We start from the raw sequence: 230,686 nt of genomic DNA, 5'->3' as shown, positions 1-230,686 counted from the left end.
TTTCAGGAGTTCATTCAACGCAAATTAATGATGCTATGAGTAGTATTTTGCGGACTATGGACAAGGTTGGAATGGTAAATCAAAAAGGGTTTGAAATTCTCATTCAAATTCTTTCGCTGAAAATATATGATGAAAAGAGAAATGAGAAAACACAAAGCCGTTTTTTGGATTTTTACATTTTAGACGAGGAAAAGAATTTTAAAACCCTTGCAGATAAAGCACTTCAGGAATTTGTAAAACGTTTCAACGCCTTGAGAGATGAAGCAGCAGGGACTTATTATCGTATCCTAAAAGAAAATCCACTGAACGTAAAAAATGAAAACCATATCAAAGTTTTAATTGAAGTAGTTTATCAGTTTCAGGATTATTCCTTTGTTCGTTCACACAAAACTGACCTTTATCAGTTAGTGTTTTACAAGTTTGCAACACCATTCTCAAAAGATCAAAATGCTCAATTTGTTACACCACTTCCATTAATTGACTTTTTGGTAAACATTGTAAATCCGAGAAATGGCGAAACGGTTATTGATCCAACCGTAGGAATTGCCGACTTTCTTTCCGTTTCTTATGTGAACTCTAACAGTAAGCTGGACGACAATAACATTTTTGGAATGGACATTGATGACCAAATGGTAATGCTTGCTACTTTAAATATGCTTTTGAACGGAGACGGAAACGCCAAGATAAAAGCAAAATCGGGTTATGGCTCTTTACTTTCAAAGTTTGACCACAAAGGTGATATTCTTGATCTAGTGCCAACAATGAACCAAAAAGGAAATTGGGACGAAAGGCCAGACGATAATCAACTTAAAAAATTTGATGTTGTTCTAACAAATCCGCCTTTTGGTGAAGACCGTGCATTTGTACCAAAGGACGATAAAGATTTGGAAATGATACAGTGCTATGAACTTTGGCATTTGTATAGCAACAAAGGCGAAGAACAGTCACAAGGTAAAAAGAAGAAAAATGAAAAGCAAGCAAGTAAAATAGATTTAGGTGTGGTGTTCCTTGAAAACGCTTACCGCATTTTGAAAGAAAAAGGCAGGATGGGGATTGTACTTTCAAATTCAATTGCTAGTATTGACGCTCACAAAATTGCCCGTAAGTGGCTAATGGACAAAATGAGAATTGTTGCAATTTTTGATTTACCAGCTAATGTTTTTGCAGAAACTGGGGTTAATTCAACAATTATTGTGGTATATAAACCGAATGATGAAGACTTGTTGAGGTTAAAGGAACAGAACTATCAAATTTTCGCTAAAGACATAAAAAAAATAGGATACGAAGTAAAGACCAGTAAACGGGTGAAGTTTTTTTCACCTATTTATAAAATCAACTACGAAAAATTTGAAATTGATATTGACAAAGAAGGTAGAGCTTTGCTTGACGAAGAATTTACAGAAACCATTAGTGATTTTAAAAAATGGTGTTTAAGTCAAGAAAAACAGTTACAAGATATTTTCATCAAGTCTAAATAAATATGGAGCCTTATAACTACATAAAAGTTCCAAAGCAAATTAGCTTAAAGGAATATGAACTAAATGGCTATTGTCTTGCACCGTCCAAGTATTCTCGCTTTTTACCAATTGCAACTGCTAATTATATGTCACTTGCCGATCTATGTACAGAAAGTAAGGCGAAAATAACTTTTAATCGAATTGATCAATACTATTACTCAGAGATAGGTGATATAGATGTTAATAATAGCTCGGTGAATAAGAGTTTGGTTTATGGGATTGATTTGCCTTCAGAAAATGCGAAGATTTTAGAAAAGGGTGATATTGTTATTTCTACTGTTAGAACTTATAGAGGAGGTATAGGGTTTATATATGATGATTTGGAGAGCCACTGTTGCACGCCAGCGATCCTAGTTATAAGGTCGGTTAATCCTATTGTTACAAAAGAATACTTACTTTCCGTATTAAGAACGGACTTTTTTATTGAACAAATATTAGGTTTTCTCAACCGTGGTATGTATCCTAGATTGGATAAGGAAGCGATGAGGCACATTTTAATTCCAATACCAAAAAAGGATGATGAGCTAAAGTATATTACTTTGCTTACGAAAGCATATTTAAACAAGATTGCGTTAATCAAAGTTCGCCATAAAAGGATTGTCGAACTTATAGATAAAGAGCTAGTAAACAACCAAAAAATTAATAAGTTTAAATTTGAATTGCCAAAATTGAGCGAAATTAATGTAGTCGGAAGATTAGATGTTGCAAGATATTCTAAAGAATATAAAGAGTTTGAGCATTTGATTTCCAACTATAAGAGCGGAAGCTTTAAACTTTCTGAAAAAGGATATTCAGTTAAACGTGGACAAAATTTACAGATTTCAAACATTGGTGAAAGTTATTATTCCAACAAATATATTAATGGCTTTTACAGGTTGGCAGTTTCTTCAAACTTTTCTGAATATTCAACAGTTGAGAAACTTACATACATTGGTAATCCAAATGATTTGACTACAATAAATGAAGGTGAAATTGTTTTTTCGGCTCGCGGCGCGCAATTCGGGCGAGTTGTAATTTATCCTGAAAAAGTAGAAAACATAATCACGAATATTGATAGTCTTGTAATTTCAAATCCTGATGCGCCTTTATTTCAAAGAATTTTTATTGCTATGTTCCTAAATCGACTTCGATGGAACAAGCATATTTACAAAATAGCGATTACTGGATCGGGGGGCAAATAGTCTTACTTCGTATCAAAGCGACGATATTAATTTTCCTAATTTTTCAGATGACAAACAAAAAGAGATTGCTTTGCTCTACCATAATCCTAATAGTGTTTATCAAGTAGAAACTTTTACGTTGAGCAACTTTTTGGAGCAAGATAATTCTTTCAATGAAGCAGCAGGAATATACGATTTAGATAAAACAGCTAAATACCTTAAGGAAATCCTAAACAAAGCAATTGACAACATAGCAAGCGATATAGAAGTTAGCCTTAATTTTAATTCATAATTAAGTTTATTTCGGAAAGTATATTGTTACTTATTAAGTATGCTAATTGAGAACCAGTAATTTTTATTACTGGTTTTTTTGTTTAAAGTATTTACATTTTTCATTCTGTATTTAGATTATAAGTGTAGTAGTAATAATGTGGAAAAAATACTTTAAGATTTTTTGAACTTTTAGTTATTACCTACTATTTATTTATAAATAACAGATTTTAACGGGAAATAGCTTCGTTCCCTAATAGGTCTGGTAAATAAAAAATCAAATTTATATGATAACAGATGAGTACTTAAAGGTTAGTGAGCTAGCCAAGAAAAAGAAAATTACTGTCAAAACAGTAAGGAACAAAATCCAAAAGTTGTTAGGGCTTGTTGGGGATAATAAAATTATAAAAGACAATAACGGGGATTGGAGAATTCATAGATCATTGCTAAGCAAATTTGAACCCGAGAGAATTCATAAGGATAGGTATTCAGCTATAACTATCGATCCAGTTTATAGTTATTCTACTGGGGATTTAGTGAAAATAATGCAGTGGGTTTTGGGAAATATTAATGTAGAGGAAGCGGTGCTGAATTTCACAATTGAGCAGAAAAAGACTAATGGATATAATCACTTGCATGTCTACTTGGCAAAGAGCTTATCTGCAAAGTTTCTAAAAAGTGCGAAGATCGCTTTCCCTAGAATGAGTTATTACGTTGCTGAGGTTTACGATTTAGACGGGTGGAAGAATTACATAAAAAAGGACGGAAGTTCAATAATAAAAATAAAAAAATAATACAATTATGGAGATGAATGAGATTAAGGATTTTGAGTTAAATCCGATTTTGAGACAATTACTAAAAGACTACTGTGAGATGGTCTATGAAGAAAATTCCGTTACGGATGATGATCATTTGATGATGGAATATCGTTTGCTACAAAGAGAAAATCGTTTGGATGATTTGTTCAAATGTGAGGGGTTGAATAATTCATTTATGCAAATGGCAGTCTAACGTATCGCGTTAATATTGTGTCAAATTATAAGCAAAATGTGTACAACCTGGTTGTTTTACGAAATTTTTTTCGATTTTTTTGGGTGATATATCACAACCTCATGTTGTGGGAATTATACTGTTTTAGTGTTATTTTGCTGGAAAAACCAAAGACAATCAGGTTGGTAAACGATAAAAAAAATTTTTTTTTCAAAAATATGGATAAAAATAAAGAGAGCGATATTAATGGGGATATCGCGGTTAGGCAAAAAGAAATAAGCGTGGAGCGCGATCCAGTTAAGAAGTCACGCTTGCAAAATGAATTACAAATTTTAAATTTTCGAAAACAGATTAATTATTATCAGACGAAAATTGAGCAATTAAGAAATAATATGCAATGAATAAAAATTTTAAAGTGGAAATTTGGTTTTCCAGAGGGTTAAAAACAAATATTGTTTTAGCGGCGGCAAATCCTGCTAACGCAATCGTAATAGCGAAACAAGCCTATCCTAACGCGAGAGTTGTTTCAGCTAAGGAAGTAAAATAAAAATGGCTGCCTAATCGGCAGCCATTTTTTGTTCTAAAGCTTTTTTTATCTTTATAATTGTTGTGCTTGATTTTCCAGTAAATTCTACAATTTCGCGGATGGTAAAACCTTTACTTAAAAATTGAACAACATTAGGGTGTCTGGTTAACAATCTTTCCTCGGATTGGATAGAACCAATTTTGCGACCTTTGAATTTACCGTTAACTTTTGCAATTGCTATTCCTTCGGCTTGACGCTCTTTGATTCGCTTACGTTCCATTTGTGCAATTGATCCCATAACGGCAATTGTCATCATTGCCATAGGGTTTTCTTCTCCGTGAATTAGGGTCTCGAATCCTTCTTTTAGGGATTTTATGTTGATTTTATTTTTTTTAAAAATTTCGATGGTTGATAAGATGTCGATGAGGTTTCGACCAAGGCGGTCTATGCTGTCTATTACTATAGTTGTTTCGCCATTGTAAGGTGTTACTTCGTTGAAAAGTTTTTGAGCTTCGGGACGTTCAAAAAAAGGAATTGAACCAGAAATTTTGTCAACATATAAATTGTCTGGTGTCAGATTTCCAAAACTTTTAAAGTTTTCTGTTTGTCTACTTGCGTTCTGACCTACTGTGCTCACTCGGGAGTAAAAATAATATTTCATGGCTTATAATTTTATGTTGAGTCAAAGATAATGTTTTAATTTTAGAGTAAAAAATAAATTAAAACAAATGTAATGCATTTAGAAAGTTATGCTGTTGGTGTGTGTTTTATTTTTGAATCATACTCTAAATATGAGATCCAAAAACTTGGCTTTGATGAAAGATTAAAGTATTTTTGGAATAAGTCAGTTAAGAAAAGAAATTGGTGCGAGGTTTAAGATTTTAACTGAACAGTGCTGTCGGTGGTGCGATAATGGGTTCACCGAAAAAAAAAGAAACTTGTACACCCAATTTGTTGTTAGGATGAATTCGTTACTAAATAGTAAACAAGTGATGGAACTACTGAACATTAAGAGCGAAACTACTTTGATAAAGTATGAGCGCGAAGGGCTGGTTAAGGTGGCTAGAAGGTTTGGTAATCAAAAAAGATATTCTGTTAAGCATATACAAAAGCTTGTTGGAGAATAGATAAGGGAGCGCATGCTCCTTTTTTTGTGTAGTATAATTACGCCGTATATTACGCTGTAAAACAAAAAACCCTCAAATATCTGTCTGATAGTCAAGGGTTTATGATTTTAGTGGTGGTACCTCCAGGAATCGAACCAGGGACACACGGATTTTCAGTCCGTTGCTCTACCAACTGAGCTAAGGTACCTTTCGCAGCTTTCAAATAAGCATTTCTGCTTGTTGATTGCGGGTGCAAATATAGAACCATTTTTCATTTATGCAAAACAAATTTTTAAAAAAATCAATTTGTATCTTTGTTTGCTCAAATGATAAAATATGCTTTTAGCAGTTGATGTAGGAAATACAAGAATTAAAGTAGCTGTTTTTGAGAAAGATAGTCTTTTGTATAAAGATGTTTTTTTAAAAGAGGAAGCCGAAAAAAAAATTGAAAATATTTTTAAAAAATTTCCAAATCTTGAAAATTCTGTGTTTTCTTCGGTAGGGAAGTTGCCGGACAGCGCAATTAAAATTCTTCAGGACAATTCCAATCTTACTATAATCAGTGCGGAAAATCAATTTCCGTTTGAAAATAAATACAAAACCCCAAAAACCTTAGGCGTAGACCGTATGGTGTTGGCATCTGGAGCTGTGTTAAGTTTTCCAAAACAAAACCGCTTAATTATTGATGCGGGTACTTGTATTACATACGATTTTGTAGATGAAAATGATGTTTATAAAGGCGGTGCTATTTCGCCAGGCTTAAAATTACGCTACGAAGCACTCCATAATTATACTGCTAAATTACCGTTACTGTCACTGGAACAACCTGAAACCTATATCGGTGGTTCGACCAATGAATCCATTCATTCTGGAGTGGTAAACGGAGTTTTGGGAGAAATTGAAGGTTTTATGAATCGATATCGTGAAGATTATCAACATTTAACAGTAATTTTAACAGGCGGCGACACGGAAATTTTGGCTGAAAACATAAAAAACACCATATTTGCCAATCCAAATTTTCTCTTGGAAAGTTTGAGTCATTTACACAATTATATCAAGAACAATGATTAAAAAGATAATCTTAGGAATTAGTATACTTTTTTCAGCCACAATTTTAGCGCAAGAAGGAACAGCTTCACCATATTCGTATTATGGTTTAGGTGATGTTAAGTTTAATGGAACCATCGAAAATAAATCGATGGGTGGTTTGGGAGTTATGGTAGATAGCGCTAAAGTAAATCTTCAAAATCCTGCAACTTATTCTTTTTTAAAGTTTACAACATTAACTGTTGGAGGGACAAACAGTCAAGTTAATTTTAAAACCGATTCTCAAGATGAAAAAGCTCAACGAACTACTTTAGATTATTTAGCAGTTGGTGTTCCAATGGGTAAATTAGGAATGGCTTTTGGATTAATGCCGTATTCGTCGGTTGGATATAAAATCAGCAAGCAAGTTACGGATGCTGATCCGAGATTTCAAAGTTACAAAGGTCAAGGAGGGGTCAACAAAGTTTTTGTTGGTGCTTCATATAAAGTAACACCAAAATTCTCAGTAGGCTTAGATGCAAAATATCATTTTGGACGTGTAGAAACCGAAGCAATTGCGTTCTTTCCCGATGTTACTTTAGGTGCAAGAACCCGAAATGAATCACGTTACAGTGGTTTTTCATCAACATTAGCAGCTTATTATCGTACAAAGCTTAACAATAAATTCGATTGGCAAAGTAGTTTTACTTTTTCACCGGAAGCTAAATTGTCCTCAGATAATACTAGAAATGTTGCTGCAGTTGCCTACACACGTCAAGGCATTGAAATTATTTCGCAACAGCAAGATGTTGTTGTTCCAGATACTAAAGTTACAATTCCAACTCATTTTACTCTTGGTACCTCAATTGGACACATAAAAAAATGGATGGTTGGAACAGAATTATTACTTCAAGCAAAAAATAGCGATCAGACTACTGCTGGTTACGAATTCAAAAGTGCTTCCAGATTTTCATTAGGAGGGTATTATATACCAAAATACAACTCGTTTTCAAGCTATTTTGACCGTATGACCTATCGTGCAGGGTATAAGTTTGAAGATACAGGGTTGGTTGTAAATGGTAAAAACATCGTTTCTAACAGTGCTACATTAGGTTTCGGATTTCCAGTAGGAACTACAATTTCGAGTATTAACTTAGGGTTGGAGTATGGAAAAAGAGGGACAACAAGTAACGGATTAATCCAGGAAAACTTCTTTAATTTCAGTGTTGGGTTATCTTTTAGTGATCGTTGGTTTATCAAAACAAAATACGACTAATACCACTTGAAAAAAGTAGTTGGAAATAGTGTTTTTATTTTAGCTTCAGTTTTTGGGCTGATGCTTCTTTTTGGCTGTGAAAGTCATTTGAAAGAAGTTCAAAAAATCAATGCTACTTCTTTCGTGCCCACCGGCGAAGCAGATAGTGTGAATCTGAAATACACCGATAACGGAAGGGTAAAAGCTATATTGGTAAGTCCTAAATTACTGGATTATTCTAATCTTAAGTATCCTTTTACCGAGTTTCCAAAAGGGGTTCATGTTACTTTGTATGATGAATCAAACAAAAAAAGCTATGTGGTTTCCGATTATGCAATTACCTATGCCAAAACCGATATTATCGATTTGCAAGGACATGTGAAAATTACTTCCGATGATGGAAAGGTGTTGGAAACCGATCAGCTCTACTACGATCAAAAAAATGAATGGTTTTTTACCGAAAAGTACTTTAAATATACCGATCATGCAGGAGGTTATCTAGAAGGTCCTGGCGTTGATTTTAGTAAAGATTTTAAAATTTTCAACATGCAAAACAGCCAAGGACAGGTTACTAAAATTGATTAAGTATGAATATTTTGAAATATACACATTACGTTTACCTTATACTGGCAATTCTTTTTTTAGCAGATGGAATTGACCGACTTCTAAACCATGAAAATGCAATTTTAAGTTTCCTTTTTGCAGGCTTAGCTGTGTTTATGTTTTTCTTTCGTAGAAAATTTATCAATAGGATGCATAAATAATTGAGAATTGAGGTTAAAAAACTTCGTTCTACTATTTTATTATTAAACAGATAATTGTATTTTCGCCCTCTGAATAAAAATTTTAACTAAATAAAATGGCAGTTTTATCAAAAATTAGACAGCGTTCAATATTACTGATTGGAGTAATTGGCTTTTGTTTATTAGCATTCGTTATTGGCGATGTTATACAAAACGGAGGTTTCACAAGAACTTCAAGAACTGTAGGAAGTGTAAATGGAGAGGATATTTTGGCTCAGGAATTCCTTCAGAAAGTTTCCAATACCGAGAAAAACGGACAAGGTATTAGCGCTACTCAAGCAGCAAATTCTGTTTGGGAACAAGAAGTAAAGCAAATTCTTTTAAATGCAGAGTTTGACAAAGTAGGTTTGAAAATTGGAAAAGACCAATTGGTGAACATCATGAAGCAAAATCCAAACTTTGCTCAAAACCCTCAATTTTTGAATGCTGCTGGTGTTTTTGACGTGAACAAATTCAACGAGTTTTTAAATACACTTAAAAATTCTGATTCTGAGCGTTGGAATCAATGGTTGAAAGATGAGAAAAACATCGAAAACTATGCTTTAGAGCAAATGTATTACACCATGATTAAATCTGGTTTAGGAGCAACTAAATCAGAAGGAAGAATGGCGTACGAAAAAGAAAACAATAAAGTTGATTTCGATTATGTTGCTTTAGCATATACTACAATCAATGATGATCAAGTAAAAGTTTCAGACGAGGAACTTATGGATTATATGAAAAAGCATCCAAAGAAATACAAGTCTGAAAATTCTAGAAGTATCGAATTTGTATTCTTTGAAAACAAACCTTCTGCTGAAGATGAGGCAGCTATGAAATCTACTATAGATGGTTTATTAACTGGTGGAGCTGTTTATAATGAGCAAACTGGAAAAACAGATACGCTTCCTGGTTTTAAAAATGCTACTAACGTAGAGGATTTTGTAAACGCAAATTCGGATGTGAAATACGACTCTACTTATATTGCAAAAAAAGATTTACCATTAGAAAATCAAGAGCAATTGTTTACGTTACCTCAAGGTGAAGTATTTGGCCCATATACACATGATGGATATTACTGTATATCAAGAATGATGGGTAGAAAAGCAAATGCTACTGCTAAAGTAAGTCATATTCTTATTGCATATGATGGAAGTCAAACCCCTAATATGACAGTTAAGAGAACAAAAGAAGAAGCTCAAGCGAAAGCAAACGAATTGTTAGCTCAAGCTCAAGCTAATCCAGGAATGTTCCCGATGTTGGCTATGGCAAATTCGGATGATACTGGTTCAAAACAAAATGGTGGATCATACGATAATGTAACGCCTGGTCAAATGGTTAAAGCTTTTGATGCGTTCTTGTTTAACAATCCAGTTGGAAAAATTGGAGTAGTTGAAACAGAATTTGGTTTCCACGTAATTAAAGTAGATGACAAATACGATGCAGTTCGTTTGGCTACAATTGCTAGAAAGATAGAGCCATCTGAAGCTACTGCTGATAGAATTTATACTGCTGCTGCTAAATTTGAAGCAGATGCAAATGATAAAGATTTTGACAAAGTTGCTGAGGAAATGAAATTAACTCCAACTCCAGCTACAGTTAAAGCTACTGATGAGTTTTTACCATCTGTAGGAAATCAAAGAGCAATTGTTTCTTGGGCTTTCAATAAAAAAACTAACGAAGGCGATGTTAAGAAATTCGATAACCTTCAAGGTCATATCGTAGCTCGTGTAAAATCAAGCAACGAAACTGGATTAATGTCTATCGAAGAAGCTAAAAATGTTGTGGCTCCAATTCTTATGAATCAGAAGAAAGCTGCTTTAATTCATGCTAAAATGACTGGATCAACTTTAGAAGCTGTTTCTACAAGTTCTAAAGCTTCTATCATGAATGCTAACGGAATTTCAATTGCTAATCCAGTGGTTCCTTCAATGGGTGCTGAGCCTAAAGTTGTTGGTAAAGCATTTAGTTTAGCAGCTGGAAAAACATCACAATTAATTGATGGTGAAATGGGTGTATATATTATTAGAACTAAAAATGTTGCGAAAGCTCCAGCATTACCTAATTATGCAGCTTACATCACGAAATTAAAATCTCAAAGTCAAGGTTCTGTTTACGGAACGGTATTGAATGCATTGAAAAATGCAGCAACTATTAAAGATAATAGAGTTGAATTTCAATAGTATCTTATAGATAATACAATAAAAAAGGCATTCTAATTAGAGAATGCCTTTTTTATTTAATCATATCGTCATAACGAAGTATGGTGGAGTATCCTTTTTCTTTAAAATAAGCCTCAGGATTTTCAGAGCAAACTACCAATATAAAATCCCCTCCCCAAGCGCCTAAACTTTTTATAGTACCATGGAAGTCGTTGAAAAATTGTTCTTTGATGGTTTTAGTGCCTAGTATTTGACTCATTAATTTTTCATGTTCTTTCAATGATTCTGAAAAATTAACGATTGACTTCGTGTTTAGTATAGTATTGTTAATCGTATCAATTTGTGCAATGTAGTCTAAAACTGTTGTCTTCTTTTCAGAATAATGCGCAATAGCATTTCTACTGTTTTGTTTCTGATTCAAATAAACAAAATAAAGATTGTCCTTAAAATCTGGAGAGAACGTCACGGGTGTTACTATAGGTGTTTGAGCTTCAATTTTATACAAAATAGGAGTGTTATGCTGTGCACAAGCAATATCATAACCACTGCCGCCAAAACTGTTTTTTAATAATGAATAAGCATCAATAGCTAGCCATTGTGCAATATTGTTTATTAAAGTAGAAGAAGTTCCTAATCCCCAAAGTCTCGGGAAGGTAAGCTCTGTAGTTACAGCATATCCATCTGATGAAGTAATAAATAAAGGATTTGAATTATAGCCTTCATGTAAAATTTCAATAAGAGTATTCTTTAGGTTTGAATTTTCAGGATTTGTGTTTTTCTGAATAATATCGGTAAAATCGATGTCATCGGTATACCAAATGGAACCATCTGAATCATAACTGGTCCAGGAAATAGTTTTGTTTTTACCAGCATCCACATGAAGATATTGCCCAAATTTTGTAGGTAACGCTAAAGCAGTAGCGCCATCCAAAACCAAATATTCTCCGGTTAGTAAAAGTTTTCCATTGCTGTAAAACGTTTGTTTCACTTTTATTTTCTTAGATTTTCCAAGTATTCTACTACGGCAGAATGTGATATGGTGTTATTTTCAAAATGCTGAGCCACTGCTTTTCTTTCGCTTTCGCTAGCATTAAACTGATTGAGAATATTCATCAAATGCATTTTCATATGCCCTTGTTGAATTCCCGTAGTTGTTAACGAGCGTAAAGCTGCAAAATTTTGTGCCAATCCCGCAACAGCAACAACTTGCATTAGTTCTTTAGCCGAAGGATTCCCAAGCATTTCAAGCGACATTTTCACCAGTGGATGCAATGAGGTTAATCCGCCAACAGTTCCCATTGCTAAAGGGATTTCCATCCAAAACGTAAATATTCCGTTTTCAACTTTAGCATGTGATAAGCTGCTGTATTTTCCGTTTCGTGATGCATATGCATGAACACCCGCTTCTACAGCTCTAAAATCGTTACCGGTAGCTATTACTACAGCATCAATACCGTTCATAATTCCTTTGTTGTGGGTAACGGCCCTGTAAGGTTCTATTTCGGCTATTTGAACGGCACGAACAAATTTCTCAGCAAATTCTTCTTGTGAAATATTTTTTTCTTCTTTCAGTTCCGAAACGGGGCAAGAAACCTCTGCACGAACAATACAGTTAGGGACATAGTTGGAGAGAATACTCATTACTACCTGAATATTCTTCTCACTTTCGGTGAACGAATGGTATTGTAAAGCTTCTTCTTTTAGTGTTTTGGCAAATTGCTCAAGACATGAATTGATGAAATTAGCTCCCATACTGTCCATGGTTTCAAAAGTAGCATGCAGCTGGTAGTAATTTTCTAATTCGTTGGTTTTGTCTTTTAATTCAATGTTTAAAATTCCACCACCTCTTTTTTGCATATTTTTAGTGATGCTTTCGGTAGCGGTGTAAAATGTGGGTTTTATAGCCGCAATAAATGTTTCAAGTTTCTGCGAATCACCTGAAAAAATAAAATGAACTTGACCAATTTTTTCAGTATTGAGAACCGTTGCTTTAAATCCGCCACGATTACTCCAAAATTTAGCGGCCTTTGAAGCTGCTGCAACTACAGAACTTTCTTCAATTGCCATTGGGATGGTGTAACTTTTTCCGTTGATTACAAAGTTGGGTGCGACACCAAGGGGCAAATAAAAATTAGAAAGCGTATTTTCAATGAATTCGTCATGCAACTTTTGAAGTGCTGTATCGGAATTCCAATATTTTTTTATAAGTTTTTGTACTTCATCTGGGTTTGAAAAATGGGTGTTGGCAATCCATTGGATTTTTTCATCTTTCGACATTTTAGAGAAACCCGCAACTGCTTTCGTCATGTTGTACTACTGTGAATTATTTTGGCAAAGATAGACTTTCCTTAGAAATGGACAATTAACTACTAAGTGTGCTTCCCCATTTTAACAGACATTCTCGCAATGATTCTTTATTGATAGGTTTCGAAATGTAATCGTTCATGCCAATTTTTTTGCAATATTCTTCATCGTCTTTAATGATACCTGCAGTTAGGGCGATGATTACACAATCCTGATCTTCTTCGCGGATAGCAATCGTAGCTTCATAACCATTCATGACTGGCATTTGGATGTCCATTAAAATAATGTCCGGTTTATTCTTTTTGTATTCTTCAACGGCTTCTTCACCATTGGTTGCTGTAAACAAAATTACATTTGGATATATTTTCTCAATTAGTGTTTTAGAAAGCAACATGTTTATTTTATTGTCTTCTACAATTAAAACCTTAACTTCTTTGTCAAATTTTACTTTCTCGTCTGTTAGTTCTGCAACAATTGGTTTAGCCAAATCTGGATTATTCAGTTCAGTTAAAATTTGTTGCAGTATGTGTATTTTTATTGGTTTTACAATTGGTTTTACAATTGCATTTTTAGGATAATCGATGTTGCCTGTATTCGAATTTTGCATCAAAATAATCGGCTTATCGAATTTAGCAAGTTCTTCAAGGCCTTCGTTTCCAACCAGCTCATAATCCACTATGAAAAGTTCTGCTTTAGCATTGAATTTATAAGCGTTTTGATAGTTTTTATTGCAAACCGAATTTATTTTAAAGAAGTTTAGCATACGTTGTACTACTTCAATATTGCTTTTATTGTCTTCAATTAGCAGAATGTCTTTGATTGTGTTGTTTTCAACTTCTTTTAAAGAACCACAATGTGATGCTCTAAATTCTAAGTCGAAGAAGAAAATTGTTCCACCTTCAGGACGATCTTCTATTTGAAGTTTACTGTTCATGAGTTGCAATAAACTATCACTAATAGGAATTCCTAATCCGGTTCCGCCATATTTACGGGTTGTGGAATTGTCCTCTTGCGAGAAAGGCTCGAATATACGACGGCGGTTTTCTGGTTTGATACCAATTCCGGTATCTTTAACCAAGAACTTCATTTTAGATTTTTGGTCGTTAATTTCTTGGAACTGAACTTCTAATTCAATTTCCCCGGTTGGTGTAAACTTAATTGCATTGGATAATAAGTTTACCAAAATTTGTTTGATTCGAATTTCATCAACCCAAATTAAACAAGGAATATCTTCCGGTATATTGACAATTAAATCTAGTTTTTTCTCGTGAGCGGAATATTTTACCATGTCGATGACCTGATTTACAATGTCATGTAAATTGGTTTTTGTTACATCTAGCTCTAATTTTCCCGCTTCAATTTTTGATAAATCTAGAATGTCATTTACAATTTCCAAAAGGGCGTCTGCCGATTGGTTGACTGTAATAGTATATTGTTCTTGTACAGAAGTAAGGTCACTTTTTAATAAAAGGTTGGTAAAACCAATGATTCCGTTTAATGGTGTTCGGATTTCGTGACTCATGTTGGCTAAAAACTGAGTTTTAGCGTTGCTGGCTGCTTCGGCAACTTGTTTTGCTTTTAAGGCTTCTTCTACCTTTTTTCTTTCCGTAACATCAATTACAACACCTTCTATATAGCGGTTGTCTTTTTCAATGGTAATGGTTTCACCGTACTCTTCAATCCAAATAACTTCTCCATTTTTTCGGATAAGTCGGCAGGTCACATGGAACGGTTTTGCAGCTTTAATTGCATTTTCAATTTCTCGGCATACCGATTCTTTTTCTTCAGGATGGTATAAATCGGTTAAGGATATATTTCCATCAAAGAAGTCTTCTTTTCGATAGCCGGTTAGGGTTTCAATTTCATTGTTTAAAAATACTTTGGTTCTGTCTGCATTATATTTTACCAAATATACAGCCGCAGGAATATTGTCGGCTAATAATCGGAATTTCTCTTCATTTTCTTTGATTACTTTTTCACTGTGAATTCGTTCAATCGTGGCTGCAATATTGTTAGTGTAAGTTTGTAAAATATTCACTTCGTCGCTGGTCCATTCACGAGCAGTTGTGCAATCGTCAAACCCAATAAATCCATAGAAAACGTCTTTTATGAACATTGGTAGGATAAGTATGGATAACACATTTTGCTCCTCTAGAATGGATTTAAAGTTGCCTACAGGAATATCTTTAACTACCGACTTGTATGGTTTATTGGTAATGATAACCTTCATGAAATCGGAATAGGTTTCATGAGAGATGTTTTGCAGGCGAGGATTATCTATTTCTTTTAGTTCGTCAGTGCTGGCCCATTCAAAACGCTGACTCATTAAATTGGTTTCGGTATCGTTTTCAAAATAATATACACGACTTACCTTTGTTGCAGTTCCAATTTTTTTGAGTGATTCGTTGAAAACTTCATTCAAATCTGAACTTTGAAGTAACTTGTCTGTAGTTTGTGCAATCGAGTTTAGAATTTCACTTTTATAGATAATCTGTTCTTCTGTTTTTTTACGTTTTATGGTTTCGATGGCAAGCGCAATGATATCGGAAACTGTTCTGGAAAAATTGATTTCATCGGATGTCCAATAATGAATGATGTCGGTGTTTTCAAGACAAATAACACCTTTCATTTCTCCAGAAACATAAATTGGAAAATCAAGCAAAGATTTGATGTTAAACACGTTGAAATAGGTTTCATTGAACTCGTATGTGTCCGGATGTAAAAGTGCTTCAGAAGCGACTACAAAAGGCTTGGTTTCGATGGCGTTAAAATAACTTGGATAGTCTTTTTTCGTAATAGTAACTCCGGTTTCAAAAACATCATCAATTTCATCATACAACCAAGATAGTTCAAGGCTGTCATCTTTTTTGAACCATAAACTAGAACGGCTAATATCTAAAGCAATGGCGGCTTGTTTGATAAGGTGCTTAATAAGTTCGTCTTGATTTTCGAATTTTAAGAAATTTAAAGTCGATAATTCGTTAACAACATTATTTAATGTTTTCGATTTTTCTAAACGAATGTTTTCTTCAATCTCAATATTTTTCAAAGAAGTAATATCACGAACAATGGAAGAATATCCTACTATATTTCCATCTTCGCCTTTTTTGATAGTTACTTTTTGAGAAACCCACATTTCTTCGCCATTTTTTTTGAGAATTGGGAATTCTAAGATATCAAAATCACTACCGTTGCCTTTGTAGTTTAAGTAGTATTCGGTTACACTTTCAATGTATTCGGGTTTAATTAAACTGGTAAAATGTTTGCCAAGAATTTCTTCGATTTTAAAACCTAGTGCTTTTTCGGTAAACTGATTCACAAAAATGAAGTATCCAAATTTGTCGATTTCAAAAATAATATCGGAAGCAAACTGTACTAAGTTTCGGTATTGCTCTTCTACTAAAATTTTAGGTGTAATGTCTTGGCCATTAGCAACAAAAAGGTTGTCGTTGTACTTTTGGTCTGTCCATTGTATGTATTTGTATTCCCCGTTTTTACATTTTAATTTTCGTACATAAACTGTATCGGCTTCGTAAATGGTGTTATAGTCAACTTCTTTAAAATCGGCATCTTGGGTAAGTTTCCAAAAATTTTCACCCATTACTTCATCGGGAGTGTATCCTAGAATTTTTTCAATAGATTTTCCGCAGAAGGTTAGTTTTCCAAATTTGTCAGTTGCTATGGTAATGGAATTCGAATTGTTAATTATGCTATTGGAAAACATAATTTTATCGTTCGAATTTAGAATGGCAATTCTTCGGGCATAATTAATAACCAAAACAATAAACGAGGTATTAATTAGGGTGATTATTTGTTTGGTTTCCGATGGAATGTTGAAAAGCAGAATTATTAATACGGAAAGCAATGAAACTACAAAAATCAAATAGTGTTTAACGCGTTTGAAAACACTATATGAGAAAAACAGAATTAATAAAAATTCTGTAAATGTTATCATGTCAAAAGGCTCTGTGGCGATTTTGTGGGTAACAATGATAGAATAGGTAGCAATGAAAATCACAAATATTTTTGAAAGTGATTTTCGAATCAAATTTGGTTTGCTTGAAAGATAGTGTACAACAAAGCAAAATATTCCAATGATTAAATTAGACAGTAAATCGAAGCTGCTTCTTTTAATGAAAAATAAATTGACAACTTCAGTTAATGGAAAAACTATACCTAGGAAGAAGAAATAGGTTCGTAATTCTTCCGTATTATCATTGTTGTCTTGAAAATTTCGAATGAAATCTTTGTTGTACGTAGAGGCTTTATCAATAATTAACTTGGTAAATATTGCAATAAAGAAAAATACCGTGAGTAAAAACCACCAAGTGTAGTAAAAAGGTGTAGCAATTGAAAAAGAATAGCTAACTGGTTCTCCAATTTTATTGCCTAATTTGTCTACCATTTTAACCTCGAAAACATAATCTCCGTGGTCTAAATTGGAATAGGTAACTTCTCTTGTTTTACGTGGAGCAGACCATTTGGTGTCAACTCCTTTAAGGTAATAGGTATAGTAAACTTCGGAATCGTTTTTATAGTTTATGGCGCCAAAACTGAATGTAAGTTGGTTTTCTTTATCACTAAACACATAGTTCTGTTTTGGAACATTAAACCAATAATTGGATGTGGCTTTTTCAACAGCCCAGTTTCGACTTTGATTGAAAACATCAACATTGGTGATTTTTAATTCGGCTTGTGTTTTGCTTTTAGGTCTGTAGTGCGTTATTAATTTGTATAATCCTTTTGGTGTTCCAAAAAACAAATTGCCAAGTTCATCAGTCGTTTGGGCTCTTGTGTTCGTTTCTAATCCTTTAAAACCATTATTGTGGTCGTAATTATAAATGTTGTTGATCTTTCCGTCTTTTGTGATGTTTATTTTGTCAATACCCAGATTACTTCCAATATAAATGTTACCATTTTTGTCGGCGGAAAGCGTGTAAATGAAGTTGGAGGTAAGTCCGTTTCTAGTAGTGAATTTTTTTATTGTTGTCCCACTTATATAATGCAACGAGTTAGAACCTGCAAACCAATAATTGCCAAAGCTGTCTTTGCATGACGTTGTTACGGTTTTTGTAACCAATGGAGCAGAAACTCTAAATGATTTTTCAAGACTGTCCGTAAGTTTAAAAATACCTTTGTTGGTTCCTATATACCATTCATTCTGATTGATTTGCTCCAGACTTGTAACGTTGCCAATGGTTAAACTAGCATCTTTCTTTTTTATAAAGGCAAGTTGTTTGAAATTGGAATCGGTGATTAAAACACCTTCAGAAGTAGCAATAAAATATCGACCGAGTGAATCTTGTTTTAGTAAATTTATGAGAAGCTTTTCTGGGAGAATGGAATTTATAGGTGTTGGTATTAATTTTTTTTCTGTTACCCAATAAATGCCATTTCCGGAAGCTGCTAAAACTTCTTTTTTATGATTTAAGAACAAACATGTGGCTCCTTTGTTGTTCAGGTGTTTGTATTTTAGCTCTAATTCATATTCCTCTCCGTCTTCAAAATAATAGATGCCACTGTTCAAAATCCCAGCATATAATCCTTTTTCGGTTGTTAGGACAGAGAATATGTAGGGAGATTTTAGCTCTTCAATGTTGGAATAGTTGTAGAAATTTTGAGAACTTGTTCTAAAAAGCCCAGTACCATAGGTTCCAATATACATTTGGCCAGCTTTATCCTGGAACATGCAAAGCACATTTTCACCATTAAAGCCATTAGTTTCATTAATAAAACTAGTGTAACCTTTCATGTACATGGCAAGTCCTTGATTTTTCTCGCCTGCCATCCAAATAAAACCACTTCTTCCTTTTAACATTTTTGTAATGGAGAAAGGGTTGTTGTCTAAAGTGATTTTATCGATTAGTGATAATGATGTGTGAAGAGCTGTATTGGCAGTAGCTTTGTATAATTCACCTTTTGAATTCCCTATGATGAATTCGTTTTCCGAAGAAGAAATTAGGCAATTATAACCGTTTAGTTTGTCTTCATGTAATGGTATTATTTTATTGTTTTGAATTTTTAAAACGCCATTTTGTGTTCCCGCATAGATGTTTGAAAAACCGTCTTTGAATACCGAATTGATTTTAATATTTGGCAAATCAAATTGAACAATTATTTCGATTGTGTAGTCTTTTTTTAATAAAAAAACTTCTTTGTCGGTGAAACAATATGTCCCTTTGGGTGTGGATAGTAACTTTTGAGTGTATTCACCTTTGATAACCGAGTTGTTTCTGTCAAACTGATGCGTGAATTCCAAACCATTGTAAACAAGTAAACCGCTATACTTTGTTGATACTATAATGTTGTTGTTGCAATCTTCAACGATATCGTTTACATAAAACCCTTCAGAATCTTTATATTTATTAAAGACTTTAAAGTTTTTACCGTCATAACGAACAAGTCCAGCGCCATCTGTACCAAGCCAAATAAGACTTCTGCTATCTTGAATGATTTGATTGATGGTAGAGGAAGGCAAGCCCGAACTTTGATCCAATATTTCATAATTGAAAACTTGGCCAATTAGGCTTTGGGTATAAAAAAGTACTAGTAAAAAATAAGTAAATTTTTTAATCATAAAATGAAATGTAGGGACCTTATGTTTGCCAACTAATAAATATAACAATTTAACAAACAATTATTAAATTCTGCTCTTTTATTTTAAAAATATATCGATAAAATGTAAAAATCGCCGATGTTTTGCATGGCTTCGTAAAGTGTGGTTTTTGCTTTTAACAATTTAATTTACGGTCATTTGATTTTTTTTCACTAAAATTGGGGGTTTTTTTATCATCAATCTTATGAAAAATACTTTAAAATGTTTCTTTTTGCTATTGCTAACATCAGTAACTGCAGTAGCACAACAAAAAATAAACCTAGAAGAAATTTGGGGTGGGGCTTTCAGAACACAGGGTATGACTGCTTTGGAGGCTATGAAAAATACCAATCAGTATACGGTATTAAATTATGACCGGGCTACTAAATCATCTCAAATAGATTTGTATGATTTTGCGACTTTAGAGAAAGTAGCTACTTTAATCGATTCTAAAAATTATAAAGAATTAGAAGGAATCAACAGTTATACATTCAGTAAAGACGAAAAGAAAATTTTAATCGCAAACAACTCCGATCAGATCTTCAGACATTCGTTTGTTGCCGATTATTTCGTTTTCGACATTGCTTCAAAAACATTGGTAAAATTAGCCGATTATAAAGTGCAAGAGCCAACTTTTTCACCAGACGGTTCGAAAGTAGCTTACGGGTACCAAAATAATTTATTCGTTTATGATATTGCAACCAAACAACACCGTCAAATAACTACTGATGGAAAGAAAAATGCAATCATTAACGGAATTACCGATTGGGTGTACGAAGAAGAATTTGCTTTTGTTCGTGCGTTCGACTGGAATGCTGCCGGAGACAAAATTGCCTTCATTCGTTTTGATGAAAGCAATGTTCCTGAATTTTCAATGGATATGTACAACCAAGGACTTTATCCAACTCAAGAAGTTTTTAAATACCCTAAAGCCGGTGAAAAAAACTCGGATGTTTCATTGCACATTTATAATGTAAAAACTGCGGCAACGCAAAAAGTTAATCTGGATAAGTATACCGATTTTTACATTGCAAGAATTCAGTGGACTAATGAAGCAAATACCTTGAGCGCACAGGTTTTAAATCGTCATCAAGACAACTTAGATTTGCTTTTTATTGATGGAAACTCAGCAGCTACACGTGTCGTTTTAAATGAAAAAGACAAAGCTTATGTTGACGTAACCGATAATCTTACTTTTTTGAAAGACAATAGTTTTATTTGGACATCGGAAAAAGACGGCTTCAATAATATCTACCATTACGACAAAAACGGTAAGCTGAAAAATCAAATTACCAAAGGAAAATGGGAAGTAACCTCATATTACGGTTTCGATGAAAAAGCAGGAATGGTTTATTTTCAATCTACCGAAAACGGCTCAATTAATCGTGATGTATATAGTATTAAGTTAAACGGAAGTGCTAAAAAACGTTTGTCATCACAAACAGGAACTAATGGCGCTACGTTTAGTCCGAATTTTCAATATTTCATCAATTCGTTTTCAAGTGCTAAAAATGCACCAAAATATACCTTGCATGAAACAAAATCTGGAAAATTAATTAAGACTATCGTTTCTAATGAAGCTTTAGAATCTAAATTGGCTAAATACGATTTGCCTTCTAAGGAGTTTTTCGAATTAACAACAGAAAAAGGACATAAATTAAACGCTTGGATGATTAAACCAAAAGATTTCGATGCATCTAAAAAATATCCGGTTTTTATGTATCAATATTCAGGTCCAGGCTCTCAGCAAGTAGATAACAACTGGAACGGAGCGGATGATTATTGGTTTATGATGTTGGCGCAACAAGGTTATATTGTAGCCTGTGTAGATGGTCGAGGTACTGGTTTTAAAGGTGCCGAATTCAAAAAATGTACTCAAAAAGAATTAGGAAAATTTGAAGTTGAAGATCAAATAGACGCTGCAAAAGTCCTTGGAAATTATTCGTATGTAGATAAATCTAGAATCGGTATCTTTGGCTGGTCTTTTGGAGGATTTATGGCTTCAAACTGTATTTTTCAAGGAGCGGATGTATTCAAAACAGCCATTGCTGTAGCACCGGTTACAAGCTGGAGATATTACGATAGTATTTATACTGAGCGCTATATGCAAACACCACAGGAAAATGCAAGTGGATATGATAACAATTCTCCAATTAACCATGTAAGTAAGTTGAAAGGGAATTTCCTTTTAATTCATGGTACGGCAGATGATAATGTACATGTACAAAATTCTATGAAAATGATTGAAGCGCTGGTTCAAGCCAACAAGCAATTTGAATGGGCAATTTATCCGGATAAAAATCATGGAATTTATGGTGGGAAAACCCGCTTACAATTGTACACTAAAATGACGAATTTCATTAAAGAGAAACTATAATAAATTAAATCAAACTAAAACTAAAAATGAACGAAACTACAGCTAAACAAGGACACCCGAAAGGACTTTGGGTACTATTCGGAACCGAAATGTGGGAACGTTTCAACTTCTACGGAATGCGAGCGATTCTTACATTGTTTATGGTAAATTCACTATTAATTAAAGAAGCCGATGCAGCCATTATTTATGGTGGATTCTTAGCATTGTGTTATTTAACACCACTTTTAGGAGGATTTATTTCAGATAAATATATCGGTAACCGATACAGTATCATGATGGGTGGTACTTTGATGGCTATTGGTCAGTTCTTGTTATTTATAAGTGCATCTACTTTTGATGGTAATATTGGAACAGCAAAACTATTCATGTGGATTGCTTTATTCATTATCATCTTTGGTAACGGATTTTTTAAACCAAATATTTCTTCCATGGTGGGAAGTTTGTATCCAAAACAAGATAAAGATAAATTGGATTCTGCTTTTACCATTTTCTATATGGGAATCAATATTGGAGCATTTTTAGGACAATTCATTTGCCCATACGTTGGAGATGTTAAAGATGTTGCTACAGGGGTGAGAGATATTCATGCATTTAAATGGGGATTCTTAGCGGCTTCAATTGCAATGGTAATTGGAACTATTACGTTTTTTATACTTAAAAATAAATATGTAGTTACGCCAGAAGGTCGTCCAATTGGCGGGCTTCCAAAACATAACGACAGTAATGATTTTGAAGAAGGTGAAACGCAAACAGCTCATTTCTCAGGAAAATCAATTGGAATTGCTACAGTAATTTTTGGTATGTTGTTTTTTGTGTTCCGTTATTTGTTGGTAGGAGAGTTTGGTTTTTCTTCTGTCGAAATGGGGCAATTAATCAAAGGACTTATTTATCCGTTTATTTATTCGGCAGGTATTGCATTGGCCTACTTAATCTTAAGTTCTGCTGAAAACAAAATAGAAAGACAAAGAATTTGGGTAATTTATATTGTATCCTTTTTTATTATTTTCTTCTGGGCCGCTTTTGAACAAGCAGGTTCGTCGTTAACTTTCATTGCAGATAATCAAACCGATAGAAATATCTTTGGTTGGAACATGCCGCCTTCAATGGTTCAAATTTTCAATGGAATATTTGTAGTTATGATGGCATTACCATTCAGTTTGTTGTGGGATAAACTAAGAGCAAAAGGTAAAGAGCCAGTATCGCCAATGAAACAGGCAATAGGTCTTGCATTAATTGCGTTGAGTTACTTTATCATAGCACACAATGTGAAAGATTTAGGGAATTCTGGATTATTAGCCATTAAATGGTTAATGTTATTATATTTCATCCAAACTTTAGGAGAATTGTGTTTATCACCAATCGGATTATCATTGGTTGGTAAATTAGCGCCAAAACGTTTTGCTTCGTTATTATATGGAGTATTCTTTATATCTAATGCTGCAGGTTATGCGTTGGCGGGATCACTAGGAGCTATTATACCGGCAACTGGTGATAAATTTGAGAAAGCTCAAAAACTTGGTGTGAATTTACAGGAGGTTTTAGATAAAAAAGTTACTCTAACTGCAGAGCAAATCGCATTGTTTGAAAAAGAACAGTTACCAATGTCAAATACTTCATTTGCTGGATTCGAAATTCACAATTTATATGAATTCTTTATGGTGTTCGTTGTGTTGTGTGGTATTGCAGCTATTATTTTGGCATTGTTATCACCAAAATTGAAAAAAATGATGAACGGAATCAGTTAATTCAATTCCAAATTATTTTTATATCTTTCAGTCCCGCTAAGGCGGGACTTTTTTAATATAGCTACTATGAGAAATAAGCATCCGAGAGGGTTAATGTTTTTGTTTTTTACCGAAATGTGGGAACGTTTCGGGTATTATTTAATCATTGGAATTTTTGTGCTTTACATGATCGACCCAGCCGCTACGGGTGGCTTGGCTTTTTCCGATAAAAATGCCGATGATATTTTCGGAACATATATTGCTTTAACGTATTTAACCCCGTTTTTAGGAGGTTACTTAGCCGATCGTTTCTTGGGTTATTTTAAAGCCATTTATCTCGGCGGATTTCTTATGGGCTTGGGATATATTGGGTTAGGATTTCATAATCTTACTGCGTTTTATGTGTCTATGGCGCTTATAATTGTAGGGAATGGATTTTTTAAACCGAGTATGTCTACGTTAGTAGGTAATTTATACGCTGATGAACCTTATAAAGCCAATAAAGATGCAGGCTACAATATTTTCTATATGGGAATTAACGTTGGAGCTTTTATCTGTAATATTATTGCTGCATTTATGCGTAACCAATACGGTTGGGGTGCGGCGTTTATAACAGCAGGTGTTGGGATGTTTTTAGGCTTGCTTATTTTTACCTTAGGTAGAAAACACTTGGAACATGCCAATGTGATGAAGCCAAAACAAGAAGGAGATATTAGTTTAAATCGAATTTTGTCAATGGTGTTTTTGCCTGCAATTATTGCGGGTGCTATTGGTTGGATGATTCCTGGTAATATTTTTAAAAGTGATACAACCGATGCTTTCATTTTTGCATGTGTACCAGTAGTTGTTTTTTATGTTCGCTTGTATCTAAAAGCAAACTCAGAAGATAAACGTCCATTAGGGGCTTTATTGGCGATTTTTGCAGTCGGAATGTTGTTTTGGGCAGTATTCAAACAAAATGGAACTGCACTTACACGTTGGGCCAACTATTATACAGATCGCCAAGTTACGGGTACTACCGAATCTGCATTGGAATCCATTTATTTGGTTGATCAAAAAGATTTTCAAACAAAAGAAGTACAACAATACGACGCGCAATTTCAGGCAGTTAAAGATGAAAGCGGAAATCCGGTTCGAGTTCAAGGAAAAGATGTTTATTTTAATAATATTTCTAAAGAACAGCGTGTAGCACTAGAAGCTAATCCGGATCAAAAAGTTTCTTTAATCAATACCGAATTGTTTCAATCGGTTAATCCGGGATGGATTATTTTGCTGACACCATTAGTGGTTGGAGTATTCGCTTTGTTACGCAAACGCGGAAAAGAACCATCAACACCTTCTAAAATTATTTTGGGATTGTTTATTTCAGCACTTTCATGTTTGGTGATGGTGGCTGCGGTTTATTTTGGAAGCAATGGTGCCGTAAAAGTATCACCATTGTGGTTGGTAGGAACGTATGGTGTGATTACTATTGGAGAATTATGTTTGTCTCCAATGGGACTTTCAATAGTTTCAAAATTGAGTCCGCCACGTTTAACAGCTTTAATGATGGGAGGCTTTTTCCTTTCAATTTCCATTGGAAATAAACTTTCAGGAGTGTTGGCTAGTATGTGGTATGATTATGAAAATAAAGCAAATTTCTTCATTGTGAACTTTGTATTGTTGTTGTTTGCAACAGTATTAGGACTTTCTATTTTGAAGCGATTGAATGCAGTAATGAAAGAAAAAGGAGTAAATTAAATGACAAGTATCGAACAAATTCAAGATTTTAAAGGAAAGTATCCAAAACAACTTTGGTATTTATTTTTTAGTGAAATGTGGGAACGTTTCAGTTTCTACGGTATGCGAGGAATGTTGGCGGTGTTTATGGTAAGCCAACTAATGATGGATGAAAAAACAGCTAACTTGCAATATGGAGCTACCCAAGCTTGGGTATATGCATTTACCTTTATCGGAGGGTTATTTGCAGATAAAATTTTAGGTTTGCGAAAATCCCTTTTTTGGGGTGGGTTGTTAATGATTGTGGGAAGTATAATTCTTGCAATAGATCCCAAACATTTTTTCTTTATCGGAATCAGTTTTACTATTGTGGGAACGGGTTTTTTCAAACCGAATATTTCTTCCATGGTTGGGCAGTTGTATAAAGATGGAGATGTTCGAAGAGATGCAGGCTTCTCACTGTTTTATGCAGGGGTAAACTTAGGCGCTTTAATTGGCGGCTATATTTGTATTGCGGTAGCCAATGGTAATTTGTGGGCTTCACTTATTCCTGAAAATCTAAGATGGAATTATGCCTTCGGATTTGCATCTGTTGTTATGATTATTAGTTTGCTAACATTTACGCAAACACAAAAAAGTCTAGGTGAAATTGGACTGTCACCACTTTCGAAATTAGAAACTGGTAAACGTAAAGCTTTTGAAATAGCAACCTATATTGGTTCTTTGGTGATAATACCTATTATTATTTTGATGGTTGCCAATACAGTATATACGGATTATTTCATGATGATTATCGGTCCGGCTTCTGTTATATACTTGCTTTATGAAATGCGTAATTTTTCTGTTTCAGAAAATAAAAAGTTGTTAGCGGCTCTCGTATTCATTATTTTTTCTATTTTCTTCTGGGCATTCTTTGAACAAAGTGGTGGTTCGTTGAGTTTGTTCGCTGCAAATAATTTGCATGATACTGTTTTGGGAATTAAATTAGACCCTAATGGGGTTAATAATTCTGCCAATTCTTTATTTGTAATTGTATTTGCTGCATTGGTAGGGATTGTTTGGCTATGGATGGCTAAACGTAAAATTGAGCCAAATACAGTTGTAAAATTCGGTTTGGGATTCTTGTTTCTTGCCGGAGGTTTCTACGTGTTCTATTATACTCAATTTTTTGCCGATGTAACAGGTAAAACTTCATTGGATTTGTTTACTTTTGGATGGTTCGTTATTACATTCGGGGAGTTATGTTTATCACCAATAGGAATGTCGGCCATGACAAAATTATCGCCACAAAAAACCCAAGCGGTTATTATGGGGATGTGGTTTTTGGCTAGTGCTTACGGGCAATATTTTGCAGGATTATTAGGGGCTAATATTGCCGAAGCTTCCGAAAATTCTACTAATTTGGAAAAATTAAAAGTATATACTGACGGTTACGAACAATTGGCTATTTATGCCTTAGTTGCCGGAGTTGTGTTAATTGCAATATCACCCTTGGTTCGCAAACTAATGCAAGATGTAAAATAAATTTTCGGCATTGTTTTTGTTATTAGAAATAAAACATATTCTATGAAAAAAATAGCAGTTTTTCTGTTTTTTATGCTTTCGGTTGTTGCAGCAAATGCACAAGAAGGAGCTTTAACTTGGCATACAAGTATTGATAAAGCGATGGATATTTCTCAAAAAGAAAATAAGCCTATGATGCTTTTCTTTACTGGAAGTGACTGGTGTGGTTGGTGTATTCGTTTGCAAAATGAGGTTTTTTTCAAGCCTGAATTTGTTAAATGGGCCAAAGACAATGTGGTTTTGGTGGAATTGGATTTTCCTAGAAGAAAACAATTAGATCCGCAATTACAACAGCAAAATTACGGTTTGCAAAATGCATTTCAAGTTCAAGGATATCCAACGGTTTGGTTTGTTACAGCACAAAAGAAAGATGGAAAAACCAACTTTACACAATTGGGTAGAACCGGGTATGTTGCAGGCGGACCTGAAAAATGGTTAGAAGGTGCTAATCAAATATTGATAAACAATAAAAAAGGATAAGATGAAAAAAATACTTTTAGCGTTCGTTTTAGTGTTAGGTTCTATAGCGCTTCACGCTCAGGATAAAGAAATTAAGTGGATGACACTAGATGAAGCTTTAAAACTTCAAAAGAAAACCCCTAAACCTATCATTATGGATGTGTATACCGATTGGTGTGGACCATGTAAAATGTTGGACAAAACTACTTTTCACGATCCAAAATTCGTTGAATTTGTATCGGCTAATTATTATGCTGTAAAGTTTAACGGTGAAGGAAATTCGGAAGTGTCATATAAAGGTGTTACGTACTCTAATCCAGGGTTTGATCCAAATCGAAAAGGAAGAAATGCGGTGCATCAATTTACCATGTTTTTACAAGTACAGGGGTATCCTTCGGTATATGTTTTCGATAGCAAAGGTGAGGTTAAAGCGCCACTTATTGGATATCGTACCGCGGATGAACTAATACCTGAGCTTCAAAAAATGTAAAAAATATTAGTCTAGTTTATAGAATCCCTTTTCTGAAGTTGCATGAAAAGGGATTTTTTCTTTTTCACAAGTTTCTTTCCATCGTTGTACATACGATTTGTAATTGGAACCATCGGCAATTATTTCTTTCGGATGCATGGTATAAATCAATCGCTGTAAATTGATTTTTGGTGAATGTGTCAACAGTACTAAATCGGGTTTTTTAGAAAGCGAATATATTCCCAAACTATCAACAATTAGAATTTTATTGTTTTTATAATACAATAGGTTCGGAATTTCTTTGTAATAACTACTGCAGTTATATTGCCCGCGGATATAATCGTTTAATGTTGAGTTGTATTTAGGAAGAGAGTCACTTGTAAAAAAATGTAAAGTGTCCTTGTTTTTCAACGCTATGAGGGATTGTTTTTTGGCATTCAGAATAGCCAATTCTTCCTGTTTGTGATTGTTCCAAATTGTAAAAAGGATAAGGCATTGGAAAACGACACCACTTATCATGAACAACATTATATTTTTATATCTTTTTTGGTAAAGTGCATAAATACCCAATAAAATAAGTGCATATAGGCTTACCATTAGCGGAGCATTAAAAGGAATGTTTTTTAACGTGAAACTTTCAAATGAGGCAATCCACGCAACATACCGATTCATAACTTCAATAAAAAAGGAAAGCAACAGACCGAAACCTTGCGCTACAGGAGCATATATAAAATTTAAAATTAAAACCAAAAAACCGAGAATAAGTATAATGGTGGTTAACGGAATTACAACTATGTTAGCCAGCAAAAACAAGCTTGGAAATTGATGAAAGTAAAACAAACTGACAGGTAAAACACCTAATTGGGCGATGATGGAAATGCTCAGCAAATCGATTCCGTAATTTACCAAACTGTTAGATGTTTTAAATTTTTTAACCAACGGTTGCAGGAGTACAATTGAAAATACTGCTGCATAACTCAGTTGAAAGCCTACATCCAATAAAAAATGTGGTTCAAAAAGCAGTATGCTAAGCAATGAAAGGGCTAGGATGTTGTAAATCTGAATTTCTTTATTCAATTGTTTGCCTAAACTAATAAAACTAAACATAACAACGGCACGTACAACCGAGCCGGATAAACCGCTAAGCAAGGCAAATAGCCACAGAAAAAGTAAAGCGATTAGTAAACGTATAAACTTTCCTTTGTTAAGGCGCTCTAGTGGTTTAGTAACAAAATTTAGCAGTGAAAATACAATGGCTACATGTAAACCCGAAATGGCTAAAATGTGAATAACTCCACTATTAATGAAGTTTTGTTTGGTGTTATTGTCGATTTCTTGGCGTTGCCCTAAGAGTAGTGCATTGATTATAGCTGTAGTGGGCTTGCTAAAATGATGGATATCAAAACTACGACTTAATGTTTGTCGTAATTTATCTATTCGATAGTTAAAGTTTTTTTCGAGACCAATTACCCTATAATTGTTTAAGTGTAAATAAACTTGATGGTACACATTTTGTTTTTCCTGATATGACGCGTAGTCAAATTGGTTTGGATTATGCGCCTTTTCAATCGGTTGAAATTCGCTGTTGCATACTATGATATGTCCAACGTCTAGTTTTTTTAGATTGTCTTTTTTGGAAAGATGGATTAAGATTTTTCCAAAAACAGCTTTCCTATTTTGTTTTGAAATTAGTCCAAAATAATTTTCGGAATACGCATTGGGTTTTAAACGCTCTGAAATGGTAATTCTCCAGTAATCGTTTTCAGTTAATTGCGCGTTAGTGTAATGGCTCGAATGATTTTTGTCGGAATGCAGATGGTAGTTTAAAATTCCTAAGATTAACACAACCAAAAAAGTCGTGAATCCAAAATAATTTTTTTGAATGAAATGTTTTTTAGCGCTTATGTAAGAAGCAATAAATACAATTAGACTACTACACAGGCTTATTATAATCCATTCTAAGCTTGGTTCCAGGATATAGCCAATGAGGATTCCAAAGCAAAAAAGGATAACAAAAATAAGTATAGGGAATTTTGTCACTTTCATACTTACGAAAGTAAGAAGAAAATGTAAAAATAAAAGAAAAAACCTACAAAAAATTAATTTACTACACGATTGGCTTGTGCAAAAGCTTTTTGATAATAAGATTCTTTTGTAGAAGAGATAATCACACCACTGGATGTGGAAGAATGAATGAACTTGATTTCATCGTCCGATACATCTGTAACAATTCCAACATGATTAATTTCAACAGTTCCATTCGTTTTGAAAAAGATTAAATCCCCCTTTTGAATTTCGTCTTGCGGTAAAACTTCACCAATTTTTGCCATATCAGTCGATCGTCTAGGTACTGCAATTTCAAAAGTATTATAAACTACAGTAACAAGTCCGGAACAATCCATTCCATCTCGTGTTGTTCCTCCAGTTTTATAACGAACACCTAAATATTCCATAGCTTCATCAACCATTTGTTCGCCTAATTGATTTGAGGAAGACTTTGTTCTGATTCTTTTGGAAGTTTTGGCTTTTTGTTTCGCTAAAGCAACTTCAGATTTAAAATTTTTCTCGTTGTATGTATATATGCCTTTTCTAATGGCTTCTTCTTTTGAGGTTACAATGTTTGATGTTGGTTTACAAGAAACCATCAATAAAAGTAAACTTAACACGTAAAAAATTTTTTTCATTCTCAAGGGATTTGTACTAAAATAGTAAATAATTCAGGAATTACGAAAGGGTACTAAGGATTAAAGTTGCTGTTTTTTTGCTAGCACCTTCGCCTCCAAGTTTTTCTTCAAGCAAGTCATAATTGTGTAATAACACTTTTCGATGCTCCGGATTTAGTATTTTTTCAAGTTCCGATTTTATTCTTTTGGTGTTACAATCTTCTTGAATTAATTCAGTAACCACTTCTTTATCCATGATTAGGTTTACCAACGAAATGTACTTTAATGTTATTACGCGTTTGGCTATTTGATACGATATCCAGTTGCCTTTGTAGAGTACCACTTCAGGTACTTTAAATAGTGCAGTTTCTAAAGTTGCCGTTCCAGAGGTTACCAATGCAGCGTATGAAATACTTAACAAATCGTAGGTTCTGTTTGAAATAAATCGAACTTGGTCAGTTGTTAAAAATTGTTCGTAAAAAGAATAATCTTGGCTGGGTGCACCTGCAATAACAAATTGATAGTTCGGAAAATCACGAACAACAGAAAGCATTTCCGTAAGCATTTTAGAAATTTCTTGTTTTCGGCTACCCGGTAAAAGGGCTATAACAGGTCGTTCATCAAGTTGATTCTCTTTTTTAAATTGCGCTACATCAGTTTGAGGTCTGTTGTGTATCGCATCAATTAAAGGATGACCAACAAATTCAACGGGGAAATTATGTTTTTTCTCATAAAAGTCTTTCTCGAACGGAAGTATTACATACATTTTGTCGATATCACGTTTTATGGCTTTAATTCGGTTTTCTTTCCATGCCCAAATTTGAGGAGAAATATAATAGAGGTTTTTTATGCCGATTTTCTTGGCCCATTTGGCAATTCGCATATTGAAGCCCGGATAGTCGATGTAAATGATAACATCGGGATTGAATTTTAAAATATCTGATTTGCAAAATTTTATGTTGTTTAAGATGGTTTTTAAATTCATAACAACTTCTGCAAAGCCCATAAAAGCTAAATCGCGATAATGTTTTACCAGAGTTCCGCCGGTTTGAGCCATTAAATCACCTCCCCAAAACCGAATATCGGCATTAGGATCCAGCTCTAAAATTTGCTTCATTACATTCGAACCGTGTAAATCTCCAGAGGCTTCTCCTGCGATAATGTAATATTTCATGCTTATAAAATTACCGTTAATACTGCTAAAAGAATAGTAGCCAGAATAACGCCACGTGCCATTAATTCTTTATTGTATTTCAATAAAATGAAAAACGAAATCAGGTTAAATATTGCGCCTAAAGTAATTAATTTTCCCATATAACCTTGTTGTCTAACAAGTTGTAAGTCGCTGATGGAGCGTGCTTCTGTAAAAAAATAAACAAATATGGCACAACCTAATGTTGCAGCGGCAAGTCCGATTATGAATCCAATTAATAAGTCGGTTTTTTTCATATTTTTCTAATACTTTATTTTAAGTCCCAACGGTTTAAATGTTGAATGGCATGATGAGCGGTTAAATCAAATTGAACAGGAACTATAGAAATGTAATTGTTCTTTAATGCCCATTCGTCAGTGTCTTCTCCATGGTCTAAATTAACAAATTCTCCGGTAAGCCAATAATATTCTTTTCCTTGGGGATTGGTTCGCTTATCAAATCGTTCTTCCCAAATAGCGTGTGCTTGTCGGCAAATTTTAATTCCGTTAATGTTGTTTTTTGGGATATTTACATTTAAAATAACTCCATTGGGTAAGCCGTTTTCTAAAACTTGGGTAGCAATCTTTTTAACGTACGATTTGGCATTTTCAAAATTGGCATTCCAGCTATAATCTAATAATGAAAAACCAATTGCGGGTATACCTTCAATACCTGCTTCTACAGCGGCCGACATTGTTCCGGAATAAATAACATTTATAGATGAATTAGAACCGTGATTGATGCCTGATACACACAAGTCTGGTTTTTGCTTTAAAATTTCATTAACAGCAATCTTGACGCAATCTACCGGAGTGCCGGAACAACTGAATTCGTTTTCAAGTTCCGAATCGATGTTTACTTTCTCGAGGTGAAGGGTGCTGTTAATGGTAATGGCATGTCCCATAGCCGATTGCGGACTGTTTGGAGCAACCACCACCACATCGCCCAATTCTTTCATAACTTCAATTAAAGCACGAATACCAGGCGCCACTATACTGTCGTCGTTGGTAACTAAAATTAAAGGTTTTTTCTTCATGTATCGAACAATTGTTTACATTCGCTAAAGTACACATTTTCTAAATGGAAGTTGGTACAATTTTTGTATTGATGATGGAGTTGAAGATAAGAAATCTTTAACAAAAAATTATTGGAACATTAAGAAAGCCGCTTGCTTTTTTATGTAATTTAGTGAAAAATACTTAATGAATACTTTTTGGCGATTTATGAAGAGAAATTATAAAATTGTTTTGCTGGTAACTGTTTTATCGGCAATGCTTTGGAGTTTTATGCCTCACAAAAAAGAAGATCCGGAAAAAGATCGACTTTTATTGGAGCTTTTAACTTTTGTGTTGGAAAAAGGGCACTATGATCCAGTAGCTATGGATGATACGTTTTCCAAAAGTGTATTCAAAGAGTATATTAATGCGCTAGATCCTTCTAGACGTTATTTTATTCAGTCGGATATAGACGAATTCAAGAAATATGAATTGCAAATTGATGATATGATCAAAAATAAAGATTTGCGATTCTTTGAATTAACGTATAATCGTCTAAACGAGCGTATTGGTGAGTCACGTAAAATTTATAAAGAAATTTTATCATCTCCGTTTGACTTAAATAAAGACGAAACCATCAATACCGATTACGATAAAATGCCGTTTTCTAAAAATAAGGCAGAATTAAAAAATCGTTGGGAAAAGCAACTTAAACTTACAATTTTATCGTCTATTACCGATAAATTAAAGTTAGAAGAAGACAAAAAGAAAAACGACGCTTCTTATAAAGAAAAAACATTGACAGACTTAGAAAAAGATTCACGTGAAACGACTTTAAAATCGTTGAATGAATATTTTGATTTTGTTCAAGAGTTAGATCGTAACGATTGGTTTTCAATTTATATCAATTCGATTGTAGAGCGTTTTGATCCGCATACATTCTATTTTGCTCCTGAAGAAAAAGACAAATTCGATATCAGTATGAGCGGAACGCTTGAAGGTATTGGAGCGCGTCTTCAAAAGAAAAACGATATTACCGAAGTGTCTGAATTAATTCCTGGTGGTCCGGCTTGGAGAGGAAAACAATTGGAACAAGGCGATTTGATTTTAAAAGTAGCACAAGGCGATAGCGAACCGGTTGATGTAGTGGGTATGCGCTTGGATGATGTGGTGAAAAAAATTAAAGGTAAAAAAGGTACCGAAGTTCGTTTGACCGTTAAAAAAGTTGATGGAACTATTAAAATTATTTCTATTGTTCGTGAAGTAGTTGAGTTGGAAGAAACCTATGCAAAATCTACTGTGGTTAAAGAAGGAGATAAAAAATATGGTGTAATTTATTTGCCTAAATTTTATATAAACTTCGAAAACAAAGACAATCGCGATGCTTTTAAAGATGTTGCTAAAGAAATTGAACGTTTAAAAGCTGAAGGAGTAGAAGGTATTGTTATGGATTTACGCGATAATGGCGGAGGTTCATTGCAAACGGTTGTTGATATGGTAGGATTGTTTATTGAAGACGGTCCGGTGGTTCAAATCAAATCGTCTGGAAAAAGAAAAGAAGTATTGTACGATAAAGATTCTAGAGTACAATGGGATGGACCACTTGTAGTTATGATTAATAACTTTTCGGCATCGGCTTCAGAAATTTTCGCGGCAGCTATTCAAGATTACAAGCGTGGTATTGTTATTGGAAGTAAACACAGTTATGGAAAAGGTACAGTTCAAAATGTAATCGATTTAAACCAATTTGTACGCAATAGTTCTTTTGGTGATCTTGGAGCTTTAAAAACTACAACCCAAAAATTCTATCGTATTAACGGTGGGTCAACGCAACGTGAAGGTGTTTTAAGTGATATTGTTATGCCAGATCGTTATTCGTATATCGATATGGGTGAGCGTGATATTGACAATGCAATGCCTTGGGATAAAATTGATGAAGCAAGTTACAAAGTTTCTAAAACAGCAAGTTTTTCCGATGTTATTGAAAAAAGTAAAGAACGTATGGCTCAAAATCCAACATTTAAGTTAATTGATGAGAATGCAAAATGGATTAACGAGCGTAAAGATGTTTATACGTTTAACTTGAATTTTAAGAAATTTAAAGCGGATGAAGATGCTGTAGCCGCCGCCGCGAAACAATTCAAAGGAATTTCAGAATATAAAAACAATCTGAAGTTTGAATCGTTGCCATATGAAGAAGCGGTGTTTAAAAGCGATACTGTTTTAGCGCAAAAACGTGAGAGATGGCATGAAAGTTTAGCTAAAGATATTTATATTGAAGAAGCATTAAATATTCTATCCGATATGAAATCAGCTCCAGTATTTAAAAAAGGCGCTATCACATTGAAAGATAAAAAAGGAAAATTAGTAGAAGCACAATAAGCTACTTGTTAGATATAAAAAAGCCATTCATTTGAATGGCTTTTTTATTAATTTAACTTCTGTAATTTCATTTGAGCTTTTTCTAAATCCAACTGAAGTTCTTTTTGTTTGTTGGCAAGTTTTAAAAGTTTTTCTCGTGCTTTTAGTTCTTTTTCGGCGTCTAATTTACCTTTTCGCATTTGCTTGTCAAACCTTTCTTGTTCTTTGTTTAGTTCCTTTTTGTTGTCTTCTAAACGATCTTTTGCTTTCTCAACATTTTTGGTGGCTTTTTCATATCTGGCGCGTTCTTTTTCAGCTTTTTTCAGCTCTTTTTCCATTTTTTTGCGCTCTTTTTCAGCTTTTTCTTTTTCTCTTTCAGCCTTTTCTTTTTCGCGTTCAGCCTTTTCTTTTTCGCGTTCTACTTCTTTTCTTTCTTTTTCTGCTTCTTTTAGATTTTTAATACGTTGCTTTTCAATTTCCATTTGTTTTGCTTTTTCTTCGGCTGCTACTTTTTCTGCAGCTACAGCGTTAACTAATGAATCTTTTACAACTTCTTGGGCAATTCCACTTTGAATGCCACAAAAAGCAATCATTGCAATTATTAATTTCGATTTCATACTTTACAATTTTAATTAACTTGATTTGAAATAGTATATTTACAAAATTAACAAATATCGCGCCACAAATGGGAAATAGGTATAGAAATAGTGTAGTTGTATTTTTTGGAATTTTAACGCTTTTACTTGTTGGTTGTAAGGAAGAGGTGAAGAATGAGCCGACTCCAACTATAGATAAATTTGAAGAAAAAGCCGAACCCGTATCTCAAAATACAGTTTTAGGTGCTAACTTCGATTATTATCCAACATCAACTACAGGAGTAATTGTTAAGCACGAAAGTTATGCGCTATCGTATGTTGAAGAATACGAGCAGGCAGAGTGGGTTGCATATCAATTAGATTCTCATGATTTTTCCAATAGAGATTATGAACGTCCTTTCTTTATTGAAGATCCTAAAGTTCCATCGCATTCTGCCGATTGGCGTAACTATAAAAACTCAGGGTATGATAAAGGGCATTTGTGTCCGGCAGCAGATCGAAAAAACAACTTCGATGCCTACAAAGAAACATTTTATACCTCTAATATTTCACCACAACGTCACGATTTTAATGAAGGTGTTTGGAATCGTTTAGAGCAAAAAGTACGTTATTGGAGTAAAAAATACAACGGTTTATATGTTGTTACTGGCGGCGTTTTAAATGAAAACCTGAAAACCATTGGTAAAGAACACGTTGCGGTTCCAAATTATTTTTATAAAGTCTTAATGACTCGTGATGGTAAAAAAATGATTGGTTTTTTGGTGCCTAGTAAAGATAGTGAGAACCCATTGTATGATTTTGTAGTGGATGTTGATACGATCGAGAAAATGACGGGAATTGATTTTTTTCCAAAATTGCAGGATGGTCAAGAAGCACAGTTGGAAAAGTCTAACGATTATAAAACCTGGAGTTTCTAATTACCATTCATTTACTTTGTTCGCATCCATTTTGATGAATACGAATAGTAAAATGGTAAAGGCCCATAAACTTGATCCACCATACGAAAAGAAAGGCAAAGGCACTCCAACGGTTGGGAACAACTTAATAAGCATGGCAATATTTACGAAAAAGTGCATGAATAAATAGGCAACTACACAGTAGCCATAAACCCGACTAAATCTCGTTTTTTGATGTTCGGCTAAATGAATCAATCGTAAGAACAACAATACAAAAAGTAAAATTACTACTGTTGCACCTACAAAACCCCATTCTTCACCTACTGTGGTAAAAATATAATCGGTATGTTGTTCCGGTACAAAGCCTCCTTTGGTTTGTGTTCCTTCTAAATAGCCTTTTCCAAGCCAGCTTCCGGAACCAATGGCAATCATAGATTGGTTTAGGTTGTAACCTTCTTTTTTCATATCCACATCATCCCCCAATAAAACATTGATACGATCTTTTTGATGTGGCTCAAGTACATTTTCGTAAACATAATCTACAGATAAAACCATTCCGGAAATAACCACGAACAGTATCCCGTAAATAATTGGATTACGTGTTATTCTTGTGTTTAAAATGAAATGGATAATCATGATTAAGGCTACAAAACCAATCAGGAATATTGGTTTTACGATTAACGCCAAAATAAATAAAGCAATACCAATAAAGCCAGACCATATATACCAACTCGGGAATCCTTCGCGGTAAAGAACAAATATCAATGAAAGAAATATCATGGCACTTCCTGCATCGGGTTGCATCATGATAAGCAATACAGGGAAACAAAAAACTGCTAAAGCTAACAGTTGATGTTTGAATGTTTTTAAATTAATTTGCGAGTCGCTGACAAATTTTGCTAATAGGAGCGCTGTGGCTGTTTTAACGAACTCGGAAGGCTGAAAACCAAATCCACCAAATTGGTACCAGTTGGTTTGTCCTTTAATGGTTTTTCCAAAAGCAAAAAGGCCCAGTAATGAAAATATGCCAATAATGTAAAAGACCGTAGAGTACTTTTCGAAAATCTTTGCATCCATTGATAAGATTATAAAAATCAACGGAATCGTTAGGAAGATAAACAACATTTGTCTTCCGTAGGTTTGACTGATGTCGAAAATTGAAGTTTCTTCTAACGGAAGTGATGCAGAATAAATATTCATCCATCCCATAATCACTAATGTGATATAGAGAATTACTGTAAGCCAGTCGATGTTACTTATTACGCTTTGGTTCTTCATTTTAATTATCGATTGATACTGAAAGGTTGTCCACTTGTTACTTTGTCGTACTCGTATTTTAAACTGCCTTCAAGCATTCGTTTTTCAAGATCTTTACGGGTAATTGTATCGCGTTTGATATATTTTTCAATCATTAAACTGGCAATTGGACCAGCCCATCTTGAACCCCAATACCCGTTTTCAACTAAAACAGCAATTGCAATTTTTGGATTTTCTCTCGGTGCAAAAGCCACAAATACCGAGTGGTCGGTTAACTGAACTCTTTTGCCATTAATTTTTGTGAAGTTTTCGGCTGTACCTGTTTTTCCACATATTTCAATTCCTTCAACACGTAATGCGCTGGCAGTACCAAAGTTATACACATCAAACAAACCATTAATTACAGGCTTGAAGTATTGTTTGTCAACTGTAGTAGTGTGTTTTGTGGTGAACTTTTTATCGATTTGCTGGTTTTTAATTTTTTTGATTACATGGGGCGTGTAAAAATAGCCCTGATTTGCAATAGTAGCCATCATGTTTGCCAATTGCATTGGGGTCATTAATATTTCACCTTGACCAATAGAGTTTGAAATAATTGTAGTACTTCTCCAGCCACCATTGGGGTACCATCTGTCGTAATATTTTGAAGTAGGAATATGTCCTTTTCGCCCTGGGGGTAAATCATAACCCATGAAATTGCCAAGTCCAAAGCTAAACAAGTGATCACTCCAAGCATTAACACCAAATCTAGGTTTATTGTATTTGTCAATTGTTAATTTGAAAACATTTCCAAAATACGCATTACAAGATTTGTAAATTCCGATATTTAAATCGCGCATGCCACCACCACAGTGACATTTCATGAAGGAGCCTCTTCCGTATGAAAATCCGCCTCGACAGCCAAATTGAGTGTGTTCGTCAATAACGCCTTCTTGTAATCCTACCAGAGCAGTAAGAATTTTAAAAGGGGAACCCGGAGGATACTCAGCTAATAATCCGCGATCGAATAGTGGCATAGCAATCGAATCGTTGTAAAGTGCCGTGTAGTTTTTAGAACGCTCACGACCAACCAATAACGCAGGGTCATAGGATGGAGCAGTAACCAATGCTAAAATTTCACCGGTTTCAGGCTCGATAGCAACAATACCACCTCGTTTATTTTTCATTAACAGCTCGCCATATTTTTGGAGCTCTATATCGATTGTTAAGGTGATGTCACTACCTTGTACCGCAATGGTATCGTACTTTCCTTCTTTGTAGGAACCAATATCTTTGTTGAATCGATCACGCTGACGGTATTTTACACCTTTAGTTCCACGTAAAATTTCCTCATAGGTTTGTTCAACCCCTTGCATCCCAATTAAATCACCGCTTTTATAATACGGTTTCTTCTTGATGATGGCATCGTTAACTTGCGTGATATAACCAAAAACATTTGCGGCTACTTCAACTTGATAGTCGCGTAACGAACGTTTTTGAATATAAAATCCTGAATATTTTCTAATTTTTTCCTGAAAAGCCGCGTATTCTACTTTGTTTAACTGAGGTAGAAAAACTGAAGGTAATCTTGGACTATAGACTTTGGCTTTTTCAATTTTTTTATTGAATTCTTCTTTGGTGATATCTAGAATTTGGCAAAACTCAAGGGTATCTAAATCTTTAATTTCTTTAGGAATCACCATGATATCATATGATGGTTGATTGGCCACCAATAGTTCTCCATTTCGGTCGTATATATAGCCACGTTCCGGATAATCGTATACAATTTTAATAGCATTATTGTCCGACTTCTTAATATACGAATCGTCTAAGATTTGCAAATAGAAAAGGCGGGCTACTATTAAAATAGCGGCACCAATTATTAAAGCGGGTAAAAGGAGTTTTCTCATCGTTTACTTGGCTTAATCAGATAAAGCGTTATTATACTAAGAATTAAAGTAAAAATTGTTGTTAGTAAAGTTCGCAATAATATTTCCCAAAAGAAATTAAATCTGAAGATTTCAAGTGAAAAGAGTATAAAATGATGTGTTAAAATTGCAATAAGTAAAAATGAAAACCGCTCAGGTGTGAGTTTGTCTGCAATTTTAACGGTTTGATATTCGTAGCTAATTCCGAATGAAAAACGGAAAATAGAGGGTCTGATGTAAGCGAGGATTAAACATGCGGTAGCATTAACGCCTCCTGAATTGGCAAAAATGTCAACAATTAATCCTAATAGAAAACTAACGAACAAAAGTCCGGCTTTGTTCCCGTTGATAGGGTATAATAGAATAAATAAAATATATGGCAACGGATTGATGTACCCTAGAAAATTGATGTTGTTGAAAACCACAATTTGAAGGGCAAGAAAAATTATAAACCGAAAAATATTTATCAGCAATGTACTATTCATCGGGTTTGGTTTCGTTTTCTAATTCTATAACCTCTTTTCTTTTTACATTTTCAATAATGTACACATGACCTAAATTAGTCATGTCATTAAACAATCGTACATTAATGGTGTAGTAGTTGGTTACTTTGTCGATATAAATACGGTCGATTTTTCCTATAGGAATATTTTCCGGGAAAATAACCGAACGCCCACCGGTAACGATGGTGTCGCCTTTTCGAACACTAGCTAGCCTAGGAACGTCAATTAATTGAGCATACCCAACATTTTTACCATCCCAGCGTAATGTCCCGAAATGATTTGATTTTTTAATCTTAGCGTTTATTTGCGATTTCAGATTCAAAACACTCTGAACAGTTGCGAAATTTTTAGAAACTTTTTCAACGATTCCAACAATTCCCAAACTGTTTACCACGCCCATATCTACTTTAACACCATCTTTAGAACCACTATTAATGGTTAAATAGTTTTCGTGAACGTTGAAAGAGTTGTTGATGACTTTAGATTGGATAACTTTAATGTCTTCATAACCAGGAGGTATAAGCTCGGTAGAAGCGATAACTGTGTCCGGTTTATTGAAAAGCAATTGTTTTAAGTACGCGTTCTCTTTGGCTAGATTGTCATTTTGAGAGCGCAAATTGAAATATTCCTTAACGTTATTGATTCGTTGGTACACACCGCCGCTAACTTCGTTTGCCGAACTAATGAATTGGCTACGATGGTAGGAATGCGATTGAATCGTTAACGACAACGAGGTGATTAAAAGCAGCAAAAACAGCAATCTAAGGCTGTTTTTAAATATAAAATTAATTATTTGCTGCATGAACTATTTCGTTATTTGATAAGGATACTTCTGAATTTTTGTATGTTTTTTAATGCCATTCCGGTTCCGCGTACAACTGCTCGTAAAGGATCTTCTGCAATGTAAACCGGTAAATCGGTTTTTTGAGAAATTCGTTTGTCCAAACCACGAAGCATCGATCCTCCTCCTGCTAAATAGATACCTGTGTTGTAGATATCTGCTGCTAATTCTGGAGGTGTTTGCGAAAGGGTTTCCATTACCGCATCTTCAATACGTTGAATAGATTTGTCTAATGCTTTGGCGATTTCTCGGTACGATACATTAACCTGTTTTGGTTTACCCGTTAACAAGTCACGACCTTGTACTTCCATTTCATCCGGCGGTGTGTCTAAATCTTCAGTAGCAGCACCAATAGCAATTTTAATTTTTTCAGCGGTAGTTTCTCCAACGAAAAGGTTGTGCTGTGTTCTCATGTAATAAATAATATCGTTTGTGAAAACGTCACCAGCAATTTTAACCGATTTGTCACATACGATACCACCCAATGCAATTACAGCAATCTCGGTTGTTCCACCACCAATATCAACAATCATGTTTCCTTTCGGTTGCATAATGTCTACCCCGATACCGATAGCCGCAGCCATCGGTTCGTGGATTAGATATACTTCTTTTCCGTTTACACGTTCACAAGATTCTTTAACGGCACGCATTTCCACTTCAGTAATTCCAGAAGGGATACAAACCACCATTCGAAGCGCAGGTGTAAACATTTTTTTCTTTAACGCAGGAATACTTTTTATAAACATGCTGATCATTTTTTCCGATGCATCGAAATCAGCAATAACGCCGTCTTTTAGCGGACGAATGGTTTTAATGTTTTCATGGGTTTTCCCTTGCATCATATTGGCTTCTCGCCCTACAGCAATAATTTTTCCAGTAATTCTATCGCGTGCTACAATAGAAGGACTGTCAATGACAACTTTATCGTTGTGAATGATTAAGGTATTAGCGGTTCCAAGGTCAATTGCGATGTCCTCGGTCATGAAATCAAAAAATCCCATACTTTATAAAGGGGTTTTATTCGTTTATAAAATGTTAGCTTACAAAAGTAGTAAAATTAATGTTTAAAATGTCTAATTCCTGTAAATACCATAGAAACTTTATTTTCATTACAATAATTTATACTTAATTCGTCTTTTATAGAACCACCTGGCTGAATAACTGCGGTAATTCCTGCTTGTTTTGCCAGCTCCACACAATCCGGGAAAGGGAAGAAAGCATCACTTGCCATAACGGCTCCATTTAAATCGAAATTAAATGCTTTTGCTTTGTCAACAGCTTGACGTAGTGCATCAACACGTGAGGTTTGACCTGTTCCTGATGCATAAAGCTGTCCTTTTTTAGCAAAAACGATTGTGTTCGATTTTGTGTGCTTACAGATTTTGGATGCAAATAATAAGTCATCAATTTCCTGAGCAGTTGGAGCTGTAGTGGTAACGACTTTTAAATGGTCTTTATTGTCTGTAATATTATCTTTTTCCTGAATTAACAATCCGTTAAGACATGTTCTAACTTGTTTTGTAGGTAATTCTACCTCGTTTTGAATCAGGATAATTCTATTTTTCTTTTCTTCTAGTATTGCAATTGCCTTTTCGTCATAAGCTGGGGCAATAACAACTTCGCAAAATAATTTATTAATTTCTTCAGCTGCAGCTTCGTCAATTTTAGCATTTGAAATTAAAACACCACCAAAAGCAGAAGTTGGGTCGCCTGCCAAAGCATCTAAATACGCTTCTTTAACGGTGCTTCTTGTAGCTAATCCACAAGCATTGTTGTGTTTTAAAATAGCAAACGTAGGGTTGTCATTTTTAAATTCACCAATTAGGTTCACAGCTGCATCAACATCTAAAAGGTTGTTGTATGATAGTTCTTTGCCGTGTAATTTGGTAAACATTTTGTCGAATTCTCCAAAGAAAAATCCTTTTTGGTGTGGATTTTCACCATAACGTAAAATCTGACCTTCCGAAATACTTGCTTTGTAAACCGTTTCATCTGTATTGAAATAGTTGAAAATTGCTCCGTCATAATGTGAAGAAACATGAAAGGCTTTGGTGGCCAATATTTTTCTTTCTTCTAAAGTTGTAGCACCATTTCCGTTAGTAATCATTTCTAGGAAAAGTGCGTATTCGTTAACAGAAGGAACAATAACCGTGTCTTTAAAGTTTTTAGCAGCCGCTCTGATTAGTGAAATACCGCCGATATCTATTTTCTCAATAATATCTGCTTCACTTGCACCCGATGCTACTGTTTTTTCAAAAGGGTATAAGTCTACAATAACCAAATCAATTTGAGGAATCTGATATTCTTCCATTTGCGCTACATCACCTTCATGATCTTGACGATTCAAGATACCACCAAAAATTTTAGGATGTAACGTTTTTACACGGCCGCCTAAAATGGAAGGATAAGAAGTAACATCTTCTACTGCTACAACCGGAATACCGAAACTTTTAATAAATTCTTCGGTTCCACCTGTAGAATAGATGGTTACATTGTGTTGATGTAGTTTTTTTACAATAGGTTCTAAACCTGTTTTGTCAAATACAGAAATAAGGGCTGATTGGATAGTTTTTGTAGTATTCATTGTGTTGTTGTTTTTAAAGGTGCAAAAGTAGGGATTGTATGGCTAACATTCAAATGATTAAGCCTTAGATTTTTTATTTTTTTACCCTCAATTATTGTGTTGTTTTTGAGTATTAGTTTGCGCCTATAAATATAGTCTATCGCCCTAGTTTTTTGGATGAAATAAAAAAAGCCTGTATCTCAAAAAAGAGCATACAGGCTGTACAATTAATAAGATTGAATTTATTGTTTGATAAGTTGTAATTCGATATCTAATTTTACATCTTCACTAACTAAAACACCACCGGTTTCTAGAACAGAATTCCAATTTAATCCCCAATCTTTACGATTGATTTTTCCGGAAATGTTTAACCCTGCTTTAGTGTTTCCCCAAGGATCGGTCATTAGGCCGCTGAATTCTGCCGGTAGTTTTACAAATTTGGTTACACCACGCATGCTTAAATCGCCAGCAATTTCGTAGTTCTCATCATCTACTTTTGTGAATGATGACGCTTTGAAGGTCATTTTTGGATGATTTTCAGCATCGAAAAAATCGGCACTTTTTAAGTGATTGTCTCGGTCTGCATTTCTAGTGTCGATGGAGTTGATATCTGCCGAAAATTCGATGTTGGCTTTGGTGAAATCATCACCTTCGGTTACAATGGTTGCATCGTAATTTTCAAATTTTCCTGATACATTAGTAAACATCATGTGTTTTACTTTGAAACCTACTGTTGAATGTGTTGGGTCTATTGCCCATTTTGTTGTTGACATAATTTTTAAATTTAGAATTTAGAATTTAGAATTTAGAATTTAGAATTTAGAATTTAGAATTTAGAATTTAGAATTAGTTTGGTTAACGGCTTACTGTGACTGGATACTGCTACTTATATTTCCATTGGGACTTCCATAAGTAAAAATTCGGCATCCGAATCGGCTTTAATGGAAATTTCATTGGTATTCCAAATTCCGAAACCATCTCTTTTATTTAGGTTTTGTCCATTTATGGTAATATTGCCTTCCAAAACAAATACATATAAACCGTTTCCTGGTTTTTTGAAAGCATAATTTATTGCAACACCACTGTCAAATTTCCCTAAGTGAAACCAAGCATCTTGATGAATCCAAACTCCTGCATCTTCTGGATTTGGAGATAGAATTTGCTGCAATTTGTTGTGACGTTCTTCCGGATTTAGCGTAATTTGGTCGTAACGCGGCGCAACGTTTTGTTTGTTCGGAATCACCCAAATTTGAAGAAATTTCACGGCTTTGTCTTCGTTTTTGTTGTATTCGCTGTGTTGTACTCCGGTTCCGGCACTCATTACCTGTATGTCTCCGTTTTTAATTACGGTTTTGTTGCCCATGCTGTCCTGATGTTCCAAATCGCCTTCTAATGGAATACTAATGATTTCCATGTTTTGGTGTGGATGTCTTCCGAAGCCCATTCCAGCAGCAACAGTGTCATCGTTCAAGACGCGAAGAACTCCAAAATTCATGCGCTCCGGATTATAATAATTGGCGAAACTAAAGGTGTGAAAACTTTGTAACCAGCCATGATTTGCATTACCACGCGTATCGGCTTTATGTAAAATAACATTTTCCATAATCTTTGAATTTGTGTTTTGAATATGATTGAATCCGATAGTTTTTTCCTCGGATTCTGAACTCTTTTTGGCTAAAGCATTTCCTGTAATTACAGCGCCACTGCCTAAGAGTGTTTTTCGGATAAAATCTTTTCGGTTCATAACTCTGATTTTTTGTATTGCAAAGTTACGTTCAGGATGAGGGAGAAGTCCTTAACCTAGATTAAGAAATGTTTATTAGAGTTATAAAGTTACAGAGTAACTGAGTTGCAAAGTTTGTATGGGAAGTCAAAATATGTTTTGCTCATAATAGCCTTAGTTGCTCAGTGTCCTTGAGAATTCGGGACTATTTTTTTAGTAATTGTTTTAATATTTTACTATTGACTATAACTGAAAACTGCGATTATTTCTTGAGAAGTCGGGCTTTCATTTTGCTGAAAAACTCGGGAGTAACTCCAATATAGGATGCAATTTGTTTTTGTGGGAGGCAGTGGATTAATTCGGGGTATTTTTTTGAAAACTTGTCATATCTCGCTTCAGCTGTAAAACTGAGGTTATCTATGAGTCGTTGTTGACTGGCGACTAATGAGTTTTCGATTAGAATTCTAAAAAAGCGTTCCATTTTTGGGACTTCTTTATACAGCAAATCTTGATTCTCTTTAGATAGTAATAAAACTTCGGCATCTTCGTTAACCTCAATATACAGTTGGCCTGGCAATTGCGATAAAAAACTATACATATCGGCAATCCACCAACCCTGACAGGCAAAACTCACAATGTGTTCTACGCCATTTTCGTCTAGAGTATAACTTCGGATGATGCCTTTGGTTACAAAATAGGAATGTTTACAAATGTCACCCGACTTTAATAAAATCGTTTTTGCTTTGTAGTGATGTTGTTCAGTATATGCCAAAACACGTTCCTGCTCATCAGTTGTGAGTGAAACATGTTTGGCAATATTTTCCAGTAGTAAGTTCATGTTTGTTTTGTTATTCGTTGGGTTCGATATGGATTAAAACATGTCCCAATTCCATTAACTCACTTCTTAGGGTGTCTTTTAATTTGTGTGCTAAATCATGGCCTTCTTTTACAGTAATGTTAGCGTCAACAATGGCATGTAAATCAATATGGTATTTCATGCCGGCTTTTCGGACAAAACACTTTTCGGTTCCAAGAATTCCTTCTACCGTAATGGAAATCGCTCTGATTTGGTCTACTAAATCGTCATAACGATGCTCGTCCATAATTTCGCCAAGAGCAGGACGGAAAATCAGATAACAGTTGTATAAAATAAAGAAGGATGCGAATAAGGCTGCCCAATCATCGGCCGATTCATAGCCTTTTCCAAAAATTAAAGCAATCGATATACCGATAAACGCCGCTACAGAAGTCACGGCATCGCTTCGATGGTGCCAGGCATCGGCTTTTAAAGAAGAACTGTTGGTTTCAATACTTTTCTTCATTACTTTTTGAAATGAATATTCTTTCCACAGGATGATTACCCCTAAAATGACTAATGTCCATGATTTTGGGAGGTCGTGTGGTGTGCCGATGTTCAGAATACTTTCGTAAGCGATTATGGTTGCTGAGGTAATTAAAAAGCCAACGACAATAAAAGTTACCAAAGGCTCGGCTCTTCCGTGACCGTAAGGATGGTTGTCATCTGCCGGTTTGTTAGAATATTTGATACCGAACAATACTAAAAAAGAAGCAAAAATGTCGGCGGTAGATTCAATCGCGTCGGCTACCAAGGCATAAGAATTTCCAAAAAAACCTGCTAGCCCTTTTACAATGGCTAAGCATGTATTCCCAATAATACTGAAGTATGTCGCGCTGATAGCTTCTTGTTCTTTGGTCATTCTTTTATATTGTTTTTCTATTTTTTCTCTTCAATCAAAACAAAAGTGGTGGCTTGGAAACGATTGTCTATAATTTCACCGGAAACTTCAGCTTTGCGGATAGCGTTGCATAAACCATCATGTTCATGAGCATCACCATGTTGATCTATTGAAGAGCCTTCTACGAAATAGGCTTTCCCATCAATACGAACGGCTAAGTCGCAACCTTTTTTAGCGGTCATTCCAAATTGACATTGACCGCAAGCCGCTTCTACAATTTGCGTTTTGGTTTTTTCTTTTTTTGTGTCTTTTTGTTCGGTTTTGCCTTTGTTTTCTTGAGCATAAAGTGAAACAGCTGTCACAGTAAAAAGTATGGTTAATAGTTTTTTCATGGTCTATGGATTCACGGTTACTAAAGTTGCAGTTTTTTTTGCTTTTTCAATAATTTCTTCAATTGGGGTTTCAAGTGTATCGTTTACTAAAACTACACCCATTCTTCTGTAAGGTCTTGACGTTGGCTTGCCAAAAATGCGAAAATCAGTTTTCGATAGTGAGGCTACTTTTTCGATTCCATCGTATGTTGGGTTATTCGAATTTTCCGAAGCTAAAACTACAGCACTGGCTCCGTTTCTCTCTAATGTGATTTCTGGAATAGGAATACTTAAAATGGCGCGTAGATGCAATTCAAATTCATTGAAATTTTGTGTTTTTGCCAAAGTAACCATTCCGGTGTCGTGAGGACGAGGAGATAGTTCTGAAAAATAAACACCTTCATGGGTTAAGAAGAATTCTACGCCAAATAATCCGGCTCCACCCAAGGCTTCGGTGACTTTTCGAGCCATATCCTGTGCTTCTAAAATAGCTGCTTCGGATACTCTTGCCGGTTGCCAACTTTCTTGATAGTCGCCTCGTTCTTGGCGATGACCAATTGGAGCGCAAAATAATGTTGGGCGATTGTTCTGTGTAACAGTCAGTAACGTGATTTCCGAATGAAAATTAACAAAAGCTTCTACAATAACTTCAATAATATCGCCTCGTGAACCATCTACGGCATAACTCCAAGCTTTTTCAATATCGTCTTGTGTTTTGATAGTCGATTGTCCTTTTCCGGAAGAACTCATTAAGGGTTTTACAACACATGGCATTCCAACTTCAGCAACTGCTTTTTCCAATTCGTCTTTAGTTGTAGCATAACGATAATTAGCAGTTCGTAAACCTAATTCTTTTGCAGCTAGATCACGAATTGCTTTTCGGTTCATGGTAAAGTTGGCTGCTTTTGCAGAAGGAACCACAGTAATACCTTGCTTTTCATAATCGTAAAAACGTTCGGTACGTATGGCTTCAATTTCGGGAACAATAAAGTCGGGTTGGTGTTTGGCTACAATTCGGTCTAATTCGGCGCCATCTAACATATTAATAACTTCGTAACTGTGCGCAACCTGCATGGCTGGGGCATGTTCGTAACTGTCAACAGCAATTACTTTTTGTCCGATGCGCTGTGCCGCAATTACAAATTCTTTTCCTAACTCGCCTGAGCCTAATAATAGTATTTTCTTTTGCATTGTTGTAGTGTAGTAGTTTAGTTGGTAAAGGTAAGATTTTTAGGTGTTTTGGCAAATTTGCTTTTGGAGTTTTGACAATGTGATTTTATTGTTTTTAAAGATAAAATAATCACATTTTTGTAATCAAATTTTTTACAAATATCATTTAATCACAAAATTGTAATTTTTATTAGAATTGAATTTAAAAAATCACAAAGTTATAGGTGTAACGTATTTAGAATAATGTAAAATAAAAAAAGCCTCAAGTTATCTTGAGGCTTTTTGTTATGCTAATACATCTGAAGTAGCTACGGCTTCTTTAATTCTTCGTAACGCTTCTTTAAGTAAATCGTCGCTGGTTGCATAAGAGAATCGAATGCAGTTAGGGTTACCAAAAGCATCTCCTGTTACGGTTGCTACATTGGCGTGTTCCAAAAGATACATTGAGAAATCATCGGCATTGTTGATTTTTACTCCTTGTAATGTTTTGCCAAAAAATGCGGAAACATCTGGAAAAACATAAAAAGCACCTTCAGGTACATTGATTTTCATACCAGGAATATCGCGTAGTAAACTAACAACTAAATCTCTTCGGCTGTGAAAGGCATCTACCATATATTTTAATACACTTGGATTGGCTTCTACAGCTGTGATGGTTGCTCTTTGTGCAATAGAATTGGCACCACTGGTTACTTGGCCTTGAATTTTGGTACAAGCTTTAGCAATGAATTCGGGTGCTCCAATATAACCAATTCTCCAACCGGTCATAGCGAAAGCTTTAGCAACACCATTAACAGTAATAGTGCGGTCTAGCATTCCCGGAATGGATGCAATACTGCAAAATGTTCCCGAAAAGTTAATGTGTTCGTAGATTTCGTCTGATACTACGTATATGTTTGGATGTTTTTCTAAAACTTTAGCAATTGCAGTTAACTCTTCTCGATTGTATACTGAACCACTGGGATTACATGGTGAGCTGAACCACATCATTTTTGTTTTAGGGGTAATGGCAGCTTCTAATTGTTCTGGTGTGATTTTGAAATCGCTTTCCACTGTAGTGGGAACTTCAACAGGTATTCCGCCAGATAGCTTGATGATTTCATAATAACTTACCCAATATGGTGCAGGTAAAATTACTTCATCGCCATCGTTTAACATTACTTGCGCAATATTGTAAAGTGATTGCTTTGCTCCTGTAGAAACTACAATTTGGGAAGGCTTGTAATCTAAATTATTGTCTCTTTTAAATTTACGACAAATAGCTTCTTTTAGTTCTAAATAGCCTTCAACTGGCGTATAAGTACTATAATTTTCATCGATAGCTTTTTTTGCAGCTTCTTTAATGAAATCTGGAGTATTGAAATCGGGTTCTCCTAAACTCAGACTAATAATGTCTATTCCTTGTGCTTTAAGTTCTCTGGCTTTTGCGGCCATTGCTAATGTTTGCGATACTGCCAGATTGTTAATTCTGTCCGATAACGGGTTCATAAGTAGTGTGTTATGTAGTTATGTTATGCTAATTTTGGTTTTTGTCCCATTTCTTTTAAGTGTTTGAAATGAGAATATACAGCAGAACGCATGGTTCTAAATTCATAATACGGTAGATTGCATTCTATTGCAGTTTGCTTTACAATTTCTGCAATTTTTCCATAATGAACATGGCTGATATTTGGAAAAATATGATGTTCAATTTGGTGATTCAAACCACCGGTATACCAGTTTACCAACCAGTTTTTCGGAGCGAAGTTTGCAGTTGTAAACAATTGATGTGCTGCCCAGGTATTTCCAATTTCATTGTTTTCATCCGGTTGCGGATGATCGGTTTCTTCTACCACATGTGCTAATTGAAATACAATACTTAAAATTAAGCCAGCAGTATAATGCATAATAAAAAAGCCTAATAAAACTTCCCACCAAACAATTCCTAAAAGCATAGGAACCACCAGCCAAATTGAAAAATAAATCAGTTTTGTAATAACCAAAGTGCTCCATAATTTAACTGGATTTGGAAATTCACCATACGATAGTTTTCGCTTGATGTAACTGCGCATTTGTTTGAAATCGGTTGTAATAGCCCAGTTGAACGTTAACAAGCCGTATAAAAATACAGAATAATACTGTTGAAATTTATGAATTGGAGCCCAATCGGCATGTTTTGTAAATCGAATAATTCTTCCTGCTTCTAAGTCTTCATCATGACCGTGAATGTTGGTATACGTGTGGTGAAGTACATTGTGTTGAACTTGCCAATTGTATACATTTCCTGCAAGAATATATATGCTTCCACCCATTATTTTGTTTAACCAAGGTTTCGAAGAATACGAGCCGTGGTTACCGTCGTGCATTACATTCATTCCAACACCGGCCATTCCAATTCCAATAACAATCGTTAATAGAAGATGAGCCCAAAGCGGCAAATTTAGAGTAAGGATTAAAAAATAGGGTGTCAAGAAAATGGAAAACATAATGATTGTTTTCAAATGGAGTTTCCAATTCCCGGTTTTTTTGATGTTGTTTTCTTTGAAATAGTCGTTTACGCGTTTGTTCAACGTTCTGAAAAACTTCAGACTATCTGCTTTTGAAAAAATAGGAGCATTGCTATCCATGTTCAATTTCATTTAAATCGTTCAAAGGTAATTATTAATAAATATGTATTTCGTTAAAATGAATAAAATTTTCAACTTCAAAATATGTATTTTTGCCAAAAACTGTTAATAATGCAGAACATTGTAAACCATTTCCCAAATCTTACAGATATTCAACTGGAACAATTTCAAAAGTTAGAAGGTCTGTATACCGATTGGAATTCTAAAATTAACGTGATTTCTCGAAAAGATATCGATGAGTTGTACACCAAGCATGTATTGCATTCGCTGGGAATTGCGAAGGTTATGGAGTTTCAGCCGGGCGCAAAAGTTTTAGATGTGGGTACAGGGGGTGGATTTCCTGGGATTCCGTTGGCGATATTGTTTCCGGAAACCGATTTTTATTTGATAGATGTTATTGGTAAGAAAATCCGAGTGGTTAACGAAGTTGCTAAAGGATTGGGGTTGCAAAATGTTAGAGCAGAACAAATGCGTGCCGAAAATGTGAAAGAAGATTTTGATTTCATCGTGAGTCGAGCGGTGACCAATATGCCGGATTTTTACAAATGGGTGAAAGACAAAATCAAAAAGAAAAGTAATCACGAGTTGAAGAACGGAATACTTTATTTAAAAGGTGGTGACTTGACAGAAGAATTGCAAGATTTTCCAAAAGCAACCTTGTATAATTTGTCTGATTTCTTTGAAGATGAATTTTTTGAAACGAAGAAAGTAGTTCATTTGCCTTTAAAGTATAAAGTGTAAAGAGAATAAAGGGATAAGAATTGAAAAAGCCGAATCGTAACTGATTCGGCTTTTTGTTTTATAAGATTTGTTCTTAACCTAAGAATGGATATCTGTAATCGGTTGGAGTTACAAATGTTTCTTTAATCGTTCTTGGCGAAACCCAACGCAATAAGTTCAAGACAGAACCCGCTTTGTCGTTCGTTCCCGAAGCTCTAGCACCACCAAATGGTTGTTGTCCTACAACTGCTCCAGTTGGTTTGTCGTTGATGTAGAAGTTTCCGGCAGCATTTTCTAAGGCTTTAGTTGCTTCTGCAATTGCGTAACGATCCTGACTGAAAATAGCTCCTGTTAAGGCATAGCTTGATGTTCCGTCCACTAAAGCTAAGGTTTCTGTCCATTTTGTATCTTCGTATACGTAGATGGTAAGTACTGGTCCGAATAACTCTGTACACATGGTGTTGTATTTCGGATTCGTAGTTACAATAACCGTCGGTTGGATGAAATATCCAACAGATTTGTCATAATTTCCACCTGCGATGATTTCTGCATCACTATCTTTTTTCGCCTGATCAATGAATCCGGCTAATTTGTCAAACGATTGTTCTGAAATTACCGAAGAAACGAAATTGCTCATGTCTTCCGGAGATCCCATTTTCATAGAAGCTAAATCGGCTAACAATAATTCTTTTACTTTTGGCCAGATTGAAGCTGGAATATACGCTCTTGAAGCAGCCGAACATTTTTGTCCTTGGTATTCGAAAGCACCTCTAGATAAAGCAGTTGCTACTTGTGCAGGAATTGAAGAAGGATGTGCTAAAACAAAATCTTTACCACCTGTTTCTCCTACAATTCTTGGATACGTTTTATAGTTGTGAATGTTCTGTCCGATTTTTGCCCACATGTCATTGAATACGCCTGTTGATCCTGTAAAGTGGATTCCTGCGAAATCAGGACTAGCTAATAAAGTGTCAGAAATCATTCCTGAATTACCGGTAATCATGTTGATAACCCCAGCTGGTAAGCCAGCTTGTTGGAAAACTTCCATAATTACATTGGCAGAATATACTTGTGTAGCTGCCGGTTTCCAAATCACTACGTTCCCCATTAATGCTGGAGAAGCTGGAAGGTTACCCGCAATCGCTGTAAAGTTGAACGGTGTAATCGCATAAACGAATCCTTCTAACGGACGGTGTTCCATACGGTTCCAAATTCCTTCAGAAGAAACCGGTTGTTCCGCATAGATTTGTGTCATGAATTGTACGTTGAAACGCAAAAAGTCAATCAACTCACAAGCTGAATCAATTTCTGCTTGGTGTACCGTTTTTGCTTGTGCAATCATGGTAGCGGCATTGATTTTAGCACGGTAAGGACCTGCTAATAATTCTGCTGCTTTTAAGAAAATCGATGCTCTTTGCTCCCAAGGCATGTTTGCCCATTTTTTCTTAGCTTCTAAAGCTGATGCAATAGCTTTTTCGATATGTTCTTTTTCGGCTTCATGATATTGTCCAACCACGTGTTTGTGGTCGAACGGAGGTGTCATGTTTTTGGTTTTTCCGGTACGAATCTCTTCGGAACCGATATATAAAGGCACATCTACGGTGCTGTTGAACATTTGTTTGAAAGTTGCAGCTACAGCTTCTCTTTCCGGTGTTCCGGGAGCGTATGATTTAACTGGCTCGTTAACCGCTTTGGGAACATTGTAAATTCCTTTTGGCATAATTTGTTGTATTTGTGTTTTGAAAAAATTTCGCGTAGCGAAGATACAAATTATTAGCCAATACGCTAATCGGTTAATTGTTAATGGTTTTGTAAAATTTTGAGTTTAGTTTAAGGCAAAAGGTGCACTTAATTTAAAAGTAGGGATGATTACACGGAAACTTCTCGTAGAGGTAAAGTTCACCATATTGAAATAACCGCGCATGGCTCCAAATGGAGAAGAAAGCAGGCAACCAGAACTATACGTGTGTTTTTCTCCAGGTTTTAGAACGGGTTTTTTACCAATTACGCCTTCTCCGTCAACAATTTCAAGATCGTTTAAGGAATCATGAATTTCCCAGTGACGAGAATTTAATTGTACCGAATCTTTGCTTTGATTTTCGATAGTAACTTCATACGAAAAGGCAAAATGAATTTTGTAGTTTTTGAAGTAAGTGCCTTCAAAACTAGTCAAAACTGAAATTTTTATACCGCTCGTAATCTGTGAAACCATAATCTCTTTTTAAGAAAAATGTATAGTTATGTTTTCCAAAAATAAGAAATATTTATTTTAGAAAATTAAAATTATGATTTTTTTAGTTTGTAATCGTTTCTGAATTAGCTATTCCGCGTCCAATTATCTTGTCGTAACGGTCATTGTTTCCTCTGTAATAAACTAAAACGAAGTAATTGTTTTCGGTTTGATAGAAATTACCATCTACGGGATTTTCATAATCGATTTTACCGGTTTTGTCGGCTACCACATACTGATAATTTACAAATCCTTGTTTTAATAGAATTGGTTTTTCGAACAAACCAGTTTCAGTATTGTAGTCCATTTTAAATTCTGGAGCAATAGTGTAGTTGTTAAACATGCCAACTACATAAATGTCTTTGTCCTGAAGAAACGGATTTGTACTTAAAGTGAAATAAACCCATGAATAATCGGCTTCCAAAGCATTGTTTTCGGCATTGACTTTATTAACGAAAAAGCCACCATTAATATCTGGATAATACGTGTACGGATTGTTGGCTCTTGCCGCGCTGGTAAATAAATGGGTGTTGTATATTTCTCCAGCAGTTATTTTCATGACGTTGTTGCCTAACCCTCGAATGTTTTTATTTTCATAGAATAAAAATTCGTTGCCGCCCCAAAATTGAGTTTCTTTATTGTATCGATAAATTAAATCCGAGCCCAATGTGTATTGTGGTTTAATGTTATAAATAGCATTGTCGAAACGACCGTTTTGAAACAAAGCCACTTTTACATTTTGAATAGGATTCTGTAGAATATTATCTCCCATTTGTACTACAAAATCAAGATTTTGTTTTCCGTAAATGGTACTTAAATCTCTGGAACGTTTTATTTTTAGAGGAACTGAAACATGTTCTTCATATAAAATGAACTTACGGGAAAAAACAAGTTCTTGATCTGAGTTAAAGACTTTTACCATATAGTTTCCACTTAAAAGAATATGGTTGAATCGATTTGGGAAAGTTAAGGTGTAATGTGAAAAAATCTGTAAGGTGTTGAATGAGTTTTCGTAAGTCATAATACGTTGTCCGTCAATTCCTTGTAAGTATTCAGATTTTGCTAACTGAGTTGGTTTCCAATCGTAATTGTACTGTGTTATGGTGTAATAATAGTCTTCTTCATTACCATACAAATCGTCAAATTCAAGCTGAAAATTATCACCTAAACGAAACATAGGTATCATAACGTTGCCGTTTTGAACAAAAGCAACAGTTTTGATATTAAAAGGGGGAGGAGTCTCTTTTTCAACTTGAGCAAAAAGCCCTAGTGAAAAGAGAAGTAGTGTTAGAAAATAGTTTTTATTGAAAATCATAAATTATATTCGATATCTGGGATTATAAAAGTAATGATTTTCTTTTAATCAAAATCTATTCCAAAGCTTTTGTTTATTTAAAGCAAATAGGTAGGATTTCTCCCTTGGCTAAACAGTATTTTTCAACTAATTCAGGGCTTATTTTAGCAGTATAATCTTCTTCAATTACTGTAAAACCAATGCTCCTTAGTTTGTTAAAATAGTCTCTGCCATATACACGAACATGATCGTATTGACCGAAAATTTTTGCTCGTTCTTTTGGATCGGTTATCGAATCGTCTGTAAAAGTTGTTTCGCGTGATAAATCCTGTGGAATTTGGAAAATACCCATACCGCCAGGCTTCAAAACACGATATAATTCCTGCATGGCCTTAGTGTCGTCTGGAATATGCTCCAAAACATGATTGCAAAATAGAATGTCGAAAGCGTTATCTTCAAAAGGTAAATTACAAATATCGGCTTTTACATCGGCCAAAGGAGACAGTAAATCGGTTGTGGTATAATCGATATTCGATTGTTTTTTAAAGCGCTTATAAAATTCCTGTTCTGGTGCAAAATGCAACACTTTTTTCTTTTCAGTAGCGGTAAAAAAATCGGTTTCATTTTTAAGATATAGCCACAATAAACGGTGTCTTTCTAGTGATAAAGTGCTAGGAGATAACACATTGTTGCGTTGTGTTCCATAGCCGTAGGGAAGAAACATTCGGAAGCTTTTCCCGTCAATCGGGTCGGTGAATGTGTTTCCTTTTAATACTAGTGCTAAAATAGGTCGAACCACGATACTCAAACGAATGAGAATGGGTCTTGGAATGGTGTTTAAAATGAATTTAAAAATCTTTTTCATTTAGAGTACAAAAGGTTGTTTTCTAAATTCGTTTTCTTCATCTGAAGTAATTCCAAGTGCTTTATAAATATAAGCGAATGTTGACAGAAGTTCTGGTTTTCCGTCTATAATAGCAACATCGTGTTCAAAATGTGCCGATGGTTTACCATCCGCAGTTGTAATTGTCCACCCGTCTTTATGTTGTTTGATGTTTTTAGTCCCCTGATTAATCATAGGTTCGATAGCCACTACCATGCCTTCTTGTAGCAGTTTTCCTTTTCCGCGTTTTCCGTAGTTTGGCATTTCAGGAGCTTCATGCATGGTACGTCCAATACCATGGCCAACTAACTCGCGAACTACTCCGTAGCCATTGTTTTCACAATACTTCTGAATAGCATTTCCAACATCTTCTGTTCGGTTTCCAGTTCTTAATTCTCGAATTCCAACGTATAGCGATTCTTTAGTAACTTTTAAAAGCCTTTTGGTTGCTTCGTTTACTTCGCCAACTTCAAAAGTATAAGCGTGATCACCGTAAAATCCGTTTTTCAAGGCGCCACAATCTACAGAAATGATATCACCGCTTTCCAAAGGTTTGTCTGTGGGAATGCCATGGACAACTTGTGAATTCGGACTCATACATAAGGAGTTTGGAAAACCATACATGCCTAAAAAAGCAGGTGTAGCTCCATGGTCGCGAATAAAAGTTTCGGCTAACTTGTCAAGATATAAAGTGCTAACTCCAGGTTTGATTTCTGAAGCAATCATCCCTAATGTTTTAGAAACTATAAGTGCGCTTTCACGCATCAATTCTATTTCTTCACGAGTTTTAATGATAATCATAGCTGTCGATATTGGAGGGCAAAGGTAAAGATTTTATTTATTAATCTTGGTAGTTGTGTTTGTAGGGTTGACCAGTTAGAATTTTAAGCATGTCTTTTTCAAGGGTTTCTACCGGGCTTTCAACTATGCGTTGTAATTCTGTTCCTTTTTTGTAAAAAATTAAAGTAGGTACATTGGTGATGTTTAGATCTTTCTCTAGATGATCTGGAGTTGTTTTGCTTCGGTCTACAGTAATTAGGGTAACTTGAGAAGCATCAAATCCGATTTCTTCTAGAATTTTGTAAAATTCAGGAATTCGTTGTTGACTGTCCTCGCACCATGTACCCATAAAAATGGTAATAGATATGCCGTCCAAATGTTTTTTTAATTCAGCAACCGCTGTAGCATTGGGTTTGTAATTGTCGTGATTTGGAGTATACCAAATAGAATATGGTAGTTTTAATAATTCGCTTTGGTTTTGTTTGCCAACAAGCATATCGTTTGATTTTACAGTTGTAACTTCGGAAGTCATTATTGGTTTTTTCTGAGCATTACATCCAGCAAAAGCAAATGCAAGCGTTAAAAGAATAAGTGATTTTTTCATAATTATAAAAGTGAATGTCTTGTCATTACTTCGGGTTTTTCAATTCCCATTAATTCTAAAATTGTTGGAGCGATATCGCCTAAAACACCGCTGTTAATATGTTTTAATTTGTTGTCAACCAATATAATCGGTACTGGGTTGGTAGTGTGTGCCGTGTTAGGTGTGCCGTCAGGATTAATCATGGTTTCACAATTCCCGTGATCGGCTATAACTATAGTGGTGTAATTGTTTTCTAATGCGGTTTCAATGACTTCTTTAACGCAAACATCAACCGCTTCGCATGCTTTTATAGCTGCTTCCATAACACCAGTATGGCCAACCATATCGCCGTTTGCAAAGTTTAAGCATACAAAATCTACTTCGCCTTTTTTTAGTTCTGGGATTAATTTGTCTTTAATCTCGAAAGCGCTCATTTCCGGTTTTAAATCGTATGTTGCAACTTTTGGTGACGGACAAAGTAAACGTCTTTCACCTATAAAAGGAGTTTCGCGACCTCCGGAAAAGAAAAAGGTTACATGGGGGTATTTTTCAGTTTCGGCAATTCGAATTTGTAATTTATTATTGTATTCTAACACTTCACCCAAAGTTTCGGTAATGTTGTCTTTGTCGTAAATTACATGAACATTTTTAAATGTATCGTCATAATTTGTCATTGTAACATAGTACAAATTCATTTTATGCATATTTTGCTCGTGGAAATCTTGTTGTGAAAGTGCTTCAGTTAGTTGTCTTCCGCGATCGGTTCTGAAGTTGAAAAAAATAACAACATCATCTTCTTTAATAGTAGCAATTGGTTGATTATGTTCGTCTACCATTAAAATGGGCTCAATAAATTCATCGGTAATATTGTTATGGTAGCTTGCAAGAATACTCATTACTGGGTCAATAGAATGAATACCTACACCATTAACAATCAAATCATAAGCTTTTTTAACGCGTTCCCATCTTTTGTCGCGATCCATTGCGTAATAACGACCAACAATGGATGCTAATTTAGCAGAGGAGTTTTTTAAGTATGTGTTTAAATCTTCAATGTACTTAGCGCCCGATTTTGGATCAACATCACGGCCATCTGTAAAGGCATGAACAAATACTTTTTTTAAGCCATAATTTTCTGCAGCATCCAGCAAGCCGCGTAAATGTGATGTATGTGAATGAACACCACCATCTGATACTAACCCTAAGAAATGAACATTTTTATTGTTTTCTTTCGCGTAAGCAAATGCCTCATTAAGCGCCCTTTCTTGGTTTAAGGTTTTATTTTGTACAGCTAAATTTATTTTGGCTAAATCTTGGTAAACAATTCGACCTGCCCCTAAATTCATGTGACCCACTTCAGAGTTTCCCATTTGACCTTCGGGTAATCCTACATTTAAACCATCAGTTCGCAAAGTTGCGTTTGGATATTTGTTGTATAAGCTGTCAATAAAAGGGGTATTGGCATTGTCAATAGCAGAAACTTTCGGATCTGGAGATTTTCCCCAGCCATCAAGAATCATTAAGATTACTTTCTTGTTCATGTAATGAAGAATTTCAACAAAGATAAACAATCATCGTTAGTTGAAAATCAGAATTACACTTTTTTAACCCAACTTTTAGCTTGATTGTAATCGATGTAGTAGCGAACACTAATCGAAAAAATATTATTTAGATTATTGCTTAATGTGTGGTTTAAATTATCAATAATGTTTTTGTTTACACGTTGTTCCGAATGAAGCGCATTGTTTCTGTATAATAAGGACAATTGACTTCCCGGAGCAAACCACCACGAATACGATAAATCAAAATTCCAGATTTTAAAGTTGATGTTCTGATTCTCTTTGTAGCTTGTGTTGGGTTCGAAATGGCCATCATCGGTCAAATTCATGAAGTTTTTGTTTTCGGTATATGACCAATAATATCGGATATTCAAATTGAATGTCATTTTGTGATTGAGCGCATATTTTCCCGTAATTCGATTTTCAATAGTATTTCGATTTCGGTTGGCAAAAATAATTTTGTCGTTCACACTGTCGTAATCTACCCAGCCTTTGTCTGCGTTTTGTCTGATGTTTTGAAAAAAGTAAATCAAATTTAATTTGTCACTAAAACGGTATCTCGGACTCACATATAATCCTATGTTCTCACGTAAGTCTTGATTGTAACGATCATACCACATACCAGTGTCTAGTGCAAATGGGCTGTTGTAATTGGTAGAAATATCAAACCAACTACTTATAACTTTTGGATTGTAAACAAATCTACCCTCTTGTCTGGGTTGGTAAAAATCGTACGTTTCAAACGGATTTATTTGCAAACCTCCTCCAAAATAATGGTTCTTTTTACTGGTTGTGTTAATGTTTATATTGAAATAAGCTTCTTGAGCTCTACCAGTTGTATTTTGAAATTCTGCGTAATAATTGGTGTTAATATTAAACGTATTGAAAATTTTATTAGGGTTTAAAATGCGATAATTAGCATTGGCATAAATGTTATGGTAATTGTTGATGAAGTTAATGCCCATATCATTAATATCGTATTTGTCAGATACATAACTTCCGTTAACCGTGAAACGATATTTTCCACTTGTTTTACTAACGTTTAAATAACTGGCATAACCGTTCGAATTGCCTCCTATATCATTAATGTGATTGAATTTCGCATTTCCGGAAAGTTTATAGGTGTTTGCTTTTGTGTTTAAATCAAATAGCAAAGCCGAAACATTGGCATCTCTAAATTCGCCACTTCTCATGACACTGGTGTTCACAAATGACACAGATGAATTTTTACGAAAGCGTTGGTCTAATACTAAAACATTAAAGTTTGTTAGGGGTTCAACAGTTTCTGTGCGAGTTTCGCCGGTTACATTGTTTCGAATAGTCACATCTGTTTTTTCTGTTACAGCGTTAAGTACACCAATCCCTAAACCGCTAGAAGTTCTTCCGGATACTTTCATAGCGTTGAGAAGATTGACGTTTTTTGGGTAATCTATTACCTCTTCATCGGATGTGGTATTTGGATACGTAGAGGGCGAGCCTCCAATTCGTCTCGAATAGAATAAGCCTCCTTTGCTAAATAAATCGGTTCCTTCGGTGAAAAAAGGGCGGTTTTCATTGAACTGTTGTTCAAAAGGACCAAGATTTAGGACTACATTATCGAATGTGGTTTGCCCGAAATCAGGAACTAAAATAGCGTCTAAAGTAAAGGAATCATTTATCCCGTATTTAATGTCCATTCCCGCTTTGAATTTGTTCTCGGTACCTTTTTGATTGGTGCTTAAATAATTGGAGGTGTACGGAATAAAAAACAAACGGGTTGGCGTTGTAATATTTTCAATGCCTTCTAAAATACCTGCCTGCTGGATAATGGCACCAATTTTATTGTTAATGCGATTCCAAGTAAATTTTTGACGGTCTCTTCTAATTTCTCTAAAAAAATTAACACCCCAAATTTGTTTTTCTTTTTCTGCGAATCGTAGCGCAGCATATGGAATTTTCATTTCGGCCACCCAGCCATAATCGGTTAGGGTTACATTACTGTTCCAAATACCATCCCATGAATAATCTTCGTTTCCTTCGGTGGCTAAAGCATCCATTTGAGTTCCGGCGGCGCTAACAAAAAAACGAAAATCTTGTTGGCCATCGTTATAGCCGTTAATGAAAATACCAAAGAAATCGGAAGTGCCAAAGTTGTCTCGCTTGGTTATTTCTTTTAAGATTTTTGTCGGATCATCATGCATAATAGCTCCTATGTAAATCCCTTCATTGTCGTAGAGTATTTTTACTTCGGTGCGTTTTTCATGTGCTAAAGGCTTTCCGTTGTCCGGTTCAAACATAACGAAATCTGTTGCGGTTTCGGCCAATTGCCAATCCTCTTCGTTAAGTTTTCCGTCAATAATGATAGCTGCTTTTTTTTTGAAAGCAGTTAGTCTTTTTTTTTGTTTTTCAGGTAGATTGTCTTCCGGAATTGTAGTTTGGGCGAATCCTATAAAGCTGATTAGCAGAAAAGTGAGTGGGTTAATTCGAAAAAGCATTGATTTTTTTGATTGATGATTGACATGTCAAAGATACTTAAAAGGATGAGGTTTTGTAAGAATTAAGAAATGTTTAACGTCTTTAGAAACAAATAAAGTCGATGAAATGTTAAAATTTACCGACAAAGTGCAAAAAAAAGTTGCATGGTATTATTTTTTATTTCATATTTGTTCTCAACTAAAACCAACTTAATTAATAGATTGTCAATGATTTACAGAATTTTTCCAGTATTGTTTGTATTTCTGTTATCGTTTAAACCCGCAACGATAAACGAACACAACGACCCGAAACTAATTGCTGCGAATGCCAAAGTGTCTTTGGAGGCAAAAATTAAAACGTTATACAATTCTTTGGATGTGAAGACATTTCAGATGCCAAAATTGGAATGTTTTTCTAAAGCCTTGGAAGGATATTATCAATTAAAAGAGCAAGGTAAAATTCAGAAAGAAGTTTTGACAATTATCGATTTTAGTCTTTCGTCTACTAAAAAAAGATTATGGGTTATCGATATGGCAACTAATACTATATTGTTGCAATCGGTTGTTTCTCATGGAAGAAACAGCGGGATGGAATATGCTAATTCTTTTTCAAATGAAAACAACTCAAATAAAAGTAGCTTAGGGTTTTACGCAACTGGAGAAACCTATAATGGAAAACATGGATTGTCTTTGCGTTTGGATGGTTTAGAATATGGAATTAATAGCAATGCAAGAGATAGAGCAGTGGTTATGCACGGAGCTGATTATGCTTCTGAAACCATCATCAAGCAACAAGGCAGATTAGGAAGAAGCCAAGGTTGTCCTGCAGTTCCTTATGCTATTCATCAAGAAATCATTAATTTAATAAAAGATAAATCGTGTTTGTTTATTTATCATCCATCACGATCTTATGAAATCAAGTCGAAGTTAATTTCGTAACTTCTGATACAAATCAAAATCGAAATTGTAAATATCATTTCGAAATTGTAGTAATCCATTTTTGTCCATCCAAGCTGTCCAGTACAATTGGTAGATGAAAATGGATTTTTTTAATGGTATTCCCGATGTTTTACCGCTTTCGATAAGTTTTTCTACGCGTTCTTTATTCATGACATTTTCGTCGTTTTCAAGAATATAATAAGCTAAATCCAAAGGTTTTTCTACTCGTACACAGCCCGAACTAAGCGCTCTCGAATTCAAACCAAATAAATCACGATGATTGGTGTCGTGTAAATAGACCAAATGATTGTTTGGAAAATTGAATTTAACGAGTCCGAGGGAGTTGTTTATGCCTGGTTTTTGAACATATCGGTAATTGTTGGGTTTGGCAGCATTCCAAGCTGCAGGGCTAACTTCCTCACCACGGGCATTGTAAATCGTAATTCGTGTTGAGGTAAAATAACTTCGATTTTTGGCAGCTGTTGGGCCTAGATCTTCTTTAATAATAGTAGGAGGGACTGTCCAAGTGGGGTTTATAATTAAATTACTGAACTTAGAACATAAAACAGGCGTTCGTCTTTTTTCACGACCTACAACAACTCGATGTGTTCGTACGGTATCTTTATCTTTTACTACAACTAGTTTAAAATCAGGGATATTTACCATAATGTAATTGTCGCCCAAATGTCTTGGGTACCAACGCCAGCGCTCTAAGTTGGCTATGATTTGTTGTTTGCGCTGGTTTTTAGTAAAGTTTAAGGCTGCAATGGTTCCTTTTCCAATTACGCCGTCAACGGTTAAACCATGCCTTTGTTGAAAACGTTTAACTGCTTCTACTGTTTTTGAATCATATAAATCGGTTATAGAATCTTGCATCGTATAATCGCCCCAAAAAGCAAGCCTTCTTTTAATGGCTTTAATAGTTGGAGTAGAATCGTTTGGATTTATTTTGTCGTTTTGTACTATTGCTTCAAAGTCATCGTTAGGTAAGCTCTTAATTTTAGCTAGACTTTTTTTCAAACGTTCATAAACAATATGCTTGGGTTTTAAAGTGTCTAGTGTTTGTTCTATAGAGTGGTTTCTAATAGCTTCTTGCAGTAAATCGATAGCTTTAAGGTCTTTTTCTTTTATTTCCCAATCGTTATAAAGGACAGAAGGAGTTAATTTTCCGTTGTATAGATGGTTGGCTAATCGATTAAAAGACTCGGTCATTACTATATCAATAGCGGCAAGTTCTTTGTCCGATAACTGCCCTCTGTTTTTTTCTTTTTTCTCAATTTTTGCAATCGAATAATCGTCGGGGTCAAGCCCTTCTAACTCTGTTGAATTGATTAAATCGATAAGTTGTTTTCGGTCTTCAATTTCGGTCCAAACAGTTTTGTATAGATTGTTTTTGTAAAATTCTTTGATTCGTTCCGATTTTGAGGTAAGAAGTAGAGTATCTATTGCAACCGATTTTGGTGATGAAATCGGGATAACTTTAATCGTATCTTTTTGGGTTGTGCTGGCCAGAGCTGTTTCTTTTTTACAACTGATGAAAAGGATGGGGAGGATAAAAAAGAAGTATTTATACAGCATATTTAGGCTTATTTTTTACTACTGAAAGTTACGAAATTTTAGTCGCTTTCGATGGTTTTTAATTTTTAAATGGTTTTATACATAACAAAATGCGTGCCGATATCTGGAATATCAAAAGGTTGGTTGTTTTTTGAATATCCAAAGCGTTCGTAAAAAGGAACAGCATTTTCACGGGCATTGAACCAAATAAAGCTTCCTTTTTTTTCTGCAATATAATGTTCGGCTTTTTTTACAAGTAAGATTCCGTGGCCTTTGCGTTGGTGTTCTTCCAATATAGCCATGCCTCTAATTTGGTATTGTTCTTTTTTCTGAAACGTTTCGTTTTCAGTTTTAAAAATGGAAATAACGCCTAGCAAATCATCGTTTTCAAATAAGCCAAAATGAGAAGTTGTGCCTAAATCGTCACCATCAAACTGACAAGATTCCAAGCTTTTTCCTTTTCGAAGTACTTGATGCCTTACCGGATAGGTTTCTTCAGCATCGATTTGACGAATAAATATCATAATCCTTTAAAAATTTAAAATTGCGTTATGCATTGTAACGGATTAAAAATAAATAAATTACTCTTATAGATGCAAAAAAAGTCTCACAGTTGCTTGTAAGGGTGAAATATTTTTATCAAAAAAAGTTTGTTTGTAACAAAAATATTTTTTTATATTTGCACCCACAATCAAAGTACATGAATCTCTTTGTAGATAAGGCTTTGTTTGAAATGCGGAAGTAGCTCAGTTGGTAGAGCGTCAGCCTTCCAAGCTGAATGTCGCGAGTTCGACCCTCGTCTTCCGCTCTTGGAAAACCCGATGAAGTTTTAAAAAGCATCAAAATGCGGAAGTAGCTCAGTTGGTAGAGCGTCAGCCTTCCAAGCTGAATGTCGCGAGTTCGACCCTCGTCTTCCGCTCCAAAAGGGCAAACCCACACCGATAAAGTGTGGGTTTTTTTATGGTTTTATTTTTTGGATTCTGTTATTTGTGTGAAAAGAGCGTCAAGGCAATTTCAAAGGCAATTAGAATAATAATAATCCATTCTAATCGAGCACTTTCCCGAACATTTAAAACATCTGTAAAGAGTGTAAGATTGTCTTCTACAATTTGCAATCTATAGTCAAGATCCTTAAAGCGGGAATTGATGTCGAAATTGCTTTTTAAACTTTTGTTGAGTAAATCTAAATTTTCATTGTCCCATACCAAATTAGGATCGTCTAGTATATATAGGTTGTCAATAATACTATTTTTTACGTTTAGTACTTTTCCAATATATTTTAGTAAATCGGTTTTAGAAATGTTTAGCTTTCCTCGTTCTTCCAACTGGATAATATAGCTTTTTGATGACGAAATAAGCTCATCGGTAAGTTTTTCGTAATAATCTAATGCAACAGATTGTCCAATATTTAGCATGATGATGCGAAGCAGTGAAGAATCTATTGTAGGAACTGAGACATAATTGTTTTTTACCGTGAACTTATGAAGACTGGAATCGACTTGAATTTTGTATTCTTCCGAGATATCAATCGATAAAAGATTATTGCTGTAATTCTGAATAAACTTTAAAAATTCACTTTTTCCAACGGCATCATAGTTCGCAAAAACGACCACGCCATAATCAAAAATATAAAGATATTGATGGTTTTCGCTATGAGCGTAGAATACTTCGGAAGTGGAACTAAAAAATGCTTCAGCTCTATATTCCGATCGGAATTTTCGAATATTAAATGATTCTGCAACCTGAATGGCTTCAATTCGAATTTCCATAACGTTTATTTTTATTCAAAAGTACGAAAATTTTCTTACTAATTTAGGCTTGAAAGGTCGCTTTCAGGTTCAATTTCAACCGGACTTTCATTGTGCCTAAATATTCGAGCTGTTAAATTTCCTTTTAAAATAATTTTTGGGCCGGTTACTTCAAGCCAACTTCCTTCTCTAAGGCCAACTACTGGTTGTGTGTTGAATTTGTGGAATTCATTAATTCGTGTTTCTCGTGTTTCTCCCATATGAGTGGAACCTTCAATAGGATCTAGGTAGTGCGGATTAATATTGAAAGGAACAAAGCCTAATGTTTTAAAACTTGGCGGATATACTATTGGCATATCGTTGGTAGTACCCATGGTCAAGCCACATATGTTACTTCCGGCTGAAGTTCCTAAATAAGGAGTGCCCTGAGAAACGGTTTTCTGAAGAGCTTCCATTACTCCAAATTTGTATAGTTGACTCACTAAAAGAAAAGTGTTCCCGCCACCTGTGAAAATGCCTTCTGCTTGTTCTAATGCTTCAATTGGATTTTCGTATTCATGAATTCCGTTTACCGAAATACCTATAGTTGAAAAAGCTTCACTAACTTTATGGGTGTACTCTTCATGAGAAATTCCTCCAGGTCGGGCAAAAGGAATAAATAAAATACGTGTAGCACCATTAAAATGATTTTTTAAAACAGGAAGCAAATAGTCTAAGTAACTACCACCATGAAGAGTTGAAGTACTTGCAATTATAATTTTTCTCATTGTGTTGCGAATAAAGTTCAAAGGTAAAAGAAATTAATCGTTTGTTTTTAACATAAAATTACAAAGTCGTTGGCAAATATTTGTGAGACTAATCATATATTTTTACACCGATTTAAGCGAATACAAACGGATGAAGCCAAAAATACTTTTTCTTTTATGTTTAACATTTGCAACAGGATGGTCCCAAAACAGTCGTGTATTGAAAGGGCAGATTTTGGCAAATACCCGAGAAATAAAAGGAATTAGTATAACAAATCTTTCGTCAAAGAAAACAGTTTCTTCCGAGGAAAAAGGTTTCTTTTTAATAACCGCTAAAATAGGAGATACGTTGTTTTTTACAGCAGTACAGTTGGAGTCTCGAAAAATTGTGTTGGAAAAAGAAGATTTTGATTACCTACCTTTTTTTGTAAAAATGAATATGAAAGTGATTCAATTAAATGTAGTTGTGGTTGAAAAAAGTAATATTACGGCAGAAAGTTTAGGATTGGTGCCAAAAGGAATGAAAACAGCATCACAGGAAGAAAGAGCCGTGAGAAGGTATTATACATCACAAACTGGTCCTTTTAAATCGCTGATTTATGCCATAGATGGGACGGCCAAGCGACGCAAGAAAGAAATTATTACAATACTTGGAAGGCAAAAACTACAACATAAACTTGAACTGATGTTTGACCAGTCTTTTTTTGTTGATGAATTAAAAATACCGTCGGACTACTTGTATGGGTTTTATGTTTTTGCATCTGAACACAAGGAGTTGGAGAAAGTTATGGATCAAAAAAATAAATGGCTTATACGATTTGAATTGATAAAAATAGCATCAGAATATAGTAAACGGTTATCTAATGAAAATTAAGTTATTTTTTGTTTTCGGTTTAATGGCAATCGTTTGTTCGGCTCAAAAAGGAAAGTTTTTGAACGGACAAGTATCGGCGAATATTACTGATTTGCAAAATATAAATGTAGTAAACAAAACGTCTAAAAAAGAAGCGGTAACCAATTCTCATGGTGAGTTTTCAATTAATGCTAGTGCTGGCGATACTTTAGTTTTTTCATCAGTACAACTCAACACGAAAGTAATAGCAATCAAAAAAGAAGATTTTGAACATTTTTCGTTTATTGTTGACATGGAGTTGAAAACGACTGAGTTGAAAGAAGTTGTTGTCAAAGAAAGTGCAATTGATGCGGTAAGCCTTGGTATTGTTTCAAAAAAAGGAAAACTGCTAACACCTTCAGAACGACGTTTAAAAACGGCAGGAGATTTCAAACCAATACATCTTTTGAATATTATAGGAGGTAGTATGCCTTTTGATCCTATATTAAATAAAATTAATGGTAAGACGAATCGGCTAAAAAAAGAGATTAAAGTTGAGCGTTCGGAGCACCTTAAACAAGAGCTTACAACTATGTATGATGATTTGTATTTTGTCAAAGAATTAAAAATAAAACCTGAGTATGTAGATGGTTTTAAGGTGTTTGCCTCTGAAAATTATGAACTGGCTAATGCGTTCTTGCGTAAAAATAAAACGTTGATAGCTTTTACTTTGACACAACTTGCTGTAGAATATCAAAACCGTATCGGCCATGAAAATTAAGATGTTATTTTTTTTAGGAATCATGAGTTCGATTGTTTACGGACAAAACATAAGAATGATAAAAGGTAAAGTTGTGGCGAATGTTACCGATTTGCAGAATATAAATGTAGTAAACAAAACGTCTAAAAAAGAAGCGGTAACCAATTCTCATGGTGAGTTTTCAATTAATGCTAGTACTGGCGATACATTAGTTTTGTCATCGGTTCAACTCAATACCAAAGTAATAGCAATCGAAAAAGAAGATTTTGAATATTTTCCGTTTGTAGTAAAAATGACCGCAGCTATAACAGAATTAAATGAAGTTGTAGTTAATAAAAGCAATATTGATGCGGTTAGTTTAGGAATTGTTCCTCGTAAAGTGCGCTTGTATACTCCAGCTGAACGCAAGTATTATACAGCAAACACAGGTTCGGGATTGGTTTCGGTAGATGCAATTATCAATGCTATTAGTGGTAAAACCAAAGAGCTTAAAAAAAATATAGCAATTGAACGCATTGAAACCATTCAGCGAAAGTTATTCGACATGTTTTCGGAAGAAGATTATGTAAACCAATTTCATATTCCGAATGAATATGTTAATGGTTTTGTGGTATATGTTTCAGAAAAAGAAAGTGTTGTTAGAGCTGTGAATGCAAAAAACAAAACTCTTACTGCTTTTTTGTTGAGCGAATTATCGACAGAATACAACCAAATTCTACAACATGAAAAGTAGCTTGGTACTTTTATTTGTTTTGTTGAGCACTTTTGGGTTTTCACAAGATATTATCAAGCGAGAAAAAATTTCAGGAATCATTGTTTCAGATTCGCTTGAAGTGGAAAATGTTTCGGTCGAAAATGTTTCATCAAAATTTAAAACTCAAACCGACACTAACGGAAAATTTAGTATTAATGTAAAAGAAAGTGATACTTTGGTTTTTAGTGGTGTTTCTTTCAAATCATCGGTGCTTGTTATAAGGTATGGCCATATGATAGATCCGGATTTAAAAATACGTCTTCATGTTAGGGTAAATCATTTAGATGAATTAGTTGTTTATCCATACACATTAACAGGAAATCTAGATGCCGATAGTAAAAATTTAAAAGTGAAAACGGTAAGTTTAAATTTTAAAAGTTCTTCAACTACTGAAACAACCCATGGAGCTTCTGGTGTTTTAGCTCAAAACGTAAAAAGCGTTATGCCTCAAACCGAAAGTTCCCTAACTGGAATTAATTTTGTTTTAATTGGTAAAATGTTGACTAAAGGGTTATTTAAAAAGAAATCAAAGCCAGCTCAAAAAATTGAATATAATACGGAACAAAATTTTGTTGATGCAGTAAAGGAGCGTTTTTCAGAGCGTTTTTTTATTGAAACCCTTATGCTAAAACCGGATGAAATAGAATTATTTTTGAGTTTTTGTGACGAAGAGCGTTCGCAGTCAAGAGGATTGCTCAATCCGAGGAATGAATTTCAATTAATTGACAAATTGATAAAAAAAAGTGAAGAATATCATAAAATTAAAAAATGATTATTTTCTTTTTTTACATTTGAAAAATGAAGAAGTTTTTTTGCTTAGTTCTAACTGGAATGCTTTTCTTGAGCCTAACTGCTTTTGCGGTGCATAAATTCTATGTTGGAGTATATCAAATAGAATATTCAGGCAAAAAAAAGGAAATTCAAATTACTGCCCGAATCTTTACCGACGATATTGAAAAAGCTATCGAAAAGCGAAGTAAGAAAAAATTATATCTGGCAACTCCCAAAGAAACCAAGGATGCTAATGAATTGCTTCAAAAGTATCTTTTTGAAAACTTTCAAATTAAAGTTAACGGAATCTCGAGAAAGCTTACTTTTTTAGGAAAAGAAGCCGAAGATAACGTTATGATTTTTTATTTAACTACACCTGTTTCCGAAAAAATAACTTCCCTAGAAGTGTACAATGCAATACTCACAGAAACCTATTCCGATCAACAAAATATAATTCATGTTAATTTAAAAGGTAACAAAAAGAGTCTTTTGTTGACTGATACGGAATTGAGTGGAGTTTTAGATTTTTGACAAATAAAAAATAGAAATATGAAAAAGTCTGTATCTGTATTTTCTTTAGTGGCTTTGGCTATGCCAATGTTGGCTTTAGCACAAGAATCAAATACAACAGAAAAAAAACGTGAACCTGGTCATTACGATACTAATAAATTTAGTCAAATGTATCGTGAAATGGCAACTCCTAATTCGTATCGTACGGCTTCGGGAGCTCCTGGTCCTGCATATTATCAGCAACAAGCCGATTATAAAATTGATGTTGAATTGGATGATAAAAATACAAAACTGTATGGTACAGAAACGGTAACATATACCAATAATGCACCCGAATCGTTAACGTATCTTTGGGTTCAACTGGATCAAAATCAGAAAAAAAGAAACGGGCAATCCGATTTGGTACAAAACCAACGTATGGATGCCGCCTTATCTGCAGGAGGTTTTACCAAACGATTTATGGAGCAAGGGTTTGACGGTGGTTTCAATATAGAGTATGTTAAAGATGCTAAAGGAACACCGATGTCCTACACAATTAACCAAACCATGATGCGTATCGATTTGGATAAACCTTTAAATAAAGGTGAAAAAGTGTCTTTTTCGATAAAATGGTGGTACAACATCAACAATTATATGGTTGATGGAGGTCGTTCGGGTTACGAACATTTTGATAAAGATGGAAACAATTTATATGTAATTGCACAATTCTATCCAAGAATGGCTGTTTATAACGATGTTGAAGGATGGCAAAATATGCAATTTTGGGGCTCAGGGGAGTTTGCCTTACCTTTTGGAAATTTTGAAGTAAATATTACTGTTCCTGCCGATCACGTCATGGAAGGAACCGGAGTATTGCAAAATAGAAATGAAGTTTATACCGCAGAGCAAGTTAAAAGATATCAATTGGCTGAAAAAACGTATGATAAGCCTGTTGTAATTGTTACACAAGCTGAAGCTGAGGCGGCATCTAAAGGTTTTGCTACCAATAAAAAAACATGGAAATTTAAAGCTACTAATGTACGTGATTTTGGATTTTCAACGTCTAGAAAATTCATTTATGACGCAATGGCTGTGAAATTAGCGAACGGAAATTCGGTTATGGCATTGTCATGCTATCCTCCAGAAGCGAATCCGCTTTGGGGTGAATATTCAACACGGGTTGTGGCGCATACTTTAAAAAGTTATTCGAGTTATACTTTCGATTATCCTTATCCTAAAGCAGTTTCTATTTCTGCAGAAGATCAAGGTATGGAATATCCTATGATTTGCTGGAATTATGGACGTCCTGATGAGAAAGGGTTTATTAGTGACCGTGTGAAATATGGTATGATGGGAGTAATTATTCATGAAGTTGGACATAACTTTTTTCCAATGATAGTGAATTCCGATGAGCGTCAATGGACATGGATGGATGAAGGCTTGAATACGTTTTTAGAATATCTTACCGAACAAAGTTGGGATAAAAATTTCCCATCAAGTAGAGGCCCTGCAGCTAAAATTGTTCCTTATATGAGCGGTGATCAAAAATATTTGGAGCCAATCATGACCAATTCAGAGCAGATATACAATTTTGGAGCTAATGGTTACTCGAAGCCAGCAACAGGATTAAATATATTACGTGAAACTATTATGGGACACGATTTATTTGATCATGCTTTTAGAACGTATGCTCAGCGTTGGAAATTCAAACACCCAACTCCAGAGGATTTCTTTAGGACTATGGAAGATGCTTCGGCTGTAGATTTAGATTGGTTCTGGAGAGGCTGGTTCTATTCTACTGATTATGTTGATATTGGAATTAAAGAGGTAAAACAATATTTTGTTTCGGAAAATCCAACTAAAAAAGTGACAGAACAATTTAACAGAAGAGGTAGAAAAATTAGTGACGGTCAACCAATGGTATATATGGTCTCTGAAGGTTCTGAAGACTATAAGAGCACCATGAAAAAGCCTCTTGAAATCAAAGATGTAAAAGTGTTAAACGAGTATATGGCAAAATTAACGCTTAATGAAAAGAAAGATTTTAAAATGCCTCGTTACTTTTATGAAGTTGAATTCGATAAACCGGGTGGTATGATGATGCCAATTATTGTAGAATTACAATTTGAAGACGGTACAACCGAAAATTATAACTTCCCAGTTCAAATTTGGCGCAAAGGGAATGATACGGCAAAACGTGTTTTTGCAACCGACAAACCCATCAAAAAGATTCAGTTAGATCCTAAGTTGGAAACTGCCGATATCGATGTAACCAATAACATGTGGCCAAAAGAAGAAGTAAAATCAAAATTTGACGAATTGTCTCAAGGAAAATAAAAAAGAAAGACCATCTAAAAAGGATGGTCTTTTTGGTTTTTGATAACACTATCCTATCGAAAACTTTGTAACTTTGTGACTTTACAATTAGTAAATTAGTAAATTATGTTTGGAATTGGAGGAGGGGAAATTTTTCTCATTATTTTAGCCGCTTTGATGATGTTCGGGTCAAAAAACATCCCAGAAATTGCTCGAACGCTGGGGAAGGGTATGGCTCAGCTTAAAAATGCAACGAACGATATTAAAAATGAAATTCAAAAAAGTGCCGAAATGAACGATTTGAAGGAACTAAACACAATGGGCCAAATCGATTTAACTTCGGAAATTAATAGAGAAATAGAAAAGGCCAAAGATGATATAGATGATCTAACCGGTCCAATTAAAAGACAAATGTAGTTTTGGATAAAATAATTGATTTAGATAAGCAGCTTTTAGTTTTTTTAAACGGGTTAGGTTCAGAACAATATGATGGTTTATGGCTTTTCATAACCAAACAATTGCATTGGACTCCTTTTTTTCTAGTAATTTTTTACCTTTTGTATAAGAAATTGGGATGGAAACATTTACTGTTAGTTGTAGTTTCAATTGCAGTAATGATTCTTTTCACCGATCAGTTTACTAATCTTATTAAGAATAATGTTCAGCGTTTACGACCTTGCAAGGACGATGAGCTTAAAGATATTATTCGAATTGTAAAATGCAGCGATACGTTTAGCTATTTTTCAGGACATGCAACCAATTCTATGGCAGCTACTGTATTTGTATTTGCAATTCTTAAAAAGTATTTCCGATTTGCCTTTTTACTTTTTTTGTTCCCTTTGATTTTTGCGTACAGCAGAATTTATTTAGGATTACATTTTCCAAGTGATATTCTCTCAGGATATTTGTTTGGTGCAATAGCGGGTTATGGGTTTTCAAAAATATACAATCATTACAGGGCGAAATATTTTCCTGATAGCATATAAAAAAATCCCGATTTAGAAATCGGGATTTTTTTATAAAACTCGGCTCATTGTTAAACCATCTCGTATAGGTAATAAAACGGTTTCTACCCTCGAATCGTTTTTTAATATTTCGTTGTATTCCAGTAAAACTTTTGTGCTTTTGTCGTTGGCTTTCACTTCTTCCAAAACTTTCCCACTCCATAAAACATTGTCCGATAAAATTAATCCACCTTGGTTCATCATCGGTACTATCATATTGAAGTAATTGATGTAATTTTCTTTGTCGGCATCAATAAATACCAAATCAAACTTTTTATTTAAACTCGGAATAATTTCTAAAGCATTACCTAAGTGTTGGTGAATTTGAGTTGCCCAAGGTGATGCATCGAAATATTTGCGCTGAAAATCATATAATTCTTCGTTATTGTCAATGGTGTCTAACGTGCCTTTTTCGGTTAATCCTTCGGCCAAACACAAAGCAGCATAACCCGTATAGGTTCCTATTTCAAGTATGGATGTAGGTCGCGTTAGTTTAGAAATCATACTCAAAAAACGTCCTTGAAAATGACCGCTTAACATTCTGGGTTGCAATATTTTTTGGTGCGTTTCTTTGTTGAGTCGTGCTAATAATTCTGGTTCGTTTTCCGAATGAACGGCTACATAATCTTCTAAAGCTTCCGATATAAAGTGCATAATCTTGTTTTTTACAAATTTACAAATAACGCAACAATCAAATTCATAAAATGTAAGTAACTTTGCGCCATGCAAACGGAGAAAAAAGATATTAGAGCGTTAACCAAAGAGCAACTTCGCGATTTTTTTGTGGCTAACGGAGACAAAGCTTTTAGAGGAAACCAGGTTTATGAATGGTTGTGGAGCAAACGTGCTCATAAATTTGAGGATATGACCAACATATCCAAACATACTCGAGATATGCTAGAAGCAAATTTTGTAATCAATCACATTAAGGTTGATACAATGCAAAGAAGTTCCGATGGAACCGTGAAAAACGCAGTTCGTTTGCATGACGATTTAATTGTGGAATCTGTTTTAATACCCACAGAAACCAGAACAACGGCTTGTGTATCCAGTCAGGTTGGTTGTAGCTTAGATTGCAATTTTTGTGCTACGGCAAGGTTAAAACGAATGCGTAATTTAAATCCGGATGAAATTTACGATCAGGTTGCTGCCATCGATAGTGAAAGTCGTTTGTATTACAATCGTCCATTATCCAATATCGTTTTTATGGGAATGGGAGAGCCATTAATGAACTATCCCAATGTAATGAAAGCGATTGACAAGATTACATCCCCAGAAGGATTAGGAATGTCTCCCAAACGAATTACGGTATCAACGTCTGGAGTGTCAAAGATGATTAAAAAAATGGCCGATGATGAGGTAAAGTTTAAATTGGCTGTTTCGCTTCATTCGGCAATCGAAGAAATTCGTAACGAAATAATGCCGTTTACCCAAAGTTTTCCGCTAACCGAATTGCGTGAGGCTTTAGAGTATTGGTATAAAAAAACAAAGAGTAAAGTTACATACGAGTATGTGGTTTGGAAAGGAATAAACGATGATAAGAAATCGATTGATGCCTTGGTTAAATTTTGCAAATACGTACCCTGTAAGGTTAATTTAATTGAGTATAACCCAATTGACGATGGTCAATTTCAGCAAGCATCTCCTAAAGCAATTGAAGAGTATATTATGGCTTTAGAGAAAAATGATATAGTGGTAAAAGTGCGAAGAAGCCGAGGAAAAGATATTGATGCGGCTTGTGGTCAGTTGGCTAATAAAGAAGCTTAATTTTTGCGCGAATTTCGTTATATTTGAAGCAGATGAAACTAGCCCCACTTACATATCGTTTAGCTGTTTTGGAAAAACACGAGTTCCATCTTATACGTTTGATAAATAGTATCTGATAAGATGAAAATCGTTGAACAAATAAAGCAGCCTATACTCGATGAGATGGAACTTTTTGAAAAAAAGTTTCGCGATTCAATGTCTTCCAAAGTAGCACTGCTTAATCGAATAACGCATTACATTGTAAATCGTAAAGGAAAACAAATGCGACCTATGTTTGTTTTTCTAACCGCTAAAATGGTTTCGGGCGGTTCGGTTAATGAAAGAACATTTCGTGGTGCGGCGGTAATTGAATTAATTCACACCGCAACTCTAGTTCACGATGATGTGGTCGATGATAGTAACAATCGTCGTGGTTTTTTCTCCATCAATGCCTTATGGAAAAACAAAATTGCAGTTTTAGTGGGTGATTTCCTGCTGTCTAAAGGATTGCTACTCTCTATAGATAATAACGATTTCGATTTATTAAAAATTATTTCCGTTGCTGTTCGTGAAATGAGCGAAGGCGAATTGCTTCAAATTGAGAAAGCACGGCGATTAGATATTACAGAAGATATTTACTACGAAATCATCCGTCAAAAAACGGCAACTTTAATTGCTGCTTGTTGTTCTTTAGGGGCTTGCGCTGTAAAACCGGAAGATGCCGAAGTAGTGGAACGTATGCGAAAATTTGGAGAGCTTATTGGTATGGCGTTCCAGATTAAAGATGATTTATTCGATTATACGGATGATGCTATCGGAAAACCAACGGGAATTGATATTAAAGAGCAAAAAATGACTTTGCCTTTAATATATGCGTTAAACAACTGTTCGGCTAAAGAAAAGAGTTGGGTAATCAATTCTGTAAAAAATCATAATAAAGACAAAAAACGAGTTCGCGAAGTGATTCAGTTCGTAAAAGATAAAAACGGACTGGGTTATGCGGAACAAAAAATGATTCAATTTCAGCAAGAAGCCTTGCAACTTATTCAAAACTTCCCCGACTCTACCTATAAAAATTCACTAATACTTATGGTGAATTATGTTATTGAAAGAAAAATTTAATTTTTTTTTCACCCTACATGCAACTATTTTTCAACTTCAATCGTCTATGCTAATAGAAGTCAGGTTCTGAAAGTACGTTCAATCTGAATTTCTAATACTCTAAGAAGTCTAAAGCTCTTAAATGAAAGTAATCAACTTACATCAAGACGAAAAAGAAATTATTCGGTTGGCTGTCGAAAATAACCGACATGCTCAGCAAAAAATATATTCTAAATTTTCGCCTAAAATGTTAAGCGTTTGCCGACAGTATATTAAAGATGTACAACAAGCGGAAGATGTTATGATTACTGCTTTTATGAAAGTTTTTGGGAATTTGAAATCTTTTGAACATAAAGGAAGTTTTGAAGGTTGGATTCGAAGAATAATGGTGAACGAATGCATATCGTTTTTAAGAGTGCAGAAGCATGTGAAATTCGCCGAAGACGAAACGTATTTTGAAGAACGATATAATAATGTGGAAAGTCAGTTTTCGGTTGAAGATATCCAATTTTTAATTGACAATCTACCAGATGGTTATCGAATGGTGTTTAACTTATATGCAATTGAAGGCTACAAACATCAGGAAATTGCAGAAATGCTTGGTATTAGTGAAGGAACTTCAAAATCACAATTGTCTCACGCACGTAAAATGCTCCAACATCAAATTTATAAACTAAAAAATTATGAGAATGGAACCGAATAATCTAGAAGAACAGTTCAAGAAAAAATTGAACGATAGAGAAATACAGCCTTCTCAAGCCGCATGGGATAGACTGGATGCCATGTTGTCGGTTGCCGAAAAACCAAAAAAGGAAACGGTTGCCTGGTATTACGTTGCAGCTTCATTGCTTTTTGTACTTGGCTTCGGTTTTTGGATGATAAATGCTAATCCGGAGCAGGTGATTTCTAATGAAAACAATGTTGTTACTACAGAAAAAGCACCTCAAGAAAAAACAATTGATGCTCAAGAGATAAATGAAAGTTCATTGCATACTAAAGGTTACGAAAACGAAAAGGTTGCTGCAATAGAAAATGGTACAACAGAAAAAAACCACAACGTGATTTCATACCCAAAAAACAATAATAAGGGTAAAAACATTGAAGTTTCAAACGAAAGTATAGCAGAAAACAAACAAAATAATAAAGAGCTAGAGGCTAAGAATACTAACGAGTTAAAATTTATTTCAGCCGAAAAATTATTAACCGCTGTAGAAGAAAACAAGCAAGAGCAAATCTCAATGCCAAGTTCCAAGAATCATAAAAGCACAGTTAAAGTTGATGCTAATTCTCTTTTGTCATCTGTAGAAACTGAAATCAGTGAGGAATATCGCGAAAGCACATTCGATAAATTAAAACGAAATTTTAACGAAGTAAAATCGGCTTTGGTTAATAGAAATTACGAACAATCATCAAATCAAAAATAAATCATCAGTTAAAAAACGAACAGTTATGCAAAAAATTATTTTTTACTCCGTAGTGGTGCTAGTAAGTTTCATAAGCAAACTTAATGCGCAAGAGACCGATTCTATTCATAAAGAGTCAACTTGGATTAATGAAGGAACAAAATCGGATAGGTATGTCATGGAAAGAGAAGAAAAACTTTTTACCGACCGGAAAGATGTGTATACCATTAAATCAGTTGCCAATGAAATTGCTGGTTTTGGAACCTTAATGCAACGAATTAATCCGGATGCTTATCGTGGAAAAATGGTAAAAATGAGTTGTTCTGTTAAAACCGAAAATGTTGAATCGTGGGCAGGACTATGGATGCGCGTGAATTTTTACGATAAAATTTTAGCTTTCGATAATATGCATCCAAGAGCTATAAAAGGGACTACCGATTGGACTAAATATGAAGTTGTGCTATTTATTCCTGCCGATGCATCTTTAATATCCTATGGCGTTTTATTGGATGGAACAGGGCAAATCTGGTTTGATAAAGTTAATATCGAAATTGTAGATGATTCGATAGTGGAAACGGGAGTTGTAAAAGGTAAAAACCAAAAACCAATTTCATTTGAAGAAAAAGCCAGAGCTATTGCCTCAGAGATTGAAAAAATCACAACAAATGAAAAAAACGAACTAAAGAAAGAGGTTGAAGCAATCGACAAGCAATTGGCAAATAAAGAAATTTCGAAAGAGCAAGCCAATGATAAAAAAATAAATGCTGCAACGCTACGTGCTAAAAATATCGAAACGAAAGTAGCACTACAAGAGCAAAAGTTGTCGCAATTGGTTAAAGATAAAGTAGATGGTAAGGTAGAATATGAAAAGACAAATAAACGTGGTGGTACTTCCATTGTTTTAGGGGGTTCAAGAGATTCAATTGGAGCTAATCGTACCGAAATTAATCTTGCGGCTATGAAGGTGTACAACGGGCAAGAAGATAAAATGAAACGTCTTTCTAAACGAACAACATCACAATTTGTTTTTGCTTTTGGGTTAAATAATGTGATTGCCGAAAAGGAAAGTTTAAACGATTCGAATTTTAGTGTTTGGGGTTCGCATTTTTATGAATGGGGATTAACGTATAACACGCGAATTTTTAAAAATTATAATTTATTGCACGCAAAATATGGTTTGTCGGTTATGTATAACAATTTACGACCAACGGATAATCGTTATTTTGTTAAGAACGATAATCAAACCGATTTGGTTGAAGGATTTACAAATTTCAACGAATCACGTTTCAGAAATGTATACTTAACTGCTCCGGTTCATTTGGAGTTCGATTTTACACCAAAGAAAACCGATAAAGATGGGAATACGTATTTTAGAACACACCAATCTTTTCGTTTAGGAATTGGAGGTTATGCCGGTGTAAAAGTAAAATCGAAGCAGATTTTAAAATATGAAGAAAACGACCAAAAAATCAAAGTAAAACAAAAAGGAGATTTTAATGTATCCGATTTTAACTACGGTTTAAGCTCATACATTGGTTACGGTCAGGTAAGTTTATACGCTAAATACGATTTGAATCCGTTGTTTAAAAACAATGCAATAGATCAAAATAATCTGTCTTTCGGGTTGCGTTTCGATTTTAATTAAATACGTTTAACATAATTAGAAAAGCCTATTCGTGTAAAGCGAATAGGTTTTTTGTTGAATTCAGGTTGCAAGTTGTATATTTGAACCTTACAAAACAAACATTTTGATTTCACAAAGCACCATAGAAACCGTATTTGAAACCGCCCGTGTTGAGGAGGTAATTGGTGATTTTGTGCAATTAAAACGTGCAGGTTCCAATCTAAAAGGCTTGAGTCCGTTTTCGAACGAGAAATCACCTTCCTTTATGGTCTCGCCTGTTAAGCAAATCTGGAAAGACTTCAGTTCCGGAAAAGGCGGTAATGCAGTTACTTTTTTGATGGAACACGAGCATTTTTCGTATCCGGAAGCTATTCGGTATTTGGCTAAAAAATACAATATCGAAATTGAAGAAACCGAGCAAACCGATGAGTCAAAAGCCGAAGCCAATGAAAAAGAAAGTATGTACTTGGTTTCAGAATTTGCTCGCAACTATTTCCATTCAAACTTGCTTAATACCGATGAAGGAAAAGCAATTGGATATTCCTACTTTAAAGAGCGCGGGTTTACCAAAGATACCATCGAGAAATTTGGATTAGGATATTCGCCTGAAGCTTGGGATGCTTTTACTATGGAAGCGCTCGGGAAAGGGTATAAATTGGAATATCTTGATAAAACGGGGCTTACAATTGTTAAAGATGATAAACAATTCGACCGTTTTAAAGGCCGTGTGATGTTTCCAATCCAGAGTATGTCGGGACGTGTTTTGGGATTTGGTGGTCGAATTCTAACCAATGATAAAAAGGCGGCTAAGTATGTCAACTCTCCCGAAAGTGAAATTTACCACAAGAGTAAAGTTTTGTACGGGATTTATCATGCAAAACAAGCCATTGCAAAGTTAGATAACTGTTTTTTGGTAGAAGGGTATACCGATGTGATTCAGTTGCACCAAGCTGGAATTGAAAATGTTGTGGCTTCTTCAGGTACTGCTTTAACACCAGACCAAATTCGTTTGGTAAACCGACTTACAAAAAATATTACGGTGCTTTTTGATGGTGATGCGGCTGGTTTGCGAGCGTCTATTCGAGGAATCGATTTAATTTTGGAAGAAGGTATGAATGTAAAAGTTTGTACGTTTCCAGATGGTGACGATCCCGATAGTTTTGCGAAGAAAACCCCGTATGATGAATTAGTGGCTTATCTTAATGATAATGCAATGGACTTTATTCAGTTCAAAGCATCGTTGTTGATGAAAGAAGCCAAAAACGACCCTATCAAGAAAGCCGAACTTATTCGGGATATGGTGGCCAGTATTTCCAAAATTCCAGATAAGATTAAAAGGGAAATTTATATTCAGGAATGTTCCCGAATTATGGATATTTCCGAAGATGTATTATTCAATACACTGGCGCAGCTTGTTCAGAAAGATATTCATGAAGCAGGTAAAAAACTTAAAACGGAGCAAAAAGCTTTTGAGGTTGTAAAGAATGAAAATTTACAATTGAACACTAAAATCGATGTGCTTTACGAATTGGAACGTAAAATAATCGAGATTTTGTTGTTATATGGAGCTACCGAAGAAGAATTTGAAGATGTGCTTTTGAAAACGAATGAGGACGGCGAAGTAGGTGAAGTAAAAGAAGTTAATCCGTATAAAGTATATCAGAGAATATATCTGAGTTTACAAGAAGATGAAGTGGAGTTGGCAAATCCAATGTTTCGCGCAATTTATAATGATTTGATAAATTATTTCCATCAAACTGAAACCTTCGAATTGGAACAGTATTTAATGCGATTGGAACCAGAATTAGCTCAGGAAGTTACACATATTTTAATGGAAGAAGAACGTGATTTGTTGCACAATTGGGAAGCGAAACAAATCATAGTAAAACAAAAAAACCAAACAATAAGTCAGTATGTTTCTGAAACGATACTAACATTACGTTGGTTTTTAGTGGATAAACTTATCGAAGAATTGAAAAACAGTTTGTCTACTGAAACAGATGCAGATAATTCCGAAACGCTTTCTATGGCAATGGAATATTACAAACTGATTAATTCATTCTCGTCTAAGTTAGGAAGGGTAATGTCACGATATCATTAAACCACTTCTAAAGCTTTTGCTTTGTTAACCAAATCTACAAGATTGGTTACGTGTAATTTTGTAAGTAATCTTAATTTATAAGTACTGATAGTTTTTTCGTTAAGGTTTAAAAGCTTGGCAATTTCTTTGTTTTTCTTACCGTCACTTAAATAGCGTAATACTTCAATTTCTCTAGAAGAAAGCTTGCGGTATAAACGATCGGATTTTTTTCCTTTGTTCAATAAAGCCAAATTTTTCTTCACAGCTTCGCTGAAAACAACACTTCCTTCGTTTACTTTTTTGATGGCATTCTCTAAATCTTCTAATCTTGAATTTTTGTGTACATACGCAGAAAAACCGGCCTTAATGGCATTTGGAGCATAAATTTGCTCGCCTAAATTGGTGAAAACTACAAAACGTGTATCGGAATATTCTTTAATTAAAGATTTTACTACATTGATGCTGGTTAATCCTTCCAATTCCAAATCCAAAACCACAACATCAACATCTTTTCTTTTTAGTAATTCATCTAAATCGTCTAAATTACTTACCACTCCTACAAAATTGACGCTAGAATTGTCTTTAAAATAGGATCTAACTCCGTGGTGTACCACTGGATGATTGTCGGCTAAACATACTCTTATCATTTCACGAAATTTTTAATAGTAATAGTCTGTAAAATTACTAAAAAAAATATAAATAACTGATAATCAATGAAAGAAATTTATTTCAAATCTTTAGGGATATGGCAAACAGGTATCGGATTCATTTTATGCTGATTTATAGTATTTAAGCGTTTGTATATTTTGAAAACTTCAAGATCGCGTCCTGTAAAATCGGCTTCTGTTTTGCCGTTTTCCAAAGCTTCCATAGCAATTTCCAATTCGTCGTAACTAGCGCCCAATTGATCCTCGTCGCTTCTGTCGTCACCAAAAAGGCCATCTGTTGGTTTTGCTTCCAAAATGCTTTGCGGTACACCAACAAATTTAGCGAGTAATCGAACTTCGCTTTTAACCAAATCGGCAATCGGACTAACATCTACACCGCCATCTCCGTATTTTGTAAAAAAGCCAACACCAAAATCTTCAACTTTATTACCGGTACCAGCAACTAAAGCACTGTTTAATCCGGCAAAATAATATAAAGTCGTCATGCGTAAACGAGCACGAGTATTAGCAAGAGTTAGATTCAAAACGGCTTCGTTTTCCGATGATGGTACTTCCGTTTTAAAAGTTTCAAATACTGGAGTTAAATCGGCTATTGTACTGGTTACGTTAGGGAAACGATGTTTGAGTTGCTTTATATGCTCTTCACCTCGCGATACTTGGGAATGATGTTGATGAATGGGCATTTCTACGCATAATGTAGGTAAGCCAGTTTGAGCACATAATGTTGAGGTTAATGCCGAATCGATTCCGCCAGATATTCCAACAACAAAACCTTTTACTTTTGCGTTAGTTGCATAATCTTTTAACCAATTTACAATATGAGTATTTATTTTGTCTGCTTGAAAAGAGTTGGAAGTTGCCATAATTATTTATGAAGATTTTATAAAACTGTAGCGTATATTTGCGCAAATTTGTTGCGATAAAAGTATAAATTTTTGATGAAAGATATGAAGAAGTGTTTTTTGCTTTTTGCTGTTTTTACTTTTTTAGTTTCTTGTAAGAAGGACGATAAAGTTACAGAAGCTGTTGAAGCTATTCCTGTAAAAGTAAAAATAGAACGTTTTGATAAACTTTTTTATGAGTCGAAGCCTGAAGATTTGCCAGAGCTTAAAGAGAAATTTCCGTTTTTCTTTCCGGCAGGTAATCCAGATACGGTTTGGACAAATAAACTAAATAACCCTATTTTAAAAGAGTTGTATACTGAGGTTGAAAAAAAATTCCCAGACAATTCGTCTTTTGAAAAGGGCTTAGAGCAAATGTTTAAGCATGTTCAGTATTATTTTCCAGAATATGCTACACCAAAAGTAATTACGTTGATTTCGGAAGTAGATACCGATGCTAAAGCTATTTATGCCGATAGTTTGGTTTTGATTTCGTTAGATACCTATTTAGGTAAAGACCACCGTTTTTACGAAGGGTTTCCAAAATACCAACGCCAAGGTTTCGAACCATCTCAAATGCTACCGGATTTGGTTTCGAGTTTTTCCCAAGGTAAAATTGCTCCACCAACCGATAGAACATTGTTGGCGCAAATGATTTATTTTGGAAAAGAATTGTATTTAAAAGATGTTTTAATTCCGGAAACTACAGATGCGGCTAAAATCGAATATACTGATGACCAATTAAAATGGTGTGAAGAAAACGAAAGTGAAATGTGGAAGTATTTCATTAATAATAAATTATTGTATGATACCGATGTAAAACTCATGCAGCGTTTTATAGCCATTGGGCCATATTCTAAGTTCTATTTGGAAATCGATAACGAATCGCCTGGGCGTGTTGGACAATGGTTAGGATGGCAAATTGTTCGTTCGTATATGAAAAATAACGATGTTCCGTTGCAAAAAATGTTAGCAACCGACGCTAAAGAAATTTTTGATAACTCTAAATACAAACCTAAAAAATAATGTCAAAGTCAATTAAATCCGAAATAAAATTAACTGTCGAATTAGACGAAAACCGCGTACCCGAAAAACTATATTGGACTGCTAAAGATGGTGGTGTAAATGCTGAACAAGCTAAAGCTATGTTGCTTTCAATTTGGGATAGCAATACACAGGAAACACTTCGAATTGATTTATGGACCAAAGATATGCCTGTGGATGAAATGAAAGTGTTTTTCCACCAAACTCTTGTGGCAATGGCTGATACTTTTCACCGGGCTACCGAAGATGAAAAAATGACGGCAACCATGCGTGATTTTTGCGACTATTTTGCGGAAAAACTTGATTTAAAGAAATAAAAAAAGGGTTCACTTAGTGAACCCTTTTTTTATAAATTATTGTTTTTAAAAAGATCTTGATTAACGCCATCTATAAAATCAAGCAGCGTGTCTCTTCCGGTTTCTTCGGTAGATGAAGTAACAAAATATTGCGGCATTTCTTCCCAGTTGTTGGCTAAAAGCTGTTTTCTGTAGGCGGCAACATGTTGGTCTATTTTTCCACGACTAATCTTATCGGCTTTGGTAAAAATAATGCAAAAAGGCACACCGGTTTCTCCTAAATAGTTGATGAATTCCAAATCTATTTTTTGGGCTTCGTGACGTATGTCAACCAGTACAAATGCGCAAACTAATTGTTCGCGTTGTTCGAAATAATCAGTGATAAACTTTTGGAAAGTTTCTTTTGTTTTTTTAGATACTCTAGCGTAACCATAACCCGGTAAATCAACCAAAAACCAATTTGAATTGATTTTAAAATGATTAATAAGCTGTGTTTTTCCTGGTTTTCCAGATGTTTTTGCCAAGTTTTTATGATTGGTCAGCATATTGATTAAAGACGACTTCCCAACATTGGAACGCCCAATAAAAGCGTATTCTGGAAGAGGTTCTTTCGGACATTTACTCACTTCAGAATTGCTAATCACAAATTCGGCAGTATTAATTTTCATATTATATAAAGTTAAAAAAGTTACAGTTGCCTGTAACTTCTTAATTATAAATTCGATTTTTTAAGCCATTCCAACATCAATCGGTTAAATTCATCCGGATGTTCCATCATCGCGGCATGGCCACATTTTTCAATCCAGTATAAATCAGAATTAGGAAGTAATCTATTGAATTCTTCGGCAACATCTGGCGGTGTAACTTTATCGTTTCTTCCCCAAATAATACCAGTAGGTGTCGTCATTTTAGGTAAATCTTTCGCCATATTATGACGAATAGCGCTTTTGGCTATAGTTAAAGTCTTTAAAAGTTTTATACGGTCATTAACTGTTGCGTAAACATCATCCACAATTTCTTTAGTGGCAATCTTCGGATCGTAAAAAACGTCTTCCGCTTTCTTTTTAATGTATTCGTAATCACCTCGCTTTGGGTAACTTTCGCCCATGGCGCTTTCATATAAACCGGAACTTCCTGTTATGACTAATCCAGCCATTTTTTCAGGATACATTTTAGTATGGTATAAAGCAATATGTCCGCCAAGTGAATTTCCTAATAAAATTACTTTTTCAAAACCTTTATACGTAATAAAGTCTTTTACAAATTTTGCAAATGCTTTAACATTGGTTTTTAAAATATTGTTGGTATATAAAGGTAATTCAGGGATTACTACTTTGTAACCATGTTTTGGAAAGAAATTTGCAACACCATCAAAGTTGCTCAAACCTCCCATAAGTCCGTGTAATATAATTATAGGTGTTCCTTCTCCGATTTCAAAATAACTGTATTTGCCCTCTTTTTTAAGCATGTGTTTTTGGTGTATAAGTATCCAATATCAAATTGTGACAAATATATGATTTTCTTAATAAAATAGAAGTTTTCATTTGTGAAATAGAAAAACCTCCACTGCTTTCCGCCATTTTTTGATTCAGGTTTTTTTAAGCGGCTAATTATCAACAGATTCACCGATTTTCTATAAAAACAGCTATTTGTAAAACGAAATTTATTTTTCGTAAAAAATGTATTATAAACGAAAGGTGTTTTGCTGTATTCTTCGTCTTTTTTGAAAATCTATAAATATTCTTTAATACTTAAGGTTGAGAGAATTAGCATATTTTCTTACTAAACTGGGTTGATGTGTAAAAACTTATCAACAAAGTGGGAATTTGTGGTAAAATGTGGTAAAAAAATCTGTACTTTTGCTGTAAATCAATTCAAAATCTATTTCGTTTGACGAATATTATTGGAACATACGAGTGTAAAATCGATGCAAAAGGTAGGCTTCTAGTGCCGGCTCCGCTTAAAAAGCAGTTGCCTTCACTGGAGTCTGGTTTCGTGTTGAAACGCTCTGTTTTTGATAAGTGTGTCGAGTTATGGCCTAAAGCGGAGTGGGATTTGATGATGATTAAGATTAATAAGTTGAATCGTTTTAACAAAAAGAACAACGATTTTATCCGAAAGTTTATGGCTGGAGTTAAAATGGTTGATATTGATGATGCGGGCCGCTTGTTGATTACAAAAGATTTGATTGATTTTGCTGGAATTTCAAAAGATTTAGTGTTGACATCAAAGGTTAATATTATTGAAATCTGGGATAAAAATTTATACGAACAATCTATTGCGGGTGGAGATGATGATTTTGCATCTCTTGCTGAAGAAGTAATGGGTGATTTAAACGATGACTTCGATGGAATATCATAATCCAGTATTGTTGAAAGAAACAGTGGATGGTCTAAATATTAAGCCTGACGGCATCTATGTGGATGTTACGTTTGGAGGTGGAGGTCATTCGAAAGAAATTTTAAGTCGACTTGGTCCCAACGGTAAGTTGTTTGCTTTTGATCAGGATGAAGATGCATTGGCTAATGCAATTGACGATAGCCGTTTTACTTTGATTCATGAGAATTTCAGATTTCTAAAACGCTATTTGCGCTTTCATGGTGTAAAGGAAGTGGATGGAATTTTGGGAGATTTCGGAGTTTCATCGCATCAGTTTGATGTAGCGGAACGTGGTTTTTCAACGCGTTTTGATGCAGAATTGGATATGCGAATGAATCAAAAAGGAGATTTGAGTGCGTATCATGTGGTGAACGAGTACGAAGAGTTGGATTTACGAAGAATTTTTGCAGAGTATGGTGAGTTGTCTACAGCTAAAGGAATAGCCTATACAATAGTAATAGCTAGAAAAGATCAGCCGATTAAAAATACCGAGCAGTTGAAAAAGGTTTTGGTAAAATTTTTACCGGCACATAAGAGTAATAAAATTTTGGCTCAAATCTACCAAGCAATTCGTATTGAAGTGAATCAGGAAATGGATGTTTTACGTGAATTCTTAGAGCAGTCATTAGAGGTTTTGAAACCGGAAGGACGATTAAGTGTGATTTCGTATCATTCGCTTGAGGATAGATTGGTTAAGCGTTTCATGAAGAACGGAATGTTTGAAGGTGAGCCGGAGCGCGATTTTTTTGGTCGATTTGAAGTTCCTTTTAAATTGATTGGGAAAATGATTGTTCCCTCAGATGAAGAAATTGCTATAAATAGTAGAGCTCGAAGCGCTAAGTTGCGAATTGCTGAAAAAAAATAAGGTATGAAGGGTGGTGTGTACAGCTTGTTGAAAGCAAAATTTTTAATTGACGATGATGCCTTGAAAAATTGGAAATTCATTGTCTTTTTGATTTTGTTGGCAATGTTGATGATAGCAAATTCACATCGATATGAACAAAAAACCTATCGAATCACAGAGCTTACCAATGAGGTTAAAGAATTGCGTTCGGAGTTTGTAGATAGAAGGTCGGAGTTGATGGAACTCAAAATGGAGTCAACCATTTCCAAAAAAATGGAGCCACGACAAATTTATCCGTCATCGGTTCCGCCTAAAAAAATAAAAGTTACTGAAAAAGAGAAAAGTATTGTCGAAAAATTATGGCAGTAGAAAACAAAAATATTTCATATAGAATTTATTTAGTAGCCTTCGCAATTTTTGTGATGGCTGTTTTCGTTGCTGTAAAACTGACAAACATTCAGTGGGTAAAAGGGGAGTATTATAGAAAACTAGCTAAAGAACGTACGGTTAAAAATTTTATCATTCCGGCAAATAAAGGGAATGTCTATTCGGCTGACGGAAGTTTATTGGCTACTTCAATTCCAAATTATACAATCCGTTTTGATGCGGTTGCTCCATCTTCCGAAAATTTCGAAAAAAACATCAAACCTTTGTCTGATTCATTGGCTTTGGTTCTTGGGAAATCATCAGGTCATTTTCAATCCGAATTGCGCAAAGCAAGAGCGAATAAAAGCAGGTATTTTCTTTTAGCACGTCGTCTTAGTTATACCGAATATATGCGTATTAAGAGTTTTCCATTATTCAATTTGGGAGCTTATAAAGGAGGAATGATTACCGAACAAAAAACAGTACGTGAACATCCGATTGGAAAAATTGCAGAGCGAACTATTGGGTATGAGCGATTTAGTGATAGTGGTAAAGGTACTCGTGTAGGAATTGAAGGTGCTTTTGGCGAATATCTTAATGGGAAAGACGGTCGCCGATTGATGCAAAAAATTGCTAAGAGTCAGTGGAAACCAATTAGCGATAATAACGAGATTGAACCTCGAGATGGATATGATATTATTTCAACTATCGATGTTTACATTCAAGATATAGCTCACCATGCGTTGTTAAAACAGTTGGAATATTATCAAGCAGACCACGGATGTGTGGTGGTTATGGAAACCAAAACCGGCGAAGTAAAAGCAATTTCCAATTTAGGACGTTCGGAAAGTGGTAATTATTACGAAACGATTAATTATGCCGTAGCAGAATCACACGAACCAGGTTCAACATTTAAATTGGTTGATTTGATAGCCCTTTTGGATGACGAAAAAGTGGATACCAGTAAGGTGTACGACTGTAAAGGAGGAGATATAACTTATAGAGGAAGACACGTTCGTGATTCGCATAAAGGGGGATGGGGAAAGATTTCGTTGGCTCGTGGTTTCGAAGTATCATCTAATACAGTTTTGGTTCAGGCTGTCTATGAAAATTACAAAGACAATCCGGAGCAATTTGTCAATCGTCTTAACGGATTAGGATTGAATAAACCTTTGGGATTGCCGTTTAAAGGTGAGGGAAAACCCTTTATACCGCAGCCGGGCGGTAAAGGTTGGTCGGCTATCGCATTGCCTTGGATGGCATACGGCTATGGTGTGTCTATGACACCGCTTCAAACCTTAACATTATACAACGCTGTGGCGAATAATGGAGAAATGGTTAAACCGCAATTTGTTAAAGAAATCAAGGAATGGAACAAAACCATTAAGAAATTCGATAAGCAGGTAATAAATCCGAAGATATGTTCAGATGAAGCTTTGGCTAAAATTAAAGCGATTTTAGGTAACGTGGTAAAAAAAGGAACAGGGTCTAAGCTGTATTCTAAAGATTTTTCCATGGCAGGAAAAACAGGAACGGCTCAAATGAATTACCATAAAGGTGAAGGTGATATGTATTATGCTTCATCTTTTGTTGGGTTCTTTCCAGCAGATGAGCCTAAGTATTCTTGCGTGGTTGTGGTGCATAAGCCGAATGTGGCTGCAGGATATTATGGAGCAGATGTAGCCGGACCAGTTTTCAAACGAATTGCTCAAAAAATCTTCACTGATGTTCCTTCAACCAATGAAATCAAACAGTTGAATGTAAAATATAAAGATCAAGAGGCTAACTACGCTACGTATTATGATAAGGTTCAGAAGAAAGAAAATACAGTGCCTAATGTTAGAGGAATGAGCGGAATGGATGCCGTGGCTTTACTGGAAAACTTCGGGATGAAGGTTAAAGTTGTAGGTGTTGGGAAAGTAAAAAAACAATCTATTTTACCAGGGCAAGTTTTTGGTAAAAATCAATTAATAGTATTGGAATTATCGTGAAGGTTTTAAAAGACATATTATATAAAGTTCATATTGATGCGGTTGTTGGTTCAACAGACATGCAGGTGAATAAAATTGAATTCGATTCTCGTAAAATTGTATCGGGAGATGTTTTTGTTGCCATTAAAGGTACGGTTTCCAACGGACATGATTTTATCGATAAAGCCATTCAACTTGGTGCGACGGCTATTGTATGTGAAGATCTTCCAGAAGCTGTTGAAGGCATTACGTATGTGCAAGTTGCTAATGCGAATGAAGCTTTGGCTTTTATGGCTGCCAATTATTTTGAAAATCCATCGAATAATTTAAAACTAGTTGGTGTAACGGGAACCAATGGTAAAACTACTATTGCTTCTTTATTGTATCAGCTGTTCAAAAATGCAGGCTATAAAGTAGGATTGCTTTCTACAGTGAAAATTATGGTTGATGAAACCGAATACAAAGCAACACATACAACACCAGATTCTCTTACCATTAATCATTATTTGAATGAGATGGTTGCTGTGGGATGTGAATTTTGTTTTATGGAAGTGAGTTCACATGGTATTCATCAAAAAAGAACGGAAGGCTTACATTTTGCAGGGGGTATTTTTACGAATTTATCACACGATCACTTAGATTATCATGCAACATTTGCAGAATACCGTGATGTTAAAAAATCTTTTTTCGACAATCTGCCAAAAACGGCTTTTGCGATTACCAATATAGATGATAAAAATGGAGCAATTATGCTTCAAAATACAAAAGCTAAGAAATTGAGCTATGCTTTAAAATCGTATGCCGATTATAGAGCGCAAATTCTAGAAAATCAATTGTCGGGATTGTTGCTTAAAATCAACGATAAAGAAGTTTGGGTTCGGTTGATTGGTTCTTTTAATGCGTACAACTTACTGGCTATTTATGGTGCTTCGTTACAGTTAGGGTTAGAAGAGCAAGAAGCGTTACGATTACTGAGTGAGCTTGAAAGTGTTTCAGGTCGTTTTCAGTTTATTGTTTCGCCATCTAAAATAACCGCTATTGTGGATTATGCTCATACACCAGATGCATTGGAAAATGTTTTGAATACTATTGAAGATATCCGCACTAAAAACGAGCAGTTAATAACAGTGGTTGGCTGCGGAGGTGATCGCGATACAACGAAACGCCCGATAATGGCAAAAATTGCTTCGGAGATGAGTGATAAAGCCATTTTTACTTCGGATAATCCCAGAAGTGAAAAGCCGGAAGCCATAATCGAAGACATGGAAAAAGGGGTAGAAGGTCAGCATTTCAAAAAAACACTTTCTATAATCGATAGAAAACAAGCTATAAAAACAGCGTGCCAATTAGCACAATCTGGCGATATCATTTTAATTGCTGGTAAAGGTCATGAAACCTATCAGGAAATTATGGGAGTTCGTTACGATTTTGATGATATGGAAACCGTTAAAGAATTATTGAATCAATTAGGAAAATAAAATAATTTAAAAGACAAAAGTATGTTATACTACTTCTTCGAATACTTACATAAAGCACTTGATGTTCCAGGAACTGGGGTGTTTCAATACATTACGTTTCGTTCTGGATTGGCAATTATTTTGTCCTTATTGATTTCAACTGTTTTCGGAAAACGAATCATCAATTTTTTACGTAAAAAACAAATTGGTGAAACGGTTCGTGAGTTAGGTCTGGAAGGGCAAACACAAAAAGCTGGAACACCAACTATGGGAGGAATTATTATAATTATTTCAACCTTAATTCCGGTGCTTTTATTAGCGAAGTTAGATAACATCTACGTGATATTGCTAATTATTACAACCATTTGGATGGGAACAATTGGTTTTGTAGATGATTACATCAAAATATTTAAAAAAGATAAAGAAGGATTAAAAGGTATTTTCAAGGTTATTGGGCAAATCGGACTGGGTTTAATTGTTGGTTCTGTTTTGTATTTCCATCCTGGTGTAACGGTTAGAACCGATACGTCTACAACAAATATTTTTAAAGATGGAACGGTGGTAAATTCGGTAGTTAAAGAAGAAAAATCGACCGCAACAACTATCCCTTTTTTCAAAAATAACGAATTGGATTATGCAGAATTGCTTGCTTGGACAGGTGATAACTATAAAGACTATGCTTGGTTGATTTTCATTCCTGTTGTAATTTTCATTATTACAGCAGTATCCAACGGTGCAAATCTTACCGATGGTATCGATGGCTTGGCAGCAGGAACGTCTGCCATATCGGTGCTCGCTCTCGGTATTTTTGCCTTTGTTTCGGGTAATATTATTTTTTCAAATTATCTGAATATCATGTATATCCCAAATTCTGGGGAAATGACGGTGTATATCGCAGCCTTTGTTGGTTCGCTTATCGGATTTCTTTGGTATAATGCATATCCGGCTTCAGTATTTATGGGTGATACAGGTAGTTTGACTATAGGTGGAATTATTGCGGTATTAGCCATAGCGGTTCGTAAAGAACTGCTTATTCCAGTATTGTGCGGAATATTTTTAGCCGAAAATTTATCAGTGGTTATTCAGGTTTCATACTTCAAATACACTAAAAAACGATTTGGTGAAGGACGTCGAATTTTCTTGATGTCACCATTGCATCATCATTATCAGAAAAAAGGGTATCACGAGAGTAAAATAGTAACACGTTTCTGGATTGTGGCGATTTTGCTGGCAATTTTCTCATTAGTTTCTTTAAAACTTAGATAGATATGCGACTAGTTATTTTAGGTGGAGGCGAAAGTGGTGTAGGTACCGCCATTCTTGGAAAAAAGAAAGGCTACGACGTTTTCGTGTCTGATTTTGGAGAAATTAAAAACAATTACAAAGAAGTTCTTATTCTGAATCAAATTCCTTGGGAAGAAAAGCAACATACGGAAGATTTAATTCTGAATGCCGATGTAGTTATGAAGAGCCCAGGTATTCCAGATAAGTCGCCTATAGTTAAAAAATTAAAAAGCAATAATGTTCTTATTATTTCGGAAATAGAATTTGCAAGTCAATTTGCTGAAGTAACAACTGTCGGAATAACCGGAAGCAACGGAAAAACCACTACCACAATGTTAACGCATCATTTACTGAAACAAGGCGGAATGAACGTTGGTATTGCCGGAAACATTGGTAAAAGTTATGCATGGCAAATTGCCGAGAATAAATTCGAAGCTTATGTTTTGGAGTTAAGCAGTTTTCAGTTGGACGGAATTGTAACGTATAGTCCGCATATAGCTGTAATGACCAATATTAGCCCAGATCATTTGGATCGATACAATTACGATTACAATTTGTATATCCAAGCAAAATTCAGAATAACCAAAAACCAAACAGAAGACGATTATTTTATTTACGATAGTGATGATGAAGCAATAACCAAGTGGTTGTCTGAAAACGAGATTAGAGCTAAAAAGATTCCTTTTTCATTAGTAAACGAACTAAAAGAAGGAGCTTATTTAAAAAACAACAATATCCATATCAATATTAATAACGAAGAATTTACTATGCCAATCAACGAACTATCATTACAAGGGAAACACAATGTTAAAAACGCAATGGCGGCTACAACGGTAGCACAATTGATGCGTATCAGAAAGGAAACCATACGTGAAAGTTTGTCAAATTTCCAGGGCGTTGAACACCGTTTGGAAAATGTATTGAAAATTCAAAATGTGCAATACATAAACGATTCAAAAGCAACCAATGTAAATGCTACTTTTTACGCGTTGGATAGTATGATGACACCTACAGTATGGATAGTTGGAGGAGTTGATAAAGGAAATGACTATGCAGAATTAATGCCTTTGGTTCGTGAAAAAGTAAAAGGAATTGTTTGTTTAGGAGTTGATAACACTAAAATTAAAGAAATGTTTGGCGATGTGGTTGATGTTTTGGTTGAAACAACCAGTATGACTGAAGCCGTTAAAATTGCTCAAAAAATGGCTGAGAAAGGCGATACAGTATTGTTGTCACCAGCTTGTGCAAGTTTTGATTTGTTTGATAATTACGAAGACAGAGGAAAGCAATTCAAAAACGCAGTTCAAAATTTATAGAAATATATAGTAGCTAAGCAACTTAGAAACTCAAAAGGAAATGAAAGAGCTAATAGGAAAACTTAAAGGAGATAGAGGGATATGGGCATTTGTTGCCTTACTCTCGTTATTTTCTTTTATGCCGGTTTTCAGTGCCAGTACAAACCTTGTGTATGTAGTGGGGAATGGTTCTATTGTCGGACATTTAATCAAGCATTTGGTTCATGTTTTTATTGGGTTTTGTTTTATCTATTTTGTTCACAGAACGCCGTATCATTATTTTAAAGCTTTTTCATGGTGGTTAATGCCAGTTGTGCTTCTTCTGCTTGGTTTTACGATGCTTCAAGGAACAACTATCGGTGGGGCTAATGCAAGTAGATGGTTAAAAATTCCGTTTGTAGGTGTGTCGTTTCAGCCTTCAGCTTTTGCTTTTATTGTGCTTATGGTTTATGTGGCACGATATCTGGCGAAAATTGAAGATAAAGAATATACTTTTAAATCTTCGTTCATAGAATTATGGTTGCCTGTTTTCGGGGTAATCGGATTAATTCTTCCGGCTAACTTTTCAACGGCAGCCTTAATGTTTTCAATGGTTTGTATGTTAGTTTTCGTAGGAAGGTATAAGTTGCAGTATTTATTTTCCATTATCGGAATGGGAATTGCAGCACTTCTATTGTTTGTGTTGGTAGCAAAAGCATTTCCAGATAATAAATTAACCAGTCGTGTAAACACCTGGATGAGTCGTATTGAAAGATTTAGTTCAGACGCTCCAGACGAAGATGATTATCAAATTGAAAAAGCAAAAATTGCTATTGCTTCTGGAAAAATATACGGATTAGGTCCGGGTAAAAGTGTTCAGAAAAATTTCTTACCTCAATCATCATCCGATTTTATTTTTGCCATTATCGTAGAAGAATATGGTCTTATTGGGGGTTTTGCAATTATGGGCTTGTATTTGTTGTTGTTTTTCAGATTCTTGATAACATCCCATAAAGCGCCAACATTGTTTGGTAAGTTATTAATAGTGGGGCTAGGGTTTCCTATAGTTTTTCAGGCATTTACCAATATGGGTGTTGCTGTTGAATTGCTACCAACAACAGGGCAAACATTGCCTTTAATTAGTAGCGGAGGAACTTCTATATGGATGACCTGTATTGCGATAGGTATTATTTTGAGTGTTACTAAAAAAGAAGAAGAAATTGCCCAAATTGAAGCTGAAGCTAAACAAAGAGATGAAGCGTTACAGCGAATTATTGATCGTGAAGTAGCTTTGGAAGCTGGACAAAATAATGATATCGAAGAAATAATTGAAAAAGTAAAAAAAGAAGATAACTATTCGATAGAAGACGATTCGGACAATCCGATGAATGTGGTACTAGGGAAGTGAGAAGGGAAAAGCAAGTAACAAAAAGAAAGAGAATAGAATATAAAACTTAGTAACTCAGAATCTCAGTTACTCAGCAACTTAAAAAATGAAAGACAATCCAAAATTCATAATTAGTGGAGGAGGTACCGGAGGTCATATTTATCCTGCGGTAGCAATTGCTAATGAACTAAAGATGCGGTTTCCAAAATCGGAAATTCTTTTTGTGGGTGCTAGCGATAAAATGGAAATGCAAAAAGTGCCTCAGGCGGGCTATCCAATTAAAGGATTATGGATTGCAGGGATTCAGCGAAAATTGACTTTGCAAAATGCAATGTTTCCTTTGAAATTGGTTTCCAGTTTGTGTAAATCGTTTGGTATTATTAAAGGCTTTAAACCCGATGTGGTTATTGGTACTGGGGGTTTTGCAAGCGGAGCGGTTTTAAAAGTAGCTTCTATGCTAGGATTGCCTACCGTGATACAAGAACAAAATTCATTTCCCGGAATAACAAATAAATTGTTGAGTAAAAAAGCCAATAAAATTTGCGTGGCTTACGAAAATTTAGAACGCTTTTTTCCAAAAGAAAAGACTGTTATAACGGGTAATCCTGTGCGTCAAGATTTAATTTCCGTTGCAGAAAAACGACAAGAAGCTTTTTCATATTTCAAACTGGATAATTCAAAGAAAGTATTGCTTGTTTTGGGAGGGAGTTTAGGAGCTCGAAGAATTAATCAGTTAATCGCAAAGGAAATCGACTTTTTACTGTCGCAAAATATTCAGATTATCTGGCAGTGTGGGAAATTGTATTTTGAAGAATACAAACATTTTAATGATAAAGAAAATGTTCAGGTCCTATCATTTATCGACAGAATGGATTTGGTTTATGCTGCTGCAGATGTAGTGATTTCACGTTCTGGTGCTTCTTCAGTTTCCGAATTGTGTATAGTTGGTAAGCCGGTAATTTTTATTCCTTCACCTAATGTGGCGGAAGATCATCAAACTAAGAACGCGAAAGCTATTGTCGATAAAAATGGAGCGCTTTTAATAAAAGAATCGGAATTGGATTCTCAGTTTGAATCGCTTTTTAGTGATTTGATAAATGACATGGAAAAGCAAAACAGGTTGAGTGCAAATATTAAGTCATTGGCTCTGCCTAATGCAACAAAAGATATTGTGGATGAGATTGTAAAACTGATTCAGTAAACCAGTCTTTTAAATGTATACAAAATGAATTTAAGTCAAATACAAAACGTTTATTTCATAGGTATTGGAGGTATTGGTATGAGTGCCTTGGCGCGTTATTTCAAATCTATTGGAAAAAATGTTGCCGGATACGATAAAACGCCTACGCACTTAACTGGTGAGTTAATAAATAGTGGTATTTCGATTCATTTTGAAGACAGTATAAATCAAATTGCACCCGAGTATTTGAATAAAGAAAATACGTTGGTTGTTATTACACCAGCTGTTCCAAAACATCACAGCGAATGGAATTACTTTTTGGAGAATAATTTTGTGGTAAAAAAACGTGCTGAAGTTCTTGGAATCATCACTAAAGATACGTTTTGTTTTGCAGTAGCAGGGACTCACGGGAAAACAACTACATCGAGTATTTTAGGACATGTGCTTTACGAAAGTGGAGCCGATGTTACTTCGTTTTTAGGAGGAATAGTCGAAAATTATAATTCCAATTTAATTGGTAGCGGAAAAACAGTTACGGTTGTTGAGGCAGATGAATTCGATCGTTCGTTTTTGCATTTGCATCCCAATATTGCCTGTGTTACTTCTATGGATGCAGATCATCTGGATATTTATGGAGATAAAGCAAGTATTGAGGCTTCATTTGTGGAGTTTGCCAATAAAGTTGAAGATAAAACCAAATTGTTTGTTACTAACGGATTGCCTTTGGAAGGGATAACTGTAGGTGTAAATGATGATTCGCAATTCGTTGCAAAAAACATAAGAATAGAAAACGGTTGGTATGTGTTCGATGTCGAAACACCAACAGAAACAATACAAAACTTAAAATTTGGACTGCCAGGCAGACATAATCTGACTAATGCGCTATTAGCTTTGGCAATGGCAAAAACATTTGGTACCCCAACCGATGCTATTGCCAAGGCTTTTTTATCATTTAAAGGAGTGAAACGTCGTTTTTCCTTCCAAATTCGTAAACCGGAATTGGTGTATATAGACGATTATGCACATCATCCAACCGAAATTAATGCAGTGCATCAAGCGGTTCGTGAATTGTACCCGGGTAAAAAAGTATTAGCGGTTTTTCAGCCTCATTTGTTTAGTAGAACTTGTGATTTTGCTGACGATTTTGCAAAAAGTTTGTCACAGTTCGACGAAGTCTTGCTTATGGAAATTTATCCCGCAAGAGAATTGCCAATGGAAGGAATTACTTCTAGCTGGCTCTTAGATAAAATTGAAAATGATGCAAAGAAATTGGTTCAAAAAGACGAGTTAATTTCGATGTTAAAAAGTTCCGATGCGCCAGTTATTGTAACGATAGGTGCAGGAGATGTTGGTGAAATGGTTTTAGATATAAAAAAGGCATTAGAAAATGAGAAAAATTAAATGGACAGATGTGCGTTTAGTGCTCATGATTGGCGTCGTGATTTTTTTGTATTCTTTTTCAAAAATGAGAAACGGACAACGAAAAATTGTTAAAACCGATGTTGAATTTACAGGCGAAAATAACCCATTTGTTACACATGAAATGGTTAATAACTTGTTAATACAAAATTTTAACGGCTCTTCCACGATACGAAAAGATAAATTAGATTTGAATAGTTTAGAGCATACCCTCGATAATAACAAAATGATTGCTAAAGCCGAGGTGTTTGCTACTATAGATGGAACCCTAAAAGCGCTCGTTACTCAGAAGACCCCAATCGCAAGAGTTAGCAATAAAAATGGGTTTTATTACATTGATTATCAGGGAGAAGAAATGCCATTGTCGGATAATTTTTCGGCACGTGTTCCGCTCCTTTTTGGCGAAGTAAATGAAGATAACAAAGCTGGATTGATAGAAGTTTTTCAGAAAATTCACAACGATGATTTTTTGAAAAAAAACATTACCAGTGTTCAAATTTTGCCTGAAACAGGAAGTCTGATGATGACGAATAGAAATTACGACTATCGTATTCTTTTCGGAAAAACAGTCAATATTGACAAGAAGTTTAATAATTACAAAGCTTTTTATCAGTATGCCAAAAAAGATACACTGATTGGGAAATATAGAGAAGTTAATTTGAAGTTTACACAGCAGGTTGTTTGCACCAAATAAATGAGTATGGAAAAAGAAAGTATTGCAGTAGGATTAGATATCGGGACTACAAAAATTGTAGCGATGATAGGCAAGAAAAATGAATATGGGAAGTTAGAAATTTTAGGCGTTGGTAAATCCAAAAGCCTTGGTGTGGCGCGTGGTGTGGTAAATAATATTACACAAACCATTCAGTCAATTCAACAAGCAATTATTGAGGCGGAAGCAGATTCTGGATATAAAATTAACGATGTGGTGGTAGGTATAGCCGGTCAGCACATTCGTAGTATCCAACACAGTGATTACATCAGTAGAAATAATGCTGAAGAAGTAGTTGGTGACGCCGATATCGATTTGTTGATTAATCAAGTTCATAAACTTGCTATGTTGCCGGGGGAAGAAATAATTCACGTATTGCCACAAGAGTTTAAAATTGATGGTGAAAGCGGAATAAAAGAGCCTATCGGGATGTCTGGAGGGAGAGTTGAAGCTAGTTTCCACGTAGTGGTAGGGCAGGCTTCATCGATTAGAAATGTGGGAAGATGTATTAAAAGTGCGGGCTTGGATTTGTCAGGACTTACTTTGGAACCATTGGCTTCAGCAGATGCGGTTTTAAGTCAAGAAGAAAAAGAAGCTGGTGTTGCTTTGATAGATATAGGTGGTGGTACTACCGATTTGGCAATTTTCAAAGATGGCATCATTCGTCATACAGCAGTTATCCCTTTTGGGGGTAATGTAATTACAGAAGACATCAAAGAAGGATGCTCGATTATTGAAAAGCAAGCGGAATTGTTGAAAGTGAAATTTGGTTCGGCTTGGCCAGGTGAAAATAAGGATAACGAAATTGTTTCAATTCCGGGATTAAGAGGTCGTGAGCCTAAAGAGATTTCTTTGAAAAACCTTTCCAAAATTATCCATGCAAGAGTTGTGGAAATTATTGAACAGGTATTCGCTGAAATTAAAAATTATGGACACGAAGATCCACGCAAAAAACTTATCGCGGGTATCGTTTTAACAGGAGGAGGTTCTCAGTTAAAACATGTGAAGCAGTTGGTGGAATATATCACAGGAATGGATACACGAATTGGCTATCCAAACGAACATTTGGCTGGAAATTCCGACGAAGAAATTTCAAGTCCGATGTATGCCACTGCTGTTGGCTTGGTAATGAACAGCATTCGCAACAATACAAGAAGTGCTACTCCGTTGGTTGAAATGAAACGAGAGGAGCCGAAAATTGAAATAAAAACTCCAGTTTATGAAAACACCCAAGTAGAAAGTGAAACTTGGGAAACTTCGAAACCGGAAATTGAAAAAGTAATGGTCGATACCGAGTCAACAAATGACAAGATTAAAAGAGGCTTTTTTGATAAATATATAGACAAGATTAAAGAATTTTTAGATAACGCAGAATAAAACCGATACAGTATGGAAAGCAACAACGATTTTGGCAGTATTTCATTTGATTTACCAAAAAACCAATCAAATGTCATTAAAGTTATTGGTGTAGGTGGAGGTGGTAGCAATGCCATTAACCACATGTTTAAGCAGGGAATTGTAGGGGTGGATTTTGTTATCTGCAACACCGATTCTCAAGCGTTAGAGAATAGCCCTGTGCCTAATAAAATTCAGTTGGGAGTTGATCTTACTGAAGGATTAGGGGCTGGAGCAAACCCGGAAGTTGGTCAACAAGCCGCTTTCGAAAGTATCGAAGAAATTGAAAAAATGTTGGATACCAACACCAAGATGGTTTTTATTACTGCCGGTATGGGTGGTGGAACCGGAACTGGTGCAGCTCCAGTAATAGCACAATTGGCTAAAGAACGCGATATCTTAACGGTTGGTATCGTTACTATTCCTTTCCAATTTGAAGGAAAAGTTCGTTCTGAGCAAGCGTTACAAGGTGTTGAAAGATTGCGTAAACACGTAGATTCGCTTATCGTTATCAATAATAATAAATTGCGTGAAGTATATGGTAACCTTGGCTTTAAATCGGGGTTCTCTAAAGCAGATGAAGTATTAGCAACTGCTTCTCGCGGAATTGCAGAGGTAATTACAAATCACTATGCGTTAAATATCGATTTACGCGATGCTAAAACAGTGTTGTCTAATAGTGGTACTGCCATTATGGGCTCTGCTACAGCAACGGGTGAAAACAGAGCGAAAGACGCAATTAAATCAGCGTTAGATTCACCATTGTTAAACGATAATAAAATCGCTGGAGCTAAAAATGTATTGTTATTGATCGTTTTTGGAACCAATGAAATTACTATGGATGAAATGGGTGAAATCAACGATTACATCCAAACAGAAGCAGGTTACAGCGCAAATATTATCATGGGTGCTGGGGAAGACGAAAGTTTAGGTGAAGGTATTTCGGTAACCGTAATTGCAACTGGTTTTAATGTTGAACAACAAGCTGAAATTGTTAACGCGGAGCCTAAAAAAATCATTCATACGTTAGAAGGTGAGCAAAAATTTGTTCAAGATTTAACGAAAAAAAATGAAACTACAGCTTTCGACTTTTCAACTCCTGCATCGGTAAATGAAATTAATGTGGTAGCTACCGAAGTTACTCCAGAAGAAGATCAAAAAGTGGTTTTTGCTTTAGAAGAAGAATTTGTAATCGAAGAAGTACAACCTGTGGCTGAAATCGATTTAATTCCAACATCTGATTTTATTAAAAACCTTGATGTGTTTTTTGAAGTAGTTTCGCCTATGAAGGAAGAAGTTACTTTCGAAATTAAAGATGTTCGTGAAATTGAAGTTTTTGGAGCAGAAGTAGTGAAAGTTGAGGAGCAACCAATTCAAGAACAAATTTCATTCTCTTTTGACTTAACAAATGGTGGTGTTTCAACTAACGATGATAAATTGATTTTTAACTTGTCTGAAGAAACCAAAGAAATGCAGGTTAATGAGCCAGTACAAGTAATTCCTGTAACGGAAGTGTCGGAATCGGGTGTAATTCGTTTTTCTCTAGATGACTACATGGAAAAAGAAAACGAATTGTTAGCATCGAAACCAACAGCTGAAGTTATTGAAGAGCCAATTGCTCCTGAGTTAGATATAACAATGCATAAAAAAGAGGAAGCTCCAGCAAACCAAAACTTTTTTGATGAAATTTCTCCGGTAGAAATGACTATTGAAGAAACACTTCGTCAACGTGCAGAAGAGCGTAAACGTAAAATGAAAGAGTTCAATTATAAATTCAATAATAGCGCATCGCGTGTTAACGAATTGGAAAAAGAACCGGCTTATAAACGAATGGGTGTCGATTTAAATGCTTCGCCTATAGATAATAGCAAATCTCGCATGTCATTAGGGTTTGATAGTAACGATGATATTCAGTTGCGTTCTAACAACTCTTTTCTACATGATAACGTAGATTAACTAAACCAATTTTGAGAAACCTTTAACCCGGAGCAGCAATGTTTCGGGTTATTTTTTTATCTTCGCAGTGCAAAAAAATAAATTGTTTGGAGCGAATGTAAAGGCTTTTTTGGCAACCTTTTTCCCGCCATACGCTTTACAAGGTGCCGCTTCTGTCGGGGCTATTGCAATACCATTTTATTTTTTGCCAATGAATTTAACTAATAGTATAAATAATTATAAAGATGAGTTTAGCAACACAAATCATGGACGAGATGAAAACCGCCATGAAAGCAAAAGATACAGTAGCCCTGGAAGCATTACGTGCCATTAAATCCGAAATTTTATTAGCACAAACTTCCGCTACTGGAGGTGATTTAACCGCTGAAGACGAAATCAAACTTTTGCAAAAATTAGTAAAACAAAGAAAAGATAGCGCTACTATTTTTAACGAGCAAGGGCGCGCCGATTTGGCGGAACCAGAATTAGCACAAGTTGCAGTTATTGAGAAATTTTTACCCGCTCAATTGTCTGAAGCAGAAGTAGAAGCTGTAGTCTCTAAAATTATTGCAGATGGAGGTTTCTCTGGTATGGCAGCAATGGGGCAAGTAATGGGAATGGCTTCAAAAGAATTGTCGGGTCAAGCTGATGGTAAAACCATTTCTACAATTGTTAAGAAATTATTAGCATAAAGAATTTAGTTTTTTATTATTCAGACTTCTAACTTCTAATTTCAGACTTCATAATGGCCTCGTAGTTCAACTGGATAGAATATCAGATTTCGGCTCTGAGGGTTGGGGGTTCGAACCCCTCCGAGGTCACGTATAAATAAGGAAACACGCTAAAAATATCCAAGCTTGCTTGAGTATTTTTAGCGTGTTTCTTTGTTTTCAAAGCGGAGCTTTGTAGGGGAAGGCGAAGCCAACCCCTTTTTTTAATTCCAAGCTTGCTTGAGTATTTTTAGCGTGTTTCTTTGTTTTCAAGGCGGAGCTTTTTAGGGGAAGGCTTGGTCAATTCCTCTGAGGGCACAACTATATGTAAATAAATAGTTCATTCCTTTGTTTTTTCTGCATTACCGCACGTATAAACTTTTGTACATTCCCTTTTTTTGAATAGATTTGGAATCAAGAAAATTATACGGTTTGGATAATATTTGGATTGCGGTATTGGTAATTATTCTCATCGGATTGCTCTGCTTTAAAGTTGTGGAGCATGGTTACATCGCAATTTTTAATAAACCGTTGTACATTCACTTTTATCCGTTTCATAAAAAGCTAAAACGTTCACAGCGTCGCATACTTCTAAAAAAGGTTTTGTTCTATCAAAATCTTCCTCAAAAAGAACAAATCTATTTTCAATATAGGGTAGCCGATTTTATTGCAGAATATGAGTTTGTTGGTAGAGAAGGATTACAAGTAACCGATGAAATGAAAGTATTAATAGCTGCAACCTCTACTATGCTAACCTTTGGAATGAAACATTATCTTTTCGATGTTTTTGAGCGTATAGTTATTTTTCCGGAAGAATATTATTCTACCATGAATGAAGAATATCATATTGGTGAATTTAATCCGGTGGTTAAAGCCATTGCTTTTTCATGGAAAGATTTTAAAAAAGGATTTGCAATTCATGATGATAATATCAATTTAGGGCTACATGAATTTGCGCATGCGCTCAACTTTCAAGCCATGAAAAGTAATAACACAAGTATGGTGATTTTTTTTGATATGTATAAAGAAATCATGCGCGATATTCACCATCCACCTAATGCCAAACGCCTAATAGAATCTGAATATTTTCGAATCTACGCCTATACCAATAAGTTTGAGTTTTTGGCTGTTATTTTAGAACACTTTTTTGAAACTCCTGAGGTTTTTAAAAAAGAATTCCCTGAACTTTTTCATAAGGTTGAGTTGATGATCAATTTTAAAGAAAGCCGCTAAATTTTTGTTAAAAGCAAGCTTGTTTCTCCTGCTATTTTCAACTTAAGAAGTAGCTTTGTGTAATTTTAAAACAAAGCTTGTCTATACAAATTATGAAAATGAAATATATATCTTACTTCGTTATTGCAATAATTTTAAGCGGATTGGTCTTTTATCGTATATCTCAAAACGCTGAAAAAGACACCAATGGAAAAGATAAAGGAGGGCCTAAAAAACCTTCAAAAGTTACCGGGATGGTGTTGGTGCCACAATTGTTTTCGGATAATCTTAAATTGTCTGGGTCTATTGAAGCCAATGAAGAGGTTGAAATTAGAAGTGAGGTTTCTGGAGTGGTAGAAAGTATTAATTTTTCAGAAGGTACAAATGTGTCTCAAGGACAGTTGTTGTTTAAAATTAATGATAGTGAATTACGCGCTCAGCTAATTCAAGCTCAAACCAAACAGCAACTTACATCAGAGAATGAACGTCGTGCCAAACTATTACTTCAAAAAGAAGCAATAAGTCAAGAAGAATATGATATAGCCAGTGCTGATTTTCGTTCGGCTAAGGCTCAAACTCAACTTATTAAAGCTCAATTATACAAAACGGCTGTAAAAGCACCTTTTTCTGGTAAAATTGGATTGCGTTCTATTTCAAAAGGGACTTATGTTACTCCTACAACTGTTGTCGCAAAATTGGTAAATACGACTCAGGTTAAGATTACTTTTTCAGCACCTGAAAAATATGCCGTTCAAATGAAACCCGGTTCAGAAATTACGTTTACGGTTTCTGGTTCCAAAGAGGTTTTTAAAGCAAAAGTTTATGCAGTAGAACCCGAAATAGAAGAGGTAACTCGTACCTTGAAAATGAGGGCTATTGCCCAAAATCCTGAAGCAAAGTTAATTCCAGGGACTTTTGCAAACGTTGCATTGCCTCTTGATAATATTACCGATGCATTACTTGTGCCTAGTGAAGCTTTAATTCCAATCCAAAACGGAAAAAAAGTATTCATTTCTAATAAAGGAAAAGCTAAAGAAATTATTGTTGAAACTGGACCTAGAACGGATAAAGATGTTTTAATCACGTCGGGTTTAACCAAAGGAGATACGGTGTTAACTTCTGGAGTTATGACGTTAAAAGAAGGATCACCCGTTAAAGTAATCCTTAAATAATTTCAGATATGAGCTTATCAACTATAAGTATCAAACGACCCGTGTTAACAATAGTTATGAATCTGTTGTTGATTCTTTTTGGAGTTATTGGATATACTTTTTTAGGAGTCCGTGAATTTCCTTCTATTGATCCTGCCCAAATTTCGGTGCAAACCAATTATTCGGGAGCGAATGCGGATATTATTGAATCACAAATTACAGAGCCACTCGAAAAAGCTATTAATTCTATTGATGGTATTCGAAATATTTCTTCTACAAGTAGTCAAGGGCGAAGCAGCATCACTGTGGAGTTCGATTTGAATAAGAATTTAGAAGAAGCGGCTAACGATGTACGAGATAAGGTTTCACAAGCTGTGCGAAGTTTGCCTCAAGATATTGATGCACCACCTGTAGTTTCCAAGGCAGATGCCGATTCGCAGCCTATCATAACCATGACGGTTCAAAGTGATACTAAAAATGTTCTGGAACTTACAGATTATGCCGATAACGTACTTTCCCAACGTCTTCAAACCATACCTGGGGTAAGTAGTGTCCAAATTTGGGGTATGCGAAAATATGCCATGCGTTTATGGATAGACCCCGTAAAATTGGCATCTTATGGGTGCACGGTTTCCGATGTGAGAGATGCGTTGAATAAACAAAATGTCGAATTGCCCTCGGGTAAGCTTACAGGAGCCAATACGGAGCTTACGGTTAAAACAATTGGTAATATTTCAACAGAAGAAGAGTTTGGAGACATCATCATAAAAGCCGATGGCGAAAGAATTGTTAGGTTAAGTGATGTAGGCAAAGCCTCTTTGGAAGCTGAAAATCTTGAGACTAAACTATCCGATTCGGGTCAGCCAATGGTAGGACTTGCTGTGATTCCTCAACCTGGAACAAATTACCTGGACATTGCTGAAAAATTCTACGAGCAATACGAACAGTTTCAGAAAGATTTACCGAAAGATTTTAAACTAAATATTGCTATCGATAATACTGTTTTTGTAAAAAAAGCAGTAACCGAAGTAGCAGAAACCCTTTTGGTTGCAATCATATTGGTAGTGCTAATCATTTATCTGTTCTTTAGAGATTGGGCGATTGCTTTCCGACCTTTAATTGACATTCCCGTTTCGCTAATAGCTACCTTTTTTATAATGTACTTATGTGGATTTTCGGTAAATGTTTTAACGCTTTTGGCCATTGTTTTAGCAACCGGACTTGTGGTAGACGATGGAATTGTTGTTACCGAAAATATTTTCAAGAAAGTTGAAGAAGGTATGTCGCCAATTCAAGCTGCTGTAAAAGGATCTAATGAGATTTTCTTTGCAGTAATTTCGATTTCCATAACCTTAGCGGCTGTTTTTCTACCAGTGATTTTCTTGGAAGGTTTTGTAGGACGCCTGTTTAGGGAATTCGGTATTGTTATTGGCTCTGCGGTATTGATTTCGGCTTTTGTTTCGCTTACGCTAACTCCAATGTTAAATGCGTATTTGATGAAAGGCGGGAAACAGAAGAAAACAAAATTCTATAATCTTACCGAACCTTTATTTCAAAAAATGAATTCATCATACGCAGAAACTCTTACTGCATTTATGAAGAAAAAATGGTTGAGTTTTCCAATATTGATTGCTTGTTTCGGACTAATAGTTTTATTTTTCAATATTCTTCAGAAAGAGACCGCTCCTTACGATGACAGAAGTTTTATATCCATGAATGTTACGGCTCCAGAAGGGGCATCTTACGACTATATGGATCGTTTTATGAATGAAATTACCGAACTTATCAACGATTCAATTCCAGAAAAAAAGGTAAGTTTAATTATTACTTCTCCAGGATTTGGTTCTTCATCGGTAAATACCGGTAGAGCACGTATAGCTTTGGTACAGCCTGACGAAAGGGATAAAACACAAAAAGAACTGGCTGAAAGTTTGACCAAATGGACAAAACAATATTCTGAAGCTAAAGTAAATGTCTCTGAATCTCCTACAATTGCTGTGAATAGAAGAGGCGGAATGCCGGTGCAATTCGTTATTCAAGCGCCAAATTTTAAAAAGCTAGAGGAGAAAATTCCGTTGTTCATGGAAGAGGTTTCCAATGATCCAACATTTTCAAACTCCGATGTTGATCTTAAATTCAATAAACCGGAAGTATATGTAACGATAGATCGTGAGAAAGCTCAAAGTCTTGGTGTGTCGGTAATCGATGTGGCGCAAACCTTGCAATTGTCTTTGAGTGGTCAGCGTTTTGGGTATTTTATGCGTAACGGAAAACAATATCAGGTCATCGGACAATTCGATAAGAAAGATAGAGATGCTCCAATGGATTTGGCTTCAATATTTGTGAAAAATAAAGAAGGAAAGCTTATTCAATTGGATAATTTAGTGACCATTGAAGAGCAAAGTAGTCCGCCACAATTGTACCATAATAATCGTTATATGTCGGCTACAGTTTCGGCTGGATTGGCGCCAAATAGGAGTATTAGTGAAGGAATTGATGCGATGAACCGCATTAAAGAAAAGGTTCTTGACGACACGTTTACCACTGATTTAAGTGGTGAATCGAGAGATTTTGTGGAAAGTAGTTCAAATACTTCCTTTGCCTTTGGATTGGCCTTGTTGCTAATATTTTTGATTTTAGCCGCACAGTTCGAAAGTTTTATTGATCCGTTTATTATTATTTTAACGGTTCCTATGGCTGTTGCAGGAGCTTTATTTTCGTTATGGCTTTTTGGTCAGACTTGGAATATTTTCAGTCAAATTGGTACGATTATGCTAATAGGACTGGTAACTAAAAATGGCATCTTAATTGTTGAGTTTGCAAATCAGCTGCAGGAACAAGGAAAACCAAAATATCAGGCTGTAATGGAAGCTGCGGAGTCTAGACTTCGTCCTATCTTGATGACAAGTTTGGCTATCGCTTTAGGAGCACTGCCAATTGCAATGTCGTTGGGAGCCGCTTCACAAAGTAGAATGGGTATGGGAGTTGTAATTGTTGGAGGTACTTTGTTTTCACTTTTATTAACCTTATTTGTTATTCCGGCCATTTATTTTATGTGGTCTAAAGAGAAAAAACACAATCCAGAATTTGATACATTAGATTAAATGAAATTCTTAAGTATAACAATTTTTACAGTATTCGTTTTTAGTACAAACGGATTTTCCCAAGAAATTTTAACAGTAAAAGACGCTGTTTCTATGGCTTTGGAAAAGAACTTTGATATTAAAATTGCATCAAACGCGTCTAAGGTTGACCAAACGAACTCAAGTATTGGAAACGCAGGAATGCTTCCGCAAGTAACAGCTAATTTTACTCAGAGTAATGCACTTCAAAACTCAAAGCAAACCCAACAAAATGGTGATGTTCGAGAATTGAATAATGCCAAAAATAACAGTATTACTTACGGCGTTTCGTTAGGGTGGACTGTATTTGATGGAATGGGTATGTTTTCGCGCTACAATCAGTTGAAAACGATTGAAAAACAAGGTGATGCTGAACTTCGTATGACTATCTTATCAAAAACTTCTCAAGTGCTGACAGCTTATTATGATTTGGTCCAGCAACAGCAACTTATGAGGGCTTTAGATACTACAATCGTAATTTCTAAGCAACGATTGAAAACAGCAGAGAACAGATATATAATTGGAAAGGCGTCTAAATTAGAGGTTTTGAATGCTAAAGTTGATTTAAATTCGGATTTGTCCAATTTCGCGAAACAGAAAGAAATTCTAGCAACAGGAAAAATTAAGCTTAATGAATTGTTAGCAAGAGATTTAAGTCTTGATTTTGTAGTTGAAGAAAGTACGGTTTTAAACGAGAACCTTATATTGGCTGATATTTTACAACAATCGGAAAGTCAAAACAGTGAATTGGAATTAGCTCAATTAAATACTAAAATTGCCGAGCTAGAGCAGCAAAAAGTAAAAGCAAATCGTTATCCGGTAGTGCGCTTGAATAGCGGATATAACTTTTCCAATACAGAATCGAGTTTAGGTTTCGTGTCGCAATCGAACAGTCGTGGATTGACCTATGGTGTTACGGCTTCCTTATCTATTTTTAATGGAGGACAACAAAATAGAGCCGAAAAATCGATTAAATATCAAGTTGAAAATTCTAAATTGGAATTAGATCAGATAAAGCAAAAAATACAATCTCAAGTGATGAGTTTGTATCAAACCTATTTGGCTAATGTAGATTTGACTAAGCTCGAGCAGGAAAATGAGGCTATAGCGAAACAAAATTTAGAGATTACCTTAGAGAAATTCAGAATTGGTTCAGTTCCTTCAATCGAATTTCGAAATGCACAACAGAATTATGTTAATGCTGTCGCAAGAAGTAATAATGCGCTTTTTCAGGCTAAGATTTCAGAAGTGATGCTTCAGGAAATTTCGGGAAATATTAAGTTGTAATTTTACAATTTTTGAACTTATATTTTGTAATTTTACTATATCAAAATATTGATATTCAATATATTAGATATGAAACAAAATGTTCCAATAGCATCCATTATGACTCATAATGTCGTTAAGTTAAATTTAACCGATGATTTAACTAAAGCGGAAAGTTTGTTTAAGAGTCATAAAATAAAACATATTCCTGTGGTTCATGGGAATAAGATAATTGGAATGTTGAGTTATTCAGATTTACTTCGAATATCGTATGTTGATGCTGTAGACGAAGGCGAAGAGGCTATAGATGTTACAGTATACAATATGTTTACTTTGGAGCAGGTAATGACCAAAGAAGTGGTTACCGTTACACCGGAAACAACAATTAAAGAAGCTGCAGAGATATTAACCTCTCATGAGTTTCATGCTTTACCGGTATGTGTTGGAGATTTGCTTGTCGGGATTGTAACAACAACCGATTTGATTCAGTACTTAATAACCCAGTATAATTAAAAAAGGCACTTAATTAAGTGCCTTTTGTTTTTTATGAAGTAGTTTTACTTTTTAGATTCGAAATGGTTTCAATGGGGTTTTGCGATTTAAAAACAAAACTTCCGGCAACCAATACATCAGCGCCTGCATCAATAAGTTGTTTGGCGTTTCTATCAGTTACTCCACCGTCAATTTCAATAAGGGTTGAAGCACCGTTTCGACTAATGATTTCTTTTAATTGGGAAATTTTTTTATAGGTATTTTCGATAAAAGATTGTCCGCCGAAACCAGGGTTTACACTCATTATACAAACCAAGTCAATGTCCTTAATTACATCTTCTAAAAGCGATACGTTTGTATGAGGATTTATGGCAACACCTGCTTTCATTCCTTCTGCTTTTATGGCTTGTAATGTGCGGTGTAAGTGAGTACAAGCTTCATAATGAACAGTAAGGATATCCGAACCAAGTTCTTTGAAGGTTTTAATGTAGCGGTCTGGATCTACAATCATTAAATGTACATCGATGGTTTTTTTGGCATGTTTGTTAATTGCTTCTAAAACGGGCATTCCAAAAGAAATGTTAGGAACAAAAACGCCGTCCATGATATCAATATGAAACCAATCTGCTTCACTTGAATTAATCATTTCGATGTCACGTTGTAAGTTTGCAAAATCTGCAGCAAGCACTGATGGTGCTATAATGGCTTGTTTACTCATTAGTACGTATTTGTGTTGTTGTGTTGAAGGTGCAAAGATACTTTAATAGAGTTCTAATTCAAAAATAACTTGGGAGTTTTAATCATCAATCAAGTGGAGCAATTTGGTAAAAGCAGTAAAAGTATAAATAGGAGTTTTGATTGCTTAAAAAGCAAAACTCCGGAAACCCGAGCATTTTATATGCGAACAGACTGGAGTTTTGATTGCTTAAAAAGCAAAACTCCGGTAATCAGCCGGAGTTTCAATCATCAATCAAAAAACGAACAGTTATTGAAACTGTTGTTATTTTCAATATTTTAAGGAAATAGTATTAAATTTTGAGCCGTAAAGTTAAAATAAACAATTCAATTTACAACTTTTTTTTGACTTATCCTAAGTAAGTTTTAAGAATCTTGCTTCTTGAAGTGTGTTTTAAACGTCTAATTGCTTTTTCTTTAATTTGACGAACACGTTCGCGCGTTAAATCGAAAGTTTCTCCAATTTCTTCCAAAGTCATAGGGTGTTGGTCACCTAATCCAAAGTATAAGCGAACTACGTCTGCTTCTCTAGGAGTTAAGGTTTCCAAAGCACGCTCGATTTCAGTACGAAGTGATTCATGAATTAATTCACGATCTGGATTTGGAGATTCGCCTGAACGCAATACGTCGTATAAGTTTGAATCTTCACCTTCAACAAGTGGAGCGTCCATTGATAAGTGACGACCCGAGTTTTTCATACTCTCTTTAACATCGTTCACAGTCATGTCTAGTTCTGCAGCAATTTCTTCGGCAGACGGCGCTCTTTCTTGTGATTGCTCCAACAAGGCATACATTTTATTGATCTTGTTGATAGAACCAATTTTATTTAACGGTAAACGAACGATACGGGATTGTTCTGCTAGTGCTTGTAGAATAGATTGACGAATCCACCATACCGCATACGAAATAAATTTAAAACCACGAGTTTCATCGAAACGTTGTGCGGCTTTAATTAATCCTAAGTTTCCTTCGTTAATTAAATCGGGTAATGTTAACCCTTGATTTTGATATTGTTTTGCTACGGAAACCACAAAACGTAAGTTGGCTTTCGTTAATTTTTCTAAGGCTCTTTGGTCGCCTGCTTTAATGCGTTGCGCTAATTCTACTTCTTCATCGGCAGTAATTAAATCTACTTTTCCGATTTCTTGTAGGTATTTGTCTAAGGAAGCAGTTTCACGATTGGTAACCTGCTTGGTAATTTTGAGCTGTCTCATTAATTTGTCTCCTTATCATTTTAAGTGTTCAGGTTGTTATACGTAATGAGTTGCAAAAAAGTTACACGTGTTACAAAAATTATTCTATAATGTAATTTTCAATTTTCAGTCTATAGTATTCTACCTTCTGAAGCATTCTGTTGAAGAAAATGTTTCTGTCCTTTTTACCTGTTAGATTGAGTAATTTGGAATTGTTTAATTGGTTTGAAATAAATTGTTTTTCTTCTTGACAGATGCTTTTTTCGGAAGTAACACAATAGCCTAGCATGTTGTATGGAATAAATAGGGAAGACTTTTCTTTAGAATCGAATAAAACGACATTGTTTAAAATTAAAAGCTCGTTATAATATACTTGAAATTGTTCAGGTTTTTTTTGAATGTTGTGGACAATTTTCTTGATAATTTCTTTAACGTCTTCAAGTAATAACAATGCGTTTTGATGTGTAACCAGTCCTGCTTCAAAGAAATAAAAAATTTGCTGTAATGAACTATTTATAGTTGTGTCGTTCCAAATCTCAATTTGTTTTGACTTTTCAAAAATTGCTTTTAATCGGGTAGTTTCATTAAGCATGGATTGGTCTAGCTGAAAATCTTCAAAACGAGAGTTCTGTTTGTCGGTTAACAAATTTAACCATACAAAAAGTTTAAATTTTGAAAGTAATGTACCTCCAATAGTATATTGTAACGGAATGTCTTTAGCTGAATAAAAGATTGTGGTCTCTAACTGGAAGTAAGGGGATAAAAGTTGATTTGATTTCTCGAAATAGGATTTAAAGTCATTTGAGGAGCTTATGGAACTGGTTTTTTCAACCACAAATTTATTTTGATTTGCAAACAAGCTGTCCATCGATATGGAGTAATAATGGCATAAACGAACAGTCTCCTCAATGGATAATTTACTTTTTAATGAAATTCTTCTGTGTGCTGCATCATAACTTATGTTTAGAACAGCGGCCATTTCTTCCAGCAACGATTTGTCTTTTGGAAGGTGTTTTCTAATGCTTTTAAGTAGCAGTTCTTGATTTTTCATTTGTGAATTTCGCAAAATCAAAAATATGAAATATTATAATGCGCAACTTGTTTTGTGATTTTAAATTTAGTTTTGATCTAATTAAAATCACTAATTATGAAAACAATTGTATTGATGTTACTCGTTTCGGTGTGTTTTTTGTCTTGTAAGTCTGGAAAAATTCCAAACAAGGAATTGATGGAGTTGAACAAAAAACTTAATGGAGAGTTTATAGCTACTTCTGTAAAGAATGATTCTACCCGTTCTAAAAAAACAACCATTCAAGGTTTATTTCAGATTCGTAATGCAGATTCGATAGTCAAGGTTTATGTAGATAAACAAAGTCGTTTGAATGTCGTCTATAAAGATGTTTTAGGCGGGAAGTCGGAGCAGGCTTTCAAAGGTGTCTTCAAGAAAAAATATTTTCAAGTGTTTCTAGAAAGGAAGCGAATCCCTTTTTTCCCTATTTATTCTATTGCTAAAGTTAATCGATTACGATTCGGGGTAGCAAAAGACTCCACTTTGATTTTGAATCATTATTACGACTATTCTGGAGCGTTTATGTTTTTTGCTGCAGGGAATTCTGGACGCAATCAGTATCGATTTCTAAAAGCGAAGTAATATGATTTTTAAAATTAATAATATGGGTAAGGCTAAGATTTTGCCATACGTGTTGCCGTTTCTTTTTTTGGTGTTGGTTTCGTCGTGTAGTGTAAGTAACCAGTTGAATACCGATGATTTTAAAGAATTTCCAAAACAGTTGTCTGTTAGTTTTTATGATAAACTCGATACCATAACCAGCGAGTATGATGATCACATTTTTACAAGAAGTTTTCTTAAGGAAATTTCCAATGATAAAAACATCAACTACGCCAAGGCCATTTCGTTACAAATAGAAAAGAACGTGTTGTTTCTAAAGTTTGAAGATACAAGCCAAAAAGAGTATGTGCTCAAGTTTTATGGAAAGCAACACAAGAAAAAATTTGTTTTCTACACCAATTATAAGACCATTTCGTTTCCGATTGTTTTAATGACGAAAGAAATGAAAAAGTATAGCGTTTTCCTATCAGACAACAACGAAGTGATTTTCGTAAACAGAAATGTAAATGAAGGGATGTTCTTGTTTTTAGGAGCTGGTAACTCGTATGAATATAATTATCATTTTAAAATTTTAACTCATGAATAAGGTGTTGTTTTTTCTCTTTTTTGCAGTAACTATTTACGCTCAGGACACTATTACATATCCTAAAATAGATTTGTATAAACGAAATATTGTAGAAGTAAGCTACGGGATTCCATTAGGGGCGTTGTCGGATAAATATGAAAGTTCTGTCAATACAGGTTATTATTTACGAACAAAAATTGCCCGAAAACAATACATTGATTTTGGTGCAGAGTTAAGTGGTATTGTCAAGGGTAGAGAGGTTGAGTATCAGGTGTCTGATGAGAAATTAAAGTTAGAAGGAAGTAAGACTTCTTTTTTATTAGGTTTTAGGTATTCGCGAATTTTGTTTCAATCAAATAACGAAATTTTTCATATCGAATCCAATTCGGGTATTGGTTGGAAATATTTGCATTACCGAAAACCCGATGGTGAGCAGTATGACAAACTGGATTTTGACCCTACATTGCATACTATAGCTGTTTCTCAAGGTTTAAAGGTTATGTGTTACGGATTTGGAGTGTTTTGTAATTATCAATATGCTCCGTATGGTTTATTCAACTGTAATGCTGAGAATAATTTTGGAGGGCCATCTTTAAATGTAGGTATTTCAGGAAGTTGGAATTTCTTATAAACAAAAACCCCGATTCAAAAAGATGAATCAGGGTTTTCTATGAATTAATTTATTAAAAAATTAACCTTGTTGCGTATTGTCTTTTTTCTCATCTTTTTTCTCTTCACGAGGAGGGCGAGGTAAAAGCGCTTTTTTAGAAACTTTTTCTTTTCTGGTTTTTGGATCAACACCTAAGTATTTTACCATGAAAACATCTCCCATTTTTACAACATCGGCAACGTTTTCAGTGCGCTCCCATGCTAATTCAGAAACGTGTAATAAAACTTCGTTCCCTGGAGCAGCGGTATATTCTACTACAGCACCAAAGTCAAGCATTTTAACTACTTTAACTTCGTAAGCTTCGCCCATTACTGGTTTGAAAACAATTGAGTCAATTTTAGAAAGTACAGCAGCAATTCCTTCTGGGCTTGTTCCTAAAATTTCTACTACTCCTTGCTCGTCAACTTCGTTAATTACAATTGTAGTACCTGTTGCTTTTTGTAATTCTTGAATTACTTTTCCACCAGGACCAATTAATGCACCAATAAAGTTTCCAGGAATAACACGAGTGATAATTTTAGGAGCTTTTGGTTTTACTTCTGGTCTTGGTTGAGCAATGGTTTCAACTAATTTTCCAAGAATATGTAAACGACCGTCACGAGCTTGCGATAAAGCTTGTTCCATAATGTCGTAACGTAATCCGTCAATCTTGATATCCATCTGACAAGCCGTAATACCATCGGCAGTACCAGTAACTTTAAAGTCCATATCACCTAAGTGATCTTCATCACCTAAGATATCTGAAAGAACCGCGAATTTTTCTCCATCTGTGATCAATCCCATGGCAATTCCAGAAACCGGTTTTGTCATTTGAACCCCAGCATCCATTAATGCTAATGTTCCAGAACAAACTGTTGCCATAGATGACGAACCGTTTGATTCTAAAACTTCAGACACTACACGAATTGTATAAGGACAATCGGCAGGAATCATATTTTTAAGCGCACGTTGTGCTAAGTTTCCATGACCTACTTCTCTTCTTGATGTTCCTCTAAGTGGTTTTGCTTCACCAGTTGAAAAAGGAGGGAAGTTGTAATGAAGATAGAAACGCTCTTCACCTTGTTCTGATGGTAAATCGATAACATTTGCTTCTCTAGAAGTTCCTAAAGTAACAGTTGCTAATGCTTGCGTTTCTCCACGTGTAAAGATAGCTGAACCGTGTGCTGATGGTAAATAATCGATTTCTGACCAAATTGGACGAATTTCAGTTGTTTTACGACCATCTAAACGAATTCCTTTTTCCAAAATCACATTACGAACCGCTTCTTTTTGCGTTTTGTAGATGTATTTAGATACCAATTCTGCTAAATCAGCATTTTCGGCATATTCTTCTTCAGTGAATAACGCTTTTACCTCTTCTTTAATTTCGGCAAATTTCTCGCCTCTTTCTTGTTTGCTTGAAGCGGCTTCTGCAACAGCGTAGTATTTGTTGTAGCTAGCTTCTTTTACTTTAGCGTAAACTGTTTCGTCGTTTTTCTCTCCTTCATATTCTCTATAGGCAGGTGAACCTAAAGCAGTTCTCATGCGCTCTTGAGCGGCAATTTGAACTTTAATGGCTTCATGAGCAAATTTAATAGCTTCAACCATTTCTGCTTCTGAGATTTCTTTCATCTCACCTTCAACCATACAAACAGAGTCGGCAGAAGCTCCAATCATCATGTCGATATCAGATACCTCTAATTGCTCACGGCTAGGGTTGATAACTAATTTTCCATCTACTCGACCAACGCGAACTTCAGAAATTAAGTTGTAAAAAGGAATGTCTGAAACTGCTAAACATGCAGAAGCTGCAAGTCCGGCTAAAGCATCAGGCATAACGTTTTCGTCATGAGACATTAATTGAATCATAACTTGAGTCTCAGCATGATAATCGTCTGGGAAAAGCGGACGTAATACACGGTCTACAAGACGCATGGTTAATACTTCGCTATCGCTAGGACGTGCTTCTCTTTTGAAAAAACCACCTGGGAAACGTCCGGCAGCGGCAAATTTTTCACGGTAGTCTACTGTAAGGGGTAGGAAATCTACACCTGGATTGGCTGTACGGGCGGATACAGCCGTAGCTAATAACATTGCATCGCCCATACGAACCACGACAGAACCGTCGGCTTGTTTGGCTAGTTTTCCTGTTTCGATTGAGATGGTTCTACCGTCTCCCAAATCGATAATTTCTCGGGTAACTTTAGGAATCATAAAATTTAATTCTTAATTAAACAAAGGGTCATAGTTGTGTTGTTGTTGTGTAGTTGTCTAATCCCCAATGAAAAACCAAACTTTTTTCTGTCAAAATATACAAAACAAAAAGAGGCGCGCAGGCACCTCTTCTTCATGATTATTTTCTGATGTTTAATTCTTTGATAATCTCACGATATCTGTTGATATCTTTTTTCTTTAAGTAGTCAAGAAGACTTCTTCTTTTACCTACTAATTTCACAAGTGAACGCTCAGTGTTGTAATCGTGACGATTAGCTTTTAAGTGTCCAGTTAAGTGGTTGATTCTGAAAGTGAACAAAGCGATTTGCCCTTCAGCAGAACCTGTGTTTTCAGCTTTTCCTCCGTGTTTCGCGAAGATATCAGCTTTTACTTCTTTAGTTAAATACATGCTAATATTATTAAAATGATTATTATGTAAATTGAGACTGTCTCAATACGGGTGCAAAGGTAACTTTATTTTTTTAACTGGCAAATAATTCTATTGAACTTGCTTAAAATAATTTCGCTACTTCTTGATTTACAAATTCTAAGAAACGTTCATCGGCTTCAGTGAATGGGTCAATTGCATGACTGTCAATATCAATTTGCCCGATGTTGATTCCGTTTACAAAAAGAGGTACCACAATTTCCGATTTTACCGTAAAGCTACATGCAATGTAATTATCTTGTGCTTTTACGTCTGGAACTACAAAGTTAGCATTCGATTCTGCCACTTGTCCGCAAATTCCTTTTCCAAACGGAATAACAGTATGATCTGTTTCGGCTCCAACATATGGACCTAAATGTAATGTTTTGGTATCGTGGTTAGCAAAATAGAATCCAACCCAATTGTAATAAGAAATGGAATCGGATAATAATTGACAAAGGTTTTTGAGTTTTTCGTCACGCGACTTCTCGTTTTGTGAAAGTGTTTCAATAACCTTGGGTTGTAATTCCTGAAAGTTCATGTTTTTAGTTTTGTGCAAAAGTATTTATTTGTACTCTTTTAATTTTTATATTTTTGTTAAAATCAATTTTGTGAAAAACATTTTACGCTCATACAGGCCTTTTATTATGTTTCTGGTTAAGTTTTTACTGGTGTATGTGGTGCTAACTGCTGGATATAGGTATTACCTGTCCGGTTATGATGCTAAAAGTTTAGAGGTAGACGGATTTACAAAAATGGTGGCTCATCAATCTAAAGATGTTCTCTTTTTATTTGGGAAAGAAGCAAAGGTTGAGCAAAATATTTTTGAACCTTGTTTGAATTTATTATATCAAGGTAAATTTGTGGCTCGAATTATAGAAGGTTGTAATGCGTTGAGTGTTATGATCTTGTTTGCTGCTTTTGTATTTGCTTTTTCCTCAAAATGGTTTAGAACTCTTGGGTACATTATTTTAGGTTGTTTGTTAATTCATCTTTTAAATGTGTTGCGAATATCGCTTCTTGCGGTTGCACTATATAATTTTCCAGAATGTGAAAATGTATTACACGGCGTAGTTTTTCCGTTGTTTATATATAGTGTGGTTTTTGTTCTTTGGGTTTTATGGATTAAAAAGTTTTCGGGCTATGATAAAAGAAATCCTAAGAAATAAAACCACAATTTTTGGGTTAGTAATTCTAACTAGTTTGTTGGTTTTGGTTCGCATGTTCGAAACGAAATTGTTTTACGATCCGTTTTTGGATTTTTTCAAATCCGATTTTCAAAACAAACCGCTACCGGAATTTGACTTGCTTAAATTGCTTTTCGGTATTTTTATTAGATATTTCTTGAATTCAATACTGTCAATCGGTATCATTTATTTGGTATTTAAAGACAAACAGCTGTTGCAATTCACAGGACTACTTTATGGAGTATTCGTCATCGTCTTGGTAGCCGCTTTTTTATTCATTCTTTACGGATGCAACCAACCGGATTATGTATTCCTGTTTTATGTACGCCGATTTTTAATTCAGCCTTTATTCTTGGTTTTGTTTCTTCCTGCTTTTTATTATCAGAAAAAAGTTTCCTAAAAAATTTCGTACCTTTAATTGAAAGGATGAGATTATGAAAGTTGTTAAACAATCTGGGGATATCGTTTATTTTGATAGAGAAAAATTGCGTAATTCCCTTCAGCTTTCCGGTGCTACAAAAGAAAAAATTGAAGATATTCTTGGTGCCATAGAAAGGGAGATTTATGATGGAATGCCTACTCGAAAAATATATAAAATGGCATTTCAATTATTAAAAAAAACGTCTAAAGTTCATGCCGCTCGATATAACTTAAGAGCTGCTATTCAAGCATTGGGTCCTGCCGGTTTTTTTTTCGAAAAATATATTGCGCTATTGTTCCGTACCGAAGGGTATGCTGTTCAAACCAATATCACGCTTAACGGGAAATGTGTTTCGCATGAGGTGGATGTAATGGTTAAAAAAGATGGCGTTGTAGCTATGGTAGAATGTAAATTTCATAGTAGTAATGAAATCAAATCCGATGTTAAAATTCCAATGTATATTTTATCGCGGTTTAATGATTTAAAAGGGAAAAACCATTCCGTTTTTAGTCAGAGTGACACTATCAGTCGGTGTTGGTTAATCACAAACAATCGTTTTACATCGGAAGCAATTCAATTTGGCACTTGTTCTAATTTGAAACTTGTCAGTTGGGATTTTCCTGCGAATTCTTGCTTGAAGTATAAGATTGAAGAGAACGGACTGTATCCGGTTACTTGTCTGACTACATTAACACAATACGAAAAAGAAAAACTGCTAATTAGCGAGGTGCTTTTGGCATCTGAATTAATAGGAAATAGTAAGTTGTTAACCGATATCGGAATTAATCACAATAGAGCTAAAAACATTATTAAAGAAGCTTCCGAGTTATGTGATTATGTTGGGAATAAATGTGCCATTTTTAATGTTTGAGTTATGAAAATACAATTTTTAGGAGCTGCAGGAACGGTAACGGGATCAAAAACCCTTATAGAATCCAACGGAATTCGCATTCTACTAGATTGCGGATTGTTTCAAGGCGGACACGAATTGCGCCAGCAAAATTGGGAGCCTTTGCCAGTGTTGCCTTCAACTATCGATTTTGTATTGCTCACACACGGACATCTTGATCATTGTGGTTGGTTGCCACTTTTGGTTAAACAAGGCTTTGAGGGTAAAATTTACTGTACGAGTCCAACTAAATCCATTGTTAAGTTAATTCTTAGAGATAGTGCAAAAATTCAGGAAGAAGAAGCCGAAAAAGCAAATAAGGAAAAATATTCCAAACACAATCCGGCCGAACCTTTATACACTATAGAAGATGCAGAAAAAGTGTTGCCGTTTTTTCGAGTAATTGAATTGGAAGAAGAATTTAATTTGGATCCTGCAATTTCTGTTCGTTATTTTTATGCTTCTCATATTTTAGGAGCATGTTCTATTGAGCTGAATTTAGAAGGGAAAAAAATGGTTTTTTCTGGAGATATTGGGCGTGATAATGATGATTTACTTTTTCCGTCGGTAAAACCTAAAAAAGCCGATTATGTTTTTCTGGAAAGTACTTATGGTGATACGTTGCATCCGGATAGCTCACCAAAAGATGAATTAGCAGAATACATCACAGAAGCTTTCAATAACGGGGGTAATGTGGTAATTCCAAGTTTTGCCGTAGAACGGGCTCAGGCGATAATGTATCTTATATGGCAACTTAAAAACGAAGGACGAATTCCAGATATGCCTTATATTATTGATACTCCAATGGGAATAACCATGTTAGATCTTTTTACCGAAAATCAGCAATGGCACAAACTCAGAAGAAATGAGTGTGAACAGATGTGTCGAATGTTTACTATGATTGAAAGATATGAAGATACTATTGCGACCATCTATGACAATCAACCTAAAGTAATTATTGCTGCCAGTGGTATGTTAACTGGGGGTCGGGTTTTAAGCTATTTGGAAAGATATATTGTAAAACCGGAGACAACTGTAATTATTGTAGGATTTCAAGCCGAAGGTACTCGAGGAAGAAAATTGCTCGATGGAGCGAAAGAAATCAAAATTTATGGGAAGTATTATCCTGTAGAGGCTAAAATTGTGGAGATAGAGGGGTTGTCGGCTCACGGTGATCAAAAGGATTTGTTGAATTGGTTGGCGAATATTGAAGTTAAACCACAAACTATTTTTTTGGTACATGGCGAACATGAAGCGCTAAAAGCACTCAGTTTGAAAATCAAGGAAAACTATGGGGTTACTTGTGAAATACCCTATCAGGGTCAGGTAGTGGAAATCAATTAACAGTAATTTTGGATTCCAATTTCAAGAATTAGTGTAAATTTGCATGCAACATATTCAAATGAAAGTAAATAAGCACATATGTTTTCTTTTGTCAATGCTGATATTGGTTTCCAATGTTGGTTTGGCCTTTAATGTGCATTATTGTGGTGGTGAAATAGCCGGAATCTCACTGGATTATAAAAAAACCGAACCTTGTATAGAAGAAAAGGTTCAAGAAGAAAATCCGCAGGAAGAAAAAGCGTGTTGTGCTTCGGCTACAAAACACGATAGTTGTTGTTCTAACAATAAAGTTCATATCAAGAAAACAATTTCCGATGAGGTTATAATTAAAAGTTTTCAACTTGATTTAGGACTTTTTACTGTTATTGATACTTTTGAACCTATTGTAAAGCCTTCTACTCAAGAATCGGTAGAGGCTATTAATATTCCTTCCTTTTATTGCGAGAGTAATGCTCCGCCATTGTATAAGCTTCACTGTCAGTATATTTTCTACGATAAATTTTAATGTTTTGGAATTCCGATAATTCGGAATCAATAGCGTATAAACATTAAAATTAAAATTCATGAAAAAATATATAATGGTTTTCTTTCTAATGCTATCAACTATAGTATTAGCCCAAGAGAACGTGTCGGGTTTTGTAACCGACGAAAACAACAAACCTCTTATGGGGGCTTCTGTAATATGGAAAAATTCGGAAGTAGGTACCATGACAGACGATCAAGGACATTTTATACTGCCCATGAATCCAGGAAGTCACGAAATTGTCTTGAGTTTTGTGGGATATGAAAGCGTAAGTTTAATGGTTCATGAACCAAAAGAAATTACCGTTCAAATGAAACCTTCTAAAGCTTTAGATGCCGTTATCGTTGAAGCCAAGCGAAATTCACTTCAAAAATCATACACAAAAACGGCCAACGTTACTACTATGAGTGGGAAAGAGCTATTGAAAGCTGCTTGTTGTAATTTGTCAGAAAGTTTTGAAACCAATCCATCTATCGATGTTAATTTTTCTGATGCCATTTCAGGAAGTAAACAAATAAAAATGCTTGGACTTACAAGCCCCTATATTTTAATTGCCGAAGAAAATATTCCATCGGTTAGAGGTGCTTCTCAAGCATATGGATTATCGTTCATTCCGGGAACTTGGGTAGAAAGTATTCAAATTACTAAAGGTGCTGGAAGTGTGGTTAACGGGTATGAAAGTATTTCAGGTCAAATTAATACCGAATTAATTAAGCCGGCAAATGATATTCCTTTCTATTTGAATGCATACGGTTCTACTGATAGTCGTTTTGAATTGAATACCCATTTTAATAGAAAATTGAACGACAAACTCAGTACAAGTCTTTTTGTTCATGGAAATACACGAGTGTCTAAAAACGACATGAATAATGATGGCTTTTTGGATAATCCGTTAGGAAAACAAATTAATGTCATGAATCGTTGGCAATATAATAACTTGGAAAAAGGATGGGTTAGTTTCTTGAATGTTCGGTATATGAAAGATGAAAAGCAAACCGGCCAATTGGAATTCGATCCCAACCGCAATAAGTTAACAATGAATTATTGGGGTTCTGAAATTAATACCGAAAAATTAGAAATGTCATCTAAATTGGGCTATGTTTTTCCAGATATGCCTTGGCAAAGTATTGGGTTTCAGAATTCGTTTAATTATCATAAACAAAATTCGTATTTCGGTTTAAATCAATATGATATTCAGCAAAATAGTTTTTATTCCAATCTGATTTTTAATTCGATAATCAATAACACCCTGAATAAATTTGCTACAGGGTTGAATTTTACGTCAGATGATTATAATGAATATGTAATGGTTAATGCCATGTCGAATGTGAGTAGACGCGATAATTCCATTGGTGCTTTTTTTGAATATACTTACGATAATACCGATAATTTCAGTATAGTTACAGGAGCTCGATTTGATGTTCATAACCGTTTGGGAGCTTTCTTTACTCCAAGAATTCACATGCGATATAATCCATGGGAGAAAGCCGTTTTAAGAGCTTCGGCAGGTCGAGGAAAACGAAGTGCCAATATTTTTGCCGAAAATCAAAACTTGTTTGCTTCATCAAGAGATTTTTCGATTATAAATGCAAACGGTAAAATTTACGGACTTGATCCAGAAATCGCTTGGAATTATGGATTGAGCTTTATGCAAGGTTTTCAACTATTCGGAAAAAAGGCAGAAGTGACAGTCGATTATTATAGAACCGATTTTCAAAATCAAGTAGTGGTCGATTTAGATGTGAGTCCGCAACAAGTAGTTTTTCATAATCTTCAGGGGAACTCGTATGCAAACAGTTTGCAAATCGATTTTAATGTAGATTTAATGAAGCATTTGTCGGTTCGAACAGCTTATAAGTATTACGATATAAAAACAGCTTATATATCAGGAATGTTAGAAAGACCGTTGCAAGCGAAACATCGATTTTTTACGAATTTAGCTTACGAAACACACATTAAAGAAAAAGGTAGACAATGGAAGTTTGACTTCACCTATAATTGGATGGGAAAACAACGTTTACCAAATACCAAAACCAATCCGGATGGCTATCGTTTGCGTGAATTTACCAATCCGTTTTCGGTTATGAATACGCAAATTACGCGTACATTTTCGAGTGTGTTTGAAGCATATGTTGGTGGAGAAAATATTGGCAATTACAAACAAAAAAATCCTATTTTAGGTTCTAATGATCCGTTTGGTCCATATTTTGATAGTTCTATGATATATGCGCCGGTTTTCGGACAGATGTATTATGCAGGTATTCGATTTAAAATTAAATAATAATATAAAAATGAAAAAGATAGTAGTAGTGTTATTGGTTTCTCTTTTTGGGTTTGTAATGCAAGCGCAAGAGAAAAAAAATAAAAATGCAAAAGCCGATGTTGAGGTTAAGGGAAATTGCGATATGTGCAAAAAGCGAATAGAAAAAGCTGCATATTCGGTTTCGGGAGTTAAATCGGCAGTTTGGCATTCGGATGATCAAATGTTGCATTTGGTTTATAACGAACAAAAATGTTCCAAAATGGAAGTTGAAAAAGCAATTGCTAAAGCAGGTCACGATACTCAAGAAGTAAAAGCTACAGATGCTGAATACAATAGCCTTCACGGATGTTGCCAGTATGATCGTAAGTAAATGAGTGAAATCGTTTCTTTAGAAATGCTTTGAAATAATTAGAATGAAGAACAAAATAAATTTTTTGTGGTTTTCTTTTGCTGTTATTTTTGTTTTTAATGCTTCAGCTCAAGAGACTGTAATTTATGATAAAACCAATACTTGGTTTACGGTATTAAATCGTTTAACATTAAATTCTAAATGGAGTATATCAAATGAGTTGCACGAAAGAACCGGGGCTTTTTTAAATGAGCAGGGAACTTTTTTGTGGCGTCCGTCTATAGATTACCATTGTAATTCTGATGTTGAATTTAGCCTTGGGTATTCGTATCTAAACAGTCAACCAAACGAACCCAATCCCAACCCAAAAATCAATGTTTTGGAAAATAATATTTGGGAACAGGTGTTATTGAAACATAAAGTTGGAAAAGTTGGATTTCAGCACCGTTTGCGCCAAGAACATCGTTGGCAAGATAAAGTGACTTTGAATTCCGAAGGAGAATATTATAAAAATGGGACTAACTTTTCGAACCGTTTTCGATATCGATTAACACTTAATACACCCGTTAAAAAATGGGAAAATCAAACAGAACTTTTTTTTCAAGGGTTTGATGAAGTGTGGCTTTCGCAAAACGATGGTCTGGCCTTGAAAAATTTATCTAGAAACTGGTTGTATCTAGGGTTAGGCTATAAATTCAATCCTAAAACCAATATTCAAGTAGGATACATGAATCAGTGGGATATATTGGGTGGAGATACTTATATTTCCACACCAATAATTCAAACAACATTTGTTAGAAATTTCGATTTGTAATCTTGATTGATACTAAAAAAAGCCGTTCATTTGAACGGCTTTTTTTATTTCGAAATTATAAATGAATTACATCATTCCAGGCATTCCGCCACCCATTGGCATTCCGCCGCCGGCATTTTCTTCTTTAATTTCTACTAAAGCACATTCGGTAGTTAGAATCATACCCGAAACAGAAGCAGCATTTTCCAAGGCTACACGAGTTACTTTTTTAGGGTCGATAACACCTGCTTTAAGCATATCTACATATTGATCGGTTTTTGCATTGTATCCAAAATTGTCTTTTCCTTCAGAAACTTTAGCTACCACTACAGAACCTTCTAGACCTGCATTTTCAACAATAGTTCTTAAAGGCGCTTCTACTGCTCTAGCAACAATTTGAATTCCAGTTGCTTCATCGGCATTGTCGGCTTTTACTTTGTCAAGTACTTTTTTAGCTCTTAATAAAGCAACACCACCACCGGCAACAATTCCTTCTTCTACAGCAGCTCTAGTTGCATGTAAAGCATCGTCTACACGGTCTTTTTTCTCTTTCATTTCAACTTCAGAAGCTGCTCCTACGTACAATACAGCAACACCGCCAGCTAATTTAGCCAAACGCTCTTGTAATTTTTCTCTATCGTAATCCGATGTTGAAGATTCCATTTGAGCTTTTATTTGGTTAACACGATTTTTAATCATGTCGGCATCACCAGCACCATTTACTATAGTAGAGTTGTCTTTGTCGATAGTCACTTTTTCTGCAGTACCTAACATTTCTAAAGTTGCGTTTTCTAGGTTGTATCCGCTTTCTTCAGAAATTACTACACCACCCGTTAAAATAGCAATATCTTCTAACATGGCTTTTCTACGGTCGCCAAAGCCTGGCGCTTTAACAGCAGCAATTTTTAACGCCCCTCTTAATTTATTTACGACTAATGTTGATAACGCTTCCCCGTCTACATCTTCAGCAATAATTAATAATGGTTTTCCAGATTGCGCTACCGGCTCTAAAATTGGTAATAATTCTTTTAAAGAAGATACTTTTTTATCGTATAGTAAAATGTAAGGTCTTTCTAACTCTACTTCCATTTTTTCTGTATTAGTTACGAAATATGGAGATAAATAGCCTCTGTCGAATTGCATTCCTTCAACAACATCTACATAAGTATCGGTTCCTTTTGCTTCTTCAACAGTAATTACGCCTTCTTTTCCAACTTTTTTGAAAGCTGTTGCAATTAAATCACCAATTACATCGTCGTTGTTGGCTGAAATAGATGCTACTTGTTTGATTTTATCGGCAGATGAACCTACTTCTTTAGCTTGTTTTCCTAAATCGGCTACAATGGCTTCAACCGCTTTGTCGATACCGCGTTTTAAATCCATTGGATTGGCACCTGCTGCTACGTTTTTTAATCCTTCTTTTACAATTGCTTGTGCTAAAACTGTAGCTGTAGTTGTTCCGTCTCCAGCTAAATCATTAGTTTTTGAAGCTACTTCTTTTACCATTTGAGCTCCCATATTTTCAAGAGCATCTTTTAACTCCACTTCTTTAGCAACAGAAACTCCATCTTTGGTTACTGTTGGTGCGCCAAACGATTTTGAAATAATTACATTTCTTCCTTTAGGGCCTAATGTTACTTTAACTGCATTTGCTAATGCATCAACACCGCGTTTTAAACCATCGCGTGCTTCAATGTCGAATTTAATATCTTTTGCCATTTTGTTTTAGATAATTGCTAGAATATCGTCTTCTCGCATGATTAAATAATCTTTTCCTTCAAATTTTAAATCGGTACCTGCATATTTTCCGTATAAAACAGTATCTCCAATTTTAACGGTCATAGTGTGATCTTTTGTTCCGTTACCTACTGCAACAACAGTACCTTTCTGTGGTTTTTCTTTTGCAGTGTCAGGAATAATGATTCCTGAAGCAGTTTGCGTTTCAGCAGCTGCAGGTTCAACAAGAACGCGGTCTGAAAGAGGTTTGATTTTTAATGCCATATTGTAAGGTTTTAATATTGTATTTAATTTTTTCTCTTTTTTAGCTTTACTGTGTAGGCTATAGCCTCTAGTCAGAAATTGTGCCAAGTGTTTTAGACTGACAAATTTACTAAATAAAAATGCCAGCACTGACAGGCTGGCATTTTGAATTTTTTTGACAATGCTTATTTTTTAGCTTCTTCTGTAGCTGCTGGTTGAGCCGCTTCAGGAGTTGTAGGTGCATCACTTTTTGGAGCAGTTGTTGCAGCTGGTGCTGGTGTGCTGTTGTCGATTAATTTTGAACCGCTATCACTTAAAGTTCCAGTGAAACTTAAACTTGATAACAAAATTAAAGCGATTAATAAACCAGCTAACGTCCAAGTACTTTTGTCTAAGAAGTCGTTGGTTTTTTGTACACCACCCATCATTTGGCTACCACCAATTGAAGAAGATAAACCTCCTCCTTTAGGGTTTTGAACCATAATTACTACTACAAGTAAAAAACAAACAATAGTGATTAACACTAAAAAAATTGAAAACATATTGTAATACTTTTAATTATTATTTTGTTGTAACTGTTTAATATCTAAAATTCGGTCTGCAAAGAAACTACTTTTTTCTGGATATTTCAAAATTAAAATTTCATAAGCTTGAATCGCTTTTTGATACTTTTTTTGTTCCAAATACACCTTCGCTAAAGTTTCAGTCATTAAGTATGAGTTGTCTTGTGTGGATTTCTCAATGTTTATAGGGTTTGCAGGGGTGTTTTTAACTGGTGTTATTTTGGGATTACTTTCGATAAACTTGTCGATTAATTCCAATTTTTTCTTTCGTTCCTCATCAATACTTTCCTCATTATCCTGCTCTTTTCGCTCAATAGGAGTTAATTTTGCCAATTGCAGCCATTCTTGAAACGAATGTTTTTCTCCTTCTGAAAATTCCAGTGGCTTCCCAATTTCCAGTTTTGTTTCTACAGCCTCAGTTGATTCTATAGTTTCTTCGGTTTCTAGAATTATAATTTCAGGGGTTTCAATTTCAATTTTTGGTTCTGCAATTTGAATTGAAGTCAAAATAGATTGTTCTAACGCGTTCGATTTAGGTTGTACTTCAATTTTATCGTTTACTACTATTTTATATTGATTCACAATAATATCGTGAATTGCTTTTTCCTTCTCTTCCAAAAACGCCTTCTGAATGGCTGTGAAATTTTCGGAAGTAATAAATTCAAACAAAACACTTCGGTCTGTAGTATAAGCAGCTGTTTTTTTTAACTCTTGGTTGTAACGAAAACTATTCTGATTGTATAAACCTTTTAAATGAACAGCTCTGGCCGATTGAAAATAGGGAAACTCAGAAAGCACTACCTCCAATTCTATTGTTTGGCGCCCATTTACCGAATTCGGTTTGTTGATTAAATATGTTAAATCGTTACTGTTCAAGGTTTATTTTTTAATTGGAATTACCATTTAGCTAGTGAGGCGTTAAAAATATCTTGCGTAATTCTTGTGAAAATCTCATCTAAAGCAGAGGATAATCTAGAGCCTACTAACTGTTCATTGCCAGGGAAGTCGTAATAAAATGAAAACTTCTTTTCAAAGTCATCATCCGATTTCTTTTTGTTGGTAAATCGAACATTAACAGCTATAGTTAGCCTATTTTGTGCCGCCAATTGATCTGCTGTAGCTGTCATTGGTGTAATTCTATAGTCGGTTATTTCGCCTTCGTATACTAAATCGCCATTGGTATTGGTTAGATTTAAATTGGTTTGGTTCTGAAGAATCTCTTGTAGCTTTAAAGTAAAAGTTCGCTCAATACCAGGCTCAACCAATGCTGATGTATTTTGAAAATAATTTACCTGAAACGTTTTGGCATCTATTTTTCCAGTACCTGTGAAATTATAGTATGAGCAACTGTTTAACCCAAAAGCTAATAAAAGAAAAGCGATATATTTTATGTGTTTCATGAAGTTGTAAAAGCCAAATATACTATAAATCAAATTGTTTTATTTTACGATACAGTGTTCTTTCCGAAATTCCTAATTCGTCTGCAGCAGCTTTGCGTTTTCCTTTGTTGCGTTCCAATGCTTTTTTAATGAGCTCAATTTCTTTTTCGTCTAAACGCAGTGAATCGGCTTCTTCCACAGTTTCGGCGAATAAATAATTTTGGTCGTCATCATCTTCGAAATCGTCATCAAGATGTTGATTTTGCACCGGGATAGCCGTTATGGCAGGTTCATCAAACGGGATGTCGTTTTCTTCTTTCTGACCGTAAATGCGTTGAATTAACGATTTGTTGGTCTCTTGAACATTTTTCACATTCCCAGATTGCATTAACTCTAAAGTAAGTTTTTTCAAGTCGTTCAAATCGCTTTTCATGTCAAAAAGGATTTTATAAAGAATTTCTCTTTCCGAACCGAAATCACTTTCCGATTTTTTTGCTACTACCGAAGGTAAATTAGCGCCATCGGCAGGCAAATACGATTGTAAGGTTTGCAGTGAAATATCACGATTGGTTTCAAGTACCGAAATTTGCTCGGCAGCATTGCGTAACTGACGAATATTTCCACTCCAGCGGTATTTCAATAAATACTGAACCGCGTTATCATCTAATTTAATAGGTGGCATTTTGTATTTGTGGGCGAAATCTGAAGCAAATTTTCGAAACAACAAGTGTATGTCATCTTTTCGCTCACGAAGCGGTGGTAGTCCAATTTCAACAGTACTCAAACGGTAGTATAAATCTTCACGAAATTTGCCTTTTTCGATTGCTTCTTGCATTTGAACATTTGTTGCGGCTACAATTCGAACATTGGTTTTTTGAACTTGCGATGAACCTACTTTAATAAATTCACCGTTTTCTAAAACACGCAATAAACGAACTTGAGTAGTTAGAGGCAATTCGCCTACTTCGTCCAAAAAGATGGTTCCGCCATCGGCTACTTCAAAATAGCCTTCACGTGTAGAAGTGGCTCCGGTAAAAGAGCCTTTTTCATGTCCGAACAATTCACTGTCAATGGTTCCTTCTGGAATCGCACCACAGTTAACGGCAATGTATTTGCCATGTTTGCGATGTGAAAGTGCATGGATGATTTTCGGAATACTTTCTTTACCAACACCACTTTCTCCAGTTACCAATACCGAAATATCGGTTGGAGCAACCTGAATGGCTTTTTCAATGGCGCGATTGAGTTTCGGGTCGTTCCCGATAATTTCAAATCGTTGTTTTATGGCTTGAACTGATTCCATGTATATTAATACGTTATAATTGACGATGAGTAATTATGAACTCACATCAGTTATGAATTGTTTTGTTAATTCATTTCGCTAGAAAATCCAACAGCTTCACCAATAAGTGTTGCTGAAGTACAATCGCTGATTTTTACCAGTACGAAATCACCAGGTTTGTAATTTTCTTTTGGAAAAACCACTACTGTGTTTTGTGAATTTCTACCCGACCAATGTGCATCGGAACGTTTCGATTCTTTTTCTACCAAAACTTCAACGGTTTGCCCTACAAAACGTTGGGTTCTTTCCAAAGACATTTTTTGTTGTAAATCGATAATTTCGTTTAGTCTGCGTTTTTTTACTTCTTCAGGAACATCATCTTCCATTTTTCTAGCTGCTAAAGTTCCAGGTCTTTCCGAGTAGGCAAACATGAAGCCAAAATCATATTTTACATGTTCCATCAAGCTTAGGGTGTCTTGGTGGTCTTCTTCGGTTTCAGTTGGGAATCCTGAAATCATATCTTGCGACAAGGATATTTCAGGGATGATTTCGTAAATTTTGTCAACCAATGTGATATATTCTTCACGAGTATGCTGACGGTTCATTTCTTGTAGAATACGAGTACTTCCCGATTGTACCGGTAAGTGAATGTATTTACAGATGTTATGATGTTTTGCCATTACTTCAATTACCTCGACATGCATATCTTGAGGATTTGAAGTTGAAAAACGAAAACGCATTTTAGGAAACTGAGTAGCACACATATCTAATAGTTGTGCAAAATCTACTGCAGTTGCTTTCTGCATTTCTGTAGCCTTTTCGAAGTCTTTCTTTAAACCACCTCCATACCAAAGGAAACTGTCTACATTTTGGCCTAATAAAGTAACTTCTTTAAATCCTTTTGACCATAAATCTTGAATTTCTTCAATAATCGATTGAGGATCACGGCTTCTTTCTCTACCACGAGTGAACGGTACAACACAAAAGGTACACATGTTGTCACAACCACGAGTAATTGAAACAAAAGCGGTTACACCATTACTTTGTAAACGTACCGGAGAAATGTCGCCATACGTTTCATCTTTCGATAAAATAACATTTATAGCATCACGGCCTTCTTCTACTTCTTTTAAAAGGTTCGGAATGTCTTTATAGGCATCAGGTCCAACAACCATGTCTACAATTTTTTCTTCTTCAAGAAATTTACTCTTTAAACGTTCGGCCATACAGCCCAAAACGCCTACTTTCATTCCTGGATTTATTTTTTTTACAGCATTGTATTGCTCCAAACGTTTGCGAACAGTTTGTTCAGCTTTGTCACGAATCGAACACGTATTCACCAATACCAAGTCGGCCTCTTCAAGATTCTGAGTTGTATTGTAACCTTGTTCGTTTAAAATAGAGGCCACAATTTCACTATCTGAAAAGTTCATCTGACAGCCGTAGCTTTCAATAAATAACTTTTTTTGGTTTTCTTTTTTCTGTTCCGTAACAAGACTGGTGCCTTGTTTGTTTTCTTCAATAATCTTTTCCATAAATCACATCAAGGTGTAAAAATCAGTCTGCAAAGATAATACTAAATTTGACTTTCTGCCAAGATGGCAGATTTAGTTTAACATTTCTTTCAAAAATATATACCTATATATATAGGTATACTAAATTACTTTAAACGACAAAATTTACTTTTAAAATCGGAAAAACTTGATATTTAAAAAAATCCTATACTTTTGCGGTTCAAATAAAGAGTAAATGGCAAAGAATTTAGTTATCGTTGAGTCGCCTGCCAAGGCAAAAACCATTGAAAAATTTCTTGGGAAAGATTATCAGGTGGAGTCTAGTTATGGACACATTGCAGATCTTCCTTCTAAAGAAATTGGAGTAGATGTGCAAAATAACTTCAAACCTAAATATGAAGTTTCCTCGGATAAGAAAGCATTGGTGAAAAAACTCAAAGATTTATCTAAATCAGCTGAAACAGTTTGGTTGGCTTCCGATGAGGACCGTGAAGGAGAAGCTATTGCATGGCATTTGGCAGAGGAGTTGAAATTGGATGAGAAGAAAACCAAACGTATTGTTTTTCATGAGATTACAAAAACGGCAATTCAAAAAGCTATTGAAAATCCACGAAGTATAGATTATAATTTGGTTAATGCGCAGCAAGCTAGACGTGTTTTGGATCGTTTGGTAGGTTATGAGTTGTCACCCGTACTTTGGAAAAAAGTAAAAGGAGGATTGTCTGCCGGTCGTGTGCAATCTGTTTCTGTTCGTTTGATTGTGGAACGTGAAAGAGAAATTCAAAATTTCAAAGCAGAAGCATCTTATAGTGTAACAGCTGAATTCACGAATGAAGCTGGGAAAACGTTTAAGGCAAAGTTGCCTAAAAATTTTGCAACCAAACAAGAAGCCGAAAATTTCTTGAAACAAAATATAGGTTCTGCATATAAAGTATCGGATTTAGAAACAAAACCGACCAAAAAATCTCCAGCAGCACCATTTACTACATCTACTTTACAACAGGAGGCAGCTCGTAAGTTGTATTTTCCGGTAGGAGTAACCATGATGATGGCGCAACGCTTGTATGAGGCAGGATTGATTACGTATATGAGAACCGACAGTGTGAATCTTTCTAACGAGGCTATGGCAGCTGCTGAAGCCGAAATTAGTAAATCGTACGGAAAGGAATTCAGTAAGCCAAGAAATTACGCAACAAAATCAAAAGGAGCGCAGGAAGCCCATGAGGCAATACGTCCTACAGATATGTCACGTCATACGGTAGATATCGATAGAGATCAGGCTCGTTTGTATGATTTGATATGGAAAAGAACTTTGGCATCACAAATGAGTGATGCGCAATTGGAGCGAACTAATGTGAAAATTGAAGCAAACAATCATAAAGAACTTTTTTCAGCAACTGGTGAAGTTATAAAGTTTGAAGGTTTCTTAAAGGTATATTTGGAAGGTCACGATGATGAGGAAGAAGAACAAGAAGGAATGTTGCCTTCTTTAAAAGTAAATGAAAAACTTGTCAATAATTATATAACAGCTACAGAACGTTTTTCTAGAGCTGCAGCACGATATACAGAAGCTTCGTTGGTTAAAAAGTTAGAAGAATTAGGTATTGGGCGTCCATCAACATACGCGCCAACTATTTCGACTATTATCAATAGAAATTATGTAGAGAAAGGTAATTTTGAAGGACAAGAGCGAAAATACCAAATGCTTACCTTGAAAGGTTCAGAAGTGAAATCTGAAGAATTGAAAGAAAATGTAGGTTCAGATAAAGGAAAATTAGTGCCTACCGATATAGGTATTATTGTAAATGACTTTTTGGTTAAAAATTTCGAGACTATTTTAGATTATAATTTCACAGCCAAAGTAGAGCAAGATTTTGATGAAATTGCAGCGGGTAATGAAGATTGGGCTAAAATGATGAGTGATTTTTACAATCATTTTCACCCTATAGTGTCTAAAGTTGAAACCACGGCCGAACGTGAAACTGGAGAGCGTATTTTAGGTGTTGATCCAAAATCGGGAAAACAGGTATCTGTTCGTTTGGGTAAATTTGGACCGATGGCACAAATTGGTGATATTGATGAGGAAAACAAACAATTTGCAAGTTTAAGACCAGAACAAAATATAGGAAGTATCACTTTGGAAGAAGCATTGAATTTATTTTTGCTTCCTAAAATTGTGGGTACTTATAAAGGTGAAGAAATAGAAGTTAACAATGGTAGATTTGGACCTTATGTTCGATTTGGTAAAACTTTTGTTTCACTTTCCAAAGGAGAAGAACCGCTAGATGTTACTTTAGAACGTGCTCTGGAGCTGATTAAAGAAAAAGAACAAGCCGATGCGCCTATTGCAATGTATAAAAACATGGAAGTGCAGAAAGGGGTTGGACGTTTTGGACCATTTATCAAATGGAACGGCATGTTTATTAATGTTAGTAAAAAATATAATTTTGATAATTTATCTCAAGAGAATATTGCTGAATTGATTGAAGATAAACTACAAAAAGACATTGATAAAGTAATTCATAATTGGGAATCAGAAGGGATTCGTGTTGAAAAAGCAAGATGGGGTCGTTCCGTAATTACCAAGGGAAAAATAAAAATTGAATTGAGCAAAGATGTAGACGCTGCTAAAATGACGTTGGAAGAGGTTAAAGAATTAATCGAGAAGAAAGCACCGGCTAAAAAAGCTACAGCAAAGAAAGCGCCAGCAAAAAAAGCAACGACTAAAAAGAAATAACAAACTATGGTTTTTGATTTTTTTCAACCTTTAGATTCCGATTTTCTTGAGTTTATTCATGGTTTGAGCGATCAAACTTTGGGTAAAAAAGTTGCATTTCACAGCGAAACCGATTTTCCAAACATTGAAAAAGCTTCAATAGCAATTATTGGAGTTTTGGAAAACAGAGGATTTGGTGAAGGGAAATTCGATGCTGAATTGAGATATATTCGTCAAGAATTTTACAGTATGTTTCCAGGTAATTGGGAAGCGCAAATTGTGGATTTGGGGAATATTGTTTCCGGGAATTCCTTGGAAGACACTTATTTCGTTTTGAAAAATGCTGTTGCACATCTTATTAAAAATAAAGTGCTTCCTGTGGTTATAGGAGGTTCACAAGATTTAACATATGCCATGTATCGTGCGTACGACCAATTGGATCATATGGTTAATGTGGTTTCTGTAGACAGTAAGTTTGATTTTGCAAAAGAACATGGCTTGCCAGCACATTCGTTTTTATCTAAAATGATTGTAGAAGAGCCAAACAATTTGTTCAATTATAGTAATATTGGATATCAAACCTATTATAACTCGCAAGAAGAAATCGATTTAATAGAAAAATTGTATTTTGATGCCTATCGGTTAGGAGAGGTTTGTAACAATCCAGCTGTTGCAGAACCCGTTTTTAGGGATGCAGATTTGATTTCTATTGATTTATTCTCAGTAAAATCGTCAGATTCCGGAAATTTTGTGAATTTTATTCCAAATGGATTTGATGGAAAAGAAATTTGTGTACTTTCGCGTTACGCTGGGATAAGCGATAAAGTTACTTCGTTTGGAGTGTTTAATCATAACAATACAAAAGGAGAAGCAGTATTGGTGTCTCAAATATTGTGGTATTTTATAGAAGGTTTTCATTACCGTTCAAAAGAATATCCGTTTGGTAGTAAAGAAGAGTATTTGCGCTACATTGTTCCGTTAGAAGATGAAGAATTGGTATTCTATAAGAGTGATAAAACGGAAAGATGGTGGATTGAAGTACCTTTTTTAACAAATATTAACAATAAAATTAAAAGAAGTACGTTATTACCCTGTACTTATGAGGATTATTTAGGTGCCACAAGTCAGGAAATTCCTGAAAGATGGTGGAAAGCCCAAAAAAAGAATCTTGTATAGCGGTATTTAGCTCAATACGAGTAGTTAAAAAAGGGAAAAACGTTTTTTTTAAGTTTTTTTTAGGAAAAAAATTGTTTTTTTAAAAATAAATAAATAGGTTTACGCCCTTAAAAATGTGTATATAATTAACCCAAATTTATATGAAGAAGTTCATAGCGTTAACAGCACTTTTATCATTATTATTTAGCAGCTGTCACAAAAACGACAGAGGTGAGTTAGTAGGAGTTAAAGGAAGAAAATGGCATCCTGAGAAGCCTTTTGGAATGACATTGATTCCTGGTGGTGCATTTATCATGGGTAAATCAGATGATGATTTGGCTAATGTGCAAGATGCTCCAACTAAAACTGTTACAGTTCGTTCGTTTTACATGGATGAAACAGAAATCACCAACAGTGAGTACCGTCAATTTGTAGAATGGGTTAAGGATTCCATTACAAGAACTAGATTGGCTATTCTTGCCGATGAACAAGGTCAAAAACCGGGTTCAGGTAATGGAGGTAAAGGTGGAAGCATCGGAGATTTTGCATTTAAAGATCAAGATCCTGAGAAAATGTCTGCATACGATAAATATATGTATGAGAACTACTATAGTGTTGGAACTGATGAGGATCCATATGCAGGTAGACGTTTAAACAGAAAAGTAAAGTTGCATAATGATGTTCAAAAATATCCAGATGAGTATTATGTGGAGGTTATGGACTCGTTGTATTTGCCAGCTACAGAATCGTATAACGGTTTGAGAACTTTTGATGTTTCTAAATTACAGTTCCGTTACACATGGATGGATATTCAAGCAGCAGCTAAGGATAAATCTGTTGGAAGTAGCAGAACAAAAAGAAGTAAGTTTATCAAAACTGAAAACATTCAAATCTATCCAGATACAACTGTATGGATTAAAGACTTTGCTTATTCGTATAATGAGCCAATGCATAATGACTATTTCTGGCATCAAGCATATGGGGAATATCCTGTAGTAGGTGTTTCTTGGAAACAAGCTAAAGCGTTTTGTGCTTGGAGAACAATGAATAAAAATTCATACATTAAAAAGAAAAAAGGAAGAGATCAAGTTAACTCATTCCGTTTACCAACTGAAGCTGAGTGGGAATATGCTGCACGTGGTGGTCTAGAGTCTGGAACATATCCTTGGGGAGGTCCTTATGCTAAAAACGATCGTGGATGTTTCTTAGCTAACTTCAAACCTAATCGTGGAGATTACGCAGCTGATGGTGCACTATATACTGTAGAAGCTAAGTCTTATGAGCCAAATGAATATCATTTGTATAATATGGCTGGTAACGTTGCAGAATGGACGGATTCGTCTTATGATCCTGCTGCTTATGAGTATGTTTCTACAATGAATCCAAATGTGCCTGATTTGTCAAACCAAAGAAAGGTTACAAGAGGTGGTTCATGGAAAGATGTTGCTTATTTCTTACAGGTAAGTACTCGTGATTATGAGTATGCTGACTCGGCTAGATCTTACATTGGATTTAGAACAGTTCAGGATTACATGGGAACTAGTAATACTAAGAACCAAAAATAATTTTAAAAAATTAACCAATTTTTATATTAACTTAACTAACTAAAATTTTATTATTATGGCATTATTACCTAAAAAAGTTATGAATTTCGCCTATGGTATGGGGGCGGCTGTAGTTATTGTTGGAGCGTTATTCAAATTGATGCACTGGCCTGGAGCTGGTCCAATGTTGATCGTAGGGCTTTTGACTGAAGCAGCAATTTTCGGATTATCTGCATTCGATCCAGTTGAAAAAGAATTAGATTGGACGTTAGTTTATCCAGAATTAGCTGGTGGAGAAGTAAAAAAGAAAGATGGTAAGAAAGCTGAAAACCCAACTGAAGCTCAAGGTTTATTATCTCAAAAATTAGATTCAATGTTGAAAGAAGCTAAAATTGACGGTGAGTTAATGGCTAGCTTAGGAAACAGTATCAAAAATTTCGAAGGTGCTGCTAAAAATATCGCTCCTACTGTAGATGCTATTGCTTCTCAGAAAAAATATGCTGAAGAAATGGGAATGGCTGCTACGCAGTTAGAAACATTAAACAGTATGTATAAAGTACAATTAGAGAGTGCTCAACGTAATGCTGATATCAATAAAGAAGTTGCTGAAAACAACTTAAAATTAAAAGATCAAATGCAATCATTGACTGCAAACTTATCTTCTTTAAATAATGTATATGGCGGAATGCTTTCTGCAATGAGTAACAGAGGCTAATTAGTTTCATTAATTATTAATCTTTTAAAAACTAGTTAGAAGAAATGGCAGGAGGAAAATTAACCCCTAGACAGAAGATGATTAACCTAATGTACTTGGTTTTCATCGCGATGTTGGCATTAAATATGTCAAAAGAAGTATTGACTGCTTTTGGTAATTTCAATGATAAATTTGACGAGTCAAACAAATTAACAGAGCAATCTAATGAAACTTTATTACAAGCTTTAAATACTAAAGCTAGTGACGAGCCTGCTAAATATGGTGAGTCTGCTAAAAAAGCACAAGAAGTTTCTAAAATTTCAAAAGAGTTTGTAGCTTTCTTAGAGTCTGTTAAATCTGAAGTTACTGAAGGTATTGAAGTTGATGAAAAAACTGGAAAATTACCTTTCGAGGCAATGGATAAATCGACTATTGATGAGAAATGGTTTGCTGGTGATGGATATAGCCCAAGAGGAACTGAAATCGTAGGTAAAATCGATAAATACGTTGCTGATATTAAAAAAGTATTAGGAGCTGACGTAAAATACGTTCCTTTTATCAAAGAGATTGAGAAAAAATTCTCGACTGCTGATATTACAAACAGAGAAGGTGTAAAAGTTAAATATTTAGATTATAAAACTAAAGGTTTCCCTGCGGTATCTACTTTAACTTTATTTACTTCATTACAAAATGATGTTAAAAATACTGAAGCTGGAGCTTACAACTTATTCTTAGGAAATGCTTTAAAACAAGCAGCTTCTATGAAAAACTTCCAAGCTATTGTAGTATTAGAGAAAAATGCTTATTTCCAAGGTGAGCAAGTAAAAGGTAAAGTAGTTTTAGGTCGTTACGATGCTAATACGCAACCTACATCTTTCAAAGGACCTGGAAAAATTGAAAATGGTCAAGCTGTGATTTCAATGACAGCTGGTGGAGTAGGTGAACAAAATATTACTGGAGAATTTGGTTTCTTAGAAGATGGAAAAGAAATTCCATTAAAATTCGAAGGAAAATATGTTGTTGTTCCTCGTCCAAATTCAGCTAATATTTCTGCTGATAAAATGAACGTTCTTTATAGAGGTTTACCAAACCCTATGACAATTTCATTTGCAGGTATTGCTGAGGATAAAGTTACTGCAGCTGCTCCTGGTTTAACATCTGCTGGAAAAGGTAAATATAACATGAACCCTGGTTCTGGTACTGAAGTTACTATTACAGCATCTGGAAAATTACCTGATGGAAAAGTTGTATCGGATAAAAAAGTTTTCCGTATCAAAAATATTCCTGCTCCAATTGGTGCAATTGGTGGAGAGATGGGAGTTGTTAAAGGTCAAAAAGGAAGATTAGAAGTGTCTCAAGTTTCTGCTAAATTACCAGATTTCTTATATGACTTAAACTTCCAAGTAACACAATTTACATTTAAAGTTCCTGGACAAGCAGCTGTAATTGTAAATGGAGATAGAGTTAATGCACAATGTAAAGCTGCTTTAGCTAGAGCTGGTCGTGGAGATCAAGTTACTATTTCTGATATTAAAACTAAAATTGTTGGTGTAACAGCTAACATCGTGACAGGTAAAACAGCTCCGGTTGTTTACGAAATTCAATAATATTTTTAAGTTAATACTTAAATAACTTTAATTTTTGAACATGAAATTGAGACATTTTTTATTAGTATGTTTTGCAGTAGCTGGAAGCTATACTTCTTTTGCTCAGTCAAATCTGTTAAATGCCAAAACTCCTGATGAGATTGGTAAAAAAACAGCTGCTCAAATGAATGCAGACAACGACAAACCGTTACCTTATGGTTACGTTCACGATCGTGATGTTTTGATGGGTAAAACTACTTGGGAAATCATCGATTTAGATGAAAGAGTAAACTTCCCGTTATACTATCCTATTGATACTGCTAATATTGGTAAAGACAGACGTTCTTTATTTGATGTTCTTATTAAAGGGATTAAAGATGGTAAAATAACAGAAGTGTATGCTGATGATTATTTTAATACCAAAAAAACACTTAAAGACATGTCTTCGTCTTTTACATACATCGACACTACTCAAGCTGGTAGAGATGAAATTAACACGTATTATGATGATTACATGGTCAAAAAAACTCGTGTACTAGATCCACAGTTTATTGACAAAAGAGAGTTAACGGCTATTGATATTTCGGGATATAAAGTAAAAGGTTACTGGTATTTCGACAAACGTCAAGGTGAATTGAAATACAGACTGTTAGGTCTTTGTCCAATTTCTCCTGAAGCACGTGATATCGGAAACGATAACGCAGACGTTATTGAATTGTTCTGGATTTATTTCCCAGCAGTGCGTAACGAACTTCATGAGGCAAAAGCTTTTAACGACAGAAACTCTGCTATGCCAATTACATTTGACCACTTGTTAAATGCGCGTCGTTTCAACGGTGTGATTTACAAAGAAGAGAATGTTTACGGTGACAGATCTATCGAGCAATACATGAAAGATAACTCTCAAATGCAATTGTTAGAGTCTGAAAGAGTAAAAGAGAAAATCCGCAACTTCGAAATGGATATGTGGAATTACTAAGAATTTCTCACAATTATGATATAGAAACTCCTGTTGAAAGACAGGAGTTTTTTATTTTTGCGCTATGATAGATTATTTAATCGTTGGAACTGGCTTGGCTGGTATTTCGTTTGCTGAAACTGCTTTATTGCAAGGCAAAACCTTTAATGTAGTTGATGATTTTGGATTTTCATCATCTAAGGTTGCTGCGGGTATCTATAACCCAATTGTTTTAAAGCGCTTTATTCCTGTTTGGAAAGCTTCTGAACAGCTTAATTATGCGTTGCCATTTTATAAAGTAATTGAAAAAAGGTTAGGAGTTCAGTTTAATTTTTCTTTACCGGTGTACCGTAGATTTGCTTCAGTTGAAGAACAAAACAATTGGTTCTGCGCTTCCGATATGCCTCAAATGAGCTCTTTTTTATCTTCTAAAATTATTACTAAAAAGTATAATGCGATTGAGTCTAATTTTGGTTTTGGAGAAGTTTTAGAAACTGGATATGTCGATACCACTATTTTTTTAAATGAATATGTTTCTTTTTTGATTCAAAATAATTTATTTAGTAATGAAAAATTCAATTACGATGCTATTATTTTTCACGAGAATTGTATTGAATATGATGGACGTTCGTATCGTAAACTAATTTTAGCTGATGGTTTTGGATTGAATTTCAATCCTTATTTTAAAGGTGTCCTTCTAGATGGAACTAAAGGGGAATTGCTAGTTATAAAAGCACCAGATTTAGATTTAGATGTAATCATAAAAGCAGGTGTTTTCATATTGCCAATGGGTGATAATTTGTATAAAGTTGGTGCTACTTATAATTGGGAAGACAAAACCGATTTGCCTACAGAGGAAGGGAAACAAGAGCTTATTTCCAATTTAAGAGAGGTAATTAACTGTGATTTCGAAATTATTGAACATTTAGCGGGAGTTCGGCCAACAGTTAAAGATAGAAGACCTATTGTTGGGCCACATCCTAAATATAACAATATGTTTGTGTTAAACGGACTCGGTACTCGTGGAGTTATGCTTGGTCCATGGTTGGCAAAAGAGCTTTTCAATCATATTGAGTACGGTGATTCTCTTGATGTACAAATTGATATTAAACGGTTTTATAAAAAAATGAATAATGCAACTTAATTATTAATGAGTTCCGTTTTTCCAATTTTTATCATAACTGATGAAAATGTTTATCCAAATATTTCTGCTCAAGCGCATTATTACCGGCATGAACACAATTAATGTAGCCACTATTGAAATAAATGAGGTTTTCAGTGTGGTTCCGATAAACAAATAAGAAATTATAAAGGCAGCAACACCAAAAGCAATTCCAACACCATAACTCACATACATAGCTCCATAAAAAAAAGAGGGTTCTATCTTGTATCGAGTTCCACAATGTCCACAAGTTTCATGCATTTTGAAGATATTGCCCATATGGAACGGGTTTTTGTCCAAATACATACTTTCTTCTTGACATTTAGGACAACTTCCTGTTAAAATACTGTTGAGTTTCGATCCTTTTTTTAACATTTGCAAAAAATTTCATCAAAGGTAAGGCTTTAAGTAAATTACCGATGTAACATTAGTCACAAAAATATGCTGAATATTCATAATTTATCGGTTTCCTTCGGAGGAACATATTTGTTTGAAGAAGTAACGTTTCGTTTAGGAGCTGGCGACAGAGTCGGATTAGTTGGAAAAAACGGTGCGGGAAAATCCACTATGTTGAAGATTTTAGCACGTGATATGCAACCGGATACTGGAAGTATTGCCACAGAAAAAGAAGTTAAAATTGGTTTTTTACGTCAAGATATCGATTTCGTTAAAGGGAGAACAGTTTTAGAAGAAGCCTATCAGGCTTTTGAAGAAATCAAACGGGCCGAATTTAAAATCGATGAAATCAACCATCAATTGGCCACTCGAACCGATTATGAAAGCGCGGGCTATTCGGAACTTATTGAACAGTTAAGTGATGTAACCCATCATTATGAAATTTTAGGTGGGTATAACTATGTAGGAGATACCGAAAAAGTACTTTTAGGACTTGGTTTCAAACGTGAAGAATTCGACAATCAAACCGATACTTTTTCAGGTGGATGGAGAATGCGTATCGAACTGGCTAAATTGCTTTTACAGAATAACGATATTTTGCTTCTGGATGAACCTACGAACCACTTGGATATCGAAAGTATAATTTGGTTAGAAAGTTTCTTAAAAACCTTTCCAGGGGTTGTGATGATTATTTCTCACGATAAAATGTTTTTGGATAATGTCACCAATCGTACTATCGAGATATCATTAGGAAAAATATACGATTATAATAAACCCTACACGCAATATTTGGTTTTGCGCAATGAAATTCGTGAAAAGCAATTAGCTACTCAGAAAAATCAGCAAAAGAAAATTGAAGAAACCGAAAAGTTAATCGAAAAATTCAGAGCCAAAGCGTCTAAAGCGTCTATGGCACAATCGTTAATTAAGAAGCTTGATAAAGTGGAACGTATCGAAGTTGATGAAGATGATAACTCGGTTATGAGTATATCATTTCCAATTTCGGTTACTCCAGGTCGTGTTGTAGTTGAAGCCGAACACGTAACTAAAAGTTATGGTGATAAAACTATTTTGAAGGATATTTCACTTTTAGTAGAACGTGGTAGTAAAATAGCTTTCGTAGGGCAGAACGGACAAGGAAAGTCAACGTTTGTTAAGGCGATTTTAAATGAATTTGAATACCAGGGTAATATTAAACTCGGACATAATGTTCAGGTTGGTTATTTTGCCCAAAATCAGGCGGAATATTTAGATGGCGAAAAAACGCTGTTGGATATTATGACAGATGCTGCAACTGATACTAATCGCTCGAAAGTTCGCGATATGCTAGGAGCTTTTTTGTTTCGAGGTGATGATGTCGAGAAAAAAGTAAAAGTATTGTCGGGTGGAGAACGAAACCGTTTGGCGTTGTGTAAATTATTGCTTCAGCCGTTTAACGTGTTGATTATGGATGAGCCAACAAACCACTTGGATATTAAGTCGAAAAACGTTTTGAAAGCGGCTTTACAACAATTCGAAGGAACATTGCTTTTGGTGTCACACGACCGTGATTTTTTACAAGGTATGGCCAACATTGTTTACGAGTTTAAAGATCAAAAAATAAGAGAATATTTAGGGGATATCAATTTCTTCTTAGAGCAGCGTAATGTTCAAAACATGCGTGAAGTGGAAAAGAAAGATGTTGTTGTAAAGGAAACACCTAAAGAGAATAAGTCATTATCTTACGAAGATCAGAAGAAAAACAAGTCGCTTCAGAATAAGTTAAGTAAAATTGAAAGTCAGATTCAGCAATTAGAAGGCGATATTCAAAAAGATGACAAAGCTTTAGCTGAAAATTATGAAAAATTGATGCAAGATGCTTCTTTTTTTAGTGCTTATGAAAAGAAAAAGAAGGATTTAGAACAATTGCTCGAAGATTGGGAAACCGTTCAAATGGAACTTGAAAATTAAGTATCAGCTTTAACGATTTCTCATTACTTAAACGGATGCCGTTGCTGCCAAACGGTTTCCGGTTCTAAATTGGTGAAAATTTTACCGATATATTTGTTGATTAGCTTGTTTCTGTGGTAAATAAAACCAGACATCATAACCGGTTTGGCACCAATTGAGCTTTTTATTTCAAGGGCCGTTCTTCCAAAAATAATTTTCTTATAGCTGTTAGCAATACCGTATTCCGTCATGTTGTATAACATGTTAAGGTATAGCATTTTTTCTTTTTGTACTTCCGAATCGTATCCTAGAAAATACGTTTCTAAAACATTACCGTTGAGTAATAAGGTGTGAAAACCAACTAATTTCTCATGGAGAAAATAACCAACAAGAACAAACTGATCTTTTAAAAGTGCCTTAAAGGTTGAAAAATGATTCTTAGCTAAGAAAAAAGTATTGAACGGGGCATTTTTTGCAACGTGATGGTACAGCTCGTAAATTCGACTTTCGTTAGCGGTAATTTCTTCTAAAGACAGCTCGCGCATACTAATGTCTTCACATTTTTTATGAGCTCGCTTGTATTGGTCACGATATTTTTTTGAAAAAGAAGCGATATAGTCATTTGCATTTTTCCATTCATCACGAAGCTCAAAAATCATATTGGGCTGGGTGTTGAATTCGTAAATCGAAGCAAAATCGAATTTCTTTAATTCTGAAGCACACTCTTGATAAAAGTCTTTAAACGAAACAAGATGAATGTTGATTTTTTGCTTTTTGAAATACGCTACGATACTTTTCGAGCAATCCATTAGCATGTGGCTAATTTGCGCAAAATCCATTTCTTTAGTAAAAGCATAGCCATTTTGTCCGGTAATCATGTTGTTACCTAAAAACAAAACATGGGAGGCAAAGTTTTTAAAAACAAAATTTCGAATGGCGGTTTTGAAGCATTGGTCTCTTTCTCCAAACGATTCCAGTTGGTTTAGGTCTAAGTACTGGGCTAAAGCCACACCGATGAGTTCCGAGTTTTCGAAAATACCAATGTAAAAGCATTGCATGTTTACAGGTGCTGAAGTTTCCAGAACTTTTAAATATGGGGTTTGTAGGAAAGCGTTACTAACAGCAACTTCGTCCCAAACCGTTGGGAGTTCTGAAATTTTGGAATAAATAGTATAGGTTGTTTTCAATTTCAAAAAAATCGCCCTACAAATGTAGAGCGATTGTATTATAATAAAATGTTAAGATTTTTTATGTACTACTTCTTTGTTTGTACTAGTAGTACATTAAATTTTGCTTATTTCATACCGCAAATGATTGCGCCCATAATAGTAAAACAAACTGTCCAGAAACCTCCTGTTACTAGCGTGTATTTCCAAGATCTTCTTTCGTATAATGAATTTGTACCAATAATAGGGATGGCAAGAAACAATCCAGTTAAGAAACCGTGTAATGCTCCATGTTTGAATGTTCTAAATGCATCACCATAATCAGCCATAAATGCCTCATAAGATGGTTTTGCCATTGCAGGATCACCACCAACCATACCTAGAGCGCCAAATTGGTGAATAGTTAGCATCTGAAGGATAAAAGAAATTAAAAAAGCATATACGATTGACAATCCGAAGATCATAATCATATTGGCTCCTTTCATTTTTTCTTCGGTCATTCCAGATTCTTTCATCCAGATACCACCGAAAACTTTTGGATTGTACCAAATAAAACCTACTACCAATGTAGATAAGGCAGCAAGTAAAAGTGCTAAAAAGTTAATTTCCATAAGTGTTTTGTTTTTGGTTATACTCAAATATAAGAAATTTACTAATCGAGAATTAAATTTCAATGGTCTTTTTATTAGCAAAGAAAATCTTTTTGTAAAAATTTATAGAAAAGACTTGCTATTGTAGATAATGGTTGTATATTTGCACTCGAAACAGCGCGGGATAGAGCAGTAGGCAGCTCGTCGGGCTCATAACCCGAAGGTCACAGGTTCGAGTCCTGTTCCCGCTACTACAAAAGCCACTCAAAATTGGGTGGCTTTTTTTATGTACCTTTGCGAAAAATTTTGTCACGACACACAAAGTAGGTTTTGTAAAGTTATTGAATTGATATTAAGAGGAGAATGCTCAGAGGGTATTCGGTAAAAAAGTGATTTTAAAAACTTATTATGGAGCATAAAGCAGGCTATGTGAATATCATAGGTAACCCGAATGTTGGTAAATCAACTCTAATGAATGCATTTGTTGGAGAGCGACTTTCTATTATTACGTCTAAAGCGCAAACAACGCGTCACCGTATTCTGGGAATTGTAAATGGAGATGATTTTCAAATTCTTTTTTCAGATACTCCCGGAATTATAAAACCAGCTTACGAATTGCAAAATTCAATGATGGATTTTGTAAAATCAGCCTTCGAAGATGCCGATGTGTTGGTTTATATGGTAGAAGTGGGAGAAAAAGAATTAAAAGACGAAGCTTTCTTTAATAAAATTATACATTCTAAAATACCGGTTTTACTGCTGTTAAATAAAATCGACAAATCCAACCAAGAACAATTGGAAGAACAGGTTAATTTATGGAAAGAGAAAGTTCCAAATGCCGAAATCTTCCCAATATCAGCCTTAGAAAACTTTAATGTGAATACGGTATTCGACAGGATTTTGGAATTACTTCCAGTATCACCACCGTATTATCCAAAAGATGCTTTAACCGACAAGCCAGAACGTTTCTTTGTAAACGAAACAATTCGTGAAAAGATTCTTTTGAATTACGATAAAGAAATTCCATATGCGGTAGAAATTGAAACGGAAGAGTTTAAAGAAGACGATGATATTATCCGAATTCGTGCCGTTATTATGGTAGAACGCGATACGCAAAAAGGAATTATCATTGGACACAAAGGAGCAGCCATTAAAAAAGTGGGTATGCAAGCTCGTGAAGATTTGGAGAAATTTTTCGGAAAACAAATTCATATTGAATTGTTTGTAAAAGTGAACAAAGATTGGAGAAGTAACGCCTATCAATTGCGCCGATTCGGGTACAACCAAAAATAAATAAAGCTGTAAGGGAAGAAGGATATGGATGAAATTTTTGCTTTTGCCTCGTTCCTTATCTCTTTCAACTTCAAGTTAATTAATATAAATTTGCATCAAAATATCAGAAAATGAATAATATCGTAGCCATTGTAGGTCGTCCAAATGTTGGGAAATCAACATTTTTTAACCGTTTAATTCAAAGACGTGAAGCTATCGTTGATTCGGTTAGTGGTGTTACACGTGATAGAAATTACGGTAAAAGTGAATGGAATGGAAAAGAATTTTCGGTAATCGATACAGGTGGATATATTAAAGGTTCGGATGATATTTTTGAAGGTGAAATCCGTAAACAAGTAGAATTAGCCATAGATGAAGCCGATGCTATTATTTTTGTGGTTGATGTAGAAGAAGGGGTTACACCAATGGATGAAGAAGTGGCTAAATTACTTCGTAAAGTCACGAAACCAGTACTTCTAGCGGTTAATAAGGTTGATAACGGAAAACGTGAAAAAGACGCTGTAGAGTTCTATAATCTTGGGTTAGGTGAATATTTCACGATTGCGGGAATGAACGGAAGTGGAACAGGGGAATTATTGGATGAACTTATTAAAGTGTTGCCAGAGCTTCCAGATGCTGTTGAAGAAGAGAATCCACTACCGCGTTTTTGTGTAGTAGGACGCCCAAATGCTGGGAAATCATCTTTCATCAATGCGCTTATAGGCGAAGATAGGTTTGTAGTTACCGATATTGCCGGAACAACTCGTGATGCTATTGATACTAAATACAACCGTTTCGGATTCGAATTTAACTTAGTAGATACTGCAGGTATTCGTAGAAAAGCAAAAGTTAAAGAAGATTTAGAGTTTTATTCGGTTATGCGTTCTGTACGTGCTATTGAGCATTCAGACGTATGTATTTTAATGATTGATGCCACTCGTGGTTTCGAAGGGCAAGATCAAAATATTTTTTGGTTGGCAGAAAAGAACCGCAAAGGAATCGTGATTCTTGTGAATAAATGGGATTTGGTGGAAAAAGATACCATGTCTGCTCGTGATTATGAAGCCAAAATTCGAAAAGAAATTGAACCATTTACCGATGTTCCTATTTTGTTTGTTTCAGCATTAACAAAACAACGTTTGTTGAAAGCTTTAGAAACAGCAGTTCAGGTTTTCGAAAATAGAAAGCAACGTATCTCAACGTCTAAATTTAACGAATTGATGTTGCCAATTATCGAAAGAACACCACCTCCTGCTTTAAAAGGAAAATACATGAAAATTAAATATTGTATGCAGTTGCCAACACCAACACCTCAGTTTGTGTTTTTTGCCAATTTGCCACAATATATTAAAGACCCATACAAGCGTTTTATTGAAAATCAATTGCGTCAACATTATGATTTTACTGGTGTTCCTATCGATATTTATTTCAGACAGAAATAATTTGTTAAATAATAGTGAACAAATAAAATTCTTACATAATAAAATCTTTATTTCGCGGTTATAATGAAAATTCATTTTAACCGCTTTTATTTTAACTATGCTCCAAAAAATAGTAGTCTTTATTTTCTTTCTGTGTTCATTAAGTGCTTTTTCACAAAATAAAATTGCCTTTAAAGGGAAAGTAATCGAGGAAACCACAAAATTACCCTTAGAAGCCGTTACGGTTTATGTTTCCGTGGTAAAAGATTCTACACTGATAGATTATACGATTACCGATAAAAATGGAAATTTTTCACTTGAACTGAAGAAAACTACATTTCCGATTTATTTGAAGGTTTCCATGATAGGGTATGAAGAGCATAGAATTGTTCTGAATGAAATTCAAGAGGACAAGAATTTTGGGGTTATTGCATTAAAAGATCAGGCTAAAATGCTGGGAGAAGTTATTGTGAAAGCCGAAGCACCTCCAGTTCGAATCAAAAAAGATACTTTAGAGTTTAATGCAGCGTCGTTTAAAGTTCGCCCGGATTCTAATGTAGAAACATTGTTAAAACAACTTCCGGGTGTTGAAATCGATTCTGAAGGGAAGATTACTGTAAATGGTAAAGAAGTAAATCAAATTTTGGTTAACGGAAAACCTTTCTTTGATAAAGATGGGAAAATTGCCTTGCAAAATTTACCTGCCGATATTATTAACAAAGTGCAGGTTAGTGATGCCAAAACAAAAAAAGAAGAATTATCGGGGCAGGTTGCCAGCGGTAATAATACCAGCATCAATTTAACGATTGATGAAGATAAAAACAAAGGATTGTTCGGTAAATTTATGGCCGGATACGGTTCTAATGACCGCTATGAAAGCAGCGCTTTGTTGAATTATTTCAAGAATAAGAGAAAACTAAGTGTATTAGCTTCTTCAAACAATATCAACTCTGTGGGTTTTTCCATGGATGAAATTTTTGATAATATGGGAGGCGGACGAAGCCGTTCTGTGTCCTATAGCGATAATGGTTCTTTTGGGATTAACGGAATGCGTTTTGGAGGAGGAAGTGGAATAACACAATCGGATATGGTTGGAATTAATTATTCGGATGAATGGTTTAAAAATTTCGAATCGACTACGAGCTACTTTTTCTCCGATCAACATACTAAAAACGATAGAAGATTCAAGCAAATCAACTTTTTGCCTACTGGAACTTTTACAACAGAATCAAATGCAAAAACCAATTCTGACCGATTTGGACATCAGGCGAACATGGAGTTCGAGTATAAAATCGATTCAACTACTTCAATTGTTATAATTCCGAAAATGGCGTATTCTTCAGGAAAGGATAGAGAATCGTCTTTTCAATCTTCAAAAGATGAAACGAACACCTTATTGAATGAAAGTACTTCCGAAACGTTCGATGATAGTAAAGGGAATTCCTTTTCAAATAAAGTATATTTCAATAAATCATTTTCTAGAAAAGGTCGTTATTTAAATGCATCATTTGAAAATGATAACACAAAAGACGAAGTAGTATCGTCCAATAAATCGGCTACTATTTTCTATCAGGGAGGTTCTTCAAATGATATTCGGGATCAAATTCGAAACAACAGAAGTACTCAGGATAATTATACTATGGAGTTGAGCTATTCGGAGCCTATTGTAGATTCTTTAAGTGTCAATGTAAGCTTTAATTACGAATGGAGAAAAAACGGTCAAAATAAAAATGCATATGATTATGATGGTGTTTCAAACTCATATAGTATAGCTAATGATAATCTAACCAACGAAATTTCATCTATGGCTAGAATTGCAAGGCCGGGAGCTGGTTTCGCTATTCAAAAGAAAAAGTACAATTTTCAGGCTAATGGAGGTACAGCGGTAATTCAGTTTGATAGTAAATCGTTCTATTTAGGAACGGCAACCGATTTGAATAAAAACTACGCTATGCCTTTTGCCGAAATGTATTTAAGCTATAAAATTGGAAAATCTAAACGAATTTGGTCTAATTATAGTTTTGAATACGATTTGCCTTCTGCTTCTCAGTTATTACCGGTGCAAGATCTTGCCAATCCCTTAAATACCTTTATTGGAAACCCAGATTTAGGATTGAATAAGAAACATTATTTGTATGCAAGTTTTAACGATTACGATTATGCGGCAAAATCAGGATACAGTTTTTATTTAGGGGGAAATTATTATGATAGTCAGTTTGTTTCTTCAACCGAATACGATGCCAATGGAAAGCGCATAACTACGTATAGAAATGTACAAGACACCTATTATACCTGGACAGGAATTAATTACAGTAAAACTATTAAAAAAGAGTCGCATTCTTTTCGATTTGGTGCAGGAACCGGAGTGAATTTTTCGTTAAACAAAGGATTTACTAATGGCGAGTTGTATGATGCTTCCGGAATTCGTTTACGGGCGAATGCCTATTTTACCTATGAGTATGGCGAATTGTTAGTAATCAATCCTTCGTATAGTTATGTGTATAATAATACGAATTATACCAACTATAGCATAAGTTCAGCGTCTAATTTTCAACATAAATTTGGTATTCAAACCACAAATTACTGGCCTAAAAATTGGACTTTCGGAAATGATTTTACCTATAACTACAATTCTAATATAGCTAGTGGTTTTAAAAAAGATTTTTATTTATGGAATACTAGTTTAGCCTATAGCTTTTACAACAAGAAATTTACCGCTAAAGTTAAGGTGTACGATTTGTTAAATCAGAACCAAAGCGCGACACGAACTATTTCAGCAACAACAATTCGAGACGAACAGAATACGGTTTTAAAACGCTATTTAATGTTCTCGTTAACGTATAAAATTGAAAAATTTGCAGGAAAAGAGAAACCTTCACGCGGAAGATTTATGCATTAAATAAAAAGAGATTGCTTTAGCAATCTCTTTTGTATGTAACAAGTAAGGAGATTATATGTTGTGGTCTTCATACCAATCTCGAAATGTTTTTGTAGTTGTGTAATCGTCAGTAAGTACAGTGTATACCATATAAGGAATCAGCAGAAAACCAAAAAATAGTAACCCAATTAATAAGTTATAGGTAATATCCATTTGACATAAAACCGCAAATACAAAAACATACAATGTGGTTGCCCACACGAGTTTAATTGCAAAGTTTTTCATAACCCTATTTTCTCTTAAAGTTACGATTTTAAGGAGTTAATGTGCGTTAAGGAAGTAATAATAAACAAAAAGAGATTGCGAAAGCAATCTCTTTTTGTTTATACTGTCTGTTGAGAACTGTGACTGACAACTGGTTTACCAACTTCCGCCGGCTCCTCCACCAGAAAATCCTCCACCGCCAAAACCGCCACCGAAGCCTCCGCCACCAAAACCACCACCTGAGCTACCGCCAAAACTTCCTCCACCAAAACCGCCACCGCGTCCCATTCGACTTAAAATAATAATGTCGCCTAAATCGGGGCCGGAGTAACGACCTCCACTGCCACCGCCACGGTTGTTTTTCGAGAGAATGATAATTAAGATGACAAATAGAATGATAAAGAATAGTATTTTACCAGCACTTGGGCTATCCGATTTATCGGCAATTCGAGTTCCTTTGTATTTTCCTTTTAAAACATCAAAAATGGCATCACTACCTTTGTCTAAACCATTGTAATAGCTTCCGGCTTTAAACTCAGGAATAATAATTTCACGTATAATTTCACCCGTAGTGCCAGCAGTAAGACGATCTTCTACACCATAACCATTAACAATATGAATTCTGTGGTCATTTTTGGATAATAAGATGAATACGCCGTTGTCTTCTTTTGCTTGTCCTACGCCCCATTTTTGAGCCCATTTGGTAGCAAGTTGACTAATGTCTTCCCCTTGTAAATCGTCTATAGAAACAAAAACAATTTGAGTAGTTGTACTATCCGAATAGCGGATTAGTTTTTCTTCTAAAGCTTTTGATTCACTTTCGTTTAATACATGGGCATAATCGTATACTGAAGTTTGAAACTTTGGGATTTCTGGAATATTGTATTGCGCAAAACTTACTTGTTGCAGCAATAAAAAAAATAGTGCTACAAGAAATTTGGTCAATTTTACAATAGTATTTATCATTTATCCTTTGGATATTTCGTTAGGTAATTCGTTGGTGTCATCAGTTTGGTAGGGAAAATATTTTTTAAGCTGTTCACCGGCTTTTAATATTCCTTCTGTTAGCCCTTGTTTGAAATTTTTGCTTTTAAAATGAGCGATAACGATGTCTTTAGTACTGTCCCAGAAACCAGGTTCTACCACTTGGTCTATCCCTACATCACCAACAATAGCAAAAGATTTGTCTTGAACACCAACATAAAATAAAACACCGTTTCTGGCTTCAGTTTTATACATCTCTAAAGCGTAAAAAACCTCCTGAGCTCTTTCGAGCGGAGGTTTTTGTGCGTGTGCTTCTATATGAACTCTAATCTCTCCAGAAGTGTTTTTTTCGGCTAACGATATCGCGTAAACAATATCGCTTTCTTCTTCGGGAGTTAGAAAATCTTCAGTTAAAGACATTATTTTTTCTCTTCAGTTTTGTTGAAATCAAACTCTACTTCTACAGGTTTTTCAGCGCCAGCTACTGCATCAAAATAGGCTTTTTCGGTAAACCCGAACATACCGGCTAATAAACTATTAGGGAATGTTTTAATATGGGTGTTGTATGGTTTAACCGCTTCGTTAAAACGCGTGCGAGCTGTTAGAATTTGGTTTTCTGTACTTGCCAATTCATCTTGTAACTTTAAGAAGTTTGCATTCGCCTTTAAATCTGGATATTGTTCTACAGTTACCAATAATCGAGATAAGGAAGAAGATAATCCACCTTGTGCTTGGTTGAATTGCGCTAATTGTTCAGGAGTAATATTGGTTGGATCTATTTTTACAGAAGTTGCTTCAGCTCTTGCTTTAATAACTGCTTCTAAGGTTCCTTTTTCAAAATCGGCTGCACCTTTAACTGTTTTTACTAAATTTCCAATTAAATCATTTCTGCGTTGGTAAGAGGTTTCAACATTACCCCAAGCTTCTTTAATTCCTTCGCTTAAAGTTACTGCCGTGTTGTTTACGCCTTTTGCCCAGCTGTATAACGCAAATACAATTACTACAATTATACCTACGGGAATTAACCATTTTCTCATGTGTGTCTAGTTTTAAAAGTTGTTTTATTAATCGTTATTATAATTCGTTTTTAATATTAGTGAGTTGAACTTTAACAGCTTCTAATTTACGAATGATTTCGAATTTATCGAGCGTTTTTTTCTGTCCTTCTTTTAAATGTACTTTAGCACCTTCTAATGTAAAACCACGTTCTTTTACCAAATGATAAATTAATTGTAGGTTTTTTACATCTTCGGGAGTGAACATACGATTGCCTTTGGCATTCTTTTTTGGTTTAAGAATATCGAATTCTTTATCCCAAAACCGAATTAAAGACGCATTCACGTCAAAAGCTTTGGCTAATTCTCCAATGCTGTAATATCTTTTTTCAGGTAAGTTTAAGTGCATTCTTTTTGTTTTGAGTTTGAAGTTAAAAGGGATAAGGGATAAGTTAGATTTGTTATGCTTTTCCCTTTTCTCTTTCTCCTTGTTTCTTTTTCTCTTTTCTCTTTTCTCTTTTTTCTTTTTCCTAGTCTAAAGATTGATTCTCTTGGTTGGCAATTTGTGAAATTAAAACATATTCTTTAGCCGAAATAGAACCGTAATAGAAATTCAAAGGATTTACCACTTTTCCGTTCTGATAGACTTCATAATGTAAATGTGGTGCTTCACTGCGACCAGTACTACCAACATAGCCAATTACATCACCGCGTTTTACATGTTGTCCCGGCTTTACTTTGTACTTGCTCAAATGTGCATACAAGGTTTTGTAACCATAGCCGTGACGAATTTCTATATGATTTCCATAGCCAGATAATGAGGCATCGGCATTTTCTACTACACCATCGCCAGTAGCGTAAATTGGTGTTCCGGTACGCGCTGTGAAATCCATGCCTTTATGAAACTTTCTTACCTTAGTAAACGGGTCACTTCGATATCCAAAACCAGAAGCCATCTGGCGTAATTCTTCATTTTTAACCGGTTGAATCGCAGGAATTGCAGCGAGAAGTTTTTCTTTTCCTTTGGCTTGTTTTACAATCTCATCCAACGATTTCGACTGAAAAGCCATTCGGTTAGACAAAACATCAATACGTTTCATAGCATTAATTACTAAGTCGGAGTTGTTAAATCCTTCTAGTTGCTTGTATCGGTTGACCTTAGAGGTGTCGCCTTTTCGCTTGGCATCTTCAATGGGAGAACTGTTAAAATAAGCTCGGTAGACATTATTGTCTCGTTCCTCTAAACTCCCCATAACATCATTAAGTTGCTCGATGCGTTGGTTTAATAAGGCGTAATTCAATTTCATGTTTTCAATTTCACGAGCCTGAATTTTGTCTTTTGGCGTTTCAAAATAGGAAGTGTTCAACAGTACCACTACAGCCAAAATTCCAAACAAAGCCGAAGCCAATAGAAATAATGCAAAATACCCGATGCTTCGCCCTTTTTTCGGTTTGATTTTCCGATAGGCTAATTTTTCAGGATCGTAAACATATTTTACCTTCGCCATGTTCTAAAATATACTATTTTTGCAGCTTATAAAATGGTGTTGTGTAACCGATTGTAAGGGTTATACGAACAAATTTAAGAAATGTTTCAAATTAACGGTTTATTTGAAGCGAAACATTTGGCTAATTTGTAATTCATATTCCTGCCTTCGCTACTAGTCACAATAAAAATTGTGAGCTAACCGCTCTGTCAGGGCTAGGAGAGCAGCCATTTTATTTTTTGTAAAGTGTAGATAAATTGTGGATTCGTGGATTTGTTTATTTGTGAACTTTCCGAATAACCAAATCCTCAAATTACCATATAAACGATTAATAAAAATGAAATCACAAGACATTCGTAAAGCTTACCTTGATTTTTTTGAAAGCAAAGGACATTTAATTGTGCCTTCTGCTCCGATTGTTTTAAAAGACGATCCGACGCTAATGTTTAACAATTCAGGAATGGCTCAGTTTAAAGAGTTTTTCTTAGGAAATGGAACACCAAAATCACCAAGAATAGCCGATACACAAAAATGTCTTCGTGTTTCAGGAAAACATAACGACCTGGAAGATGTAGGTTTTGACACTTACCATCATACCATGTTTGAAATGTTAGGGAACTGGTCGTTTGGCGATTACTTTAAAAAAGAAGCCTTAGCTTGGGCTTGGGAATTTCTAACCGAAGTTTTGAAATTGGATAAAGACCGTTTATATGTTTCTGTATTCGAAGGAAATCCGTCGGAAAATGTGCCTTTCGATCAGGATGCTTTTGATATTTGGAAACAATACGTTTCTGAAGATAGAATCATCTTAGGTAACAAGAAGGACAACTTCTGGGAAATGGGGGACCAAGGACCATGCGGACCGTGTTCTGAAATCCACATCGATTTACGTACCGATGCTGAAAGAGCTGCTGTTTCTGGTCGTGATTTGGTAAATGCCGATCATCCGCAAGTCGTGGAAATCTGGAACAACGTATTTATGGAATTCAACCGTAAAGCAGATGGTTCTTTAGAAAAATTACCGGCACAACACGTAGATACAGGAATGGGCTTCGAGCGTTTGTGTATGGCAATGCAAGGTGTTACGTCTAACTACGATACGGATGTATTCACGCCACTTATTGAAAAAGTAGAGCAAATTACAGGTAAAAAATATACCAACAACGAAATAAAAAATATTAGCGACGAGCAAAATAAAACCAATATTGCTATTCGTGTAATTGTAGACCACGTTCGCGCGGTAGCTTTTGCTATTGCCGATGGTCAATTGCCATCGAATGGTGGTGCGGGTTATGTAATCCGTCGTATCTTACGTCGTGCCATCCGTTATGGGTTCACTTTCTTGGATACCAAAGAACCTTTTATTTATCAATTGGTTGAAGTATTAGCCAATCAAATGGGCACTTTCTTTCCAGAAATTGTGGCTCAAAAAAACTTAGTTTCGAATGTGATTAAAGAGGAGGAAGCTTCTTTCTTGAGAACTTTAGATCAAGGATTACAATTGTTGGAGAATGTGGTAGCAGAAACAAAAGGTAATGAAGTTTCTGGTGAGAAAGCATTCGAATTGTATGATACTTTCGGATTCCCTAAAGATTTGACAGCCTTGATTTTGAAAGAAAAAGGAATGTCGTTTAACGAAAGCGAATTCGATAAATCCATGGCGGAACAAAAAGCACGTTCTCGTGCGGCTTCCGAAGTGTCTACTGAAGACTGGACTATTTTGGTTCCAGGTAATGTAGAAACTTTCGTTGGATATGACCAAACGGAAAACGAAGTGAAAATTACCCGTTTCCGCAAAGTAGATTCTAAAAAAGACGGGAAATTATACCAAATTGTTTTAGATAACACTCCGTTTTATCCGGAAGGAGGAGGGCAGGTTGGTGATAAAGGGATTTTAGTTTCAGCAAATGAAATTATTGACATTATCGATACCAAAAAAGAAAACAACTTAATTCTGCATTTCGCGAAAAGCTTGCCGGAAAATGTAAATGGTACTTTCCAGGCAAAAGTAAATGCCGATTTAAGAAACCATACCGCAAGTAATCACTCGGCTACGCACTTATTGCATCAGGCCTTGCGTTCGGTTTTAGGAACACATGTGGAACAAAAAGGATCGTTGGTGGCGCCAAACTATCTTCGTTTCGACTTTTCGCACTTTGCAAAAGTAACCGATGAAGAATTGCAAAAAGTTGAAGATTTTGTAAACCAAAGAATTCAGGAGCAATTACCATTAATTGAAAGAAGAAGCATTCCATTCGCACAGGCAATTGAAGAAGGGGCGATGGCATTATTTGGTGAAAAATACGGTGACAATGTGCGTGCTATTAAATTTGGAGAAAGTATGGAATTGTGTGGTGGTATTCACGTAAAGAATACTGCTGATATCTGGCATTTTAAAATTACCAGTGAAGGAGCTGTCGCTGCGGGAATTCGTCGTATTGAAGCTATTACCAACGATGCAGTAAAAGCGTTTTATGCTTCTCAAGAAAATACGCTGAAAGAAATCAAAGAAACCTTGAAAAATCCGCAAGACATTATCAAATCGGTAGTTTCATTGCAAGACGATAACGCAAAACTTAAAAAGCAGATTGAGCAATTATTAAAAGAAAAAGCAAAAAACCTAAAAGGGGAATTGGCTGCTCAATTGCAAAATATTAACGGAATTGATTTCTTAGCAGTTCAAGTAGATTTAGATGCTAACGGAGCAAAAGACTTGGCGTACGAATTAGGTCAAAATAAGGATAATTTATTTTTACTTTTAGCAACAGCTACAGATGATAAACCCATGTTAACCTCGTACATATCTAAAGAACTGGTAGAGAGTAAAGGATTGAATGCCGGGCAGGTAGTTCGCGAATTAGGTAAATACATTCAAGGCGGTGGAGGCGGACAGCCATTTTTTGCAACTGCTGGTGGAAAAAATGTAGACGGAATTAAAGAAGCTTTGGAAAAAGCAGCAGATTTCGTAAAATAAGCTTCTTTTTACAGAATAAAATAATTGAAAATCAAGTCTTTATAGGCTTGATTTTTTTTTTTTAAATAATAGAAAAATTATTTTTTTTTAGGCAATGTTATATGTTTATTTGTGCGTAAATTTTTAATCAAAAAACAATGAAAAAACTTATTTATGCATTTAGTGCTTTAGCACTTGTATTGGCTTCGTGTTCTGGAGAAGATAGTACTCCGGCAGATGTTTCGGCAGATGTATTGGTAAAAAGAGATGTTTACACTGAGGAAGGAATGCCAGCAGTGACAAATACCTACACATACAGTGGTAAAAAATTAATTAGAATAGATTATTCGGAAGATGATTCTTATTCTCTTACAACATATCAAGGTGATTTAATAAAAAAAATTGAATATTTTGATGTAGATGATATACTTGTTACAACTGAATCATTTGAATATGATGGAAGTAACAGATTGACTTCTTATCTGTACCTTGATACCCAAAGTGATTACGGTACTAAAGAAACTTATACACATAATGCTGATGGAACAATAACTGCAAATCGTTATATTGGGGATGCTGTTGTGCAAGATATGTTTTCTAAAATTTATAAAGTTTTTTTTACTGGAGCTGAAGTTTCAAAAATTGAAAACTATTCAACTACAATGGTATTGGAGTCTACTGACCTTTTTACGTATGATGGGAAAAACAATCCTTTCAAAAATGTAACTGGTTACGCAGCTATTTCTTTTGTTGATGGAATTCCAGAAGGAAATTTCCAAAACCTAGTTCAAGATCATCGTGCTGTGGAAATGTTAGATAATGAATATGTGTATAATTCAAAAATGTTTCCTACACTACAGACAACTAAAGATGATACTGGAAATGTAGTTTCTACACTTCAGAGTTTCTACGAATAATTTAGTTAATACAATTTGAAAACCCAAGATTGATGTCTTGGGTTTTTTTATGCATTTTCGTAAAAAAATAATTCATAATTAACTGTTAATCAGTATTTTAATTTTAAAGTTTAGTTAAAATAAATTGTTGTGGGGTCTTTTTTTAGTTGATTTACAAAAAATTAAAATCCAAAAAAATGAAAAGACTTAGTAGAATACTGGTATTCCCAGTGATAGCACTTTTGGTTTCTTGTTCCAACGATGATTTTTTAAACGATGCAGAAACAACAGATTCTAAAATGGTTGCTTTTGGACCTTTGGTGAAAAGAACTGTTGTTACTTCCGATGGCGGCACCTCCACAACCACAGAAAATTATATATACAATCGAAATCTGCTTTTGGAGGTAAATTCTCCAGACGGCAGAAAAGTAGAATACGTTTATACAGGTAGCCTCATTACAGAACGCCTGTTTTATGTTGCTAATATTTTAAATTCACGCGAGCTATTCGATTACAACTCGAATAAGCAACTAATAAGTTTTACACGAAAGAATGCGCAAGATCAAATTCAATACAAAGCAATTTATACTTATAATTCCGATGGGACTATTTTGGCAAAAGGCTATGTAAATGGACGAATGAGCGAATCTTCAGAAATTGTAAACCGAAAAGTGTTTTTTGAAAACGATCGTATTAGTAAGATTGAAAACTATACTTCGGTTAATGGTGTTCCAAGCACAGAAACCATTGTGTATTCTTTTGACAAAGGAAATTCACCGTTTAAAAACATTTTGGGTTTTGATAAGTTAACGTATTATGATGTGGCTTTAACCGGAACTCCAAGTAACGTTACTAGAACCGTATCGTCAACTTTAGGTTCGGCACATAATTTGAATTTAGAAGTTCAACATAATTACAATCCACAAGGGTTTCCGATTACTTCAAAAACAATAAATACTGCAACAAATAAGGAGCTTATCTCGTTTGCTTACTTTTATTAATTATTCATAAGTTTGTAAAAACAAACGAAATGGATTTCAGAACCCAAATACCTATTTTAAAAAATAAATCTGCCATAGATTACAATACTAAAATAGTGTCTTTGGGTTCTTGTTTTGCCGAAAATATGGGAGAGAAGTTTGATTACTTTAAGTTTCAAAATTCAGTCAATCCATTTGGAATAATTTTTAATTCAGTTTCCCTTGAAAAACTTATAAATCGTGCTGTTTCGAAACGGTTTTTTACCGAAGATGATATTTTCTTCCATAACGATTTATGGCATTGTTTTGAAGTACATTCAGAGCTTTCACATTCGCATAAAGAGACTTTTTTAAAACAGCTTAACAATATAATTGCATCTACAAATAGTCAAATTGCCGAAGCTTCTCATCTTATAATTACATTAGGAACATCGTGGGTGTACCGAAATAATGCTACTAATGAAATAGTAGCCAATTGTCATAAAGTTCCGCAAAAACAGTTTAGCAAAGAATTACTTTCGGTACAACAAATTGAAATTAGCCTTCAAAAAATTATTGTAGAAATAACAACCATAAACCCAAATTGTCATTTCATTTTTACCGTTTCTCCCGTTCGTCATATTAAAGATGGTTTTGTGGAAAATCAACGCAGCAAATCGCATTTAATAACCGCATTGCATCAATTGTTGGATTCGGAAGCAATAGCAGTTAAAGCATCGTATTTTCCATCGTATGAAATTATGATGGATGAACTTCGTGATTATAGGTTTTATTCAGAAGATATGCTACATCCTAGTCAAACCGCAATCGACTATATCTGGATTCGTTTCTTTGAAAACTTTGTAGCCGAATCCGAATTTTCAACAATGCAGCAAGTGTGCGATATACAAAAAGCGTTGTCGCATCGACCATTCAATCCTAACTCCGAATCCCACCAGAAGTTTTTAGAAAACCTGAATCTGAAAATCGAACAGCTTAAAAAACAAATTCCAACGATTTCATTTTAAGTAATTATACGGCAATTGTCGTATTGTTTTACTTTTTTCTTTTACTCAATTTTACTCAAGTGAAAATGTGGTTTAAGAAAATGTATAACAAAATGAAAGCAATACTCCTTAAGTATAATAAAGTAAGTGTTTTACTTGCTTTAATTGTGGTTTTGATATTGATATGTCTTTTTCTTAATATTTATATTCTTGCATTCAATTAAAGTTTAATACATTGTAGTGATTTTTAGATCAATCAATTGTAAAAAAGTAGAACTTTTAGTAAATACATTTTATGCGTTTCATAAAGCAAACGATTCTGGTATTATTTCTAATTTTGGGGCAATCGCTTCTATATTCTATGTCTCCAATACATCAGCGAGAAATAGATTCTATCAACAATCTTCCATTCGATTACAAAATAAGTAATACAGCAAAAATCATAAAGCTGACATTAAAAAATGTCGAAAATGCTCAAAAAATAAATTATTTAAAAGGATTAGCGCAAGCTTACCAAAGTTTGGCTCTGATGTATTATTATCAAGGGGAATATGATAAAAATACGTTTTATATGCTTAAGGCTATCCGAATTTTAGAGAACAGTGCCGAACCTTCTCTTCTAGCTTCGGCTTATGGAGAATACGGTTATCAGCTAAAAATGAGAGACCTGCGCAAAGCACAATTGTATATGCAAAAAGGCTTGTATTTGGCAGAGCATAATCGTGATAGCATTGCTTTGCGTGCACTTTATGATAACTACGGGGTTTTAAAAGAAATTGAAGGGCAGCTAGACAGTGCGATGCATTTTTATAACAGGTCGTTAGCCTTAAAAGAAAAAAGCAACGACCGAATTGGAATTCCTTATAGCTTGAATAAAATTGCGGTTGTAAAAATGATGCAAAAAAGATATGCAGAAGCCAAATCACTTTTCGATAGAGCTTATCAAATTCGCCTTGACTTAAACGATAAGATTGGAGTTGCTGAAAATTTAAATTTTTACGGACATTTTTATGAGGAAACCAATAACCCAAAAGAAGCAATTCGGTATTTTAATTTAGCAATAGAACAAAGTAAAAAATTTGGGTATAAAAATTTAACTCAGGAAAATTATGAGGTACTTTCCCGACTTTACGAAAACAGTAACGATTTCAAATCGGCTTTATACAATTACAAGCAACACATTTTATATAAAGACAGTATTCATAATTTAGATAAAGCAAACAAATTGGCGGAACTGGATTTGGAGTATGAAACCGAACAAAAAGAAAAAGAAATATTAATTCATAAAGCCAGTTTGGCCGTTAAAAATACATGGTTGTTAGGTATAGCCTCACTTTTAATAATAGCCATTTTAGTAGGCTTTCTGTTCTATAATAATCAGAAAATGAAAAACGTACAGTTGCATCGGGAAATTGAATTAAAAGACGCATTACAACAAATTGAAACACAAAACAAATTGCAAGAACAACGATTGGCGATTTCCAGAGATTTACATGATAATATTGGTGCGCAATTAACCTTCATTATATCGTCTATCGATAATTTGAAATACGGTTTTGATATTCAGGATGACAGACTGAAAAATAAGCTTTCTGGTATCAGTACATTTACCAGAAGTACCATTGCAGAATTGCGGGATACCATTTGGGCGATGAATAAAGATGAGGTTACTTTTTCAGATTTAAAAATTCGAATTGCCAATTTTATAGAGAGTGCAAAAGCGGCTTCACAAGGGATTCAGTTCGATTTTGTTATCGATGAAACGATTTCAGATGCAATTACATTTTCGTCGCTTCGCGGAATTAACCTATATCGAATTATTCAAGAGGCTATCAATAACAGTATGAAATATGCTAATGCTTCTCAAATTAAGGTAGTTATCGCTAAAAACAATGATAAGTTTGAAATTGAAATATCAGATAACGGAAAAGGTTTTGATACGAATCAATCTACTTTAGGAAACGGAATAAACAATATGAAAAAACGAATTGTGGAAGCCGAAGGGAAGTTGGAGATATTTTCTGAAACAGATAAAGGAACTGTTGTTAAATTGAAATTCTAAAAACTATGGTTCAAAAAATTAGAGTTGCATTAGTAGACGATAATACATTTTTGTTGAAAGCCGTAATCGAAAAGTTATCTTTTTTTGAGGATGTAGATGTTCGATTTTATGCACTTAATGGAAAAGAGTTTTTTGATAAAATTGAAGTGACTAATATGGTGGATGTGGTGCTTATGGATATCGATATGCCACAAATGAACGGTATTGAAGCTACTGCGTTGCTAAAAAAGAAATATCCACAAATTAAAGTGATTATGCTCACGGTTTTTGATAACGATGAGAATATTTTTAAAGCTATTAAAGCGGGCGCTGATGGTTATTTGCTAAAAGAAATTGATGCTAAAGAATTATATGAAGGTATAAAAGAAACACTGCGTGGAGGAGCTGCCATGACACCTTCAATTGCTATGAAAACACTAAAGCTTTTGCGAAATCCTATAGTTTTAAATGTAAAAAAAGAAGATATTAAACTTTCTGAGAGAGAAGTAGACGTATTGGAGCAACTTAGTAAAGGTTTAAGTTATACCGTTATTGCAGAAAACATGTTTCTTTCTCCAGGAACAATTCGTAAGCATATTGAAAATATTTATAAAAAATTGCAGGTACATTCTAAAATAGAAGCCATTCAAAAAGCAAAAAATAATAACTTAATTTAATTTTTAATGAAAAAGTATTGTTGTTTATTCGTTTTAGTTTTCTCAGTTGTTATGGGATATGCGCAAACCGTAACTTTTCAAGATTCGTTTGATGATGATCATAATGAATGGACATCCGATAAAGACGGATTCAAAACCTATATCGAAAAGGGGAGTCTTTTCCTTTCCGACCAACATGCACAAAACAGTAAATGGTCACTTAAAGATATGGTTTCCGATGCTGATGAAACTGATTTTGACATTGAAACTACAATTAAATTAGAAGACACCAAATCAGAATCGGCAACGTACGGTTTGGTTTGGGGCTGTTATAACGACTATTCGGATTATCGAGTGGTTCAGTTATCGGCGAATAAACAATTACAAGTATATCAGTATTACAATAAAGAGTTTCACTATAGTAAAAAATGGGAGCCTTCAAAATATGTAAACGGCAAAGGAAAAACTAATAAAATTTTGCTTTCTAAACGAGCGAATATTTATAAAGTTTATCTAAACGATGCGTTGGTTTTTCAAACAGGAAAAAACAGCTATTATGGTTCTAAAATCGGATTTATTTTAGATGCTGGAGTAACTATTTCGGCACAAGATATTAAAGTAACTACCTATCCTTTATCGATAAAAGTTGTTTCGAGTTTTAATCCCGATTTAAAAATGGTTAAACTGCCAGAAACGGTTTCTAATACAGCTTGTGAAGAAACCAATCCAGTGGTTTCGGCAGATGGAAATACACTGTATGTTGACCGAAAAGACTATGCTCCAAATATAGATGGTATTAAAGACGATATTTGGTATAGTACTCGTGATTCCAAAGGAAACTGGACCGAAATGAAAAATATTGGGCGTCCTTTAAACAATAAAGATTACAATTTTGTGATTTCGGTTTCACCCGATAACAATACCTTACTTTTAGGAAACAGATATGCTGCCGATGGTATAAACTCAAACGGTGCAGGTGTTTCTATTACCCAAAGAACAGCTAATGGTTGGGAAATTCCTCGAGATGTAATTATTGAAGATTATTCTAATTTGAACAATTACGTAGGGTATTATTTGTCTGCCGATAATAAACACTTGATTATGTCGGTTGAAAGACCCGAGGGTGAAGGGGTGAAAGATTTATATGTTAGTTTTCTAAAAGAGGATGGAAGTTGGTCGAAGCCAAAAAATATGGGAAAAGCAATCAATACGTTTGAAGATGAAACCAACCCGTATTTAGCATCCGATGGTAAAACATTGTATTTCGCCAGTATGGGGCATCAAGGGTATGGTGATTACGATTTGTTTGTTTCGAAACGTTTGGATGATAGCTGGACAAATTGGTCAGTACCCGAAAATTTAGGAAATGTAATTAATTCTCCTGGAACCGAATTGAGTATTTTCCTAGCGGCAAAAGGAGATAAAGCTTATGTGGCTAGAGATCGTGATATTTGGGAGATAACCAATACCGTTAAACAAGACCCGGTGGCTTTGGTTAAAGGAAAAGTGTACGATGCTAAAACCAAAAAAGTAATGAGCGCTTCCATTATTTATAATAATTTGAAAACGGCTAAAGAATTAGGTACTGCGCTTTCAGATCCGGCAACAGGAAGTTATTCAATCGTTTTGCCATATGGGGAATTGTATAGCTTTATGGCCGATAAAAAAGGATATTACGCTATTACGCAAAATGTTGATTTAACGGGGTTAAAAGAATACAAAGAGATTGAGGTTGATTTGTATTTAAATCCAATTGAAAAAGGAGAAGTAATTCGTTTGAACAACATCTTTTTTGATTCCGGAAAATACGCCTTGTTAAAAGAATCTTTCTCGGAGTTGGATAAGCTTTTGGCAATTTTGAAATCAAATCCGAATATGAAAATTGAAATATCAGGTCATACCGATGCAGTTGGAGCCGATGCCGATAATATGCAACTTTCGAACAACAGAGCAAATGCGGTTCTTCAATATTTAGAATCAAAAGGAATAGCTTCAAGCCGAGTAGTGGCAAAAGGATATGGCGAAACAAAATTTATTGCGACCAACGATACCGAAGCCGGAAAACAAAAAAACCGAAGAGTGGAATTTGTGATTTTAGAAATGTAATATCGAAAGGCTGTCTGAAAAGATGGCCTTTTTTAATTTTGCCTGTATTGAATGACCAACTTTTAATATCTTCGTTCTATTATTTTAATCAATATGGCTACACGAAGAGATTCAACTACTGAAAACGCAATTAAAAACATGCTAATTCCCTTAATTCAGGCCATTGGGCGAACTGGGAAATTGTTGTATTTGCTTGTTTTTGTTGTTTTGGGAGTTTTGGCATATAAGTATTTTACATCCGAAAAGAATACTACAACAACCGAGTATAATACAGATTTAATTCAGCAGCAAATTAAAAGTGTGGGTAAATTAGTAGTCACAGAAGGACATTTTGCTCAGGTAATGACCTACAAAGACCAACAGAAATATTTGATGGATTTGATTTCGTTTGAGAAAAAAGCCTTGATTATTATTAATGCGGATGTTACTATTGCTTACGATTTGCGTCAGGTGAAATACGATGTTGATGAAAAAAACAAAACGATTACCATTGTTAATATTCCGAAAGAAGAAATAAAAATCAGTCCCGATATACAGTTTTACGATGTAGAGCAAAGCAAACTGAATCCGTTTACGGGCGACGATTATAATAAAATCAATAAGAAAGTTAAAGCTGATTTAGCGGCTAAAATTGAAAAGTCATCTCTGAAATCCAATGCCAAAAACCGTTTGGTGAGTGAATTGGCCAAAGTATTGGTTTTAACCAATTCTATGGGCTGGACTTTAAAATACAATAGCGAAATTGTTGAAAATGAAAAGCAATTGGACGGCTACTTAAATCCGTAATAAAAATCCCGCTTTAAGCGGGATTTTCTATTTTTTTTCAAAACTGCAAAAAACAAAATTTTGAATGGTGTTAAATGGGGTAGTGTGGTTTTCAAAAAAGCATTCGATAGGTTTAAATTGCGCTTCGAAAGTGTTTTTTAATAACTGATCGGAATATTGTTTTACATTGATTCCGCTACATTTTTTTGGACCAGATTCCGAAAAAGTGCCAATTATTTTTTTACCACTGGAAACAATCGAATCTTCGGCAATTCTTTTATATTTTTCAATATCTGCTTCTTCGGTAAGAAAATGAAATACTGCACGATCATGCCATATTTTGTATTTTTTTTGTGGAATAAAATGAGTGATATCCGATACAATCCATGTTACTTTATCGGCATTTGTTCCCAATCTTTTTTGAGCTCTTTCTATGGCTTTTTCTGAAATGTCAAGTACTGTAATATCCGTGTAGCCTAATTCCAAAAGATGATCAACCAAAAAGCTATCTCCTCCACCGATGTCTATAATAGCATCGTTTTTAGACGCGATGTTACTTTCAATGAACTCTAATGATGTTCTTGGCGTAGTTTGATACCAGCTTACTTCCTCAAAAGGCTTGGTGTTGTATATGGTTTCCCAATGTTCTTTTCGGTTAAAATCGTTTGTCATAATTTGGTATCAAGACTAGTCCAACCCCCTCCGTTTACACAAGTAATGCCGTTTTGTTTTAAAATGGAAGCAGCTTGAGCACTTCGCATTCCCGAACGACAACACGTAATAACGGGTTTGTTCATTTTTTTTATAGTTTGTATTTCTTTAGCTATTGTGTCTAGCGGTATGTTCTTAGATCCTTTAATATGACCTTCGGAAAATTCACCTACAGTTCTTACATCTATAACAACAGCTCCTTTTGCAATAAAATCTTCAATAGATTCGGTAGATGTACCAAAACCTAACATATTTAATAGTCCCATAATTATTATTTTTTTGACAAAGATACCAGTGGCAAAACAAAGAATTGGTAACTTATGTTACGCAGTGGCTTTGTCAAAAATAAGCTCTAACCCGTTTGTGATTAGATGAGCAACTTCTGGGCGGTTTATTTTAAGTTTCTCTAAATGATTGATCACCTTTTCTTGTAATTCTGAATTGTTTTCTTGATGTGCTAATTCAGAAATTTCTACAGAAAGCAACCAGTCGTTAGGGTGATTGGCAGAAACGGCAGCAAAAGCTTCTTTTAGTGTTATTTCGGCATGTTTCCCTTCGCGTAAATTTCTAACGTTTTGATATAGTTTTTCCAGTTCTTCTCTTTCAGCCGATTTTTTAGCTTTAATAGTATGAGAAGACGGAACGTGGTTAATCATATCAAAGCTGTTCACGTCTGCTGGGCCAGAAAAAGCAGAAATTACTTTTTTACCTACAGCCATATCATAGATTCCCCATTCCGGTTGGAATAAAATGGTATCGTTATGAGTAACAGTACAGTTTTTAAAACTAATGATGATGATTTCACCTCGTAGGTTTCTTGAACCCGTGATGATTTCTCCTGTGACTTTTATATTGCCTTCGAATTCTAAAGTTACTTGCTCGCCTTCATAAATATCGTAAGCTTTTAAGTCTCTCGGACTCATGTCTTCAATAGCGAGATTGATACCTTTTAATCGTCCTATTGGAGATCCAAATCCTTCAGCATGATACTCAGTTCCGTGACCTACCAATTCTTTTTCACGATACGATAAGGCTGTTTTTCCAGTGGTTTGTATATATACTGGTTTGCCTTCTTCTTCGATTACATTGGTAAAAACCCCCGAAATTTGAATACCTGTACTGAGTTCAATAGTTCCTAACGCTTTTGAGGCGATTAGTTTTTTAACTCCAGAAAGTCCTCCGGTACGCAATGCCATTTTATTTGCAAATTCTTCCAAGACCATGCTTAATTTAGCAAAATCTGGAGTTACATAAAGTTGAGGTTGCGGTTTTGTAATGTCGAAACTTTGATTGGCTGCCGAAATATCGTAAGGTATTTTCTTAACATTGTCGGTCATACACCAAGCGCTTTCTCCAATAGAAGAAAGTAAGCCTGCACCATAAATTTTAGGATTGTCTAGTGTTCCAATTAATCCGTATTCAACCGTCCACCAATGTAAATTTCGTATTTGAGCCATTTCCGAAAGCTCTCCCATATTGTTTTGAAGATAATCTACATGTTCTTCAGCTTTTTTAATTTCTTCAGATGGTGTTCCTTCTGCTTCTTTTAAAATAGAAAGTAAACGAATGGCTTCATACATTTCATAATCGTGAGCCGATGAGATGGCTTTGCATCCAATTTCACCAAATCGACGTAAATATTCTGCATATTCCGGATTGGCGATAATAGGAGCATGTCCGGCTCCTTCATGAATGATATCTGGAGCAGGGGTATATTCAATATGTTCTAATTGACGAATATCTGAAGCAATAACCAAAACATTATACGCTTGGAATTCCATAAAAGCATTGGGCGGAATAAATCCATCTACCGCAACGGCAGCCCAACCAATTTCTTTTAAAATACGATTCATACCGTACATGTTCGGAATGCTTTCAATGTCGATTCCGGTCTGGCGTAATCCATCTAAATAGGAGCTGTGAGCTACTTTTCCTAAATAATCAACATTTTTACGCATTACATAACGCCACACAGCCTGATTAATAGGAGTGTAGTCTTCGTAATCTTGCGGTTTAATAAACTGTTTTAAATGTTTTGGAAGTCTATCAATTAAAGAATTGCTTTCAAAGTGAGTTTCCATATAAAATGTGTTGTTTTATGGTGTAAAATTACAAAAAAATATCCCTTCGTCTATGATTTTTGTCATTATATAGATTTTTTTAAATATTACTTTTTATTTTGATTTTATGGGTTATTTTTGGCCGCTTAAAATGTAAAATATGAAAAAGAGTTCCGTTTTTTTAATCTTATTTATCTTGATTTCTTTTAATTCAAATGCCCAATTGTTAGGTGGATTTGGTAAAAAATTAGAGAATAAAATCAATCGTAAAATTGAAGAAAAAGTAGACAGACATGTTGATAAAACAATAAACAAAGCTGATCAAAAAACAGATGAAAAAATTGATGAAGCAAAATCGGGTAAAAAATCCAAAGATTCAGGTTCTACAGAAGTAGATGCTAAAAAAGGATCAAAAAATGTTAAAGGATCGAAAGATTTTGTGTCTGGTACTAAAATATTAGCAACAGAAAACTTTTCTCAAGATGCTCTAGGTGATTTTCCTGTGAACTGGTTGACTAATACCAGCGGAGAAGTGTCGGAAATCTCAGAAACCAACGGAAAATGGTTAATGCTTAATTCAAAAGGTAGTTTTACCATTAAAAATTTCAATAAAACCCTTCCTAAAAATTTTACTTTCGAATTCAATTTATATGCATCAGATAAGTATAGTTTTTATTCTACTCCTTTAAATCTTGCTTTCGTAAATGCTTCAGATTATAAAAAAGAGTACAAAAAATGGAATACCTACGATCATGGTAAGGAAGGTGTAATAATCAATTTACATCCTCAAGATGCAGGTGGCCAACAAGGGATATCTCGTTTTTATGTGTACAACAAAAACGAAGAATATGCTAAAAACGAAAAGTCGCTATCAACCTTTACAAAAAATAATAACTTAGTTCGAGTTCAAGTTTGGAGACAAAATTCAAGATTACGTGTGTATATCGATGGAAATAAAATTTGGGACTTGCCAGATGCTTTTCAGGAAGGAGTTAATTACAATACTGTTTTGTTTTATTTGTACGAATATCATGAGCATGATGGTTTGAACGATAGATTGTATATAAATGATTTAGTTCTTGCAGAAGCTGGAGCTGATACAAGACATAAATTAATTGAAACAGGTTCATTTACAACTAATGAAATTTTGTTTGACACGAATAAAGCAACAATAAAACCAGCTAGCGAGAATGTTTTAAAAGAGTTGGGAGAAGCTTTGAAGTCGGCTCCCGATTTTAAAGTGATGATAATTGGTCATACCGATGGTGATGGAAAAGAAGCAGACAACCAAAAACTTTCGGAAAAAAGAGCGGAAAGTGTGAAAAATTATTTGGTTTCTAAGTATGGAATTGAAGCTTCTAGAATGCAAACTTCAGGTAAAGGAGAGTCTCAACCAATTGGTAGTAATTCTACAAATGAAGGAAAAGCTCAAAACAGAAGAGTTGAATTCCAAAAAATATAAAGAATAGTTGTTCAATAAAAAAGGGCTGCATTTGCAGTCCTTTTTTATTTCTATTTCGAAACAAAAACTCACATAAGAGTTTGTTTTTAAAACTAATTAGATTCACGTTCTAATTGTTGTTGTTTCGATTTTCTATTTTTAAGCACATTTACATATCGCAAGGCTAATTTGTCGCCATAATCGGTGTATGATTTGCTAGCCCAACCTATAGCTTTATCTAAGTTACCGTTGATTTCGTTAATTATAGCCATGTTGTAACAAGCTCGGCCAGCAATTTTTGGATCTGGATGATTTACCTCTTTTTCCCAAAGCTCTGCTGCACCATCCCAATTTCCGGTTTGCGCTCTTCGTTTTCCAATTTCAAAATTATTGGTTCCTTTTACGTAATAATCGCGAGATACTCGTATTCTGTATGGTAGCGTTTTTAAGGCATAATCAGCACCATTATGATTACTTAGTTGCATTACGTTTTGTTTTCGGCTCACAATGGCTTCAATGGCTTGAACCGGATTTATTCCTCGGCCTACCGAAGTTACTACATTGTTGTTGGCTTGTTCGTCTACAACCAAATGATTTCGAGTATCGTATATTCTCCAACCACTTTTAATTAATGTAGAAACCGTAGCCTGATGTTCAATTACCGGAATTTTAATTCCAACTACATTTGCTTTTTGAACGGTATTGGTTTTGTAATCTACTTTAGTGTCGGTGTCGTAAAATGACAATTCAAAAAGATAATCTACTTTGTTTTCTTTGGCAATCTTATCGACAACATCCCATGTAAGAGGCGTTGGGAAGATTTCCATTCCGACTGTTTTTAAATTGTTTGCTTCAATGATTTTGACATTGTCGAATCCGTTGTTTTTAGATAATTCGCTCTGTAAACCAAGTATTGATTCGTTTGCACCGTCTTTGTCGAAATCTTTTCCTTCAGCTGAAAGAATTTTATCGATAGCATCTAAAACTTCATTTTGTTTAGAAGGCAATGACCGGTTGACAATACCAACGGATTTTCCTTTTGAATCTAAATATATAGGGGCAGGTTCTGTTACACTAAGAGTTAGTAAGTTGGTAGAACTACACGATAGGAACAATAGGGTAGCCGGTAAAAAAAATAAAACTTTGTAAGTATTTTTCATCATGATTCTCAGAGGTTTAATTCTAAATTCAAAAGTAAACTTTTTACGGAATAATCAAAATTAATTGGCAAAATGTTAGTTCAAAGGTTTTTGATTGGCTTGGCGGAAATATTCGATTTTGTAATTAAACATTTCTGCCATTTTTTCTGCTCTCCATTTGGCTTCATCGGCTATTGGTCCAACAAACATATTGTCTACCGTTTCTTTGAAAATTTCCATCCAACGGTTAAAATGTTCTTTGGTAACAGGTAATGTGGCGTGGGGAGGAAAAGGACTTCCGGAATAAGCGCGAACATCTAGTAATACAGTTTCCCAGAAATTATACATTTTTTCTAAGTGTTCTGGCCATCTGTTTTGAATTTTTTCATTGAAAATGGGGCCGATTAGATTGTCTCTTTGAACTTTTCCATAAAAAGTATCTACCATTTTCTTTATATCGTCTCGGTTTGTAATGTCTGTCATAGGATAATTCTTTTGTGTAAAAATAGTGGGGTTGAACGGACTAAAAAAATGATAAATATCACTAGAAAGATGATTCGGTATATTGGATAAAAAAAACTGCCCTAAGGCAGTTTTTAAATAACTATTTTTTGTCTGGTGGAAATTGCGCTAAAATCTTAGATACAAATTCATTAATGCGCTCTTCTTTTTTGTCACGGTTTTGTGTTAAATAACCCGATCCTTTTCCTTGCCAGATTAATTCATTTTTTTTCGCATCAATTAAATCGATGTATAAGGTTCCTTCAGTTGAAGTGGAAACATAGGTTCTTCCTCCCCAAAAATAAGGGTTCCAACCCCAGCCCCAGCCATAACCCCAGCCAGCGTTATATTGACCTACATCAACACGTTCTCTTTCTTTAGTGAAAATAGAAACAAGTAAATCTGGGGTTTCACTTTTGCTATACCCTTTTTTACTCATTTCAGTATCAATTGCTCTAAGGATCCTACGTTTGTCAATATCGGAGATTTCGGCCTTATCAATTCCGCTTTTTTGATAAGCAAAAGTCTTGTATTGGCTAAAATCGGCATTGTTGTCGAAGTCAGAATCCACTCGAACAGAACTACAGGCAGTTAGAATCAATAATCCTAACAAAGCGATTATTTTTACTGGTTTCATCTTTATTTAGTTTTTAAAGTTTCAAAGTTCGAATACAAAGTGTAAATTTTTGAAAATTAGAACTTTGTCTTCCAACTATAATAATGAATCATCAACTATATTAGGGATGGTAACTTTCAACAAAGGTTGCGTTTCCATCGCACGTTTAATGGCAAAAATTGCACCTTCGTTTCTAGCCCAACTTCTACGAGATATTCCATTATTTACATCCCAGAAAAGCATTGACTCTAAGCGTTTTGATGCTTCTTTACTACCATCAAGAACCATACCAAAACCACCGTTAATTACTTCGCCCCAACCAACACCGCCACCATTGTGGATGGATACCCATGTTGCACCACGGAAACTATCGCCAATTACATTGTGAATAGCCATGTCTGCAGTGAAACGAGACCCGTCATAGATGTTAGAAGTTTCGCGATATGGTGAATCGGTTCCTGATACATCATGATGATCGCGGCCTAAAACAACATAGCCAATTTCGCCTCTTGCAATGGCTTGGTTGAAGGCTTCAGCGATTTTGGTTCTACCTTCGGCATCAGCATATAAAATACGTGCTTGCGATCCTACAACCAATTTGTTTTCTTGAGCTCCTTTAATCCATTGAATGTTATCTGCCATTTGCTGTTGAATTTCAGCCGGAGAATTTTTCATCATTTCTTCTAAAACATCACATGCAATTTTGTCTGTTTTAGCTAAATCTTCTGGTTTTCCAGAACAACATACCCAACGGAAAGGTCCGAAGCCATAATCGAAACACATTGGTCCCATGATATCTTGAACATAAGAAGGGTATTTGAATTCTCTTCCTAATGTTGGATTTTCTGCCATTACATCGGCCCCAGCTCTAGAAGCTTCTAATAAGAAGGCGTTTCCGTAATCAAAGAAATACGTTCCTTTTGCAGTATGTTTATTGATAGCAGCTGCATGACGGCGTAATGTTTTTTGGACTTCCGTTTTGAATTGCTCTGGATTATTAGCCATCATGTTGTTAGCATCTTCAAAAGAGATGCCTACTGGATAATAACCGCCAGCCCAAGGGTTGTGTAGGGAAGTTTGGTCGGAACCTAAATCGATGTGTACGTTTTCCTCGTCGAATTTTTCCCAAACATCAACAATGTTTCCAAGGTAGGCGATAGAAACCACTTCTTTGTTGTCTAAAGCTTTACGAACACGGATAACCAATTCGTTCAAATCTTCTACAATTTCATGAATCCAGCCTTGTTCGTGACGAATTTTTGTGATTTTAGGATTTACTTCAGCACAAACAGTTACACAGCCTGCAATTGTTCCTGCTTTGGGCTGAGCACCACTCATTCCGCCTAATCCAGAAGTTACGAATAGATGACCGGAAGGATTGGTTTTAATTTTGCGGAACCCGTTTAAAACGGTAATCGTTGTTCCGTGTACAATACCTTGCGGACCGATATACATGTAGCTTCCTGCAGTCATTTGTCCGTATTGCGTAACACCTAAAGCATTGAATTTTTCCCAGTCGTCTGGTTTAGAATAATTAGGAATCATCATTCCGTTGGTAACCACAACTCTTGGAGCTTCTTTATGAGATGGGAATAAGCCCATTGGGTGACCAGAGTACATAACTAGAGTTTGCTCGTCGGTCATTTCTGCCAAATACTTTAACGTTAGGCGATATTGTGCCCAGTTGCTAAAAACAGCACCATTTCCACCATAGGTGATTAGTTCATGTGGATGTTGTGCTACGGCGTAGTCCAAATTGTTTTGAATCATCAACATGATAGCTTTTGCTTGCTCACTTTTTCCAGGATATTCTGAAATTGGACGTGCTTTCATTTCGTAATCCGGACGAAGGCGGTACATATAAATACGACCGTATTTTTCTAATTCGTTTTTGAATTCCGGAATTAACTCGGCATGGTGTTTCGGTTCAAAATAGCGCAATGCATTAGCGATAGCTAATTTTTTTTCTTCGTTGGTTAATATTTCTTTACGCTTTGGTGCGTGATTTATTGTAGGGTCGTAAGCTTTTGCTTGAGGTAAAACGGATGGAATTCCTTCCAGTATTTGTTCTTGAAATGTCATTTTTTGTGTATTTGGTTATTCGTTTATTTATTCATTCGTGTAGGAATGATAACTAGGGATAACGAATATCCGACCTGTGGTAGGACTTATGGATTTTGACTCTGTATTTTTGTAAATGGATGTCCATTTTGTTGTTGTGTTGTTTGTTGTTGTATTATTTGTGTGAGGGATGGCAGCAAAGTACCATGTACTGCGAACAGCCCGACCCGTAGGGACACACCTTATTTCTTTTTATTAATATCGCCAGTTTTTTTATTGAATCCGTATGGACAATGACGGCAGCCGCTTTTACAACAGTATCCTCTTTTTAGATGGTATTTTTCAGTAAAACACTTGTAACCTTCGGGCGTGTAATAGAAATCTTCACCTTCTTTTAAATTATTTGGATTAATTTGTTCATTCATACGGGCAAACCGACAAAAAAAATAGTTATTTTTAATTTTTTTCAAAAATAAATATTTTTATCCAAGGTTACTTCTTTCCTATAGGTAAATATATTGTAAAGAAGAAATTTAGGAACTTTACACGCAATGATTGTACTTGTACTTAAATATTTAACGCCAAGAGGTTTTAGAGGGATTACCTTATTTCCGTTTATTGTTTTAACGCATAAAGACGATAAAAAAGATGCGGTGATAATGAATCATGAGCGTATTCATATCAAGCAGCAGCTAGAAATGCTTGTGGTTTTGTTTTTTGTTTGGTACGGAATTGAATATTTGTGTCGTTGGATTATGATGAAAGATAGGAGGGCGGCTTATCGGGCAATTAGTTTTGAGCGTGAAGCTTATGCTAACGAAAAAGACCTTCACTATTTAAAGCAAAGGTCTTTTTGGAAATTCTTGAAATATATTTAATTATTTTCTTTTAGGAGCTTGTTTTTTAGCGTATTTAATCATGGCATCTGGCATTCTTTCAAAGCGTACGTTTTGGCCATCAAAATAGATAGGAGATCCTTCTTCTGCTCCACCATCGCTAGTCATAACACTGTTCATTTTTTCGTCAAACTCGTTTGAAAGTACAGTTTGAGATATTTCTACACCGTTTTCATATCCTTTTTGGGTACCAATAGCAACCCAGTTGAAATTAGCATTACTTGTTCCAGACTTGTTTTCTTTAACATAAAAACCTTCAGTAGTAATTTGACTTACAAATACTCCGTTTGTTTCTTCTGTTGGAGTTACTGTAATATTAATCGGTTCTTTAGAAGATACTATGTTTTTGAAAGCTTCTTTAAATGAAATAAAAGCAGTTCCGTTTTGAAGTTGACCTCTGCCTCTTGTAGTAACATCTACATCTGTTGATGTTGCATAATATGTTGCAGTTCTGTTCGCTTGGTTTGTGTTGTTTAGTTGTACCATAGGTTGGTTTACCACAGTATTACCTTGAACATACATACCGAACTCTTTACCATTAGCCATTAAACCGTACTGACTTCCTGCGATATAACCTCCCATAAAACCAGAGTTTATGCCTAAGCCTATAGTGTTATTTGCTTGGTTGTTAAGTTGAGTTTTTCCAGTATTACCTGCAGCAATACTACTTCCACTAGTTCCTCCATAAACTGAATAGTTGGTCCCTGCTGCTGATTTATAGCCTAATATACCAAAAGATCCTGCGGCATTTGTTCCTAAAACTCCACCAGAAGCATCAGGTTGTCCAGCAACACCTAATAATAGAATATCTCCAACTACCCCAAATTGATATGCATTTGTCGATGATGGTGTAACTCTTGTTCCAATGTTTCCATATACTGCAGATACTGCTGGTGAAGTGCCATTATAAGCACCACCACCTAAGCCAGTTCCTCTAGTGATATTATTATTTTCTCCTAATACTGGTGTAGCAGTATTTAATCCTGCTGCTGTTTCATCGATAATACCATGAACTCCAATTGGAATGTTGGTAATTCCAGTAGCCCCATCAGCTTGTCCTAATACTCCCTCACCTGATTGTACGAAACCTGAAATAGTACCAGGTTGTGTTAAACCAACAACACCGTATCCTGTTCTGTTAGAAAAACCAAAAACTCCGATACCATTACCGTCTGCATATCCAGAAATTGCCCTAGAGGCAGTGTTGTTTGGATATCCTGTAATGTTTTGGTAGGCGGTTGATGAACTATGTGCTGAAAATATATCACGGCTGTCTTCACCTGAAGCTTTCCCAATTACAGATTGTCCTTGAACACGTAAACCGTTTGTTGGAGCTGCATTAGCTGAAGCATAAGTATTTCCGATGGTAACATTACCTGAGTTTCTTAAGCGAAAACCTTCAGTTCCGTTAGTTGTTAATGAAAGGTTGTCTGCTGCCGATTGAAAAACCCCAGTGTTGGAGTCGCCATTCCATGAATAGGCTGGAGCACCAGCTGTTCCTGCGAAATACGATTGTACTTGACCGTTTGTATTTGAAATATTTATTCTATCGTTACCACCAGTTTTGAAACGTAAATCTTGAGCATCAGTAGTACCTAAAAAGTTGGTTCCAGCTGTTGTTCCAGAATTCCCTGTCAAAGACCAGTTGTTGCCGTTTCCGGTTGCTAAGCGAACCCAAATAGAGCCATCCCAGTAGTAGTACCCTGGTGTAACTTGATTTGGACCTACGGCCGATGTGTTTGTGTTGTAAACTAATTCTGAAGTGGTTGGTGTAGTTACTGTAGCAACGTTTGTTGCTGTTAATGAAATTCTAGGGATTAATAATCCATCAGTTGTTGATGTGATATCTAAAGCTCCTTGAGGGGTAGTTGTTCCAACTCCAACTTGAGCATTACTTACTGCAGAAACAAATAAGAAGCCAAGTAGGATTTTTTGTATGTTGTTTTTCATTGTGAATTAATTTAATGCGCGAATGTATTATATCGATTATATCCAAAAACAAAATAATCGATAAAGCGCAAAAAACATCGACAAAATACATAAAAGTAAGTTTTTAGCTTCTTTTATTATAACTTTTAATTACTACTATGTTTAATAACTTTATAAAATGCTGTAATTTGTAATTTTATAACATTTTAACAAGTACTGTATTGTTAATGAATTGATTGCATAAAAAAAGCCCTTTTCAATTGAAAAGGGCTTTTTTTACACACCTTTACTTTTTTAGTAAATCACTTTTTTACTTATTTGAGTGCCGTTCTCTAGGGTTACTTTAACGATTAAAGCAGATTGAGTTGGGCTTAATGTTGAAGCAGTAAATTCAGTTCCATTTACTTTAGTTTTATGTAATAATAATTTACCTAAAACATCGTAAACCATAATTTCTTTAATTGGTTCGGTTGTTGATTTTACATTTATATGATCGTTTGTGTAAATAACAACTGTGTTTTCTAATGTAGAAACATCGTGAGTGTTTAAGGTGTTATTTGTGTATCGTAATACAAAACGATCTTCGAATGTTCCTGCTGCAGAATTGAAAATGTATTGTGTTGTTTTCAAATCATGAATTACATCCAATAGGCGGTCTTCTAAATAAATGTTTTGATCGTTGAAAGCAGTATCAAAATGATCAATTCCAATTGTGTAGCTTCCGGCAGCATTAGCTTTGAAACCAAGTTGAACTTTGTCTTCTTGATCAAAAGGCCATACTCTAGATTGAATGGTTAGCTTCTTATTTGCACCAAGTGAGTAGAAACGAACTGCATTACCCGCTAAAGCTTCACCGTCCCATCCACGATCCCAACCAAGAGTAGCACCCTCAGCATATCCTACAAGAATCTGACTGAAACCACCGTTGTTGTTAGAAAGGTTTAACCATACACGTTGTTGATTTGTTCCGTTCGTATCGAAATGCATATCTGTATTTTCTGCATTTCTAAGGAAAGTGTTGTTGTTGTTAGAAACACGCATGCTGTTTTTAAAAGTAACATTTTGTGTTGTTCCATTCGCCATAGCATCATCTGCACTGATAAAGAATGATTGACCAGATGCGATGAATGTTGTTGGTGTAACACCTCCTGTAGCAGCAGTGGCAACAGAACCAGCAGAGTTAACAGTTGCATAGTCACTAATTGTATAATTGGCCACGTAATTTCCATAGAATGGATCTGTAGTTGCTCCTGATGGTGCCGTATTGTGCGTCCATAGGTATATTGTTCCATCAATAACTGGAACGTTAGCAGGATCATTCAAGAAACTTACAATGTTAACAGCAGAAGGGTATGGGTTACCAATTAAGTTCCATTCGTCGTCTGCATCAGTAACTACGGTTGATCCACCACTCGGAGTTGTACTTCCAATGTTTGCATTTGTTCCTTTCGAAATTGGCATTAGAATATTTCCGTTGTTCGGAGTACCGGTAAAAATTGTTGTAAATGTTTGTTTTGCACCAGTAGTTGGGAAAGTACTCGGAGCTCTCGCAATGATTCCGAAAGTTGGATCCATAGCAGTTCCCGTTCCAACTGCAGACCAAATACCGTTTCCTCCAGCTTGAGTAGGCGTGTATCTGTAAATTTGAGTTGTTCCAGAAGTTAAGTTCCCTACAGCAAAATTAGAAGCTGTTGTAACGGGTGTATTCCAATACGTATAGTCTAAACGATACATTGGTTGTGTAGTTCTCTTAATATGTGCAATACCTGAGTTTGCAGAGTTGTTAATTTGAACCAAACTACCAGTGTTTTCAACAATCATATCTGCTCCGGCTGCAATTGTAACTGCGTTAGTAACAGTTAATGTATTGTTAGGATCGATAGTTAGTGTTGCACCACTTTGAATGTTAACACTACATGCTTGTGCACTAGCACCACCAGTAACGATAGGCTTGTTTGTTGTATTTGGAATTAAAACACCTTCTGTAGATGTTGGTACACCACTTGGAGTCCAGTTTGATGCAGTATTCCAGTTTGTACTAGATGAACCATTCCATGTTTTGTTAGCAGCTACTGTAACAACAGTTTGATCTGTAACAGTTAATGTTGTTCCATTACATAAAGTATATGTTGCTTCTGCAGTATATGTAGTAGTAGCAGTAGGACACACGTTAATAGTGCTTGTTGTTCCAACTACAGGGCCAGTTGTTCCAGCTCCTTCATACCATTTTATAGTTGTAATTGAAGTTCCAGATGGAGTGAAACGCCAAGCTTCGTTTGTAGCTGTCCAGTCTGGATCTAAACCATTTCTTCCAGGCGCTACAGTGGCTACTGTACCCGTTGCATCTTGAATACCTACAATAGCATTACCGCCATTCCATGTTCCATCAATTTGTTTTTTCTTGATATATACTTCTATGATGTTAGTGTTTTCGTAAAGAACCATCATACCTGTATATAAAATGCTGTTGTCGCTAAACATTGGTACATCATTCCATGAAGCAACTAATGCTCTACAACCAGTATTTAAAGTGATTAATTCCCAGCCTACTTCACCGCCCTTACTTGGGTCAATATCGTGATATACTCCATAAATTGCATTAGCAAACAATGCACCTGTTGTGCTTGGTAAATTATCGCTAAATGAATATCCAGATGATGTACCAGCTTTAGACATGTCGAAAGTTAAAACTCCATTTGAACCAATAACGCATTGGTTGTATGTAGCTCCGTAGAAACAGAAATCGAAAGGTAAATTAATAGCGTTAGACCATTTGTCATCTACGTTTACACTTACAGGGTTTTTTAGACATCCGTATTGATAAGGAGGATTGTATGCGATACTTGAAACGGTATACGAATTAGTATTTCCTAATTGTAAGTATGTAGCTTCTAAATCAACACAACTTCCAGACGAACATGTAATTGCAGCTGGATCCGCTCCACTTAATCCTAATCCACCAGATACAACTGAAGGGCAACCTAAGGTTGTTGTTCCAGTACTGTTTCCAATGGTACAGTTTGGCATATAGAAACTTCTTGGACCAAACCATGCACCCTGACCTAATCCGCCACCACAATTGGTTCTAATCCAAATGTAATATGTTGTAGCAGAGGTTAAACCAGTTAAGTTTAAAGTTGTAACACCTGCAGCGGTTGAACCTGTTGGTGCAGTACCTGCAGATGGAGTGGCTGATGATGTTGATAAATAATACTGATAGCCACTAGCTGGAGCTGAAGCTGGAGCAGTCCAAGTAACAGTTGCTGTAGTTTGTGTGGTTACGTTTACAGTAACAGCGGAAACAAATGTGTTACATGGTAAAGCAAAAACATTAAACGTATAATCTTCCGTTTCACCACTTGAAATCGTGCCGCAAGAACTTGGATTTGTTGAGTTATAGTTAGCAACAACTCTCATCCTGTGATTTCCTGTTGCAGCTGAAGTTGGTACAACAATAGTTCCTGTTGCAGAATTGACATACGATCCTGAAGCGTAAACTAATTCGCCAGCATCGTTGAAGTCCATGTCGTTATTCCAGTCAACCCAAATGTTAACCCCAAAAGTATAAGTACTATTCAATGCAATTGAAAAGTTTACAGCAGCACCTTGTGCTTGTGTAACCGTTTGAACAGTAAAGTTTCCATAACCTCCTGCAGAATATCCAGAACCATTGTTGGTAATGTTTGTAGTTCCTGCTGTTGTTGAAAAGTTATTAATGAAATAAGTGCTACTAGTTGAGTTAGAAACACAATAACCGGTGTAGAAAGAAACTTGTGAAGTCCACGGACTTACATTTCCAGCACCACAGTTGTTTCTAATATAGATGTAATACGTAGTATTTGCAGTTAAGCCAGTTAAGTTTAAAGTTGTTACACCTGCTGCTGTTGAACCAGTTGGAACTGTTGCTCCAGTTGGTAATGTTGCAGATGTTGTTAAATAGTATTGATATCCACTTGCAGGAGCAGGTGATGATGCGGTCCAGTTTACTGTAGCTGTAGTGGCAGTAACAGGCCCAACAGTAACTGCTGTTGGTATTCCAGGACACGTTGAAGGTAAAACAGTAAATGTATAATCTTCGGTTTCACCACTTGAAATTGTGCCACAAGAAGATGGGTTTGTTGAATTGTAATTGGCAACAATTCTCATTCTGTGGTTTCCTGTTGCTGCGGTACCAGGTACTGTAATTGTTCCTGTTGCAGTATTTACATACGATCCAGATGCATAAACTGCTTCACCGGCATCGTTAAAATCACCATCATCATTCCAGTCTACCCAAATATTTACACCAAAAGTGTAAGTGCTGTTCATGGCAATTGAAAAGTTTACAGATCCATATGGCTGTTGACTTGTTGCTTGTGCCGTAAAGTTTCCATAACCACCAGCTGAATATCCTGAAGCATTATTTGTAATGTTAGCTGTCCCACCAGTAGTAGAAAAGTTATTAATGAAATAAGTGCTACTAGTTGAATTTGAAATACAATAGAAAAATGGAGTTGTTGCATTGTTTGTTGCAGGAGTAGTAGTGTAATACTTAGGGCCTCCTGAACAAGTTCCTCCATTAAATGAAAATACAAAGAAATAGTATGTTGTAGATGCACCTAAACCTGAGACTGAGAACGAAGTATTGGCATCGTTATCGGCAACAATATTTCCTGCACCAACAGTTCCTCCTATTGAATAAGAAGTTCCATTTACTGGTGAAGGTGCTACACCTGTGGTATTATAAACAACTAAATAATTAGTTGGGGCAGGAATAGCTGCAGTAAATGTACCGTTGATAGTACCGTTTGAAGGTTGAGTTAGCGTCAATAATGTTGGAGAGGAAGTTGGTGTCGAACAAATAGGGGTTGTCGAAGCACATATTCCAAAAGTTCCATTATTATCATTGCTGTATTCCCACATACGAACATACACTGTTGAGCCAGGTGTTAGTCCGGTTCTTGTTATTGAAGGCATTAAACCATTTGCACTATCATCGTCGTCACATTCTAATAAAGTTAATGCGCCACATGTTCCTGTGTACCATGCCATACCTCCATCAGTCATTACACCGGTTTGAGTGTCAACTGTTACTTGTCCAGAAGCTGGAACTGTAAATTTAAACCAAACATCTCCTCCAGAATAACTTGCACAACCTGGTGCAGGTGGAGTAGAAGGTGAGGTTGATGCTGTCGCATTTTGATTTGTATATGTTGTATATGTACAAGTCCCCGTTGGGTCAACAGTTAAGGTAATTGCGTTGTTACAATCGTCGTTTGAAGGAGCAGGAGCAGCGTATGTTATTGATAAATATCCATCTGCACCAGCAATACCATTTGTGCTTTTTGTAGAACCACCAGATCCACCACCGTAAGTTGATCCTGCAGATCCGGCCCCAGCATTTCCTGTAGTCCCACTTCCTCCAGCTCCTGCATTTCCACCACCTGCAGTACCACCAGTTGTAATAGATCCATTTCCACCTATTCCTGTTGTACCGGCACATCCGCCTCCACCAGCCGAGCCGGTACCGTTTCCGGTTCCACCGTTTCCACCATTTCTTGTAGTTATGCTTGATCCTCCACCAGTTACTGATCCAGAGCCACCAGATCCTCCTGTCGAGCCGTTAGCGTAATTTAATCCACCACCGCCACCAGTAGCAGTAATGGTAACTCCGCCAAATGTTGCAGTTGTATTTGTACCTTGTTGACCATCTTGTGTTGAAGTTCCAGCAGCACCACCAGAACCTACAGTAATGGTGTACATGTTTCCAGCTGTTACTGGAATTACAGCTGTGGCAAAACCGCCACCGCCTCCGCCACCGCCTCCTTGTTTGTTGGATCCGCCTCCACGTCCACTACCTCCACCTGAGCCATAAGCTTGAACAGTGATAGAGGTTACACCAGCAGGACATGTCCATGTTCCAGAACTTGTAAAGGGAACCGTTGTTTGAGAAAAAACTTCTCCATTAAAAAGTAAACCAATTAATAGAAAAAAAAAGGCTTGTAATAATCGGTTTTTTTGGTTGTTAGGGTAATTTTTTTTCACGATTTTTAGTTGAAATGTTATATTAATGTGTTGTAATTGTTTCGTAAAAGTGAAGTTAAATAATTCTCGATAAAAACCAAAAAAAAACGATAAAATGTAAATAATGTTTTAAAAACAATGCTTTTAACCCCTTTATTTTGTTGACTTGATAAGGATAAATTATTTTGTGATATTTTTTTAGATATTGGTATTCTTGATTTTGATAAATAAAAAAGGCTTCGAGTATTCGAAGCCTTTTTTATTCTTAATATTATCTGTTTTAGAAGATAACTTTTTTGCTGATTTGAGTTCCGTTTTCTAACGTTACTTTTACAATTAAAGTAGTTTGTGTCGGACTTAAAGTTGATGCTGTAAATTCATTTGCATTAACCTTAGTTTTGTTTAGTAATAATTTACCTAAGATATCATAAACTACAATCTCTTTTATTGGTTCAGTAGATTTTACATTTAGGTGTTCGTTAGTGTAAACTACAACTGAGTTTTCTAGAGCAGTAACATCGTGAGTACTTAAGGTGTTATTAGTATAACGTAATACAAATCGATTGTCGAAAGTTCCTGCATCAGATGTAAACTGATATGGTGCAGTTTTTAAATCGTGAGAAACATTTAATAATTGATCTTCTAAATAAATGTTTTCACTATTAAATTCGTTATCAAAATGGTCAATACCAATAGTATACGTTCCAGCATTATTAGCTTTGAATCCAAGATCAACTTTGTCTTCTTGGTCGAAAGGCCATGTTCTGGTTTGGATAGTTAATTTTTTGTCAGCACCTAATGAATAGAAGCGAACGGCATTTCCAGCTAAAGCTTCACCGTCCCAGCCACGATCCCATCCCATTGAGGCTCCTTCTGCATAACCAACTAATATTTGACTGAATCCACCATTATTGTTAGAAAGGTTTAACCAAAGACGTTGTTGTGCAATACCATTAGTATCTCTGTTTTCGTTGTTGGCATTTCTCAAGAACGTATTATTGTTGTTGGTTACACGCATGCTATTTTTAAAAGTAACATTTTGTGTTGTTCCATTCGGCATAGCATCGTCAGCGCTAATAAAGAAAGACTGACCCGCTGCAATGTATGTTGTTGGTGTAACACCTCCAGTTGCAGCCGTTGTAACTGAACCAGCTAAATTAACAGTAGCATAATCACTGATTGTATAATTTGCTTGGTAATTTCCATAGAATGGATCCACAGTTGCAGATGATGGAGGTGTATTGTGTGTCCAAAGATATACAGTTCCATCGATAACTGGAACGTTAGCAGGATCATTTAAGAAACTTACAATATTTACAGCTGAAGGGTATGGGTTACCAATTAGGTTCCATTCGTCGTCTGCATCAGTAACTACAGTGGAACCACCACTAGGAGTTGTACTGCCGATATTGGCATTTGTTCCTTTTGAAATAGGCATTACTACATCACCATTATTTGGCGTTCCAACAAAAGTTGTTGTAAATGTTTGTTTAGCACCTGTTGTAGGGAAAGTACTTGGTGCTCTTGCAATGATACCAAAAGTTGGATTCATAGCTGTTCCGGTAGATACTTGACTCCAAATACCATTTCCTCCTGCTTGAGTTGGAGTATATCTGTAAATTAAAGTCGTTCCAGATGTTAAATTACCCACTGCAAAATTAGAAGCAGCGCTTACTGGTGAATTCCAATAGGTGTAATCTAAACGATACATAGGCTGTGAAGTACGTTCGTAACGAATAATTCCAGTATTTGCAGCATTGTTAATTTGTACCAAACTAGCTGTGTTTCTAATATTGAAAACACCACCTGCATTAACATCTAGCCAATCTGTAATGATTAGATTGTTTGCACTTTGTAATTCTAAATTACCTGTTGATTTTACAGTAACATTTTTACCATAGGCATTGTAACCAGCTCCTGAAATGATTGAATTTGCAGGGATAATTACACAGTTACTTGAAGTTGGTACTCCAACTGGAGACCAGTTATTGGCATTGTTCCAGTTAGTATCAACAGTCCCTTTCCAAACTTTTGAACTATTTGTTACTGTGATAGGTGTACTTGCTGCACAACCATTTGATAGTATAGCACTTGCAGTAAACGTATAGCTTCCTTGTTCTAATTGAGCTAATGTTGGTTTAACATATACTGTTACTGCTGGTGTTCCAGCAACATAAGGAACAGTACAAGCTGCATCGCTATAAGCATCAGGCAAAGATGCACCACTCCAGTTGAAAGCGGTATTTAGAGGCTTATCACCATACAATTTTACGTTATCAACTGCAATACCGTTACACCATTCTCCATAATAACGTACTCTAATTCTTAAGTTAGTTTGGTTTAAATAACCATTAAGACTAAAAGTAAGGTTTTGGAATCTTGTTCCTATAGCAACGTCTGCAGTATAGGTTTGTAATGCTGTCCATGTAGTACCACCGTTAGTAGATACATCAACAGTTGCGTAATCAAGAGTTGTATTTGTTCCATCTACATAGTAACGATCGTAATAGATGTCAAAATTCAACGTTAAGTTTAAGAATGAAGTTGAGTTTAATACTGGCGAAACTAATGCATTATGGATTTTATATGCACCTAAATCGGAATTTGCCATTACAAATTTGTTAGGTCCAAAACCTGATGAAATTGCCGGGAACCATACTTGGCCAGGAGGGTTAGTAGGTACATAAGTACTTGTTCTACTTTGCCAAGCTGCATTAGCATTAACAGTTGCTCCGTTATTGATGTAATTGGCGTTAACAAAAGCACCCATGCCTCCTTCAAAATTCTCATTTATAAGGTACACTTGTTCAGTATCACCAGTTGCTGTAAGAGAAATCACAACATTTTCTCCACAAACTTCAGGAGAAGCAGGCGTAAACGCTAATGTTGGAATTGGGTTAACTGTTGCAGTTACTTTAGTTCTAACAAGTGATTCACAAACTCCATTAAAAGCAGTTACATAATAATTTGTAGTTGAACTTAAAGAAGGAGTTGTCCAGTTTCCTGTAGCTGTAGTTGCAAGCAATGATCCACCAGTTAAAGCGCTATACCATTTGTATTGGATTACGCCAACAGAACCAGTAGCTGCTAAATTTACAGGTCCGTTTCCACAAGTTTGCCCGTTAGTTACACTTGTTATGGTTGCTGAACAGCTTGATACAACTGTGAAAAGATAATCTTCAGTTTCACCATACCATGCTAAGTTTTCACACTCGTTGAAAGTATAGTTGCCGTTTCCATCTTTATTGATTCTTACACGTACTCTGTAATTTCCAACTGGTTGTGCTGCAGGAATAACAAATCCAAAAGTAGTTTGGTATTGTGCAACAGGTCCCGATGTATAAACGGCTTCATTGGCATCTTGGAAATCACCATCTTTATTCCAATCTACCCAAGCTTTAATGTATCCACGATTCACAGCCTGAACGGAGATATTTACACCTTCTCCTTGTGCTTGAACAGCTAAAGAAGCTAAGCCTGAAAAATCTTGGTACCCTCTTGGTGAAGAAGAATATGTTGAGTTGTTAGATGTGTCGTTTAATGTTCCGATAAATGAAACGTTATTGAAATAAGTTAATGTTTCATATCCAGCAGAAACAGAAGGTGTACAGTAGTTGGCTACCAACGTTGTAGTGCTTCCTGTTAACGGTGAACTAGTAAGGTATAGTGGGCCTCCAGTACAAGCAGCATTAAAAGAAAACACATGAATATAATACAACGTTAAAGGCGTTAATCCAGTTGCAGTAAATGTGTTGTTGTTATCATTATCAACTACAGTATTTCCTAATCCAATTGTACTTCCTATGGCGTATGTTGTGCCGTTTACTGGAGTTGGTGCAATAGGTGAATTACTAATAACAACTAAATAGTTATCTGCTGCAGGTACCGCTGCAGTAAACGAGCCTGATATTGTACTGCCAGTTGGGGTTAAATTTATAGCAGTTGGTTGAGCTGTAGGAGCAACACATGGGGCGGGATCAACTAAATTAATGGTATATCCCTCCGTTTCACCGTATGTTCCAGCCATTGTACAACTCATTGTTGATGCTACAGTAATGTTATAAGCATAACGAACTCTCATTCGGGTAGCGCCTGAAGCAGCTCCAATTGGAATTGGAATTGAAATTGTTGTAGTTGTATTGGGTGCAATAGCATTCCCAACTAAGAAAAATTCCCCTGCATCAGTAAACACACCATTTTGGTTAAAATCAATCCAAACACCAGCGCCATGAGTTCCAGTACCAGCTCCAACGGTTAAACTGAAATTGTAAGCAGAACCTTTTAAAACAGATGTAGTTTGAGCTCCTGATGCTGGATAGTTAGTATACCCTCCAGCACTACAGGTTGATGAGTTGTTTAAAGTGTTGAACGTAACATTTGAAATGTAATCGTTTAGTGTACAATTCAAGTTACCAGTTGGTGTACAATATACTAAACAGGCAGGTCCAATAGGTGAAGTAATGATTACATCATCACTGGTTGTTCCGCAACCACCATTGTTTATTGTCCAACGTAAAGTAACTGGAGTTCCAGGTACAATTCCTGTAATTCCAGATGTAGGTGAGTTTGGAGTTGTTATTGTAGCAGTTCCAGAAACAACAGACCATGTTCCAGTTGTGTTCGATGGAACCGCACTACCAGCTAAAGTTGCTGTTGTTGAACATGCAACTAGAGTTTGGTCAGGACCAGCATTAACAGTTAAACTCGGACACGTATAAGTAATTATCATATATCCTCCAGCTCCGTCTAAACCATTAGTTGATTTTGTTGATCCACCAGCACCTCCACCATAGTTTAAACCAGCAATACCAGCTCCACTATTTCCTAGCTGTCCGTCACCACCGGCTCCTGCGTTACCGCCACCACCAGCACCACCAGTTGCAATGGTTCCATTTGCACCATTGCCTGTAGGTCCACCGCATCCGCCACCGCCACCGGCACCAGATCCATTTGATCCAGCAGCACCAGATCCTCCATTTCGAGTAACATTACCAGATCCTCCTCCAGCAACGCTTCCTGATCCGTTTGATCCTCCAGCAAATCCGTTTGCGTGACTTTTACCTCCTTTACCACCTGTAGCAGTAATGGTAACCACTCCAAAAGTAGCTGTAGTGTTGGTTCCGTCTTGACCATCTTGAGCTGTTGTTCCAGCAGCACCTCCAGCACCAATAGTTATGGTATATGATGTTCCAGGTACTACGGTTATGGTAGATTTTGCATATCCACCTCCACCTCCACCTCCGGAGCCGTATTTGTTAGTTCCTCCTCCGCGTCCACTACCACCACCTGCTCCATATGCTTCTACATTTATAGAAGTTACGCCGTTAGGACATACCCATGTACCAGATGTTGTGTAAGTTGATGTTTGTGAAAACGCTGTGTTTCCAATTAACATTAGTAGTAAAAAAGAAAAAAACTGCACAAGACTTTTTAAATTTTCTCTTTCAAAATTTTTCTTAACCAAAACTTGCGTTTTTGTTAAATAATTTGAGTATTTGTAGTTTTTCTTCATAAAAAATATAGATGTTGGGTTATAAAACGATATGCATTTAACAAATTTATGAAAAAAAATGATAGCTTTTTGTGTAGGGTTGCGTCAATTTCTATTGTATGGTTTTTTAAAAAATAAAATATTTGATTTTTCATGTATTAATTTTGGTTTTTTTGTTATTGCATCTGGTTCGTTTTGTCTTGTTTTTTTGCACTTTATCGATTTGTTCGACTTGTAATTTTCTATTTAGATTTTAAGTTCTTATTTTTGCTAAAATTGTCATTATGTAACATTTTTAATGAAATTAACACATAAAAATAACAAAAAATGAAGCTTTTTTCTTTCAAAAAAGAATGATTTCAAATAAGAAAAAGAGTATTTTTTTATAGTTTTTAATTGTGGTTGCATCTTAAGATTAAAATTTAGTATAAAAAAAACAGGTTAGGGATAATGGGTTGATAATTAGGGATAAAAAAATCAACTTTTACTTTTTTTTAACATTTATTTTTTATATTTTTGAAAATACCAAACTGGAATAAACTTAAACAAGTATGCCTATGAGATCAAAAGTACTAAAAGGAACATTGTTGCTGGCGGTGGCAATGTTTAGTCATGAATCGGCTTTCGCTCAAATGTATGTGAGTCCTAATACTTATGTGTATGTGAATAATGAGCAGGTTTTTGTCAAGGGAGATTTAGAGCTTAATGCGGCGACAAGTAATTTCTATTTAAGAAATGAGGGGCAATTGCTTCAAGGAACTGCTGGTGCTGGTGTTAATAAAGGGGTTGGTGCTCTTTCTGCTTATCAGGAAGGGACATCTAATAACTTCGGTTATAATTATTGGTGTTCGCCGGTAGGTGTTCCTGCGGCTGGAGCTGGAAACAATGCTTTTGGGATTGGTCAGCTTAAAAGGCCTTCAGGATTAACTAGCTTTGGAGGTGAGTCAATTACGGGTAGTTTAGATGGATCTTCAACTAATTCTACTTTAGCTATCTCTAGTCGTTGGATATACAAGTATATAACTTCTAATATATATGCTAACTGGGTTTTTGTAGGTTCGGCTAATACTATTAATGCTGGAGAAGGATTTACTATGAAAGGTGTGAGTGGTTCTGATGCTACAACGGTTTTAGGAGTACAAAATAATCCTGGTAATAATCAACGTTACGATTTTAGAGGAAAGCCTAATGATGGGACAATTAATATAGCGGTTGGTAATACTGCTGGACCTGATTATCCTAATCAAACGTTAACTGGAAATCCATATCCATCTGCTATTAACTTGAATGCGTTTTTGTTAGAGAATAGTGGTTATACAATTAATTACCTTACTGGTGCGGTTTCTATAGGTGGTCCAACTAATGTTATTAATGGGAATGCTTATTTCTGGGAGCATAGAAAACCAGCAACATCTCATGTGTTAACAGAGTATGTAGGAGGGTATGGTGTTTATACTCCAAACGGTGCTAATATTGGGACTCCTGGAACTTATGTTGCTGCTACTTGGAATACATATAATGTAGATGGTACTCCTAATACAAATGGAGCTAGTGCTGCGACTACTTATAAAAGACAATTTACGCCTATTGGTCAAGGATTTATGATTAGAGGTAGTGTAGTGTCAGGTAACGCACAAATGAAAAATATTTATCGTGTTTTTGTTAAAGAAGGAGTTGCGAATAATTCACAATTTGAAAGAAATTCAAATGCTTCATTTAATGGTGGTGGTTCTAATGAAGATACTTGGGAAGATATTCCTAACGTAGCTGGAACAGATTATTCTCAAATTTCTAGATTGCCTGTTCCTCAATTTAAAATTCACACAGTTTTAAATAACCAATACACTAGAGAAACTGCTTTGGCTTTCAATCCAATTGCAACAGATGGTGTGGATAGCGCGTTTGATGGTGTTGCGCCTGATGCAAACTTACCAATGGATGTTTATTTTCCAATGAATAATAAACAATATGTAATTTCAACTTTGCCATTTGATATGGATAAACACATTCCGATTGCATTCAAATCGAATGCGGATGTGTCTTTCAAAATGACAGTAGGTGAATTGTTAAACTTTGATCTTGCTGAGAATATTTATATACACGATAAAAAAACAGATGTGTATTATGATATTAAAAACAATTTCTTTGAAATATCTTTACCAGCGGGTGTTGTTGATGATAGATTTGAAGTAACTTTTAGAGATGGCAAAATGTTGAATACAGAAAATGCTACTGCTATGAATGATCTTCAAGTATATCAAGATAATACAGGACATCAGTTAACTATCAATAATCCTACACAATTAGATTTGAAATCATGTGAAGTATATGATATTACTGGAAAAATGGTATTGTCTAAAAAACAATTAGGAAGCGATTCTTCTTATGAATTGTCTACAACATCATTAAGTGATGGCGTTTATATAGTTCGTTTGAATGCGTCTGGTAACCAACAATTTGGTAAAAAAGTTATTGTTAAAAACTAATATAGTTTAGAATTATATAAAAAGTGCAATCATTATGGTTGCACTTTTTTTTTGATGTCAATCGGCTATAATAGTTATTTTTGTGTCATGAATGCTTTAATTCAACAGATTCCTTTGTGTTTTGAAAGTACAAATTTGCTCTACATTAAAAGGGAAGATTTGTTGCATCCCATGATTTCGGGGAATAAGTTTAGAAAACTAAAATATAATATTCAAGAAGCAAGAAAATTAGCTTGTCCTGGTTTAATTACTTTTGGAGGTGCATTTTCTAATCATATTGCGGCTACGGCAGCTGCAGGAAAAGAATATGGTTTCAAAACTATTGGAATTATTCGTGGGGATGAATTAAAACTGACTTGGAGTCAGAATCCAACATTATGTTTTGCGAAATCTTGTGGTATGGATTTTGAATTTGTTTCACGCGAAGAATATCAAAATAAAACATCGGATTGTTTTTTAGATTTTTTGAAGAAAAAATATCCAAATTATTACATACTACCCGAGGGAGGAACAAATTTGTTGGCCATTCGTGGATGTGAAGAGATTCTTGACGATGAAGATAATTATTTTGATTTTGTTTGTACTCCAGTTGGAACTGGCGGTACAATTGCTGGTTTGATTAATTCGAGCAAGGATAGTCAGGAAATAATTGGTTTTCCAGCTTTAAAAGGTTCGTTTTTATTTGATGATATTTGTAGCTTTGCAATTAAGAAGAATTGGCGTTTGGTTGAAGAATATCATTTTGGTGGTTATGGTAAAATAAATGAAGAACTTGTTCGTTTTTTAAATGAATTTTATGCACAAACACAAATTCCATTAGATCCTATATATACGGGTAAAATGATGTTTGGTGTTTTGGATTTGATACAAAAAGAATATTTCCCGAAAGACGCTTCAATTCTATGTATTCATACCGGAGGTTTACAGGGAATAGAAGGGATGAATCAAGTTTTAGAAAAAAAGAGAATGTCTTTAATTGAATATAATTATGATTAAAAAAGTTGCAATACTATTACTATTTGTTTTTATGTACAGTTGTGGCTCGACTTCAAAAGTTAGAACAACATCACGTACGGTGAAGCAACCTGTTAGAACCGTTAAAAAACCTGTTGTACATACTAAAACTGTTAAGTCTGAAAATAAAACATCTACTAAGGAAAATTCAACAACTGAAGTTCTTGAAGCGACGTCTAAAGTAGGTGTTACTTCGGAAACGGTTAAAAATTATATTGACCAATTTAAAGATGTCGCTAAAGAAAATATGCGCCAGCATGGCATTCCATCTAGTATTATCATGGCGCAAGGGATTTTAGAATCTGGTTCAGGAACTGGAGTATTGTGTGTCAAAGCTAATAATCATTTTGGGATAAAATGTCATACTGGTTGGACTGGTGATTCGGTGTTTCATGATGATGACGCTGCTCAAGAATGTTTCCGTAAATATGAACATGCATCTGAGTCGTATCGTGATCATTCATTGTTTCTTACTTCTCGAAGTCGTTATGCGTCTCTTTTTAAATTAGAAAAAGGTGATTATGTGGGATGGGCTAAAGGTTTGCGGGCTGCAGGATACGCTACAGATCCAAAATATCCTGATAAATTAATCAGTTTGATTGAACGCTATGAATTGTATAAGTTAGATGAAGAAGTTATAGGAGGGAGTTATCAGCCTATAGCTAAACAATCTGAAATTTCTCTAGATGATAAATCTTACAGAGTCTCTCAAGGTGATACACTGTATTCAATTTCAAGAAAATATAATTTGTCTGTAGATGAATTGATGCAACTCAATAATCTTTCAAATAATGCAATTTCAATAGGACAGATTTTAAAAATTAAATCATAATGTTATATCAAAGAAGCAGTCAACTTTTTGTTGAAGCTGCAAAAGTAATTCCTGGTGGAGTAAATTCACCAGTTAGAGCTTTTAAAGCAGTAGGAGGTACACCAGTTTTTGTTAAAGAAGCGAAAGGACCTTATTTGTATGATGAAGACGGAAACCGTTTAATCGATTATATCAATTCATGGGGGCCAATGTTGTTGGGGCATGCTTTCGAACCGGTTGTTTCTGCAATAATTGAAAAAGCTAAAAAAGGTACTTCCTTTGGAATGCCAACCGAATTGGAAACTACAATTGCAGAACTCGCAGTTGCAATGGTTCCTAACATCGATAAAATACGTTTTGTTAATTCGGGTACAGAAGCTTGTATGAGTGCAGTTCGTTTAGCGAGAGGATATACCAAAAAAGATAAAATAATTAAATTTTCGGGTTGTTATCATGGGCATTCCGATTCGTTTTTGATTGCCGCAGGAAGTGGTTTGAGTACCTTCGGTGTGCCTAACAGTCCCGGAGTTACTGTAGGTACTGCCAAAGATACTTTGTTGGCGCGCTACAATGATTTGGAAAATGTACGCCAGTTGTTTGAAGCTAACAAAGGTGAAATAGCGGCTATTATAATTGAACCCGTAGCCGGTAATATGGGTTGTGTTCCTCCAAAAGAAGGTTTTTTAGAAGGTTTACGGGCTTTATGTGATGCAAATGACACATTACTCATCTTTGATGAAGTTATGACGGGATTTCGTTTGGCAAAAGGTGGCGCTCAAGAACTTTTTAGAATTAAAGCAGATATTGCTTGTTTTGGAAAAGTGATTGGTGGTGGTTTGCCTGTTGGAGCTTTTGCGGCTCGTAATGAGATTATGAATTATTTAGCTCCACTAGGGCCTGTATATCAAGCGGGAACCTTGTCTGGTAATCCATTAGCAATGGCTGCTGGTTTAGCCATGTTACAAGAAATTAATTCGGATGCTGAGTTATTTGAGCGATTGGAAAGTAAAACGGCCTATTTGGAAAAAGGAATTCGAGAAAAACTGGACGCAAACGGAATAGTATATACTATCAATAGGGTTGGTTCTATGATTTCAGTTCATTTTGATGCAAATCCAGTTTATGATTTTCAAACTGCTTCAAATGGTGATAACGATACATTTAAGAAGTTTTTCCACGGTTTGCTTCATGAAGGAGTCTATATTGCTCCTTCGGCTTATGAAACGTGGTTTATTACTGATGCTCTTTCGTACGAAGACCTTGATTTTACTATTCAGGCGATAGACAGAGTCGCAAAAAGTTTATAAATAAAAAAACCACCAATTTGGTGGTTTTTTTATTTATGTAAAATGTTGTTATTTCTTTCTGCTTGTTGCAGTTGTCGAAGCTCCTGTTAATTGGTTGAAAACAGTTTTGTTTTTTTCTAAAACTGCCATTTGCTCAGGTTTGAAAGAAGCTCTTAATTTTGCTTCAATAACAGCAACAACATCTCTTTTTGATGCTTCTGTAGCGCCTTCAGCTAATAAGCCTTCATGTTTTTTCATAAATAAATTATAAAAAGGCTTTTGCATATTGTCGTCAACTTTAACAACACTCATAAGTGCTTCAAGGTCTTTTTTCGCGTTTAGTTCAATTTGACTTCTGTTGTCTTGTGCATTAGCGCCCGCAGAAAAAGCAAGTAGCATTACAAAAAGAGTAAATATTTTTTTCATAATTAATTTGAAATTTAGGTGTTAAAGGTTTCAAATCTAATTAAAAAAGCATTAAAACCCAAATTTCATTTTGATAATAACATTATTCTTCAGATTTGTTAGGCATCATTTTTCTTTTGCCTTTTGCTTGTTCCATTCTCTGAACTTTCGTAGCACTCCATTTTTCCATTTGTTTTTCAGAAAGGATTTTTTTCATTTCGGCTTTAAAAGCGATTTGGTCATCGATCATTTGACTTCTTTTTGCAAAGCGCTCGTCTTTTGATAGCTCTTTTTTAGCCTCCATCATTTTTTTATGTTCTTCTCTTTTGGCTTCAATCTTTTTATTTTGTGTTAAAAGAAGTGCTTTAACATCTTTCTGTTGTTTTTCGTTCAAGTCCAAATCCAATGTCATTTTCTTTACTTGAAGTTCGGTTCTCTGTTCAACAGTTAATTCATCGCGTTGCATTTTTTTGTCTTGTGCGATAGCGGTTAATCCAAACAAGGATAATACAGTTACTACAATTGCATTTTTCATGATATTTATTTTTTTTGAGTTATAGCTATTGGACATATTAAATTGAAAAAGGTTTAATTTGAAATAAAAAAGGATGTCAAACAGACATCCTTTTTAAATATATAATGAATTACATAGTAAGTTCTACTATTTTACTGTCGCCATTAACGGCAACTTTTGTTAAGCCATGTTGTGATAACGTTTTCATGGCTTTATCCCATTTTTTTCCGCTTAAAGCTGTTTGGGTTTTTAATGCTATTAATTCCATCGTGTTTTCATTTTTCTGTAAAAGTTCCACGATTAATTTTTCTTCAGCTTCCAATTCCAATTGCGGAGTTTTTTTCTCAGGGCGCATTTGCGGGAAGAATAATACTTCTTGAATCGATGGGTTGTTCGTTAAAAACATAATCAAACGATCCATTCCAATTCCTAAACCAGATGTTGGCGGCATACCGTATTCCAAAGCTCTTAAGAAATCTTCATCAATAATACCGTTAGCCTCGTCATCCCCTTTGGCAGCTAATGCCATTTGAGCTTCAAAACGTTCTCTTTGGTCAATCGGGTCGTTCAATTCAGAGTATGCATTTGCAATTTCTTTACCACAAACCATTAATTCAAAACGCTCTGTCAAATCCGGATTGTCACGGTGCGATTTACACAACGGCGACATTTCTTTTGGATAATCCGTAATGAAAGTTGGTTGGATGAAGTTCCCCTCGCATTTTTCGCCAAAAATCTCATCAATCAATTTTCCTTTACCCATGGTTTCGTTTACTTCGATACCCATGCCTTTTGCTGCTTCAAACAATTCAGCTTCCGATTTTCCGGTAATGTCAAAACCAGTAAATTGTTTAATGGCATCGGTCATGGTAACTCGAGCATACGGTGCTTTGAAGTTTACTTTGTGTTCGCCAAAAGTAGCTTCGGTAGTCCCATTAACCTGAGTAGCGCAATATTCCAAAAGGTTTTCGGTAAATTCCATCATCCAGTTGTAATCTTTGTAGGCTACATAAATTTCCATTGCGGTAAATTCTGGATTGTGGGTGCGGTCCATTCCTTCGTTACGGAAGTTTTTCGAAAACTCATATACCCCGTCAAAACCACCAACAATTAATCTTTTTAAGTACAATTCGTTTGCAATTCGCATATACAATGGAATGTCTAAACTGTTGTGATGTGTAATGAAAGGACGTGCTGCCGCTCCACCAGGAATTGACTGTAAAACCGGAGTTTCTACTTCCATGTAGCCCGCGTTGTTGAAAAAGGTTCTCATGGCTGTAAACAACTTGGTGCGTTTCATGAAAACATCTTTAACATGTGGGTTTACCACCAAATCCACGTAACGCATACGGTAACGCAATTCTGGATCTACAAATTCATCGTAGGTTTTTCCTTCAGCATCGGTTTTGGGTAACGGTAACGGGCGTAAGGTTTTGCTTAAAAAAGTAAAGCCAGTTACACGAATACATTTTGCTCCAACTTGCGTCGTGAACAGTTCACCTTCCACACCAATAAAATCACCTAAGTCGGTTAATTTTTTAAAAACGGTATTGTATAAGGTTTTGTCTTCGCCTTCACAAATCACATCGCGGTTAAAATACGCCTGAATTCGGCCTTCGCTGTCCTGAAGTTCTACAAAGGAGGCTTTACCTTGATCGCGAACACTCATTAAGCGTCCAGCTACTATAACTTTCTTTCCTTCTTCAAAAGCGTCCTTTATCTGCTTCGACGTGTGGTTAACGGGAAACAAATTTGCTGGATACGGATTGATGCCAAGCTCTCTCAACTTGCTCAATTTCTCTCTTCTGATGATTTCTTGTTCTGAAAGTTGCATATAGTATTGATTTTTAAGGCTGCAAAGATACTGTTTAAGTTCCAAACTTACAAAGTCGAGAAATGGTAAAGTTGTTTTGGTTTTGAAGCGTAAAAGTTAGTTTTTTTTGGATTCCGTTTTCCTGCTGTACGCGCTACATGGTAGCTTGCTTCCATCAGGGCTATTCGGAAACTATTTTGTACTTTTGGGAAAACTTTTAAAATGAAATTATTTAAAGGAATTGCATTGGTGCTTTTTGCAACACTATTTGTTGGTTGCAATTTTACGGAAAACATTTATATCAATCCAGACGGTAGTGGTAAGATGTCATTTGATGTAGACGCATCAGCTTTGATGGAAATAGGAGGTGAGCAAATGAAAAAAGAGAAAACAGTAGATTCTACATTTACCTTTAAAACTTTTTTTGATGCTAAGAAAGATAGTATTGCTAAACTTTCAATCGATGAACAAGAGCGATTGAAAAAAATGGAAAACATGTCGGTTAATATTAAAATGAATCCCGATGAGCGCAAGTTTATGTTTTCGATTTTTACCAACTTTAAAAACACCAACGAATTGGTAGATATGATGGGAGCAATGCAAACGGTGAGCGATATGAAGAAAAAGAAAGAGGCTGAGCCTAATAACCCGTTTTCAAATCTGTCACAATCCAATACCGATTTAAAGTTTAGTTATGATGGGAAAACTTTTTCCAGAAAAGTTAAGGTTAAAGATGTTGCTTTACAAAAAACAATTTCTGATAGTTTAGGAAGTATGAAAGGAATGCTGGCGGCTTTCAATTATACAGTTAAATATCATTTTCCAAAAAAAGTAAAATCGGTTTCAAATAAAAAAGCTCTTTTTAGCGAAGATCGAAAAACAGTTACTATTGAGTATCCTTTTACAGACTATCTCGAAAATCCAGAATCGTTAAATTTCGAAGTGGTTTTGGATCGAAAATAATTTTAGTAATAAAAATGAATAAAAAAGTTCAGCTTCAAGATTTGGGGCAAAAAGACTATAAAGAAACTTGGGATTTTCAGGAAGAATTGTTTGCGGCTATTGTGGCGCAAAAAGTTGCTAAAAGAAATGATCCGGAAATTGTAACAGACAATCATTTTCTTTTTGTAGAGCATCCACATGTATATACGTTAGGGAAAAGTGGAGATTTGTCTAATCTGCTTTTAAATGAAAAACAGTTAGCCGAAAAGGGAGCCACCTTCTACAAAATTAATCGCGGGGGTGATATTACCTATCATGGTCCTGGGCAAATTGTGGGGTATCCTATATTGGATTTGGAAAATTTCTTTACGGATATTCATAAATATTTGCGGTTGCTGGAAGAGGCTATTATTCTGACTTTAGCAGAATATGGTTTGAAATGCGAACGAAGTGAAGGAGAAACAGGAGTTTGGCTAGGAGTAGGGACGCCATTTGCACGTAAGATATGCGCTATGGGTGTGCGTGCCTCGCGTTGGGTAACCATGCATGGTTTTGCGTTAAATGTTAATGCTGATTTGGGATATTTTGATAATATTATTCCCTGTGGCATACGAGGTAAGGCGGTTACTTCATTGCATGTCGAATTGGGTGTAGAAAAAGTAGATGAAGAAGAAGTAAAACAGAAAATACTAAATCATTTTGCATCTTTATTTGAAGCGGTAATAGTATAATAAAAAGGAAGTCAATTGACTTCCTTTTTTTATAACTCTAGGGTAAGTTGCTCGGGTAATAAACGAAACGACATTCTGTGGTATTTTGTTGTGCCGTATTTTTTTATAGCATCTCTGTGTTCTTGGGTAGGATAGCCTTTGTTTTTTTTCCAGTTGTACATAGGGAATTCTTCATGGATTTTATCCATATATTCATCTCGATACGTTTTGGCTAATACAGAAGCTGCTGCAATGCTTAAATATTTACTATCCCCTTTAATAATACAGCTATGAGGAATGTTTGCGATTGGTTTGAAACGGTTTCCGTCTACAATTAAAAATTCGGGCTTCGGGTCTAGATGAATAGCGCATTCCTGCATAGCTTTTATTGAGGCGTTAAGGATGTTAATTCGATCTATGATTTGAGGTTCGATATGTATTACTTTATAGGTGATAGCTTTCTCTTCTATAAAAGGTCTTAATTTTTCACGAACCTTTTCCGAAAGCTGTTTTGAATCGTTTAATAGGTCCAGTTCGAAATTTTGAGGTAAAATTAATGCGGCGGCTGTAACAGGTCCAGCTAGGCAGCCTCTTCCGGCTTCATCAGTTCCGGCTTCAAGAATATAATTCGAAAAATTAGATGATAGCATTGTTTAATTTTTTGGTAAAAATACAAAAGTTGGCGCAACCCTTTTAATACTTTTTAATCTTATAAATGAGTTTGTTGCGTTTTTTTATTTTTTTGTCTAATTTTTTTAACACATATAAAATAGTATAATTCTGTAGTATTATTTGGTTATTTAAGAAATTATTAAGAAGTTTGCGAAATAACTAACTCAAATAAATTTAATATGAGATCGAAGTTTAAATGGATTTTTGCGCTGCTATTGGCGTTTTCAATGCAGTTTTCCTTCGCACAAGAGAAAACTATTACTGGTACAGTTACTGAAGGTGGTCTGCCGTTACCAGGTGTAAGCGTTGTTGTAAAAGGTACAACTCGTGGAACACAATCAGACATGGATGGTAATTATTCCATCAAAGCAAAAACAGGGGAGACCTTGGTGTTTTCATTCATGGGAATGAAAGATCAAGCAATTGCTGTTGGAGCTGCAAACAAAATTAATGTAACTATGGCTGCTGAGACTACTGAGTTGACTGCTGTTGTTGTTACAGCGTTAGGTATCAAAAGAAAAACTGACGCAATGACTTCGTCAAATCAAGTGGTGAAAGCTCAGGAGCTTACACAGGCTTCTAACCCTAACGTAGTACAATCGTTGGCTGGTAAGGTATCTGGTTTGCAAATTAACACAACTAGTAATGGTGTTAATGGAGGTACACGTATTGTATTAAGAGGTAACCGTTCGATTTCAGGTAACAACCAAGCGTTAGTTGTAATCGATAATGTTATTTCATCTGCTACAGTTTTACAACAATTACCACCAGATGTTATTGAGTCTACGAACGTATTGAAAGGTGCTCAAGGAGCGGCTTTATATGGTCAAGATGGTGTGAACGGTGTAATTATCGTTACTACAAAAAAAGGTGCTAAAAGTGGTAAGTTGAATGTGAGTGTTAACTCTGCTATCGACTTTGAAACAGTTAACTATTTTCCTCAAAGACAGCAACGTTATGGTCAAGGATGGAATGGTGAGCACGTAACTTATGAGAATGGTGGTTGGGGGCCTGAGTTTGATGGGTCTATGCAGCCGACTGGTTTACCGCAAGCAGATGGATCATTTATTATGGCTCCATATTCTCCTATTAAAGATAATATTAAAGCTTTCTTCCAAACAGGTACAATTATGCAAAACGGTTTCAGTATCTCTGGTGGAGATATGGATTCTGGGTATGCTTTATTGTCTGCTAACAAAGTTAAGAGAGAGTTTGTTGTAGGTGGAGATGTATTAGATAGAACTAACTTTTTATTTAAAGGAGGGAAAAAATTCGGAAGATTCTCTGTAGAAGGTAATGCAAGTTATATTGCTCAAACTACTTCTCAAACAGATCCTGAATTGTACGGAGATTTATTACAAACGGCTACTAATATTCCAGTTGGTCAGTTTTCAAATCCAAACAATGCTACACACTGGACATATTATTACTTAAGCCCTTACTGGACGCAACAAAATGTTCGTTCTCAAGAAAAAAGAGATTATTTCAATGGTATTGCTACTTTAGGTTTTGAATTGAATAAACATATTAACTTTAGTTATGTGGCTAATATTCAAACTACTGGAACGCAAGGTATGTCATTTAATAATGGATATACTGATGTTATTCAGCCTGATGGTCCAAACACTAGCCAATCAGTTGTTTCGAATTTCTATTCAAACAGTTCAAATAATAGATATTTCTACGGAGATTTCTTGGTAAATTTTGATTATGATTTAACCAAAGATTTAAACTTAAAAGTTAACTTAGGTAACAACTTACAAGATAGTATGTTTAAAGTTGTTACTCAAGGGGGTACTAATTTAGATATTCCAGGATTCTACCATATCAACAACGTATTGAATCCAGATACTCCTTCTACTTTAGATAATAGAATTGTTCGTTCTAGAAAATTCTCTTTCTTTGGTCAAGCTGACTTAGGATATAAAGATTATTTATTCTTGAACTTAACTGGAAGAAATGACTGGAGTTCAGTATTGAACAAGTCTAATAATAATTTCTTCTATCCTTCAGCAGGTCTTTCATTTATTCCTACTAAAGCATTTGAAGGAATGAAAGGTAAAGTGTTGAATTATATGAAAATGTCTGCGAGTTACGTAAAAGTTGGTAACACTTCTGTTATTAGCCCTTATGGAATTAATGAAATTGGTGTTTCCCCAGTAGGTTATCCTTTTGGTGATTTGAACTCTTTCGTTACAAATACAGCGCAAACTTTCAAAAACATTAAGCCTGAGTTTATGACTACTATGGAGGCTGGTGTTAATTTTGGTTTCTTTGGAGATAGATTAACTTTAGATGCATCTTACTCTAACACAGATACTAAAGATTTGATTACAAGAGTAACGGCTTCTTCAGCTTCAGGTCTTTCTTCAAACTTGTTGAATATTGGTAAAATGAACACTAAAGCTTATGAGGTTGATTTAGGATTTACGCCTATTAAAACTGAGAACTTCAAATGGGAAGGTAGATTAAGCTACTATTCAGCTAAAGCTATTGTTAAGAAAGTATCTGACGATGCTAAAGAAATCAACTTACAATCAAATACTTTTGTTGGAATCTTCGCTACTGAAGGTGAACAATTCCCATTAATCAAAGGTACGGCTTATGTAAGAGATGATCAAGGTAGAGTTATTATTGATCCTTCAACAGGAAACCCAATGAGAACTTCAACATTCCAAAATTTAGGTCATGCTAACCCTGATTATATTTTAGGTTTAAACAATGCTTTTGAATACAAAGGAATTCGTTTAGTTGCAGTAATGGATTTCAGAACTGGAAACAAATTCTATTCTGAAGTTAAAAGAGAATTATCTTGGTCTGGTCACTTAGTGGAATCAGCTGAAAACGGAAGAACTGGATTTATTTTCCCTAACTCCGCTGTTGATTTAGATGGTGATGGTAATTACGAGGCTAATACTACTGTAATGACTGGTGGTACTACATATCAAGATTACTTAAACTACTTCTCTAACGAGTATTCAAGAACAGGTGAAAACTTTGTTTTAGATGGTACTGCTTTAAAAATTAGAGAGTTAGCGTTGAGCTATGCTTTACCTACAAAAATGATTGAAAGAGCTGGTTTAACTTCATTACGTTTTGGTGTAAATGCAAGAAATCCTTTCATTTTCTTACCTAAACAAAATAGAGGATATAGTGATCCTGAAACTGCTAATACTAGTGGAAATGCTCAAGGTATTGCTAACCAAGGTCAATACCCTGCTACAAGAACGTTAGGATTTAGTATGAACTTAACCTTTTAATTAAATTGAAGATGAAAAGAATTAAAATATTATTACCGTTAGTAGCATTTATGCTATTCTCGTGTAGCGATTATTTGGATGTAAACACTACTCCTAATAATCCATTAATTGAGAACGTACCGCCGCGTTTGATTTTACCGGGTGCTATGTCAAATACTTATAGAACTCAGGCGGTTACCATGAACCAATTAGGGAATGTTTTCATGAACAACTGGGCTGCAAACGTTAACTCGTTTACAGGTGGATATTCAAGAGAGTTCGCTTTAACTATCGATAATGCTTTTTATAACGGTATTTGGGATGGTTTGTATAGAGGTATTAATAATTTTCAAGTAATCATTGATTATAATGGTACTAAACAAGAAAATTATAAAGCAATTGCCATGATTATGAAATCATACTATATGCAATATATAGTTGATTTATATGGTGATTCTCCTTATACTGAAGCATTTAAAATGCAGGCTAATTTAACTCCTGCTTATGATGATGATCAATCAACTTACAGAGCTTTAGTTGCTCAGTTGGACGAAGCAATCGCAATGATTGATAATGCACCTGCTGATGCTGAAGTTCCAGGTAATGATGATGTTATGATGGCTGGTGATATGGATTCTTGGAAAAATTTTGCAAATACTGTAAAATTAAGAATTTTATTGCGTGAGTCTGAAAAAGCTGCTGTTGACGCTTCTTCAGCTACATATTTAGCAGACCAGTTTGCTACTTTAGATGCTGGTTTAGCTTCTGGAGATGTTGCTTTTGTTAATGCTAGTGTAACAATAAACCCTGGATACTCTAAAGCTACAGATAACAACCAAAATCCTTTCTACAGTAATTTTGGTTATAGTTCTGCTGGAGTTTCAACTCAAAACTTTAGTTTCATTCGTGCATCTAAATATGCTGGTGATTTCTTAAACGGGTCATTACCAAACACTATTCCTGATAATAGAGCTGGTAAAATTTATTCATTAGTTGCTGGTCAAGTAGTGGGTGTAGTACAAGGAGCTAATTCTGCGCCTGTTGCTTTATCTACTTTAGGTACTGGTTTAATTCCTGCATTGGGAACTGGAAGTGATCCATCTGTTGGTTCTTCTATGGACGGTTATGTAATGACTTTAGCAGAAGCTGAATTTTTACAAGCTGAAGCTATCTTAAAAGGATATTTAACAAACAATGGTACAGCTAAAGCTCATTTCGAAGCTGGTATTACTGCATCATTTGCTCATTATGGTTTAAGTGCTACTGCCTATATTACTTCGGCTAATTTACAGTCAGGTTTAGGTTGGGATTCATCTGTTACTAATGCAGATAAATTAAAAGCTATCATGACGCAAAAATGGATTGCATTAAACGGTATTCATGCTATTGAGAGTTATATTGATATGACTAGAACAGGTTACCCTCAAGTGCCATTAGCTTTAACAGCTGCTTACACTACAAAACCTAAGAGACTTATTTATCCAGTTTCTGAGTATGTAGGTAACTCGGATAACGTTCCTAGTATCACTCAAGCTCAAGCGTTTGTTGAAGGTCCATTCTGGTATGTTGCCCCTTAATTAACTTATAAATTTATTTATTATGAAAAAGATATTATCGTTGCTTTTCATCGCCGCTGCTACAGTTTCTTGTATGGACGATGAGGCTTTGTCAACTGATAAGTTGGCAGACGGGCCTAAATTAGTAGGTTTTCAGGATTCTTTTACATCAGTGTCTTATTTTGAAGATTTAGGAACAATTCAACAAGAATTTCCTATCACATTACTTGGTTTAGGTAATGGTCAGTTGTCTTCAAGTGATATTGTTGTATCGTATGATGCTGACCCTACTGGTGATGCAGTAGAAGGAGTTGAGTATGACTTCGCTGACGCTAGCAAACAAGTTACAATTCCTGCGGGATCTAACTTTGCTATGATTCCAATCGATGTGCATACTGGAAATTTTAACCCTTCTAACAAAACTACGCTTAAGTTAAAAGTTACTGGTGTTTCTACTTCTGGAGTTTCTTATGCTGAGCAAAATAGAATTTTAGAAATTTACTTTATCGGTTGTCAATCTCAATTGGCTGGTTTCTTTAATGTAAGAACTAAGAGAAATGATAATGGTGCAATCTATAACTTCTCTAATGAGGAAGTTAGAATGACTGCTATCAACACTTTCAGAACTGGTTCTGTTGGTCCTTACGGAGCAGGTGCATTAGATCCATCAGCTACTTTAGGATACACATTTATTGATATTTGTGGTGTGATTAAAGTTCCTGAGCAACAATTAGGAGAAGTATATAGTAATATAGTAAAAGGTATGACTGATGACGGTACTGACGGTCTTGTTGATACTAACGACTTCTTTACTGTTAACTATCAAATTGGTTTCACAAGTAATACAGTTTGGAGACCGTTTACTAGTGAGTATACAAGAATTTAATTTTTAATAAGATAAAGTATGAAAAATATATTTAATTATAGAATTATTGCTGTTGCAGCTCTATCTTTAGCTCTAGGTTCTTGTAATAAGGATGATGATAGAACTTTAGAAAGAACTACAAAGCGTGTAATTTCTACTGATCAAACTACATACACTGTTAATGAGGGTGCTACTGCTCACATTGTTTTGAATGTAGATCAAGCGAATGCTTATAAAATGGATTTTAAATTAGAGTTAGTTGAATCTATGTCTACAGCAATTGAAGACGAGGATTTTACAACTGATTTAGAACATTCTGATATTACTTGGGGTGTAGAGCCAGGGTACAAAATTGAATTCCCTGCTTTCGCTACTAGCCACACTGTTGATATTAGAACTTTAGTTGATTATCCTTTAGCTGAAGGAAACAAAACTTTAGTATTCAAATTGACTAGCGAAGGAAATGGTTTAGGATTAGTTGCTAAATCATCTGAATTAATCACTATCAATATCATGGATGATTCTAGATCTTCTGCGTTAGATATGGAGTTTGATTTTGATACTTCTTTCGATTTCATGGGTAATACTTATACAACTTGCCAAATCGGTTATGATGTAGATATCATTGTTTATGATGAAAACGGAAATGACTTAGGTGTTTATGATGGTCAAACTGGTGCATGTCCAGAGGCTGTATCAATGAGCATGGCAGATTGGGGTGATGGATTATATATCTTCAAAGGTTACTTATGGGATGATTCAGGTTTATCAACTGTTGGTATTACACCTGCATTCAACATTCCTATTAATGTTAACTACAACAGAGCTGATTCATCTTTCAGTGGTACATTCAACCAAAACTCTGCGAACTATCTGACTTCAGATTCGGTTCCTGGTGATGAAGTGTATATCATGACTCTTAAAATTGATAATGCTGATTTTACTATCATGGATGGTACTACAGTAATTGCTACAGGTAAAGTTGCTGATCTTAAAAAGTTCAAACACAACAAAATGCCTAACAAAGCAAAAAAATCTTATAAGTACTTCAACTAAGAATACTTGAAAAACCCCGCTTTTAGCGGGGTTTTTTTTATTTATTTTTTTGTCGAAAACTCTTTACCTTTGTCTCCTAACAAAAAAGTATGAGACAAGTTTTTTTTTATTTGTTGTTATTAATTTCTTTTAACGCTTTTGCTCAAGATGACTTACAGTTGAATAAAGCTGTATCCCCTTCAGCTAAAGAACCAAAGCCTGCTGTTGATTTGTATAAATTAATTACGCTGGAAAGAGATACTACTTTTGTTGATACTACTTTAACCATTCAACGCGAATATAAATTCAACTATCTTCGAAAAGATACTTTTGGACTTCTGCAATTTTTAAATGAAGGACAAACGTATAATACTTTGAATTTTGGAATCAACTCTTTTACTGCATTTCCTGAATTTGGTTTTAAAGCCAAACATTTTAATTACCTTGAAGTAAAGGATATTAAATACTATAATGTACCTACACCATATTCTGATTTGTATTTTAAGTCGGTTATGGAACAAGGACAAAATTTAGATGCCTTTGTAACTGCGAATACATCTAAAAATTTAAACTTTTTTGTTGGTTATAAAGGGCTTCGTTCTTTAGGTAAATATCAAAACCAACTTTCTAGTACAGGAAATTTTCGTTTTGGCTCCAGTTATAATACATCAGATAGACGTTATCAACTTAAAGCGCATATCACTGCTCAAGATTTATTAAATCAAGAAAATGGTGGAATTGCTGTTTTGTCTCAATTCGAAGATGGCGACAATGTTTACAAAGAAAGAGCGCGTTTGCAAACGTATTTTACCGATGCAAAATCCTTGTTAAAAGGAAATCGTTTTTTTGTTGACCAATCGTTTCGTTTGAATAAATCAAATCCTAACGGTATCGTTGTTCAGCATCAGTTTAATTTCGAAAATAAGTTTTTTGATTTTTCAATGGCAACCAATGCTCGATTTGGTGAAAGTTATACCAGTAAAATAAGTAATAAAACACGTTATAATCGTTTGTATAATAAACTTGGCGTTGCTTATTCTAATACTACTTTAGGCGATTTTCAATTTTTTGTAGAAGATTACAAATACAATTATTTCTATTACAGAACTGTAGTACTTTCCGACAATAGTGTAGTGCCTAATAAATTAAATGATCGAATTAATACTTGGGGAGCACAATATAATTATCAAAAAAATAATTGGAAAGGTTCCTTTATGTTTTCTAATTCGATTACCAATCAATCATTAGCTAATATTGAAGCTCAAGTTCATTATGTATTGAATGAAAAGAACAATATTTCACTAAAATATCAGAACATGAACAAATTGCCCGATTTAAATTATGTTCTATATCAAAGTGATTACAAAAATTACAATTGGTTTAATCAATTTAAAAATGAGAAAATCAATTCTTTCCAAGCCGATGCAAACACACAATGGTTAAATGTGTCTTTTCAGTACACAGTGCTAAACGATCATTTGTTTTTTGCTAACGTTAATCCAACATACAACAGTGAGGGTATTGCAGAACAACTCCTTGTTAAGCCTTTTCAATACGATAAAACCATAAATTATTTATCTGTAAAAGCTTCAAAAGATTTAAAATTTTGGAAAATGGGCTTCGATAATACGGTTTTATACCAACAGGTTGATCAATCAGAAGCTATTTTGAATGTCCCTACACTAGTTACTAGAAATACTCTTTACTTTTCAGACCATTATTTTAACAGGGCTTTGTACTTGCAAACTGGGGTTACCTTAAATTATTTTACCAAATACAAAGCAAACGATTATAATCCTTTACTAGGAGAGTTTTACATCCAGAATCAAAAGGAAATTGGTGATTTTCCAATGTTGGATTTTTTCATCAATGCTAAAGTTCGTACGTTTAGAATGTTCTTAAAAGCAGAGCATTTCAATTCTAGCTTCTCAGGCTATAATTATTATACGGCTCCGAATTACCCTTATCGTGATTTTATGGTTCGTTTTGGTGTGATTTGGAATTTCTTTAGTTAATTTTTTGAGCGAAACATTAGGGCTTATTTGTTGGCCGTGTTCCCGCTTTCGCCTTTAGTTGATTGATAGATTAGTTTGAGGTGTCAAGCTAACGGCTCAATCGGGGCTATTCGTGATAGCATATTCATTTTTGGAAACTGTATAATTATCAATACATTTGCACTTCGCAATAAAAGTAAATATGAAATACGTAGAAAACATATTAGGAACTATTGGTAACACACCAATGGTGAAACTAAATAAAATAACAGCTGAAATTCCTGCTTTGGTTTTAGCCAAAGTAGAATATTTTAATCCAGGGCATTCATGCAAAGATCGTATGGCTTTACAAATGATTGAAGATGCTGAGGCAGACGGTCGCTTAAAACCAAGGGGAACTATCATTGAAGGAACTTCAGGGAATACAGGTATGGGCTTGGCTTTGGGTGCTATCATTAAAGGATATAAGTTAATCTGTGTAATCACCGATAAACAGTCCAAAGAAAAAATGGATATTCTTCGTGCAGTAGGTGCAAAAGTTGTAGTATGCCCAACCGATGTAGAACCAACCGACCCACGTTCGTATTACTCGGTTTCTAAACGATTGGCTGAAGAAACTCCAAACGGATGGTATGTGAACCAATATGATAACCTTTCAAATACGAAAGCAAATTACGAGCAAACAGGTCCTGAGATTTGGGATCAAACGGATGGAAAAGTTACTCATTTTGTAGTTGGTGTTGGAACCGGTGGAACTATTTCGGGTGTAGCAAAATATTTAAAAGAAAAGAATCCTAATGTAAAAATTTGGGGTATTGATACTTACGGTTCAGTATTTAAAAAATATAAAGAAACAGGTATTTTCGATGAAAACGAGGTGTATTCATACGTAACAGAAGGTATTGGTGAGGATATATTACCTGAAAACGTAAATTTCGATTTAATTGATGGCTTTACTAAAGTAACCGACAAAGATGCTGCTGTTTATACCCGTAAATTAGCATTGGAAGAAGGTTTGTTTGTTGGAAATTCTTCTGGTGCAGCAATTAAAGGATTGTTGCAGTTGAAAGATAAATTTGGTCCGGATGATGTGGTAGTGGTTCTTTTCCATGATTCGGGTTCTCGATACGTTGGAAAAATGTTTAACGACGACTGGATGCGTGAGCGTGGTTATTTGGATGAAGAAATTACTAAAGCTGAAGATTTAATCCAAGAGCATATTGATAAACCATTGGTGATTGTTCGTACAGAAGAATTGGTTTCTCATGCCATAGATCGTATGCGAAAACATAAAATTTCTCAAATTCCGGTTATTGATATTAATGGTTTTGCAGGTTCTGTAGATGAAACCGATTTATTTCAAAGTTATGTAGCGGATAAAAATGTAGCTGAAAAACCAATTCGTGAAGTAATGGGTGCGCCTTATCCAATTGTTAAACTAGGGACTTCAATTGAAGAAGTTTCTAAATTAATCAATAAAGATAATCAAGCTGTTCTAGTTGATTTAGGAAATGGAAAGCATCATATTATTACAAAACATGATATTATCAATTCAATAAAATAAAAAAAGCCGTTCATTTGAACGGCTTTTTTTTATTAGTTGGCTAGTAAAACTCCAGAAACATTCCATGAACTAAAGCTTCCGCCTTCTGGTTCTCCTTGTTTTATTTTTATTTGAATTTTATGTTGCCCAGCTTTCAAATCTCCTAATTCTATAATGTTCGGATTCGTAGCGGTTCCAGGGCACCAGTTCGAGCGACTATAATCGGATGAGGATAATCCGTTGTTAAAGTTACCTGAAGCGGGATTGTATAAACGATAAGCACCGCAGTCTTCACGCCATGGAATAAATGCAGCTACTTCGTTTCCATCTAATAAAATGTGATTTGTTTTCGGTACAAATTCATCGCCATTTTCCCAGCCACCATGTCCAGTGGTTATATAACGTAGTTTAGCGTTTTTAATGTCGTATGGTAATGTGAAATCTACAATAAGTCCTTTTTCATTATTAAACATAGTGCCATAATCTTGCCCCGCCATTTCCATTACGTTAACAGTATTAAATAGTGGGAGTAGAAAATTGTTTTTTACTGTTGTGCTTTCTTCATTGTGAATAGTAATATTCATCGAAATTTTATGTCCGCCTTTATCATAATTTCCAATGAAGGTTCCTATCCATACTTCTTGGTTGTCTATGGCAGCATGCAGATTGCTTATGTCTTGTCGGTAAGGAACTGATTCAAGCCAAGTTTTATTTTTTAATTGAATATGGTTGTATTGTTTAATTCCAAAAGGCGTAAAGAAACGCATTACTTCCAATAGTGGGGAAAAGGTATTGGTGCGAACTACTCCTTGGTATTGTTTTCCATTTCCGTTATCGTAATTGGGTACTGTTTTTATACCTTGTTGTAAGGCATCAAGAAAAGATGTTTTTTGTTCGGTTGGGATAATAAATACCGATCCGGTCCTGTCGTATGCATCCCCGTTGGATTGTTCTGTTAAATCAATAAATACCTGACTTCCGTTAGTTATCTTAGGGAATTTGACCTTTCGCAGAATAATTGTTCCGTTGGCAAATCGTAATATGCTGTCATTCGACTTAGAATCGCCTGAATAACAAATAGTTTCGTTTTCAAATACTTTTAGAGTTATAAATCTACTTTTCCATAGTTCATTTCTATAAGATAATAAGTCAATATATGAATTTGGTTGATTAGCATTGAAAATTTTACCAGGCGTTTCTTTTTTGAGTTTTTCTATTTTGGTTGCAGTTATTATAAAGTTATTATTTCTATTCATTTCAAGAACTAACCCCAAATTTTGTCCAAGTAATGTTGGTGCTCCTTTTAGTTTTTGGTCTTCGGTAAACCACAAATCGATATGGTTGGAATTGACAACTGTTTTTGCTTTCCGACAAATAAATCCTAATATTTTTTTTGTTTCCTCTGTAATTTCAAATGTTTGCTTTGAAAGTGATGTACTGTCAATAGTGGCACAAGATTTTGTTTTATCTAGTTGTGCAAGTTGTATATACTCGCTTTTATTGTGTTTTATCAATGTTTGCTCGTAAGGGTATTCGGTTTTTTTTGAAAGTATGTTTTGCGATGTCAAAAGCGATTCAAATTCCGAAGCCAAGACAATTATGGGGTCTTGGTTTTCAATGGTTTTACCATTAGAACTTTTGGAGTACGTTATTTTATAGCAATTTGTTCTAATTTTTGCTTGTTGTCCAATGCAGTTAAATATTGGAAGTAAAACCAATAATGTGAGAAATTTATTCATATTTTATTTATTGTAAATATTTTCTTATATTAGCATATTGTTTTATACGCCATGAAAGAAGATTTTTTGTATTACGTCTGGCAATACCAGAAATTTCCGATTGCTAATTTAAGAACTATTCAGGGAGAATTGCTTCAAATTTTAAAAGTTGGTCAAAATTTAAAAGTATCAGGACCGGATTTCTTTAATGCGCAATTATTGATTGGTAATCAAAAATGGGCTGGAAATATTGAAATTCATGTTAAATCATCGGATTGGTATTTGCATGGTCATGAAAACGATTCTGCATACGATAGTGTTATTTTACATGTGGTATGGGAACACGATATTGAAGTTTATAGAAACGATAATACTGAAATTCCTGTTTTGGAATTGAAGAATTATGTCGATAAAGAGCTTTTAAATTCGTATTCAAATTTAGTGTTAGCTAAAGATTGGATTAATTGTGAAAAAGATTTGCTTTCAATATCCAATTTCACATTGGAAAGTTGGTTAGAGCGAATGTTTTTAGAACGCCTAGAATTAAAGTCTGTAGAAATTCAAAAATTGCTTGAAAAAACCAATTACGATTGGGAATCGGTTTTTTTCTCCTTTTTGATGAAAAACTTTGGTTTGAAAGTGAACGGCGATTCTTTTTTCAAAATCGCAAATAACATATCTTTTTCTGTAATTCGTAAAGAACAGTTTGAACTCCTAAATCTTGAAGCGTTGTTTTTGGGAAGTGCTGGTTTTTTATATGATGATTTTGATGAAACCTATCCTCATGATGTGAAATCAAGATGGCAATTTCTTGCCGAAAAATATCAACTTAAAATGGTGCATGTACCGGCACTTCAATTTTTTAGATTGCGTCCCGATAATTTTCCAACTATTCGATTAATGCAATTGGCACAAGTATATCATTTTCAAAACAATTTATTTTCTGGAGTTATACAATCCAAAACCGTGTCTCAATTGTATAATTTGTTTGCAGTTGATGTATCGGAATATTGGAAAACACATTATCGTTTCGAAAAGAAAAGTGTCTATAAAAACAAGCTGCTCACTAGATCATTTATCGATTTACTTATCATCAATACTATTTTGCCAATGAAATTTGTTTATGCTAAAGTATATGGAAAAGATAATTTGGATGAGTTATTAGGTTTCGTTGAAAATTTAAAGCCGGAAAAGAATGAAATCATCCAGAAATTTGAAAATATTGGGTTAACAGCCGAAAATGCATTCGATACACAAGCGCTTCTTCAATTGAAAAATGAGTATTGTAATTTGAATAAATGCATGAGTTGTGCTATAGGACTTGAATTGTTGAAAAAATAATTAAATTTGTAAGGAATACTATGAGTGTGATTACTAACATCCGACATTTTTTTGAAAAACACGGTTTTGCGGTTTCTTCGCGATTAGCCGATAAATTAGGTATGCGAACCACTAGCGTTCGGTTGTTTTTCATTTATATTTCTTTTTTTACGGTTGGACTTTGGTTTGGAGTGTACTTAACACTGGCATTTTTACTTCGTCTTAAAGACATGGTTTATACCAAACGTAGTTCTGTATTCGATTTGTAATTTCATGATAAATTTTGGTTCGTATTTGAAATTCACCCGTGAGCAACGTGGGGGGATTGTCGCTTTATTGGTATTGATGATGCTAATTCAGTTGGTGTATTATTTTGTTGGAGTTCCATCTGTTACTAAAATGAAATCGGTTTCAGAAGAAGAAAAGAATTGGTTGGCTTTGCAATCGGAAATTGATAGCTTGAAGCAATTAAAGTCAGTTTCGATTAAGAAAATCTACCCATTTAATCCCAATTTTATTTCAGATTATAAAGGATATACACTCGGAATGTCTGTTTTGGAAATCGATAGGCTGCATAAGTTTAGAGAAAGTAATCAATTCGTAAATTCAGCAAAAGAATTTCAAAAAGTGACGAAGGTTTCAGATGAGTTGCAGAGTGAAATAGCGCCATATTTTAAATTTCCAGATTGGGTTAATCATAAAAGGGCGAATGAGTATGCTCAAACTTTTAAAAAAGTTACCAAAGAAAATACTGTAAAAGCTGTATTAGATATTAATAAAGCCACTCAAGAAGATTTAATGAAGCTTTATGGTATTGGTCCAGGCCTTTCGGAACGAATTTTAAAAGAACGCGATAAATTTGGCGTTTTTGTTAGTATGGATCAGATGAATGATGTTTGGGGTTTATCGCCAGAAGTCATTGCTTTATTAAATAAGTGTTTTAAGATTGGGGGAATAAACGGCGTTAAAAAGATTGATATTAATAACGCTTCAGTAAAAGAACTTCAACAATTTCCGTATTTTCGTTATCCTATTGCTAAAGAAATTGTTACTTACAGAAGCATGAATGGTGAAATTAAATCCAAAGACGATTTAATAAAAATTAAGAATTTTCCAGTTGAAAAAGTCAACATAATTGCCTTATATTTGGACTTTTAAACAAACAAACACAATTCCAATCAAATGAATTCATTATATTTTACCGAAGAGCATCAACTATTTAGAGAAAGTTTACGCGATTTTTTGCAAAAAGAAGTTGTTCCACACATTGAGAAATGGGAAAAAACAGGAACTATTGAGCGTTTTATTTGGAAGAAATTTGGTGAAATGGGTTTCTTTGGTATCCGATATCCTGAAGCCTATGGCGGATTAAATTTGGATTTGTTTTATACTGTTATCTTCTTAGAGGAACTTCAAAAAATACGATCAGGTGGTTTTGCAGCAGCAATGTGGGCTCATTCTTATTTGGCTATGACACATTTAAATGCTGAAGGCGATGAAAGAATCAAACGCGACTATTTAGCAGCAAGTATTGCAGGAGATAAAATCGGTGCGTTGTGTATTACAGAACCTTTTGGAGGAAGTGATGTGGCAGGAATGCGTACAACTGCTGTTAAAAAAGGAGATAAGTATGTCATTAATGGTTCGAAAACCTTTATAACTAATGGGGTTTATGCCGACTATTATGTTGTTGCAGCTAAAACAAGTCCGGAGCTAGGAAACAAAGGAATAAGTATTTTTCTTGTAGATGCTAGTTGTGTTGGAATATCGGCAACTAAGTTGGATAAATTGGGATGGAGAGCTTCTGATACTGCGGAAATTGCATTTGACAATGTCGAAATTCCTACGGAAAACCTAATGGGTGAAGAAGGAAAAGGATTCCCATATATTATGCAGCATTTTGCGTTCGAACGTCTTATCATGGCAATTAACGCGCATGCAAGAGCAGAATATGCAATTGCTTATACTATTGAATACATGTCTGAGCGTGAAGCTTTTGGAAAAACAATTAATAAGTTTCAGGCATTACGTCATAAAATTGTGGAACACGCAACCGATGTGGAGCACTGTAAGTTGTTTAATTATGCTGCGGCTGCTCGACTGGATAAAGGGGAGTATGTTGTTAAAGAAGCTACAATGGCTAAATTAAAATCAACTAAAGTGGCCGATGAAACTATTTATAGTTGCTTGCAGATGTTGGGAGGTTATGGTTATATGGAAGAATATCCTTTAGCGCGCTTGTTACGTGATAGTCGTTTAGGGCCAATAGGTGGGGGGACTTCCGAAATATTAAAAGAAATTTTGTCTAAAATGATAATTGATAATCAGAATTATGAACCGGCTGTAAAGCACTAATTATTCTGTTTGATATACAAAAGCCTATTCTAACTGAATAGGTTTTTTTGTGCAATTGATTTGAGGGTTGAAGCTGCAGTTTAAAAAAAATCAAATTCATAATCCATAATTAAAAATTTATTTATAAGTTTGCGGCCTAAATGAGAGGAGGTGTCTAAACTATGTTAATTATTCCAATTAAAGACGGAGAAAATATCGATAGAGCATTAAAGCGCTATAAGAGAAAATTTGACAAGACTGGAACAGTTCGTCAATTAAGAGCACGTCAGCAATTCACAAAACCATCTGTGGTTAGAAGAGCACAAATTCAAAAAGCTGCTTATATTCAAACATTGAGAGACTCTTTAGAGAGTTAATTATTTTTGAATTAGAATATAACCGTTAGTTAATGAAGTTTTATAACTTTGTTGCTAACGGTTTTTTTATGGTTTCAAGTCAACAGGCATATAGTGATTATCTTCAAAAAGAAAAAAAGTATTCCAAACATACGTTAACGGCTTATGTAAATGATGTTTTAGAATTTGATTCTTTTATTAAAAGAGAAGATGAAGAAGCTGTCTTGGAACAAGTTAATTACAGTCAAATTAGAAGTTGGATTGTTTTACTGGTAGAGCAGGGTATTTCGAATACAACCGTTAATAGAAAAATTTCATCGCTTAAATCGTTTTACAAATTCTTGCTTAAAACGAAACAAATTGAAGTCAATCCACTTCAGAAACACAAATCTTTAAAAACAGCTAAAAAAGTTCAAATTCCATTTTCTGAAAAAGAATTGGAAATGGTTTTTGATGAAAATGATTTTCCAGAAGATTTTGAAGGAATACGTAATCGCTTGATTATTGAATTATTTTATACTACAGGAATCCGTAGAGCTGAGTTAATCGGACTGGAGATTCAAAGTTGTAATTTGTATACTAAAACACTAAAGGTTTTGGGTAAAAGAAATAAAGAGCGAATTATACCTTTATTAGATTGTACAATTGCATTAATTAATCGTTATCTAGAGGTTAGAAAACGGGTTGAAAATCACTCGTCGGGCGATTTGTTAATTTTAAATAAAAACGGACATAAAGTTAGTGAAACGTTTGTGTATCGATTAATAAATGATTACTTTAGTAATGTCTCTGAAAAAGTAAAAAAGAGTCCACACGTTCTTAGGCACACGTTCGCAACCCATTTGCTCAATAACGGTGCTGATTTAAATTCGGTAAAAGAATTATTAGGTCATGCTAGTTTATCTTCCACTCAAATCTATACACATAGCAGTTTAGCTGAATTGAAACGAGTTTATCAAGATGCCCACCCGCGAAACCAGAAATAATTCATGCGTTTAACCTATAAAAATTTTTTAATTATGAAAGTTAATGTTCAAGCTGTCAATTTTAATGTTGATAAAAAATTATTAGACTTTATTCAGGTGAGATTAGATAAATTAGAAAAATATTATGATCGGGTAGTGTCATCCGATGTGTTTTTGAGGGTGGAGAACACGAGTGATAAAGAAAATAAAACGGTTGAGATTAAAATTCATGTGCCAGGCGATGAATTTGTGGTTAAAAAAACCAATAAAAGTTTTGAAGAAGCGGTAGATTTATCTACAGAATCATTAGAGCGTTTACTTTTAAAACGTAAAGAAAAAGTAAGAGCTCATAGCTAAAATAAAAAAAAAGAAAAAATTATTTTGATTAAAAAATAAAATCCCTACATTTGCAGTCCGTTAGAAATAGCGGACTTTTTTATTTGAAGTTGCCGGTGTAGCTCAGCTGGCTAGAGCAGCTGATTTGTAATCAGCAGGTCGTGGGTTCGAGTCCCTCCATCGGCTCAAAGTTGTAAGTGACTGAAAATAAATAAAGTAAGGCGGGGAGATACTCAAGCGGCCAACGAGGGCAGACTGTAAATCTGCTGGTTACACCTTCGCAGGTTCGAATCCTGCTCTCCCCACAAAAAAAGAGTCTTTTTTAAGATTCTGGCGAGAAAGGCCGGTGTAGCTCAGGGGTAGAGTGCTTCCTTGGTAAGGAAGAGGTCACGGGTTCAAATCCCGTCATTGGCTCAATTTTGAATTTTTGAACACTAATTATATAACTAAGATTAAATTATTAAATCATGGCAAAAGAAACCTTTGATCGTTCGAAGCCCCATTTAAATATCGGAACTATCGGACACGTAGATCACGGAAAAACTACTTTAACAGCTGCTATTACTAAAGTATTGGCTGATGCTGGTTTATCAGAAGCTAAATCTTTCGACCAAATCGATAACGCTCCTGAAGAAAAAGAAAGAGGTATTACTATTAATACTTCTCACGTAGAGTATTCAACAGCTAACCGTCACTACGCTCACGTTGACTGTCCAGGTCACGCGGATTACGTTAAGAACATGGTTACTGGTGCTGCTCAAATGGATGGTGCTATCCTTGTAGTTGCTGCTACAGATGGTCCAATGCCACAAACTCGTGAGCACATCCTTTTAGGTCGTCAAGTTGGTGTGCCTAGAATGGTAGTTTTCATGAACAAAGTTGACATGGTTGACGATGCTGAGTTATTAGAGCTTGTAGAAATGGAAATCAGAGATTTATTATCTTTCTATCAATATGATGGTGATAATGGTCCTGTTATCAAAGGTTCTGCACTTGGAGCTTTAAATGGTGATCCAAAATGGGTTGCTACAGTAATGGAATTGATGGATGCTGTTGACAACTGGATTGAATTACCAGCTCGTGATGTTGATAAACCATTCTTGATGCCAGTTGAGGACGTATTTACAATTACAGGTCGTGGAACTGTTGCTACAGGTCGTATCGAAACTGGAGTTGCTAATACTGGAGATGCTGTTGAAATCATCGGTATGGGAGCTGAAAAATTAACTTCTACAATTACAGGAGTTGAGATGTTCCGTAAAATCCTTGATAGAGGTGAGGCTGGAGATAACGTAGGTTTATTATTACGTGGTATCGATAAAGCTGATATCAAACGTGGTATGGTTATTATCAAACCAGGTTCTGTAAAACCACACGCTCACTTCAAAGCTGAGGTGTATATCTTGAAAAAAGAAGAAGGTGGACGTCACACTCCATTCCATAACAACTACCGTCCACAGTTCTACGTACGTACAACTGACGTAACAGGTACTATTTCTTTACCTGCAGGAGTTGAGATGGTTATGCCAGGTGATAACTTAACTATTGAAGTACAATTGTTAAGCCCAATCGCTTTATCAGTAGGTTTACGTTTTGCTGTTCGTGAGGGTGGTAGAACTGTAGGTGCTGGTCAGGTAACTGAAATTTTAGACTAATTATTAGTTGAATATAAAAGTTGGCAGTGTTATGCTGCCGACTTTTTTAACAAACGGGCGTAGTACAAGGGCTAGTATAGTGGTCTCCAAAACCATTGATGGGGGTTCGAATCCCTCCGCCCGTGCAAAAAAGAAAAATAATGACAAAAGTTGTTAATTATATAACGGAATCTTTCGAAGAGTTAAAGTCTAATGTGTCTTGGCCAAATTGGTCTGAAGTACAAAAGTTAACGATTATCGTTGCTTTATTTTCAATTCTATTGGCTTTAGCAACTTGGGGAGTGGATACCGTTTTTGCTAAGATTTTAGGTGTTTTCTTTAACTGGTTAAAAGCTTAATTTTTTTGATATGATTGAAAATAATGTCAAAAAATGGTATGTGGTTAGAGCGGTAAGCGGCCAGGAGAATAAAGTTAAAAACTATATCGAAACGGAGATTAGTCGTTTGGGTATGGCTGATTATGTTTCTCAAGTATTGGTGCCAACTGAAAAAGTGGTACAAGTGCGTGAGGGAAAGAAAATCAGTAAGGATAAAGTTTATTTTCCAGGTTATGTTATGATTGAAGCAAATTTAACTGGGGAAATACCACATATTATTAAATCTATTTCTGGAGTTATTGGTTTTCTTGGGGAGACTAAAGGTGGCGATGCTGTTCCTTTGCGTCAATCTGAGGTGAATCGTATGCTTGGTAAAGTAGATGAATTGTCTGTTAAAACAGATAACGTTGCAATTCCTTATACAGTTGGTGAAACGGTAAAAGTTATTGACGGTCCATTTAACGGTTTCAACGGAACAGTTGAAAAAGTAAATGAAGAAAAGCGTAAACTTGAAGTAATGGTGAAAATTTTTGGAAGAAAAACACCATTGGAATTAAGTTTTATACAAGTTGAAAAAGTATAATTTTTTGTTACATTAATAAATCACATCAATCGCTTCCAATTGAGAGATGTGCTAAATTTTTTTAAAAATGGCTAAAGAAATTAGTAAAGTAGTTAAACTACAAGTTAAGGGAGGTGCCGCGAATCCTTCGCCACCGGTTGGACCTGCTTTGGGGGCTGCTGGGGTTAACATCATGGAGTTCTGTAAGCAATTTAATGCTAGAACACAAGATAAACCTGGCAAAGTTTTACCAGTACAAATTACTGTGTATAAAGACAAGTCTTTTGACTTTGTTGTTAAAACGCCACCTGCTGCAATTCAATTATTAGAGGCAGCAAAAATTAAGTCTGGTTCAGGGCAACCTAACCGTAAAAAAGTAGCAAGCGTTACTTGGGAACAAATTAGAACTATCGCTGAAGACAAAATGGCCGATTTAAATGCTTTTGAAATTGAGAAAGCTATGAGTATGGTTGCTGGAACAGCAAGATCTATGGGTATAACTGTATCGGGAACTGCTCCTTTTTAATCTTTAAAAAGAAAAAGACATGGCAAAATTGACAAAAAAGCAAAAAGAGGCTGCAGCAAAAATTGAGAAGAATAAACTATATTCTTTAAAAGATGCATCTGCATTAATTAAAGAGTTAGCTTCTGCAAAATTTGATGAGTCTGTTGATATCGCAGTAAAATTGGGTGTAGATCCACGTAAAGCGAATCAAATGGTAAGAGGTGTGGTTTCATTACCACATGGTACAGGTAAAGACGTTAGAGTATTAGCATTAGTTACTCCAGATAAAGAAGCTGAAGCTAAAGCTGCTGGTGCTGATCACGTTGGATTAGACGATTATTTACAAAAAATCAAAGACGGTTGGACAGATGTTGATGTAATCATCACTATGCCTGCAGTTATGGGTAAATTAGGTCCATTAGGTCGAATTTTAGGACCTCGTGGTTTAATGCCAAACCCTAAAACTGGTACTGTAACTATGGAAGTAGGTAAAGCAGTTGAAGAGGTTAAATCTGGTAAAATCGACTTTAAAGTAGATAAAACGGGTATCGTTCACGCTGGAATTGGTAGAGTTTCTTTCGATGCTCAAAAAATCCAAGAGAACGCTCACGAAATTATTCAAACATTAATTAAATTAAAACCAACTGCAGCAAAAGGAACTTATATTAAGTCTATCCACATCTCAGCTACAATGAGTCCTGCAATTGCTTTAGATCCTAAAGCAGTATAATTGGTAGTTAAAAGTTTTTAGTATGACTAGAGAAGAAAAATCAATCGCTATTGAAGATTTAACTGCACAGTTAGCTGGTGTAAATGTTGTGTATTTGGCAGACATTTCCGGACTTGATGCAGATACTACTTCAAACTTAAGAAGAGCTTGTTTTAAAGCAGGTATCAAATTAGAAGTTGTAAAGAATACATTGCTTGCAAAAGCTATGGAGTCTTCTGAAAGTAACTTCGGTGAACTTCCAACGGTTTTAAAAGGAAATACTTCAATCATGATTGCAGATACAGCTAATGCTCCTGCAAAAATTATTAAAGAATTCCGTAAAAAAGGTGACAAACCTTTATTGAAAGGTGCTTACATCAATCAAGAAATTTACATTGGAGACAATTTACTTGATTCGTTAGTAGCTATTAAATCGAAAGAAGAAGTTATCGCTGAAATCATCGGATTACTTCAATCACCAGCTCAAAGAGTTATTTCTGCTCTTCAAAATCAAAACAAAGAAGAGGGAGCTGAATAAATTGCGCACTAATTAATTATTATATTTTACAAATCATTTTAAAAGATAGAAAAAATGGCAGATTTGAAACAATTCGCAGAACAATTAGTTAACTTAACAGTTAAAGAAGTTAACGAATTAGCAACAATATTAAAAGACGAGTATGGTATTGAGCCTGCTGCTGCAGCTGTAGTTGTAGCTGGTGGTGGTGATGCTGGTGCTGGTGCTGCTGAGCAAACTGAATTCACTGTAGTATTGAAAGATGCTGGTGCTTCTAAATTAGGAGTTGTTAAAGCGGTTAAAGAATTAACTGGTTTAGGTCTTAAAGAAGCTAAGGATTTAGTAGATGCTGCTCCAGCTAACGTTAAAGAAGGTGTTTCTAAAGACGAAGCTGAAGGCTTGAAAAAAGCTTTAGAAGAAGCAGGTGCTGTAGTAGAGTTAAAATAATAAAACTCCACTTATAGAACAAGGTTTAGGTCTTGAGTTTAACGCTCAAAGGCCTAAACCATTTTTCGTATAATAAAATTATCTAAGTTTTTCTTTGATAATTGGAAATACGAACAAGTTTTTAATCGTTACGAAGAAAAAAAATGAAATTCAAACTTTCTGTTCATTTTTAGAGATGTTTCGATTATAAAAAGAAAGTATAATGAAACTGTGTTTTACACAAAAAACTACTTTTTTAATCAAAATTTTGTCCATTGATGTTAGCAAATCAGACTGAAAGATTAAATTTCGCCTCGACGAAAAACATCCCTGACTATCCAGACTTTCTTGATATTCAGGTAAAATCTTTTAAGGATTTTTTCCAATTGGAAACCAAATCCGATGAAAGAGGAAATGAAGGTCTTTATAATACCTTCATGGAAAACTTCCCAATTACGGATACTAGAAATCAATTCGTATTGGAATTCCTTGATTACTTTATTGATCCACCACGTTATACAATTGAAGAGTGTATAGACAGAGGTCTTACGTATAGTGTGCCGCTAAAAGCACGTTTAAAACTATACTGTACAGATCCTGAGCATGAAGATTTTGAAACTATTGTACAGGATGTTTATTTAGGAACAATCCCTTATATGACTCCAAGTGGTACCTTTGTTATCAATGGTGCTGAACGCGTAGTTGTTTCTCAATTACACCGTTCACCAGGGGTTTTCTTCGGACAATCTTTCCATGCTAACGGTACAAAATTGTACTCTGCTAGAGTTATTCCTTTTAAAGGTTCTTGGATTGAATTCGCTACCGATATCAACAGTGTAATGTACGCGTATATCGATAGAAAGAAAAAATTACCAGTTACTACGTTATTCCGTGCTATCGGTTTTGAACGTGATAAAGATATCTTGGAAATCTTCGATTTAGCTGAAGAAATTAAAGTGTCTAAATCAGGTTTGAAAAAATATATTGGTCGCCGTCTTGCTGCTCGTGTTTTGAATACATGGCATGAAGATTTCGTAGATGAAGATACTGGAGAGGTTGTGTCAATTGAGCGTAACGAAATTATTTTAGATCGTGATACGCTTTTAGACAAAGACAATGTTGAGGAAATTGTTGATGCAAACGTTAAATCTATCTTGTTACACAAGGAAGATAACAACCAAGCTGATTATGCAATCATCCACAATACGTTGCAAAAAGACCCTACAAACTCTGAAAAAGAAGCTGTAGAGCATATTTACCGTCAGTTGCGTAACGCAGAACCGCCTGATGAGGAAACAGCTCGTGGTATTATAGATAAATTATTCTTCTCTGATCAACGTTACAACTTAGGTGATGTAGGACGTTACAGAATGAATAAAAAATTAGGTTTGGATATTCCTATGGATAAGCAAGTGCTTACCAAAGAGGATATCATCACTATTGTGAAATATTTGATTGAGTTAATCAACTCTAAAGCAGAGATTGATGATATTGATCACTTATCAAACCGTCGTGTACGTACAGTTGGTGAGCAATTGTCTGCACAATTTGGTGTTGGTCTTGCTCGTATGGCAAGAACTATTCGTGAAAGAATGAACGTTCGTGATAACGAGGTGTTTACACCAATCGATTTGATTAATGCTAAAACATTATCATCGGTTATCAACTCTTTCTTCGGAACCAACCAGTTGTCTCAGTTCATGGATCAAACAAACCCATTAGCAGAGATTACACACAAACGTCGTTTATCAGCACTAGGACCTGGAGGTTTATCTAGAGAGAGAGCTGGATTCGAGGTTCGTGACGTTCACTATACGCACTACGGACGTTTATGTCCAATTGAAACTCCAGAGGGACCAAACATTGGTTTGATTTCATCGTTGGGAGTTTATGCGAAAGTAAACGGAATGGGATTCATCGAAACACCGTACCGAAAAGTGGAAAATGGTGTGGTTGATTTGAAATCTGAGCCTATTTATTTAAGTGCTGAAGAAGAAGAAGGTAAATTGATAGCGCAAGCTAATATTGAGATGGATAACTCAGGTAAAATTACTGCAGAGCGCGTTATTGCTCGTGAAGAAGGTGATTTCCCTGTGTTAGAACCTACTGCAGTTCATTATACTGACGTAGCACCAAATCAAATTGCGTCTATTTCGGCTTCATTAATTCCATTCTTAGAGCATGATGATGCGAACCGTGCCTTGATGGGATCAAACATGATGCGTCAGGCCGTACCATTATTACGTCCTGAGTCGCCAATTGTTGGTACTGGTTTGGAAAGACAAGTTGCTTCCGATTCAAGAGTACTTATTAATGCTGAAGGTAATGGAGTTGTGGAGTATGTAGATGCTAACATGATTACCATTAAATATGATAGAACTGATAAGGAAAGAGCTGTAAGTTTCGATCCGGATGAGAAAACATATCAGTTAATAAAATTCAGAAAAACCAACCAAAGTACGTCTATTAACTTGAAGCCTATCGTTAGAAAAGGTGACAGAGTTACTAAAGGACAGGTTCTTTGTGAAGGTTACGCAACGCAAAACGGAGAGTTAGCTTTAGGTAGAAACCTACAGGTAGCGTTCATGCCTTGGAAAGGGTACAACTTCGAGGATGCGATTGTAATTTCTGAAAAAGTAGTTCGTGATGATATCTTTACTTCAATCCACGTTGACGATTATTCTTTAGAAGTTCGTGATACGAAATTGGGTAACGAAGAATTAACGAATGATATTCCAAACGTTTCTGAAGAGGCTACTAAAGACTTAGATGAAAACGGTATGATCAGAATTGGAGCCGAAGTTAAACCTGGTGACATTCTAATCGGAAAAATTACACCAAAAGGAGAATCAGATCCTACACCAGAAGAGAAGCTTTTACGTGCTATCTTCGGAGACAAAGCAGGAGATGTGAAAGATGCTTCATTAAAAGCATCACCTTCATTACACGGTGTGGTTTTAGATAAAAAATTATTCGCGAGAGCGGTAAAAGATAAACGTAAACGTTCTAAGGATAAAGACGATTTAGCTGTTCTTGAATCTGAATTTGAAGTAAAATTCGTTCAGTTGAAAGATAAATTAGTAGAGAAATTGTTCGAAATCGTTAACGGAAAAACATCTCAAGGTGTAATGAACGATTTGGGTGAAGAAGTATTACCAAAAGGTAAAAAATTCACACAAAAAATGCTTTATGCTGTTGAAGATTTTGCTCACTTAACTAAAGGACAATGGACTACAGATGATGAGTCTAATGCTATGGTTAACGACTTAATCCACAACTATAAAATTAAGTTGAACGATTTACAAGGAGCATTACGTAGAGAGAAATTCACGATTACTGTTGGAGATGAATTACCATCAGGTATCTTGAAATTAGCTAAAGTATACATTGCTAAGAAACGTAAACTGAAAGTGGGAGATAAGATGGCAGGACGTCACGGTAACAAAGGTATCGTTGCGAAAATCGTTCGTCAAGAAGATATGCCATTCTTAGAAGACGGAACACCGGTAGATATCGTATTGAACCCACTAGGGGTACCTTCTCGTATGAACATCGGTCAGATATACGAAACTGTATTAGGATGGGCTGGTAAAAAGCTTGGAAGAAAGTATGCAACGCCAATTTTTGACGGAGCTTCTCTTGAGCAAATCAATGCCTTAACTGATGAAGCAGGTGTACCAAGATTCGGACATACGTATTTATACGATGGAGGAACAGGAGAGCGTTTCCATCAGCCAGCAACTGTAGGGGTAATTTATATGCTTAAATTAGGTCACATGGTTGATGATAAGATGCACGCACGTTCTATCGGACCTTACTCGTTGATCACGCAGCAACCTCTTGGAGGTAAAGCACAGTTCGGAGGTCAGCGTTTCGGAGAGATGGAGGTTTGGGCTCTTGAGGCTTATGGTGCTTCTAGTACTTTAAGAGAAATTTTGACAGTTAAATCGGATGACGTTATCGGTAGAGCTAAAACTTACGAAGCAATCGTTAAGGGTGAAACAATGCCGGAACCAGGTTTACCAGAATCATTCAATGTATTAATGCATGAATTGAAAGGTCTTGGTTTAGACATCAGATTAGAAGAATAATTTCACGGGAACAATTTTCGGATTGTTCCCTATTATAGTGTTTTTTATAAATCGATAGCACGTTTATCATGAATAGAAATAAAGATAAAAATACGATCAAAAGATTTAACAGAATTTCCATTGGTCTTGCTTCTCCAGAATCTATTTTGGCAGAATCTAGAGGTGAGGTTTTAAAACCGGAAACAATCAATTATCGTACTCACAAACCTGAGCGTGACGGACTTTTCTGCGAACGAATTTTTGGACCAGTAAAAGATTACGAGTGTGCTTGTGGTAAATACAAAAGAATCCGTTATAAAGGAATCGTTTGTGACCGTTGTGGAGTAGAAGTAACCGAGAAAAAAGTACGTCGCGATAGAGTAGGTCACATTAATTTAGTGGTGCCTATAGCACATATTTGGTACTTCCGTTCATTACCTAACAAAATTGGTTATATCCTTGGTTTACCATCTAAGAAATTAGATATGATTATCTACTACGAAAGATATGTAGTAATCCAGCCAGGTATTGCAAGTGGCCCAGACGGTGAAACATTAAACCGATTAGATTTCCTTACAGAAGAAGAATACTTGAATATTTTAGATTCTCTTCCAATGGAAAATCAATATTTAGATGATACAGATCCTAATAAATTCATCGCTAAGATGGGTGCGGAATGTATTATGGATTTATTAGCGCGTACAGATTTAGATGCTTTGTCATACGAATTACGTCATGCTGCTAATAATGAAACATCAAAACAACGTAAAACGGAGGCTTTAAAACGTCTTCAAGTTGTGGAGTCATTCCGTGAAGCAAATTTAAATCGTGAGAATTTGCCAGAATGGATGATTTTAAAAGTAATTCCGGTTATCCCGCCAGAATTACGTCCATTAGTGCCACTTGATGGTGGACGTTTCGCAACTTCGGATTTGAACGACTTATACCGTCGTGTAATCATCCGTAACAACCGTTTGAAACGTTTAATGGAAATCAAAGCTCCAGAAGTAATCTTACGTAACGAAAAACGTATGTTACAGGAATCTGTAGACTCGTTGTTCGACAATACAAGAAAAGCTTCTGCAGTTAAAACAGAATCAAATAGACCATTAAAATCGTTATCAGATTCATTAAAAGGTAAACAAGGACGTTTCCGTCAAAACTTATTAGGTAAACGTGTGGATTATTCAGCACGTTCGGTAATTGTTGTTGGACCTGAAATGAAAATGTTCGAGTGTGGTTTGCCTAAAGACATGGCGGCTGAGCTATACAAACCATTCGTTATTCGTAAGTTAATCGAAAGAGGAATTGTTAAAACAGTTAAGTCGGCTAAGAAAATCATCGACAAAAAAGAGCCTGTAGTATGGGATATCCTTGAAAATGTAATTAAAGGACATCCAGTATTGCTTAACCGTGCTCCTACTTTGCACCGTTTAGGTATTCAAGCGTTCCAGCCAAAATTGATTGAAGGAAAAGCAATTCAATTACACCCATTAACGTGTACGGCATTTAACGCGGATTTCGATGGTGACCAGATGGCAGTTCACTTACCGTTAGGACCAGAGGCTATTTTAGAGGCACAATTATTAATGTTGGCTTCTCATAATATTCTTAACCCTGCGAATGGTGCGCCTATCACGGTACCTTCTCAAGACATGGTTCTTGGTCTTTATTATATGACCAAAGAGCGTTTGTCTACACCAGACCATAAAATCTTAGGTGAAGGTTTAACTTTCTATTCGGCAGAAGAGTGTAATATCGCTTTGAATGAAGGAAGAGTTGAGTTGAATGCTCGTGTTAAAATCAGAGCAAAAGATTTTAATGAAAATGGAGAATTAGTTTACAAGATTATCCAAACTACTGCAGGTAGAGTATTATTTAATGAAGTAGTACCTGAAGCAGCTGGATATATCAATGATGTATTAACGAAGAAGAACTTAAGAGATATTATCGGTCATATTTTAAGTGTAACGGATGTGCCTACAACGGCTGCCTTCCTTGATAATATGAAAGATATGGGGTATAAATTCGCTTTCAGAGGTGGTTTATCATTCTCTCTTGGGGATATTCGTATTCCAGAACAAAAAGATCAATTGATTGCCGATGCAAGGGAACAAGTTGAAGCAATTTCAATGAACTATAACATGGGTCTTATTACCAATAACGAGCGTTATAACCAAGTTATTGATATCTGGACTTCTGCAAATGCTCAATTAACGGAGTTAGCAATGAAAAATATCCGTGAAGACCAACAAGGTTTCAACTCGGTATATATGATGCTTGATTCTGGAGCTCGTGGATCGAAAGAGCAGATTCGTCAGTTAACCGGTATGCGTGGTTTGATGGCTAAGCCGAAAAAATCAACTGCTGGTGGTGGTGAAATTATTGAGAACCCGATTTTATCGAACTTTAAAGAAGGTCTTTCTATCCTTGAGTACTTTATCTCGACTCACGGTGCTCGTAAAGGTCTTGCGGATACGGCTCTTAAAACGGCGGATGCGGGTTACTTAACTCGTCGTTTACATGATGTTTCTCAAGATGTTATCGTGAACTCTGTAGATTGTGGTACACTTCGTGGTGTTGAAGTTTCTGCTTTAAAGAAAAACGAAGAGATTGTTGAAACTCTTGGTGAGCGTATCTTAGGACGTGTAGCTTTACAAGATGTGGTTAACCCATTAAATGGTGAAATCATCGTTCATGCTGGTAATCAAATCACTGAAGCTGTAGTTAAAGATATTGAAGCTTCTCCGGTAGAAAGAGTAGAGGTTCGTTCTCCGCTTACATGTGAAGCTGAAAAAGGAATCTGTGCTAAATGTTACGGAAGAAACTTGGCAACAGGTAAAATGACTCAAAAAGGTGAAGCAGTTGGTGTTATTGCAGCACAATCAATTGGTGAGCCAGGTACACAGTTAACACTTCGTACGTTCCACGTTGGAGGGGTTGCTGGAGGTATTTCTGAAGAGTCTAGCATTGTTGCTCGTTTTGGAGGTAAATTGGAAATCGAAGATCTTAAAACTGTAAAAGGTGAAGATAACGAAGGAAACGTTGTGGATATCGTAATCTCTCGTTCTACAGAATTAAAATTAGTAGATGCTAAAACTGGTATTGTTTTAAATACACATAACATTCCTTACGGATCAAGTATTTTTGTAAAAGACGGTGATACTGTTGAAAAAGGTGCGACAATCTGTAAATGGGATCCTTATAATGGAGTTATTATTTCTGAATTCACAGGTAAGGTAGCTTATGAAGATATCGAGCAAGGTCAATCGTTTATGGTTGAAATTGACGAACAAACCGGATTCCAAGAAAAAGTAATTACTGAAGGAAGAAATAAAAAATTAATTCCTACTTTATTAATCTACGGAAAAGATGGTGAACTAATTCGTTCGTACAACTTACCAGTAGGGGCTCACTTAATGGTTAACGATGGTGAGAAAATTAAAGCAGGTAAAATTTTAGTAAAAATCCCTCGTCGTTCTTCGAAAGCGGGAGATATTACAGGAGGTTTACCAAGAATTACCGAGTTGTTAGAGGCTCGTAATCCTTCAAACCCAGCTGTAGTGTCTGAAATTGACGGTGTAGTATCGTTTGGTAAAATCAAACGTGGTAACCGTGAAATCGTTATCGAGTCGAAATTTGGTGAAATCAAGAAATACTTGGTTAAATTATCAAACCAAATTTTAGTACAAGAGAATGACTTCGTGAAAGCAGGTATGCCATTGTCTGACGGAGCAATTACTCCAGAGGATATCTTAAGAATTCAAGGACCTTCTGCTGTTCAACAGTATTTGGTTAATGAAATCCAAGAGGTTTACCGTTTACAAGGGGTAAAAATCAACGATAAGCACTTTGAAGTTGTAATTCGTCAAATGATGCGTAAAGTTCAGATTCAAGATCCAGGAGATACTTTGTTCTTAGAAGATCAATTGGTTCACACGTCAGACTTTATCGTAGAAAACGACAAATTATACGGAATGAAAGTTGTAGAAGATGCTGGAGATTCTCAAAGCTTAAAACCAGGTCAGATCGTTTCTCCAAGAGAATTACGTGATGAAAATTCATTGTTAAAACGTAACGATCAGAATTTAGTGGTAGCAAGAGATGTAGTTCCTGCAACAGCAACACCAGTACTTCAAGGTATTACAAGAGCATCATTACAAACGAAATCGTTTATTTCTGCGGCATCGTTCCAGGAAACAACGAAAGTATTGAATGAAGCTGCTGTAGCTGGTAAAGTTGATGGTTTAGAAGGCTTGAAAGAAAATGTTATTGTTGGTCACAGAATCCCAGCCGGAACAGGTATGAGAGATTACGACAACACAATAGTAGGTTCTAAAGAAGAATTCAACGAATTGTTAGCTGCTAAAGAAGAATTTAATTATTAATAATAAAAATTCTCATTATATTTATAAATCCTAACAGTTTACGCTGTTAGGATTTTATATTTAGTTTTAAATCAAAAATGTATTATGAGCGATAAAAACCAACAAGGACAAATCAATATCGAATTAGATGAACA

General features: G+C 35.2%; 196 protein-coding genes and 9 tRNA genes (2 of these 205 cut by a window edge). 125 read left to right on the top strand and 80 right to left on the bottom strand.

Annotation, left to right across the window (positions count from 1 at the left end; translation table 11 throughout):
• The 7 genes from ACZ1JT_RS04125 to ACZ1JT_RS04095 all read left to right on the top strand — a co-directional run.
• Positions 1 to 1,478: the 3' portion of an HsdM family class I SAM-dependent methyltransferase gene (locus ACZ1JT_RS04125; protein ID WP_465094894.1), read on the top strand. Its footprint begins 691 nt before the window's first position; 1,478 of the gene's 2,169 nt are visible here — the last part of the coding sequence; the start codon falls outside the window, past its left edge; the stop codon is at positions 1,476 to 1,478.
• Between the two features lie 2 nt (positions 1,479 to 1,480).
• Positions 1,481 to 2,698 (top strand): restriction endonuclease subunit S, encoded by a 1,218-nt coding sequence (locus ACZ1JT_RS04120; RefSeq protein ID WP_465094893.1) that lies wholly within the window; start codon positions 1,481 to 1,483, stop codon positions 2,696 to 2,698.
• A 70-nt stretch (positions 2,699 to 2,768) separates the two neighbouring features.
• Positions 2,769 to 2,969, top strand: coding sequence for a hypothetical protein (locus tag ACZ1JT_RS04115; protein ID WP_465094892.1), 201 nt, complete (start codon positions 2,769 to 2,771; stop codon positions 2,967 to 2,969).
• A gap of 265 nt (positions 2,970 to 3,234) precedes the next feature.
• Complete coding sequence (locus tag ACZ1JT_RS04110) at positions 3,235 to 3,741, top strand: hypothetical protein (protein WP_465094891.1); 507 nt, start codon at positions 3,235 to 3,237, stop codon at positions 3,739 to 3,741.
• A 7-nt stretch (positions 3,742 to 3,748) separates the two neighbouring features.
• Complete coding sequence (locus ACZ1JT_RS04105) at positions 3,749 to 3,958, top strand: hypothetical protein (RefSeq protein WP_465094890.1); 210 nt, start codon at positions 3,749 to 3,751, stop codon at positions 3,956 to 3,958.
• Between the two features lie 197 nt (positions 3,959 to 4,155).
• On the top strand, positions 4,156 to 4,338 hold the full coding sequence (locus ACZ1JT_RS04100) for a hypothetical protein (protein ID WP_465094889.1): 183 nt from the start codon (positions 4,156 to 4,158) through the stop codon (positions 4,336 to 4,338).
• Positions 4,335 to 4,484 (top strand): hypothetical protein, encoded by a 150-nt coding sequence (locus tag ACZ1JT_RS04095; protein WP_465094888.1) that lies wholly within the window; start codon positions 4,335 to 4,337, stop codon positions 4,482 to 4,484. Before ACZ1JT_RS04100 ends, ACZ1JT_RS04095 begins: the two co-directional genes overlap by 4 nt.
• Before the next feature lie 10 nt (positions 4,485 to 4,494).
• Here the strand turns inward: ACZ1JT_RS04095 and ACZ1JT_RS04090 are convergent, their stop codons facing one another.
• Both ACZ1JT_RS04090 and ACZ1JT_RS04085 read right to left on the bottom strand, forming a co-directional pair.
• On the bottom strand, positions 4,495 to 5,124 hold the full coding sequence (locus ACZ1JT_RS04090) for a recombinase family protein (protein ID WP_465094887.1): 630 nt from the start codon (positions 5,122 to 5,124) through the stop codon (positions 4,495 to 4,497).
• A gap of 577 nt (positions 5,125 to 5,701) precedes the next feature.
• Positions 5,702 to 5,777: transfer RNA gene (locus ACZ1JT_RS04085), tRNA-Phe, on the bottom strand.
• Between the two features lie 128 nt (positions 5,778 to 5,905).
• Between ACZ1JT_RS04085 and ACZ1JT_RS04080 the strand changes: the two genes are divergently transcribed.
• The 4 genes from ACZ1JT_RS04080 (at position 5,906) to ACZ1JT_RS04065 (ending at position 10,815) form a co-directional block, all read left to right on the top strand.
• Positions 5,906 to 6,640, top strand: a complete 735-nt coding sequence (locus ACZ1JT_RS04080; protein WP_465094886.1) for a type III pantothenate kinase — start codon at positions 5,906 to 5,908, stop codon at positions 6,638 to 6,640.
• Positions 6,633 to 7,871, top strand: coding sequence for a hypothetical protein (locus ACZ1JT_RS04075; RefSeq protein WP_465094885.1), 1,239 nt, complete (start codon positions 6,633 to 6,635; stop codon positions 7,869 to 7,871). Before ACZ1JT_RS04080 ends, ACZ1JT_RS04075 begins: the two co-directional genes overlap by 8 nt.
• 6 nt (positions 7,872 to 7,877) lie before the next feature.
• On the top strand, positions 7,878 to 8,435 hold the full coding sequence (lptC, locus tag ACZ1JT_RS04070; protein ID WP_465094884.1) for an LPS export ABC transporter periplasmic protein LptC: 558 nt from the start codon (positions 7,878 to 7,880) through the stop codon (positions 8,433 to 8,435).
• Between the two features lie 274 nt (positions 8,436 to 8,709).
• Positions 8,710 to 10,815, top strand: a complete 2,106-nt coding sequence (locus tag ACZ1JT_RS04065) for a peptidylprolyl isomerase (RefSeq protein ID WP_465094883.1) — start codon at positions 8,710 to 8,712, stop codon at positions 10,813 to 10,815.
• Positions 10,816 to 10,867: 52 nt separating this feature from the next.
• On the opposite strand, the gene ACZ1JT_RS04060 is transcribed toward ACZ1JT_RS04065, so the two are convergent.
• The 3 genes from ACZ1JT_RS04060 to ACZ1JT_RS04050 are packed head-to-tail and all read right to left on the bottom strand — an operon-like array spanning position 10,868 to position 19,675.
• Positions 10,868 to 11,782, bottom strand: a complete 915-nt coding sequence (locus ACZ1JT_RS04060; RefSeq protein WP_465094882.1) for a GYDIA family GHMP kinase — start codon at positions 11,780 to 11,782, stop codon at positions 10,868 to 10,870.
• A 2-nt stretch (positions 11,783 to 11,784) separates the two neighbouring features.
• A complete protein-coding gene (locus ACZ1JT_RS04055; RefSeq protein ID WP_465094881.1) occupies positions 11,785 to 13,101 on the bottom strand; it encodes a hydroxymethylglutaryl-CoA reductase, degradative in 1,317 nt (438 codons plus the stop codon).
• A 55-nt stretch (positions 13,102 to 13,156) separates the two neighbouring features.
• Positions 13,157 to 19,675 (bottom strand): PAS domain S-box protein, encoded by a 6,519-nt coding sequence (locus ACZ1JT_RS04050; protein WP_465094880.1) that lies wholly within the window; start codon positions 19,673 to 19,675, stop codon positions 13,157 to 13,159.
• 223 nt (positions 19,676 to 19,898) lie between these two features.
• Between ACZ1JT_RS04050 and ACZ1JT_RS04045 the strand changes: the two genes are divergently transcribed.
• From ACZ1JT_RS04045 to ACZ1JT_RS04020, 6 genes are all read left to right on the top strand, one after another.
• Positions 19,899 to 22,070: a S9 family peptidase gene (locus ACZ1JT_RS04045; protein ID WP_465094879.1), complete on the top strand. Its 2,172-nt coding sequence runs from the start codon at positions 19,899 to 19,901 to the stop codon at positions 22,068 to 22,070.
• A gap of 26 nt (positions 22,071 to 22,096) precedes the next feature.
• Positions 22,097 to 23,815, top strand: a complete 1,719-nt coding sequence (locus ACZ1JT_RS04040) for a peptide MFS transporter (protein WP_465094878.1) — start codon at positions 22,097 to 22,099, stop codon at positions 23,813 to 23,815.
• 66 nt (positions 23,816 to 23,881) lie between these two features.
• A complete protein-coding gene (locus ACZ1JT_RS04035; protein ID WP_465094877.1) occupies positions 23,882 to 25,534 on the top strand; it encodes a peptide MFS transporter in 1,653 nt (550 codons plus the stop codon).
• Positions 25,535 to 27,037, top strand: a complete 1,503-nt coding sequence (locus ACZ1JT_RS04030; protein ID WP_465094876.1) for a peptide MFS transporter — start codon at positions 25,535 to 25,537, stop codon at positions 27,035 to 27,037. It abuts the gene before it with no gap.
• Positions 27,038 to 27,079: 42 nt separating this feature from the next.
• The gene (locus ACZ1JT_RS04025) at positions 27,080 to 27,556 is read left to right on the top strand and encodes a thioredoxin family protein (protein WP_465094875.1); all 477 of its coding nucleotides are present in this window, start codon (positions 27,080 to 27,082) and stop codon (positions 27,554 to 27,556) included.
• Between the two features lies 1 nt (position 27,557).
• Positions 27,558 to 28,025: a thioredoxin family protein gene (locus ACZ1JT_RS04020; RefSeq protein ID WP_465094874.1), complete on the top strand. Its 468-nt coding sequence runs from the start codon at positions 27,558 to 27,560 to the stop codon at positions 28,023 to 28,025.
• A 6-nt stretch (positions 28,026 to 28,031) separates the two neighbouring features.
• On the opposite strand, the gene ACZ1JT_RS04015 is transcribed toward ACZ1JT_RS04020, so the two are convergent.
• The 5 genes from ACZ1JT_RS04015 to surE are packed head-to-tail and all read right to left on the bottom strand — an operon-like array spanning position 28,032 to position 32,895.
• Positions 28,032 to 30,050 carry a ComEC/Rec2 family competence protein gene (locus ACZ1JT_RS04015; RefSeq protein ID WP_465094873.1) on the bottom strand — a complete coding sequence of 673 codons (2,019 nt, stop codon included), beginning with the start codon at positions 30,048 to 30,050 and terminating at the stop codon, positions 28,032 to 28,034.
• A gap of 53 nt (positions 30,051 to 30,103) precedes the next feature.
• Positions 30,104 to 30,688, bottom strand: a complete 585-nt coding sequence (locus ACZ1JT_RS04010; protein WP_465094872.1) for a C40 family peptidase — start codon at positions 30,686 to 30,688, stop codon at positions 30,104 to 30,106.
• Between the two features lie 40 nt (positions 30,689 to 30,728).
• Positions 30,729 to 31,841: a lipid-A-disaccharide synthase gene (gene lpxB, locus ACZ1JT_RS04005; RefSeq protein WP_465094871.1), complete on the bottom strand. Its 1,113-nt coding sequence runs from the start codon at positions 31,839 to 31,841 to the stop codon at positions 30,729 to 30,731.
• Between the two features lie 2 nt (positions 31,842 to 31,843).
• Positions 31,844 to 32,116 (bottom strand): hypothetical protein, encoded by a 273-nt coding sequence (locus ACZ1JT_RS04000; protein ID WP_465094870.1) that lies wholly within the window; start codon positions 32,114 to 32,116, stop codon positions 31,844 to 31,846.
• A 14-nt stretch (positions 32,117 to 32,130) separates the two neighbouring features.
• The gene (gene surE / locus ACZ1JT_RS03995; RefSeq protein ID WP_465094869.1) at positions 32,131 to 32,895 is read right to left on the bottom strand and encodes a 5'/3'-nucleotidase SurE; all 765 of its coding nucleotides are present in this window, start codon (positions 32,893 to 32,895) and stop codon (positions 32,131 to 32,133) included.
• A gap of 166 nt (positions 32,896 to 33,061) precedes the next feature.
• On the opposite strand from surE, the gene ACZ1JT_RS03990 reads away from it, so the two are divergent.
• Entirely contained in the window at positions 33,062 to 35,236 is a 2,175-nt protein-coding gene (locus ACZ1JT_RS03990) for a carboxy terminal-processing peptidase (protein WP_465094868.1), read from the top strand.
• Positions 35,237 to 35,283: 47 nt separating this feature from the next.
• Here the strand turns inward: ACZ1JT_RS03990 and ACZ1JT_RS03985 are convergent, their stop codons facing one another.
• Positions 35,284 to 35,832: a hypothetical protein gene (locus ACZ1JT_RS03985; protein ID WP_465094867.1), complete on the bottom strand. Its 549-nt coding sequence runs from the start codon at positions 35,830 to 35,832 to the stop codon at positions 35,284 to 35,286.
• 68 nt (positions 35,833 to 35,900) lie between these two features.
• Between ACZ1JT_RS03985 and ACZ1JT_RS03980 the strand changes: the two genes are divergently transcribed.
• Positions 35,901 to 36,728, top strand: a complete 828-nt coding sequence (locus ACZ1JT_RS03980) for a DNA/RNA non-specific endonuclease (RefSeq protein ID WP_465094866.1) — start codon at positions 35,901 to 35,903, stop codon at positions 36,726 to 36,728.
• On the opposite strand, the gene rodA is transcribed toward ACZ1JT_RS03980, so the two are convergent.
• The 14 genes from rodA to ACZ1JT_RS03910 form a co-directional block, all read right to left on the bottom strand.
• On the bottom strand, positions 36,729 to 37,985 hold the full coding sequence (rodA, locus tag ACZ1JT_RS03975; protein WP_465094865.1) for a rod shape-determining protein RodA: 1,257 nt from the start codon (positions 37,983 to 37,985) through the stop codon (positions 36,729 to 36,731).
• Positions 37,986 to 37,990: 5 nt separating this feature from the next.
• On the bottom strand, positions 37,991 to 39,853 hold the full coding sequence (mrdA, locus tag ACZ1JT_RS03970; RefSeq protein ID WP_465094864.1) for a penicillin-binding protein 2: 1,863 nt from the start codon (positions 39,851 to 39,853) through the stop codon (positions 37,991 to 37,993).
• Positions 39,850 to 40,356: a rod shape-determining protein MreD gene (locus ACZ1JT_RS03965; protein ID WP_465094863.1), complete on the bottom strand. Its 507-nt coding sequence runs from the start codon at positions 40,354 to 40,356 to the stop codon at positions 39,850 to 39,852. The genes mrdA and ACZ1JT_RS03965 overlap by 4 nt, the downstream gene beginning before the upstream one ends.
• Positions 40,349 to 41,176 (bottom strand): rod shape-determining protein MreC, encoded by an 828-nt coding sequence (gene mreC / locus ACZ1JT_RS03960; protein ID WP_465094862.1) that lies wholly within the window; start codon positions 41,174 to 41,176, stop codon positions 40,349 to 40,351. Before mreC ends, ACZ1JT_RS03965 begins: the two co-directional genes overlap by 8 nt.
• An 11-nt stretch (positions 41,177 to 41,187) precedes the next feature.
• Positions 41,188 to 42,216 carry a rod shape-determining protein gene (locus tag ACZ1JT_RS03955; protein WP_465094861.1) on the bottom strand — a complete coding sequence of 343 codons (1,029 nt, stop codon included), beginning with the start codon at positions 42,214 to 42,216 and terminating at the stop codon, positions 41,188 to 41,190.
• 56 nt (positions 42,217 to 42,272) lie between these two features.
• Positions 42,273 to 43,799: a bifunctional phosphoribosylaminoimidazolecarboxamide formyltransferase/IMP cyclohydrolase gene (gene purH / locus ACZ1JT_RS03950; RefSeq protein ID WP_465094860.1), complete on the bottom strand. Its 1,527-nt coding sequence runs from the start codon at positions 43,797 to 43,799 to the stop codon at positions 42,273 to 42,275.
• Positions 43,800 to 44,020: 221 nt separating this feature from the next.
• Entirely contained in the window at positions 44,021 to 44,551 is a 531-nt protein-coding gene (locus ACZ1JT_RS03945) for a YceI family protein (protein WP_465094859.1), read from the bottom strand.
• Positions 44,552 to 44,664: 113 nt separating this feature from the next.
• On the bottom strand, positions 44,665 to 45,381 hold the full coding sequence (locus ACZ1JT_RS03940; protein ID WP_465095274.1) for a pirin family protein: 717 nt from the start codon (positions 45,379 to 45,381) through the stop codon (positions 44,665 to 44,667).
• 382 nt (positions 45,382 to 45,763) lie between these two features.
• Positions 45,764 to 46,339, bottom strand: a complete 576-nt coding sequence (locus tag ACZ1JT_RS03935) for a Crp/Fnr family transcriptional regulator (protein ID WP_465094858.1) — start codon at positions 46,337 to 46,339, stop codon at positions 45,764 to 45,766.
• Positions 46,340 to 46,349: 10 nt separating this feature from the next.
• Positions 46,350 to 47,219 carry a cation diffusion facilitator family transporter gene (locus ACZ1JT_RS03930; protein WP_465094857.1) on the bottom strand — a complete coding sequence of 290 codons (870 nt, stop codon included), beginning with the start codon at positions 47,217 to 47,219 and terminating at the stop codon, positions 46,350 to 46,352.
• Between the two features lie 17 nt (positions 47,220 to 47,236).
• Positions 47,237 to 47,590, bottom strand: a complete 354-nt coding sequence (locus ACZ1JT_RS03925) for a DUF6370 family protein (protein ID WP_465094856.1) — start codon at positions 47,588 to 47,590, stop codon at positions 47,237 to 47,239.
• 3 nt (positions 47,591 to 47,593) lie between these two features.
• Complete coding sequence (gene purT / locus ACZ1JT_RS03920) at positions 47,594 to 48,760, bottom strand: formate-dependent phosphoribosylglycinamide formyltransferase (protein WP_465094855.1); 1,167 nt, start codon at positions 48,758 to 48,760, stop codon at positions 47,594 to 47,596.
• Between the two features lie 264 nt (positions 48,761 to 49,024).
• A complete protein-coding gene (locus ACZ1JT_RS03915) occupies positions 49,025 to 50,227 on the bottom strand; it encodes a pyridoxal phosphate-dependent aminotransferase (protein ID WP_465094854.1) in 1,203 nt (400 codons plus the stop codon).
• Between the two features lie 23 nt (positions 50,228 to 50,250).
• Entirely contained in the window at positions 50,251 to 51,345 is a 1,095-nt protein-coding gene (locus ACZ1JT_RS03910; protein ID WP_465095273.1) for a fatty acid desaturase family protein, read from the bottom strand.
• 111 nt (positions 51,346 to 51,456) lie between these two features.
• Between ACZ1JT_RS03910 and rsmG the strand changes: the two genes are divergently transcribed.
• On the top strand, positions 51,457 to 52,086 hold the full coding sequence (rsmG, locus tag ACZ1JT_RS03905) for a 16S rRNA (guanine(527)-N(7))-methyltransferase RsmG (protein ID WP_465094853.1): 630 nt from the start codon (positions 51,457 to 51,459) through the stop codon (positions 52,084 to 52,086).
• A 73-nt stretch (positions 52,087 to 52,159) separates the two neighbouring features.
• Here rsmG and pruA read toward each other — a convergent pair whose 3' ends face one another.
• The 8 genes from pruA to ACZ1JT_RS03865 form a co-directional block, all read right to left on the bottom strand.
• Positions 52,160 to 53,785: an L-glutamate gamma-semialdehyde dehydrogenase gene (pruA, locus tag ACZ1JT_RS03900; RefSeq protein ID WP_465094852.1), complete on the bottom strand. Its 1,626-nt coding sequence runs from the start codon at positions 53,783 to 53,785 to the stop codon at positions 52,160 to 52,162.
• 105 nt (positions 53,786 to 53,890) lie between these two features.
• On the bottom strand, positions 53,891 to 54,277 hold the full coding sequence (gene apaG, locus ACZ1JT_RS03895) for a Co2+/Mg2+ efflux protein ApaG (protein WP_023575468.1): 387 nt from the start codon (positions 54,275 to 54,277) through the stop codon (positions 53,891 to 53,893).
• An 82-nt stretch (positions 54,278 to 54,359) separates the two neighbouring features.
• A complete protein-coding gene (locus tag ACZ1JT_RS03890) occupies positions 54,360 to 55,610 on the bottom strand; it encodes a type IX secretion system plug protein (protein ID WP_465094851.1) in 1,251 nt (416 codons plus the stop codon).
• Positions 55,611 to 55,683: 73 nt separating this feature from the next.
• The gene (locus ACZ1JT_RS03885; RefSeq protein ID WP_465094850.1) at positions 55,684 to 56,454 is read right to left on the bottom strand and encodes a class I SAM-dependent methyltransferase; all 771 of its coding nucleotides are present in this window, start codon (positions 56,452 to 56,454) and stop codon (positions 55,684 to 55,686) included.
• Complete coding sequence (gene map / locus ACZ1JT_RS03880) at positions 56,455 to 57,273, bottom strand: type I methionyl aminopeptidase (RefSeq protein ID WP_465094849.1); 819 nt, start codon at positions 57,271 to 57,273, stop codon at positions 56,455 to 56,457.
• A 40-nt stretch (positions 57,274 to 57,313) separates the two neighbouring features.
• A complete protein-coding gene (locus tag ACZ1JT_RS03875; RefSeq protein WP_465094848.1) occupies positions 57,314 to 57,856 on the bottom strand; it encodes a thioredoxin family protein in 543 nt (180 codons plus the stop codon).
• A gap of 2 nt (positions 57,857 to 57,858) precedes the next feature.
• Entirely contained in the window at positions 57,859 to 59,376 is a 1,518-nt protein-coding gene (gpmI, locus tag ACZ1JT_RS03870; protein WP_465094847.1) for a 2,3-bisphosphoglycerate-independent phosphoglycerate mutase, read from the bottom strand.
• Positions 59,377 to 59,429: 53 nt separating this feature from the next.
• Entirely contained in the window at positions 59,430 to 61,868 is a 2,439-nt protein-coding gene (locus ACZ1JT_RS03865) for a DUF5916 domain-containing protein (protein ID WP_465094846.1), read from the bottom strand.
• A gap of 207 nt (positions 61,869 to 62,075) precedes the next feature.
• Between ACZ1JT_RS03865 and ACZ1JT_RS03860 the strand changes: the two genes are divergently transcribed.
• Positions 62,076 to 62,786 (top strand): murein L,D-transpeptidase catalytic domain family protein, encoded by a 711-nt coding sequence (locus ACZ1JT_RS03860; RefSeq protein WP_465094845.1) that lies wholly within the window; start codon positions 62,076 to 62,078, stop codon positions 62,784 to 62,786.
• On the opposite strand, the gene ACZ1JT_RS03855 is transcribed toward ACZ1JT_RS03860, so the two are convergent.
• Together ACZ1JT_RS03855 and ACZ1JT_RS03850 are read right to left on the bottom strand one after the other, a co-directional pair.
• The gene (locus ACZ1JT_RS03855; RefSeq protein ID WP_465094844.1) at positions 62,775 to 64,364 is read right to left on the bottom strand and encodes a L,D-transpeptidase family protein; all 1,590 of its coding nucleotides are present in this window, start codon (positions 64,362 to 64,364) and stop codon (positions 62,775 to 62,777) included. The two genes, ACZ1JT_RS03860 and ACZ1JT_RS03855, sit on opposite strands and share 12 nt — an antisense overlap.
• Positions 64,365 to 64,429: 65 nt before the next feature.
• The gene (locus ACZ1JT_RS03850; RefSeq protein WP_465094843.1) at positions 64,430 to 64,867 is read right to left on the bottom strand and encodes a GNAT family N-acetyltransferase; all 438 of its coding nucleotides are present in this window, start codon (positions 64,865 to 64,867) and stop codon (positions 64,430 to 64,432) included.
• A 211-nt stretch (positions 64,868 to 65,078) separates the two neighbouring features.
• On the opposite strand from ACZ1JT_RS03850, the gene ACZ1JT_RS03845 reads away from it, so the two are divergent.
• Positions 65,079 to 65,151 (top strand) — tRNA-Gly (locus ACZ1JT_RS03845).
• Between the two features lie 38 nt (positions 65,152 to 65,189).
• Positions 65,190 to 65,265 (top strand) — tRNA-Gly (locus ACZ1JT_RS03840).
• Positions 65,266 to 65,326: 61 nt separating this feature from the next.
• On the opposite strand, the gene ACZ1JT_RS03835 is transcribed toward ACZ1JT_RS03840, so the two are convergent.
• Together ACZ1JT_RS03835 and pepE are read right to left on the bottom strand one after the other, a co-directional pair.
• Complete coding sequence (locus ACZ1JT_RS03835; RefSeq protein WP_465094842.1) at positions 65,327 to 66,112, bottom strand: RMD1 family protein; 786 nt, start codon at positions 66,110 to 66,112, stop codon at positions 65,327 to 65,329.
• Positions 66,113 to 66,150: 38 nt separating this feature from the next.
• Positions 66,151 to 66,858 (bottom strand): dipeptidase PepE, encoded by a 708-nt coding sequence (gene pepE / locus ACZ1JT_RS03830; protein WP_465094841.1) that lies wholly within the window; start codon positions 66,856 to 66,858, stop codon positions 66,151 to 66,153.
• Between the two features lie 130 nt (positions 66,859 to 66,988).
• On the opposite strand from pepE, the gene ACZ1JT_RS03825 reads away from it, so the two are divergent.
• The 8 genes from ACZ1JT_RS03825 to ACZ1JT_RS03790 all read left to right on the top strand — a co-directional run bounded on the left by ACZ1JT_RS03825 (position 66,989) and on the right by ACZ1JT_RS03790 (position 73,745).
• Positions 66,989 to 67,711: a hypothetical protein gene (locus ACZ1JT_RS03825; RefSeq protein ID WP_465094840.1), complete on the top strand. Its 723-nt coding sequence runs from the start codon at positions 66,989 to 66,991 to the stop codon at positions 67,709 to 67,711.
• A complete protein-coding gene (locus ACZ1JT_RS03820; RefSeq protein ID WP_465094839.1) occupies positions 67,701 to 68,450 on the top strand; it encodes a carboxypeptidase-like regulatory domain-containing protein in 750 nt (249 codons plus the stop codon). The genes ACZ1JT_RS03825 and ACZ1JT_RS03820 overlap by 11 nt, the downstream gene beginning before the upstream one ends.
• The gene (locus ACZ1JT_RS03815; protein ID WP_465094838.1) at positions 68,440 to 69,162 is read left to right on the top strand and encodes a carboxypeptidase-like regulatory domain-containing protein; all 723 of its coding nucleotides are present in this window, start codon (positions 68,440 to 68,442) and stop codon (positions 69,160 to 69,162) included. The genes ACZ1JT_RS03820 and ACZ1JT_RS03815 overlap by 11 nt, the downstream gene beginning before the upstream one ends.
• A complete protein-coding gene (locus ACZ1JT_RS03810; protein WP_465094837.1) occupies positions 69,152 to 69,955 on the top strand; it encodes a carboxypeptidase-like regulatory domain-containing protein in 804 nt (267 codons plus the stop codon). The genes ACZ1JT_RS03815 and ACZ1JT_RS03810 overlap by 11 nt, the downstream gene beginning before the upstream one ends.
• A gap of 26 nt (positions 69,956 to 69,981) precedes the next feature.
• Positions 69,982 to 70,485, top strand: a complete 504-nt coding sequence (locus ACZ1JT_RS03805) for a DUF6702 family protein (RefSeq protein ID WP_465094836.1) — start codon at positions 69,982 to 69,984, stop codon at positions 70,483 to 70,485.
• An 18-nt stretch (positions 70,486 to 70,503) separates the two neighbouring features.
• Positions 70,504 to 72,780: a M1 family metallopeptidase gene (locus tag ACZ1JT_RS03800; RefSeq protein ID WP_465094835.1), complete on the top strand. Its 2,277-nt coding sequence runs from the start codon at positions 70,504 to 70,506 to the stop codon at positions 72,778 to 72,780.
• Positions 72,781 to 72,885: 105 nt separating this feature from the next.
• On the top strand, positions 72,886 to 73,176 hold the full coding sequence (locus ACZ1JT_RS03795; protein ID WP_465094834.1) for a Sec-independent protein translocase subunit TatA/TatB: 291 nt from the start codon (positions 72,886 to 72,888) through the stop codon (positions 73,174 to 73,176).
• 2 nt (positions 73,177 to 73,178) lie between these two features.
• Entirely contained in the window at positions 73,179 to 73,745 is a 567-nt protein-coding gene (locus ACZ1JT_RS03790; protein ID WP_465094833.1) for a phosphatase PAP2 family protein, read from the top strand.
• A 30-nt stretch (positions 73,746 to 73,775) separates the two neighbouring features.
• On the opposite strand, the gene ACZ1JT_RS03785 is transcribed toward ACZ1JT_RS03790, so the two are convergent.
• A complete protein-coding gene (locus tag ACZ1JT_RS03785) occupies positions 73,776 to 74,417 on the bottom strand; it encodes an O-methyltransferase (RefSeq protein ID WP_465094832.1) in 642 nt (213 codons plus the stop codon).
• 69 nt (positions 74,418 to 74,486) lie between these two features.
• Between ACZ1JT_RS03785 and rlmN the strand changes: the two genes are divergently transcribed.
• From rlmN to dnaG, 6 genes are all read left to right on the top strand, one after another.
• Positions 74,487 to 75,530 carry a dual-specificity RNA methyltransferase RlmN gene (gene rlmN / locus ACZ1JT_RS03780; RefSeq protein WP_465094831.1) on the top strand — a complete coding sequence of 348 codons (1,044 nt, stop codon included), beginning with the start codon at positions 74,487 to 74,489 and terminating at the stop codon, positions 75,528 to 75,530.
• A 120-nt stretch (positions 75,531 to 75,650) separates the two neighbouring features.
• Positions 75,651 to 76,631 (top strand): polyprenyl synthetase family protein, encoded by a 981-nt coding sequence (locus tag ACZ1JT_RS03775; protein ID WP_465094830.1) that lies wholly within the window; start codon positions 75,651 to 75,653, stop codon positions 76,629 to 76,631.
• Between the two features lie 121 nt (positions 76,632 to 76,752).
• Positions 76,753 to 77,313: an RNA polymerase sigma factor gene (locus tag ACZ1JT_RS03770; protein WP_465094829.1), complete on the top strand. Its 561-nt coding sequence runs from the start codon at positions 76,753 to 76,755 to the stop codon at positions 77,311 to 77,313.
• On the top strand, positions 77,300 to 78,034 hold the full coding sequence (locus ACZ1JT_RS03765; RefSeq protein WP_465094828.1) for a hypothetical protein: 735 nt from the start codon (positions 77,300 to 77,302) through the stop codon (positions 78,032 to 78,034). The genes ACZ1JT_RS03770 and ACZ1JT_RS03765 overlap by 14 nt, the downstream gene beginning before the upstream one ends.
• A 25-nt stretch (positions 78,035 to 78,059) precedes the next feature.
• Entirely contained in the window at positions 78,060 to 79,658 is a 1,599-nt protein-coding gene (locus tag ACZ1JT_RS03760; RefSeq protein ID WP_465094827.1) for a hypothetical protein, read from the top strand.
• A gap of 103 nt (positions 79,659 to 79,761) precedes the next feature.
• A complete protein-coding gene (gene dnaG / locus ACZ1JT_RS03755; protein WP_465094826.1) occupies positions 79,762 to 81,738 on the top strand; it encodes a DNA primase in 1,977 nt (658 codons plus the stop codon).
• On the opposite strand, the gene ACZ1JT_RS03750 is transcribed toward dnaG, so the two are convergent.
• Positions 81,735 to 82,364: a LuxR C-terminal-related transcriptional regulator gene (locus ACZ1JT_RS03750; protein WP_465094825.1), complete on the bottom strand. Its 630-nt coding sequence runs from the start codon at positions 82,362 to 82,364 to the stop codon at positions 81,735 to 81,737. The two genes, dnaG and ACZ1JT_RS03750, sit on opposite strands and share 4 nt — an antisense overlap.
• Before the next feature lie 77 nt (positions 82,365 to 82,441).
• Positions 82,442 to 83,248 (bottom strand): NAD(+) synthase, encoded by an 807-nt coding sequence (gene nadE / locus ACZ1JT_RS03745; protein ID WP_465094824.1) that lies wholly within the window; start codon positions 83,246 to 83,248, stop codon positions 82,442 to 82,444.
• 84 nt (positions 83,249 to 83,332) lie between these two features.
• Here nadE and gldB point away from each other — a divergent pair, with 84 nt between their 5' ends.
• Together gldB and gldC are read left to right on the top strand one after the other, a co-directional pair.
• Entirely contained in the window at positions 83,333 to 84,292 is a 960-nt protein-coding gene (gldB, locus tag ACZ1JT_RS03740; protein WP_465094823.1) for a gliding motility lipoprotein GldB, read from the top strand.
• Positions 84,292 to 84,627 carry a gliding motility protein GldC gene (gene gldC, locus ACZ1JT_RS03735; protein WP_465094822.1) on the top strand — a complete coding sequence of 112 codons (336 nt, stop codon included), beginning with the start codon at positions 84,292 to 84,294 and terminating at the stop codon, positions 84,625 to 84,627. Before gldB ends, gldC begins: the two co-directional genes overlap by 1 nt.
• Before the next feature lie 29 nt (positions 84,628 to 84,656).
• Here the strand turns inward: gldC and yihA are convergent, their stop codons facing one another.
• Both yihA and ACZ1JT_RS03725 read right to left on the bottom strand, forming a co-directional pair.
• Positions 84,657 to 85,274 carry a ribosome biogenesis GTP-binding protein YihA/YsxC gene (gene yihA / locus ACZ1JT_RS03730; protein WP_465094821.1) on the bottom strand — a complete coding sequence of 206 codons (618 nt, stop codon included), beginning with the start codon at positions 85,272 to 85,274 and terminating at the stop codon, positions 84,657 to 84,659.
• 44 nt (positions 85,275 to 85,318) lie between these two features.
• Positions 85,319 to 86,074, bottom strand: a complete 756-nt coding sequence (locus ACZ1JT_RS03725; protein WP_465094820.1) for an alpha/beta fold hydrolase — start codon at positions 86,072 to 86,074, stop codon at positions 85,319 to 85,321.
• Between the two features lie 422 nt (positions 86,075 to 86,496).
• Here ACZ1JT_RS03725 and mraZ point away from each other — a divergent pair, with 422 nt between their 5' ends.
• The 20 genes from mraZ (at position 86,497) to ACZ1JT_RS03625 (ending at position 110,182) form a co-directional block, all read left to right on the top strand.
• Positions 86,497 to 86,967, top strand: a complete 471-nt coding sequence (gene mraZ / locus ACZ1JT_RS03720; RefSeq protein ID WP_465094819.1) for a division/cell wall cluster transcriptional repressor MraZ — start codon at positions 86,497 to 86,499, stop codon at positions 86,965 to 86,967.
• The gene (rsmH, locus tag ACZ1JT_RS03715; protein ID WP_465094818.1) at positions 86,954 to 87,850 is read left to right on the top strand and encodes a 16S rRNA (cytosine(1402)-N(4))-methyltransferase RsmH; all 897 of its coding nucleotides are present in this window, start codon (positions 86,954 to 86,956) and stop codon (positions 87,848 to 87,850) included. The genes mraZ and rsmH overlap by 14 nt, the downstream gene beginning before the upstream one ends.
• 3 nt (positions 87,851 to 87,853) lie before the next feature.
• Complete coding sequence (locus tag ACZ1JT_RS03710) at positions 87,854 to 88,198, top strand: FtsL-like putative cell division protein (RefSeq protein WP_465094817.1); 345 nt, start codon at positions 87,854 to 87,856, stop codon at positions 88,196 to 88,198.
• Positions 88,189 to 90,186: a penicillin-binding transpeptidase domain-containing protein gene (locus tag ACZ1JT_RS03705; protein WP_465094816.1), complete on the top strand. Its 1,998-nt coding sequence runs from the start codon at positions 88,189 to 88,191 to the stop codon at positions 90,184 to 90,186. Before ACZ1JT_RS03710 ends, ACZ1JT_RS03705 begins: the two co-directional genes overlap by 10 nt.
• Entirely contained in the window at positions 90,183 to 91,643 is a 1,461-nt protein-coding gene (locus ACZ1JT_RS03700; RefSeq protein WP_465094815.1) for a UDP-N-acetylmuramoyl-L-alanyl-D-glutamate--2,6-diaminopimelate ligase, read from the top strand. Before ACZ1JT_RS03705 ends, ACZ1JT_RS03700 begins: the two co-directional genes overlap by 4 nt.
• A 21-nt stretch (positions 91,644 to 91,664) precedes the next feature.
• A complete protein-coding gene (gene mraY, locus ACZ1JT_RS03695; RefSeq protein ID WP_465094814.1) occupies positions 91,665 to 92,888 on the top strand; it encodes a phospho-N-acetylmuramoyl-pentapeptide-transferase in 1,224 nt (407 codons plus the stop codon).
• A 2-nt stretch (positions 92,889 to 92,890) separates the two neighbouring features.
• Positions 92,891 to 94,222, top strand: coding sequence for a UDP-N-acetylmuramoyl-L-alanine--D-glutamate ligase (murD, locus tag ACZ1JT_RS03690; protein ID WP_465094813.1), 1,332 nt, complete (start codon positions 92,891 to 92,893; stop codon positions 94,220 to 94,222).
• Between the two features lie 40 nt (positions 94,223 to 94,262).
• Positions 94,263 to 95,588 carry an FtsW/RodA/SpoVE family cell cycle protein gene (locus ACZ1JT_RS03685; protein ID WP_465094812.1) on the top strand — a complete coding sequence of 442 codons (1,326 nt, stop codon included), beginning with the start codon at positions 94,263 to 94,265 and terminating at the stop codon, positions 95,586 to 95,588.
• 85 nt (positions 95,589 to 95,673) lie between these two features.
• Complete coding sequence (gene murG / locus ACZ1JT_RS03680; protein ID WP_465094811.1) at positions 95,674 to 96,768, top strand: undecaprenyldiphospho-muramoylpentapeptide beta-N-acetylglucosaminyltransferase; 1,095 nt, start codon at positions 95,674 to 95,676, stop codon at positions 96,766 to 96,768.
• A gap of 24 nt (positions 96,769 to 96,792) precedes the next feature.
• Complete coding sequence (gene murC / locus ACZ1JT_RS03675) at positions 96,793 to 98,148, top strand: UDP-N-acetylmuramate--L-alanine ligase (protein ID WP_465094810.1); 1,356 nt, start codon at positions 96,793 to 96,795, stop codon at positions 98,146 to 98,148.
• Positions 98,135 to 98,860, top strand: coding sequence for a cell division protein FtsQ/DivIB (locus ACZ1JT_RS03670; protein WP_465094809.1), 726 nt, complete (start codon positions 98,135 to 98,137; stop codon positions 98,858 to 98,860). Before murC ends, ACZ1JT_RS03670 begins: the two co-directional genes overlap by 14 nt.
• Positions 98,861 to 98,866: 6 nt before the next feature.
• Complete coding sequence (gene ftsA / locus ACZ1JT_RS03665; protein WP_465094808.1) at positions 98,867 to 100,255, top strand: cell division protein FtsA; 1,389 nt, start codon at positions 98,867 to 98,869, stop codon at positions 100,253 to 100,255.
• Between the two features lie 12 nt (positions 100,256 to 100,267).
• On the top strand, positions 100,268 to 102,229 hold the full coding sequence (gene ftsZ / locus ACZ1JT_RS03660) for a cell division protein FtsZ (protein WP_465094807.1): 1,962 nt from the start codon (positions 100,268 to 100,270) through the stop codon (positions 102,227 to 102,229).
• 224 nt (positions 102,230 to 102,453) lie between these two features.
• On the top strand, positions 102,454 to 102,900 hold the full coding sequence (locus ACZ1JT_RS03655; RefSeq protein ID WP_465094806.1) for a GatB/YqeY domain-containing protein: 447 nt from the start codon (positions 102,454 to 102,456) through the stop codon (positions 102,898 to 102,900).
• 55 nt (positions 102,901 to 102,955) lie between these two features.
• A tRNA-Arg gene (locus ACZ1JT_RS03650) sits at positions 102,956 to 103,029 on the top strand.
• 297 nt (positions 103,030 to 103,326) lie between these two features.
• Positions 103,327 to 104,151, top strand: coding sequence for a zinc-dependent peptidase (locus ACZ1JT_RS03645; RefSeq protein WP_465094805.1), 825 nt, complete (start codon positions 103,327 to 103,329; stop codon positions 104,149 to 104,151).
• Between the two features lie 92 nt (positions 104,152 to 104,243).
• On the top strand, positions 104,244 to 105,302 hold the full coding sequence (locus tag ACZ1JT_RS03640) for an efflux RND transporter periplasmic adaptor subunit (RefSeq protein WP_465094804.1): 1,059 nt from the start codon (positions 104,244 to 104,246) through the stop codon (positions 105,300 to 105,302).
• An 8-nt stretch (positions 105,303 to 105,310) separates the two neighbouring features.
• On the top strand, positions 105,311 to 108,385 hold the full coding sequence (locus ACZ1JT_RS03635; protein ID WP_465094803.1) for an efflux RND transporter permease subunit: 3,075 nt from the start codon (positions 105,311 to 105,313) through the stop codon (positions 108,383 to 108,385).
• Entirely contained in the window at positions 108,386 to 109,690 is a 1,305-nt protein-coding gene (locus ACZ1JT_RS03630) for a TolC family protein (RefSeq protein WP_465094802.1), read from the top strand.
• 69 nt (positions 109,691 to 109,759) lie between these two features.
• Complete coding sequence (locus tag ACZ1JT_RS03625; protein WP_465094801.1) at positions 109,760 to 110,182, top strand: CBS domain-containing protein; 423 nt, start codon at positions 109,760 to 109,762, stop codon at positions 110,180 to 110,182.
• A gap of 31 nt (positions 110,183 to 110,213) precedes the next feature.
• Here the strand turns inward: ACZ1JT_RS03625 and rpe are convergent, their stop codons facing one another.
• From rpe to ACZ1JT_RS03610, 3 genes are all read right to left on the bottom strand, one after another.
• Complete coding sequence (gene rpe / locus ACZ1JT_RS03620) at positions 110,214 to 110,879, bottom strand: ribulose-phosphate 3-epimerase (RefSeq protein ID WP_465094800.1); 666 nt, start codon at positions 110,877 to 110,879, stop codon at positions 110,214 to 110,216.
• Positions 110,880 to 111,246: 367 nt separating this feature from the next.
• A complete protein-coding gene (locus ACZ1JT_RS03615; protein WP_026979542.1) occupies positions 111,247 to 112,110 on the bottom strand; it encodes a sigma-70 family RNA polymerase sigma factor in 864 nt (287 codons plus the stop codon).
• A 79-nt stretch (positions 112,111 to 112,189) separates the two neighbouring features.
• Entirely contained in the window at positions 112,190 to 113,140 is a 951-nt protein-coding gene (locus tag ACZ1JT_RS03610; protein ID WP_465094799.1) for a hypothetical protein, read from the bottom strand.
• Positions 113,141 to 113,236: 96 nt separating this feature from the next.
• On the opposite strand from ACZ1JT_RS03610, the gene ACZ1JT_RS03605 reads away from it, so the two are divergent.
• From ACZ1JT_RS03605 to ACZ1JT_RS03595, 3 genes are read left to right on the top strand one after another with little or no spacing between them, the layout of a single operon-like run.
• Positions 113,237 to 113,740, top strand: a complete 504-nt coding sequence (locus ACZ1JT_RS03605; protein ID WP_465094798.1) for a hypothetical protein — start codon at positions 113,237 to 113,239, stop codon at positions 113,738 to 113,740.
• A gap of 1 nt (position 113,741) precedes the next feature.
• Positions 113,742 to 114,305, top strand: coding sequence for a hypothetical protein (locus ACZ1JT_RS03600; protein ID WP_465094797.1), 564 nt, complete (start codon positions 113,742 to 113,744; stop codon positions 114,303 to 114,305).
• A complete protein-coding gene (locus ACZ1JT_RS03595) occupies positions 114,298 to 114,915 on the top strand; it encodes a hypothetical protein (RefSeq protein ID WP_465094796.1) in 618 nt (205 codons plus the stop codon). The genes ACZ1JT_RS03600 and ACZ1JT_RS03595 overlap by 8 nt, the downstream gene beginning before the upstream one ends.
• 60 nt (positions 114,916 to 114,975) lie before the next feature.
• Here the strand turns inward: ACZ1JT_RS03595 and ACZ1JT_RS03590 are convergent, their stop codons facing one another.
• The 3 genes from ACZ1JT_RS03590 to ACZ1JT_RS03580 form a co-directional block, all read right to left on the bottom strand.
• Complete coding sequence (locus tag ACZ1JT_RS03590; protein ID WP_465094795.1) at positions 114,976 to 117,147, bottom strand: polyribonucleotide nucleotidyltransferase; 2,172 nt, start codon at positions 117,145 to 117,147, stop codon at positions 114,976 to 114,978.
• Positions 117,148 to 117,286: 139 nt separating this feature from the next.
• Positions 117,287 to 117,556, bottom strand: coding sequence for a 30S ribosomal protein S15 (gene rpsO / locus ACZ1JT_RS03585; RefSeq protein WP_465094794.1), 270 nt, complete (start codon positions 117,554 to 117,556; stop codon positions 117,287 to 117,289).
• A 103-nt stretch (positions 117,557 to 117,659) separates the two neighbouring features.
• Positions 117,660 to 118,115 (bottom strand): GAF domain-containing protein, encoded by a 456-nt coding sequence (locus ACZ1JT_RS03580; RefSeq protein ID WP_465094793.1) that lies wholly within the window; start codon positions 118,113 to 118,115, stop codon positions 117,660 to 117,662.
• Positions 118,116 to 118,185: 70 nt separating this feature from the next.
• Here ACZ1JT_RS03580 and xrtF point away from each other — a divergent pair, with 70 nt between their 5' ends.
• From xrtF to ACZ1JT_RS03540, 8 genes are read left to right on the top strand one after another with little or no spacing between them, the layout of a single operon-like run.
• Positions 118,186 to 118,743, top strand: coding sequence for an exosortase family protein XrtF (gene xrtF / locus ACZ1JT_RS03575; RefSeq protein WP_465094792.1), 558 nt, complete (start codon positions 118,186 to 118,188; stop codon positions 118,741 to 118,743).
• Complete coding sequence (locus tag ACZ1JT_RS03570) at positions 118,718 to 119,161, top strand: exosortase F system-associated membrane protein (RefSeq protein WP_465094791.1); 444 nt, start codon at positions 118,718 to 118,720, stop codon at positions 119,159 to 119,161. The genes xrtF and ACZ1JT_RS03570 overlap by 26 nt, the downstream gene beginning before the upstream one ends.
• 34 nt (positions 119,162 to 119,195) lie before the next feature.
• Positions 119,196 to 120,053, top strand: coding sequence for a restriction endonuclease (locus ACZ1JT_RS03565; protein WP_465094790.1), 858 nt, complete (start codon positions 119,196 to 119,198; stop codon positions 120,051 to 120,053).
• A gap of 3 nt (positions 120,054 to 120,056) precedes the next feature.
• Positions 120,057 to 121,415: an MBL fold metallo-hydrolase RNA specificity domain-containing protein gene (locus ACZ1JT_RS03560; RefSeq protein WP_465094789.1), complete on the top strand. Its 1,359-nt coding sequence runs from the start codon at positions 120,057 to 120,059 to the stop codon at positions 121,413 to 121,415.
• 58 nt (positions 121,416 to 121,473) lie between these two features.
• Positions 121,474 to 121,920 carry an HYC_CC_PP family protein gene (locus tag ACZ1JT_RS03555; RefSeq protein WP_465094788.1) on the top strand — a complete coding sequence of 149 codons (447 nt, stop codon included), beginning with the start codon at positions 121,474 to 121,476 and terminating at the stop codon, positions 121,918 to 121,920.
• A 58-nt stretch (positions 121,921 to 121,978) separates the two neighbouring features.
• Positions 121,979 to 124,219 carry a TonB-dependent receptor gene (locus ACZ1JT_RS03550; RefSeq protein WP_465094787.1) on the top strand — a complete coding sequence of 747 codons (2,241 nt, stop codon included), beginning with the start codon at positions 121,979 to 121,981 and terminating at the stop codon, positions 124,217 to 124,219.
• Positions 124,220 to 124,229: 10 nt separating this feature from the next.
• Entirely contained in the window at positions 124,230 to 124,571 is a 342-nt protein-coding gene (locus ACZ1JT_RS03545) for a heavy-metal-associated domain-containing protein (protein ID WP_465094786.1), read from the top strand.
• 43 nt (positions 124,572 to 124,614) lie between these two features.
• Positions 124,615 to 125,364, top strand: coding sequence for a DUF2490 domain-containing protein (locus tag ACZ1JT_RS03540; protein WP_465094785.1), 750 nt, complete (start codon positions 124,615 to 124,617; stop codon positions 125,362 to 125,364).
• Positions 125,365 to 125,430: 66 nt separating this feature from the next.
• Here the strand turns inward: ACZ1JT_RS03540 and groL are convergent, their stop codons facing one another.
• From groL to miaB, 7 genes are all read right to left on the bottom strand, one after another.
• A complete protein-coding gene (gene groL / locus ACZ1JT_RS03535) occupies positions 125,431 to 127,062 on the bottom strand; it encodes a chaperonin GroEL (protein ID WP_465094784.1) in 1,632 nt (543 codons plus the stop codon).
• A 6-nt stretch (positions 127,063 to 127,068) separates the two neighbouring features.
• Positions 127,069 to 127,344: a co-chaperone GroES gene (locus ACZ1JT_RS03530; protein ID WP_465094783.1), complete on the bottom strand. Its 276-nt coding sequence runs from the start codon at positions 127,342 to 127,344 to the stop codon at positions 127,069 to 127,071.
• Positions 127,345 to 127,508: 164 nt separating this feature from the next.
• Complete coding sequence (gene secG, locus ACZ1JT_RS03525) at positions 127,509 to 127,865, bottom strand: preprotein translocase subunit SecG (RefSeq protein ID WP_465094782.1); 357 nt, start codon at positions 127,863 to 127,865, stop codon at positions 127,509 to 127,511.
• A gap of 12 nt (positions 127,866 to 127,877) precedes the next feature.
• Positions 127,878 to 128,762: a tetratricopeptide repeat protein gene (locus tag ACZ1JT_RS03520; RefSeq protein ID WP_465094781.1), complete on the bottom strand. Its 885-nt coding sequence runs from the start codon at positions 128,760 to 128,762 to the stop codon at positions 127,878 to 127,880.
• A 20-nt stretch (positions 128,763 to 128,782) separates the two neighbouring features.
• A complete protein-coding gene (locus tag ACZ1JT_RS03515) occupies positions 128,783 to 129,286 on the bottom strand; it encodes an LptE family protein (protein ID WP_465094780.1) in 504 nt (167 codons plus the stop codon).
• Between the two features lie 22 nt (positions 129,287 to 129,308).
• Positions 129,309 to 130,568 carry a sigma-54 interaction domain-containing protein gene (locus ACZ1JT_RS03510; protein ID WP_465094779.1) on the bottom strand — a complete coding sequence of 420 codons (1,260 nt, stop codon included), beginning with the start codon at positions 130,566 to 130,568 and terminating at the stop codon, positions 129,309 to 129,311.
• A 65-nt stretch (positions 130,569 to 130,633) separates the two neighbouring features.
• Complete coding sequence (miaB, locus tag ACZ1JT_RS03505) at positions 130,634 to 132,082, bottom strand: tRNA (N6-isopentenyl adenosine(37)-C2)-methylthiotransferase MiaB (RefSeq protein WP_465094778.1); 1,449 nt, start codon at positions 132,080 to 132,082, stop codon at positions 130,634 to 130,636.
• 214 nt (positions 132,083 to 132,296) lie between these two features.
• Here miaB and topA point away from each other — a divergent pair, with 214 nt between their 5' ends.
• The 7 genes from topA to ACZ1JT_RS03470 all read left to right on the top strand — a co-directional run bounded on the left by topA (position 132,297) and on the right by ACZ1JT_RS03470 (position 141,858).
• On the top strand, positions 132,297 to 134,798 hold the full coding sequence (gene topA, locus ACZ1JT_RS03500) for a type I DNA topoisomerase (RefSeq protein ID WP_465094777.1): 2,502 nt from the start codon (positions 132,297 to 132,299) through the stop codon (positions 134,796 to 134,798).
• Between the two features lie 6 nt (positions 134,799 to 134,804).
• A complete protein-coding gene (locus ACZ1JT_RS03495) occupies positions 134,805 to 135,953 on the top strand; it encodes a formimidoylglutamase (protein WP_465094776.1) in 1,149 nt (382 codons plus the stop codon).
• 140 nt (positions 135,954 to 136,093) lie between these two features.
• The gene (porK, locus tag ACZ1JT_RS03490) at positions 136,094 to 137,497 is read left to right on the top strand and encodes a T9SS ring complex lipoprotein PorK/GldK (protein ID WP_465094775.1); all 1,404 of its coding nucleotides are present in this window, start codon (positions 136,094 to 136,096) and stop codon (positions 137,495 to 137,497) included.
• Positions 137,498 to 137,552: 55 nt separating this feature from the next.
• Positions 137,553 to 138,191: a type IX secretion system motor protein PorL/GldL gene (porL, locus tag ACZ1JT_RS03485; RefSeq protein ID WP_465094774.1), complete on the top strand. Its 639-nt coding sequence runs from the start codon at positions 137,553 to 137,555 to the stop codon at positions 138,189 to 138,191.
• A 44-nt stretch (positions 138,192 to 138,235) separates the two neighbouring features.
• Entirely contained in the window at positions 138,236 to 139,777 is a 1,542-nt protein-coding gene (gene porM, locus ACZ1JT_RS03480) for a type IX secretion system motor protein PorM/GldM (RefSeq protein ID WP_465094773.1), read from the top strand.
• A 40-nt stretch (positions 139,778 to 139,817) separates the two neighbouring features.
• Positions 139,818 to 140,735 carry a type IX secretion system ring subunit PorN/GldN gene (porN, locus tag ACZ1JT_RS03475; protein WP_465094772.1) on the top strand — a complete coding sequence of 306 codons (918 nt, stop codon included), beginning with the start codon at positions 139,818 to 139,820 and terminating at the stop codon, positions 140,733 to 140,735.
• Positions 140,736 to 140,799: 64 nt separating this feature from the next.
• Complete coding sequence (locus tag ACZ1JT_RS03470; RefSeq protein WP_465094771.1) at positions 140,800 to 141,858, top strand: NAD(P)/FAD-dependent oxidoreductase; 1,059 nt, start codon at positions 140,800 to 140,802, stop codon at positions 141,856 to 141,858.
• Between the two features lie 3 nt (positions 141,859 to 141,861).
• Here ACZ1JT_RS03470 and ACZ1JT_RS03465 read toward each other — a convergent pair whose 3' ends face one another.
• Complete coding sequence (locus ACZ1JT_RS03465; RefSeq protein WP_465094770.1) at positions 141,862 to 142,251, bottom strand: DUF983 domain-containing protein; 390 nt, start codon at positions 142,249 to 142,251, stop codon at positions 141,862 to 141,864.
• A gap of 66 nt (positions 142,252 to 142,317) precedes the next feature.
• On the opposite strand from ACZ1JT_RS03465, the gene ACZ1JT_RS03460 reads away from it, so the two are divergent.
• On the top strand, positions 142,318 to 144,222 hold the full coding sequence (locus tag ACZ1JT_RS03460) for an ATP-binding cassette domain-containing protein (RefSeq protein WP_465094769.1): 1,905 nt from the start codon (positions 142,318 to 142,320) through the stop codon (positions 144,220 to 144,222).
• Positions 144,223 to 144,245: 23 nt separating this feature from the next.
• Here ACZ1JT_RS03460 and ACZ1JT_RS03455 read toward each other — a convergent pair whose 3' ends face one another.
• Both ACZ1JT_RS03455 and ACZ1JT_RS03450 read right to left on the bottom strand, forming a co-directional pair.
• Positions 144,246 to 145,388 carry a peptidogalycan biosysnthesis protein gene (locus ACZ1JT_RS03455; protein ID WP_465094768.1) on the bottom strand — a complete coding sequence of 381 codons (1,143 nt, stop codon included), beginning with the start codon at positions 145,386 to 145,388 and terminating at the stop codon, positions 144,246 to 144,248.
• A 107-nt stretch (positions 145,389 to 145,495) separates the two neighbouring features.
• Complete coding sequence (locus ACZ1JT_RS03450; protein WP_465094767.1) at positions 145,496 to 145,978, bottom strand: DUF1761 domain-containing protein; 483 nt, start codon at positions 145,976 to 145,978, stop codon at positions 145,496 to 145,498.
• A gap of 157 nt (positions 145,979 to 146,135) precedes the next feature.
• Between ACZ1JT_RS03450 and ACZ1JT_RS03445 the strand changes: the two genes are divergently transcribed.
• The 4 genes from ACZ1JT_RS03445 (at position 146,136) to ACZ1JT_RS03430 (ending at position 151,549) form a co-directional block, all read left to right on the top strand.
• Positions 146,136 to 146,208 (top strand) — tRNA-Met (locus tag ACZ1JT_RS03445).
• 157 nt (positions 146,209 to 146,365) lie between these two features.
• Positions 146,366 to 147,250 (top strand): GTPase Era, encoded by an 885-nt coding sequence (gene era, locus ACZ1JT_RS03440; RefSeq protein ID WP_465094766.1) that lies wholly within the window; start codon positions 146,366 to 146,368, stop codon positions 147,248 to 147,250.
• Positions 147,251 to 147,360: 110 nt separating this feature from the next.
• Positions 147,361 to 148,671 carry a ribosome biogenesis GTPase Der gene (gene der / locus ACZ1JT_RS03435; RefSeq protein ID WP_465094765.1) on the top strand — a complete coding sequence of 437 codons (1,311 nt, stop codon included), beginning with the start codon at positions 147,361 to 147,363 and terminating at the stop codon, positions 148,669 to 148,671.
• Between the two features lie 97 nt (positions 148,672 to 148,768).
• The gene (locus ACZ1JT_RS03430) at positions 148,769 to 151,549 is read left to right on the top strand and encodes an outer membrane beta-barrel protein (RefSeq protein WP_465094764.1); all 2,781 of its coding nucleotides are present in this window, start codon (positions 148,769 to 148,771) and stop codon (positions 151,547 to 151,549) included.
• A 51-nt stretch (positions 151,550 to 151,600) separates the two neighbouring features.
• Here ACZ1JT_RS03430 and ACZ1JT_RS03425 read toward each other — a convergent pair whose 3' ends face one another.
• The 6 genes from ACZ1JT_RS03425 to ACZ1JT_RS03400 form a co-directional block, all read right to left on the bottom strand.
• The gene (locus ACZ1JT_RS03425) at positions 151,601 to 151,813 is read right to left on the bottom strand and encodes a hypothetical protein (RefSeq protein ID WP_465094763.1); all 213 of its coding nucleotides are present in this window, start codon (positions 151,811 to 151,813) and stop codon (positions 151,601 to 151,603) included.
• 135 nt (positions 151,814 to 151,948) lie between these two features.
• The gene (locus tag ACZ1JT_RS03420) at positions 151,949 to 152,758 is read right to left on the bottom strand and encodes a TPM domain-containing protein (protein ID WP_465094762.1); all 810 of its coding nucleotides are present in this window, start codon (positions 152,756 to 152,758) and stop codon (positions 151,949 to 151,951) included.
• Positions 152,759 to 153,196, bottom strand: a complete 438-nt coding sequence (locus ACZ1JT_RS03415; RefSeq protein ID WP_465094761.1) for a TPM domain-containing protein — start codon at positions 153,194 to 153,196, stop codon at positions 152,759 to 152,761.
• Positions 153,196 to 153,813, bottom strand: coding sequence for a LemA family protein (locus ACZ1JT_RS03410; protein WP_465094760.1), 618 nt, complete (start codon positions 153,811 to 153,813; stop codon positions 153,196 to 153,198). Before ACZ1JT_RS03410 ends, ACZ1JT_RS03415 begins: the two co-directional genes overlap by 1 nt.
• Positions 153,814 to 153,850: 37 nt before the next feature.
• Positions 153,851 to 154,180, bottom strand: a complete 330-nt coding sequence (locus ACZ1JT_RS03405; RefSeq protein WP_465094759.1) for a MerR family transcriptional regulator — start codon at positions 154,178 to 154,180, stop codon at positions 153,851 to 153,853.
• A 121-nt stretch (positions 154,181 to 154,301) separates the two neighbouring features.
• The gene (locus ACZ1JT_RS03400; RefSeq protein WP_465094758.1) at positions 154,302 to 155,279 is read right to left on the bottom strand and encodes a M23 family metallopeptidase; all 978 of its coding nucleotides are present in this window, start codon (positions 155,277 to 155,279) and stop codon (positions 154,302 to 154,304) included.
• Positions 155,280 to 155,595: 316 nt separating this feature from the next.
• Here ACZ1JT_RS03400 and alaS point away from each other — a divergent pair, with 316 nt between their 5' ends.
• From alaS to ACZ1JT_RS03360, 8 genes are all read left to right on the top strand, one after another.
• Complete coding sequence (gene alaS / locus ACZ1JT_RS03395) at positions 155,596 to 158,232, top strand: alanine--tRNA ligase (protein ID WP_465094757.1); 2,637 nt, start codon at positions 155,596 to 155,598, stop codon at positions 158,230 to 158,232.
• A gap of 137 nt (positions 158,233 to 158,369) precedes the next feature.
• The gene (locus ACZ1JT_RS03390; RefSeq protein ID WP_465094756.1) at positions 158,370 to 159,128 is read left to right on the top strand and encodes a hypothetical protein; all 759 of its coding nucleotides are present in this window, start codon (positions 158,370 to 158,372) and stop codon (positions 159,126 to 159,128) included.
• Positions 159,129 to 159,304: 176 nt separating this feature from the next.
• Positions 159,305 to 160,108 (top strand): hypothetical protein, encoded by an 804-nt coding sequence (locus ACZ1JT_RS03385; protein ID WP_465094755.1) that lies wholly within the window; start codon positions 159,305 to 159,307, stop codon positions 160,106 to 160,108.
• Positions 160,109 to 160,137: 29 nt separating this feature from the next.
• Positions 160,138 to 161,094 carry a GSCFA domain-containing protein gene (locus ACZ1JT_RS03380; protein ID WP_465094754.1) on the top strand — a complete coding sequence of 319 codons (957 nt, stop codon included), beginning with the start codon at positions 160,138 to 160,140 and terminating at the stop codon, positions 161,092 to 161,094.
• Between the two features lie 274 nt (positions 161,095 to 161,368).
• Positions 161,369 to 163,135 carry a tetratricopeptide repeat-containing sensor histidine kinase gene (locus ACZ1JT_RS03375; RefSeq protein WP_465094753.1) on the top strand — a complete coding sequence of 589 codons (1,767 nt, stop codon included), beginning with the start codon at positions 161,369 to 161,371 and terminating at the stop codon, positions 163,133 to 163,135.
• A 5-nt stretch (positions 163,136 to 163,140) separates the two neighbouring features.
• A complete protein-coding gene (locus ACZ1JT_RS03370) occupies positions 163,141 to 163,791 on the top strand; it encodes a response regulator (RefSeq protein ID WP_465094752.1) in 651 nt (216 codons plus the stop codon).
• Positions 163,792 to 163,797: 6 nt separating this feature from the next.
• A complete protein-coding gene (locus ACZ1JT_RS03365) occupies positions 163,798 to 165,876 on the top strand; it encodes an OmpA family protein (RefSeq protein ID WP_465094751.1) in 2,079 nt (692 codons plus the stop codon).
• A gap of 138 nt (positions 165,877 to 166,014) precedes the next feature.
• A complete protein-coding gene (locus ACZ1JT_RS03360) occupies positions 166,015 to 166,662 on the top strand; it encodes a DUF4230 domain-containing protein (protein WP_465095272.1) in 648 nt (215 codons plus the stop codon).
• A 27-nt stretch (positions 166,663 to 166,689) separates the two neighbouring features.
• On the opposite strand, the gene ACZ1JT_RS03355 is transcribed toward ACZ1JT_RS03360, so the two are convergent.
• Genes ACZ1JT_RS03355 through ACZ1JT_RS03345 form a run of 3 tightly spaced genes read right to left on the bottom strand, consistent with a single transcriptional unit; the run spans position 166,690 to position 169,433 of the window.
• Positions 166,690 to 167,313: a class I SAM-dependent methyltransferase gene (locus ACZ1JT_RS03355; protein ID WP_465094750.1), complete on the bottom strand. Its 624-nt coding sequence runs from the start codon at positions 167,311 to 167,313 to the stop codon at positions 166,690 to 166,692.
• Positions 167,310 to 167,618: a rhodanese-like domain-containing protein gene (locus ACZ1JT_RS03350; RefSeq protein WP_465094749.1), complete on the bottom strand. Its 309-nt coding sequence runs from the start codon at positions 167,616 to 167,618 to the stop codon at positions 167,310 to 167,312. Before ACZ1JT_RS03350 ends, ACZ1JT_RS03355 begins: the two co-directional genes overlap by 4 nt.
• A 57-nt stretch (positions 167,619 to 167,675) precedes the next feature.
• Positions 167,676 to 169,433: an aromatic amino acid hydroxylase gene (locus ACZ1JT_RS03345; protein WP_465094748.1), complete on the bottom strand. Its 1,758-nt coding sequence runs from the start codon at positions 169,431 to 169,433 to the stop codon at positions 167,676 to 167,678.
• A gap of 139 nt (positions 169,434 to 169,572) precedes the next feature.
• Between ACZ1JT_RS03345 and ACZ1JT_RS03340 the strand changes: the two genes are divergently transcribed.
• Positions 169,573 to 170,874 (top strand): OmpA family protein, encoded by a 1,302-nt coding sequence (locus ACZ1JT_RS03340; RefSeq protein ID WP_465094747.1) that lies wholly within the window; start codon positions 169,573 to 169,575, stop codon positions 170,872 to 170,874.
• Between the two features lie 92 nt (positions 170,875 to 170,966).
• Here the strand turns inward: ACZ1JT_RS03340 and ACZ1JT_RS03335 are convergent, their stop codons facing one another.
• The 5 genes from ACZ1JT_RS03335 to ACZ1JT_RS03315 all read right to left on the bottom strand — a co-directional run bounded on the left by ACZ1JT_RS03335 (position 170,967) and on the right by ACZ1JT_RS03315 (position 175,595).
• A complete protein-coding gene (locus tag ACZ1JT_RS03335; protein WP_465094746.1) occupies positions 170,967 to 172,016 on the bottom strand; it encodes a DUF6340 family protein in 1,050 nt (349 codons plus the stop codon).
• Between the two features lie 72 nt (positions 172,017 to 172,088).
• The gene (locus ACZ1JT_RS03330; protein ID WP_465094745.1) at positions 172,089 to 172,475 is read right to left on the bottom strand and encodes a group III truncated hemoglobin; all 387 of its coding nucleotides are present in this window, start codon (positions 172,473 to 172,475) and stop codon (positions 172,089 to 172,091) included.
• A 121-nt stretch (positions 172,476 to 172,596) separates the two neighbouring features.
• Positions 172,597 to 173,130: a DUF4136 domain-containing protein gene (locus ACZ1JT_RS03325; protein ID WP_465094744.1), complete on the bottom strand. Its 534-nt coding sequence runs from the start codon at positions 173,128 to 173,130 to the stop codon at positions 172,597 to 172,599.
• 75 nt (positions 173,131 to 173,205) lie between these two features.
• Entirely contained in the window at positions 173,206 to 175,191 is a 1,986-nt protein-coding gene (locus ACZ1JT_RS03320; protein WP_465094743.1) for a urocanate hydratase, read from the bottom strand.
• Between the two features lie 221 nt (positions 175,192 to 175,412).
• Positions 175,413 to 175,595, bottom strand: coding sequence for a DUF5522 domain-containing protein (locus tag ACZ1JT_RS03315; RefSeq protein WP_465095271.1), 183 nt, complete (start codon positions 175,593 to 175,595; stop codon positions 175,413 to 175,415).
• A 126-nt stretch (positions 175,596 to 175,721) separates the two neighbouring features.
• Here ACZ1JT_RS03315 and ACZ1JT_RS03310 point away from each other — a divergent pair, with 126 nt between their 5' ends.
• On the top strand, positions 175,722 to 176,048 hold the full coding sequence (locus ACZ1JT_RS03310) for a hypothetical protein (protein ID WP_465094742.1): 327 nt from the start codon (positions 175,722 to 175,724) through the stop codon (positions 176,046 to 176,048).
• Here the strand turns inward: ACZ1JT_RS03310 and ACZ1JT_RS03305 are convergent, their stop codons facing one another.
• From ACZ1JT_RS03305 to ACZ1JT_RS03295, 3 genes are all read right to left on the bottom strand, one after another.
• Positions 176,049 to 178,016 carry a beta strand repeat-containing protein gene (locus ACZ1JT_RS03305; protein WP_465094741.1) on the bottom strand — a complete coding sequence of 656 codons (1,968 nt, stop codon included), beginning with the start codon at positions 178,014 to 178,016 and terminating at the stop codon, positions 176,049 to 176,051.
• Between the two features lie 273 nt (positions 178,017 to 178,289).
• Positions 178,290 to 184,019, bottom strand: a complete 5,730-nt coding sequence (locus tag ACZ1JT_RS03300; RefSeq protein WP_465094740.1) for a GEVED domain-containing protein — start codon at positions 184,017 to 184,019, stop codon at positions 178,290 to 178,292.
• A 259-nt stretch (positions 184,020 to 184,278) separates the two neighbouring features.
• A complete protein-coding gene (locus ACZ1JT_RS03295) occupies positions 184,279 to 189,510 on the bottom strand; it encodes a GEVED domain-containing protein (RefSeq protein ID WP_465094739.1) in 5,232 nt (1,743 codons plus the stop codon).
• Between the two features lie 536 nt (positions 189,511 to 190,046).
• Between ACZ1JT_RS03295 and ACZ1JT_RS03290 the strand changes: the two genes are divergently transcribed.
• The 4 genes from ACZ1JT_RS03290 to hemL all read left to right on the top strand — a co-directional run bounded on the left by ACZ1JT_RS03290 (position 190,047) and on the right by hemL (position 195,107).
• The gene (locus tag ACZ1JT_RS03290; RefSeq protein ID WP_465094738.1) at positions 190,047 to 191,975 is read left to right on the top strand and encodes a T9SS type A sorting domain-containing protein; all 1,929 of its coding nucleotides are present in this window, start codon (positions 190,047 to 190,049) and stop codon (positions 191,973 to 191,975) included.
• Between the two features lie 87 nt (positions 191,976 to 192,062).
• Entirely contained in the window at positions 192,063 to 192,971 is a 909-nt protein-coding gene (locus tag ACZ1JT_RS03285) for a 1-aminocyclopropane-1-carboxylate deaminase/D-cysteine desulfhydrase (protein WP_465094737.1), read from the top strand.
• Positions 192,972 to 193,050: 79 nt separating this feature from the next.
• Entirely contained in the window at positions 193,051 to 193,821 is a 771-nt protein-coding gene (locus tag ACZ1JT_RS03280; RefSeq protein ID WP_465094736.1) for a glucosaminidase domain-containing protein, read from the top strand.
• A complete protein-coding gene (gene hemL, locus ACZ1JT_RS03275) occupies positions 193,821 to 195,107 on the top strand; it encodes a glutamate-1-semialdehyde 2,1-aminomutase (RefSeq protein ID WP_465094735.1) in 1,287 nt (428 codons plus the stop codon). The genes ACZ1JT_RS03280 and hemL overlap by 1 nt, the downstream gene beginning before the upstream one ends.
• 48 nt (positions 195,108 to 195,155) lie before the next feature.
• On the opposite strand, the gene ACZ1JT_RS03270 is transcribed toward hemL, so the two are convergent.
• The 3 genes from ACZ1JT_RS03270 to lysS form a co-directional block, all read right to left on the bottom strand.
• On the bottom strand, positions 195,156 to 195,512 hold the full coding sequence (locus ACZ1JT_RS03270; RefSeq protein WP_465094734.1) for a hypothetical protein: 357 nt from the start codon (positions 195,510 to 195,512) through the stop codon (positions 195,156 to 195,158).
• A gap of 82 nt (positions 195,513 to 195,594) precedes the next feature.
• Positions 195,595 to 196,026 carry a hypothetical protein gene (locus tag ACZ1JT_RS03265; protein WP_465094733.1) on the bottom strand — a complete coding sequence of 144 codons (432 nt, stop codon included), beginning with the start codon at positions 196,024 to 196,026 and terminating at the stop codon, positions 195,595 to 195,597.
• A 109-nt stretch (positions 196,027 to 196,135) separates the two neighbouring features.
• Positions 196,136 to 197,839, bottom strand: coding sequence for a lysine--tRNA ligase (gene lysS / locus ACZ1JT_RS03260; protein ID WP_465094732.1), 1,704 nt, complete (start codon positions 197,837 to 197,839; stop codon positions 196,136 to 196,138).
• A 201-nt stretch (positions 197,840 to 198,040) separates the two neighbouring features.
• On the opposite strand from lysS, the gene ACZ1JT_RS03255 reads away from it, so the two are divergent.
• Together ACZ1JT_RS03255 and lipB are read left to right on the top strand one after the other, a co-directional pair.
• Entirely contained in the window at positions 198,041 to 198,781 is a 741-nt protein-coding gene (locus ACZ1JT_RS03255) for a hypothetical protein (protein WP_465094731.1), read from the top strand.
• Positions 198,782 to 198,795: 14 nt separating this feature from the next.
• A complete protein-coding gene (gene lipB, locus ACZ1JT_RS03250; RefSeq protein WP_465094730.1) occupies positions 198,796 to 199,491 on the top strand; it encodes a lipoyl(octanoyl) transferase LipB in 696 nt (231 codons plus the stop codon).
• A gap of 29 nt (positions 199,492 to 199,520) precedes the next feature.
• On the opposite strand, the gene ACZ1JT_RS03245 is transcribed toward lipB, so the two are convergent.
• Entirely contained in the window at positions 199,521 to 200,120 is a 600-nt protein-coding gene (locus tag ACZ1JT_RS03245; RefSeq protein ID WP_465094729.1) for a ribonuclease HII, read from the bottom strand.
• Positions 200,121 to 200,321: 201 nt separating this feature from the next.
• On the opposite strand from ACZ1JT_RS03245, the gene ACZ1JT_RS03240 reads away from it, so the two are divergent.
• The 6 genes from ACZ1JT_RS03240 to ACZ1JT_RS03215 all read left to right on the top strand — a co-directional run bounded on the left by ACZ1JT_RS03240 (position 200,322) and on the right by ACZ1JT_RS03215 (position 210,395).
• Positions 200,322 to 203,402, top strand: a complete 3,081-nt coding sequence (locus ACZ1JT_RS03240) for a SusC/RagA family TonB-linked outer membrane protein (RefSeq protein ID WP_465094728.1) — start codon at positions 200,322 to 200,324, stop codon at positions 203,400 to 203,402.
• Positions 203,403 to 203,413: 11 nt separating this feature from the next.
• Positions 203,414 to 204,958 carry a SusD/RagB family nutrient-binding outer membrane lipoprotein gene (locus ACZ1JT_RS03235; protein ID WP_465094727.1) on the top strand — a complete coding sequence of 515 codons (1,545 nt, stop codon included), beginning with the start codon at positions 203,414 to 203,416 and terminating at the stop codon, positions 204,956 to 204,958.
• Between the two features lie 22 nt (positions 204,959 to 204,980).
• The gene (locus ACZ1JT_RS03230) at positions 204,981 to 205,823 is read left to right on the top strand and encodes a hypothetical protein (protein ID WP_465094726.1); all 843 of its coding nucleotides are present in this window, start codon (positions 204,981 to 204,983) and stop codon (positions 205,821 to 205,823) included.
• Positions 205,824 to 205,841: 18 nt separating this feature from the next.
• Entirely contained in the window at positions 205,842 to 206,858 is a 1,017-nt protein-coding gene (locus ACZ1JT_RS03225) for a hypothetical protein (RefSeq protein WP_465094725.1), read from the top strand.
• An 89-nt stretch (positions 206,859 to 206,947) separates the two neighbouring features.
• Positions 206,948 to 208,852, top strand: coding sequence for a putative porin (locus ACZ1JT_RS03220; protein ID WP_465094724.1), 1,905 nt, complete (start codon positions 206,948 to 206,950; stop codon positions 208,850 to 208,852).
• A gap of 181 nt (positions 208,853 to 209,033) precedes the next feature.
• Positions 209,034 to 210,395: a pyridoxal-phosphate dependent enzyme gene (locus ACZ1JT_RS03215; RefSeq protein ID WP_465094723.1), complete on the top strand. Its 1,362-nt coding sequence runs from the start codon at positions 209,034 to 209,036 to the stop codon at positions 210,393 to 210,395.
• A 32-nt stretch (positions 210,396 to 210,427) separates the two neighbouring features.
• On the opposite strand, the gene ACZ1JT_RS03210 is transcribed toward ACZ1JT_RS03215, so the two are convergent.
• Positions 210,428 to 212,113 carry a PNGase F N-terminal domain-containing protein gene (locus ACZ1JT_RS03210; RefSeq protein ID WP_465094722.1) on the bottom strand — a complete coding sequence of 562 codons (1,686 nt, stop codon included), beginning with the start codon at positions 212,111 to 212,113 and terminating at the stop codon, positions 210,428 to 210,430.
• Positions 212,114 to 212,164: 51 nt separating this feature from the next.
• Between ACZ1JT_RS03210 and ACZ1JT_RS03205 the strand changes: the two genes are divergently transcribed.
• From ACZ1JT_RS03205 to ACZ1JT_RS03105, 21 genes are all read left to right on the top strand, one after another.
• On the top strand, positions 212,165 to 213,433 hold the full coding sequence (locus ACZ1JT_RS03205) for a DUF2851 family protein (protein WP_465094721.1): 1,269 nt from the start codon (positions 212,165 to 212,167) through the stop codon (positions 213,431 to 213,433).
• A gap of 20 nt (positions 213,434 to 213,453) precedes the next feature.
• Positions 213,454 to 213,681, top strand: coding sequence for a PspC domain-containing protein (locus ACZ1JT_RS03200; RefSeq protein ID WP_465094720.1), 228 nt, complete (start codon positions 213,454 to 213,456; stop codon positions 213,679 to 213,681).
• Positions 213,682 to 213,685: 4 nt separating this feature from the next.
• Positions 213,686 to 214,570, top strand: coding sequence for a ComEA family DNA-binding protein (locus ACZ1JT_RS03195; protein WP_465094719.1), 885 nt, complete (start codon positions 213,686 to 213,688; stop codon positions 214,568 to 214,570).
• A gap of 24 nt (positions 214,571 to 214,594) precedes the next feature.
• A complete protein-coding gene (locus tag ACZ1JT_RS03190; protein ID WP_465094718.1) occupies positions 214,595 to 215,767 on the top strand; it encodes an acyl-CoA dehydrogenase family protein in 1,173 nt (390 codons plus the stop codon).
• Positions 215,768 to 215,928: 161 nt separating this feature from the next.
• On the top strand, positions 215,929 to 216,123 hold the full coding sequence (rpsU, locus tag ACZ1JT_RS03185; protein WP_465094717.1) for a 30S ribosomal protein S21: 195 nt from the start codon (positions 215,929 to 215,931) through the stop codon (positions 216,121 to 216,123).
• A gap of 68 nt (positions 216,124 to 216,191) precedes the next feature.
• Positions 216,192 to 217,088, top strand: a complete 897-nt coding sequence (locus ACZ1JT_RS03180; protein WP_465095270.1) for a tyrosine-type recombinase/integrase — start codon at positions 216,192 to 216,194, stop codon at positions 217,086 to 217,088.
• 33 nt (positions 217,089 to 217,121) lie between these two features.
• Positions 217,122 to 217,424 carry a ribosome hibernation-promoting factor, HPF/YfiA family gene (hpf, locus tag ACZ1JT_RS03175; RefSeq protein WP_465094716.1) on the top strand — a complete coding sequence of 101 codons (303 nt, stop codon included), beginning with the start codon at positions 217,122 to 217,124 and terminating at the stop codon, positions 217,422 to 217,424.
• Positions 217,425 to 217,515: 91 nt separating this feature from the next.
• Positions 217,516 to 217,589, top strand: a tRNA-Thr gene (locus ACZ1JT_RS03170).
• A gap of 37 nt (positions 217,590 to 217,626) precedes the next feature.
• A tRNA-Tyr gene (locus ACZ1JT_RS03165) sits at positions 217,627 to 217,708 on the top strand.
• 37 nt (positions 217,709 to 217,745) lie between these two features.
• Positions 217,746 to 217,817, top strand: a tRNA-Thr gene (locus tag ACZ1JT_RS03160).
• Positions 217,818 to 217,870: 53 nt separating this feature from the next.
• Positions 217,871 to 219,058, top strand: a complete 1,188-nt coding sequence (gene tuf / locus ACZ1JT_RS03155; RefSeq protein ID WP_465094715.1) for an elongation factor Tu — start codon at positions 217,871 to 217,873, stop codon at positions 219,056 to 219,058.
• A 53-nt stretch (positions 219,059 to 219,111) separates the two neighbouring features.
• Positions 219,112 to 219,183 (top strand) — tRNA-Trp (locus tag ACZ1JT_RS03150).
• A 15-nt stretch (positions 219,184 to 219,198) separates the two neighbouring features.
• Complete coding sequence (secE, locus tag ACZ1JT_RS03145; RefSeq protein ID WP_465094714.1) at positions 219,199 to 219,396, top strand: preprotein translocase subunit SecE; 198 nt, start codon at positions 219,199 to 219,201, stop codon at positions 219,394 to 219,396.
• A 10-nt stretch (positions 219,397 to 219,406) separates the two neighbouring features.
• Complete coding sequence (gene nusG / locus ACZ1JT_RS03140; RefSeq protein ID WP_465094713.1) at positions 219,407 to 219,958, top strand: transcription termination/antitermination protein NusG; 552 nt, start codon at positions 219,407 to 219,409, stop codon at positions 219,956 to 219,958.
• A 67-nt stretch (positions 219,959 to 220,025) separates the two neighbouring features.
• The gene (rplK, locus tag ACZ1JT_RS03135; protein WP_465094712.1) at positions 220,026 to 220,463 is read left to right on the top strand and encodes a 50S ribosomal protein L11; all 438 of its coding nucleotides are present in this window, start codon (positions 220,026 to 220,028) and stop codon (positions 220,461 to 220,463) included.
• 19 nt (positions 220,464 to 220,482) lie between these two features.
• Complete coding sequence (rplA, locus tag ACZ1JT_RS03130) at positions 220,483 to 221,172, top strand: 50S ribosomal protein L1 (RefSeq protein WP_465094711.1); 690 nt, start codon at positions 220,483 to 220,485, stop codon at positions 221,170 to 221,172.
• Between the two features lie 22 nt (positions 221,173 to 221,194).
• Positions 221,195 to 221,689 carry a 50S ribosomal protein L10 gene (rplJ, locus tag ACZ1JT_RS03125; protein ID WP_465094710.1) on the top strand — a complete coding sequence of 165 codons (495 nt, stop codon included), beginning with the start codon at positions 221,195 to 221,197 and terminating at the stop codon, positions 221,687 to 221,689.
• A gap of 54 nt (positions 221,690 to 221,743) precedes the next feature.
• The gene (gene rplL / locus ACZ1JT_RS03120; protein WP_465094709.1) at positions 221,744 to 222,115 is read left to right on the top strand and encodes a 50S ribosomal protein L7/L12; all 372 of its coding nucleotides are present in this window, start codon (positions 221,744 to 221,746) and stop codon (positions 222,113 to 222,115) included.
• Between the two features lie 257 nt (positions 222,116 to 222,372).
• Positions 222,373 to 226,185 carry a DNA-directed RNA polymerase subunit beta gene (rpoB, locus tag ACZ1JT_RS03115; protein ID WP_465094708.1) on the top strand — a complete coding sequence of 1,271 codons (3,813 nt, stop codon included), beginning with the start codon at positions 222,373 to 222,375 and terminating at the stop codon, positions 226,183 to 226,185.
• Positions 226,186 to 226,253: 68 nt separating this feature from the next.
• On the top strand, positions 226,254 to 230,552 hold the full coding sequence (gene rpoC, locus ACZ1JT_RS03110; protein WP_465094707.1) for a DNA-directed RNA polymerase subunit beta': 4,299 nt from the start codon (positions 226,254 to 226,256) through the stop codon (positions 230,550 to 230,552).
• 84 nt (positions 230,553 to 230,636) lie between these two features.
• On the top strand, positions 230,637 to 230,686 hold the 5' portion of the coding sequence (locus ACZ1JT_RS03105) for a DUF3467 domain-containing protein (protein WP_465094706.1). It continues 259 nt past the right edge of the window; 50 of the gene's 309 nt are visible here — the first part of the coding sequence; its start codon is at positions 230,637 to 230,639; its stop codon lies beyond the right edge, outside the window.

This window comes from Flavobacterium sp. IC2-16 (assembly GCF_055521455.1).
Note: the sequence above shows the minus strand (reverse complement) of the source record. Positions and strands in the feature narration are given on the sequence as shown.

Bases quoted from the DNA above. Each gene is read 5' to 3' on its own strand.
- ACZ1JT_RS04120 (WP_465094893.1), top strand. From the start codon at position 1,481: ATGGAGCCTTATAACTACATAAAAGTTCCAAAGCAAATTAGCTTAAAG.
- ACZ1JT_RS04110 (WP_465094891.1), top strand. From the start codon at position 3,235: ATGATAACAGATGAGTACTTAAAGGTTAGTGAGCTAGCCAAGAAAAAG.
- ACZ1JT_RS04105 (WP_465094890.1), top strand. From the start codon at position 3,749: ATGGAGATGAATGAGATTAAGGATTTTGAGTTAAATCCGATTTTGAGA.
- ACZ1JT_RS04100 (WP_465094889.1), top strand. From the start codon at position 4,156: ATGGATAAAAATAAAGAGAGCGATATTAATGGGGATATCGCGGTTAGG.
- ACZ1JT_RS04095 (WP_465094888.1), top strand. From the start codon at position 4,335: ATGAATAAAAATTTTAAAGTGGAAATTTGGTTTTCCAGAGGGTTAAAA.
- ACZ1JT_RS04090 (WP_465094887.1), bottom strand. From the start codon at position 5,124: ATGAAATATTATTTTTACTCCCGAGTGAGCACAGTAGGTCAGAACGCA.
- ACZ1JT_RS04080 (WP_465094886.1), top strand. From the start codon at position 5,906: ATGCTTTTAGCAGTTGATGTAGGAAATACAAGAATTAAAGTAGCTGTT.
- ACZ1JT_RS04075 (WP_465094885.1), top strand. From the start codon at position 6,633: ATGATTAAAAAGATAATCTTAGGAATTAGTATACTTTTTTCAGCCACA.
- ACZ1JT_RS04065 (WP_465094883.1), top strand. From the start codon at position 8,710: ATGGCAGTTTTATCAAAAATTAGACAGCGTTCAATATTACTGATTGGA.
- ACZ1JT_RS04055 (WP_465094881.1), bottom strand. From the start codon at position 13,101: ATGACGAAAGCAGTTGCGGGTTTCTCTAAAATGTCGAAAGATGAAAAA.
- ACZ1JT_RS04050 (WP_465094880.1), bottom strand. From the start codon at position 19,675: ATGATTAAAAAATTTACTTATTTTTTACTAGTACTTTTTTATACCCAA.
- ACZ1JT_RS04045 (WP_465094879.1), top strand. From the start codon at position 19,899: ATGAAAAATACTTTAAAATGTTTCTTTTTGCTATTGCTAACATCAGTA.
- ACZ1JT_RS04040 (WP_465094878.1), top strand. From the start codon at position 22,097: ATGAACGAAACTACAGCTAAACAAGGACACCCGAAAGGACTTTGGGTA.
- ACZ1JT_RS04035 (WP_465094877.1), top strand. From the start codon at position 23,882: ATGAGAAATAAGCATCCGAGAGGGTTAATGTTTTTGTTTTTTACCGAA.
- ACZ1JT_RS04030 (WP_465094876.1), top strand. From the start codon at position 25,535: ATGACAAGTATCGAACAAATTCAAGATTTTAAAGGAAAGTATCCAAAA.
- ACZ1JT_RS04025 (WP_465094875.1), top strand. From the start codon at position 27,080: ATGAAAAAAATAGCAGTTTTTCTGTTTTTTATGCTTTCGGTTGTTGCA.
- ACZ1JT_RS04020 (WP_465094874.1), top strand. From the start codon at position 27,558: ATGAAAAAAATACTTTTAGCGTTCGTTTTAGTGTTAGGTTCTATAGCG.
- ACZ1JT_RS04015 (WP_465094873.1), bottom strand. From the start codon at position 30,050: ATGAAAGTGACAAAATTCCCTATACTTATTTTTGTTATCCTTTTTTGC.
- ACZ1JT_RS04010 (WP_465094872.1), bottom strand. From the start codon at position 30,688: ATGAAAAAAATTTTTTACGTGTTAAGTTTACTTTTATTGATGGTTTCT.
- lpxB (WP_465094871.1), bottom strand. From the start codon at position 31,841: ATGAAATATTACATTATCGCAGGAGAAGCCTCTGGAGATTTACACGGT.
- ACZ1JT_RS04000 (WP_465094870.1), bottom strand. From the start codon at position 32,116: ATGAAAAAAACCGACTTATTAATTGGATTCATAATCGGACTTGCCGCT.
- surE (WP_465094869.1), bottom strand. From the start codon at position 32,895: ATGAAGAAAAAACCTTTAATTTTAGTTACCAACGACGACAGTATAGTG.
- ACZ1JT_RS03990 (WP_465094868.1), top strand. From the start codon at position 33,062: ATGAATACTTTTTGGCGATTTATGAAGAGAAATTATAAAATTGTTTTG.
- ACZ1JT_RS03985 (WP_465094867.1), bottom strand. From the start codon at position 35,832: ATGAAATCGAAATTAATAATTGCAATGATTGCTTTTTGTGGCATTCAA.
- ACZ1JT_RS03980 (WP_465094866.1), top strand. From the start codon at position 35,901: ATGGGAAATAGGTATAGAAATAGTGTAGTTGTATTTTTTGGAATTTTA.
- rodA (WP_465094865.1), bottom strand. From the start codon at position 37,985: ATGAAGAACCAAAGCGTAATAAGTAACATCGACTGGCTTACAGTAATT.
- mrdA (WP_465094864.1), bottom strand. From the start codon at position 39,853: ATGAGAAAACTCCTTTTACCCGCTTTAATAATTGGTGCCGCTATTTTA.
- ACZ1JT_RS03965 (WP_465094863.1), bottom strand. From the start codon at position 40,356: ATGAATAGTACATTGCTGATAAATATTTTTCGGTTTATAATTTTTCTT.
- mreC (WP_465094862.1), bottom strand. From the start codon at position 41,176: ATGCAGCAAATAATTAATTTTATATTTAAAAACAGCCTTAGATTGCTG.
- ACZ1JT_RS03955 (WP_465094861.1), bottom strand. From the start codon at position 42,216: ATGGGATTTTTTGATTTCATGACCGAGGACATCGCAATTGACCTTGGA.
- purH (WP_465094860.1), bottom strand. From the start codon at position 43,799: ATGAATACTACAAAAACTATCCAATCAGCCCTTATTTCTGTATTTGAC.
- ACZ1JT_RS03945 (WP_465094859.1), bottom strand. From the start codon at position 44,551: ATGTCAACAACAAAATGGGCAATAGACCCAACACATTCAACAGTAGGT.
- ACZ1JT_RS03940 (WP_465095274.1), bottom strand. From the start codon at position 45,381: ATGGAAAATGTTATTTTACATAAAGCCGATACGCGTGGTAATGCAAAT.
- ACZ1JT_RS03935 (WP_465094858.1), bottom strand. From the start codon at position 46,339: ATGAACTTACTACTGGAAAATATTGCCAAACATGTTTCACTCACAACT.
- ACZ1JT_RS03930 (WP_465094857.1), bottom strand. From the start codon at position 47,219: ATGACCAAAGAACAAGAAGCTATCAGCGCGACATACTTCAGTATTATT.
- ACZ1JT_RS03925 (WP_465094856.1), bottom strand. From the start codon at position 47,590: ATGAAAAAACTATTAACCATACTTTTTACTGTGACAGCTGTTTCACTT.
- purT (WP_465094855.1), bottom strand. From the start codon at position 48,760: ATGCAAAAGAAAATACTATTATTAGGCTCAGGCGAGTTAGGAAAAGAA.
- ACZ1JT_RS03915 (WP_465094854.1), bottom strand. From the start codon at position 50,227: ATGAACCCGTTATCGGACAGAATTAACAATCTGGCAGTATCGCAAACA.
- ACZ1JT_RS03910 (WP_465095273.1), bottom strand. From the start codon at position 51,345: ATGGATAGCAATGCTCCTATTTTTTCAAAAGCAGATAGTCTGAAGTTT.
- rsmG (WP_465094853.1), top strand. From the start codon at position 51,457: ATGCAGAACATTGTAAACCATTTCCCAAATCTTACAGATATTCAACTG.
- pruA (WP_465094852.1), bottom strand. From the start codon at position 53,785: ATGCCAAAAGGAATTTACAATGTTCCCAAAGCGGTTAACGAGCCAGTT.
- apaG (WP_023575468.1), bottom strand. From the start codon at position 54,277: ATGGTTTCACAGATTACGAGCGGTATAAAAATTTCAGTTTTGACTAGT.
- ACZ1JT_RS03890 (WP_465094851.1), bottom strand. From the start codon at position 55,610: ATGATTTTCAATAAAAACTATTTTCTAACACTACTTCTCTTTTCACTA.
- ACZ1JT_RS03885 (WP_465094850.1), bottom strand. From the start codon at position 56,454: ATGAAAAAGATTTTTAAATTCATTTTAAACACCATTCCAAGACCCATT.
- map (WP_465094849.1), bottom strand. From the start codon at position 57,273: ATGATTATCATTAAAACTCGTGAAGAAATAGAATTGATGCGTGAAAGC.
- ACZ1JT_RS03875 (WP_465094848.1), bottom strand. From the start codon at position 57,856: ATGAAAAAATCACTTATTCTTTTAACGCTTGCATTTGCTTTTGCTGGA.
- gpmI (WP_465094847.1), bottom strand. From the start codon at position 59,376: ATGAACAAGAAAGTAATCTTAATGATTCTTGATGGCTGGGGAAAATCT.
- ACZ1JT_RS03865 (WP_465094846.1), bottom strand. From the start codon at position 61,868: ATGCTTTTTCGAATTAACCCACTCACTTTTCTGCTAATCAGCTTTATA.
- ACZ1JT_RS03860 (WP_465094845.1), top strand. From the start codon at position 62,076: ATGATTTACAGAATTTTTCCAGTATTGTTTGTATTTCTGTTATCGTTT.
- ACZ1JT_RS03855 (WP_465094844.1), bottom strand. From the start codon at position 64,364: ATGCTGTATAAATACTTCTTTTTTATCCTCCCCATCCTTTTCATCAGT.
- ACZ1JT_RS03850 (WP_465094843.1), bottom strand. From the start codon at position 64,867: ATGATATTTATTCGTCAAATCGATGCTGAAGAAACCTATCCGGTAAGG.
- ACZ1JT_RS03835 (WP_465094842.1), bottom strand. From the start codon at position 66,112: ATGGAAATTCGAATTGAAGCCATTCAGGTTGCAGAATCATTTAATATT.
- pepE (WP_465094841.1), bottom strand. From the start codon at position 66,858: ATGAGAAAAATTATAATTGCAAGTACTTCAACTCTTCATGGTGGTAGT.
- ACZ1JT_RS03825 (WP_465094840.1), top strand. From the start codon at position 66,989: ATGAAGCCAAAAATACTTTTTCTTTTATGTTTAACATTTGCAACAGGA.
- ACZ1JT_RS03820 (WP_465094839.1), top strand. From the start codon at position 67,701: ATGAAAATTAAGTTATTTTTTGTTTTCGGTTTAATGGCAATCGTTTGT.
- ACZ1JT_RS03815 (WP_465094838.1), top strand. From the start codon at position 68,440: ATGAAAATTAAGATGTTATTTTTTTTAGGAATCATGAGTTCGATTGTT.
- ACZ1JT_RS03810 (WP_465094837.1), top strand. From the start codon at position 69,152: ATGAAAAGTAGCTTGGTACTTTTATTTGTTTTGTTGAGCACTTTTGGG.
- ACZ1JT_RS03805 (WP_465094836.1), top strand. From the start codon at position 69,982: ATGAAGAAGTTTTTTTGCTTAGTTCTAACTGGAATGCTTTTCTTGAGC.
- ACZ1JT_RS03800 (WP_465094835.1), top strand. From the start codon at position 70,504: ATGAAAAAGTCTGTATCTGTATTTTCTTTAGTGGCTTTGGCTATGCCA.
- ACZ1JT_RS03795 (WP_465094834.1), top strand. From the start codon at position 72,886: ATGTTTGGAATTGGAGGAGGGGAAATTTTTCTCATTATTTTAGCCGCT.
- ACZ1JT_RS03785 (WP_465094832.1), bottom strand. From the start codon at position 74,417: ATGCACTTTATATCGGAAGCTTTAGAAGATTATGTAGCCGTTCATTCG.
- rlmN (WP_465094831.1), top strand. From the start codon at position 74,487: ATGCAAACGGAGAAAAAAGATATTAGAGCGTTAACCAAAGAGCAACTT.
- ACZ1JT_RS03775 (WP_465094830.1), top strand. From the start codon at position 75,651: ATGAAAATCGTTGAACAAATAAAGCAGCCTATACTCGATGAGATGGAA.
- ACZ1JT_RS03770 (WP_465094829.1), top strand. From the start codon at position 76,753: ATGAAAGTAATCAACTTACATCAAGACGAAAAAGAAATTATTCGGTTG.
- ACZ1JT_RS03765 (WP_465094828.1), top strand. From the start codon at position 77,300: ATGGAACCGAATAATCTAGAAGAACAGTTCAAGAAAAAATTGAACGAT.
- ACZ1JT_RS03760 (WP_465094827.1), top strand. From the start codon at position 78,060: ATGCAAAAAATTATTTTTTACTCCGTAGTGGTGCTAGTAAGTTTCATA.
- ACZ1JT_RS03750 (WP_465094825.1), bottom strand. From the start codon at position 82,364: ATGATAAGAGTATGTTTAGCCGACAATCATCCAGTGGTACACCACGGA.
- nadE (WP_465094824.1), bottom strand. From the start codon at position 83,248: ATGGCAACTTCCAACTCTTTTCAAGCAGACAAAATAAATACTCATATT.
- gldB (WP_465094823.1), top strand. From the start codon at position 83,333: ATGAAGAAGTGTTTTTTGCTTTTTGCTGTTTTTACTTTTTTAGTTTCT.
- gldC (WP_465094822.1), top strand. From the start codon at position 84,292: ATGTCAAAGTCAATTAAATCCGAAATAAAATTAACTGTCGAATTAGAC.
- yihA (WP_465094821.1), bottom strand. From the start codon at position 85,274: ATGAAAATTAATACTGCCGAATTTGTGATTAGCAATTCTGAAGTGAGT.
- ACZ1JT_RS03725 (WP_465094820.1), bottom strand. From the start codon at position 86,074: ATGCTTAAAAAAGAGGGCAAATACAGTTATTTTGAAATCGGAGAAGGA.
- rsmH (WP_465094818.1), top strand. From the start codon at position 86,954: ATGGAATATCATAATCCAGTATTGTTGAAAGAAACAGTGGATGGTCTA.
- ACZ1JT_RS03710 (WP_465094817.1), top strand. From the start codon at position 87,854: ATGAAGGGTGGTGTGTACAGCTTGTTGAAAGCAAAATTTTTAATTGAC.
- ACZ1JT_RS03705 (WP_465094816.1), top strand. From the start codon at position 88,189: ATGGCAGTAGAAAACAAAAATATTTCATATAGAATTTATTTAGTAGCC.
- mraY (WP_465094814.1), top strand. From the start codon at position 91,665: ATGTTATACTACTTCTTCGAATACTTACATAAAGCACTTGATGTTCCA.
- murD (WP_465094813.1), top strand. From the start codon at position 92,891: ATGCGACTAGTTATTTTAGGTGGAGGCGAAAGTGGTGTAGGTACCGCC.
- ACZ1JT_RS03685 (WP_465094812.1), top strand. From the start codon at position 94,263: ATGAAAGAGCTAATAGGAAAACTTAAAGGAGATAGAGGGATATGGGCA.
- murG (WP_465094811.1), top strand. From the start codon at position 95,674: ATGAAAGACAATCCAAAATTCATAATTAGTGGAGGAGGTACCGGAGGT.
- murC (WP_465094810.1), top strand. From the start codon at position 96,793: ATGAATTTAAGTCAAATACAAAACGTTTATTTCATAGGTATTGGAGGT.
- ACZ1JT_RS03670 (WP_465094809.1), top strand. From the start codon at position 98,135: ATGAGAAAAATTAAATGGACAGATGTGCGTTTAGTGCTCATGATTGGC.
- ftsA (WP_465094808.1), top strand. From the start codon at position 98,867: ATGGAAAAAGAAAGTATTGCAGTAGGATTAGATATCGGGACTACAAAA.
- ftsZ (WP_465094807.1), top strand. From the start codon at position 100,268: ATGGAAAGCAACAACGATTTTGGCAGTATTTCATTTGATTTACCAAAA.
- ACZ1JT_RS03655 (WP_465094806.1), top strand. From the start codon at position 102,454: ATGAGTTTAGCAACACAAATCATGGACGAGATGAAAACCGCCATGAAA.
- ACZ1JT_RS03640 (WP_465094804.1), top strand. From the start codon at position 104,244: ATGAAAATGAAATATATATCTTACTTCGTTATTGCAATAATTTTAAGC.
- ACZ1JT_RS03635 (WP_465094803.1), top strand. From the start codon at position 105,311: ATGAGCTTATCAACTATAAGTATCAAACGACCCGTGTTAACAATAGTT.
- ACZ1JT_RS03630 (WP_465094802.1), top strand. From the start codon at position 108,386: ATGAAATTCTTAAGTATAACAATTTTTACAGTATTCGTTTTTAGTACA.
- ACZ1JT_RS03625 (WP_465094801.1), top strand. From the start codon at position 109,760: ATGAAACAAAATGTTCCAATAGCATCCATTATGACTCATAATGTCGTT.
- rpe (WP_465094800.1), bottom strand. From the start codon at position 110,879: ATGAGTAAACAAGCCATTATAGCACCATCAGTGCTTGCTGCAGATTTT.
- ACZ1JT_RS03615 (WP_026979542.1), bottom strand. From the start codon at position 112,110: ATGAGACAGCTCAAAATTACCAAGCAGGTTACCAATCGTGAAACTGCT.
- ACZ1JT_RS03610 (WP_465094799.1), bottom strand. From the start codon at position 113,140: ATGAAAAATCAAGAACTGCTACTTAAAAGCATTAGAAAACACCTTCCA.
- ACZ1JT_RS03605 (WP_465094798.1), top strand. From the start codon at position 113,237: ATGAAAACAATTGTATTGATGTTACTCGTTTCGGTGTGTTTTTTGTCT.
- ACZ1JT_RS03600 (WP_465094797.1), top strand. From the start codon at position 113,742: ATGATTTTTAAAATTAATAATATGGGTAAGGCTAAGATTTTGCCATAC.
- ACZ1JT_RS03595 (WP_465094796.1), top strand. From the start codon at position 114,298: ATGAATAAGGTGTTGTTTTTTCTCTTTTTTGCAGTAACTATTTACGCT.
- ACZ1JT_RS03590 (WP_465094795.1), bottom strand. From the start codon at position 117,147: ATGATTCCTAAAGTTACCCGAGAAATTATCGATTTGGGAGACGGTAGA.
- rpsO (WP_465094794.1), bottom strand. From the start codon at position 117,556: ATGTATTTAACTAAAGAAGTAAAAGCTGATATCTTCGCGAAACACGGA.
- ACZ1JT_RS03580 (WP_465094793.1), bottom strand. From the start codon at position 118,115: ATGAACTTTCAGGAATTACAACCCAAGGTTATTGAAACACTTTCACAA.
- ACZ1JT_RS03570 (WP_465094791.1), top strand. From the start codon at position 118,718: ATGATAAAAGAAATCCTAAGAAATAAAACCACAATTTTTGGGTTAGTA.
- ACZ1JT_RS03565 (WP_465094790.1), top strand. From the start codon at position 119,196: ATGAAAGTTGTTAAACAATCTGGGGATATCGTTTATTTTGATAGAGAA.
- ACZ1JT_RS03560 (WP_465094789.1), top strand. From the start codon at position 120,057: ATGAAAATACAATTTTTAGGAGCTGCAGGAACGGTAACGGGATCAAAA.
- ACZ1JT_RS03555 (WP_465094788.1), top strand. From the start codon at position 121,474: ATGAAAGTAAATAAGCACATATGTTTTCTTTTGTCAATGCTGATATTG.
- ACZ1JT_RS03550 (WP_465094787.1), top strand. From the start codon at position 121,979: ATGAAAAAATATATAATGGTTTTCTTTCTAATGCTATCAACTATAGTA.
- ACZ1JT_RS03545 (WP_465094786.1), top strand. From the start codon at position 124,230: ATGAAAAAGATAGTAGTAGTGTTATTGGTTTCTCTTTTTGGGTTTGTA.
- ACZ1JT_RS03540 (WP_465094785.1), top strand. From the start codon at position 124,615: ATGAAGAACAAAATAAATTTTTTGTGGTTTTCTTTTGCTGTTATTTTT.
- groL (WP_465094784.1), bottom strand. From the start codon at position 127,062: ATGGCAAAAGATATTAAATTCGACATTGAAGCACGCGATGGTTTAAAA.
- ACZ1JT_RS03530 (WP_465094783.1), bottom strand. From the start codon at position 127,344: ATGGCATTAAAAATCAAACCTCTTTCAGACCGCGTTCTTGTTGAACCT.
- secG (WP_465094782.1), bottom strand. From the start codon at position 127,865: ATGTTTTCAATTTTTTTAGTGTTAATCACTATTGTTTGTTTTTTACTT.
- ACZ1JT_RS03515 (WP_465094780.1), bottom strand. From the start codon at position 129,286: ATGAAACACATAAAATATATCGCTTTTCTTTTATTAGCTTTTGGGTTA.
- ACZ1JT_RS03510 (WP_465094779.1), bottom strand. From the start codon at position 130,568: ATGGAATCAGTTCAAGCCATAAAACAACGATTTGAAATTATCGGGAAC.
- miaB (WP_465094778.1), bottom strand. From the start codon at position 132,082: ATGGAAAAGATTATTGAAGAAAACAAACAAGGCACCAGTCTTGTTACG.
- topA (WP_465094777.1), top strand. From the start codon at position 132,297: ATGGCAAAGAATTTAGTTATCGTTGAGTCGCCTGCCAAGGCAAAAACC.
- ACZ1JT_RS03495 (WP_465094776.1), top strand. From the start codon at position 134,805: ATGGTTTTTGATTTTTTTCAACCTTTAGATTCCGATTTTCTTGAGTTT.
- porK (WP_465094775.1), top strand. From the start codon at position 136,094: ATGAAGAAGTTCATAGCGTTAACAGCACTTTTATCATTATTATTTAGC.
- porL (WP_465094774.1), top strand. From the start codon at position 137,553: ATGGCATTATTACCTAAAAAAGTTATGAATTTCGCCTATGGTATGGGG.
- porM (WP_465094773.1), top strand. From the start codon at position 138,236: ATGGCAGGAGGAAAATTAACCCCTAGACAGAAGATGATTAACCTAATG.
- porN (WP_465094772.1), top strand. From the start codon at position 139,818: ATGAAATTGAGACATTTTTTATTAGTATGTTTTGCAGTAGCTGGAAGC.
- ACZ1JT_RS03470 (WP_465094771.1), top strand. From the start codon at position 140,800: ATGATAGATTATTTAATCGTTGGAACTGGCTTGGCTGGTATTTCGTTT.
- ACZ1JT_RS03465 (WP_465094770.1), bottom strand. From the start codon at position 142,251: ATGTTAAAAAAAGGATCGAAACTCAACAGTATTTTAACAGGAAGTTGT.
- ACZ1JT_RS03460 (WP_465094769.1), top strand. From the start codon at position 142,318: ATGCTGAATATTCATAATTTATCGGTTTCCTTCGGAGGAACATATTTG.
- ACZ1JT_RS03450 (WP_465094767.1), bottom strand. From the start codon at position 145,978: ATGGAAATTAACTTTTTAGCACTTTTACTTGCTGCCTTATCTACATTG.
- era (WP_465094766.1), top strand. From the start codon at position 146,366: ATGGAGCATAAAGCAGGCTATGTGAATATCATAGGTAACCCGAATGTT.
- der (WP_465094765.1), top strand. From the start codon at position 147,361: ATGAATAATATCGTAGCCATTGTAGGTCGTCCAAATGTTGGGAAATCA.
- ACZ1JT_RS03430 (WP_465094764.1), top strand. From the start codon at position 148,769: ATGCTCCAAAAAATAGTAGTCTTTATTTTCTTTCTGTGTTCATTAAGT.
- ACZ1JT_RS03425 (WP_465094763.1), bottom strand. From the start codon at position 151,813: ATGAAAAACTTTGCAATTAAACTCGTGTGGGCAACCACATTGTATGTT.
- ACZ1JT_RS03420 (WP_465094762.1), bottom strand. From the start codon at position 152,758: ATGATAAATACTATTGTAAAATTGACCAAATTTCTTGTAGCACTATTT.
- ACZ1JT_RS03415 (WP_465094761.1), bottom strand. From the start codon at position 153,196: ATGTCTTTAACTGAAGATTTTCTAACTCCCGAAGAAGAAAGCGATATT.
- ACZ1JT_RS03410 (WP_465094760.1), bottom strand. From the start codon at position 153,813: ATGAGAAAATGGTTAATTCCCGTAGGTATAATTGTAGTAATTGTATTT.
- ACZ1JT_RS03405 (WP_465094759.1), bottom strand. From the start codon at position 154,180: ATGCACTTAAACTTACCTGAAAAAAGATATTACAGCATTGGAGAATTA.
- ACZ1JT_RS03400 (WP_465094758.1), bottom strand. From the start codon at position 155,279: ATGGCGAAGGTAAAATATGTTTACGATCCTGAAAAATTAGCCTATCGG.
- alaS (WP_465094757.1), top strand. From the start codon at position 155,596: ATGAAATCACAAGACATTCGTAAAGCTTACCTTGATTTTTTTGAAAGC.
- ACZ1JT_RS03390 (WP_465094756.1), top strand. From the start codon at position 158,370: ATGAAAAAACTTATTTATGCATTTAGTGCTTTAGCACTTGTATTGGCT.
- ACZ1JT_RS03385 (WP_465094755.1), top strand. From the start codon at position 159,305: ATGAAAAGACTTAGTAGAATACTGGTATTCCCAGTGATAGCACTTTTG.
- ACZ1JT_RS03380 (WP_465094754.1), top strand. From the start codon at position 160,138: ATGGATTTCAGAACCCAAATACCTATTTTAAAAAATAAATCTGCCATA.
- ACZ1JT_RS03375 (WP_465094753.1), top strand. From the start codon at position 161,369: ATGCGTTTCATAAAGCAAACGATTCTGGTATTATTTCTAATTTTGGGG.
- ACZ1JT_RS03370 (WP_465094752.1), top strand. From the start codon at position 163,141: ATGGTTCAAAAAATTAGAGTTGCATTAGTAGACGATAATACATTTTTG.
- ACZ1JT_RS03365 (WP_465094751.1), top strand. From the start codon at position 163,798: ATGAAAAAGTATTGTTGTTTATTCGTTTTAGTTTTCTCAGTTGTTATG.
- ACZ1JT_RS03360 (WP_465095272.1), top strand. From the start codon at position 166,015: ATGCTAATTCCCTTAATTCAGGCCATTGGGCGAACTGGGAAATTGTTG.
- ACZ1JT_RS03355 (WP_465094750.1), bottom strand. From the start codon at position 167,313: ATGACAAACGATTTTAACCGAAAAGAACATTGGGAAACCATATACAAC.
- ACZ1JT_RS03350 (WP_465094749.1), bottom strand. From the start codon at position 167,618: ATGGGACTATTAAATATGTTAGGTTTTGGTACATCTACCGAATCTATT.
- ACZ1JT_RS03345 (WP_465094748.1), bottom strand. From the start codon at position 169,433: ATGGAAACTCACTTTGAAAGCAATTCTTTAATTGATAGACTTCCAAAA.
- ACZ1JT_RS03340 (WP_465094747.1), top strand. From the start codon at position 169,573: ATGAAAAAGAGTTCCGTTTTTTTAATCTTATTTATCTTGATTTCTTTT.
- ACZ1JT_RS03335 (WP_465094746.1), bottom strand. From the start codon at position 172,016: ATGATGAAAAATACTTACAAAGTTTTATTTTTTTTACCGGCTACCCTA.
- ACZ1JT_RS03330 (WP_465094745.1), bottom strand. From the start codon at position 172,475: ATGACAGACATTACAAACCGAGACGATATAAAGAAAATGGTAGATACT.
- ACZ1JT_RS03325 (WP_465094744.1), bottom strand. From the start codon at position 173,130: ATGAAACCAGTAAAAATAATCGCTTTGTTAGGATTATTGATTCTAACT.
- ACZ1JT_RS03320 (WP_465094743.1), bottom strand. From the start codon at position 175,191: ATGACATTTCAAGAACAAATACTGGAAGGAATTCCATCCGTTTTACCT.
- ACZ1JT_RS03315 (WP_465095271.1), bottom strand. From the start codon at position 175,595: ATGAATGAACAAATTAATCCAAATAATTTAAAAGAAGGTGAAGATTTC.
- ACZ1JT_RS03310 (WP_465094742.1), top strand. From the start codon at position 175,722: ATGATTGTACTTGTACTTAAATATTTAACGCCAAGAGGTTTTAGAGGG.
- ACZ1JT_RS03305 (WP_465094741.1), bottom strand. From the start codon at position 178,016: ATGAAAAACAACATACAAAAAATCCTACTTGGCTTCTTATTTGTTTCT.
- ACZ1JT_RS03295 (WP_465094739.1), bottom strand. From the start codon at position 189,510: ATGAAGAAAAACTACAAATACTCAAATTATTTAACAAAAACGCAAGTT.
- ACZ1JT_RS03290 (WP_465094738.1), top strand. From the start codon at position 190,047: ATGAGATCAAAAGTACTAAAAGGAACATTGTTGCTGGCGGTGGCAATG.
- ACZ1JT_RS03285 (WP_465094737.1), top strand. From the start codon at position 192,063: ATGAATGCTTTAATTCAACAGATTCCTTTGTGTTTTGAAAGTACAAAT.
- hemL (WP_465094735.1), top strand. From the start codon at position 193,821: ATGTTATATCAAAGAAGCAGTCAACTTTTTGTTGAAGCTGCAAAAGTA.
- ACZ1JT_RS03270 (WP_465094734.1), bottom strand. From the start codon at position 195,512: ATGAAAAAAATATTTACTCTTTTTGTAATGCTACTTGCTTTTTCTGCG.
- ACZ1JT_RS03265 (WP_465094733.1), bottom strand. From the start codon at position 196,026: ATGAAAAATGCAATTGTAGTAACTGTATTATCCTTGTTTGGATTAACC.
- lysS (WP_465094732.1), bottom strand. From the start codon at position 197,839: ATGCAACTTTCAGAACAAGAAATCATCAGAAGAGAGAAATTGAGCAAG.
- ACZ1JT_RS03255 (WP_465094731.1), top strand. From the start codon at position 198,041: ATGAAATTATTTAAAGGAATTGCATTGGTGCTTTTTGCAACACTATTT.
- lipB (WP_465094730.1), top strand. From the start codon at position 198,796: ATGAATAAAAAAGTTCAGCTTCAAGATTTGGGGCAAAAAGACTATAAA.
- ACZ1JT_RS03245 (WP_465094729.1), bottom strand. From the start codon at position 200,120: ATGCTATCATCTAATTTTTCGAATTATATTCTTGAAGCCGGAACTGAT.
- ACZ1JT_RS03240 (WP_465094728.1), top strand. From the start codon at position 200,322: ATGAGATCGAAGTTTAAATGGATTTTTGCGCTGCTATTGGCGTTTTCA.
- ACZ1JT_RS03235 (WP_465094727.1), top strand. From the start codon at position 203,414: ATGAAAAGAATTAAAATATTATTACCGTTAGTAGCATTTATGCTATTC.
- ACZ1JT_RS03230 (WP_465094726.1), top strand. From the start codon at position 204,981: ATGAAAAAGATATTATCGTTGCTTTTCATCGCCGCTGCTACAGTTTCT.
- ACZ1JT_RS03225 (WP_465094725.1), top strand. From the start codon at position 205,842: ATGAAAAATATATTTAATTATAGAATTATTGCTGTTGCAGCTCTATCT.
- ACZ1JT_RS03220 (WP_465094724.1), top strand. From the start codon at position 206,948: ATGAGACAAGTTTTTTTTTATTTGTTGTTATTAATTTCTTTTAACGCT.
- ACZ1JT_RS03215 (WP_465094723.1), top strand. From the start codon at position 209,034: ATGAAATACGTAGAAAACATATTAGGAACTATTGGTAACACACCAATG.
- ACZ1JT_RS03210 (WP_465094722.1), bottom strand. From the start codon at position 212,113: ATGAATAAATTTCTCACATTATTGGTTTTACTTCCAATATTTAACTGC.
- ACZ1JT_RS03205 (WP_465094721.1), top strand. From the start codon at position 212,165: ATGAAAGAAGATTTTTTGTATTACGTCTGGCAATACCAGAAATTTCCG.
- ACZ1JT_RS03200 (WP_465094720.1), top strand. From the start codon at position 213,454: ATGAGTGTGATTACTAACATCCGACATTTTTTTGAAAAACACGGTTTT.
- ACZ1JT_RS03195 (WP_465094719.1), top strand. From the start codon at position 213,686: ATGATAAATTTTGGTTCGTATTTGAAATTCACCCGTGAGCAACGTGGG.
- ACZ1JT_RS03190 (WP_465094718.1), top strand. From the start codon at position 214,595: ATGAATTCATTATATTTTACCGAAGAGCATCAACTATTTAGAGAAAGT.
- rpsU (WP_465094717.1), top strand. From the start codon at position 215,929: ATGTTAATTATTCCAATTAAAGACGGAGAAAATATCGATAGAGCATTA.
- ACZ1JT_RS03180 (WP_465095270.1), top strand. From the start codon at position 216,192: ATGGTTTCAAGTCAACAGGCATATAGTGATTATCTTCAAAAAGAAAAA.
- hpf (WP_465094716.1), top strand. From the start codon at position 217,122: ATGAAAGTTAATGTTCAAGCTGTCAATTTTAATGTTGATAAAAAATTA.
- tuf (WP_465094715.1), top strand. From the start codon at position 217,871: ATGGCAAAAGAAACCTTTGATCGTTCGAAGCCCCATTTAAATATCGGA.
- secE (WP_465094714.1), top strand. From the start codon at position 219,199: ATGACAAAAGTTGTTAATTATATAACGGAATCTTTCGAAGAGTTAAAG.
- nusG (WP_465094713.1), top strand. From the start codon at position 219,407: ATGATTGAAAATAATGTCAAAAAATGGTATGTGGTTAGAGCGGTAAGC.
- rplK (WP_465094712.1), top strand. From the start codon at position 220,026: ATGGCTAAAGAAATTAGTAAAGTAGTTAAACTACAAGTTAAGGGAGGT.
- rplA (WP_465094711.1), top strand. From the start codon at position 220,483: ATGGCAAAATTGACAAAAAAGCAAAAAGAGGCTGCAGCAAAAATTGAG.
- rplJ (WP_465094710.1), top strand. From the start codon at position 221,195: ATGACTAGAGAAGAAAAATCAATCGCTATTGAAGATTTAACTGCACAG.
- rplL (WP_465094709.1), top strand. From the start codon at position 221,744: ATGGCAGATTTGAAACAATTCGCAGAACAATTAGTTAACTTAACAGTT.
- rpoB (WP_465094708.1), top strand. From the start codon at position 222,373: ATGTTAGCAAATCAGACTGAAAGATTAAATTTCGCCTCGACGAAAAAC.
- rpoC (WP_465094707.1), top strand. From the start codon at position 226,254: ATGAATAGAAATAAAGATAAAAATACGATCAAAAGATTTAACAGAATT.